At 63.4% G+C, this 227194-nt stretch carries 215 protein-coding genes, 1 tRNA gene and 1 pseudogene (1 of these 217 cut by a window edge); 124 read left to right on the top strand and 93 right to left on the bottom strand.

Annotation, left to right across the window (positions count from 1 at the left end; genetic code table 11):
• Positions 1 to 590: 590 nt before the first annotated feature.
• Genes ABIC75_RS00005 through ABIC75_RS00020 form a run of 4 tightly spaced genes read right to left on the bottom strand, consistent with a single transcriptional unit; the run spans position 591 to position 2243 of the window.
• A complete protein-coding gene (locus tag ABIC75_RS00005) occupies positions 591 to 947 on the bottom strand; it encodes an HAD domain-containing protein (RefSeq protein ID WP_354011812.1) in 357 nt (118 codons plus the stop codon).
• 4 nt (positions 948 to 951) lie between these two features.
• Positions 952 to 1431, bottom strand: coding sequence for a hypothetical protein (locus tag ABIC75_RS00010; protein WP_354011813.1), 480 nt, complete (start codon positions 1429 to 1431; stop codon positions 952 to 954).
• A 19-nt stretch (positions 1432 to 1450) separates the two neighbouring features.
• Positions 1451 to 1741 carry a hypothetical protein gene (locus tag ABIC75_RS00015; RefSeq protein WP_354011814.1) on the bottom strand — a complete coding sequence of 97 codons (291 nt, stop codon included), beginning with the start codon at positions 1739 to 1741 and terminating at the stop codon, positions 1451 to 1453.
• 37 nt (positions 1742 to 1778) lie between these two features.
• Positions 1779 to 2243, bottom strand: a complete 465-nt coding sequence (locus ABIC75_RS00020) for a hypothetical protein (protein WP_354011815.1) — start codon at positions 2241 to 2243, stop codon at positions 1779 to 1781.
• Positions 2244 to 2498: 255 nt separating this feature from the next.
• On the opposite strand from ABIC75_RS00020, the gene ABIC75_RS00025 reads away from it, so the two are divergent.
• The 9 genes and pseudogenes from ABIC75_RS00025 to ABIC75_RS00065 all read left to right on the top strand — a co-directional run bounded on the left by ABIC75_RS00025 (position 2499) and on the right by ABIC75_RS00065 (position 13807).
• On the top strand, positions 2499 to 3449 hold the full coding sequence (locus ABIC75_RS00025) for a hypothetical protein (protein ID WP_354011816.1): 951 nt from the start codon (positions 2499 to 2501) through the stop codon (positions 3447 to 3449).
• Positions 3450 to 3725: 276 nt separating this feature from the next.
• On the top strand, positions 3726 to 4673 hold the full coding sequence (locus tag ABIC75_RS00030; protein ID WP_354011817.1) for a DUF4268 domain-containing protein: 948 nt from the start codon (positions 3726 to 3728) through the stop codon (positions 4671 to 4673).
• A 135-nt stretch (positions 4674 to 4808) separates the two neighbouring features.
• Positions 4809 to 6293, top strand: a complete 1485-nt coding sequence (locus ABIC75_RS00035) for a type I restriction-modification system subunit M (protein WP_354011818.1) — start codon at positions 4809 to 4811, stop codon at positions 6291 to 6293.
• A complete protein-coding gene (locus tag ABIC75_RS00040) occupies positions 6290 to 7498 on the top strand; it encodes a restriction endonuclease subunit S (protein ID WP_354011819.1) in 1209 nt (402 codons plus the stop codon). The genes ABIC75_RS00035 and ABIC75_RS00040 overlap by 4 nt, the downstream gene beginning before the upstream one ends.
• A 3-nt stretch (positions 7499 to 7501) precedes the next feature.
• On the top strand, positions 7502 to 10975 hold the full coding sequence (locus ABIC75_RS00045; RefSeq protein ID WP_354011820.1) for a DEAD/DEAH box helicase family protein: 3474 nt from the start codon (positions 7502 to 7504) through the stop codon (positions 10973 to 10975).
• Positions 10976 to 11074: 99 nt separating this feature from the next.
• A complete protein-coding gene (locus ABIC75_RS00050) occupies positions 11075 to 12250 on the top strand; it encodes a hypothetical protein (protein ID WP_354011821.1) in 1176 nt (391 codons plus the stop codon).
• A gap of 263 nt (positions 12251 to 12513) precedes the next feature.
• Positions 12514 to 13089 (top strand): annotated as a pseudogene (locus ABIC75_RS23085) (tyrosine-type recombinase/integrase); the annotation flags it as partial.
• Between the two features lie 49 nt (positions 13090 to 13138).
• A complete protein-coding gene (locus tag ABIC75_RS00060) occupies positions 13139 to 13480 on the top strand; it encodes a phage terminase large subunit family protein (RefSeq protein ID WP_354011822.1) in 342 nt (113 codons plus the stop codon).
• 138 nt (positions 13481 to 13618) lie between these two features.
• A complete protein-coding gene (locus ABIC75_RS00065) occupies positions 13619 to 13807 on the top strand; it encodes a hypothetical protein (RefSeq protein ID WP_354011823.1) in 189 nt (62 codons plus the stop codon).
• Here the strand turns inward: ABIC75_RS00065 and ABIC75_RS00070 are convergent.
• The 4 genes from ABIC75_RS00070 to ABIC75_RS00085 all read right to left on the bottom strand — a co-directional run bounded on the left by ABIC75_RS00070 (position 13771) and on the right by ABIC75_RS00085 (position 16395).
• Positions 13771 to 14997 (bottom strand): acyltransferase family protein, encoded by a 1227-nt coding sequence (locus ABIC75_RS00070; RefSeq protein ID WP_354011824.1) that lies wholly within the window; start codon positions 14995 to 14997, stop codon positions 13771 to 13773. The genes ABIC75_RS00065 and ABIC75_RS00070 overlap by 37 nt on opposite strands.
• A gap of 116 nt (positions 14998 to 15113) precedes the next feature.
• The gene (locus tag ABIC75_RS00075; protein ID WP_354011825.1) at positions 15114 to 15437 is read right to left on the bottom strand and encodes a hypothetical protein; all 324 of its coding nucleotides are present in this window, start codon (positions 15435 to 15437) and stop codon (positions 15114 to 15116) included.
• A gap of 37 nt (positions 15438 to 15474) precedes the next feature.
• The gene (locus tag ABIC75_RS00080; protein WP_354011826.1) at positions 15475 to 15960 is read right to left on the bottom strand and encodes a hypothetical protein; all 486 of its coding nucleotides are present in this window, start codon (positions 15958 to 15960) and stop codon (positions 15475 to 15477) included.
• A 93-nt stretch (positions 15961 to 16053) separates the two neighbouring features.
• The gene (locus ABIC75_RS00085) at positions 16054 to 16395 is read right to left on the bottom strand and encodes a hypothetical protein (RefSeq protein WP_354011827.1); all 342 of its coding nucleotides are present in this window, start codon (positions 16393 to 16395) and stop codon (positions 16054 to 16056) included.
• A 490-nt stretch (positions 16396 to 16885) separates the two neighbouring features.
• On the opposite strand from ABIC75_RS00085, the gene ABIC75_RS00090 reads away from it, so the two are divergent.
• The gene (locus tag ABIC75_RS00090) at positions 16886 to 17146 is read left to right on the top strand and encodes a hypothetical protein (protein WP_354011828.1); all 261 of its coding nucleotides are present in this window, start codon (positions 16886 to 16888) and stop codon (positions 17144 to 17146) included.
• Positions 17147 to 17342: 196 nt separating this feature from the next.
• On the opposite strand, the gene ABIC75_RS00095 is transcribed toward ABIC75_RS00090, so the two are convergent.
• Positions 17343 to 17522, bottom strand: a complete 180-nt coding sequence (locus tag ABIC75_RS00095; protein ID WP_354011829.1) for a DUF3606 domain-containing protein — start codon at positions 17520 to 17522, stop codon at positions 17343 to 17345.
• A 180-nt stretch (positions 17523 to 17702) separates the two neighbouring features.
• Positions 17703 to 18170 carry an Hsp20 family protein gene (locus tag ABIC75_RS00100; RefSeq protein ID WP_354011830.1) on the bottom strand — a complete coding sequence of 156 codons (468 nt, stop codon included), beginning with the start codon at positions 18168 to 18170 and terminating at the stop codon, positions 17703 to 17705.
• Positions 18171 to 19006: 836 nt separating this feature from the next.
• On the opposite strand from ABIC75_RS00100, the gene ABIC75_RS00105 reads away from it, so the two are divergent.
• Positions 19007 to 19252 carry a hypothetical protein gene (locus ABIC75_RS00105; RefSeq protein WP_354011831.1) on the top strand — a complete coding sequence of 82 codons (246 nt, stop codon included), beginning with the start codon at positions 19007 to 19009 and terminating at the stop codon, positions 19250 to 19252.
• Positions 19253 to 19825: 573 nt separating this feature from the next.
• Here ABIC75_RS00105 and ABIC75_RS00110 read toward each other — a convergent pair.
• On the bottom strand, positions 19826 to 20497 hold the full coding sequence (locus tag ABIC75_RS00110; RefSeq protein ID WP_354011832.1) for a trypsin-like serine peptidase: 672 nt from the start codon (positions 20495 to 20497) through the stop codon (positions 19826 to 19828).
• A gap of 915 nt (positions 20498 to 21412) precedes the next feature.
• Between ABIC75_RS00110 and ABIC75_RS00115 the strand changes: the two genes are divergently transcribed.
• From ABIC75_RS00115 to ABIC75_RS00125, 3 genes are all read left to right on the top strand, one after another.
• Positions 21413 to 21739, top strand: a complete 327-nt coding sequence (locus tag ABIC75_RS00115) for a hypothetical protein (protein WP_354011833.1) — start codon at positions 21413 to 21415, stop codon at positions 21737 to 21739.
• Between the two features lie 202 nt (positions 21740 to 21941).
• On the top strand, positions 21942 to 22172 hold the full coding sequence (locus ABIC75_RS00120) for a hypothetical protein (protein WP_354011834.1): 231 nt from the start codon (positions 21942 to 21944) through the stop codon (positions 22170 to 22172).
• 84 nt (positions 22173 to 22256) lie between these two features.
• A complete protein-coding gene (locus tag ABIC75_RS00125) occupies positions 22257 to 22676 on the top strand; it encodes a GFA family protein (protein ID WP_354011835.1) in 420 nt (139 codons plus the stop codon).
• 31 nt (positions 22677 to 22707) lie between these two features.
• Here ABIC75_RS00125 and ABIC75_RS00130 read toward each other — a convergent pair whose 3' ends face one another.
• Positions 22708 to 22875: a hypothetical protein gene (locus ABIC75_RS00130; protein ID WP_354011836.1), complete on the bottom strand. Its 168-nt coding sequence runs from the start codon at positions 22873 to 22875 to the stop codon at positions 22708 to 22710.
• A 253-nt stretch (positions 22876 to 23128) separates the two neighbouring features.
• On the opposite strand from ABIC75_RS00130, the gene ABIC75_RS00135 reads away from it, so the two are divergent.
• The 5 genes from ABIC75_RS00135 (at position 23129) to asnB (ending at position 26884) form a co-directional block, all read left to right on the top strand.
• On the top strand, positions 23129 to 23407 hold the full coding sequence (locus tag ABIC75_RS00135; protein WP_354011837.1) for a 2-hydroxyacyl-CoA dehydratase: 279 nt from the start codon (positions 23129 to 23131) through the stop codon (positions 23405 to 23407).
• Between the two features lie 62 nt (positions 23408 to 23469).
• Positions 23470 to 24408, top strand: coding sequence for a TolB family protein (locus ABIC75_RS00140; RefSeq protein ID WP_354011838.1), 939 nt, complete (start codon positions 23470 to 23472; stop codon positions 24406 to 24408).
• A gap of 136 nt (positions 24409 to 24544) precedes the next feature.
• Positions 24545 to 24937 (top strand): STAS/SEC14 domain-containing protein, encoded by a 393-nt coding sequence (locus ABIC75_RS00145; protein WP_354011839.1) that lies wholly within the window; start codon positions 24545 to 24547, stop codon positions 24935 to 24937.
• Between the two features lie 51 nt (positions 24938 to 24988).
• A complete protein-coding gene (locus tag ABIC75_RS00150) occupies positions 24989 to 25117 on the top strand; it encodes a hypothetical protein (protein ID WP_354011840.1) in 129 nt (42 codons plus the stop codon).
• A gap of 93 nt (positions 25118 to 25210) precedes the next feature.
• Complete coding sequence (gene asnB, locus ABIC75_RS00155) at positions 25211 to 26884, top strand: asparagine synthase B (RefSeq protein ID WP_354011841.1); 1674 nt, start codon at positions 25211 to 25213, stop codon at positions 26882 to 26884.
• Positions 26885 to 26925: 41 nt separating this feature from the next.
• On the opposite strand, the gene ABIC75_RS00160 is transcribed toward asnB, so the two are convergent.
• Positions 26926 to 28260, bottom strand: coding sequence for an aspartyl protease family protein (locus ABIC75_RS00160; RefSeq protein WP_354011842.1), 1335 nt, complete (start codon positions 28258 to 28260; stop codon positions 26926 to 26928).
• 163 nt (positions 28261 to 28423) lie between these two features.
• On the opposite strand from ABIC75_RS00160, the gene prfB reads away from it, so the two are divergent.
• The 13 genes from prfB to ABIC75_RS00225 all read left to right on the top strand — a co-directional run bounded on the left by prfB (position 28424) and on the right by ABIC75_RS00225 (position 43253).
• Positions 28424 to 29549 (top strand): peptide chain release factor 2 gene (gene prfB / locus ABIC75_RS00165; RefSeq protein WP_354011843.1). Its coding sequence is split into 2 segments (ribosomal slippage): positions 28424 to 28498 and positions 28500 to 29549, totalling 1125 coding nucleotides; the frame shifts between segments, so codons are not numbered across the junction.
• Positions 29550 to 29588: 39 nt separating this feature from the next.
• On the top strand, positions 29589 to 29951 hold the full coding sequence (locus ABIC75_RS00170; RefSeq protein ID WP_354011844.1) for a hypothetical protein: 363 nt from the start codon (positions 29589 to 29591) through the stop codon (positions 29949 to 29951).
• Between the two features lie 107 nt (positions 29952 to 30058).
• Positions 30059 to 31579 (top strand): lysine--tRNA ligase, encoded by a 1521-nt coding sequence (gene lysS / locus ABIC75_RS00175; RefSeq protein WP_354011845.1) that lies wholly within the window; start codon positions 30059 to 30061, stop codon positions 31577 to 31579.
• Between the two features lie 40 nt (positions 31580 to 31619).
• Positions 31620 to 32042 carry a hypothetical protein gene (locus ABIC75_RS00180; protein ID WP_354011846.1) on the top strand — a complete coding sequence of 141 codons (423 nt, stop codon included), beginning with the start codon at positions 31620 to 31622 and terminating at the stop codon, positions 32040 to 32042.
• 81 nt (positions 32043 to 32123) lie between these two features.
• A complete protein-coding gene (locus ABIC75_RS00185) occupies positions 32124 to 32429 on the top strand; it encodes a YciI family protein (RefSeq protein ID WP_354011847.1) in 306 nt (101 codons plus the stop codon).
• An 8-nt stretch (positions 32430 to 32437) separates the two neighbouring features.
• Positions 32438 to 32689, top strand: coding sequence for a BolA family protein (locus tag ABIC75_RS00190; RefSeq protein WP_436407861.1), 252 nt, complete (start codon positions 32438 to 32440; stop codon positions 32687 to 32689).
• 267 nt (positions 32690 to 32956) lie between these two features.
• Positions 32957 to 36466, top strand: a complete 3510-nt coding sequence (smc, locus tag ABIC75_RS00195) for a chromosome segregation protein SMC (protein WP_354011849.1) — start codon at positions 32957 to 32959, stop codon at positions 36464 to 36466.
• 65 nt (positions 36467 to 36531) lie between these two features.
• Positions 36532 to 37536 carry a cell division protein ZipA gene (gene zipA, locus ABIC75_RS00200; protein ID WP_354013034.1) on the top strand — a complete coding sequence of 335 codons (1005 nt, stop codon included), beginning with the start codon at positions 36532 to 36534 and terminating at the stop codon, positions 37534 to 37536.
• 118 nt (positions 37537 to 37654) lie between these two features.
• On the top strand, positions 37655 to 39226 hold the full coding sequence (locus ABIC75_RS00205; RefSeq protein WP_354011850.1) for a phospholipase D family protein: 1572 nt from the start codon (positions 37655 to 37657) through the stop codon (positions 39224 to 39226).
• Between the two features lie 66 nt (positions 39227 to 39292).
• Positions 39293 to 39865, top strand: coding sequence for a TetR/AcrR family transcriptional regulator (locus ABIC75_RS00210; protein ID WP_354011851.1), 573 nt, complete (start codon positions 39293 to 39295; stop codon positions 39863 to 39865).
• Between the two features lie 53 nt (positions 39866 to 39918).
• Positions 39919 to 40779, top strand: coding sequence for an SDR family NAD(P)-dependent oxidoreductase (locus ABIC75_RS00215; RefSeq protein WP_354011852.1), 861 nt, complete (start codon positions 39919 to 39921; stop codon positions 40777 to 40779).
• A 20-nt stretch (positions 40780 to 40799) separates the two neighbouring features.
• Positions 40800 to 41471 (top strand): epimerase, encoded by a 672-nt coding sequence (locus ABIC75_RS00220; RefSeq protein WP_354011853.1) that lies wholly within the window; start codon positions 40800 to 40802, stop codon positions 41469 to 41471.
• A gap of 132 nt (positions 41472 to 41603) precedes the next feature.
• Positions 41604 to 43253 (top strand): esterase/lipase family protein, encoded by a 1650-nt coding sequence (locus ABIC75_RS00225; protein ID WP_354011854.1) that lies wholly within the window; start codon positions 41604 to 41606, stop codon positions 43251 to 43253.
• Between the two features lie 8 nt (positions 43254 to 43261).
• On the opposite strand, the gene ABIC75_RS00230 is transcribed toward ABIC75_RS00225, so the two are convergent.
• Positions 43262 to 43726, bottom strand: coding sequence for a cupin domain-containing protein (locus ABIC75_RS00230; RefSeq protein WP_354011855.1), 465 nt, complete (start codon positions 43724 to 43726; stop codon positions 43262 to 43264).
• A gap of 14 nt (positions 43727 to 43740) precedes the next feature.
• The gene (locus ABIC75_RS00235; protein ID WP_354011856.1) at positions 43741 to 44178 is read right to left on the bottom strand and encodes a carboxymuconolactone decarboxylase family protein; all 438 of its coding nucleotides are present in this window, start codon (positions 44176 to 44178) and stop codon (positions 43741 to 43743) included.
• Between the two features lie 101 nt (positions 44179 to 44279).
• Here ABIC75_RS00235 and ABIC75_RS00240 point away from each other — a divergent pair, with 101 nt between their 5' ends.
• A complete protein-coding gene (locus ABIC75_RS00240; protein ID WP_354011857.1) occupies positions 44280 to 45716 on the top strand; it encodes a PLP-dependent aminotransferase family protein in 1437 nt (478 codons plus the stop codon).
• A 242-nt stretch (positions 45717 to 45958) separates the two neighbouring features.
• Entirely contained in the window at positions 45959 to 46276 is a 318-nt protein-coding gene (locus ABIC75_RS00245) for an antitoxin Xre/MbcA/ParS toxin-binding domain-containing protein (protein WP_354011858.1), read from the top strand.
• On the opposite strand, the gene ABIC75_RS00250 is transcribed toward ABIC75_RS00245, so the two are convergent.
• The 4 genes from ABIC75_RS00250 to ABIC75_RS00265 form a co-directional block, all read right to left on the bottom strand.
• Positions 46270 to 47859 (bottom strand): PepSY-associated TM helix domain-containing protein, encoded by a 1590-nt coding sequence (locus ABIC75_RS00250; protein ID WP_354011859.1) that lies wholly within the window; start codon positions 47857 to 47859, stop codon positions 46270 to 46272. The two genes, ABIC75_RS00245 and ABIC75_RS00250, sit on opposite strands and share 7 nt — an antisense overlap.
• 15 nt (positions 47860 to 47874) lie before the next feature.
• Positions 47875 to 48129 carry a hypothetical protein gene (locus ABIC75_RS00255; RefSeq protein ID WP_354011860.1) on the bottom strand — a complete coding sequence of 85 codons (255 nt, stop codon included), beginning with the start codon at positions 48127 to 48129 and terminating at the stop codon, positions 47875 to 47877.
• Positions 48126 to 48398: a hypothetical protein gene (locus ABIC75_RS00260; protein WP_354011861.1), complete on the bottom strand. Its 273-nt coding sequence runs from the start codon at positions 48396 to 48398 to the stop codon at positions 48126 to 48128. The genes ABIC75_RS00255 and ABIC75_RS00260 overlap by 4 nt, the downstream gene beginning before the upstream one ends.
• A 130-nt stretch (positions 48399 to 48528) precedes the next feature.
• Complete coding sequence (locus ABIC75_RS00265; protein ID WP_354011862.1) at positions 48529 to 49626, bottom strand: OprO/OprP family phosphate-selective porin; 1098 nt, start codon at positions 49624 to 49626, stop codon at positions 48529 to 48531.
• On the opposite strand from ABIC75_RS00265, the gene ABIC75_RS00270 reads away from it, so the two are divergent.
• The 3 genes from ABIC75_RS00270 to ABIC75_RS00280 all read left to right on the top strand — a co-directional run bounded on the left by ABIC75_RS00270 (position 49604) and on the right by ABIC75_RS00280 (position 52796).
• Positions 49604 to 49756 carry a hypothetical protein gene (locus ABIC75_RS00270; RefSeq protein WP_354011863.1) on the top strand — a complete coding sequence of 51 codons (153 nt, stop codon included), beginning with the start codon at positions 49604 to 49606 and terminating at the stop codon, positions 49754 to 49756. The genes ABIC75_RS00265 and ABIC75_RS00270 overlap by 23 nt on opposite strands.
• Positions 49757 to 50079: 323 nt before the next feature.
• On the top strand, positions 50080 to 51285 hold the full coding sequence (fabV, locus tag ABIC75_RS00275) for an enoyl-ACP reductase FabV (RefSeq protein WP_354011864.1): 1206 nt from the start codon (positions 50080 to 50082) through the stop codon (positions 51283 to 51285).
• Between the two features lie 92 nt (positions 51286 to 51377).
• Entirely contained in the window at positions 51378 to 52796 is a 1419-nt protein-coding gene (locus ABIC75_RS00280; RefSeq protein WP_354011865.1) for a cryptochrome/photolyase family protein, read from the top strand.
• Between the two features lies 1 nt (position 52797).
• Here ABIC75_RS00280 and ABIC75_RS00285 read toward each other — a convergent pair whose 3' ends face one another.
• Complete coding sequence (locus tag ABIC75_RS00285) at positions 52798 to 53988, bottom strand: cation:proton antiporter (RefSeq protein WP_354011866.1); 1191 nt, start codon at positions 53986 to 53988, stop codon at positions 52798 to 52800.
• A 62-nt stretch (positions 53989 to 54050) separates the two neighbouring features.
• The gene (locus tag ABIC75_RS00290) at positions 54051 to 55526 is read right to left on the bottom strand and encodes an MFS transporter (protein ID WP_354011867.1); all 1476 of its coding nucleotides are present in this window, start codon (positions 55524 to 55526) and stop codon (positions 54051 to 54053) included.
• A 250-nt stretch (positions 55527 to 55776) separates the two neighbouring features.
• On the opposite strand from ABIC75_RS00290, the gene rnk reads away from it, so the two are divergent.
• From rnk to gloA2, 4 genes are all read left to right on the top strand, one after another.
• Complete coding sequence (rnk, locus tag ABIC75_RS00295; RefSeq protein ID WP_354011868.1) at positions 55777 to 56187, top strand: nucleoside diphosphate kinase regulator; 411 nt, start codon at positions 55777 to 55779, stop codon at positions 56185 to 56187.
• Between the two features lie 112 nt (positions 56188 to 56299).
• Complete coding sequence (gene ligA / locus ABIC75_RS00300) at positions 56300 to 58690, top strand: NAD-dependent DNA ligase LigA (RefSeq protein ID WP_354011869.1); 2391 nt, start codon at positions 56300 to 56302, stop codon at positions 58688 to 58690.
• Positions 58687 to 59643: an EF-P lysine aminoacylase EpmA gene (epmA, locus tag ABIC75_RS00305; protein ID WP_354011870.1), complete on the top strand. Its 957-nt coding sequence runs from the start codon at positions 58687 to 58689 to the stop codon at positions 59641 to 59643. Before ligA ends, epmA begins: the two co-directional genes overlap by 4 nt.
• Positions 59643 to 60038, top strand: a complete 396-nt coding sequence (gene gloA2, locus ABIC75_RS00310; protein ID WP_354011871.1) for an SMU1112c/YaeR family gloxylase I-like metalloprotein — start codon at positions 59643 to 59645, stop codon at positions 60036 to 60038. The genes epmA and gloA2 overlap by 1 nt, the downstream gene beginning before the upstream one ends.
• A 68-nt stretch (positions 60039 to 60106) precedes the next feature.
• Here the strand turns inward: gloA2 and aqpZ are convergent, their stop codons facing one another.
• Positions 60107 to 60808: an aquaporin Z gene (aqpZ, locus tag ABIC75_RS00315; RefSeq protein WP_354011872.1), complete on the bottom strand. Its 702-nt coding sequence runs from the start codon at positions 60806 to 60808 to the stop codon at positions 60107 to 60109.
• Positions 60809 to 61047: 239 nt separating this feature from the next.
• Here aqpZ and ABIC75_RS00320 point away from each other — a divergent pair, with 239 nt between their 5' ends.
• Positions 61048 to 62373, top strand: a complete 1326-nt coding sequence (locus tag ABIC75_RS00320) for an MFS transporter (protein WP_354011873.1) — start codon at positions 61048 to 61050, stop codon at positions 62371 to 62373.
• 22 nt (positions 62374 to 62395) lie between these two features.
• On the opposite strand, the gene hflD is transcribed toward ABIC75_RS00320, so the two are convergent.
• From hflD to ABIC75_RS00335, 3 genes are read right to left on the bottom strand one after another with little or no spacing between them, the layout of a single operon-like run.
• Positions 62396 to 63019 carry a high frequency lysogenization protein HflD gene (hflD, locus tag ABIC75_RS00325; RefSeq protein WP_354011874.1) on the bottom strand — a complete coding sequence of 208 codons (624 nt, stop codon included), beginning with the start codon at positions 63017 to 63019 and terminating at the stop codon, positions 62396 to 62398.
• 10 nt (positions 63020 to 63029) lie between these two features.
• The gene (gene mnmA, locus ABIC75_RS00330) at positions 63030 to 64157 is read right to left on the bottom strand and encodes a tRNA 2-thiouridine(34) synthase MnmA (RefSeq protein WP_354013035.1); all 1128 of its coding nucleotides are present in this window, start codon (positions 64155 to 64157) and stop codon (positions 63030 to 63032) included.
• 5 nt (positions 64158 to 64162) lie between these two features.
• The gene (locus tag ABIC75_RS00335) at positions 64163 to 64654 is read right to left on the bottom strand and encodes an NUDIX hydrolase (protein ID WP_354013036.1); all 492 of its coding nucleotides are present in this window, start codon (positions 64652 to 64654) and stop codon (positions 64163 to 64165) included.
• 143 nt (positions 64655 to 64797) lie between these two features.
• Here ABIC75_RS00335 and clpS point away from each other — a divergent pair, with 143 nt between their 5' ends.
• From clpS to ABIC75_RS00360, 5 genes are all read left to right on the top strand, one after another.
• A complete protein-coding gene (gene clpS, locus ABIC75_RS00340) occupies positions 64798 to 65124 on the top strand; it encodes an ATP-dependent Clp protease adapter ClpS (protein WP_019466735.1) in 327 nt (108 codons plus the stop codon).
• 241 nt (positions 65125 to 65365) lie between these two features.
• Positions 65366 to 67633, top strand: a complete 2268-nt coding sequence (gene clpA / locus ABIC75_RS00345; protein WP_354011875.1) for an ATP-dependent Clp protease ATP-binding subunit ClpA — start codon at positions 65366 to 65368, stop codon at positions 67631 to 67633.
• A 291-nt stretch (positions 67634 to 67924) separates the two neighbouring features.
• Entirely contained in the window at positions 67925 to 69832 is a 1908-nt protein-coding gene (locus tag ABIC75_RS00350) for an ESPR-type extended signal peptide-containing protein (protein WP_354011876.1), read from the top strand.
• A 1-nt stretch (position 69833) separates the two neighbouring features.
• Positions 69834 to 70700, top strand: coding sequence for a hypothetical protein (locus ABIC75_RS00355; RefSeq protein WP_354011877.1), 867 nt, complete (start codon positions 69834 to 69836; stop codon positions 70698 to 70700).
• Positions 70660 to 71526, top strand: a complete 867-nt coding sequence (locus ABIC75_RS00360; RefSeq protein WP_354011878.1) for a YadA-like family protein — start codon at positions 70660 to 70662, stop codon at positions 71524 to 71526. Before ABIC75_RS00355 ends, ABIC75_RS00360 begins: the two co-directional genes overlap by 41 nt.
• Positions 71527 to 71698: 172 nt before the next feature.
• On the opposite strand, the gene infA is transcribed toward ABIC75_RS00360, so the two are convergent.
• Positions 71699 to 71917 carry a translation initiation factor IF-1 gene (infA, locus tag ABIC75_RS00365; protein WP_019466733.1) on the bottom strand — a complete coding sequence of 73 codons (219 nt, stop codon included), beginning with the start codon at positions 71915 to 71917 and terminating at the stop codon, positions 71699 to 71701.
• Between the two features lie 81 nt (positions 71918 to 71998).
• Entirely contained in the window at positions 71999 to 72274 is a 276-nt protein-coding gene (locus ABIC75_RS00370) for a polyhydroxyalkanoic acid system family protein (RefSeq protein ID WP_354011879.1), read from the bottom strand.
• A gap of 151 nt (positions 72275 to 72425) precedes the next feature.
• On the opposite strand from ABIC75_RS00370, the gene ABIC75_RS00375 reads away from it, so the two are divergent.
• The 5 genes from ABIC75_RS00375 (at position 72426) to kdsB (ending at position 77767) form a co-directional block, all read left to right on the top strand.
• The gene (locus tag ABIC75_RS00375; RefSeq protein WP_354011880.1) at positions 72426 to 73193 is read left to right on the top strand and encodes an FHA domain-containing protein; all 768 of its coding nucleotides are present in this window, start codon (positions 72426 to 72428) and stop codon (positions 73191 to 73193) included.
• Positions 73194 to 73292: 99 nt separating this feature from the next.
• Complete coding sequence (serC, locus tag ABIC75_RS00380) at positions 73293 to 74378, top strand: 3-phosphoserine/phosphohydroxythreonine transaminase (RefSeq protein WP_354011881.1); 1086 nt, start codon at positions 73293 to 73295, stop codon at positions 74376 to 74378.
• Positions 74379 to 74458: 80 nt separating this feature from the next.
• Positions 74459 to 75547 (top strand): prephenate dehydratase, encoded by a 1089-nt coding sequence (pheA, locus tag ABIC75_RS00385; protein ID WP_354011882.1) that lies wholly within the window; start codon positions 74459 to 74461, stop codon positions 75545 to 75547.
• Between the two features lie 38 nt (positions 75548 to 75585).
• The gene (gene aroA, locus ABIC75_RS00390; protein WP_354013037.1) at positions 75586 to 76893 is read left to right on the top strand and encodes a 3-phosphoshikimate 1-carboxyvinyltransferase; all 1308 of its coding nucleotides are present in this window, start codon (positions 75586 to 75588) and stop codon (positions 76891 to 76893) included.
• 100 nt (positions 76894 to 76993) lie between these two features.
• Positions 76994 to 77767, top strand: a complete 774-nt coding sequence (kdsB, locus tag ABIC75_RS00395) for a 3-deoxy-manno-octulosonate cytidylyltransferase (RefSeq protein WP_354011883.1) — start codon at positions 76994 to 76996, stop codon at positions 77765 to 77767.
• A gap of 3 nt (positions 77768 to 77770) precedes the next feature.
• Here kdsB and ABIC75_RS00400 read toward each other — a convergent pair whose 3' ends face one another.
• Complete coding sequence (locus ABIC75_RS00400) at positions 77771 to 77929, bottom strand: hypothetical protein (protein ID WP_354011884.1); 159 nt, start codon at positions 77927 to 77929, stop codon at positions 77771 to 77773.
• A gap of 63 nt (positions 77930 to 77992) precedes the next feature.
• A complete protein-coding gene (locus ABIC75_RS00405; protein ID WP_354011885.1) occupies positions 77993 to 78409 on the bottom strand; it encodes an energy transducer TonB in 417 nt (138 codons plus the stop codon).
• 213 nt (positions 78410 to 78622) lie between these two features.
• Here ABIC75_RS00405 and ABIC75_RS00410 point away from each other — a divergent pair, with 213 nt between their 5' ends.
• The 4 genes from ABIC75_RS00410 to ABIC75_RS00425 all read left to right on the top strand — a co-directional run bounded on the left by ABIC75_RS00410 (position 78623) and on the right by ABIC75_RS00425 (position 81821).
• Entirely contained in the window at positions 78623 to 79096 is a 474-nt protein-coding gene (locus tag ABIC75_RS00410; protein ID WP_354011886.1) for a low molecular weight protein-tyrosine-phosphatase, read from the top strand.
• A 17-nt stretch (positions 79097 to 79113) separates the two neighbouring features.
• Complete coding sequence (gene uvrC / locus ABIC75_RS00415) at positions 79114 to 80943, top strand: excinuclease ABC subunit UvrC (protein WP_354011887.1); 1830 nt, start codon at positions 79114 to 79116, stop codon at positions 80941 to 80943.
• 133 nt (positions 80944 to 81076) lie between these two features.
• Complete coding sequence (gene pgsA, locus ABIC75_RS00420; RefSeq protein ID WP_354011888.1) at positions 81077 to 81685, top strand: CDP-diacylglycerol--glycerol-3-phosphate 3-phosphatidyltransferase; 609 nt, start codon at positions 81077 to 81079, stop codon at positions 81683 to 81685.
• A gap of 60 nt (positions 81686 to 81745) precedes the next feature.
• Positions 81746 to 81821, top strand: a tRNA-Gly gene (locus ABIC75_RS00425).
• Positions 81822 to 81992: 171 nt separating this feature from the next.
• Here the strand turns inward: ABIC75_RS00425 and ABIC75_RS00430 are convergent.
• Positions 81993 to 82355 (bottom strand): MerR family transcriptional regulator, encoded by a 363-nt coding sequence (locus ABIC75_RS00430; RefSeq protein WP_354011889.1) that lies wholly within the window; start codon positions 82353 to 82355, stop codon positions 81993 to 81995.
• A 137-nt stretch (positions 82356 to 82492) separates the two neighbouring features.
• On the opposite strand from ABIC75_RS00430, the gene ABIC75_RS00435 reads away from it, so the two are divergent.
• Positions 82493 to 83647: a zinc-dependent alcohol dehydrogenase gene (locus ABIC75_RS00435; RefSeq protein WP_354011890.1), complete on the top strand. Its 1155-nt coding sequence runs from the start codon at positions 82493 to 82495 to the stop codon at positions 83645 to 83647.
• Between the two features lie 181 nt (positions 83648 to 83828).
• Here the strand turns inward: ABIC75_RS00435 and ABIC75_RS00440 are convergent, their stop codons facing one another.
• The 4 genes from ABIC75_RS00440 to ABIC75_RS00455 form a co-directional block, all read right to left on the bottom strand.
• The gene (locus tag ABIC75_RS00440; RefSeq protein WP_354011891.1) at positions 83829 to 84206 is read right to left on the bottom strand and encodes a hypothetical protein; all 378 of its coding nucleotides are present in this window, start codon (positions 84204 to 84206) and stop codon (positions 83829 to 83831) included.
• 69 nt (positions 84207 to 84275) lie between these two features.
• A complete protein-coding gene (gene cycA, locus ABIC75_RS00445) occupies positions 84276 to 85691 on the bottom strand; it encodes a D-serine/D-alanine/glycine transporter (protein WP_354011892.1) in 1416 nt (471 codons plus the stop codon).
• A gap of 63 nt (positions 85692 to 85754) precedes the next feature.
• Positions 85755 to 86492: a 2OG-Fe(II) oxygenase gene (locus ABIC75_RS00450; RefSeq protein ID WP_354011893.1), complete on the bottom strand. Its 738-nt coding sequence runs from the start codon at positions 86490 to 86492 to the stop codon at positions 85755 to 85757.
• Positions 86493 to 86566: 74 nt separating this feature from the next.
• Positions 86567 to 87106, bottom strand: coding sequence for a DUF2058 domain-containing protein (locus ABIC75_RS00455; protein ID WP_354011894.1), 540 nt, complete (start codon positions 87104 to 87106; stop codon positions 86567 to 86569).
• Positions 87107 to 87232: 126 nt separating this feature from the next.
• Here ABIC75_RS00455 and ABIC75_RS00460 point away from each other — a divergent pair, with 126 nt between their 5' ends.
• Positions 87233 to 87616 carry a YidH family protein gene (locus tag ABIC75_RS00460; RefSeq protein WP_354011895.1) on the top strand — a complete coding sequence of 128 codons (384 nt, stop codon included), beginning with the start codon at positions 87233 to 87235 and terminating at the stop codon, positions 87614 to 87616.
• A 253-nt stretch (positions 87617 to 87869) separates the two neighbouring features.
• Here ABIC75_RS00460 and ABIC75_RS00465 read toward each other — a convergent pair whose 3' ends face one another.
• The 3 genes from ABIC75_RS00465 to ABIC75_RS00475 form a co-directional block, all read right to left on the bottom strand.
• On the bottom strand, positions 87870 to 89078 hold the full coding sequence (locus tag ABIC75_RS00465; protein ID WP_354011896.1) for an acetyl-CoA C-acyltransferase: 1209 nt from the start codon (positions 89076 to 89078) through the stop codon (positions 87870 to 87872).
• A 112-nt stretch (positions 89079 to 89190) separates the two neighbouring features.
• Entirely contained in the window at positions 89191 to 91575 is a 2385-nt protein-coding gene (locus ABIC75_RS00470; protein WP_354011897.1) for a 3-hydroxyacyl-CoA dehydrogenase/enoyl-CoA hydratase family protein, read from the bottom strand.
• A gap of 75 nt (positions 91576 to 91650) precedes the next feature.
• On the bottom strand, positions 91651 to 92274 hold the full coding sequence (locus tag ABIC75_RS00475; protein WP_354011898.1) for a TetR/AcrR family transcriptional regulator: 624 nt from the start codon (positions 92272 to 92274) through the stop codon (positions 91651 to 91653).
• Positions 92275 to 92512: 238 nt separating this feature from the next.
• On the opposite strand from ABIC75_RS00475, the gene ndk reads away from it, so the two are divergent.
• From ndk to moeB, 8 genes are all read left to right on the top strand, one after another.
• Positions 92513 to 92938: a nucleoside-diphosphate kinase gene (ndk, locus tag ABIC75_RS00480; protein WP_354011899.1), complete on the top strand. Its 426-nt coding sequence runs from the start codon at positions 92513 to 92515 to the stop codon at positions 92936 to 92938.
• Between the two features lie 127 nt (positions 92939 to 93065).
• Positions 93066 to 94205: a 23S rRNA (adenine(2503)-C(2))-methyltransferase RlmN gene (gene rlmN, locus ABIC75_RS00485; RefSeq protein WP_354011900.1), complete on the top strand. Its 1140-nt coding sequence runs from the start codon at positions 93066 to 93068 to the stop codon at positions 94203 to 94205.
• On the top strand, positions 94195 to 94995 hold the full coding sequence (pilW, locus tag ABIC75_RS00490) for a type IV pilus biogenesis/stability protein PilW (RefSeq protein WP_354011901.1): 801 nt from the start codon (positions 94195 to 94197) through the stop codon (positions 94993 to 94995). The genes rlmN and pilW overlap by 11 nt, the downstream gene beginning before the upstream one ends.
• 71 nt (positions 94996 to 95066) lie before the next feature.
• On the top strand, positions 95067 to 96029 hold the full coding sequence (locus tag ABIC75_RS00495; RefSeq protein WP_354011902.1) for a RodZ domain-containing protein: 963 nt from the start codon (positions 95067 to 95069) through the stop codon (positions 96027 to 96029).
• 149 nt (positions 96030 to 96178) lie between these two features.
• Positions 96179 to 96823 (top strand): YfgM family protein, encoded by a 645-nt coding sequence (locus tag ABIC75_RS00500; protein WP_354011903.1) that lies wholly within the window; start codon positions 96179 to 96181, stop codon positions 96821 to 96823.
• Positions 96820 to 98046, top strand: coding sequence for an outer membrane protein assembly factor BamB (bamB, locus tag ABIC75_RS00505; RefSeq protein ID WP_354011904.1), 1227 nt, complete (start codon positions 96820 to 96822; stop codon positions 98044 to 98046). The genes ABIC75_RS00500 and bamB overlap by 4 nt, the downstream gene beginning before the upstream one ends.
• Before the next feature lie 26 nt (positions 98047 to 98072).
• Positions 98073 to 99473, top strand: a complete 1401-nt coding sequence (gene der / locus ABIC75_RS00510; protein WP_354011905.1) for a ribosome biogenesis GTPase Der — start codon at positions 98073 to 98075, stop codon at positions 99471 to 99473.
• 73 nt (positions 99474 to 99546) lie between these two features.
• Positions 99547 to 100713 (top strand): molybdopterin-synthase adenylyltransferase MoeB, encoded by a 1167-nt coding sequence (gene moeB, locus ABIC75_RS00515; RefSeq protein ID WP_354011906.1) that lies wholly within the window; start codon positions 99547 to 99549, stop codon positions 100711 to 100713.
• Here moeB and ABIC75_RS00520 read toward each other — a convergent pair whose 3' ends face one another.
• Entirely contained in the window at positions 100714 to 101835 is a 1122-nt protein-coding gene (locus ABIC75_RS00520; protein ID WP_354011907.1) for a GNAT family N-acetyltransferase, read from the bottom strand. It lies immediately after the preceding gene.
• A gap of 65 nt (positions 101836 to 101900) precedes the next feature.
• On the opposite strand from ABIC75_RS00520, the gene folD reads away from it, so the two are divergent.
• The 6 genes from folD (at position 101901) to ABIC75_RS00550 (ending at position 111075) form a co-directional block, all read left to right on the top strand.
• On the top strand, positions 101901 to 102767 hold the full coding sequence (folD, locus tag ABIC75_RS00525) for a bifunctional methylenetetrahydrofolate dehydrogenase/methenyltetrahydrofolate cyclohydrolase FolD (RefSeq protein WP_354011908.1): 867 nt from the start codon (positions 101901 to 101903) through the stop codon (positions 102765 to 102767).
• 176 nt (positions 102768 to 102943) lie between these two features.
• On the top strand, positions 102944 to 104401 hold the full coding sequence (guaB, locus tag ABIC75_RS00530) for an IMP dehydrogenase (protein WP_046970797.1): 1458 nt from the start codon (positions 102944 to 102946) through the stop codon (positions 104399 to 104401).
• A gap of 127 nt (positions 104402 to 104528) precedes the next feature.
• A complete protein-coding gene (gene guaA / locus ABIC75_RS00535; RefSeq protein WP_354011909.1) occupies positions 104529 to 106109 on the top strand; it encodes a glutamine-hydrolyzing GMP synthase in 1581 nt (526 codons plus the stop codon).
• Between the two features lie 204 nt (positions 106110 to 106313).
• Positions 106314 to 107996, top strand: coding sequence for an SDR family NAD(P)-dependent oxidoreductase (locus ABIC75_RS00540; protein WP_354011910.1), 1683 nt, complete (start codon positions 106314 to 106316; stop codon positions 107994 to 107996).
• A 33-nt stretch (positions 107997 to 108029) separates the two neighbouring features.
• On the top strand, positions 108030 to 109208 hold the full coding sequence (locus ABIC75_RS00545; RefSeq protein ID WP_354011911.1) for an acetyl-CoA C-acyltransferase: 1179 nt from the start codon (positions 108030 to 108032) through the stop codon (positions 109206 to 109208).
• A gap of 10 nt (positions 109209 to 109218) precedes the next feature.
• Positions 109219 to 111075: an acyl-CoA dehydrogenase gene (locus ABIC75_RS00550; protein ID WP_354011912.1), complete on the top strand. Its 1857-nt coding sequence runs from the start codon at positions 109219 to 109221 to the stop codon at positions 111073 to 111075.
• Positions 111076 to 111200: 125 nt separating this feature from the next.
• Here ABIC75_RS00550 and ABIC75_RS00555 read toward each other — a convergent pair whose 3' ends face one another.
• Both ABIC75_RS00555 and ABIC75_RS00560 read right to left on the bottom strand, forming a co-directional pair.
• Positions 111201 to 111899 carry an SDR family NAD(P)-dependent oxidoreductase gene (locus tag ABIC75_RS00555; RefSeq protein WP_354011913.1) on the bottom strand — a complete coding sequence of 233 codons (699 nt, stop codon included), beginning with the start codon at positions 111897 to 111899 and terminating at the stop codon, positions 111201 to 111203.
• 20 nt (positions 111900 to 111919) lie between these two features.
• Entirely contained in the window at positions 111920 to 112783 is an 864-nt protein-coding gene (locus ABIC75_RS00560) for an NmrA family NAD(P)-binding protein (protein WP_354011914.1), read from the bottom strand.
• 118 nt (positions 112784 to 112901) lie between these two features.
• Between ABIC75_RS00560 and ABIC75_RS00565 the strand changes: the two genes are divergently transcribed.
• Positions 112902 to 113813 carry a LysR family transcriptional regulator gene (locus ABIC75_RS00565; RefSeq protein WP_354011915.1) on the top strand — a complete coding sequence of 304 codons (912 nt, stop codon included), beginning with the start codon at positions 112902 to 112904 and terminating at the stop codon, positions 113811 to 113813.
• Positions 113814 to 113889: 76 nt separating this feature from the next.
• A complete protein-coding gene (gene tadA / locus ABIC75_RS00570) occupies positions 113890 to 114354 on the top strand; it encodes a tRNA adenosine(34) deaminase TadA (protein WP_354011916.1) in 465 nt (154 codons plus the stop codon).
• Positions 114355 to 114567: 213 nt separating this feature from the next.
• Here tadA and ABIC75_RS00575 read toward each other — a convergent pair whose 3' ends face one another.
• From ABIC75_RS00575 to ABIC75_RS00600, 6 genes are all read right to left on the bottom strand, one after another.
• Positions 114568 to 115494 carry a CHAD domain-containing protein gene (locus ABIC75_RS00575; RefSeq protein ID WP_354011917.1) on the bottom strand — a complete coding sequence of 309 codons (927 nt, stop codon included), beginning with the start codon at positions 115492 to 115494 and terminating at the stop codon, positions 114568 to 114570.
• A gap of 76 nt (positions 115495 to 115570) precedes the next feature.
• Positions 115571 to 116362, bottom strand: a complete 792-nt coding sequence (locus ABIC75_RS00580; protein ID WP_354013038.1) for an NAD-dependent protein deacetylase — start codon at positions 116360 to 116362, stop codon at positions 115571 to 115573.
• 61 nt (positions 116363 to 116423) lie between these two features.
• Positions 116424 to 117140, bottom strand: coding sequence for an HAD family hydrolase (locus tag ABIC75_RS00585; RefSeq protein ID WP_354011918.1), 717 nt, complete (start codon positions 117138 to 117140; stop codon positions 116424 to 116426).
• 155 nt (positions 117141 to 117295) lie between these two features.
• Positions 117296 to 118243, bottom strand: coding sequence for an alpha/beta fold hydrolase (locus ABIC75_RS00590; protein ID WP_354011919.1), 948 nt, complete (start codon positions 118241 to 118243; stop codon positions 117296 to 117298).
• Positions 118244 to 118292: 49 nt separating this feature from the next.
• A complete protein-coding gene (locus tag ABIC75_RS00595) occupies positions 118293 to 119042 on the bottom strand; it encodes an SDR family oxidoreductase (protein WP_354011920.1) in 750 nt (249 codons plus the stop codon).
• A gap of 410 nt (positions 119043 to 119452) precedes the next feature.
• Entirely contained in the window at positions 119453 to 121222 is a 1770-nt protein-coding gene (locus ABIC75_RS00600) for an amidohydrolase (RefSeq protein WP_354011921.1), read from the bottom strand.
• A gap of 233 nt (positions 121223 to 121455) precedes the next feature.
• Between ABIC75_RS00600 and ABIC75_RS00605 the strand changes: the two genes are divergently transcribed.
• Entirely contained in the window at positions 121456 to 122694 is a 1239-nt protein-coding gene (locus ABIC75_RS00605; RefSeq protein WP_436407862.1) for an OprO/OprP family phosphate-selective porin, read from the top strand.
• Between the two features lie 114 nt (positions 122695 to 122808).
• Here the strand turns inward: ABIC75_RS00605 and ABIC75_RS00610 are convergent, their stop codons facing one another.
• The 5 genes from ABIC75_RS00610 to ABIC75_RS00630 form a co-directional block, all read right to left on the bottom strand.
• Entirely contained in the window at positions 122809 to 124242 is a 1434-nt protein-coding gene (locus tag ABIC75_RS00610; RefSeq protein WP_354011922.1) for an amidohydrolase family protein, read from the bottom strand.
• A gap of 55 nt (positions 124243 to 124297) precedes the next feature.
• Entirely contained in the window at positions 124298 to 125590 is a 1293-nt protein-coding gene (locus ABIC75_RS00615) for a thiolase family protein (RefSeq protein ID WP_354011923.1), read from the bottom strand.
• A 30-nt stretch (positions 125591 to 125620) separates the two neighbouring features.
• On the bottom strand, positions 125621 to 126106 hold the full coding sequence (gene msrB / locus ABIC75_RS00620) for a peptide-methionine (R)-S-oxide reductase MsrB (protein ID WP_354011924.1): 486 nt from the start codon (positions 126104 to 126106) through the stop codon (positions 125621 to 125623).
• Positions 126107 to 126179: 73 nt separating this feature from the next.
• Positions 126180 to 126566 (bottom strand): TraR/DksA family transcriptional regulator, encoded by a 387-nt coding sequence (locus ABIC75_RS00625; protein WP_354011925.1) that lies wholly within the window; start codon positions 126564 to 126566, stop codon positions 126180 to 126182.
• Positions 126567 to 126674: 108 nt separating this feature from the next.
• The gene (locus tag ABIC75_RS00630) at positions 126675 to 129116 is read right to left on the bottom strand and encodes a TonB-dependent receptor plug domain-containing protein (RefSeq protein ID WP_354011926.1); all 2442 of its coding nucleotides are present in this window, start codon (positions 129114 to 129116) and stop codon (positions 126675 to 126677) included.
• A gap of 380 nt (positions 129117 to 129496) precedes the next feature.
• Here ABIC75_RS00630 and fusA point away from each other — a divergent pair, with 380 nt between their 5' ends.
• The 4 genes from fusA (at position 129497) to ABIC75_RS00650 (ending at position 133395) form a co-directional block, all read left to right on the top strand.
• A complete protein-coding gene (fusA, locus tag ABIC75_RS00635) occupies positions 129497 to 131626 on the top strand; it encodes an elongation factor G (protein ID WP_354011927.1) in 2130 nt (709 codons plus the stop codon).
• A 149-nt stretch (positions 131627 to 131775) separates the two neighbouring features.
• The gene (locus ABIC75_RS00640; RefSeq protein ID WP_354011928.1) at positions 131776 to 132468 is read left to right on the top strand and encodes a YoaK family protein; all 693 of its coding nucleotides are present in this window, start codon (positions 131776 to 131778) and stop codon (positions 132466 to 132468) included.
• A 45-nt stretch (positions 132469 to 132513) separates the two neighbouring features.
• Positions 132514 to 133053, top strand: a complete 540-nt coding sequence (locus ABIC75_RS00645) for a Dps family protein (RefSeq protein WP_354011929.1) — start codon at positions 132514 to 132516, stop codon at positions 133051 to 133053.
• Between the two features lie 141 nt (positions 133054 to 133194).
• Positions 133195 to 133395, top strand: coding sequence for a hypothetical protein (locus ABIC75_RS00650; RefSeq protein ID WP_354011930.1), 201 nt, complete (start codon positions 133195 to 133197; stop codon positions 133393 to 133395).
• A gap of 73 nt (positions 133396 to 133468) precedes the next feature.
• Here the strand turns inward: ABIC75_RS00650 and ABIC75_RS00655 are convergent, their stop codons facing one another.
• A complete protein-coding gene (locus ABIC75_RS00655; protein WP_354011931.1) occupies positions 133469 to 134152 on the bottom strand; it encodes an aspartyl/asparaginyl beta-hydroxylase domain-containing protein in 684 nt (227 codons plus the stop codon).
• A gap of 259 nt (positions 134153 to 134411) precedes the next feature.
• Between ABIC75_RS00655 and ABIC75_RS00660 the strand changes: the two genes are divergently transcribed.
• Positions 134412 to 134669, top strand: a complete 258-nt coding sequence (locus ABIC75_RS00660) for a hypothetical protein (protein WP_354011932.1) — start codon at positions 134412 to 134414, stop codon at positions 134667 to 134669.
• Positions 134670 to 134886: 217 nt separating this feature from the next.
• Entirely contained in the window at positions 134887 to 135804 is a 918-nt protein-coding gene (locus ABIC75_RS00665) for a TolB family protein (RefSeq protein ID WP_354011933.1), read from the top strand.
• Positions 135805 to 135825: 21 nt separating this feature from the next.
• Here ABIC75_RS00665 and ABIC75_RS00670 read toward each other — a convergent pair whose 3' ends face one another.
• The 4 genes from ABIC75_RS00670 to ahpC all read right to left on the bottom strand — a co-directional run bounded on the left by ABIC75_RS00670 (position 135826) and on the right by ahpC (position 142944).
• Positions 135826 to 137154: a thioredoxin family protein gene (locus tag ABIC75_RS00670; RefSeq protein ID WP_354011934.1), complete on the bottom strand. Its 1329-nt coding sequence runs from the start codon at positions 137152 to 137154 to the stop codon at positions 135826 to 135828.
• Positions 137155 to 137263: 109 nt separating this feature from the next.
• A complete protein-coding gene (locus ABIC75_RS00675) occupies positions 137264 to 140269 on the bottom strand; it encodes a TonB-dependent receptor plug domain-containing protein (protein WP_354011935.1) in 3006 nt (1001 codons plus the stop codon).
• 368 nt (positions 140270 to 140637) lie between these two features.
• Positions 140638 to 142227 carry an alkyl hydroperoxide reductase subunit F gene (ahpF, locus tag ABIC75_RS00680; protein WP_354011936.1) on the bottom strand — a complete coding sequence of 530 codons (1590 nt, stop codon included), beginning with the start codon at positions 142225 to 142227 and terminating at the stop codon, positions 140638 to 140640.
• Positions 142228 to 142380: 153 nt separating this feature from the next.
• Positions 142381 to 142944 (bottom strand): alkyl hydroperoxide reductase subunit C, encoded by a 564-nt coding sequence (gene ahpC, locus ABIC75_RS00685; RefSeq protein ID WP_354011937.1) that lies wholly within the window; start codon positions 142942 to 142944, stop codon positions 142381 to 142383.
• A 534-nt stretch (positions 142945 to 143478) separates the two neighbouring features.
• On the opposite strand from ahpC, the gene ABIC75_RS00690 reads away from it, so the two are divergent.
• From ABIC75_RS00690 to ABIC75_RS00705, 4 genes are all read left to right on the top strand, one after another.
• Positions 143479 to 144258: a ferredoxin--NADP reductase gene (locus tag ABIC75_RS00690; protein ID WP_436407878.1), complete on the top strand. Its 780-nt coding sequence runs from the start codon at positions 143479 to 143481 to the stop codon at positions 144256 to 144258.
• Between the two features lie 176 nt (positions 144259 to 144434).
• On the top strand, positions 144435 to 146348 hold the full coding sequence (gene dxs / locus ABIC75_RS00695; RefSeq protein ID WP_354011938.1) for a 1-deoxy-D-xylulose-5-phosphate synthase: 1914 nt from the start codon (positions 144435 to 144437) through the stop codon (positions 146346 to 146348).
• Positions 146349 to 146439: 91 nt separating this feature from the next.
• Positions 146440 to 147642 (top strand): 1-deoxy-D-xylulose-5-phosphate reductoisomerase, encoded by a 1203-nt coding sequence (locus ABIC75_RS00700; protein ID WP_354013041.1) that lies wholly within the window; start codon positions 146440 to 146442, stop codon positions 147640 to 147642.
• 20 nt (positions 147643 to 147662) lie between these two features.
• Positions 147663 to 148592, top strand: a complete 930-nt coding sequence (locus ABIC75_RS00705; RefSeq protein WP_354011939.1) for a polyprenyl synthetase family protein — start codon at positions 147663 to 147665, stop codon at positions 148590 to 148592.
• Between the two features lie 3 nt (positions 148593 to 148595).
• Here the strand turns inward: ABIC75_RS00705 and ABIC75_RS00710 are convergent, their stop codons facing one another.
• The 6 genes from ABIC75_RS00710 to ABIC75_RS00735 all read right to left on the bottom strand — a co-directional run bounded on the left by ABIC75_RS00710 (position 148596) and on the right by ABIC75_RS00735 (position 157254).
• Entirely contained in the window at positions 148596 to 150251 is a 1656-nt protein-coding gene (locus ABIC75_RS00710; RefSeq protein ID WP_354011940.1) for a copper resistance D family protein, read from the bottom strand.
• A 52-nt stretch (positions 150252 to 150303) separates the two neighbouring features.
• Entirely contained in the window at positions 150304 to 150666 is a 363-nt protein-coding gene (locus ABIC75_RS00715) for a copper resistance CopC family protein (RefSeq protein ID WP_354011941.1), read from the bottom strand.
• A gap of 32 nt (positions 150667 to 150698) precedes the next feature.
• Positions 150699 to 153308, bottom strand: a complete 2610-nt coding sequence (locus ABIC75_RS00720; RefSeq protein ID WP_354011942.1) for an MMPL family transporter — start codon at positions 153306 to 153308, stop codon at positions 150699 to 150701.
• Positions 153309 to 153386: 78 nt separating this feature from the next.
• Positions 153387 to 154124: a phosphorylase family protein gene (locus ABIC75_RS00725; RefSeq protein ID WP_354011943.1), complete on the bottom strand. Its 738-nt coding sequence runs from the start codon at positions 154122 to 154124 to the stop codon at positions 153387 to 153389.
• On the bottom strand, positions 154121 to 156121 hold the full coding sequence (gene shc, locus ABIC75_RS00730) for a squalene--hopene cyclase (RefSeq protein WP_354011944.1): 2001 nt from the start codon (positions 156119 to 156121) through the stop codon (positions 154121 to 154123). Before shc ends, ABIC75_RS00725 begins: the two co-directional genes overlap by 4 nt.
• Complete coding sequence (locus tag ABIC75_RS00735; protein ID WP_354011945.1) at positions 156118 to 157254, bottom strand: phytoene/squalene synthase family protein; 1137 nt, start codon at positions 157252 to 157254, stop codon at positions 156118 to 156120. The genes shc and ABIC75_RS00735 overlap by 4 nt, the downstream gene beginning before the upstream one ends.
• 328 nt (positions 157255 to 157582) lie before the next feature.
• On the opposite strand from ABIC75_RS00735, the gene hpnA reads away from it, so the two are divergent.
• Positions 157583 to 158560 carry a hopanoid-associated sugar epimerase gene (gene hpnA / locus ABIC75_RS00740; RefSeq protein WP_354011946.1) on the top strand — a complete coding sequence of 326 codons (978 nt, stop codon included), beginning with the start codon at positions 157583 to 157585 and terminating at the stop codon, positions 158558 to 158560.
• On the opposite strand, the gene ABIC75_RS00745 is transcribed toward hpnA, so the two are convergent.
• The 5 genes from ABIC75_RS00745 to hpnI all read right to left on the bottom strand — a co-directional run bounded on the left by ABIC75_RS00745 (position 158557) and on the right by hpnI (position 164009).
• Complete coding sequence (locus ABIC75_RS00745) at positions 158557 to 159447, bottom strand: ferritin-like domain-containing protein (RefSeq protein ID WP_354011947.1); 891 nt, start codon at positions 159445 to 159447, stop codon at positions 158557 to 158559. The two genes, hpnA and ABIC75_RS00745, sit on opposite strands and share 4 nt — an antisense overlap.
• Before the next feature lie 17 nt (positions 159448 to 159464).
• Positions 159465 to 160499, bottom strand: a complete 1035-nt coding sequence (locus ABIC75_RS00750) for a lysylphosphatidylglycerol synthase domain-containing protein (protein ID WP_354011948.1) — start codon at positions 160497 to 160499, stop codon at positions 159465 to 159467.
• Positions 160496 to 161332 carry a hopanoid biosynthesis-associated protein HpnK gene (gene hpnK / locus ABIC75_RS00755; protein ID WP_354011949.1) on the bottom strand — a complete coding sequence of 279 codons (837 nt, stop codon included), beginning with the start codon at positions 161330 to 161332 and terminating at the stop codon, positions 160496 to 160498. Before hpnK ends, ABIC75_RS00750 begins: the two co-directional genes overlap by 4 nt.
• Positions 161333 to 161354: 22 nt before the next feature.
• Positions 161355 to 162782, bottom strand: a complete 1428-nt coding sequence (gene hpnJ / locus ABIC75_RS00760; protein WP_354011950.1) for a hopanoid biosynthesis associated radical SAM protein HpnJ — start codon at positions 162780 to 162782, stop codon at positions 161355 to 161357.
• A gap of 63 nt (positions 162783 to 162845) precedes the next feature.
• A complete protein-coding gene (hpnI, locus tag ABIC75_RS00765) occupies positions 162846 to 164009 on the bottom strand; it encodes a bacteriohopanetetrol glucosamine biosynthesis glycosyltransferase HpnI (protein ID WP_354011951.1) in 1164 nt (387 codons plus the stop codon).
• 45 nt (positions 164010 to 164054) lie between these two features.
• Between hpnI and ABIC75_RS00770 the strand changes: the two genes are divergently transcribed.
• The 8 genes from ABIC75_RS00770 to ABIC75_RS00805 all read left to right on the top strand — a co-directional run bounded on the left by ABIC75_RS00770 (position 164055) and on the right by ABIC75_RS00805 (position 173825).
• The gene (locus tag ABIC75_RS00770; RefSeq protein ID WP_354011952.1) at positions 164055 to 164609 is read left to right on the top strand and encodes a DUF2147 domain-containing protein; all 555 of its coding nucleotides are present in this window, start codon (positions 164055 to 164057) and stop codon (positions 164607 to 164609) included.
• 170 nt (positions 164610 to 164779) lie between these two features.
• On the top strand, positions 164780 to 165388 hold the full coding sequence (gene idi, locus ABIC75_RS00775) for an isopentenyl-diphosphate Delta-isomerase (RefSeq protein ID WP_354011953.1): 609 nt from the start codon (positions 164780 to 164782) through the stop codon (positions 165386 to 165388).
• 120 nt (positions 165389 to 165508) lie between these two features.
• A complete protein-coding gene (hpnH, locus tag ABIC75_RS00780) occupies positions 165509 to 166651 on the top strand; it encodes an adenosyl-hopene transferase HpnH (protein WP_354011954.1) in 1143 nt (380 codons plus the stop codon).
• 245 nt (positions 166652 to 166896) lie between these two features.
• Positions 166897 to 168003, top strand: coding sequence for a glycosyltransferase (locus ABIC75_RS00785; protein ID WP_354011955.1), 1107 nt, complete (start codon positions 166897 to 166899; stop codon positions 168001 to 168003).
• Between the two features lie 112 nt (positions 168004 to 168115).
• On the top strand, positions 168116 to 168685 hold the full coding sequence (locus ABIC75_RS00790) for a LexA family protein (RefSeq protein WP_354011956.1): 570 nt from the start codon (positions 168116 to 168118) through the stop codon (positions 168683 to 168685).
• A gap of 17 nt (positions 168686 to 168702) precedes the next feature.
• Entirely contained in the window at positions 168703 to 169326 is a 624-nt protein-coding gene (gene imuA / locus ABIC75_RS00795) for a translesion DNA synthesis-associated protein ImuA (protein ID WP_354011957.1), read from the top strand.
• Positions 169327 to 169338: 12 nt separating this feature from the next.
• A complete protein-coding gene (locus ABIC75_RS00800) occupies positions 169339 to 170751 on the top strand; it encodes a Y-family DNA polymerase (protein ID WP_354011958.1) in 1413 nt (470 codons plus the stop codon).
• Positions 170748 to 173825 carry an error-prone DNA polymerase gene (locus tag ABIC75_RS00805; protein WP_354011959.1) on the top strand — a complete coding sequence of 1026 codons (3078 nt, stop codon included), beginning with the start codon at positions 170748 to 170750 and terminating at the stop codon, positions 173823 to 173825. Before ABIC75_RS00800 ends, ABIC75_RS00805 begins: the two co-directional genes overlap by 4 nt.
• A 34-nt stretch (positions 173826 to 173859) precedes the next feature.
• On the opposite strand, the gene ABIC75_RS00810 is transcribed toward ABIC75_RS00805, so the two are convergent.
• Together ABIC75_RS00810 and ABIC75_RS00815 are read right to left on the bottom strand one after the other, a co-directional pair.
• Complete coding sequence (locus tag ABIC75_RS00810) at positions 173860 to 175737, bottom strand: FTR1 family protein (protein ID WP_354011960.1); 1878 nt, start codon at positions 175735 to 175737, stop codon at positions 173860 to 173862.
• A gap of 137 nt (positions 175738 to 175874) precedes the next feature.
• On the bottom strand, positions 175875 to 176294 hold the full coding sequence (locus ABIC75_RS00815) for a group III truncated hemoglobin (RefSeq protein WP_354011961.1): 420 nt from the start codon (positions 176292 to 176294) through the stop codon (positions 175875 to 175877).
• A gap of 211 nt (positions 176295 to 176505) precedes the next feature.
• On the opposite strand from ABIC75_RS00815, the gene ABIC75_RS00820 reads away from it, so the two are divergent.
• On the top strand, positions 176506 to 177240 hold the full coding sequence (locus tag ABIC75_RS00820) for a DUF4440 domain-containing protein (protein ID WP_354011962.1): 735 nt from the start codon (positions 176506 to 176508) through the stop codon (positions 177238 to 177240).
• A 99-nt stretch (positions 177241 to 177339) separates the two neighbouring features.
• Here the strand turns inward: ABIC75_RS00820 and ABIC75_RS00825 are convergent, their stop codons facing one another.
• Positions 177340 to 177978, bottom strand: coding sequence for an HD domain-containing protein (locus tag ABIC75_RS00825; RefSeq protein ID WP_354011963.1), 639 nt, complete (start codon positions 177976 to 177978; stop codon positions 177340 to 177342).
• 141 nt (positions 177979 to 178119) lie between these two features.
• Here ABIC75_RS00825 and ABIC75_RS00830 point away from each other — a divergent pair, with 141 nt between their 5' ends.
• Positions 178120 to 179094 carry a GlxA family transcriptional regulator gene (locus ABIC75_RS00830; RefSeq protein ID WP_354011964.1) on the top strand — a complete coding sequence of 325 codons (975 nt, stop codon included), beginning with the start codon at positions 178120 to 178122 and terminating at the stop codon, positions 179092 to 179094.
• 9 nt (positions 179095 to 179103) lie between these two features.
• Here ABIC75_RS00830 and ABIC75_RS00835 read toward each other — a convergent pair whose 3' ends face one another.
• A complete protein-coding gene (locus tag ABIC75_RS00835; protein WP_354011965.1) occupies positions 179104 to 180150 on the bottom strand; it encodes a DNA topoisomerase IB in 1047 nt (348 codons plus the stop codon).
• A gap of 118 nt (positions 180151 to 180268) precedes the next feature.
• Here ABIC75_RS00835 and ABIC75_RS00840 point away from each other — a divergent pair, with 118 nt between their 5' ends.
• Together ABIC75_RS00840 and ABIC75_RS00845 are read left to right on the top strand one after the other, a co-directional pair.
• Positions 180269 to 180856: a hypothetical protein gene (locus ABIC75_RS00840; RefSeq protein WP_354011966.1), complete on the top strand. Its 588-nt coding sequence runs from the start codon at positions 180269 to 180271 to the stop codon at positions 180854 to 180856.
• A 65-nt stretch (positions 180857 to 180921) separates the two neighbouring features.
• The gene (locus ABIC75_RS00845) at positions 180922 to 181149 is read left to right on the top strand and encodes a hypothetical protein (protein ID WP_354011967.1); all 228 of its coding nucleotides are present in this window, start codon (positions 180922 to 180924) and stop codon (positions 181147 to 181149) included.
• 4 nt (positions 181150 to 181153) lie between these two features.
• On the opposite strand, the gene ABIC75_RS00850 is transcribed toward ABIC75_RS00845, so the two are convergent.
• The 5 genes from ABIC75_RS00850 to ABIC75_RS00870 all read right to left on the bottom strand — a co-directional run bounded on the left by ABIC75_RS00850 (position 181154) and on the right by ABIC75_RS00870 (position 186473).
• Complete coding sequence (locus tag ABIC75_RS00850; RefSeq protein ID WP_354011968.1) at positions 181154 to 183313, bottom strand: amylo-alpha-1,6-glucosidase; 2160 nt, start codon at positions 183311 to 183313, stop codon at positions 181154 to 181156.
• Positions 183314 to 183322: 9 nt separating this feature from the next.
• Positions 183323 to 184438, bottom strand: a complete 1116-nt coding sequence (locus ABIC75_RS00855; protein WP_354011969.1) for a glycosyltransferase family 4 protein — start codon at positions 184436 to 184438, stop codon at positions 183323 to 183325.
• A gap of 225 nt (positions 184439 to 184663) precedes the next feature.
• The gene (locus ABIC75_RS00860) at positions 184664 to 185419 is read right to left on the bottom strand and encodes a response regulator transcription factor (protein ID WP_354011970.1); all 756 of its coding nucleotides are present in this window, start codon (positions 185417 to 185419) and stop codon (positions 184664 to 184666) included.
• Positions 185420 to 185543: 124 nt separating this feature from the next.
• A complete protein-coding gene (locus ABIC75_RS00865; protein WP_354011971.1) occupies positions 185544 to 186062 on the bottom strand; it encodes a hypothetical protein in 519 nt (172 codons plus the stop codon).
• Between the two features lie 72 nt (positions 186063 to 186134).
• Entirely contained in the window at positions 186135 to 186473 is a 339-nt protein-coding gene (locus ABIC75_RS00870; RefSeq protein WP_354011972.1) for a glycine zipper 2TM domain-containing protein, read from the bottom strand.
• Positions 186474 to 186700: 227 nt separating this feature from the next.
• On the opposite strand from ABIC75_RS00870, the gene ABIC75_RS00875 reads away from it, so the two are divergent.
• A complete protein-coding gene (locus tag ABIC75_RS00875) occupies positions 186701 to 186922 on the top strand; it encodes a hypothetical protein (protein ID WP_354011973.1) in 222 nt (73 codons plus the stop codon).
• Positions 186923 to 187027: 105 nt separating this feature from the next.
• On the opposite strand, the gene ABIC75_RS00880 is transcribed toward ABIC75_RS00875, so the two are convergent.
• Positions 187028 to 187474, bottom strand: coding sequence for a ferritin-like domain-containing protein (locus tag ABIC75_RS00880; RefSeq protein WP_354011974.1), 447 nt, complete (start codon positions 187472 to 187474; stop codon positions 187028 to 187030).
• A 260-nt stretch (positions 187475 to 187734) separates the two neighbouring features.
• Here ABIC75_RS00880 and ABIC75_RS00885 point away from each other — a divergent pair, with 260 nt between their 5' ends.
• On the top strand, positions 187735 to 187965 hold the full coding sequence (locus tag ABIC75_RS00885; protein WP_354011975.1) for a hypothetical protein: 231 nt from the start codon (positions 187735 to 187737) through the stop codon (positions 187963 to 187965).
• An 8-nt stretch (positions 187966 to 187973) separates the two neighbouring features.
• Here the strand turns inward: ABIC75_RS00885 and ABIC75_RS00890 are convergent, their stop codons facing one another.
• Positions 187974 to 188345, bottom strand: a complete 372-nt coding sequence (locus ABIC75_RS00890; protein WP_354011976.1) for a response regulator — start codon at positions 188343 to 188345, stop codon at positions 187974 to 187976.
• A gap of 159 nt (positions 188346 to 188504) precedes the next feature.
• Between ABIC75_RS00890 and ABIC75_RS00895 the strand changes: the two genes are divergently transcribed.
• The 7 genes from ABIC75_RS00895 to ABIC75_RS00925 all read left to right on the top strand — a co-directional run bounded on the left by ABIC75_RS00895 (position 188505) and on the right by ABIC75_RS00925 (position 194300).
• A complete protein-coding gene (locus ABIC75_RS00895; RefSeq protein ID WP_354011977.1) occupies positions 188505 to 189362 on the top strand; it encodes an STAS domain-containing protein in 858 nt (285 codons plus the stop codon).
• A 3-nt stretch (positions 189363 to 189365) separates the two neighbouring features.
• A complete protein-coding gene (locus ABIC75_RS00900) occupies positions 189366 to 189728 on the top strand; it encodes an STAS domain-containing protein (protein ID WP_354011978.1) in 363 nt (120 codons plus the stop codon).
• Positions 189725 to 190129 carry an anti-sigma regulatory factor gene (locus ABIC75_RS00905; protein ID WP_436407863.1) on the top strand — a complete coding sequence of 135 codons (405 nt, stop codon included), beginning with the start codon at positions 189725 to 189727 and terminating at the stop codon, positions 190127 to 190129. The genes ABIC75_RS00900 and ABIC75_RS00905 overlap by 4 nt, the downstream gene beginning before the upstream one ends.
• Positions 190120 to 191136, top strand: a complete 1017-nt coding sequence (locus ABIC75_RS00910; RefSeq protein WP_354011979.1) for an ATP-binding protein — start codon at positions 190120 to 190122, stop codon at positions 191134 to 191136. Before ABIC75_RS00905 ends, ABIC75_RS00910 begins: the two co-directional genes overlap by 10 nt.
• Positions 191129 to 192004 (top strand): sensor histidine kinase, encoded by an 876-nt coding sequence (locus tag ABIC75_RS00915; protein ID WP_354011980.1) that lies wholly within the window; start codon positions 191129 to 191131, stop codon positions 192002 to 192004. Before ABIC75_RS00910 ends, ABIC75_RS00915 begins: the two co-directional genes overlap by 8 nt.
• The gene (locus ABIC75_RS00920; protein ID WP_354011981.1) at positions 191991 to 193928 is read left to right on the top strand and encodes a response regulator; all 1938 of its coding nucleotides are present in this window, start codon (positions 191991 to 191993) and stop codon (positions 193926 to 193928) included. Before ABIC75_RS00915 ends, ABIC75_RS00920 begins: the two co-directional genes overlap by 14 nt.
• Positions 193929 to 194114: 186 nt before the next feature.
• Positions 194115 to 194300: a CsbD family protein gene (locus ABIC75_RS00925; protein ID WP_354011982.1), complete on the top strand. Its 186-nt coding sequence runs from the start codon at positions 194115 to 194117 to the stop codon at positions 194298 to 194300.
• Between the two features lie 66 nt (positions 194301 to 194366).
• On the opposite strand, the gene ABIC75_RS00930 is transcribed toward ABIC75_RS00925, so the two are convergent.
• Entirely contained in the window at positions 194367 to 195068 is a 702-nt protein-coding gene (locus ABIC75_RS00930) for a hypothetical protein (RefSeq protein ID WP_354011983.1), read from the bottom strand.
• 90 nt (positions 195069 to 195158) lie between these two features.
• Positions 195159 to 195440: a hypothetical protein gene (locus tag ABIC75_RS00935; protein ID WP_354011984.1), complete on the bottom strand. Its 282-nt coding sequence runs from the start codon at positions 195438 to 195440 to the stop codon at positions 195159 to 195161.
• A gap of 245 nt (positions 195441 to 195685) precedes the next feature.
• Between ABIC75_RS00935 and ABIC75_RS00940 the strand changes: the two genes are divergently transcribed.
• The 4 genes from ABIC75_RS00940 (at position 195686) to ABIC75_RS00955 (ending at position 201744) form a co-directional block, all read left to right on the top strand.
• Complete coding sequence (locus ABIC75_RS00940) at positions 195686 to 197536, top strand: CHASE3 domain-containing protein (protein ID WP_354011985.1); 1851 nt, start codon at positions 195686 to 195688, stop codon at positions 197534 to 197536.
• Positions 197537 to 197629: 93 nt separating this feature from the next.
• Positions 197630 to 198559 carry a Ku protein gene (locus ABIC75_RS00945; RefSeq protein ID WP_354011986.1) on the top strand — a complete coding sequence of 310 codons (930 nt, stop codon included), beginning with the start codon at positions 197630 to 197632 and terminating at the stop codon, positions 198557 to 198559.
• A 27-nt stretch (positions 198560 to 198586) separates the two neighbouring features.
• Positions 198587 to 201100, top strand: a complete 2514-nt coding sequence (gene ligD, locus ABIC75_RS00950; RefSeq protein WP_354011987.1) for a DNA ligase D — start codon at positions 198587 to 198589, stop codon at positions 201098 to 201100.
• Positions 201101 to 201198: 98 nt separating this feature from the next.
• Positions 201199 to 201744, top strand: coding sequence for a type 1 glutamine amidotransferase domain-containing protein (locus ABIC75_RS00955; RefSeq protein WP_354011988.1), 546 nt, complete (start codon positions 201199 to 201201; stop codon positions 201742 to 201744).
• 5 nt (positions 201745 to 201749) lie between these two features.
• Here the strand turns inward: ABIC75_RS00955 and ABIC75_RS00960 are convergent, their stop codons facing one another.
• The 4 genes from ABIC75_RS00960 to ABIC75_RS00975 all read right to left on the bottom strand — a co-directional run bounded on the left by ABIC75_RS00960 (position 201750) and on the right by ABIC75_RS00975 (position 204406).
• Complete coding sequence (locus ABIC75_RS00960; RefSeq protein ID WP_354011989.1) at positions 201750 to 201908, bottom strand: hypothetical protein; 159 nt, start codon at positions 201906 to 201908, stop codon at positions 201750 to 201752.
• A 102-nt stretch (positions 201909 to 202010) separates the two neighbouring features.
• Positions 202011 to 202595 (bottom strand): alpha-ketoglutarate-dependent dioxygenase AlkB, encoded by a 585-nt coding sequence (locus tag ABIC75_RS00965; RefSeq protein ID WP_354011990.1) that lies wholly within the window; start codon positions 202593 to 202595, stop codon positions 202011 to 202013.
• 84 nt (positions 202596 to 202679) lie between these two features.
• Entirely contained in the window at positions 202680 to 203312 is a 633-nt protein-coding gene (locus ABIC75_RS00970; protein WP_354011991.1) for a nucleotidyltransferase family protein, read from the bottom strand.
• The gene (locus ABIC75_RS00975; RefSeq protein WP_354011992.1) at positions 203309 to 204406 is read right to left on the bottom strand and encodes an XdhC family protein; all 1098 of its coding nucleotides are present in this window, start codon (positions 204404 to 204406) and stop codon (positions 203309 to 203311) included. Before ABIC75_RS00975 ends, ABIC75_RS00970 begins: the two co-directional genes overlap by 4 nt.
• A gap of 185 nt (positions 204407 to 204591) precedes the next feature.
• Here ABIC75_RS00975 and ABIC75_RS00980 point away from each other — a divergent pair, with 185 nt between their 5' ends.
• From ABIC75_RS00980 to ABIC75_RS00990, 3 genes are read left to right on the top strand one after another with little or no spacing between them, the layout of a single operon-like run.
• Positions 204592 to 205071, top strand: a complete 480-nt coding sequence (locus ABIC75_RS00980; protein WP_354011993.1) for a (2Fe-2S)-binding protein — start codon at positions 204592 to 204594, stop codon at positions 205069 to 205071.
• A 43-nt stretch (positions 205072 to 205114) separates the two neighbouring features.
• Positions 205115 to 207415, top strand: coding sequence for a xanthine dehydrogenase family protein molybdopterin-binding subunit (locus ABIC75_RS00985; protein WP_354011994.1), 2301 nt, complete (start codon positions 205115 to 205117; stop codon positions 207413 to 207415).
• Complete coding sequence (locus ABIC75_RS00990) at positions 207412 to 208704, top strand: cytochrome c (protein WP_354011995.1); 1293 nt, start codon at positions 207412 to 207414, stop codon at positions 208702 to 208704. Before ABIC75_RS00985 ends, ABIC75_RS00990 begins: the two co-directional genes overlap by 4 nt.
• Before the next feature lie 24 nt (positions 208705 to 208728).
• Here the strand turns inward: ABIC75_RS00990 and ABIC75_RS00995 are convergent, their stop codons facing one another.
• A complete protein-coding gene (locus ABIC75_RS00995) occupies positions 208729 to 209286 on the bottom strand; it encodes a methyltransferase family protein (RefSeq protein WP_354011996.1) in 558 nt (185 codons plus the stop codon).
• A gap of 195 nt (positions 209287 to 209481) precedes the next feature.
• Here ABIC75_RS00995 and ABIC75_RS01000 point away from each other — a divergent pair, with 195 nt between their 5' ends.
• Positions 209482 to 209922, top strand: a complete 441-nt coding sequence (locus ABIC75_RS01000) for an H-NS histone family protein (RefSeq protein ID WP_354011997.1) — start codon at positions 209482 to 209484, stop codon at positions 209920 to 209922.
• On the opposite strand, the gene ABIC75_RS01005 is transcribed toward ABIC75_RS01000, so the two are convergent.
• On the bottom strand, positions 209891 to 210262 hold the full coding sequence (locus ABIC75_RS01005) for a hypothetical protein (protein ID WP_354011998.1): 372 nt from the start codon (positions 210260 to 210262) through the stop codon (positions 209891 to 209893). The genes ABIC75_RS01000 and ABIC75_RS01005 overlap by 32 nt on opposite strands.
• A 66-nt stretch (positions 210263 to 210328) precedes the next feature.
• Here ABIC75_RS01005 and ABIC75_RS01010 point away from each other — a divergent pair, with 66 nt between their 5' ends.
• Both ABIC75_RS01010 and katG read left to right on the top strand, forming a co-directional pair.
• On the top strand, positions 210329 to 210574 hold the full coding sequence (locus ABIC75_RS01010) for a hypothetical protein (RefSeq protein ID WP_354011999.1): 246 nt from the start codon (positions 210329 to 210331) through the stop codon (positions 210572 to 210574).
• Between the two features lie 88 nt (positions 210575 to 210662).
• Positions 210663 to 212921: a catalase/peroxidase HPI gene (katG, locus tag ABIC75_RS01015; protein WP_354012000.1), complete on the top strand. Its 2259-nt coding sequence runs from the start codon at positions 210663 to 210665 to the stop codon at positions 212919 to 212921.
• A gap of 51 nt (positions 212922 to 212972) precedes the next feature.
• Here katG and tehA read toward each other — a convergent pair whose 3' ends face one another.
• Complete coding sequence (tehA, locus tag ABIC75_RS01020) at positions 212973 to 213950, bottom strand: dicarboxylate transporter/tellurite-resistance protein TehA (protein WP_354012001.1); 978 nt, start codon at positions 213948 to 213950, stop codon at positions 212973 to 212975.
• A gap of 237 nt (positions 213951 to 214187) precedes the next feature.
• On the opposite strand from tehA, the gene ABIC75_RS01025 reads away from it, so the two are divergent.
• The 4 genes from ABIC75_RS01025 to ABIC75_RS01040 all read left to right on the top strand — a co-directional run bounded on the left by ABIC75_RS01025 (position 214188) and on the right by ABIC75_RS01040 (position 218169).
• Positions 214188 to 215378 carry an acetyl-CoA C-acyltransferase gene (locus ABIC75_RS01025; protein ID WP_354012002.1) on the top strand — a complete coding sequence of 397 codons (1191 nt, stop codon included), beginning with the start codon at positions 214188 to 214190 and terminating at the stop codon, positions 215376 to 215378.
• Positions 215379 to 215582: 204 nt separating this feature from the next.
• A complete protein-coding gene (locus ABIC75_RS01030) occupies positions 215583 to 215783 on the top strand; it encodes a DUF3311 domain-containing protein (protein WP_354012003.1) in 201 nt (66 codons plus the stop codon).
• Positions 215773 to 217251 carry a monocarboxylate uptake permease MctP gene (mctP, locus tag ABIC75_RS01035; protein WP_354012004.1) on the top strand — a complete coding sequence of 493 codons (1479 nt, stop codon included), beginning with the start codon at positions 215773 to 215775 and terminating at the stop codon, positions 217249 to 217251. Before ABIC75_RS01030 ends, mctP begins: the two co-directional genes overlap by 11 nt.
• A gap of 315 nt (positions 217252 to 217566) precedes the next feature.
• The gene (locus tag ABIC75_RS01040) at positions 217567 to 218169 is read left to right on the top strand and encodes a peroxiredoxin (protein ID WP_354012005.1); all 603 of its coding nucleotides are present in this window, start codon (positions 217567 to 217569) and stop codon (positions 218167 to 218169) included.
• A 151-nt stretch (positions 218170 to 218320) separates the two neighbouring features.
• On the opposite strand, the gene ABIC75_RS01045 is transcribed toward ABIC75_RS01040, so the two are convergent.
• Genes ABIC75_RS01045 through ABIC75_RS01055 form a run of 3 tightly spaced genes read right to left on the bottom strand, consistent with a single transcriptional unit; the run spans position 218321 to position 221726 of the window.
• Positions 218321 to 219022 carry a response regulator transcription factor gene (locus ABIC75_RS01045; RefSeq protein ID WP_354012006.1) on the bottom strand — a complete coding sequence of 234 codons (702 nt, stop codon included), beginning with the start codon at positions 219020 to 219022 and terminating at the stop codon, positions 218321 to 218323.
• Positions 219023 to 219060: 38 nt separating this feature from the next.
• A complete protein-coding gene (locus ABIC75_RS01050; protein ID WP_354012007.1) occupies positions 219061 to 219420 on the bottom strand; it encodes a response regulator transcription factor in 360 nt (119 codons plus the stop codon).
• A gap of 5 nt (positions 219421 to 219425) precedes the next feature.
• On the bottom strand, positions 219426 to 221726 hold the full coding sequence (locus tag ABIC75_RS01055) for a PAS domain-containing protein (protein ID WP_354012008.1): 2301 nt from the start codon (positions 221724 to 221726) through the stop codon (positions 219426 to 219428).
• A 695-nt stretch (positions 221727 to 222421) separates the two neighbouring features.
• Between ABIC75_RS01055 and ABIC75_RS01060 the strand changes: the two genes are divergently transcribed.
• The 3 genes from ABIC75_RS01060 (at position 222422) to ABIC75_RS01070 (ending at position 225409) form a co-directional block, all read left to right on the top strand.
• Entirely contained in the window at positions 222422 to 223096 is a 675-nt protein-coding gene (locus ABIC75_RS01060) for a type 1 glutamine amidotransferase domain-containing protein (protein ID WP_354012009.1), read from the top strand.
• Between the two features lie 115 nt (positions 223097 to 223211).
• On the top strand, positions 223212 to 224300 hold the full coding sequence (locus ABIC75_RS01065; RefSeq protein WP_354012010.1) for a thioredoxin family protein: 1089 nt from the start codon (positions 223212 to 223214) through the stop codon (positions 224298 to 224300).
• A 44-nt stretch (positions 224301 to 224344) separates the two neighbouring features.
• A complete protein-coding gene (locus tag ABIC75_RS01070) occupies positions 224345 to 225409 on the top strand; it encodes an alpha/beta fold hydrolase (protein WP_354012011.1) in 1065 nt (354 codons plus the stop codon).
• Positions 225410 to 225464: 55 nt separating this feature from the next.
• On the opposite strand, the gene ABIC75_RS01075 is transcribed toward ABIC75_RS01070, so the two are convergent.
• The 3 genes from ABIC75_RS01075 to ABIC75_RS01085 all read right to left on the bottom strand — a co-directional run.
• Complete coding sequence (locus tag ABIC75_RS01075) at positions 225465 to 225950, bottom strand: cupin domain-containing protein (RefSeq protein ID WP_354012012.1); 486 nt, start codon at positions 225948 to 225950, stop codon at positions 225465 to 225467.
• 43 nt (positions 225951 to 225993) lie between these two features.
• Positions 225994 to 226884, bottom strand: coding sequence for an alpha/beta fold hydrolase (locus tag ABIC75_RS01080; RefSeq protein ID WP_354012013.1), 891 nt, complete (start codon positions 226882 to 226884; stop codon positions 225994 to 225996).
• A 146-nt stretch (positions 226885 to 227030) separates the two neighbouring features.
• On the bottom strand, positions 227031 to 227194 hold the end of the coding sequence (locus ABIC75_RS01085; RefSeq protein ID WP_354012014.1) for an oxidoreductase. It continues 823 nt past the right edge of the window; 164 of the gene's 987 nt are visible here — the last part of the coding sequence; its start codon lies off the right edge, out of view — the gene reads right to left on this strand; its stop codon occupies positions 227031 to 227033.

A 227194-nucleotide genomic window follows, 5' to 3' on the forward strand; every position in this document is an offset into this window, starting at 1 on the left:
GCCTCGGCGGGCTGACGCCCGCCGAATTCCGTGTCCAGAACGATCCGGCCACCTCTAGTTATTCGTGGCACTGATCTGAGGGGAGTCGACACATCTAGCTCAAGCTATGCCCGTCAACGCAATCGGCTCGGCAAACTAATTACAGAATGCTGTAAAAATACAATAGGGAGCAATTTCTTGCGAGGTGGGCGAGTGTGTAACGCGCGCTGGAGAGGACCCAGGCACCGCGACGAAGAGCAAGACGCCACCTCCGTTGGGCAGGCCCCTCAAATGAATAATAGGTCGGTTTGGGAGGGGCGCCACATTGGACCAGAATCCGCCAAAAGTGATGGCCTGGCGTCCCCCACTGGGCTGCCAACGTATAGGCGTCTTACTCATAGGTCATTGAGGTACCATCTCAAGGGAGAGGTGGTATCGCACGACATGCTCCTTTTGAGGTGCTTGTCAGCGACGGATAGCCATTGTGGCTAGCCTCATTCCAATGCTAGACGGACGTCGGGTTGGCTAAGCCCAAGTACTGGATCGCACGCTATCAAGTGGCGCCGGGCTTCAGTGGGCCATCATCCTTCGACATCGTCATCAATGGCTAACTAGTCGTCGGGCATTCGTCGACGGACATCCCTGGCAATCTGGTCGTATCGCGTTGAGTGATTTAGCCACCAATAGAGCAATTGATAATCGGCAGCCACTTTGCTGTGCCAGGTCGCGCCGATGACACGACTCTTGAGGCCATCGGGTAGTCGATCCGCTGCATATTGGAAGCCTTTGACCCTTACCCAGCTTGTCGACAACACGATCTTGGCGTCGGGGTAGGGGGCCAAAATGCTTTCGAGTCGAGAGGCGTACTCGAACAGAACCCCCATTCCACGAAGGATGGTTCGGTTGCGTTGGTCGAGATAGACGTCGTAGTGGTGAAGAACGCCGTCTAAATCGAGATAGACGATCACTACGTCAGATCCCCCATTGGCTGAGATACGCCGCACGGAGTGCTTGTGCATCCACCAGCGCGTGATGCCGCTTGTTTGCCAACGCAGAGTGTGTGCTCCACCAGCGGTCAAGGGCAGGGCGGATGTCACTGAGGTATAGCCATGACAGTGCCGAGGCGATTGGTTGATCCGAATGAAGACCCGGCGTGCCTCTGATGACCATCTCGCATAGGCGTCGGTCCGCTTCGAAGTCGTAGCAGATGCAGGGTCTCGCGATTCGAGCGAGAAAGGCCCGGAGGCCCTGCGTCATATCTGCGTCGCTCATCGCAAAATGTCCGCGATCAAGCAGCGGATAGACAACGAGACTCACCCAAGGGGTTGGATCTTCGGGGAGGATTTGCCGTTCGGCGTAAAATACGTGTTCACCGTCTGAGGATACGAGAGCAAGAGAAACCAGCTCTGACGCCTCGATATCCGCCCATTCGCAATCAAGAAAGAGGTCCATGTGGATCCTTGCCTTGGTGTCAACTCTGATGGTGTTCTTCGGCGGGAACATGGAGCGACTGTTGTTCAGCGTCTTCGATGATTCGATCTGCCTCAGCATCTGTTCCGTCGACGTAGATGCGCAGTTCGTTGCGCTTTTCTTTGATATCAGTGACGGTTAACGCGAGTCCGGCAGCCCTTGCATGCTTCAGCAGCTTGCTGCTGAAGTGATGAAGGAGTGGCGCCCAGCTGTCCGGGCAAGCGAAAGCAAAGTAATCGCCGTAAAGCTCGGGGTAGGCTTTGCAGAGAAGTTCGTTGTTTTCCTGATTCACGAAGCGGCCTGCTCCGGGGCTGGAGTGAGCGAGAAGTTCAAGCGGAGCAGCGCTGTAGCTCCCGCGACATGGCCTCTGCAGGAAGGCGGACTGCAAGCAGTCGTACTGCCCAGACCCAAAGCAGCAATCCGAAACCGTAGAGCGCCAAGAGAAAGAGTCCGTAGAAGAGAAGCTTGAACGCCTCGACCTTTTGCTGAGAGACCAGGCGACAGGTCTGTTGGATGGTCTCTGTCGTTCGGCCCTGGCTCCGGACGGCGTAAAGCACATGCTTCTTTGCGCTGCCGAAAAAACGTGGCATCTGAAATTCGGCGAGGAAAAACGTCTGGCTATTGCGATTGCGGAGCAGGGAATCCAGAACGGGCGTCGTCATGACGCCTTCGCAATATCCGTCGCCACCGTTCTCTGTGTCGAAGCGGAGGTAGGAGTAGTGCCTTGCGCCATTCTGATTCTCCTCTGTGGAGCCCCAGCTGATTAGGTGGCCGGTGATCGTGCGAAGTGCCATTCAATCCTCCATATCCATCGAGTGAACTGATTCGTGGGCGGTGATCGCTTGCTCGCGTGGTGCGCGAGTTGCGTCGTCGGCTAGCGCCAGCCGGCCAAGCGTGCACACATGCCCGATCCCGGCGCCGAGTACGCTAGCACCATCAAAGCAATCAATACAATCACTGGGTGTTGTCTTTTTGAGCTGTGGTTTAGGAGGATGTGAAACGACGTCAGGCATTACACTGATGGTATTGATGGTTTTCTTGAGGCGGTTATGGCGCGCGTCGGTAGTCAAATTGGCGAGGCACCAACTACCGGCAGCGAGCACAGTCTGCCGCCTATGGCGCTGCGGGCGAGGTCTGATCATCTTTTAGTGCTCGTCACTGGCCGACCGTCCCGTGCTGGGCACGTACCACTCCAGGTTGCGATCCCGCAGGAACTCCTGCGTCGCCTGAGGTTTGAAACCTTCGGCAGCATTAATCAGGTATTGATTGCCCTAACTCGTCAGGCCATTGCCTGGTTGGATGCAGAGGGGCTGACTCTGCGTGCCGATGCCCATGAGGGGGCAGCCCCGGCGTCGCTAGAGGCCGCGCGGTCGGTTCCTAGCCACCTGGAAGGGCGGGCAAAGCAGGAGTACGTGCTGGCCTTGGACGACCTTTGGCCCAATGCTCGCCTAAGTACTTTGCCTAGGGAGGGGAATAGGCTTGTCGTTCAAATGGAAAGGCAGCCTCGGGCAGATGCTCAGCTCACCCAAATATCCCTTCCGAAGGACGTTCTGACACGCCTTCAGCACGATGGTGTGGGTGCGGTCAGCCAACTGGTTATCTCGCTGGCCCGTTATGCCGTTCGGCGATTGGACAGCGAGACGCTTTCCCTGGACGTCGGGGGCGAGTTAGGAGCTCGTGCGATCTCGGATAACGAGACGGAAGAGAAGCAGTCTATTTGCGGCTCTGTTGGAGGCGTTCTGGATGCGCCGAGTCTGACGGTGGCGGCATTAATCGAAAGGCTGTCAAACCTTCCCAAGAACGCATATGTCGTGTTCGCAGAGCGGGACAAGCGATGGTGGGACATAAAGCGAGCGGAAGTGATTCACTTGGGAGCCAATAGTCCCTATCTGTTCACCCCCATGCCAGCTGAAATTCAGACGGAGTCGGGTGCTGTGATCGTTTTGCTCAAGGGGAGCCCTTCTGACGTCTGGGAATTTGACGGCAACGACATCGAGTGATCGGAAACTAAAGAAGGGCAGGTCGGCTGGCAGAGTTATCAAGCAAGCTGGCGAAAAGAGCTGATGGTGATGAGTGATGTTGGGAAAGCCGAGAAGAGTGGAATGGCTGTCAAAGAACCGGCCTGGCTGCCGAAATAGCAACGTGAGGGCAAGTGAGTTGTTGGTGATGGTTGTGCTGGTACGGCAGGAAGCGAGTGTTGGCTGACAAAGCCATATAAATGATGCCCGAGTTTCATAGGCGCCTTAGACCAAGGTCGCCATCAAGGAAAGCAATCCATGAAGCCAAATCTTAGTCAGCTCCAGCGTGTTGATCTTCGCGAGGCTTGGCGTCACGAAGCTCTGGAGTTCACGCCATGGCTGGCGGAACAAGACAACCTCGATCGGCTGGCCGATGCATTGGGGCTGGATGAGCTGGAGTTAGTTCAGGCCGAGCACTGGGTAGGTGACTTCAAACTGGACATTCTGTGCTCGGACGACGGCGGCCCCGTGATCATCGAAAACCAGCTCGAGAAGACAAACCACGGGCATCTTGGGCAAATCATTACGTACGCGGCTGGCATTGGCGCCAAAAAAGTCATCTGGATCGCCGAGACATTCCGTGCGGAGCATGTGGCTGCCATCAATTTTCTCAACACCAACACCACGGATGAGTTGAATTTCTTCGCGGTCGAGATTGAGCTGTGGCGCATCGCCGACTCCCCGCTAGCGCCGAGCTTTAAAGTGGTGGCCAAGCCCGATAACTGGGCCAAGTCCGGCCGGGAGATGGCGCGTGCGGCGAGCGCCGCAACACCAACAAAGCAGAGGCAGCTGGAATTCTGGAAGAGGTTTGTAGCGCGGCTGGCTGAAAAAACGTCGTCCATCAAGCCTCAAAAGCCCCGACCCCAGCACTGGATCCAGATTTCGCTAGGGAGAGCAGGTTTCGGTCTGAACCCCACTTCCAATCAGCGAGACTCTCGTCTGGGGGTGGAGGTGTACATCAATGACAAAGAATCGAAGCGGCGATTCGCCGAATTGCGGGAGAAAAAGTCAGAAATCGAGGCGGCGCTGGGTTTCGAACTTGACTGGCAAGAGCTACCCGATGCCCATGCTTGTCGTATCGCTATCTACAAAGCCGACTGTCCCTTGGAAGAGGAAGGACGCTGGCCAGAGTACGTTGACTGGATTGTCGAGAAGGTCATGCAGATGTCAGCCGCATTCCGCCCAGCAATCAGAGGGCTGCCTTGAGCGACTTTGCGAGGGCTAAGTCACCGGCATTGACATTGCCGACGAAGCAAATGGCCGCATGAGCGGGCAATGCCCTAGCCCCTTAGCCCGTTCCCCTAGAAATTTACGCAAGAATTCCTTGAGAAGTTGAGTCAAATGATTACAGGCACCATCAAAACTCAGGTTGACCGCATCTGGGACGCATTCTGGAGTGGCGGCATCTCCAATCCCATGGAAGTCATCGAGCAGATGACCTATCTGCTTTTCATCAAGCGCCTGGATGAAATGCAGACGCTTAAGGACAAGAAGGCGGCGCGTACCCGTAAGCCGGATGAGGACCCCATCTTCAACAGCAAGCAGCAGAAGCTGCGCTGGTCGGTATTTCGGCAGATGGGTGATGCCGCCGAACTGTACAAGCTGGTGGCGGAGCGGGTGTTTCCCTTCATCAAGTCACTGGGAGGTGCGGATGGCGAGTCTGCCTATGCCAGCCATATGAAGGACGCGCGCTTCACCATTCCCACGCCCGCACTGCTGGCCAAGGTTGTGGACATGCTCGATGCGGTGCAAATGGAAGACCGCGACACCAAGGGCGACGTCTACGAATACATGCTGGGCAAGATCGCCACCGCAGGGCAGAACGGACAGTTCCGTACGCCCCGCCACATCATCAAGCTGATGGTGGACATGATGGCGCCCAAGTCGATGGACGTCATTTGCGATCCGGCCTGTGGTACGGCGGGATTCCTGGTCGCGGCGGCGGAGTATCTCGACCAGCACCATCGTGATGAGATCTACGCCGATAAGAAGGCAATTCGTCGCTTCAATCACGACACTTTCCACGGCTTTGATTTCGACAGCACCATGCTGCGCATTGGGGCCATGAACATGATGCTTCACGGCGTGGACGACCCCGCCATCGAGAATCGCGACTCCTTGAGTGAAAGCCATGCTGGCGTGGAAGAACGCTTCAGCCTGATCCTGGCCAATCCGCCGTTTGCCGGCAGCCTCGATTACGAAAGTACGGCCAAAGATCTGCAGGCTATCGTCAAGACCAAGAAGACGGAGCTGCTGTTCCTCGCCTTGTTCTTGCGCTTGCTGAAAGCGGGAGGCCGCGCGGCGGTTATCGTGCCAGACGGTGTGTTGTTCGGTTCCAGCAAGGCACACAAAGAACTACGCCGCATGCTGGTGGATGATCACAAGCTAGACGGCATCGTCTCCATGCCGTCAGGCGTGTTCCGTCCCTATGCGGGTGTATCCACGGCCATTCTGCTCTTCACTAAAACCAACTCCGGTGGCACGGATAACGTCTGGTTCTATGACATGCAGGCAGATGGCTACTCGCTTGACGATAAGCGAAACGAGCTGGATGCGGGTAAGCACGAGAACAACAATCTACCGGATGTAATCAAGCGTTGGCAGCATCGCGACAAGGAAGCAAAGCGTGCTCGCACTGAGCAGAGCTTCCTGGTTCCGAAAGCGGAGATTGCTGGTAACGACTACGATCTATCTATTAATCGCTATAAGAAGGTGGTGTACGAGGAAGTAAAACATGAGTCGCCACGAGTGATTCTGGCCAATCTAAGGCACTTGGAAGCGGAGATCATGCAGGGAATGGAGGAGCTAGAGGGGATGCTGAAGTGAGCGTCGCATCTGTGGCTAAGATTGGAGATCTATGCGAGCAGCTACGCGGAGTCACATATTCAAAAGATGACGTTGTGATGCTTCCAAGGCCGGGCTTTAAACCAGTGCTCCGCGCGAACAACATCACGGACAACGGGCTTACGTTTGACGACCTCGTCTTCGTGCCTCAGGCGAGGGTTGGTATCCGCCAATTCATCAAGAAGCACGATGTTGTGATTGCCGCATCGAGCGGGAGCATTGAGGTCGTAGGAAAGGCTGCGCGTGCCCTAGAGGATTTCGATGGTGGATTTGGTGCGTTCTGCAAAGTATTGAGGCCAAATAAGAAAGTTGATCCGGGATACTTCTCGCATTTCTTCCAAACGAAATCCTATCGGCAGCGAATTTCGCAGCTAGCCGCTGGTGCAAATATCAATAACCTTCGGAACGAGCATCTTACTGAGCTCGAGATTTTTCTCCCTCCGCTTTCGGAACAGCGTCGCATCGCGGCGATTCTGGACAAGGCGGACGCGCTGCGCGTCAAGCGCCGCGAAGCCATCGCCAAGCTCGATCAACTGCTTCAGTCTGTCTTCCTGGATATGTTCGGCGACCCAGTGACGAATCCGATGGGTTGGCCACAAAAGGAGCTGTTCGAGATCTGTGACCCGAATGATCGAATTAACTACGGAGTGGTGCAGCCTGGGGATCATGTTGATGACGGTGTGCCGCTCATACGAGTGGGCGACATTGAAGGAGGAAGGCTTGATCTGGCTTCTGTTAAGAGGATCGATCCCGCGATTGACAAGATGTATGGACGTTCTCGCCTTAATGGGAATGAGTTGCTCGTAACGTGCGTCGGCTCGATTGGGGGAATTGCCTCAGTTCCTCCGGCTGCCCGCGGTTACAACATCGCGCGAGCTATCACGCGAGTGCCATTGCTTGAGCCGAACATTCGTTCATTTGTGCGTGAATGTCTAAGAACACCTTCACTACAGCGTTACTTCTTACAAAAAACAAGAACGGTTAGTCAGCCGACACTCAATGTCTCCTTCGTTAAGAGTGCACCCATCATTTCCCCCCCGGCTCCCCTCGTGGCCAAGTTTTGCGAAGTCGCTAGCGCGGCTGAAGGGAGGGTCAGGGCAATGGCTGCTTCGGGCGAGAAGATGGCCTATTTGCTCAAATCGCTTCAACAGAAAGCCTTCTCTGGCCAACTTGCACGGAATAGCTGACCGATGACAAATTTCCAGTTTCTCCAATCCGAGTTCAAGTCGCTCTTCGAGCCAGCCTGGGGTGCGGAGCAACTGGTCTATTCCGATCCACGTGCCTGCTGCATGCGCACGCGCCATGCGCTGGAGCAAGCGGTGCATTGGCTGTACGAGCATGATCGCGATTTGCGCATGCCGTACGACAACAGCCTCAACGTCTTGCTGACGCAAACCGAGTTTGTCCGGCTGCTGCCGCCGCCGATTCATCAGAAGGCGCGGCTAATCCAGAAATTTGGCAATCAGACGGTGCACGGCAACCAGCCGGTGGGGCATCTGGACGCGTTGAGGTTAGTGCGCGAGCTATTCCATGTTCTGTTTTGGCTGGCGCGCACCTATACGCGCGCCAGCGATCCCAAGTCCATCGCGGCGGAATTCGATGAGAAGCGCCTGCCAAAGCTGGTGCGCGCGGATGAAGCCATCGCACTGACGCGCGATCAGCTCAAAAAGCAAGAATCCACATTCCAACAGCAGCTGGAAGCGCAGCACGCCAAATTGGAGGCGCTCGAGGCGCGTATTGCCGAGCAGGCAGCAACGCTAGCCGAGCGAGAGTCTTTGCTGGCGAATGTCGACGCGGATCGCGCAGCCGCTCGAGCTGAGCTGGCGCAGGCCAAGGCCGCCAATATCGCGGTGCCGGATACGCACGACTACCACGAGACGGACACGCGTCGGTTCTTTATCGACGTGTTGCTGCGTGAGGCTGGTTGGGAGATCGGCAAGAATGCCGCCGTCGAAGTGCCAGTCAGCGGCATGCCTAACTCGAAAGGTGAGGGCTTTGTCGACTATGTGCTCTGGGGCGCCGATGGTAAGCCATTGGCGGTGGTCGAAGCTAAGCGGAGTCTGAGTGACCCTGAGGTGGGCCGGCAGCAAGCGAAGCTCTACGCGGATTGCCTGGAGGCCGAACGTGGCCAGCGCCCGCTTATTTTCTATACCAATGGCCACAAGACCTGGCTGTGGGACGATCGCCGCGCGCCGCCGCGCGAAGTGCAGGGCTTCTACAGCCGCGAAGAATTGGCGCTTGCCATCCAGCGTCGCCAGCTACAGACCGATCCGGCATCGTTGCGCATCAACACGGCGATTGTGGAGCGCCCCTATCAGCACCGCGCCATTCGGGCGATGGCCGAGGCGCTGTCTCAGGGGCGTCGCGCAGGTTTGCTCACCATGGCCACCGGCACGGGCAAGACCCGTACCGCTATTGCGCTGGTCGAGCTGCTGATGCGCGCTAACTGGGTAAAGCGCGTACTGTTTCTCGCCGATCGCGTGGCTCTGGTCAAGCAGGCAACCAACGCGTTCAAGGAGCACTTGCCTGATTCCAGTCCGGTCAATCTGGTAGCCGATAAAAACGGTCAAGGCCGTGTCTACCTGTCGACCTATCCCACCATGATGGGTCTGATCGACGAGATGATCGGCGACGAGCGCCGTTATGGCATCGGCCATTTCGATCTGGTGATTATCGACGAAGCCCACCGAAGCGTTTATCAGAAATACGGTGCAATCTTTCGCTATTTCGATAGCTACCTTGTTGGCCTGACCGCGACCCCTCGTGATGAAGTGGATCGCGACACCTATCACCTGTTTGGGCTGGAAACCGGTGTCCCCACCGATGCCTACGGCCTGGACGAAGGCGTGGCCGACGGTTATCTGGTGGCACCGAAGGCCCATTCGGTGCCCATCAAGTTCGTGCGTGAGGGCATTCGCTACGACGAACTGAGCGATGTGGAGAAGGAGCATTGGGAATCACTGGACTGGGGCGACCGGGCCGGTGAGGACGAAGAGGAAGAGCCGCCTTCCGAAGTGCATGCGTCCGAGGTCAACAAGCAGCTGTTTAACGAACACACTGTGGACCTGATGCTCCAACACCTCATGGAAAATGGCTTGAAGGTGGAGGGTGGCGACAAGATTGGCAAGACCATCATCTTCGCGGTCAATCAAAACCATGCTCAGTTCATCGCCAAGCGTTTTGATCACCACTACCCGCAACACAAGGGTGAATTCGCCCGTGTGATCACGCACGCGGTGAAATACGCCCAGACCCTGATCGATGACTTTGAAAGCAAGCAAAACAAGCTGCCGCAGGTTGTCATTTCGGTCGACATGCTGGATACCGGCATCGACGTGCCCCAAGTATTGAACCTAGTGTTCTTCAAGGCCGTGCGGTCCAAGGTCAAGTTTTTGCAGATGATCGGTCGCGGTACGCGACTGTGCCCGAACCTGTTCGCACCCGACGTCGACAAAGATGAGTTCTTCATCTTCGATTTCTGCGGCAACTTCGAATACTTCAACGAAAATCCAAAGGGCGCGCTGGGTTCGGTGGCCGAGCCCTTGGGTAAGCGCCTCTTTAAGGCCCGCCTGGATCTGCTGGCATTGCTGCGTGAAGATCGCGGCGGCGTGGCCGAAACGGCAGCGCCCTATGGTGATGGGCCGTCGCTTCAGAATGGACTCGTGGAGCTACTTCACGGCGAAGTGGCCGCCATGAACCTCGACAACTTCATCGTGCGTACCGAACGCGAGCACGTCGTCCGGTTTGCCGATCGCAAGGCCTGGGATGCGCTCGATGATTCCTCGCTTGGTGATCTGCGTGCCCATGTGGCTGGCTTGCCCAGTCAGCGTGAGTCGGAACACATCACGGCCAAGCTGTTCGACTTGATATGTCTCAGTCTCCAGCTGGCGCTAGTCCGGTCAACGGCAGACTTGGTGACCTATCGCGATCGCATCATTGAATTAGCGGGTGACTTGGAGCGCATGAATGCGATTCCCACTGTTCGCGCAGAGCTGTCCTTGATCCAGGACGTTCAGACCGAAGAGTATTGGAAGGACGTCACAGTCGACATGGTTGAGCGCCTACGGCGGCGGTTGCGTGGCCTGATTCAGTTTATCGAGCGCAAGTCGATCAAGCCGGTCTACACGCTGTTGACGGACGAGAAGGGCGAGTCGAGTGAGGTCGTTCTCAAGGACTTCAGTACGGGTATCAACCTCGCTCAGTACAAAAAGAAGTTCGAGGCCTATATCCGATCCAACGAGAATCACGTGGCCATCGCCAAGCTCAAACACAATCGTCAGCTGACACTGACGGACCTGGCCGAACTGCAGCGGTTCGTTTACGAGTCGGAGCCAGTTGAGAGCCGGGAGCGGTTCGAGCAGTGCTTCGGAGTGGACAAGCCCCTGACAGTGCTCATCCGTTCATTGGTAGGTCTGGATCGAAATGCTGCCAAAGAAGCCTTTGGACGCTTTCTGGACGCCAATCATTACAGCAGCCAGCAGATCCGATTCGTCGAGATGGTTATTGACCGACTTACGGCAAGTGGCGTGATGGAAGCTGGGCAACTCTACGATCCCCCATTTACCGCGCTTCATCATGAGGGACTTGATGGAGTCTTCGGCGATGCCGACGCAGATGCTATCGTTAACGTCTTGTTGGACATCAATGCGCGTGCAGCAGCGTAGGCGCCCAGTTCATGCTCTAAGAAAGGTTGCCGTCGGCTACACACGTTCGGCACCATCCCGGCTGGTCTCCTTGGCTTTGTATGTGCCGACGGTGAGCGTATGAGCCAGAAAGTGGGTCGGCAGTCGTTATACGACGAGGTCTGGACGGATCCCGTGACGGACGTGGCAGGGCGTTACGGGCTCTCTGACGTCGGACTTGCAAAACTCTGTAAGACCATGGGGATCCCTCTGCCAGCCCGTGGCTATTGGGCGAAGGTACGCTCCGGTGCCCAAGTGAAGCGAACCCCGCTGCCCAGCTCGGGCCGATTTCGGGAGGTCGCGAGCCTCACGCGTTATGACTCCGAACAGGTCAAGGCGAAAAAGGCCATCGAGCAGCGAGCGAAGGAGACGAAGAAGTCCCTTGGGCAGGTCCCAGTGCCTGTCGAGCAGACAGTCCAGCATCCACTAGTGACCACTGCCAAGCAGCGGCTTGCCCGTTTAGACAGTGCCTCCGAGAAGCGCTTGCTATCCGCACCCGATGAGGTCCTAGACATTGAGGTCACCGCGGGATCGCTTGACCGTGCTCTTGCGCTGGTCAACGCGCTGCTTTTAGGGCTTTCGAATCTTGGAGCGGGGGTGGAAATAGACCGCGAGAAGAAGAGGACTCTGCTCATCTTCGAAAGCACTCATTTTGGCCTAAAGGTAACGGAGCGCATTACCCGTCGAGAGCACGTTGAAACGCCAGAGGAGAAAAAGGCGAAAGAGCGTTACTGGAAGTCTGCGGATCGGTACGGAGCACAGTATCCGAGCATTCCACGATATGACTACTTCCCCACGGGGCAGTTGACCATAACAGCCGGCCATTGGCCTTCTCGAACTTGGAATGACACCGGTCGTACTCGCCTGGAGGCGAGATTGGCGGAGGTGATAGCAGGCATCGTTGCCTTGTCTTCGGAAATCCGGGCGAAGGAGGAACGGCAGGCGCGGGAGGCCGAAGAGAGGCGGCAGAGGCAGCTGCGTTACGAACAGGAGCTTCAACGCTGGGAGCAAGAGCGTGCTCTATTCGAGGAGCTAGAGGCGAATGCTGTGAGATGGGAGCGGGCCTGTCGTTTAAGAAGGTACCTAGAGGCAGTAGAGGCAAATTCCGGTGGTGAGGGAACGGCTGAGTTCTCGGAATGGCTAGCCTGGGCTCGAGCTAAGGCTGACTGGGTCGACCCTCTTCTTAAGGCCCCCGATCCCTTGCTGGATGCACCTAAACCCAAGAGGCCAGGGCATTGGTGGGAGGCAAGCGAGTGAGTGCTGGGGGCATATTTGGGGGCATCTAGCAGTTTGGCGCCTCAGAAGCCGCTCAGTAGAGCGAAGTTCGTGTCCCCCCTTGGCACCATTAGCTAGTTTCAGGACGTCCCATAGAGTCCCGAAACGTCAAAGAAACCCGCTACTTAGCGGGTTTTTTTGTGCCATAAGGTTTCATGGCATGCCATCGAATCCCAGCACGCTTGGGGGTTCTTCTGGGGGTATATGGCAAGATGCCCCTAGGCAGGCAAAGAAAATACCCCCAGATGAAGCTCACCGAGCTGCAAGTCCGCAAAGCCGCCCCAGGCGATAAACCCAAGAAGCTGGCGGACGGCGCAGGCATGTACCTGCTGGTCGCCCCTAGTGGTGGGAAGCTCTGGCGCCTCAAATACCGTATAGACGGCAAAGAGAAGGTCCTGGCGCTGGGGAGATACCCTGATGTCGGTCTGGCGGAGGCTCGCAGTCGTCGTGAAGATGCCCGCCGGCAGATCGCCCGCGGCATCGACCCCAGCGCTGAGAGGGTCGCCGAGCGCCAGGCTCGCACGAGCGCTGAAAAGGTGGAAAGCCAGACCTTCGAGGCTGTTGCTCGCCTGTGGATGGAGCGACAGGACGTTGTGGAGATCACCGCGAACAAGAGCCGCTGGATTCTCGAAACATTTCTCTTTCCCTACATCGGCAATCGACCGATCAGCGAAATCACATCCCGAGAGCTGCTGGACGCGCTGCGTGCTACCGAGGCGACTGGCAAGTTGGAGACGACGAAGCGCGCAAAGATTAAAGCTGGCCAGGTCTTTCGCTTTGCAATCATCGAAGGCCTAACCGACAACGACCCCACGCCGAGCCTTCGTGGGGCGCTGCGATCACCAAAGCCCAAGCATCACGCGCGGGCCGATGCTCGCCGTGACCGAGCCTGGCGTGCACAACGTCACAGTCATGGTGAGCACGCAGCTGCTCAAGACCGCGCTTCTGGAAAACGTGTTCGGTTACTTCGCGCTCCTGGATCCGTGCCCCATTCTCCTGCTGCAGCCCAAAGAGGATGCCGCGGAGCAGGTTTTCGAAGGAGCGCATCAGTCCGCTAGTGCGTGTCACGCCTGTCCCAAAGAACGCGCGGACCGTGCGCGGTGCGCTAGCCATCAACAGCGCATCGGGGTCTCTGAACCCATCTGTCAACATCTTCAATTCAAGCGCGAATCCGGCCTATACGGTGCAGAATGCCAACAGCACGGCTGGTAATGGCCAGTCATCTGTTCCGTTCACGAGCTTCCCGCTCCTCACCGCCCAAACCTTCTGGTGGAGTGCGGTGGTCTCATCCGGATCCGTGACCGGAGCTAACGTGGCGATCGCAGGCTACTCCATCTGAGGAACACGGCCATGATCATCGTTCAGTTCTCCGATCTTTCGAAAGAAACCATCATCACCTTCTTTGCCGGACAACAGGAATCCGCTGTTTATCCAAACCTCGGAGAGGTGGATGCCAGTGATTGTCGGTGGATTGCATTCTTCAATGAGTTGCCGGAAGGCACTCAGGCGTTGCTGCCGGCACCTACACCTTCGTCATGAGGAGTAGCCATAACGCTAACGTCGCCACGCGCGGTTCCGCGATCCACAAGGTGCGTATCCGGGAAAACGCTTCTCGATAGGCGAATGCCGGTGCGATCGATGATTCGCTCAAAAGTATCGGCGATGACGAGCGATGCCAGGATGGCTATGCCTGCCGCCGCGGCAGTAGTCGCCTCGTAATCGAGATGCGACGAACGTTGAAGAAAGGAGAATGTTCCAGAGTAGATGCTGAATAACACTGTGATGTGAACTAGGTACAGAGAGTACGACACACGTCCAAGGAACTGCGCTGGACGACTTTGAAGTACCCGATCAAAGATTCCACACCGGACCACATATAGCAGTGCCACGGCGCCGAGCACATTAAACAGGTGCTTGCGTCCCCAATCGTTGATGGGTAACGCCGCGGCGTAGTTATACCGACCAGTGAAGTCAAAGCTGCCTGCATAGATCGCAATGATGAGCAGCAAACCGATGAGAAGGCGGCTGGAGGTGAGCTTGACTTGGCCGAGGTAGCTTCCAGCCAAGAATCCCATGTATAGCGGCCAGTCTTGGGGAAACCATAGGACTAGGGCTAATGTTGTGGTGGCTGCGGTGACGGCACCCGACCAGCCTTTCGGATTTATGGCTCGAAAGCCAAACACAAGCATCGATCCGATGAACTCAATCTTCATCGTCCAAAGGACAGGCGCGTAAGTTGACTTCCCCAGAAAAATTCCGCCATAGAGACCTTCACGCAATGCAGTGGCGATCGACACCGGTATGTCGTGGAACTGGTCCAGCCATCGAGAATGGGTCACCAGCTTCATGTCATCAGCGAAGTTGAACCCGGCGGCGTAGAAGCAATAGGCCAGTAGAGTGCTTCCGAGAATCGGAACGGAAAGGCGCAGGTATCGCCTCGCCGCGCGCACCTGCAGGCTAGCCATGCTTCCGGTATCGACGAATGACTTCGTCAACACATACCCACTCAGCACAAAAAACACACAGACGGCGAAATTACCGTTCCATAGGACGTTCAGGAAGGGGGCGCCAATGATGGCGTCAAGCTTGCTGGGTGTGGCATCCGCTGCTGCCGCCCCGGGATAGAGCCCTTCGAACGCTCGCGGGTAGCTAGAGATCAGCAGGTGGCATAACAATACGTTGAGCGCCGCCAAGCCACGCAGGCCATCCGCTGACCGATCCTTATTCATCACCACCGCCCATAGGCCGAACGAAGGGCTGAAGTATAAGGGAAGGGTGGCTTGCGAATATCATCAAGTGGAGGCGCAGTAGTGCCCCTCCACTCGGTCTAGTTCGAGAGCTTGGATTAGGATCCGGCCGCAATGATTGCGGCGCTGCAGGTGCCATCTGCAGCCTGCGTGTAATCGAGTCTGGAAATTGGCTTGCCCGCAGCCTGCGCGCTCAGGAGCACGGCGAGCATTGCTTTGCCTGAAGCAGTGGAGACATCAGGGATGTAGACGAGGCCGTACTGGCAGCTCACGCTTAGCGGCTCATTAAACACTACATAGCCTGGTCCGTTGTATTGGACGCCTACCTGCTGGATCGTCTTATTGTTATCGCTGGTCGCAAAGGCAGCCGAAACGGTCAGTAGCGCGGTCACGCCCGCGAGCATCATGTACTTCTTGTTCATGGTGTTTTCCTGTATTTGGATTTGCAAACTGAGGGGATCAGTCGCTCAGGAGCAGGTCTACGACCGAGCCTATGCTCGGGCGGTGCGCCGTGACTGTGAGAGTCGGCGACGAGGATCCGCTGTAGTCAGCATCGCCATCGAAGTGGGCGTAGATGTTTGCAACGGAAGGATTGCTTGCCGGGAACGTGAAGCTCACAGCGAGTGTCGACTCCGGCGCGACGCAAATCGTCGGGAGCACTGGGTCCCCGCTCGGGCCACATTGCGCGCCAGTAGAGTTACCTACAGCCGGATAGACGGTGCCGATTGCTTGGCCGTTGGCATAGAACTTCACGGCACCGGATCTCACCGACGGCGGTCCGAAGTAGACGATGTGCGTGCCGGTGAGGTGGGCCTGGATGATCGATGCCTTGCCGGGCTGGGGGGATCCAACGACTGATAGCGAGATGGCTGTTCCAGCAAACGCCGGTGATGCCATACACGCGAACGCAAGCAGCCCATAGAGGCTGCGAGGAACAATTTTCATGAGTATCTCCAAGAAAGCCAGGACGGCTGTGTCTTGCGGGACCGATCACCACATCGGTGTTTCGATGCATCCCGCTAGGGCGCCATCAAAGGACTATTGGCTGATTTCGACGAGGTTGGCAGTGCAACGGCCTGCCGTGTCGACGTCGTAGCTCACACGCGAAATCTTCAAGCCACTTGCTTGCGCGGCGAGCACCGTTGCGAACATCGATCGCTGGCCTGCATCGTTGGAGAGATTGTTGACGTAAATTACGCCGTAAAGGCAGTTGACCGAGAGCGGCTCTACAACTTTGAAGTAGCCGGTTCCGTACTGAACGGCCGTGCTCTGCAGAGTCTTGTTGGTATCGTCGGCCGCAATAGCCATTGTCGAAAAGGCAAACAGGGCCGCTGCGCAAGCGACCGAACGCAGAGATAACGCCAGATGCTTCGCTTCCATAAGGCAACCTTCCTTGATGAGCGCTCATCATTGAGCTCTGCCAACCTGCACGACTACTTGCTACCTAACAATCTGGATGAACGTGCTATCTCGCATGGCTAATCAGCCTTCGAAAAAAATGTGAACTGGCTCGCTGCAGAGACAGCGGCATTGTCGTTGAGCGAAGTCAATGTCGGGCATCAAGCGCTACTCGCGCTCAGCAGGCTACAACGTCGACCTAGCCACGCCTATTCCCTGTTCCTGCGAGCCCTGGTGCGCTGCGCTGGCGAGTGCGACTGCGAAGCCTGGAGAGTCGTGTTCTCGATCTTCTGCGATGAGGCTGGGTGCTTTCCCGAAACGAACGCCGAACTCGAGAAGGCCATATGGCGATACCGCGGTGATCCGAGTCAGCCGAAGTGATGGCGCTTGCGGGCCTTGACCATTCTTTTACCGCCAAAATTCTAAATTCACTCATCGCAGGGGCTGGTACTTTTTGCGAGGTGATTTTGCAATGGGCGACATCGTAGGGTTGCATCAGGGGATTCACTACGAGGCGACGTACCGCGAGCAGGGCGACTCAGCTCTCTGGAGCGCCACGTTGGCGCGCGGTAACGAACTGATGCTCGCCGAAGGATCCGTTTCAACCACTGGCACTGATGGCTTGGACGTTTCCGTGCTGGTCCATTTTGCCGTGCAGCGCCGGATTGAAGAGTTCTTCCAATGGATGCCGGCGGCCAGCGATCGGCCCAGGCAGTGGGCGAGCGGCGGATAAAAAGCGGGGCAGCCCGAGGATCACAGGCTGCCCCGGCGCCCGCCCATTGGCTACGACGGCGCAGGAGTTGTGGCCATAGGCCAGGAACGAACACCGAATGGGCGGGCGCGAACCAAGGCTATTTCAGCCCGGCTTAGCGCGCGGTCAGCGCATTGTCGAAACCATCATCACGGGGCGGCTCTCAACCGCCTGGCACTCACCGCTTGCCCAGAGCCTTAGCCACGTCCCTCGCCATGACACCGGCCCGCCTCACGGCGTCCTTGAGTTGCGCCTCTGTGACGTTCCATTTCTGGGTCCAGTAGCGGACCTCATAGTCCTCATTGACGTTTACGCGGTCGGCATCGCGCGGCCCCCGCTTGGTTGTGTCGTCTGACATGACAGTAGCCCTGCTAGTTGGGCCTCTACGAATCGCACGGCGTAGGTCATCGCGTAGTCAAGGTCATGCGACGGAGGTGTGGTCCGGCAAGCGGTACTCATGAAAAAGGGGCGGCAGCTTGCGGCCACCGCCCAAAATGCCAGGGAGTGAAACGGAGACGTGACTGCGTTGGGTGATTGCTTAGGCCGCTTGGGTCTCTAAGCGACGGGGCTCAGCCAACGCCTTATCGACCTTGCCAATGGGTATCTGGCGGGGTTTTAGCGCTTCGGGAATCTCGCGCTTGAGGTCAATCACGAGAAGCCCATCGCGCAGATCCGCAGAGACCACCTCCATGTGTTCTGCAAGCTCGAAGCGGCGGGTGAACGGCCGATTGGCGATCCCGCGATGCAGAACCTCGCCTACATGGTCCGTGCGGCGCTCGCCGCTGACGGTGAGCATGTTGTCCTGTAGCGATATCTGCAGGTCGTCGCGAGTGAACCCGGCAACGGCCATCGTGATTCGATACTGATCATCGCTGACCTTTACCGAATCGAAGGGCGGCCAGTTGTCCGGCGGCGGCGTCCGTGCCGCGCTCTCAAGGAGTTCGAAGACGCGTTCGAAGCCAATGCTTGAGCGGTGTAGTGGTGAAAAATCGAGCACAGTGCGCATAGCCATATCCTCTGGTAAGCAACATGGATTTGGGACTGTCGTCGCGCCGCTGGGCGCGGCCTCCGCCGATCCCGTAGCGATCGGCGGCGAAGAAAGATACTCATCGCCAAATGCTTGGCAAGGGGGGTGGTGGGCTCCGTTTAGCATCTATTTCTGTTGCCGAAACTGGCGGCGCCGGCAGAAGCTGGGCCCTCCCAAGCGCGACGGGTAGAGGACGCCCCCTCGGTACAGGCGAGGCCTATCCGACTGCGCGCATTCTTGCGCGGACCTAATCTGGTCCGGCACAAACAGCCTTCACAGGGGTAGGCTACTTGCAGGCGCTTACGACTTTTCGAAGCGAATACCCCTTGAGCACTACAGCTTCGGCAGCTATGCCGCGGCCTACGTTCGCCTGTGCGAGCCGTCGATTTTGGTTACAGACTTGATCTGGCCGTCTATTTCACATCGGCATACGGTCTAAAGGCTATGGTGGGACCCGCAGGGGCACTGGCTAGATAGGACCGACCCATGGGTGAAGTGATCGGAATCCATAGGAAAGTAGCTTACCGAGCCACTTACGAGGAAACGAAAGATCAGACACGGTGGTTCGCTTCTTTTAGTCGCGAAGACCAGCGCCATGAGGCGCACGGTGTGATTCGCGTCAACTGGACGGCTTTGCCGACCACAGAAGTGCGAGTGCATGCGACGATGCACCTCTACATCGAGACCCAGCTGTCTCGTTGGGCCGATGAGGACTCGCAACGGGATAGCGACGGGGCGGCCCACTTCCACAGGATAGGACCGCCCCGGCGCCCGCCTTCCGTGAGAACGTCCATCATGCTCAGCTCGGATGTCCTGTGAGCTATACGAGAGAGCAGCTGGCGGTAATCTTTGAGCATCTGGATACGGAGCTGCGCCGGCTCAAATCGGCCGGGCGGCCCGAAGAAGAGCTCTGGGATGCCTTTGAGCGCCTGGTCCACATGCCATCAATCGCAATCGACCATCGGGACCGCCTGTGGTGGTGGGAGCAGGTATATTCCGCGATGGAGCTCCACGGGCTGACAGGGCTCAGCCGCAACCGCCTTTCGCAGGATTTTACCTAGATCACCGACCCGATTGCCTGCCGGGCAAACATGCGGCTCTGATCGTGGCAGGTCGCCTCGATGATCGCGGCCAACTAGCGACCGCTTTCGTAGATTCTTCGTAGAGATATCGAGACTCTGCCCGCCGTATAGCGCAAAACGGAAGCCAAATGCATCGCGTTTGCTGGAGTGAGCTTCGTCGTAACCGCTAAGTGTGCCAGGCTAGCAAGTGCTTCGAGATCAACCACAGTGTCGCAAGCGCGTTTCCAATCCTGATCAGTGAGACGAAAGCGCTCAATCTCTCACCAAGATCGCATTTTATCGGCTGCATCTTTCGCCGCCGCATACATAGTTGACGCGAGTGGCCTCGGCAGCGTGTCTTGGGCGATGGCTTCCTGAGAGAGCTCGCATAGAGCTTTTGCCACGGCATGCGCATGACTGACAGGGTCCATCAGGCGGTCTTCCGTTTTGGCGTCTTGAGAAGGCTCGAACTAGGGTTGCTCCAGATTTGGACGCTAGCAAGACGGTCTAAAGGCCTATTCGCAATTACGTAGCGCCCTTCGGTGGTGAATCAAAGGCTCGCGGCGACGTCGATCACCTGCCAAGCGCCTTAGAGCTGGAATGTACGCCTATGAGTTCGCCATCACTGGCGCGAAAAATGCCTCCTCCACTGTCACCCGCAGCGTGGGGCGTTGTTCCGTTGGCAACGCTGAAGACCTGATATTTGACGCTGGCGATGGTTGACGTCCCTTGCCTGTACTGGCCATCCGAGTGGGCCGGCACGTCGGCACCGCCTTGGCGCGTTGCAAACGCATCGATACCTCGGCCAAAGACAATCACTTGCTGGCCAATGTCCTTGGGGTATATGCCAAATGTGTCCAGTTGCCTCTGCACGCCAACGGTTGAACCGTGAACGGTGAATGGCCGGTCGGTCTGCACGATCGCTATGTCGGCGGGTCTGAACCGGATGATCTGCATTCCCTTATGGGATTGGCCGCCGCCAAAGTTGGCGGAGACGGTGATTGAGCCAGGCGACACGGCTGCCCCCGCGTTTTCGACGCAATGAGCGGCCGTAATAACCCAATCGTTTCGAATCAAGGTTCCGCTGCAACCGGGAAGTGTCACCAGGCCGAACTTTTCCTGATCGGCCAGTGAAGTGAGCGTCGGACTTACAAGGGGTTCCCGCGTCTGGCCGATGGTCTGTGCCTTCGCAGTACAGAAAATTGCGGCAACTGCAATCGCTAGTCCTATAGCTTTGAAGCGCATGCTTGCTCTCCTTGATGGGACGCCTTCGGCCATCCATCTCCCGTGGCCGCGTGCGCCGAAAGAATGTGCGACGGCAAGCTACGCTAGTCACCGGGCGAGTCCATTCGCTGGACGGCATAAGTCTTCGGGTGTAGCGGTAACACCAGGAAATTGCCGTGTCGCCATGGGCGTGTTTGCTTAAGTATCGAACGAAGGGCGGATTTAAATGCCGCCAGCGTCCACGCTGCGAGCGGGTTTGTTCGTCGTCCGATTTTTCGACAGCTCGTGCCTGTGACAGTCATTGATCGGCTCATCGAGAATCTCCAGCGTGGCGCCGAGATTCCGCGATCGGGTTGCGGTCAAGCCACCCCCTGAAGCGAATAGATCGGTGTGTTGGCATGCGAACGGATTCACGCCGATACGTCCCGCAGAACCAAGCCGACTGCTGTGAGTTTGTGAAAAAACGACTCTGAGCCTTTTCTCTTTCTCTTATCGAACTGTCTTCGACAGCGAGTCAGGGCTGGGCGCGTTTTTCCTTTTTAGGCAAGAGATGTCCGCCTTACAGGGAACAGTCTTTCCCTATTTATGCTGGCCTGACATGTGATCTTGATAGTAGGAATTGTCTGATGTTTGCGAGATGTGGCCGTACCTACTATGGCTCTGCCGATTCAAAGAGGAAGTCGAGCGACCAAACGCAAAAGCGTTGATCTGCTCGCTGGATCGGCCGGCCCCAGGGACGGGGCCACCCTTCCTTTCCGCTAGGTGCCGCGATGCTCGCTGGTGTGTGCCTGACGCTTCTGGTTGTGCTGGCCATTGATCGCCCTCTGCTGCGCGCAGTGGAGAAGCGCCATCGGCTTCGCGAGCTGCGAAAGCATCAACAGCAAATTCGAGATGGCGCCTCGCGGTTTCCGTAAGCGAGTTCATTGTGGTTGCCGCATGACGAATCGTACGAATCCGCCCCACGGCCGGGGGCTCCTGGTCATCTTCTGCATTGAAATCCTGGTTGCCACGGCAACTCTCATTGTCGACTTCACCATCACGCATGGCGATGGCTGGCAGGACATGTCGCGATTCATGGCGGCCTTCATACTGACCGTTGTTCTTGTGACAACGTCATTCATCTGCCTGGTATTCGGCGTGGTGGAACGAGCCATGAGTCGACAAAGGGCGGAGGCTCCGCTGGGCATGCTGAATGTGGCGTGCATCCTTCACGCAACACTGATGGCATCGAGCGTGGTCGCAATGACCGTGTGGAGCAGTTGAGCGGCGTTCGTCCCAGCTTTTAGTTGCCGAAGGGGGCGGATCCCGGTGTATCGGGAAGGAAATCGCCGCCGCTGGCACGCTCCTTGATTCTCTCCTGAGCAAGAAAACAACAGCGTTGTCCCCGCACTGAGTTTCGTACCCGCGAAGCACCGCCTTGTCTCGCGGTTGGGTACGGCTGTGCTTCCCACAAGCGGTTGCTGCCATGGAAATGAATTTCACGTTGATTGATGAGCAGGGCGAGCCTGTCGAGGTCTTTTGCGAGGTCTTCGAGCGGGGCGAGGCCGTGTATTGGCGGGCGTGGCTGTATGGTTTTGCCACGCTGCTGGAGACGCTGGATGGCCATGCGGCCGATGAAGCGGCCATTGCGGGGCATATCCAGGCGGAAATCATGCTGCGAGGCATTCGCGCACATGCTGACGGTGAGGGGCAGTAACTGACCCATTGCATCGCAGGCCGCCAATACGGCCCGGTATGGCTCCGCTAAGATCAGCCGAGCGCAGGGGCGAGGAGCGGGGCGATGGGTTCGACGGAAACCGGCCGGCTATTGGCGGGCCAGTGTTATTGCGGCGCGGTGCGCTATCAGGTGCACGATGCCTTTGTGTACGCCGCCAACTGCCATTGTTCGCAATGTCGCCGCACCACGGGTTCGGCGTTCAAGCCGTTCGCTGGCATCGAGCGCGAGAAGCTGGCGGTGGTGCAGGGCGCGAACGGGCTGCTGATCGTGGGTGAACCCGATGGTCACGACGCGCATTGCGCGGCCTGCGGTTCGCTGCTTTATTCCGTGGTGCGTGATGGCGCCTTTGTGCACGTGGCCATGGGCACGTTGGTGGATGCGCCTTCCATCCGCCCCAACAAGCACATCTTCGTGGGCTCGAAGGCGCCGTGGTTCGAGATTACCGACGATCTGCCGCAATACCTGGAATTTCCCAACGGATAGAAAGAACCCCGCCGCGGCGGGGTTTCTCGTGTCAGGCACGGAGTGCGGAGGACTGAAGCCGGTGTCGATAAGCCGCTTCCGTTTCCGTGTAGAGGCCGGACCACGGGTCCAGCACATAGCCCTCGGCGGGCTCCGGCGATACGCGCCTGGCGTCGTGTTCCGCGCTGGCAATCGGCGCATCAAGGGTCATCGGATCCATATGCACTCCTGTGGGTTGTCGCGTGGAAGGTCAGCCTATCGAGCGGGTCGTTCGTGTGCGGTTAAAGCAAACGCGGATTTCGGCGAACGCAATTCTTATGAAATTCCTAGGAATCGAGCGCCATTTGACGTTCTCATGACGATGCCGTCGCGTGGCCGTCGCCGTATGAAGGTCTTGCGGCAGCGCAGGTTTCCACGACCTTGAAATGACGTGCGACAATGCCCGCCCCGCATCGCCGCGACCCTTTCTTGCGATGGCTATCCAAAAAGACGCTTATCGGCAGTTCCAGGAAGAACTGGCCGCTCTGGACAAGGAACAGCAGGCGCGTCGCCACGATGCCAACGAAAAGCCCATGGAGCGCGCTCGGCGCGAGTTCCTTGCGTTGCGTGAGCGCTACCACTTGAGCGTGGCCGACGTGGTGGCTTTTTTCCCGGAAGAGGAAGGCATTGCGTATCTGCAGAGCCTGATTGCCGCGGCCGAGTCGGCTCCGCGCAAGCGTCGTGTCAGCCGGAAAGCGTCGTCGCCGGACTGAGCACACTTTGCCCGCGCTCGCTGGGGCGCTAGCATCCGGCACTCCTTTCACGAGGTATCGGAATGCTGCGCTACGCGTTCGTTGCCGTGCTCGCTTTTGTCTGTGCGGATGCCGCCGCGCAGGATGTTACGCCGACCATCTTCGCGCCCGGTGTGATCTCGGGGCCCTTGCACGATAGCGCGCCGGCTTTCACGCCGGACGGGCGCACCGTGTATTTCACGCGCAGCGAGGGCACGAATTCGAGCATTCTCGTCAGCCATCTCGATCATGGGCGTTGGTCCGCGCCGGTCACCGCGCCGTTCTCCGGACAATGGAGCGACATGGAGCCGGCCATGTCACCCGACGGGCGTTTCCTCGTGTTCGTTTCCAATCGACCGAAGACGCCTGGCGGCAAGCCGCTCGATGGATTCTTCATGGGCCGCAGTTTTCCGGAGCATGGCGGCAACCTGTGGAAGGTAGTGTGGGAGAACGGCAAGTGGAGCGCGCCCGTGCGCTTGCCCGACGTGGTGAACCGCAGCGATTCCACCTTCGCGCCCAGCGTGGCGGCCGATGGCAGTCTTTATTTCATGCATCCGGCGGCCGATCCCAAACACTTCCAGGTGTTCCGTGCGAGCTGGCATCGCAACGGTTACGACGAGCCACAGGCGTTGCCTTTCAGCGATGGCCACGTCACCGATGTCGATCCTGCGGTGGCGCCCGATGAATCGTTCGTGGTGTTTGGTTCAAGCCGTTCGCCGGCGCGGCAGATCGATCTGTTCATCGTGTTTCGCGACAACGGCGAATGGGGCACGCCGATTCATCTCGGCAACGGCGTGAACAGCGCCGGTTCCGATGCCGAGGCGCGACTGAGTCCCGATCATCAGACGCTTTATTTCGCCAGCGACCGGATGGCGGATATTGCGCCCGGTACCGTTCGTGCCGACTGGGACAACGGCAAGTACAACATCTGGCACATTCCGTTGGCACCTTGGCTGGACGCGCACGCGCAGGCGAAGCCGTAGGCGCCTTCGCCTGGGCTGCGGCGCTTGCTGCACCCGCGCCTACTTACGTAGCGCGCGCCGGGTTTTGTTGCAGCGATGACGCCTCCGTAACAAACCTTTTGCGATACAGACGTCCATAACCCACGGGACGTCGATCATGATCGAACAGATTCCAGGATTGCCGGCAGGCGCGCTGGGGTTTCGCGCGAGCGGGCAGGTCACCGCCACGGATTACTCGCAGGTGCTGGTGCCGGATATCGAAGCGGCTTTCGCCATCAACCGGAAGCTGCGCCTGCTTTATCACGTCGGTCCCGACTTCACCGGTTTCGATGCCGGCGCCATGTGGGAAGACGCGCAGCTGGGCTTTCGCCATTTCAGCGGATGGGATCGGGTGGCGCTGGTCACCGACGTGCCCTGGATGCGCGTGACGGCGACGGCCATGGGGTTCGCCGTGCCGGCGGAGTTGAAGCTGTTCCACAACGCGCAGTTCGACGAGGCCATGGCGTGGATCAGCGAGCCGCGGCCGGTCGATGACGATGGGAACAAATGAAACCTTTTGTCGTGCTTGTCAGCCGGCGCGACATGTGATGAAGTCAGGACTATGTTCAGCATCCACGCCAACCTCGTCGCCATGACCGCCGCTTCCGCGTCGGCGACCGAGCATGCGCGCGCGCTGAACAATAACAACGCCAATAACAATACCCGCAACCACGGGTGGGCCGGCGTGTAAGCAGCAGCAACACATTACACACGCAAAAAGGCCCGCTCGCAGCGGGCCTTTTTGTTTTTCCGTCACGTGAAAGGCAAATCAGGAATCCAAGTCATGTGTTCGATCTTCGGCATGTTCGATCTGCAGCCCGGCGATGATCTGGCCGCGCTACGCCAGCAGGCGCTGGAGCTTTCCCAACGCCAGCGTCATCGTGGTCCGGACTGGAGCGGCGTCTTCGTGGATGCGGGGGTGATCCTCGTGCACGAGCGCCTGGCCATCGTCGATCCGGCCAGCGGCGCGCAGCCGCTGCGCTCGCGCGATGGTGCGCTGGCCCTGGCCGTGAACGGGGAGATCTACAACCATCGCGATCTTCGCGCATCCAGCGCTTACGACTTCACCACGGGCTCCGATTGCGAAGTGATCAACGCGTTGTATCGAGAGCACGAATCGCCAGTGGCGTGGGTGTCCAAGCTCAATGGCATCTTTGCCTTTGCGCTGTGGGACAGCATCGAGTCGCGCTACATCATTGCCCGCGATCCCATCGGCGTGTGTCCGCTCTACTGGGGGCACGATGGCGAAGGGCGCTTGTGCGTGGCGTCGGAAATGAAGTCGCTGATTGGCCTGTGCACCGACGTGGCGCCGTTTCCTCCCGGGCACGTGTACGACAGCGCGGATGGCGAACTGCGCCGTTATTACCGGAAGCCGTGGCGGGACTATGCGCACACACAAGGCCATGACGTGCCGCTGCCCGAGCTGCGCCACGCCTTCGAGCAGGCCGTGCATCGCCAGCTCATGACCGACGTGCCGTACGGCGTGTTGTTGTCCGGCGGCCTGGATTCGTCATTGGTCGCCGCGTGCGCCGCGCGCTTCGCCCGTCATCGCGTGGAAGACGACGACCGCGCCGAGGCATGGTGGCCCCGCCTGCATTCCTTCGCCATCGGCCTGGAAGGTTCGCCCGATCTGGCTGCCGCGCAGATTGCCGCCGATGCGCTGGGCACGGTGCATCACGGTTTTGTGTACACCTTCTGGGAAGGCCTGGACGCGCTGCCGGAAGTGATTCGCCATATCGAGACCTACGACGTCACCACCATTCGCGCTTCCACGCCGATGTACTTGCTCGCGCGACGCATCAAGGCGATGGGCGTGAAGATGGTGCTGTCGGGTGAAGGCTCGGATGAAATCTTTGGCGGCTACCTGTATTTCCACAAGGCGCCATCGGCCGAAGCCTTCCATGAAGAAACCGTGCGCAAGCTCGATGCGTTGCACAGCTACGACTGCCTGCGCGCCAACAAGTCGATGATGGCGTGGGGTGTGGAAGCGCGCGTGCCGTTCCTGGACCTGGAATTCCTCGACGTGGCGATGGGCATGGATGCGCGTCACAAGATGGCGGGGCAGGGGCGTATCGAGAAAGCCGTGTTGCGCGAGGCCTTCCAGGGCGCGCTGCCCGACGACATCCTGTGGCGCCAGAAAGAGCAGTTCAGCGACGGCGTGGGCTACGGCTGGATCGACGGCCTCAAGGCGCATGCCGAGCAGGCGGTGAGCGATCGCGAGTTTGCCGCGGCGGCCACGCGCTTTCCGCACAACCCGCCGGCTACCAAGGAAGCGTATTTGTATCGGCGCATCTTCGAGCGCTTCTATCCGGGTCAGGCGTGCGCGGAAACGGTGCCGGGCGGAAAGTCGATCGCGTGTTCCTCGCCCGCGGCGCTAGCGTGGGACCCGTCATTCGCGGCAGCGGCCGATCCGTCGGGACGCGCCGTGCGCGGCGTGCATCAGCAGGCGTTGGTGTGATGCGTGTGGCGACTGCCGGTGCGCGGCAGTCGCCATGGCGTTCAGCGCAAATCGGGATGCAGCAGGAAGCACTGGCGCTGGTGGCGGAAGTCGAGCAGGAAGTCCATGTCGCGCAAGGCGCCCGCGCCCAGGGTGATCGGGTGCTTGATGTTGTCCGCATCGGTGTAGACCTCGAAGGTCATGTCGAAGGGCTGGTTGGCGATGGTGAGCTTGACCTTGGCGGCGTCGGCATTGACGAAAGCATGGCTACCGCCGATGTCTTTCATGCTTGTTTTCATGCGGTGCAGCGGAGTGACTTCGTCCAGCGCGGCACGCGTGCCGATCAAATAGCTCTGCGCCCCGGTATCGAGCATCACCGATTGTGGCGTGTCGTTCACCAGCAACTGCGGATAGAGTCGAAGGCTGTTGCCCCAGAGGGCGGTGCTCACTCTCATGGGCGTATCGCACGCGGGCACAAGTGAATCCTTGCCGTAGATCTGGATGTCGCTCTGGGTGATCTTCAGCGTGCCCAGCGGTGCCACCAGGTTGCCGCCGATCAGCACGATGGGGCGCGGCACCACCGTCACCGGCACGTTGTGCAGGGTGATGCTGCCGATCGCCAGCGTGTCGAGTCGCCCGGCCTGGGTGGGCACGTCCTTGGCCAGCCATCCGTTGACGTGGCCTTGCCTGTCGAGTGGCGTGACGCCCAGGCGTTCGGCGTCTTCCTGGCCCAGGATCATGTCGCTGGCGCCGGTGTCGAGCATGGCCTCCACCTCGTGGCCATTGGCGGACACGGTGAAACGGGGAATGGTGGATACCTCTTCACGCATTGGTTTCGACTTCGCCCTCGGCTCCAGTTTCAGCGTCACGTCGCCGGCAGGCATGTCGTAAGAGAGCGCTGGCTGCCCGGCAATGCCATTGAGGTAGGCCTGCATGTTGTCGAGTCGCTTGTCCACGCCGTGGCCGCGGAATCGCGCGATTAGCTCGCTTTCGGCCTGGTGGGAATCAGCCCAGCGACCGGCCAGTTGGAGGTTGCCGACGCGGAACTGGCCGCACGAGAGGGCGATGCCCGGGCGCACGTCGATCAGCGCGTTCTCGCAGGTGCTGGCGTCGGCACTGGCGGCGTCGAGGTTGAAGCGCACGCGTTCCAAGGCCATGGCCGACCAGACATGGATCACCGGGTCCTGGCTTTCCTTGTAGAGCCTGGTCAGCGCCTCCGCATCGGCCGATTGCATGGCCTTCAGGATGGCCTGCAGGTCGGTGTTCTCCTGTGCCGCGCCTTCGCTGCCGGGCAGCGCAGGGCGGGTGTCGCCCGTGGCGCCGCTGGCCACGCTTGAGACGGCCGCGAGCAGCATGCCCGCCAGACCCGTCCACCCACGCGAGTGCTTGTTCCCCATGCGCCGTTCCCTGTCGCGATGCGATTCCCATGGCACGCGGTGAAGCCGTGCCGCCGCTGCATGTGAACGCGTATTCACCGTGACGGTTTACGTCAACGCCGCGTACCGGCTGGCGGAGCACCTCTGTTATCCTAGAGGGCTGAATATCCGGAACCGAAACCAGATGATCGAGACCAATCCGATCCTTGCGCAGATCGCGGACCTCAAGGGCCGCGTCGAGTCGCTTAGGGGGTATCTTTGACTACGCCACCAAGCGTGAGCGTCTCGAAGAAGTAAGCCGCGAACTGGAAAGCCCCACCGTGTGGGACGACCCGCCGCGCGCGCAGGAACTGGGCCGCGAACGCGCCCGCCTGGACACCATCGTCAGCGGCATCGACACGTTGACGGCCGGTCTCACCGATGCCGGCGAGTTGCTGGACATGGCCGCCGCCGACAACGACGAGGACACCGCCAACTCGGTGGTCGCCGACCTGGCCGGCCTCGAAGCCAAGGTGGCCAAGCTGGAATTCCAGCGCATGTTCTCCGGCAAGATGGACGCCAACAACGCCTTCGTGGATATCCAGGCTGGCGCCGGCGGCACTGAAGCGCAGGACTGGGCCGAAATCCTGCTGCGCATGTACCTGCGCTGGGCCGAATCGCGCGGCTGGAAAACCGAGCTGCTGGAAGTCTCCGGTGGCGAAGTGGCCGGCATCAAGTCCGCCACGTTCCGCGTGGAAGGCGACTACGCCTATGGCTGGCTCAAGACCGAGATCGGCGTGCACCGCCTGGTGCGCAAGAGCCCGTTCGACTCGGACAACCGCCGCCACACCAGCTTCACCTCGGTGTTCGTGTCGCCGGAAGTGGATGACGATATCGACATCGAGATCAATCCGGCTGACTTGCGCACCGACGTGTATCGCTCGTCCGGCGCAGGTGGTCAGCACGTCAACAAGACCGAGTCGGCGGTGCGTATCACGCATATTCCGACCAACACGGTCGTGGCCTGCCAGACCGAGCGCAGCCAGCACGCCAACCGCGACCGCGCCATGAAAATGCTCGCGGCCAAGTTGTACGAGTTGGAACTGCAAAAGCGCAATGCCGAGAAGGATGCACTGGAAGCCTCCAAGTCCGACATCGGCTGGGGCAGCCAGATCCGCAACTACGTGCTGGACCAGAGCCGCATCAAGGATCTGCGCACCGGCATCGAGCGCTCGGATACGCAGAAGGTGCTGGATGGCGATCTCGATGAGTTCATCGAGGCGAGCCTCAAGTCCGGCCTGGATGCGGGTGCCAAGCGCGTGGATGCCTGACCGAGCGTCATCGAGACTGCCCATGGAGACCTTGTCCGCATGAACAGCAGGAAGACTTTCCCGATTCTGGTCGTGTGGACCGCCCTGGCAGCATGCCAGGGCGTGGCAAATGCGCAGGACAACGGCTCCGCGAGTCAGGGCATCAAGGAAGATGCACGCTCCGCCGGCAAGAGTGTCGGCAATGCCGGCCGCGACGTCGGGCACGCCACCAAGGACGCCGCCGTGTCCGTAGGACATGGCGCGCGCGACATGGGCGTGGCGGTGGGCCACGGTACGCGAGATGCCGCTGTCACGGTCGGGCATGGCGCGAAAGAAGCAGGCCAAGGCATCGGCCATGGCGCCAAAGAAGGTTGGGACGCCACCAAACACGCGGTGAAACACGTGTTCGGCAAGGACGATTGATCGTCGGCATGGCGGGAAGACACTGGCTCGCCACGCCGACACCGGAAAGACAAACTCTAAAGATGCACTCGCCGAACGGCGCGAGCGCCGGCAGCTACGGAAACCTCATGACTGAACCGACCGAAATCCAGCCCATCGACGAGAACAAGCTGATCGCCGAGCGCCGCGAGAAACTGAAAGCGTTGCGCGGGCAGGGTGTGGCATTTCCGAACGACTTCAAGATGGACGCCTTCGCGGGCGATCTGCAGGCCGAGTTCGCCGATGTCGAGAAGTGGACGGCCGAAGCCATCGAGGCGCTGAGCCGCAAAGTGAAGGTGGCCGGCCGCATCATCCTCAAGCGCGACCAGGGCAAGGTCGCCTTCGTACAGATGCAGGATTTCAACGGCCGCATCCAGCTCTTCATCCACCAAGGCACGGTGGGCGAAGAGACGTACAAGGCGTTCAAGGGCTGGGACATGGGCGACATCGTCGGCGCCGAAGGTACGCTGATGCGTACGCGCACCGGCGAGCTGTCGGTGAAGGTGGAGAAGCTGCGCCTACTCACCAAGAGCCTGCGCCCGTTGCCGGACAAGCATCACGGCATGGCCGACGTGGAGCAGCGCTATCGCCAGCGCTACGTCGACCTGATCGTCACCGAGGAAGCGCGCCGCACGTTTGCGCAGCGCTCCAAGATCATCGGCTTCATCCGCAAGTGGCTGGAAGCCGAGCCGCGCCGCTTCATGGAAGTGGAAACGCCGATGATGCACGTGATTCCGGGCGGCGCCACGGCGCGTCCGTTCGTGACGCACCACAACGCGCTTGATATCGATCTCTACCTGCGCGTGGCGCCGGAGCTTTACCTCAAGCGCCTCGTGGTGGGCGGCTTCGATCGTGTGTACGAGATCAACCGCAACTTCCGCAACGAAGGCGTGTCCACGCGGCACAATCCCGAGTTCACCATGCTCGAGCTGTACCAGGCGTATGCCACGTACACCGAGATCATGGACATCACCGAAGAAGTGATCCGCGAATCGGCGAAGCACGTCATCGGCACCACCAAGCTGGTGTGGGAAGGCAACGAAATCGACGTGGGTCCGGCCTTCCGTCGCTGGAGCATGGAAGACGCCGTGCTCGAACTGAACCCGGAGATCAAGCGTGATGATTTGCGCAATCGCGACGCCATGGCCGCGCACGCCAAGCGCCTGGGTTGCCAGGTGAAGGCCGATTTCGGTTGGGGCCGACTGCTGCTGGAAATCTTCGAGAAGACGGTGGAGCACACGCTGATCCAGCCGACCTTCATCACCGATCATCCGGTCGAGGTCTCGCCGCTGGCGCGCGAAAGCGACACCAATCCCGGCATCACCGACCGCTTCGAGTTGTTCATCAACGCCAAGGAGCTGGCCAACGGCTTCTCCGAGTTGAACGACCCGGAAGACCAGGCCGCGCGTTTCCAGAAGCAAGTGGAGGCCAAGGCCGGTGGCGATGACGAAGCCATGCATTTCGACGCTGACTACATCCGCGCGCTGGAAGTAGGCCTGCCGCCGACGGGCGGCCTGGGTATCGGCATCGATCGACTGGTGATGCTGCTGACCGGCTCGGCGTCGATCCGCGACGTGTTGCTGTTCCCGTATATGCGCCCGGAAGCCTGAGTTGCGCGCTGCGGCCACCGGCACGAAAACGCGGCGCTGCATGGGCGCCGGCCTGATCGTGCTGGTGCTCGCCGCCTGTTCGCCGTCGCAGCCCGCCGATGGGCAGGACAACACGACGGCGGCCCCGGCAGAGACGAGTTCCGTGGCGACGCCCGCGTCCGCGGCAAGTGGCGCTGCGCCAGCGCAGGCGGCATTGAGCGAAGACGCGGTGGTCGAGCTGGTCAACGCCGCGATCCAGAAGCACAAGCTCACCGACCTGCCCGAGCAATGCCTGAGCTACATGGTCGAGGACAACGGCGGCAAGGTCATCGACATCGACGTGCGCGAGAAGCATGACGACAGCTGCGGCGGCGACCCGGGCGTTGCGCCGCGCCTGTTCTCGTTCAAGCTGGATCGCGTCAGCCACCAGCTCAGCACCGATGCGCTGGATCGGGCGGATGGGGAGTTCCAACCGATCGACTGACGCAGCGCGATCCCGCCGTTCCACGAGGCGGTTTGCCCGCGGCGCGCTAGAATGGTGGGCTAGACCGTTCAGGAGTTCGCCATGTGGTTTGCGATTGTGGGCACGGATGTGCCCGATTCCCTTGAGAAGCGTATGGCCGCGCGTCCGGCGCATGTCGAGCGCCTGAAGAAGTTGCTGGCGGAAGGCCGTTTGCTGGTCGCCGGTCCGTTCCCGGCCATCGACTCGAACGATCCCGGCCCGGCCGGTTTCACCGGCAGCCTGATCCTGGCCGAGTTCCCGTCGCAGGCCGAGGCGGAAGCCTGGGCAGGCGTTGACCCTTATGTGGACGCAGGCGTCTACGCCAGCGTCAGCGTCAAGCCGTTCATCAAGGCGCTGCCGCAGGCATGAGCGCATCCATGGTCGAACAGATCCGCGAGCGCCTGCAGCAGGCGCTCGATCCTTCGGCACTCGATGTGCTGGACGAGGGCTATAAGCACGCCGGACATGCCAACGAGGGGAAGGGGCATTTCCACGTGCGCATCGTCAGCGCGGCCTTCGCGGGCCAGCTTTCGATCAAGCGCCACCGGCTGGTCTATGCGGCCCTGCAAGGCCTGATGGACAACGGCATCCACGCGCTGTCCATCGATGCGAAGGCGCCGGGCGAGTAAGGCCGCCGGTTCCACCCCCGTCGTCTCAGCGAAGGCCAGGACCCGATGACTTTGCGTTGGCAAGCATCCTTCAATGGCACTGGATTCCCGCTTTCGTGGGAATGACGATCCAAGGCAAGAAATAAACTCTTTCGTAACATTGGCTTATACGTCAGTGTTAAAGTGAAACCTGTAGCCAGAACGCATTGCGGCAGGGGCCGGCGTTTGGCACAGTGACCCATCGCCCGGGCGCCCCCGGGCTTATCCACTTTTGCCGCCGATGCCCGCATGCGCCTGACTACGATCAAACTCGCCGGCTTCAAGTCCTTCGTGGACCCGACGACGCTTCATTTGCCGACCAACATGACCGGCGTGGTGGGGCCTAACGGCTGCGGCAAGTCCAACATCATCGATGCCATCCGCTGGGTGATGGGCGAGAGCGCGGCTAGCCGACTGCGTGGCGACTCGCTCACCGACGTGATCTTCTCCGGCTCCAACGCGCGCAAGCCGGTGGGCCAGGCCACGGTGGAGCTGATCTTCGACAACGCCGACGGCACCATCCAGGGCGAGTACGGCCAGTACGCCGAGATTTCGGTGAAGCGCCAGGTCACGCGCGACGGGCAGTCGGCGTACTTCCTCAATGGCGCGCGCTGCCGCCGGCGCGACATCACGGACCTGTTCCTGGGCACGGGCCTGGGCCCGCGCAGCTACTCGATCATCGAGCAGGGCATGATCAGCCAGATCGTCGAGGCCGCGCCCGATGAGCTGCGCATGCATCTGGAAGAAGCCGCCGGCATCTCCAAGTACAAGGAGCGCCGCAAGGAAACCGAGAGCCGCATCAAGTCCACCCGCGAAAACCTCGACCGCGTGCGCGACGTGCGCGACGAAGTGGACAAGCAGCTCGAGCACTTGAACCGCCAGGCCCGCGCGGCTGAACGCTGGAAGGCCTTGAAGGAAGAGCAGACGCGCAAGGAAGCCGAACTGCGCGCGCTCGAATACCGCGGCCTCAAGGGCCAGCACGACAACGAAGGCTCGGGCCTTACTGCGGCCGAGATCGAGATCGAAAAGCACGTCGCCACGCAACGCCATCACGAGGCGTCGATGGAGACGGTGCGCGAGCGCCACACTGACGCCACCGATCACTTGAACAAAGTGCAGGCCGAGGTCTACAAGGTCGGCGCCGAGATTGCGCGCGTCGAGCAGCAGGTGCGCTTCAACCGCGAGACCGCCGACCGCCTGCAGCGCGCGCAGGGCGAAACCGAGCGCGAACACGCGGAGCTGGCCGAACACATCGCCAACGACCGCACGCAGGTAGAAACCCTGCGCATGGCGCTGGCCGAAGGCGAGCCCAAGCTCGAAGCCCTGCAGCAGATGCAGGACGACACCACCGAAGCCGTGCGCGACACCGAAACCAAACTGGCCGACTGGCAGCAGCGTTGGGATTCGCACACGCGCACGGCCGGCGAGTCGAACCGTGCCGCGGAAGTGGAACGCACCAAACTCAATTACCTGGATCGTCAGGGCATCGATCTGTCGCGTCGTCGCGAAGCGCTGGAGGCCGAGCAGAAGGCCACCGATATCGCCGCGCTCGATGCCGCTTCCGAACAACTGCTGGTCGAGCACGACACGCAGCGCGAACGCGTGGAATCGCTGGGCACCCTGTTGGATCAGCACAAGAGCGCGCACGAGAAAGTACTCGACGAAGAACGCCAGGTGCAGTCTTCGCTCAACGAGGCGCGACAGCAGTTGCAGACGGCGCGCGGTCGTCAGGCCTCGCTGGAAGCCTTGCAGCATGCGGCGCTGGGGCAGGAAGAAAGCGCTGCCAGCGGCTGGCTCGCCCGCCTGGGTCTGGACAAGTCGCGTCGCCTCGGCGAATCGCTGCAGGTGGAAGCAGGCTGGGAAACGGCGGTGGAAACGGCGCTCGCCGGTTTCCTCGATGCCGTGCTGGTCGACGAATCGCATGCGCTCGCCGCCGAATTCGGTGCGCTGGAAAATGCCGACGTGGCGTTGGTCAACGCCGCCGAAGGTGGCGTGAACACCGCAGGCACCTTGGCCGCGCATGTGCGCGGCCCGGCCGCGGCATTGTCCATTCTCAACCACGTGCTCACCGCCGACTCCATCGAGCACGCGCATCAAATCGTTGCGGGCCTCTCGGCGCTGGCGCCGTACCAGTCGGTGATGACGCGCAACGGCGAATGGCTGGGTCCGGGTTGGGCGCGCGTGCGTCGTGCGCAAGGCAATCAGGTAGGCGTGCTGGCCCGCGAGCGCGAGATGCGCACGCTGGGCGAGCAGATCCTTGCGCTGGAAGAACGCATCGAGGAAGCCACCAACACGTTGGACGATTTGCGCACGCGCAAGTTCGAGGCCGAACGTGCGCGCGACGATGCGCAGCGCGAGCTGTACAACGCGCATCGTCGCCAGTCGGAACTCGCCGGCCAGGTGCAAAGCCATCGCGGCAAGATGGAAACCGCGCGTGCCCGCGCGGAAAAGGTCACCGGCGAACTCAACGACCTGATGGCCCAGCTCGACGAACTGCAGGCGCAGACGCGCGATGCGCGTGCGCGACTGGATGAATCGGTCGGCCATATGGGCGATCTGGAAGATCATCGCCGCGAGCTTGAAAACGAACGTCGCGCCTTGCTCGAAGCGCGCGAAGAAGCGCGCATGAACGCGCGCGAGGCAGCCGACCAGGCGCATGCGCTGGCGCTGTCGATGGAATCGAAGCGCTCCTCGCTCACCTCGCTGGAGCAGTCGCTGGCGCGCATGGAAACGCAACTGCGACAGATCGATGCGCGTCGCAGCGAAATCGCCGAACAGCTGGCGGCCGGTTCCGATCCCATCGCCGAGCTGGAAGCCGAGCGCCAGACCTATCTCGACCAGCGCCTGCTGGTGGACAAGCAACTGGTGGAAGCACGCCGCGCGCTGGAAGACTGCGACGGCGAATTCCGCCGCCTGGAGCAGGAACGCCAGCGCATCGAACAATTGCTGCAGGGCTTGCGCGAAAACCTTTCGCAGAAACGCCTCGCCGCGCAGGCACTGCAGCTGCGTGCCGAGCAGTTGGCCGAAGCCATCACCGCGTCGGGTCTCGAACTGGAACCGCTGCTGGCCGAACTCGCGGAGAACGCCGACGCCAGCCAGTGGCGCACGCAACTGGTGGAGATCGGTCAGAAGATCGTTCGCCTGGAACCGGTAAACCTCGCCGCGATCCAGGAACACGCCGAGCAGAGCGAGCGCAAGACCTACCTCGACAACCAGCTGGCCGACCTGGTCAGCGCCATGGAAACGCTGGAAGCGGCGATCAAGAAGATCGACCGCGAAACGCGCCAGCGCTTCAAGGAAACCTTCGATCGCGTCAACGCCGGCGTGCAGGAACTGTTCCCGCGCCTGTTCGGTGGCGGCCACGCGTATCTCGAACTCACCGGCGACGACTTGCTCGACACCGGCGTGGCCATCATGGCGCGCCCGCCCGGCAAGCGCGTATCGAACATCACGCTGTTGTCCGGTGGCGAGAAGGCGCTTACCGCGGTGTCGCTGGTGTTCGCCATCTTCGGCCTCAACCCCGCGCCGTTCTGCCTGCTGGACGAGGTGGACGCGCCGCTGGACGAAGCCAACGTGGGCCGCTTCTCCAACATGGTGAAGGAGATGAGCGAGAAGGTGCAGTTCATCTTCGTAAGCCACAACAAGGCCACCATGGAGGCGGCTTCCCAGTTGTGCGGTGTGACCATGCGTGAGCCGGGCGTGTCGCGCCTGGTGCAGGTGGATCTCGCCGAAGCAGCTAAACTTGCGGGCGCAGCTTGAGGATCTAACGTATGACCGCGCAACCCGTACTCGCCGTCGCCTGGAATGCCGCTGTTGGCATCCCGATGCTCATCCTTGGCCTGATCGTCCTGGCGGCGATGTGGCTGTTCGGCCAGCCGAAGAAGGAGCAGGGCAAGCGGCGCGTGGTGGTGATGGCGTCGGGCGAACGCCGCGAGCCGACGTTCGGCACCGAAGGCGAGACGTCCGACGAGCCCTCGTTCAGTGCGCGCGAGAATTTCCACATGGACGAACTCGATGCTCGCCAGTCGCCGCAGCAGGGCGAGCTCGACGTTGGTTTCCGCGAGGAACTGGAACGTCTGGGCGCGACGCTCGCCGGTGGCAAGGATCGTGGCGGCAAGGATCGCGTCGATCCGGCGCCGGTCGGTCGTCCGCAGGGCATGGCCGCTTCCATCGTCGACGCACTGCGTGCGCCGCCGGAACAGTTCGAGCAGAGCCTGGCGCAGGCCACGGGGGCTGATCAGGTCGCCGCACCGCGCGTGCATGAGCCCGAGCCAATGGTGGTTGCCGCGCCCGCACCGGTCGCTGCGCCGGCTCCCGCGCCTGCGCCGGAAGCACCTCGCGTGCCGCCGCGCTCCGACGTTGGCCGTCGCCCGGAGCGCATGCCGGTGGAGCGCATCGTCACGCTGTTCGTGGTGGCCCGCGAAGGCAACGTGTTCAACGGCGCCGACCTTATCGTGGCCGCCGACAAGACGGGCCTGGAATTCGGCGACATGGGCATCTATCACCGGCTGGTGGACGGCAAGCGCGAGCTGGGTCCGATCTTCAGCGTGGCCAACATGGTCAAGCCTGGCAACTTCGACCTGAGCCGCGTGGATGCCATGCGCACGCCGGGCCTGAGTTTCTTCATGACGCTGCCGGCGCCGATCCCTGCGCTCGACGCCTGGGACGCCATGTTGCCCACCGCACAGCGACTGGCTGAGCTCCTCGATGGCCAGGTGCTGGACGAGGAACGCAATGCGCTGGGTCGCCAGCGCGTGGCGCATATCCGCGACGAGCTGCGCGGCTGGGACCGCGACCACGAAGGCAGGGAAATCACCTTCGGCCGTTGATGATGCCGGACCGTCACGGGTCGGGCGCTGCACCAGCGTGAACCGGATCCCCACGTAGCCAAACGTGGGGCTTGCGCCGGATCAACGCGTCGGACAGAGTCCCCTCCAAGGAGGGAACATGGCCTGCACCCTGTTGCGTCGCCTTGCCTGTCTGGGTTTGCTGGCGCTGGCTGCCTGCACCCATTCGGATTTTCGTCCCGATTACCCTCGCGTTCCCAGCACGGTGCTGCCGGTCAAGGCGGATGCGCCGCTGGAGGCATATGCCTCGCGCATTACCGCGCAGCACGGCAACGACAGCGGCCTGCGCTTGATCAGCGATTCCAACGACGCCTTGCTGGCGCGCATTGCACTGGCCAATCGCGCCGTGCACTCGCTCGATCTGCAGTACTACATGTTCCACTCCGATGCGACCGGCGGCCTGCTGGCGCAGCGGCTGCTGGCGGCCGCCGATCGCGGCGTGCGCGTGCGCCTGTTGCTGGACGACCTGCACGTGGCCGGCAACGATGACGTGCTGCGCATTCTCGATGGCCATCCGAACATCCAGATCCGGTTGTTCAATCCCTTCCTGGAACGCAATTCGTCGATGTGGGGCGTGGGCAAGCAGTTCGCGGGTGATTTCTCGCGGCTCAACCGCCGCATGCACAACAAGGCGTTCATTGCCGACGGTGCCATGGCCATCGTCGGTGGGCGCAACATCGGCGACGAGTATTTCGATGCCGACAACAGCGTGAATTTCCGTGACCTGGACGTGCTGACGGTCGGTCCGGTGGTGGCCGAGGTCGGGCAGGTGTTCGATCGCTACTGGAACAGCGAGCAGTCGTTTCCAATCGGGGCGTTCCATCGCAAGACGCCCAGCCCCGAGAAGTTGGCTCAGCTGCGCAAGACCATGGGGGCGAGCGCGCGCCAGTTCAGCGAGAGCGGCTATGCGCAGAGCCTCGTGGCCCGCGTGGGCGACTTGGCTCACGAGGCGCCGGCCACCGCGTGGGCCTGGGGCACGGCCACCTATCTGGCGGACGATCCGGAGAAGGGCAATCCCGCGGCTGACGGCAAAGACCTGCACATGGCCCCGCAGATCCGCGCGTGGATGGATGGCGCGCAGCAACGACTCACCTTGATCTCGCCGTACTTCGTGCCCGGCGACAAGGGCGTGGCCTACTTCAAGGGCATGTGCGACCGCGGCGTCGAGGTATCCATCCTCACCAACTCGTTGGCGTCGACGGATGCCGGCAATGTCTACGTGGCGTATGCGTCCTATCACGTGGGCCTGCTGAAGGCCGGCGTGCATCTGTACGAATTGAAGCCGGATGCCCGGCGCGGGCGTGGCGGCAGCAGTTTCTTCGGCTCGTCCTCCGGCAGCAACAGCTTGCATGCGAAGGCCATGGTGGTCGACGAGCAGCATGCCTTTGTCGGTTCGATGAACCTCGATCCGCGCTCGGTGCACATCAATACCGAGGACGGCGTGATCGTGGATTCACCCGCCCTTGCCAAAGCGCTGTTGGCAATCTTTGCCGACGCCACCAAACCGGAACACAGCTATCAGGTCCTGCTGGACGACAAGGGCAGTGTGTACTGGCAGGCCAAAGAGCCCGGCCAGCCGGAGGTCCGCTACGACCATGCGCCAGAAACCAGCTGGTGGCGGCGCTTCAAGGTCAACACCGGCGGCCTGCTGCCGATTGAAAGCCTGCTCTGAGCTGGCCCTTGAAGTCTGGGGTAGGCGGCCCTATGATTGAGTGGTCACTCAATTATTGATTCTCCCATGGCTCGCCCCCGCAGCGAAGACAAGCGCAACGCCATCCTCGACGCCGCCACGAAAGTGTTCGCGGAGCAGGGGATCAGTGCGCCCACCGCGAAGATCGCGCGGTCCGCGGGCGTGGCCGAGGGTACGCTGTTCACCTATTTCGACAGCAAGGACACGCTGCTCAACCAGCTGTACCTGGAACTGAAGGTGGACATGCGCGAGGCCATGCTCACGGGCTACCCGCGCCGGGCGAGCATCCGCGAGCGGGCCGGCCACGTGTGGCGCACCTATATCGACTGGGGCGTGGCGCATCCGGAAGGGCGCAAGGTGATGGCGCAGCTCACGGTATCCGAGCGCATCTTCCCCGAAACCAAGGTCACCGGCTCGGCGCCCTTTGGCGACATCCAGGGCATGTTGCGAGAGGCCATGGCCAAGGGCGTGCTGAAGGATCTGGACCCAGCCTTTGTGGGCGCGCTGCTGACGGCCCTGGCGGAAACCACCATGGATTTCATCGCACGCGATCCTGGGCGTGCGGAGCACTATCGATCGGCGGGCTTCGAGGCGTTCTGGAACGCCATCGGCAAGGCCTGATTTTTTTGTTGTCATTAAATGAGTGTGTAATCACTCAATAGAGAGGAAACATCATGTCGAAGGTATGGTTGGTAACAGGCAGTTCGCGCGGCTTGGGCCGCGATATCGCCGAGGCGGTGCTGGCCCATGGCGATCGTCTGGTGGCTACAGCGCGTCGTCCTGAACAGCTGGCCGATCTGGTCGAGCGTTACGGCGACCAGGTTCGCACCGTGGCGTTGGACGTCGCCGATCCGGCGGCTGGCCGCGCAGCGGTGGACGAAGCCGTCAAGGCATTTGGACGTCTGGACGTCCTGGTCAACAACGCCGGTTATGGGAACGCCCAGCCATTCGAACAGACCGACGAAGATGGTTTCCGCGCCCAGATCGAGACCAATTTCTACGGCGTGGTGAACATGACGCGCGCTGCGCTGCCGGTGATGCGCGCGCAGCGCTCGGGACACATCCTGCAGATTTCCTCCGTGGGCGGGCGCATCGGTACGCCGGGGCTGTCCGCCTATCAGGCAGCGAAGTGGGCCGTGGGCGGCTTCACCGAAGTGGTGGCGGCGGAAGTGCAGCATCTGGGCATCAAGCTCTGTTCGCTGGAGCCGGGCGGCATGCGCACGGACTGGGCGGCCGAAGCCAACAGCACGCTGGGCGATCTGCTGCCCGACTATCAGGCTTCCGTCGGCGTGTTCCGCGAACGGCTCAAGGACGCGATGGGCAAGCAGGCGGGTGATCCGGCGCGCGTGGCCCAGGTGGTGCTGGCGATGGGCTATCACGAACAACCGCCACGCCATTTGTTGTTGGGCAGCGATTCGCTGCATTACTTCGGCATGATCGATGGTGAGCGCGTGAGTGCCGCCGAACGCTGGCGCGACGTGAGCCTCTCCACAGATTACGACGCGGGCGCGATGCCCCCGTTTCCCGCATCCTGAGAATGGAATGAGGTGCTGAGATGAAGATCGTTCTCTTCGGTGCCACCGGCATGGTCGGGCAGGGCGTGCTGCGCGAATGCCTGGCCGCGCCCGACGTGGATGAGGTGCTGGTGGTGGTACGGACCACGCTCGGCATCACCCACCCCAGGCTGCGCGAAGTGGTGCATCAGGATTTCTTCGACTACACGCCGATCGAACCCGAGCTGCTGGGCTACGACGCCTGCTTCTTCTGCCTGGGCGTCAGCGCGGCCGGCATGGACGAGGCCCGGTATACCCGACTCACGTACGACCTGACCCTGGCGGCAGCGACGACATTGGTGCGACTCAACCCCGCGATGGTGTTCGCCTATGTATCGGGCGCCGGCACCGACAGCACCGAACGGGGACGCAGCATGTGGGCGCGGATAAAGGGGCGCACCGAGAATGCGCTGCAGCGATTGCCGTTTCGCGCGGTGTACCTGTTCCGCCCGGGGTTTATCGAGCCGGTGCACGGCGAGCGCTCCAAGACCACGATGTCCCGCGTGGTCTACGCCATCTCGCGGCCACTGGTGCCCCTGCTGCGCGCCTTGTTTCCGAAGCACATCCTCAGCACGGTCATCATCGGGCAGGCGATGCTGTCGGTAGTCCGGCACGGTGCGCCCAAGGCCATACTGGAATGCCCGGACATCCTCGAGGCGGCAAGGCGAGCCTGACCGGAGCGGACATGCCAAAGAAGTAGTGCGTCTGTCAGATGAATGGCGTAGCGTGGCGCGGCGTTCAACCGGCTGCGGGCGCCTTGATCCTGGCCCGCATTGTCTGCGACCCCTCTGGCGACGGATGCCCGCATGCGTCCAGGTATTCTCGGCAAACCGCGCTCGTATCGTGACCATCGCCTAGCGTGGATGACGTGCTTCGCCTTGCTGGCGGCGTGCAGCAGCCTTTCCAGGCAGCCCAAGAACGATGCCTTGAACGAAGCACGCCATTTGTGGCGCGACACGGCGGAAATCCAGCGCAAGGACATCGCCGCCCGCAACTGGGTGCGTTGCGCCGTGGCCGCCTACCAGGCCTCGGAATCCGGGAGCGCGGCTCAACAAGCGGAAGCCCAGGACCTCGCCGACAACTGCACGCACGAGTTGCTGGGTTATCTGCTGGACGTCAAGCCGGGCGCCTGGAGTGCGCAGTCCTTGCACGTACTGGACCAGCCCTTGCGGGTGGCATTCCGCGATCTGCCTGACAGCCTGGACGATGGTCCTGTGGCCTTGGCGCGCGCCGATGAGGTGACCATCCCCCCGGTGATGGGAGTGCGTTACGCAACGCGTGGCTATGGCGTGCCGATGGTGGGTTGGCAGGCGCGATGCCATGACAAGCCGATCTGCATGCTCTATCCGCCCGAGGGCCTCACCAGAACCCTTGTCGCGTGGGTGGAACCCGGCGATGACGGCGTCGCGCAGCTAATCGTTTCCGGCATGCGCGAGCACCCAGACATCACCATCGGCAAGCGCAGTGTTCCCTTGGCGTCGGATCCCTCCGCGACCTTGGCTGCGCTCTACGATCGTTCGCACATCAACCGGCTGGCTGTGTGGAACCTCATTGGCGGGCGGCAGTTTGCGCTGCGCGAAGGCCTGTATCTGCTGGACGATTACGATCCGGACAAAACGCCGGTGATCATGGTGCACGGTCTGGGGCGCAGCCCGATGGTATGGGCGAAACTGACCAACCTGATTGATGGCGATCCCTCATTGCATGCGCGCTATCAGATATGGCACGTGATCTATCCGACCAACACGCCACAGTTGCTCAATCGCTTGATCGTGCAACGCTCGCTGGATCAGGCCTGGCATATCCTCGACCCCGATGGCACCGCGCCCGCCCATCAGGAGGTGACGCTGATCGGGCACAGCATGGGCGGCGTCATTTCCCGGCTGATCGTGTCCGATAGCGGCGATGTGATCTGGAAGGCCGCGTTCGACATTCCACCGGAGCAGTTGCACGGCACGCCCGCGGACCTGGCGATGGTGGATTCGGTATTTCGCTTCCACCCGTATCCCGGTGTGACGCGGACCATCTTCCTGGCGGCGCCGCACTTGGGCTCGCCCTATGTCGACAGCCTGATCGGGCAGGTGGCACTTCGCGTCGTGCACGCGCATGCCCCCGAACTCGACGCCTTGATTCGAGTGACAACGGAAAATCGTGCGCACGAGAATCCATTGCTGGCCCAGGATTACGAACGGTATGGCTTGAGCAGCATCAGCACCTTGCGCGATGCGCAGCCGGTGAGTCATGCGGCGCAGTCGCTAATGCCCGCGAAAGGCGTGCGCTACTACACGTTTGCCGGCGATCTGCCTGGCACGAATCCGCCGGGCGACGGCTTTGTTCCGCTCAAGAGCGCGCTGATTCCCGGCGCCGTCTCAACCACCATCGTGAAGGATGGCCATCAGCTCTACCTCAACGATGAAGTGCTGGCGAAGATCCTGGAGATACTTCGCCAGCCCTGATGCACCGCTTATTGCGCGACGAGCGTGGGCAATGACGGGTTGATCGACGAGGTCTGCGGCAAGGGCAGCTTGATGGGATCCTGCGGCCCCACGATGGCCCATACCAGCAACTTGGCGGGCTTGGTCGTGCTGGCGTTGCGGGTAACGAGATGGTGCGCACGTGGCGGCTCGTACCAGCTCTGGCCCGCCGTGTAGGTCTTCGCATCCTGGCCTTCGAGCTGCGAGGTCACTTCGCCCTCGAGCACATACGCGAAGATCGAGCCGGGGTGCAGGTGCGGCGCAGCGCTCTGGCCCGGCGCGAGCGTCACGGTGGCCATCATCGCGTTCTTGCCGGGCACATCGGGCAGCGACTGCTTCATGAGTGGCTGGACGCTCTCTTCGCCACCATCGTGAGCACGCGCCGCACCAGCGGCGCCGAACGCCACGACCAACGAGAGCAGGGCAGAAGCAACGCGGGGGAGCGATGTTTTCATGGCGGCCGCCTCGCTCAGGCAGGCAGTTTGCGGAAGGAAATCGCGAAGCGGTTCCAACCGTTGATGGCGATGACGAGCAGGGTGAGATCGGCCAGCTCTTCGTCGGAGAAGTGCGGGCGCACGGCTTCCCACACGCTGTCGGGAACGTGGTTGTCGGCGATCAGGGTGAGCGCTTCGGTCCATTCGAGCGCGGCGCGTTCGCGGTCCGTGAAGAAGCTGGTTTCGCGCCATGCACTGATGGTGGCCAGACGACGATCGTTCTCGCCGGCCTTGCGGGCATCGGCGGTGTGCATGTCCATGCAATAGGCGCAGCCGTTGATCTGCGAGGCGCGCAGGCGGACGAGATCGACCAGGGATTTGTCCAGACCGCTTTTGCTGATGCGCTGCTCCAGGCCCATCATCGCCTTGATGGCGTCGGGGCTGGCTTTGTAGAAGTCGATACGCTGGCTCATGGCTTGATCCTCGATGAGGGATTCGGTGAAGGTGGGAACAGGCTAGACTCCCCACTGGCCTTCTTGAATATCCATTTTCAAGAGAATCGAGGTGACCACTGATGGACATCCAGCTCACTATTTCCGGTCGGCGCGACCTTGCCGGGCAGCTATACCAACAGCTGCGTGCTGCCATCGTGGATGGGCGGCTGGTCGCCGGTGCGCGCGTGCCATCCTCGCGCGACCTGGCCAGCCAGTTGGGCGTGTCGCGCAAGACCACGCTGGAAGTGTTCGAGCGTCTGGGCGCCGAGGGTTTTCTGGTCGGTCGACAGGGCGACGGCACCTTTGTGGCCGAAGGCTTCATGGCGATACCGTCGCGCGCGAAGACGCGCGGCAGCGTGTCGCCCAGGGCAGCCAAGGTCTGGCAGCGCGTGCCGGCCGCGCTGGCGATGCCACGGCCAGGCGAGCGGCTGCGCTACGACTACCTGGGTGGCGTCACCGACAAATCGCTGTTCCACGCCGATGCCTGGCGCAAATGCATCGCGCATGCACTGCGTGCGCAGGCGCGCGGTCGCGGCATCTATCGCGATCCTGCCGGTGACCAGGAATTGCGCCTGGCCATCTCGCGCTACCTCGGTTTCAGCCGGGCCGTGGCGTGCGACTGGCAGGAGGTGATCGTGACGCAGGGCGCGCAGCAGGCCATCGATCTGGCCGTCCGTGTGATGGTAGATCGGGGCGACGTGGTGGCGGTGGAAGAACCTGGTTATCCGCCGGCGCGCAGCAGCATGCTGGCGATGGGGGCGCGGGTGAAAGCGGTGCGCGTGGACGAGGAAGGCCTGCGCGTGGACGAGCTTCCCGACACCGCGCGACTCGTCTACGTCACGCCATCGCATCAGTTTCCACTGGGCATGCCGATGAGCCTGGATCGGCGCATGGCCTTGCTCGATTGGGCATCGCGCCGCGGCGCGCTCATCGTGGAGGACGATTACGACGGCGAATTCCGCTTCGAGGGTCGACCGGTGGAATCGCTCAAGAGCCTCGACCGCAACGGCGTGGTGGCCTACGTAGGCACGTTTTCCAAGACCCTCTTTCCCGAGCTGCGCACCGGTTACGTGGTGCCGCCGTCGTCGCTGGCCGAGGCTTTCCTCAAGGCGAAACAGATCAACGACTGGCACGGTTGCAGCCTCACGCAGGCTGCGCTGGGCCGCTACATGCTCGACGGCGAGTTCGGGCGTCATGTCCGTCGGGTGCAGAAGCACTATGCAGGACGCCGCGAAGCGCTGGTGCAGCACCTGCGCGGGCCGCTGTCGACGTGGCTGGAGCCCATCGTGCCGGCCGCGGGCATCCACATGGTGGCGATGCTGCGCAAAGGCATGGACGAGGACGTCGTGATCGCCCGCGCACGCGCCGCCGCCATCGCGCTCTACGGCATCCGCGGCTTCTACGCCGGACGCCACGCGCGGCAGGGACTTTTGTTCGGCTATGGCGACATGCCGGTGGAAGACATCCATGCCTCGATGGAACGGCTGGCCTCCTTGCTCGCCTCCGCACCCCGCTGAAGGCCACCCTGGCCTTTCGGTTACCACCCAAAAGTCTTAGGCGCCGTACCCTGCGAATTCACGCAAATTCAGCATTTGCTTGAGCATGATCGGGTCGCACGGTGGGCATCCGAGCGATGGCGCCGAGCACGAGCACGACGGGCTCAGGGAAGAGCGCCAGGCGTCCAGGCGTTCTCCCGCGCAACGGGCAGGACGATCCGGGCGACATCACCGGACGGCGTGGGGGAAAAGGGAGCGAACGCATGCGCAAGGTTACGATCAGGTTTCAGGACGTCGCCACCGAACTAGCCCAGATCAACGCGTTGCGTGATGACGTGATGGAGCGCGCCTTCATCATGCTCGAGCAGCGCCACGACACGCTCGCCGCGATGCTGGTGCAAAGCCTGGGCGATCGCCAGCGTGCCGTGCGCTGGATGTGCCGTCACCAGAATGCCTTCGACGGGCGCACCGCGTACGAACTGCTTGCCGATGGCGAGGCGGATACGGTGTGGGACGAGATCGCGCTGTTGAGCGATGCACCGGTGTCGGCGCGCATCAACGCGGTGCGCATGGCTTACTGAGAGCGCTCGGTCCCCATCGATACGTCGCGCGTCGGTTTGATCGCCCACACGCTGTTGGTGTCGCCCGTGCGTGCGCGTCGCGTGGCGGCGCGCGCGAACAGCGCAAAGACACCACCTATGGCGATGCCGGTAAGGTCCACGCCGATCACGCGCCACGCGAGCGGCGACCACTCGTGCGTCATCGCCGATGCGTTGGCCGCCAGATCGACCAGCGCCATCGCGATGGTCAAGGCCGCGGTCGCCCACAGCAATTCGATGGTCGCCTTTGCGATGGGGCGCAGGCATGCATACGCGCAGGCACTAAGGAAGATGCCGTAGCAGGCCGCGCGCTGCGGCACGCCCGCGTCCACGCCCATGCGCACGGCGATCCATGTGGCCACGAATGCGCCGGAAATGGCCAGACAGGTGCCGATGCATACGCCCACCGTGGCGCGCGCCATCACCAGCGTCTTGCGCGGCTGGTCGGCGTGGCGTCGCTTGCGGCGCGATTCGATGTAGAGCAGGTTGCCCGAGTAGAACAGGAACGCGCCGGCCAGGCCGAGGATGAAATAAAGCCACTGCACCGTGCGTCCGCCGAAGCTGCCGAAGTGCAGGCCGAACAATGCGGCGTAGCTGATGCCGTTGAGGCTGTAGCGGTTGCCTACGTACGTGGCCAGCACGGTGCCGTCATGCGCGGACATCGCCACGGTGCCGTACGAACCGAGCGTGTGCTGCGAAAGGCCGCGCACCTCGGCCACCGCGTTGCGATCACCGTAATGCACGAAATGCATGTAGTCGGGCTCGAAGGTGGTCACGCCGCTCTTCAGGGCCTCGGCGCGCGCGCGTTCGATCAAGGCTTCCGTGGAAAGCATGCTGGCGGAGGTGCCGCTCACCGTCACGGCCGGAGTGGTGTTGGTGGCCTTGCCAAAGGCGTCGAACAGCTTGCCGTCGAACGCCACCGTGTTGAGCGCCGCCAGCGTGATGCCGAACAGGCAGAACAGCGCGCCAGTGACCGCGAAGATCACGTGGAACGGAAGACTGATCACGCCGATGGCGTTGTGCGCATCCTGCCAGAGCCGCTTGAGGTTGCGTCCCACACGCATGGCGAAGAGATCCTTCACCAGTTGCGGCAGATGAATGAGGATGCCCGAGAGCAAGGCCAGGCCGTAGATCACGCTGACGATGCCCATCAGGTACAGGCCGATCACCGGCAGTCCCAGCGAGTCGTGCAGTGCATAGACGAAGTCGGCCAGCTCGTTCTCCGCGGCATCCGTGCTCGGCGCGTCCACCTGGCTGGCGGTGGCGAAGCGGCTGACGTCCTTGGCTTCCCAATACGCATAGGCGGCATGCGAGCTGTCGCGCGGCAACACGATGCCGAAGTCCGCGCGTGCATCGGGATGATGGCTCAACAGGCGTTCGATCAAGGCGTCGTTGGAGGCCTTGGCGTCGGCCGCTGCAAGCCACGGCGGGTTCTGCCAGGCGGCGATGTCGTCGTGGAATACGGTGAGCGCGCCGGCATAGAACGCGACGAACAAGGCGAAACCGGCGAGCAGGCCGGTCCAGGTGTGCACTGTCTGGAACGTGCGGATGGTGGCGGGCTTCATCGAAACTTCCCTGTATCAGCCGGGCAGGCGCATGAGCCACAGCGCGGCAAAGACAACGACATTGGCGCCACCCATCACCAGCCAGGCGCGCGTGCCATTGCGAAACACGTAGGCGCCGGCCATGAACGCCGTCCACAACGGGAAGAACAGGATGAGCGCCGGAATGAGGAACGCCTCGCCGTGCGCCGGCAACACATACAGCAGCAGCGCGAGCAGCAGGGCGGCGAGCGGAAAGCCGAGCAGGGTGCCGGCCAGGCAGCGAGCGATCATGATTCGCCGGCTTCCATCGCGCTGGTGCGCCACCATGCGAGGTAAGGCAGGAGCACCCAGGTGAGCATCAGCGTAGTCAGCGCCGCCGTGATACCCGGGCCCACGCCGGCGTCGTACCACCAACTGCCGGTGCCGGACGCCACGAGCAACCAACCCGCCAGCCTCGCTAAGGCCGGCAATGAAGAGGCGCGCAGCCGCTGCTTCGCGCTGGCCAGGTAGACCAGCACGGCGCCCGACAGGGTCAACAACAGGGCAAAAAGGGTGATCACGTCGGCGCCTTGAAACCGTCTTTGCGGAGCTTACATGTTGAGAATTATTCTCATTTGATAACGGCGCTGTCAACCGCATCGGCGGCGGAATCGGCCTTCTTGCGCCGTTTTGCCGCGATCGCGGGGATGCTCAGAACTGATATTGGAAGCGACCGACGATGGCCGTCGGATGCTTGCCATCATCCGGATTGCCCGGCTTGTTGAGATCGATCGCGTGCACGAGATTGGCCGACAGCCGCACCGACTTGTCCAGGTACCAGTTCACCCCGATCGTGACGTTGGTTTCCTTGCCGCCCACCACGTCGCGGTTGTTGAGGTCGGTCATGCTCAAGCGCACGTCCACTTCCAGCGCACCGCCGCCGTGCCCGTTCCATGAGGCATGCGGAACCACCGGACCGAAGGTGGCGTTGCTCTCGCGGTAGTTGCGGCTTTCGCCGGTGATCATCCAGCTGGCGTAGCCGTACCAGCCGCGAAAGCGCAGTGGCGGCAGGCCGTTGTCGCGTTGCAGATGGGCTTCCATGTATTCGCCCTGCCAGGAGAACGGGCCGGCCACGTGGGCCACTTCCAGTCCGTAACGCTGCACCTTGTTCGAACCGGTGATGGTTCCGGTGTCAAGGAAATAGTCATCCGAAGAAAGCGCCACTTCGGGTGCCGACTGGAAGTGCTGGTCGTTGTCCGGCCCGGCGCGTCGCGTGGAGTAGTCGACGGCGAAGTGGTAGGGGCCGTTTTCGGATGTGAGCAGGTAAGCCAGCCGCCCGGTGAGCGCCACGCCGCGTTGCGTGCGGCCCTCGTCCTTGCTGCCCGCGGTGTAGAAGCCGTAGCTCCATATCCACGGCCCATGGAAATCGCTGGAGGTGATGCCCACGCTGCGACTCGGCGCCAGCGCATTGGTGGTGGCGCGTTCGAGGAAGGTGGTGTTGCGGAAGCTGCCGAACTGCTCGATGCCAAAGGGTTCCTGCTGGTTGCCGATGGTCACCACACCGAAATAGCGGGTTTGCTTGCGCACGTAGACATCCTTCAATTCGAGTCGGCCATCGACCAGCTGGGCATCGGCGTAGAACAGCCAGTCGAAACGAAACATGTGCTGGACGCTGATGTCGGCGCGCCGCACGGCCAGGGTCGTGTCGTTCAATGCAGCGCCGGCGTTGTTGGCGGCGTCGACCATCACGTAGCCGTTGATCTGGTTGTGGATGACCGGTGTCTCGATGCCTCCCTCGAAGGGCCGCATCAACGAAATCCGGCGCAGGGTATTGAGCGCGGCGTTGCTGTCGCCGCCCGTCGAGCTTGCGGGTGCGGGTGTTTCCTCCGGGGTCGATGCCGCCGGCGAGCTTGACGTGTCCGCCGGCCTGGTCGGCTGATGGACGCAGCCGCAGGCCACGGCGCAGCTGATGCTCGCTGCGAGCCAGGTGCGCGCATGGCAGGACAGCGTTCTGCGCTCCCGGGTGGCCATGATGTGCAAGGTTCCCGTGTTCCATGTCGGCGTGGGCGTGATGCCCGCTCGGCGCCTGTGGCCTGGCGGGCCGCCCATGCATCGTGCAGGGATTGTGAGGCCCCCATCCGTGGCTCCGCCTCCGAAAAACTACTGTCGCGGCGACGTGACGGGCCGCGATTCCCTACGGGAGCGCATGGCGGGGCACGCGGGTTAATATGGCGGTTTGCAATGCCTCCCAGGAGTCCTCGAGTGATCATCAACCCCAAGGTGCGTGGTTTTATCTGCGTGACGGCCCATCCGGTCGGGTGCGAGCGCAACGTGCTCGATCAGATCAACACCACCAAGGCGCAGGGCGACCTGGGCGAGGGTCCCAAGCGCGTGCTGGTGATCGGCGCCTCCACCGGCTACGGCCTGGCCTCGCGCATCACCGCCGCCTTCGGTTATGGCGCGGCCACGCTGGGCGTGTTCTTCGAGAAGCCCAGCAGCGAGACCAAGACCGGCACCGCGGGTTGGTACAACTCCGCCGCGTTCGATAAGTTCGCCAAGGAAGCGGGCCTGTTCAGCCGTTCGATCAACGGCGACGCGTTCGCCAACGAAACGCGCGAGCGCGCGATCGAGATCATCAAGAACGAGATGGGCGGCAAGATCGACCTCGTCGTCTATTCGCTGGCCTCGCCAGTGCGCAAGCTGCCGGACACCGGCGAAGTGGTGCGTTCCTCGCTCAAGACCATTGGCGAAACCTTCACCGCCAACTCGATCGACACCAACCGCGACACGGTGATCCAGGCCTCGGTGGAACCGGCGACCGAGCAGGAGATCAAGGACACCGTCACCGTGATGGGCGGCGAAGACTGGAAGCTCTGGATCGACGCACTGAGCAAGGCCGGCGTGCTGGCCGACCACGCCAAGACGGTGGCCTATAGCTACATCGGCACCGAGATCACCTGGCCGATGTACTGGCACGGCACGCTGGGCCAGGCCAAGCAGCATCTGGACAACACGGCCAAGCAACTGGTCGCCGAACACAAGGCCGAGCATCTCGACGCCTACGTGGGCGTGATGAAGTCGGTGGTGACGCAGGCCAGCGCGGCCATTCCGGTGTTGCCGCTGTACATCGCCATTTCCTTCCGCGTGATGAAGGAAAAGGGCATCCACGAAGGCACCATCGAGCAGATCAACCGCCTGTTCCGCGATCGCATGTATCGCAAGGATCACCAGCCGACGGAAACGGACAGCGACGGCCGCATCCGCCTCGACGACTGGGAACTGCGCGAGGACGTGCAGAAGGAATGCAAGGCGTTGTGGCCGACGGTCACCACCGAGACGCTCAACGAACTGACCGACTACGCCGGCTACAAGAGCGACTTCCTGCACCTGTTCGGCTTTGGCCGCAACGATGTGAACTACGAGGAAGACGTGAACCCGGATCGTCGTTTCGACGTAGTCGAGCTCTAAGCGCACGACACCGGATGCCGTCGTCGCGACGGCGTCCGGTATGGCCCAAAGACGAGGCATACAAGGCGGCACGCGCTCACTAAGCTGCCGCCATGAGCACCGCTATCGTCTGGTTCCGCCGCGATCTTCGCCTCGCCGACCATCCCGCACTCAGTGCCGCCGCAAAGGGGCACGAACACCTCATCCCGCTCTACATTCATGCGCCCCACGAAGATGGCCGCTGGCCTGCAGGCGCGGCCAGTCGATGGTGGCTCCATCACTCGTTGTCGCGGCTCGACGCCCAGCTGCGCGAACACGGCAACGCGCTGCATCTCGCGCAAGGCAACAGTCTCGACGTTCTTCGTGAGTTGATCAGGCGAACGGGCGCAACAGCGGTGTACTGGAGTCGCCAGTACGAACCCGAGGCCATTGCGCGCGACAGCGCCATCAAGGCTGCCTTGCGCGAGCAGGGCATCGACGTGCACAGCTTCAACGCCTCGCTATGGTGCGAGCCATGGCAGATCGAAACCCGGCAGCAAGGGCCGTATCGCGTCTTCACGCCGTTCTGGCGCAGCCTGCGACCGCAGCTTGAAACGCCGCGGCCTTTGCCGGTGCCATCGTCCCTGCGTGGTATCGACGTGGCTGGCAGCATGCCGCTCGATGCACTCGCCTTGCTGCCGCGCATCCGCTGGGACACCGGCATGCAGGAGACCTGGCAGCCGGGCGAGCAGGGGGCGCAGGAATGGCTGGACATCTTCATGGACGATGCGGTGAGCGATTACGCCCGCGCGCGCGACCTGCCTGCGCGACACGGCACGTCGCGGTTGTCGCCGCATCTGCATTTCGGCGAGATATCGCCGCGACAAATCCATCGCCAGCTGGCCGATCGCGTCGCCGATACCGATGCCCGCCGACGCCCGGACATCGAGCCGTATCTGCGCGAACTGGGCTGGCGCGAATTTGCGCATCACCTGCTGTATCACTTTCCCAGGACGCCCATCGACAACTTCAACGAGCAGTTCGACCGGTTTCCCTGGGCCCGAAAAAGCAGCAAGGCCATCGAACGCTGGCAGCGAGGCCTCACCGGCATTCCGTTGGTGGACGCGGGCATGCGCGAGCTATGGCATACCGGCTGGATGCACAACCGCGTGCGCATGATCGTCGCCAGTTTCCTGTGCAAGAACCTCAGGCAGCACTGGCACCACGGCGCGGCTTGGTTCTGGGACACGCTGGTGGATGCCGACCTCGCCAACAACACCATGGGTTGGCAGTGGGTGGCCGGCAGCGGCGCCGATGCCGCGCCGTATTTCCGCGTGTTCAATCCGGTGACGCAGGCGCAGAAGTTCGATCCCGAAGGGCACTATCTGCGTCGCTGGTTGCCGGAGCTTGCTTCGGCACCGCTGCCGTTGCTGCACGAGCCGTGGAAGGATGCATCGCTGCTGCAACGTAGCGGTTATCCTGCGCCCATGATCGACCTGGGTGAAACGCGGCAGGCCGCGCTCGATGCCTATCGCATCATGCGCAACGCCTAGGTCAGCGCGCCTCGTCGGCGGAGTGCACCGCGCGGCGAAGCATCCATGCCAGCACCGGCGGCGTGACCATGGCCGTCAGCAGCGACATCGCCACGATGATGGCGTAGATGCGGTCGGTGAATACGCCCGCGGACAGGCCGAGGCTGGCGATCACCACACCCACCTCGCCGCGCGGCACCATGCCGAAGCCCACCACCGTGGCGCTGCGAGCGCCCAGCGGCAGCGCACCGAGAAAGCCGCCGATCAGCTTCGAGGCGATGGCGATCAGCGTAACCACCACGAGCATCATGATCGCTTCGCCATTGGCCAGCTGGTGCAGATCGATCTTGCTGCCGGTGATCACGAAGAAGAACGGCGTGAGCAAGGCCAGCAGCGGCTGCGTCTGTTTCTCCAGTGAGTGCTGCTGGCGTGTCTCCGAGGCGATCATGCCGGCCAGGAACGCGCCGATGATGGCGGCCAGGCCGAACAGCGTCGAGACATAGGCCAAGCCAAGGCAAAGCGCCAACACGATGGCCAGGGCGGAGTGCGGGCTCGCGGGCTTGTCCAGCCAGGTGGAATTCCAGCGCATGACGCGCGCGCCGCCGATGCCGATGACCGCGATGAAACCTATCGCGCCCGCCAGCACGGCCAACAGATGCACCACATCGACGCCTTCGCCGCCTTGCACCGACACCACCACGCCGAGCAGCAGCATGGCCAGGATGTCGTCGATCACGGCCGCACCAAGAATCACCTTGCTCTCGATGCGCTGCAGTACGCCCAGCTCCTGCAATACACGCGCGGTGATGCCCGCGGACGTGGCCACGAACGCTGCCGCAATGAACATCGATCGGCTCCAGTCGAAGCCGCTGGCATGCGCCCACACGCCGCCCATGCCGAACGGCAGCAACACGCCGAGCACGCCGACGATGAAGGCGACCTTGCCGACCTTCTTCAAATCCTCGAGCCGTGTTTCCAGGCCCACGGAAAACAGCAGCAGTACCACGCCGATCTCCGCCAGCACGTCCAGCGGCGTGCCCGACGCGACCTGGTCAGGCGTGATCCAGCCGAGCAGGGAAGGGCCGACCACGCAGCCTGCCGCGATCTCGCCTACCACGCCGGGAAGCTTCAGGCGTTGCGCGATCTCGCCACCGATCTGCGCAGCGATGAAGACGATGAACAGGGTGAGCAGGATGTCGCTGGCGTGATGCATGCGAAGGAACGCGGCGGCAGTCGGATGCCACGCATGCTACATGCTTGGGACGGGGCGTGCGTTCAGTCGGTGGTGTGTGGTGAGCGTGGCGAGCTGTCGGCACGCAGGCGGCTGAACACCCAGCTGGCCGTGGCCGTGACGATCGCCAGCAACAGCACCGTCCAGCGGAAGGCGGGTATGTAGTCGTCGTGCGCATGGCCTTGCAGCAGCGCTTCCATCAGCAGCGAGGCGAGCGCGATGCCGAAGCTCATCGACAGGTATTGCGCCGTCGACGCCATCGACGAGGCCTGCGAGGCGTACTTTACGTCCAGGTCGTTGTAGATCAGCGTGTTCATGGCGGTGTACTGCATGCCCATGAAGCCGCCGTAGACGAACACCATCAGCGCGATCACCCACATCGGCGAACTCTTGCCGAGCAAGGCGAATGCCGCCAGCATCACGGCGACCACCAGCGTGTTGGTGAACAGCAGCTTGCGATAACCAAAGCGTTGCAGCATGCGATTGATGCCCCACTTGGCGGTGATCGAACCCAGCGCCTGCGGCACCATCATCAGGCCGGCCATCAACGGCGACCAGCCGCAACCCACCTGCAGGAACAACACCAGCAGCAGGAACATGCCCGACACGCCAAGTCGCGTGAACAGGTTGCCGGCCAGCGACACCCAGACGCTGCGCACGCGCAGCAGGCTGAGGTCGGCCACCGGATGATCGTTGCGGCGGCTGTGCCACACATAGGTGGCGCCGAACACGATGGCCAACACGCCGTAGATCGCGATACGCACCCACTGGCCACCGCCGCCGCTGGCCACTTCCGAGGCCGTCAGCAACATGGCCGACGCCGCCGCAAACAGCAGGAATCCCAGCAGGTCGAACGGATGCACGTCGTCGAGACGGTAGTCGGGCATGTCGCGGCGGTTCATCCACATGCCGACCATGCCCACCGGCACATTGATGAGGAAGATCAGTCGCCACGAGGTGTATTGCGCCAGTGCACCGCCCAGCAACGGGCCGAGCACGGAACCGAGCAGGCCCACCGTTGCCACCGTGCTCATGGCTTTCACGAAATCGCGCTTGTCGATGCTGCGCACGAGCACGTAGCGACCCACCGGCATCAGCGCCGCGCCGCCCAGGCCTTGCAGCACGCGCGCGGCCACGAGTTGCGGCAATGTCTGCGCGATGCCACACAACAACGAACCCACGGTGAAGGTGGCGATGGCCAGCGCAAAAATGCGCCGCGTGCCGAAGCGATCGCACAGCCACGGGCTGGCCGGAATGAAGATGGCCAGCGTCAGCACGTAGCTGGTGAGTGCGGTGCGCATGCCCAGTGGCGTGACGCCAAGCGCTTCGGCCATGGCGGGCACCGCCGTGTTGACGATGGTGGAGTCCAGCGCCTGCATGAAGAACGCGGCTGCCACCAGCCATATCAAGCCGCGATAACGCTCGCGGGAGGATTCCTCCGGCGGCGCGGGAACCGGCGCCTCCTCGCCCGGCGGGGGCACGGGAAGGTTGGTTTCGGTGGCGGCTAAGGTCTCTGGCATGTCCCTCCATGATAGCTGCTATGGCAGCTTGCTTTTGATGATCGCTGCGTCCAGAGTCGGCTGCGTTTCATCTTTGGGCGACGCATGTGCGCGCCACGTCAACCGCAAGGCAGCGGGCAACGGTTTCACGAGCGGAGATGAACGTAAACAGCGATGAAACGAGCGCGCTGGGGCGGCACCGTCCCGGCGCGTCGTCTTTTGCGATAGCACGCGGATCGACGCAGCCCGCGTCCACACGACAGGAGTCAACATGAGCAGCAAGCCACCCATCGTCATTTCCTCGCTCGATCTCAATCGCATCGAAGCGCTGCTGGAACGCATGCCGCCCGTGGAGGTGGCGCAATACGAGGGACTGCGCAGCGAGCTGGATCGTGCGGACGTGGTGGACTCCTCAGCCATTCCGGCGGACGTCGTCACCATGAATTCGGTGGTCACCTTCAAGGACGAGGATTCCGGCGACGAAGTCACCATCACGCTGGTGTATCCGTCCGGCGCCGGCGTGCCGGGCACGGTATCCATTCTTGCGCCGGTAGGCAGCGCGTTGCTCGGGCTGCGCGTGGGCCAGCACATTCAATGGCCCACGCCGGATGGCCGCCGACGCCAGCTGTGCGTGCTGGAGATCGAATACCAGCCTGAATCCTCCGGCGATCTGCATCGCTGAGGGCATCCGCGCAGGTTCGTGCACGCGCCCTTCACGACGCGGGCGCCATTTGCGACGGAGTGGTCAGAAGCGAGCCGGGACTGGGTAAACTTCCGCTCATGAGGACACCCGCATGAGCCAGAGTCAGGCCACCGATTGGCGCGCCCAGGCCGCCGAACTGCGCGACACGATCGAACGCGCGAACTACCGCTACCACGTACTCGACGATCCCGACATCACGGACGCCGAGTACGACCGCGCCATGCGCGCGCTGGAAGCCCTGGAACAGGCGCATCCGGAACTGGCCACGCCCGACTCGCCCACGCGGCGCGTCGGCGCGCGGGCGCAGGGCGGTTTCGCCGAGGTGCGTCACGTCATTCCCATGTTGTCGCTCAACAACGCCTTCGAGCAGGATGGCGATGGCGACCGCGAGCGCTTCCGCGAAGTGGCCGAGTTCGAGCGACGGATCGAACAGACGCTGGATCGCCGCAACCCCGTGTTCTCGGTGGAACCGAAGCTCGATGGCCTGGCCATCAGCCTGCGCTACGAAGACGGCGTGTTCATGCAGGGCGCGACGCGCGGCGATGGCGAAACCGGCGAAGACGTCACCGCAAACCTGCGCACCGTGCGCGCGATTCCGCTGCGCCTGCGCGGCGAGGGTTGGCCGCGTGTGCTGGAAGTGCGTGGCGAAGTGATCATGCTGCACAAGGATTTCGAGGCGTTCAACGCGCACGCCCGCGAGCACGGCGAAAAGACGCTGGCCAATCCACGCAATGGCGCCGCCGGTTCGCTGCGCCAGCTTGACCCGGCCATCACCGCACGCCGCAAGCTGAGCTTCTTCGCCTACGCCGTGGGCGACGTGCAGGACGGCGAGTTGCCGTCGACGCATTCGAAAACCCTTGCGAAGCTCCGCGACTGGGGTTTTCCGGTGTCGCCCGAAGTGGATACGGCCAAGGGCTTCGACGGCCTTGTGGCCTATTACCGCCGCATCGGCGCCAAGCGCGACAAGCTCCCTTACGACATCGACGGCGTGGTCTACAAGCTGGACGACTATGAAGGCCAGCGCGCGATGGGTTTCGTGTCGCGCGCGCCGCGCTGGGCCATTGCGCACAAGTTCCCGGCGCAGGAACAGACCACCACGGTCGAGGCCATCGAGATCAACATCGGCCGTACCGGTGCGGCGACGCCGCTGGCGCGATTGAAACCCGTGCAGGTGGGCGGCGTCACGGTGAGCAACGCCACCTTGCACAACGCCGACCAGGTGGCGCGACTGGATGTGCGCGTGGGCGACACGGTGATCGTGCGACGCGCCGGCGATGTGATTCCCGAAGTCGTGCGCGTGATGCTGGATCTTCGTCCGCCGCACACGCAGCCCTGGCAGATGCCCACGCACTGCCCGGTGTGCAACTCCGCCTTGTTGCGCGAAGAGGGCGAGGCCGTGTGGCGTTGCTCGGGCGGACTCATCTGCGCCGCGCAACGCAAGGAGGCGCTGATCCATTTCGCCGCGCGACGCGCCATGGATATCGACGGCATCGGCGAACGTTTCGTGGAAGCGCTGGTGGATTTCGGTTACGTGCACACGCCAGCCGATCTCTACTCGCTGACGCTGGACGATTTCCTGGAGATGAAGCGCCGCGCGGACGAGCGCGACGGCACCACGCCGGAAACCGTCAAGCAGGGCAAGGTGGCCACCAAGTGGGCCGAAAACCTGATCGAGGCGATCGCGGCCAGCAAGCACACCACCTTGCCGCGTTTCCTGTTCGGGCTCGGCATCATGCACATCGGCGAAAGCACGGCGAAGACGCTGGCCGCATGGCTGGGCAACCTGGCCGTGATCCGTCGCATGCCGGCGGCGCTGCTGCGCGTGCTGCCGGATGTTGGCGATGAAGTGGCCAAGTCCATCGCGGGCTTCTTCGCGCAGGAAGGCAACCAGAAAGTGGTCGATGCCTTGCTCGCATCTGGCATCGTGTTTTCCGACGAGACCCATCCGTCGCCCAAGCTGCGCCAGCGGCTCGACCTGGCGGTGCTGCTCGACATGGCGGGCGTGAACAAGCTTGGCCCCAAGAGCACGAAACTGCTGGCGGAGCACTTTCCTTCGCTGGACAAGCTGGTCGCGGCCGGTCCCGCGCATTGGGTCACGGCCGGCCTGCCATCGGCGGCATCGACCAATCTGGAAGCGTTCCTGGCGGACAAGGACAACCTGCAGCAGTTGCGCGATGCAGATGCCGCCATGTGGGAACTGCTCGACGCGATTCCGAAGACCACCAAGACTGCGGCGCTGCCGCTCGAAGGGCAGACCATCGTGCTCACCGGCACGCTCGCCTCGCTCAGTCGCGACGAAGCGAAGGAGCGGCTGGAAGCCCTTGGCGCCAAGGTCTCCGGTTCCGTGTCCAAGAAAACCAGTTTCGTGGTGGCGGGCGAGGCGGCCGGTTCCAAGCTCGACAAGGCGCAGGAACTGGGCGTGGAGGTGTGGGACGAAGCACGCCTGCTCGAACTGCTCGCCACGCATGAGGGCGGGGCATGAATCTGCACATGGCCGGACGCCTGCATCTGCGTGCGCGCCTGTATGCGCTGATCCGTGCCTTCTTCGCCGAACGCAACGTGCTCGAAGTGGAAACGCCGATCCTGTCGGCGGCAGGCAACACCGATCCGAACATCGAAAGTTTCCACGCGGTCTTCAGCGGTCACGTGGACGCCGGCGCGCGCACGCGCTGGATGCGTACTTCGCCGGAATATCCCTTGAAACGGCTGCTCGCTGCGGGCGTTGGCGACTGCTACGAGCTGGGGCGCGTGTTCCGCAATGGCGAAGCGGGCGGCCGCCACAATCCCGAATTCACCATGCTCGAGTGGTATCGCGTGGGTTGGGATCATCGCCGGTTGATGGGTGAGACCATCGCACTCGTCGAGGCCGCGCTGGCGATGACGGGCGCGCGGGCCGAAGTGTGGATCGAGGGCTATCGCCAGTTGTTCATCGACGAACTCGGCATCGATCCGGCGCATGCGCCCATCGCGCAACTGCAGGTGCCGCTCGAGGAATTCAACATCAACCCCGACGGGCTGACGCGCGATGACTGGCTCGACCTGCTCATCACGCATCGGCTGCAGCCGTCGTTTCCCGCCAACCGCATCACCGTGATTCACGACTATCCCGCCTCCCAATGCGCGCTGGCGAAAGTGCGGCCGGGCGACCCGCCGCTGGCGGAGCGCTTCGAGTTGTATCTGGGGCGTTACGAACTGGCCAACGGTTATCACGAACTCAACGACGCCGCGGAACAGCGTCGTCGTTTCGAGCGCGACAACGAGGTGCGTCGATCACGCGGCCAGCCCGTGATTCCGATGGACGAGAATCTGCTCGACACGCTCGATGCCATGCCCGATTGCGCCGGCGTGGCGCTCGGCATCGAGCGTCTGCTGATGTGCCTGGTGGGCACGGACGCTATCGCCGACGTGCTCACTTTTCCCTTTGCGGAGGCGTAATGACGTCGACCTTGTTGCCTGCCATCCATCACGTGGCGCTGATTTGTTCGGACTATGCGCGATCCAAGGCGTTCTACACGCAGACGCTGGGCTTTCGCGTGATTCGCGAGGTGTACCGCACCGAGCGCGACTCTTGGAAGCTCGATCTGGAAGTGTCGCCGGGCGTCAGCCTCGAGCTGTTCTCGTTTCCCTCGCCACCGCCGCGTCCCTCGCGACCCGAAGCGCAGGGCTTGCGCCATCTCGCGTTTGCGGTGCCGGACGTGGACGCCGTCATCGCGACGCTGCGCGAGCACGGCGTGGCGTGCGAGCCGGTGCGCGTGGATGAGTTTACGGATCGGCGCTTCACCTTCTTCGCCGATCCGGACGGGTTGCCCATCGAGTTGTACGAGGCGTAAACCTCTCGCAGAAAAAAACCAGCGGCTGTTCACGCCGCTGGTTTTCGAGGTTCAACGATGGTGGGCGCTCAGTCGTGCCAATCCAGCAGGTGGCGATAGATCAGGCCACCCACCACGCCGCCGATCACGGGGATGACCCAGAACATCCACAGCTGGCCCATGGCCCAACTGCCCTGGAACACAGCCACCGCCGTGCTGCGGGCAGGATTGACCGAGGTGTTGGTGATCGGAATGGAGATGAGGTGGATAAGGGTGAGCGCGAGGCCGATGGCCAGCGGCGCGAAGCCGGTGGGTGCGAGTTTATGGGTGGCGCCGTTGATCACGATGAGGAAGAACGCCGTGAGCACGAACTCGGCGACCATGCAGGCCTGCAACGAATACTGCCCTGGCGAATGTTCGCCATAACCGTTCGAGGCAAAACCGCCGGTAACCGGATCGAACACCGGCCTGCCGCTGGCGATCAGGTAAATCGTGGCACCCGCTGCGATGCCGCCCACGACCTGGGCGATCCAGTAAGGGATCACATCCTTGGCGGGGAAGCGGCCGCTGGCCCACATGCCTGCGGTCACGGCAGGGTTGAAGTGCGCGCCGGAGATATGGCCCACGGCGTACGCCATGGTGACCACGGTGAGGCCGAAGGCGAGGGCGACGCCAGCAAAACCGATGCCCAATTCAGGGAAAGTTGCCGCGAAAACCGCACTGCCGCAGCCGCCAAACACCAACCAGAACGTGCCGAAAAGCTCTGCTCCCAAACGCTTGCCCATATTCATGGGGACTCTCCTTGCCGGGTTTTCAGGGAATGGCTCGAGCGCATCCATGCGTGACTTCCACAACGATCCTGATGTGAAACAGGTTCTTAGTGCATGGCTCGAGTGGCCATAGGCTAGCAAAGTTGGTTGGCAGGGTAGTGCTGCCAAGTTCTGGGAATGGTGAAGGCTGACGTACCGAAGAGCCTTTTCCTTTGTGTATGCTGCTCCGTCGCTCTCGTCTGGCACTGCAGGATCCTTCGATGACGCAAGCTTTCCCGACCACGCCGACCCTGGCTTCCCCTGATCGTCGCATGGGGCCGCGTGATATCCAGACGTTGTTGCTTGCCTCATTGGGCGGTGCGCTGGAGTTCTACGATTTCGTGGTGTTCGTGTTCTTCGCGTTGCCGCTGAGCCATCTGTTCTTTCCGCCGGACACGCCGCAATGGCTGGCGCAGCTGCAGACGTATGCCATTTTCGCCGCGGGCTATCTGGCCCGGCCGTTGGGCGGCATCGTGATGGCGCACTTCGGTGATCGCCAGGGGCGCAAGCGCATGTTCACCCTGAGCGTGTTCCTCATGGCGCTACCCACGCTGGCCATCGGTCTGCTGCCGGTGTACGCGTCGGTGGGGTTGCTGGCGCCGTTGCTGCTGCTGTGCATGCGTGTGGTGCAGGGCGTGGCGATTGGTGGCGAAGTGCCGGGCGCCTGGGTTTTCGTGGCCGAACACGCACCGCGCGGACGCGTGGGCTTTGCGTGTGCATGCCTTACTTCGGGCCTCACGGTTGGCATTCTCATCGGCTCGCTCACGGCGGCATGGATCAACCATCACCTCGCGCCCGCCGATGTGTTGCGCTGGGGTTGGCGCCTGCCGTTCCTGCTGGGCGGCGTGTTCGGTTTCATCGCGGTGTGGCTACGCCGCTGGTTGAGCGAAACACCGGTGTTCGCCGAGCTGCATGCTCGCAAGGCCTTGAGCGAAGGATTGCCGTTGCGCACCGTGCTGGCCGGTCATGGCGTGAGCGTGGCGATCTCCATGGCGGTGACGTGGATGCTCACCGCGGCCATTCTCGTATTGATACTGGGGCTGCCCAATCTGGTGCAGAAATCGTTCGGCATTCCTGCGGACGAGGCCTTCCTCGGCAACAGTGTGGCGGCGTTCTGCCTGGGGCTGGGATGCGTGGCATTCGGCTGGCTGGTGGATCGCATCGGCGCGGCCTGGGCACTCATTGCCGGCTCGGTGGCGCTGGTGATCGCCACCTACGTGATGTTCGGCGACCTGGCGGCAGGTGGCGCGCATTTCCTGCCGCTGTATGCGCTCACCGGGTTCCTGGTCGGCACGGTGGCCGTGGTGCCCACCATCATGGTGGCTGCGTTTCCGGCGCCGATCCGTTTCTCGGGCATTTCCTTTGCCTATAACGTGGCCTATGCCGTGTTCGGCGCAAGCACGGCGACTTTTATCGGTTATCTCGCCGGAACGTCGGGGCGAATGGCGGCAGCCCACTACGTCACCATCACCGCGGCGGTTGGCGTGGCGGTGGCCGTGTGGCTGCTGGTGAAAGGGCGGGGCAGGGCCGAGTTGACGACTGAATAAGCGTCGCGGCCACGCCGCGCGCTCAGGCGTTGTTGATGGTCGACCCGGTCAACAGGCCGCGCGCCAGCATGCTGCACTGCTTGCGATAGAGCAGCATCTGCCATTGACGGCCGCCCAGCTGCCGCCACAGCACGGCGGAGCGTACGGCGGCCAGCAGATTGGTGCGCACCTTTTCCACCACCGCAGGCTGTTGCAGTTGTTGCGGATTGCCGGTGACCATCACGCGCGGCTTCAGCGTGGAAAGCGTGTTGGCATAGAGCTCGGCAAGGCGCTTCACCACCTGCGGCGAGTCCGCGCCGAAGTGTTCCACCTGGCGCTGCGCGGCCACGATGCCCTGTTGCAGGCGATCCAACAGATCGCTGCGGCGGGACAGGCTGCGCTCCAGTCGCATCACGGTGAAGGCCATGCGCGTCACCGCGACATCGCGGTTGTTTTCGTCGAGCAGGGTGATCAGCTGGCGCAGGCCCAGCCGAACGGCGGCGACGTCGCCGTAGACGCTTACCACCGACGGCGCATCGATGCGGAACACACTGGCCATGCTCGATGCCATGGCGATGTCGTCGCAGCGGCCGTCGTTGGCCAACTGCTGGGCGAGCGTGGTGGCCTGGAACAAACCTGCCAGGGCCAGCACGCGCTCTTCGTTCATGGCGAAAACTTCAAACACCGGTGAGGGACTCTGAAAGAAGGGGAGCAGCGGCATCATTCCAGCCGCCGAAGGGAGCGTCGGTGCGGTCGATCACGGCACCGCCGAGACAGGCCTCGCCGTCGTAGAACACCACCGACTGGCCGGGGGTGACCGCACGCTGGGGTTCATCGAACACCACTTCCAGCCCGTCATCGCGCACAAAGACCTCGCAAGCCTGGTCCGCCTGGCGATAGCGGGTCTTGGCGGTACAACGGAAGTGTTTCGCTGGCGGCTCACCGGCTACCCAGGTGGGCGGCTCGGCGTGCAAGCGACGCGAATAGAGCCAGTGGTTCTCGCCACCCTGCGCAACATACAGCACGTTGCCGGCCACGTCCTTGCCGACGACGTACCAGGCGTCGCCGCTGGCCCCGTGGCGTCCGCCGATCCCCAGGCCGTTGCGCTGGCCCAGCGTGTAATACATCACGCCCTGATGCTCGCCCACGGTTTCGCCCTCGGGCGTGCGCATGGGGCCGGCCTGCGCCGGAATGTACTGGGCGAGGAAGCTGCGGAAATCCCGCTCACCGATGAAGCAGATGCCAGTGGAATCCTTCTTCGCGTGCGTGGGCAGAGCGGCGTCGTGGGCCATCTGGCGCACCAGTGGCTTTTCGATCTCGCCCACAGGGAACAGCGTGGCGCTGAGCTGCTGCTGGCCAAGCGCGTGAAGGAAGTACGTCTGATCCTTCGCCGCATCCACCGCGCGCAACAGGCGGTACTTGCCCTCGTGGAAATCCACGCGGGCGTAATGGCCGGTGGCGATCTTGTCGGCGCCGAGCGCGCGTGCCTCGTCCAGGAAGGTCTTGAACTTGATCTCGCGGTTGCACAGCACGTCCGGATTCGGCGTGCGACCGGCGCGGTACTCGGCCAGAAAGTGCTCGAACACGCCGGCCCAATACTCGGCGGCGAAATTGCGCGCGTGGAACGGAATGCCCAGGCGGCCGCACACGGCCAGGGCGTCCTTGCGGTCCACGTCGGTGGTGCAGGGGCCGTCGCGGTCGTCTTCTTCCCAGTTCTGCATGAACAGGCCTTCGACCTCGTACCCGGCCTCCTGCAGCAGCAGGGCGGCCACCGAGGAATCGACGCCGCCGGAGACACCCAGCATCACTTTCACGGGTAACGATCCTCGGCAAGGAGGCTGTGCAGCATATCCAGCGGGTAGCGCTGGCCGGATAGCCAGGCGTCGATGCTCATCAGCACCAGCGGGCTGCGCAATGTGTCACCGAGTGCCGCAATTTCGTCGCGGGTGAGCCAAAGGGCGCGTCGAATGCCCTCATCCAGCCCGCGTGAAGGGTCGTGACCTACCGCCCGCGCCGCGAAACTGAAACGCACCACGCCGTCGCCGTGCTCCGTGCTGCGCCACTGGTGGACACCGAGCAGGTGCTCCACGGCCACCGTCCAGCCGGTTTCCTCCAGCGTTTCGCGCACCGCGGCGGTCACCAGGCTTTCCTTGTCATCCAGATGACCGGCCGGCTGGTTATAGGCAAGGCGGCCGTTGACCTCCTCTTCGACCATGAGGAAGCGGTCGCCATCGGCAACCACGCAGGCCACGGTCACATGCGGGCACCAGACTTGCAGGGGAATCGGAGAGAAATCGGCCATGGGGGACATATGGCGACGAAGCAGGCACTGGAAAAGCGGCCATTGTGCCATCACCTGAAGGCGATCTGCCTTCGCCGGTGGCCGCGGGAGCATCCCCGGTGCCCGGCGCTATACTTTCCCCCAAGGAAAACTTACGTAGAACCATGGCTCACGAACCCGAACACGAACAAGGCAGCGGTCACGGCCTGGCGCTGGAAACTTCCCGACCGGAAGTGGCACGCCCGCCGCTCTTCCAGGTGGTGCTGCTGAACGACGATTTCACGCCGATGGATTTTGTGGTCGAAGTGCTGAGAAGCTTCTTCAATCTGGACCAGGAACGTGCGGTGCAAGTAATGCTGCACGTCCATACACGCGGAAAGGGAGTCTGCGGGGTGTTTACCCGGGAAGTCGCGGAAACCAAGGTGACCCAGGTGAACGAATATTCACGTGCCCATCAGCACCCTTTGTTGTGCACTATGGAAAAGCTCTGAGCGGCAGAATCGAGTGAAATGACGAGGTCGCCGAGGGATGAAACGAAGCCGGCCCAAGGTAGTCCCTAAGCAGCAGTGCACCGCGGCTTGCCGGTCTGCCTTTGCGGATGGTTTGGGAGCCTTCACACATTCCCCCTCGTTCCCGGCGCCTTCTGGCATGGATATTGAAGAGCTTTCCAGCACCCCCATTTCGTAGCTATCGGGGCGCGCGGCGCCCAGCCACACAGCGGAGTAGGTCCGGATGTTCAGCAAGGATCTCGAAGTCACCATCGGCCAGTGCTACAAGCAGGCCCGCGAGCAGCGTCATGAATTCATGACGGTGGAACACCTTCTGCTTGCCCTTACCGAAAACCAGTCGGCCCTCGGCGCACTGCGCGCCTGCGGCGTCGACCTGCCGCGCCTGACGCGTGAGCTGGAAAAGATCATTGCCGAAACCGTACCGGTACTGCCGCACGGGGACGAGCGCGATACCCAGCCTACCTTGGGCTTCCAGCGTGTACTGCAGCGCGCGGTGTACCACGTGCAGTCTTCCGGCCGTAAGGAAGTCACCGGCGCCAACGTGCTGGTGGCGATCTTCGGCGAAAAGGATTCGCACGCCGTGTATTTCCTGCACCAGCAGGAGATCACGCGTCTGGACGTGGTCAACTACATTTCGCACGGTATCGCCAAGATCGGCGACGAGCCGTCCACCAGCATGCCCGGTTCCGAGCGCGAAGCCGAAGACGGCGAGCCCAAGGGCAACCCGCTCAGCGAATACGCCAGCAACCTCAACGAGCTGGCGCTGGAAGGCAAGATCGACCCGCTGATCGGCCGCCAGGACGAAATCGAGCGCACCATCCAGGTGCTGTGCCGCCGCCGCAAGAACAACCCGCTCTACGTGGGCGAAGCCGGCGTAGGCAAGACGGCCCTCGCCGAGGGCCTGGCCAAGCGCATCGTGGACGGCGACGTGCCCGAGGTGCTGGAAAACGCCACCATCTGGTCGCTGGATCTGGGCGCGCTGGTGGCCGGCACCAAGTACCGCGGCGATTTCGAGAAGCGCTTGAAGGCGGTCATCGGCCAGCTCAAGAAGCAGCCAGGCGCCATCCTGTTCATCGATGAGATTCACACCATCATCGGCGCGGGTTCCGCCTCGGGCGGTACCATGGACGCGAGCAACCTGATCAAGCCCATGCTGGCGTCGGGCGAGCTGCGCTGCATCGGTTCCACCACGTTCCAGGAATTCCGCGGCATCTTCGAGAAGGATCGCGCGCTGGCGCGTCGCTTCCAGAAGATCGACGTGGTCGAGCCCACCGTGGCCGACAGCCTCGAGATCCTCAAGGGTCTGCGCTCGCGCTTCGAAGAGCATCACAACGTCACCTACACCAGCGAGGCCCTGAAGGCCGCGGTGGATCTGTCGGTGAAGCACATTCCCGATCGCCTGCTGCCTGACAAGGCCATCGACGTGATCGATGAAGCCGGCGCGCGTCAGCGTCTGCTGCCCATCGACCAGCGCACCGGCAAGATCGACGTGCCTGAGGTGGAATACATCGTCGCCAAGATGGCGCGCATTCCGGCCAAGCAGGTCTCTGCCTCCGATCGCGATGTGCTGAAGAACCTCGAGCGCAACCTCAAGATGGTGGTGTTCGGACAGGACCAGGCCATCGAGGCGTTGTCGGCATCGATCAAGATGGCGCGCTCGGGACTTGCCGATCCGGCCAAGCCCATCGGCTGCTTCCTGCTCGCCGGCCCCACGGGCGTGGGCAAGACGGAAGTGACCAAGCAGCTGGCCATGCAGCTGGGCATCGAGATGATCCGCTTCGACATGTCCGAGTACATGGAAGCGCATTCGGTGTCGCGCCTGGTCGGTGCGCCTCCGGGCTACGTCGGCTTCGACCAGGGCGGCTTGCTTACCGAGGCGGTCACCAAGCATCCGCACGCGGTGCTGCTGCTGGACGAAATCGAGAAGGCGCATCCGGATGTGTACAACATCCTGCTGCAGGTGATGGATCGCGGCGTACTCACCGACACCAACGGTCGCGAGGCCAACTTCAAGAACGTCATTGTGGTGATGACCACCAATGCGGGCGCGCAGCAGGCATCGCGTCGCGGCATTGGCTTCGTCAAGCAGAATCACTCGATGGATGCGATGGAGGTGATTCGCCGCATGTTCACGCCGGAATTCCGCAACCGCCTGGACGCCATCATCCAGTTCAACGCGCTCGACTTCGATCACATCCTGCGCGTGGTGGACAAGTTCCTCATCGAACTGGAAGCCCAGCTCAGCGAGAAGCATGTGAGCCTGGACGTCGACGCTGATGCCCGCCGCTGGTTGGCCGAGCATGGCTTCGATCCGCAGATGGGCGCGCGTCCGATGGCGCGTGTCATCCAGGAGAAGGTGAAGCGTGCGCTGGCCGACGAGCTGTTGTTCGGCAAGCTGGCCGAAGGCGGCAAGGTGCACCTGAGCGTGACCGATGGCGAGCTGGTGGTAACCACCGAGGCCACTGAAGCCGTGCCCGCAACGATCAATTGATTCACCCGTTGTAATGGCGGAGGACGCCAGCAAAAAGGCCGCGCTTTGCGCGGCCTTTTTGCTTTTATTCATATCGACCAACGATGCGCGGCGCTACGAAAAGGCGCCAGCGCCCATGGATTTCAGGCAGACGTTGAAAGCGCAAAGTGCGCCATTGGAATGGCGACGCCATAAATTATGTGCGGCATAGGAATGTTCCGATGTAAGTGATTGGCTCAAAAAATCAGTATGTCCAGTCATTAGCGAACGAATCGTTCGCCCACTGTCTGACATCGTTTCCTGAGGCCATTCATGAATACCGTTTATCGCATCGTCTGGAATGCAGTTGCCGGCAATTGGGTCGTGGCTTCAGAACTGGCTAAGGGACGCAGGAAGTCCGGTAGCAGTAAGCACATGGCTGTCGCCGCCGTACTGGCGACGGGCATGCTAGGCGGTCTTTCGGGCACGGCGCATGCCGCCGTCGGCGTGAACGGCAATCCGCAGGAAACTACGGGCAGCTGCAAGGTAACCTCTGACGACGGCAGCGTCACATGGACTGTCATCACCGGTGCCAACTGTCTGGTGCCGAGCGGAACCTCGGCCAGCGGCCAGGGTAATCCTGGCGCCAACGCCATCTTTTACGCCTCCAACCTGACCAACGGCAGCGAGGACTCGCTGAACCTGGGCGGCTACCTCGACGTGTGGAAGACCGCCACCTTCCATAGTGCCGTCAATATGAGCGGCCAGAAGATCACGAATCTGGCCAATGGCACGCTGGCCAGCGACGCGGTCAATCTTTCTCAGCTCAATGCGGCACAGGCGCATTACTACAGCATCAATGACGGCGGCACGCAGGGCGGCAACTACACCAACAGCGGCGCGGCAGGTGCGGGTTCGATAGCCGTCGGCGTTGGCGCCTCAACAGCTGCTGGTAGCGCCAACTCCATGGCCATGGGTAATGGCGCCTCGGCCACTGGCACATACAACACCGCAATCGGCGCGGGCGCATCGACACCAGGGGGTGCCGTGTATGGAAACTATGCCACCGCCGTGGGCGCAAACGCCACAGCCAACCTTATGTATGACACCGCGATTGGCGCCGGCGCTGTTGCGAACAGCAGTGGCTGGACAGGCGCTCCAACGGGGGCTGTGGCTGTGGGGGCGCAGGGCAGCGCAATAGGCAACAACTCAATCGCAATCGGCCAGAGCGCGTCTGCAACAGGGAGCACCAGTCTTGTAATAGCGCCCAGACCCGACGGCTCATCTGTCACCTTTGTGGGCTCTGGGACTGCCATTGGCAGTAACTCATTTGCCGGTATGGGTGGTGTCGCTTTCGGCTCAGGAGCAAATGCAAACGCAACCATTTCGACTGCATTCGGGTTGGGCTCCAGTGCCACTGCGGCGGGGGCGACGGCACTCGGTGGTGGAACGTTGGCGCAGGGCAGCTATTCGCTCGCAGCCGGCGAGGCATCTGTGGCCTCCGGCAATTATTCGATTGCCGAGGGCAAAAGTGCCTGGGCCTCCGGCACCGAATCGATTGCAATGGGCCGAAAGTCCATCGCGAGCAACACAGATGCGATGGCTCTCGGCGCAAATACTTCTGCCACTGGCGTCAATAGCCTTGCCATGGGCAATGGCGCGCAAGCCTCCGGCACGAGCAGCATCAGCATCGGCACGGGCAACCTGGTCAACGGTAATAATTCCGGCGCGCTTGGCGATCCGAGCACGATCAACGGCAACAACAGCTACTCCGTCGGCAACAACAATACGATCAGTTCTGATAATGCCTTCGTCATGGGCAACACCGTCAACGTTGGCACTGGCCTCAATGGTGCTGTCGTATTGGGTAACAATTCGACAGTGGCTGCGGCTACGGCAACGCCGGGTGCGACCATCGGCGGCAATGCTTTCACCTTCGCGGGCGGCGCGCCGGCAGCTGGCGACGTAGTGAGCATCGGTTCCTCCACCGCACCGCGCCAACTTCAGAATGTCGCGGCCGGTCAGCTCTCTGCAACCTCGACGGACGCCGTCAACGGCAGCGAGCTTTTTGCAACCAATCAGCAGGTGACTACGAACGCGACGAATATCGCGAACAACAACCGCGGCTGCAGCTCTGGGTGGTGGCACGTCTTACGATCCGGCGACGGGCGCGCTGTCGAAAACCAGTTTTGGCCTGACTCATGCCAACGCCATCGCGGGGTCCAGCGGTGCAGCTTCTAACGTGGGCGAGGCCTTCGACAAGGTCGATGCCGCACTGGGCGCAGTCAACCAATCCGTGGTCGATATCAGCAACCAGTTCAACAACGGCACGGTGGGTCTGGTGCAGCAGGCGGCCGCCGGTGCCGACCTGACGGTGGGCAAGGATACCGATGGTGCAGCGGTGGACTTTGCCGACAAGAACGGCAATACCCGCACGCTGAAGAACGTCACGGCCGGAGTGAACGACACCGATGCGGTGAACATGTCGCAGCTCAACGCGACCAACGCCAACGTGACGCAGAACACCGCCGACATCGCGGGTAACACGACGTCCATCAGCACCCTCAATACCCAGGTGACGCAGAACACCAAGGACATCGCCGGCAACACCAGCTCGATCAACACCCTGAACACCAACGTGGCCCAGAACACCAGCGACATCACCACCATCAACGGCCAACTGGCTGATGCGGTGATGTACGACTCGTCCACGCACGACAAGGTGACCCTGGGTGGCGCCAGCGCCACGGCGCCGGTGCAGCTGACCAACGTGAAGAACGGCGACCTGTCGGCGGCCAGCACCGATGCGGTCAACGGGTCGCAGCTGTATGCGACCAACGCTAACGTGGCGCAGAACACCTCGGATATCGCGGGCAACACGACGTCGATCAATGCCATCAATACGCAGGTGACGCAGAACACCAGCGACATTGCCGGCAACACCGGCGCGATCAACACTCTGAACACCAACGTCGCACAGAACACGTCCGATATCGCCGGTAACACCGTGTCAATCAACACGTTGAACACCAAGGTGGCCCAAAACACCAGCGACATCACCACCATCAATGGCCAACTGGCCGAACCAGCTCGACAGCCGCGTGGGTAACGTCGAGAACAGTCTCAGTAACGTCACCAATACGGTCAACAACATGACCAACAACGTGACGAATGGTCAGAGCGGCATGTTCCAGGTCAGCGCCGACAGCAACGGTACGCAGCCGGTGGCGTCGGGCCAGCGCGCCACGGCAGGTGGCAACGGCGCAGTGGCGTCGGGTAGCAGCAGCACGGCTGTGGGCAACGGGGCACAGGCGACGGGCAGCAACAGCGTGGCAGTCGGCGCTGATGCCGTGGCCGACCGCGACAACACGGTGTCGGTGGGTTCGGCAGGCAAGGAGCGTCAGATTACCAACGTGGCAGCCGGTACGGCCGACACGGATGCGGTGAACGTGTCGCAGTTGAAGTCGGCGGGCGTGGTCAATGGCGATGGCTCGACCAATAAGGCCGTCACCTATGACAACAACACCGACGGTACTGCCAGCGTCACGCTGAATTCCGGTGGCGACCCGACCATCATCCATAACGTGGCGGCGGGTCGGGTGTCCTCGGACGCGGCCACGGTGGGTCAGGTGAACGATGCCATGCAGCAGACGGCCAACTGGGCGAAGAACTACACCGATCAGGCGGTCACCAATGTGAGCCGCCAGGCGCGTGCCGGTAGTGCGTCGGCCATCGCGGTCGCCAGCCTGCCGCAGGCGTACCAGCCCAGCCAGAACAGCGTGGGTGTGGCCTTCGGTACCTACCAGGGTCAGAACGCGGTGTCCGTGGGTATGTCCGCCATCTCGGAAAGCGGTCGCTATATCGTCAAGTTCAGCGCCACCGGTTCGCAGCACGGCGGTGGGGGCGCGGGCATTGGTGCGGGTATGGTCTGGTAAGTCCCGGTCTTCGCTTACCGGAAGAGGCGGCGCCGTAGCGATACGGCGCCGTTTTTTTGTGGCACACCGGTACGGGACAAAAGAAAAGGCCGCGCACTCGCGCGGCCCCTCATATTCAATGCCATCAATCGGTTGCGTGGCCCCATACGGGCCCGCAAAACCCGGCCTTCGCTTACTTCATGCGATAGGTGATGCGACCCTTGGTGAGGTCGTAGGGGGTCATTTCCACCTTCACCTTGTCGCCGGTGAGGATGCGGATGTAATGCTTGCGCATGCGGCCGGAAATGTGGGCCGTGATCACGTGGCCGTTTTCCAGCTGCACGCGGAACATGGTGTTGGGCAGGGTCTCCTGGACCGTACCTTCCATTTCAATGACGTCGTCTTTGGCCATGCGTTCCGTGGGGGCAGGGCAGCCGTCGTGGCTGCTTAATCCGTCGATTATGCCACGGAAGTTCCGATGGTTAAAGAATCATCAGCCAAAATGCTCATCGAGCTTGCGACGGATCTCCTGTTCCACCATGCCCTTGAGGGGCGCCAGCATCATGCCCAGCTCGGCCGTGACCTGGATGGCGTCGCTGGCCACGGCAATGCTGCCGTTCACGCCGGGACGGGAGAAACGCAGCACGTCGCCCTGCCACTGGCCCTCCATGCCGAACTTCTCCTGCATGCGTGCGGCGACCTTGTCGACCACGGCACGTGCCTCGGCGATGGACAATTGGTGAGGGCGGCGGATGTCGATCTTGGGCACGGGCGAACTCCTGCAAGGGCAAAAGTGACATGGTATGTCACGCGGCCAAGCTCGGCCTATCCGTCGCGCATCGTGCCGTTTCAGGCCGGTAACAGGCGCTTAAAGGCGTAGGCATCTGCTAGAGTCGCGCCGTCCATCGACTGGTTCACTGATGCGCATCGAGTTTCCCAATTCGCCCCGAGAGGATTTCCACTGGGACGGCCCCGTGTTGCGCATCGGCAGCGCGCCTGACAACGATCTGATCCTGGCATCGCATCAGGCGGGCGCGTATCACCTGCGCATCCAGCTCGATCGCCGCGGGTGGGTGCTGCAGATGCTTCCGCAGGGCAACCGCATCTATGTGAATGCGCGCCCGGTGCGCGAAAAGGCGCTGCTTCGCCCCGGCGACATCCTCAGCGTGGGCGACTGTCGCATGCTGCTGCGCGCCGACGAGGAGCCTGCCCACAGCCTGCCCGTGACCGTGCCCGCCGAAGGCCGTTGCACCGTGGCGCTGCGCGCGGTGGCCGGGCCGTTGTCGGGCCGCGTGCTGCCGCTGCAGGACAAGCTGGAGCTGGGTCCGCACGGCGGCATTCCGCTCGAGCTGCCGCAGGGCGAAACGGCCTCGCTGGCCTTGTTCTGGCGCGATGGGCAACTGATGCTGGAGGCCGGTCAGCAGTCCGAGCGCTACCCGCTGCGCGTGAATGGCGTGCCGGTGGTGCAGGCAGCCCTTCGTCCGGGCGACCAGGTGAGCCTGGGCATGCATCGTTTCGTGGTGGATGCGCCAGGGCTGGAGCCGGAGCCCGAGATCCCGCATCCGGAACCCGAGCAACCGCATCTGCCGGAAGAAGACGCCGGCCCTCGCGGTGAGGTGTGGTGGCTCATTGCTACCGCCGCGGTGCTCGCGCTGGGCATTGCCGTGGCCTTACTGGTGCGTTTCTAAGGCATCGCGAAGGCGATATCGAGGCGTCCCGCGTTGGGTTGACGCCGTGTTGCTGCGACGCGGCATAATGCGGCGACCTCTCTTTCCAAGGCGCCATTAGTGAGCAGACTCTGGAATTTCAGCGCTGGCCCGGCCGCGCTGCCGCAACCGGTACTGGAGCGCGCCCAGCGCGAACTGCTGGACTGGCAGGGTTGCGGAGCCTCGGTGATGGAGCTGTCCCATCGCGGCAAGCTCTTCATGGGCCTGGCCCAGCAGGCGGAAGCCGATCTGCGAGAACTGCTGGCGATTCCCGAGAACTACGCCGTGCTGTTCCTGCAGGGCGGCGCCACGCAGCATTTCGCCCAGATCCCGATGAACCTGGCGAGCGAGGGCGACAGCGCTGATTACGTCGTGACCGGCCACTGGGGCGAGAAGGCGGCCAGCGAAGCGGCGCCGTACGTCAAAGTGAACGTGGCAGCGAGCAGCAAGGGCGAACACTACCTGCGCGTTCCGCCGCGCGACACGTGGCAGCTCGATCCGCGTGCCGCCTATGTTCACTACACGCCCAACGAAACCATCCACGGCGTGGAATTTCACGATATTCCGCAGGTCGGCGACGTGCCGCTGGTGGCCGACATGTCCTCGGACATCCTGTCCGGCCCCATCGACGTGACGAAGTTCGGGTTGATCTACGCTGGCGCGCAGAAGAACATCGGTCCTTCGGGCCTGGTGGTGATGATCATTCGTCGCGACCTGCTCGAGCGCGCCGCGCGGCCGATGGCGCGCATCTTCCGCTACGCCGATCATGCGGCGAACGATTCCATGCTCAACACGCCCAATACCTGGGGCTGGTATCTGGCGGGCCTCACGTTCCAGTGGTTGAAGGAACAGGGCGGGCTTGCCGCCATCGGCGAGCGCAATGCGGCGAAGGCATCGTTGCTGTACGACGCCATTGACCACTCTGATGGGTTCTATCGCAACCCGGTGGCGCACGACTCGCGTTCGCGCATGAATGTGCCATTCACGCTGCACGACAGCGCGTTGGATGCGGATTTCCTCAAGGCATCGGAAGCCGCTGGCCTGCTTGCACTCAAGGGTCACAAGGCGTTAGGCGGCATGCGTGCGTCGCTGTACAACGCGGTGCCACTCGACGCGGTGCAGGCGCTGGTGAGTTTCATGCAGGACTTTGCCAAACGTCACGGATGAAACCGTTGCACGATAGGTCGCCGATCAAGGACTATCGGTGATTCCCCAAGTGGACTTCTTTGCTTCCGCAGCCCCACGACATGACCGATAAGAAATCCTCGCTTTCCGACGTGCGCGAACGCATCGACAGCATCGATCAGCAGATCCAGCAGCTGATTTCCGAGCGCGCCGGCTGGGCGCAGGAAGTGGCGCGCGTGAAGGGCGAAGGACTGTCGGCGATCGATTATTACCGTCCCGAACGCGAGGCCCACGTGCTGCGCATGGTGGTGGATCGCAACAACGGTCCGCTCAGCGACGTGGAAATGGTGCGGCTGTTTCGCGAGATCATGTCTTCCTGCCTGGCGCAGGAAGATCCGCTCAAGGTCGGTTTTCTCGGCCCCGAGGGCACCTTCAGCGAACAGGCGGTGCGCAAGCATTTTGGCCATGCCGCTTACGGCCTGCCGTTGGGCAGCATCGAGGAAGTGTTCCAGGAAGTTGCCGCCGGCCATGCCGATTTCGGCGTGGTGCCGGTGGAAAATTCCGGGCAGGGCATGATCCAGGTAACGCTGGACATGTTCCTTACCTCCGACGCCACCATCTGCGGCGAAGTGGAACTGCGCGTGCACCAGTGCCTGCATTCGCTGCAGGGCAAGCTGGAAGGCATCAAGCGCGTCTATGCGCATGCGCAGTCGCTGCAGCAGTGCAAGACGTGGTTGCGCGTGAACCTGCCGGGCGTCGAATGCGTGGCCGTGAGCAGCAATGCCGAAGCGGCACGTTTGGCGCGTCATGCCGACGACGTCGCCGCCATCGCCGGTGAAACGGCTGGTCGCGTGTACGGACTGAAGACGGTGGCGCAAGCCATCGAGGATCGCGCGGACAACACCACGCGTTTCCTCGTCATCGGCCGCTCGCTGTTTCCGCCCTCGGGCAACGACCGCACGTCGCTGCTCATCACGGTGAACGACAAGCCGGGCGCGCTTTTTCATGTGCTCAAGCCGTTCGCCGCGCATGACATCAGCCTCAATCGCATCGAATCGCGTCCCGCGCATTCGGGCAAATGGCAGTATGCCTTCTTCATCGACGTATCCGGCCACATCAACGACGAACCGATGCAGGCCGCATTGAAGGAAATGGGCGAAGCCGCCGCGCAAGTGCGCGTGCTCGGTTCGTACCCGGTGGCGCTGCCCTGACAGGTATCTGGCCGCCGCGTGCGGCCGCTGGAGAATTTATCGTGACCCGACTCGACTGGACCAGTCACCACGCCCGCGTGCTCAAGGGCAGCGTGCGTGTGCCTGGCGACAAATCCGTTTCGCACCGCGCGCTCATGCTGGGCGCACTCGCGGAAGGCACATCGCGCATTCGCGGTTTCCTGGAAGGCGAAGACACGCGCGCCACCGCCGCCGTTCTGCAACTGCTGGGTGTGCGCATCGATGCGCCCGCCGATGGCGAGCGCGTCGTGCATGGCGTGGGCCTGCACGGCCTGCGCGGAACCACGCAGCAACTCGACTGCGGCAATGCTGGCACCGGCATGCGATTGCTCGCGGGCCTGCTTGCAGGGCAGGAGTTCGACAGCACGCTGATCGGCGATGAATCGCTCTCCAAGCGCCCCATGCGCCGCGTCACCGATCCGCTCGCCCGCATGGGCGCGACGATCGAGACGCAGGATGGTTTGCCGCCACTGCACGTGCGTGGTGGTCAGGCGCTGCATGGCATTGCCTATACGTTGCCGGTCGCCAGCGCGCAGGTGAAGTCGGCGCTGTTGCTCGCTGGCCTGTATGCGCAGGGCGAAACGGAAGTGATCGAGCCGCATCCGACGCGCGACTACACCGAACGCATGCTGGCCGCGTTCGGATGGCCCATCGATTTTGCGCCCGGCCGTGCACGGCTGAGCGGCGGACACACGCTGCGCGCTACCGACGTGGATGTGCCGGCGGATTTCTCATCCGCAGCGTTCTTCCTCGTGGCCGGCAGCATTGTGCCGGGCTCGGAGCTGCGCTTGCCGTCAGTAGGACTCAACCCGCGCCGTACCGGCCTGTTGCAAGCGCTTCGATTGATGGGGGCGGATATTCGCGTCGAGAATGAACGCGAGAGCGGCGGTGAACCGGTGGGCGATCTGGTGGTGCGCCATGCGCCGCTGCACGGCATCGAACTGCCCGAGGCGCTGGTGCCGGACATGATCGATGAATTCCCCGCGCTGTTCGTCGCCGCCACGGCGGCCAAGGGTCAGACAGTGGTTCGCGGTGCAGCCGAATTGCGCGTGAAGGAATCCGATCGCCTGGCCGCGATGGCGACGGGCCTGCGCGCACTTGGCGCCGTGGTCGACGAAACGCCCGATGGCGCCACCATCCACGGTGGCCCGCTGCACGGTGGCACCATCGAAAGCCACGGCGATCACCGTATCGCCATGAGCTTTGCCGCGGCCGGCCTCATCGCCAGTGGCCCGGTGCGCATCAACGATTGCGCCAATGTGGCGACCTCGTTCCCGGGCTTCTTCGAATTGGGCAACAGCTGCGGATTCGAGCTGAAAACGGCTTGAGAATCGCTATGGCGGGAGCGCACCCGAAGCGGGGTGCGCTCGTGCATCTCGCTCGTTGCGGATCGTGCAGGTAACCTTGAGGCTTCACGCCGAGGTCGCCATGCCCACTGCCACGCCTTCCTTCATCGTCGCCATTCCCGCCCGCTACGGTTCCACGCGCCTGCCGGCCAAGCCCCTGCGCGACATTGCCGGCGTGCCCATGGTGGTGCGCGTGGCGCAGCGTGCGCTTGAGGCGGGGGCGTCGCAAGTGGTAGTGGCAGTGGACGATCAACGCATTGCCGACGCGCTGCAAGGGAAGGGCGTGGATGTGTGCATGACGCGCAGCGATCACGCCTCGGGCAGCGACCGCCTGGCCGAATGCGCCGAGCGCTATGCGTGGCCCGATGACGCCATCGTGGTGAACCTGCAGGGCGATGAGCCGTTCGCACCCGCCGCAGGCATTCGTGAGGTGGCACTCGCACTCGCCGAGGACGATGCGCCCATGGCCACGCTGGCCACGCCGATCACGGACGCGCACGAACTATTCGATCCGAACGTGGTGAAACTGGTGCGCTCGGCGACCGGTCGCGCCTTGTACTTCAGCCGTGCGCCCTTGCCGTGGGCACGTGATGCGTTTGCGGTTCATCGCGATGCGTTGCCCGACGGCGTGCCGTTCCTGCGACACATCGGCATCTACGCCTATCGGGCAGGTTTCTTGAAGCGCTACACCACGTTGGCGCGCACGCCGCTGGAACAGGCCGAGTCGCTGGAGCAGCTGCGCGTGCTGGAACACGGCTTTCCGATTGCGGCCCGTCTTACGCCCGAACCGTTTCCGCCGGGCATCGATACGGAAGCCGATCTCGAACGTGCGGAGCGTTGGCTGGCCGGTCGCTGAGCGCTAGCGTCGTCGGCGCAGCAGCATCACGAAAAGCCCGCCCAGCACCAGACCGACCACCAATCCAATGCCAGCGCCCCACAGGGCGCCGTTGATACCGGCGACGGCACGACCAATCAGAAAGCCCAGTACGAACAGGATGGGGAGTGGAAGGCAGCCCACCAGCGCTTCTCCATTCGTTCCCTGCGTTCGCCGGCACGCGTCATCCGCGCCTGAAGACGGCGATTATTTGTTGAAGGAAATGGGCACCTGTACGTAGCCATCGCTGGGCGTGCCGTTCTTGATGGCCGATTTGTACGACCAGCCCTTCACCGTTCGAATGGCCTCGTCGTCCAGCGCCTTGGACCCCGACGACATCATCACGTGGAAGGACTTGGCCTTGTCATCAGGCCCCACCTGCACCATCACCACCACCGTGCCGGTGCCGGCGGAATTCTTCATGGCCGCGGAAAAACGAGGAGACGGCTGGGGGCGGTCTTCGTCGACGCTGGCCGGGCGATCGCCAGCGGTGCTGCCGCCGGGACTTGCGGCAGGCGAGGCGTTGGCTGCGGCTGCGTCCTGGTCGGTGGTTCCGGCGATGGCGCCTTGGCACAGCAATATGGCAACGGCGGCCGCCGTGATCGTAACGAGCTTGCGCTTCACTTCCTTTCTCCTCCCTGTGGACCGCCCAAGCATAGGCAGACTTCGCGTTACACAACAATCGTGACTTTGGTCATTGTCGGAGGGCTTGATTGCGCGCCATGCCGCAGCCATTTCGTGGGTTCATGCGATGTCGTCAGCCGTGGTCCGCGCCCGTGCGCGAACCGTTTCGCCAGAGGCGATCGTCAACCCGTTCCGATGAGGACATTCATCCTGATGACTGCCGTGGACAAGCCATCCATTTTGTTCGTGTGCCTGGGAAACATTTGTCGTTCCCCGCTGGTGGAGGCGGTGGCGCGCCAGCGCAGCGCGCAGGCCGGTCTGGCGTTGACGCTGGCCTCGTGCGGCACGGGACACTGGCATGTGGGCAAGGGCGCCGATCCGCGCATGGTCCGTGCCGCGGCGGATGCTGGCTATGACTTGTCGCCGCATCGGGCGCGACAGGTACGAGCCTCCGACTTCCGGGATTTCGACTGGGTGCTGGCCATGGACCAGGACAACCTGGAAACGCTGGAAGGCTTGCGTCGCGGCAGCGGCACGGAGCCGACCCTGTTCCTGCCCTGGGCAGGCGTCGCCGCGCCGGACGAGTTTCCCGACCCGTACTTTGGCGACGTGGACGGCTTCCACCGCGCCGTGGCGCTGGCGGAGCAGGGCGTGGATGGCCTGATCGCGCGCCTGCAGCGCCAGTGAACGGATAGAATCACACGATGCAGTCCACACCGCCGCCGCAAGCCTTCGACGGCAAGGCTTTCGTCAAAAACCTCAGCACTTCGCCCGGCGTCTATCGTTATTTCGACGAGGACGGCGAGCTGCTGTACGTGGGCAAGGCCGGCAACCTCAAGAAGCGCGTCGGCAGCTATTTCCTGAAGCCGCGCATGGAGCCGCGCATTGCGGCGATGGTGTCGCAGATCGCGCGCGTCGAGATCACTATCACGCGCACCGAGGGCGAGGCGCTGCTGCTGGAATCGCAGCTGATCAAGTCGCTCAAGCCGCGCTACAACATCCTGCTGCGCGACGACAAAAGCTATCCGTACATTTATCTGTCCGGTGGCGAGGACTATCCGCGCCTCGCCTTCCATCGCGGCGCGCGCAACATGCCGGGTCGCTATTTCGGGCCGTACCCCAGCACGTTCGCCGTGCGCGAAAGCCTCAACCTGATGCAGAAGCTGTTCAAGGTGCGCCAGTGCGAGGACAGCTATTTCAAGAACCGCTCGCGTCCCTGTCTGCAGCACCAGATCGGGCGTTGCACCGCGCCGTGCGTGCAGCTCATCACGGTAGACGATTACCGCAACGACGTGCGCCACGCGGAAATGTTCCTCGAAGGCCGCAGCAGTGCCGTGATCGACGAGCTGGCCGGCCAGATGGAGAACGCCAGCAAGTCGCTGGAATTCGAGCGCGCCGCGGCATTCCGCGATCAGGTGGCCGCGCTGCGCAAGCTGCAGGCCGAGCACCACGTGCAGGGCGCGAGCGCGGACATGGACGTGCTGGCGTGTCGCATCGAAGCGGGCATGGCCTGCGTGAGCGTGCTGTTCTTCCGCAATGGCATCAGCCTGGGCACGCGCGATTTCTTCCCGCGCCTGCCGCTGGATGCCGAGCCTTCCGACGTGCTGGAGCAGTTCATTGCACAGTACTACCTCGATCGCCCGGTGCCGCGCGAACTGATTCTCGGCGAGACGCTGCCGACCCAGCAGATCCTTGGCGAGATGCTGGCGCAGCAGTCGGGTCATGCGGTGGAGCTGAAGTCCAGCGTGCGCGGCGAACGCGCGCGCTTCCTGCAGATGGCGGAGCGCAACGCGCAAGCCTCGCTCACGGCCCGGCTCGCCAGTCGTCAGACGCTGGGCGCGCGTTTCGACGATCTGCAGAAATTGCTGGAATTGCAGGACCCGCCGCGTCGCATCGAGTGCTTCGACATCAGTCATACGATGGGCGAACTCACCGTGGCATCGTGCGTGGTGTTTGGTCCGGAAGGGCCGGAGAAATCGCACTATCGCCGCTTCAACATCACCGGCATCACCGGTGGCGACGATTACGCGGCCATGCACCAGGCGCTGGTGCGCCGTTTTCGCAAAGTGGCCGAGGGCGAGGGCGCCAAGCCCGATGTGCTGCTGATCGACGGCGGCAGCGGGCAGGTGGCGCAGGCGCTCGATGTGCTCAAGGAGCTCGGCGTCACCGGCATTCACGTGGTGGGCGTGGCCAAGGGGCCGGGCCGGCGCGCGGGCGAGGAGACGCTGGTGTTGGCCGATTCCGGCCGCAATCTGCATCCCGGGCCGGCGTCGCCCGCGCTGCATCTGGTGGCTGCGGTGCGCGACGAGGCGCATCGCTTTGCCATCACCGGCCATCGCAAGCGCCGCGAGAAAGCGCGTGAACGCAGCGTGCTGGAAGATGTGCCGGGCGTCGGCGCACGGCGCCGTTCGGCCCTGCTCAAGGCCTTTGGCGGCCTCCAGGGCGTGGAAGCGGCCGGCGTAGAAGAACTGACCCGCGTGAAAGGCATTGATCGCGGGCTGGCCGAACGCATCTATGCTGCACTCCATGGTTGATCGACCGGAAATTGAGTGTTCCGCGTCATTCCGGCGAAAGCCAAAATCCCGCATGATCCACGATGTGAATCGCAGGCGGTTGCTTCCATGATCTCTGCATCCCTCTGCTGAACGCTTCAACCGGAAAGGATTTATGCACATCAACCTGCCCACCTGGCTGACCCTGTTCCGTGTACTGCTGTTGCCGGTCATGGTGGTGGTGTTTTATTGGCAGTTTCCGGGGCACAACATCACGGCCGCCGTGGTGTTCATGCTGGCGGCCATCACGGACTGGCTGGATGGTTATCTCGCCCGCCGCATGAATCTCACCTCGGCGTTCGGCGCCTTCCTCGATCCGGTGGCCGACAAGCTGATGGTGGCGGTGACGCTGTTCCTGCTGGTGGAAACGCATCGCGGCGGCTGGCCGGGCATCCTGATGGCGGTCACGGCGGCCATCATCGTGGGACGCGAGATCAGCGTCTCGGCCCTGCGCGAATGGATGGCCGAGATCGGCATGCGCGCCACGGTGAAGGTGGCCTTCATCGGCAAGCTCAAGACCACCATGCAGATGGTGGCGCTGATCGTGCTGATCGTTCAGCACGAGAAGGACGCCGAGGCCCTGCGCCTGTATCACATCGGCGAGGGGCTGCTGGTGATCGCCGGCATCCTCACCATCTGGTCGGGCCTGTACTACCTGCGCGCCGCCTGGCCCAGCCTGAAGGGCGACGGCTCGGGCCGCCCGTTGCCCCGCAGCGAAGACTGAATTTCTTTGTGACAGGTGCTTGACGGCCGCGCATTAGCCATTACAATGCGCGACTCCGATGCGGGAATAGCTCAGTTGGTAGAGCACGACCTTGCCAAGGTCGGGGTCGCGAGTTCGAGTCTCGTTTCCCGCTCCAAATTCGGTTGATCGATGCATCGCGATCAACACTTCAAAGCGGCCCCAGGGCCGCTTTTTTGTTGCCTGAGGCCGGCCTGCATCTGACAGATGTCAGCGAAGGCAGTGCGCGTTCGCATCGGCTCGATGGAGCCGATGCGCTCAGGACGCTACGGATTGAATCACCGTTTGCTCAGACCCCGACAAGCGCCGCGGCGCGATGGTTGGTCAGCCATTTTTCCAGCCGGGTCTTTGCGTCGTGGAGTTTCTGCAATTGATTCTCGATGGCTGCCATCTGCGCCTCGAGCACGGCCCGTAGTTCGGGACATCCGGGCACGGGCGAGGCGAGGAAAGGAATAACGCGGCGAATGACACGCAGCGGCAAACCCACCGACTGGCCGAGGCGGATGAAGCGAATTTCCGTGAGCACCTGTTCCGGGTAGTCGCGATACCCGTTGGCGACGCGGGCCGGCCGCGTGATCACGCCTTCGCGCTCGTAGTAACGAAGCGTGTCGCGGCTGATGCCTGCGCGCTTTATCAACATCCCTGTCTTCATGCATGCCTCTCAAATAATTGTCGTAAGCCCCTTGACCTGGGGCTCGGGTCCCAACTCTAGACTACCGCGCATTCACTAACCAAGCCGTTGACGGTCCGCCACGATAGGCGTCCCGCGCAGGCAACACGGAGGTCCGAATGCGGGAACTTGCCTATATGAAGACTCGTCGCGTCGAGTGGCGATCGGTCGCGGAGCCTCGCCTCCACGGTCCACTCGAAGCCTTGGTGCGCCCGGTGATCGCAAGCCGATGCGATGGCGACAACCTGCCGATCTTCAACCATGTGAGCACTGGCCTGCGTGCCGGAATCGCGCTGCATTATTTCGACCCCATACTGCCCGACGTCCTCGGTGCGTCGCCCTATGGGAAGCCGTTTGCGATCGGCCACGAATGCATTGCCCAAGTGATGGAATGCGGCGAGAACGTACAGCACATCCGCAAGGGGCAGCTCGTCATTGTGCCGTGGTCCATCTCCTGTGGCAGCTGCCCGACCTGTCACGGCGGACATACGTCCCACTGCAGCGAGGCGGGCGAAACCCTTCTTTCAGGATATGGATTCGGCGCGTCATTGGGCCCGTGGGGCGGTATGGTGAGCGATCTCCTGCGCGTTCCGTTCGCCGATGCGATGTTGGTTCCCGTGCCGGGCGACATCGATCCGCTCAAGCTCGCCAGCGCCAGCGACAACATGCCTGACGCATGGCGCGGCGTCGGGCCGGTGCTCCATGCGCATCCAGGAGCGCCCATCCTGGTCGTGGGCGGCGGTGCGCGCAGCATTGGGCTCTACGCGGCGGGCATGGCCGTCGCGCTAGGCTCATCGCGGGTGGATTACGTGGATTACGATCCCGAACGACTGCGTATCGCCGAAATGCTCGGCGCGCGCGTCATCGAAACCAAGCGTGGATCGGCATGGTTCGATCGCCATGCGCCGCGCGTGCGTGGCCCATATCTGGCTGCTGTGGAGGCCAGTTCCACCGCCGCTGGCCTGCGCTATGCCCTGCGCTCTCTTTCAACAGGTGGCAGATGTACGGCGGTAGGTTTCTACTTCGCCAAGAAGACGGGTCTGCCGCTGATGCAGATGTATGCCAGCAGCACCACGTTGCATGTCGGCCTGTCGCATCCCCGGCGGGATATTCCCAGCGTGATCGAGCTCGTGCGGGGAGGGCATTTCGACCCTCTCAAGGTCGCAACGCTGGTCGCTGACTGGGAAGACGCGCCCGATGCATTCATGACGAGGACGACCAAGGTCGTCATCCGTCGGAACGAATTCAAAGGTGTCGTTTCGCCAACGGTGTGATCGGCATGGGAGCTACCATCTCAAGCCGTCGTTTCGGCCGTTGCATCCAACCTCGCGAGTGGATGCAGCGGCGATTTCATCTCCCGCTCCAAATTTAGTGGATGCAAGCATCGGCATTCACAAAAAAAGCGACCCTCGTGGTCGCTTTTTTTGCCCCGGTTCCAGTTTTGCATTGAAGAGACTACCTATCTGCCATCCACTGTGAATCTGCCGGCCACGATCCGCTGCCGACAATGTGCTTCACGATCCGCAGTCCCTCTTCGAGAGGAACGGTTTCGGTGTCGTAATACTCGTCGCGCTGACCATTCGCAAGGACGAACCCTTCGCTCAGACCATCTCCCGCTTGAGGGGTTATGGCGTGTTCTCCGGGGTCGCTCTCGTTCCGCCAAAGCATCACCATGGCGCGTGCTTTGTTGGTCACGAACGCCAGGGTGCGGCCCGACGAACTCGTCAGCCATGTCTCGAGCTCTCCGTTACTCACGCGGGCTCGAAGAGTGCCGATAACAGTGTCTTCCTCAATGGGGGCGGTGTTGCCCGCCAAGCTCCACACTTCGCTCATCTGAAATCTTCTCGCTAGTTTGATGGGCAACGAAGCGATTCAGCGGGTACTTTGTCCAGGCGGCGCCCATCAATGCGTCTGCTTGCGATGCTCGATCGCCTGCCTGCGATAGAACGGGTAGCAGATGGCCAGGCACACGAACCAGATCGGCGTATAGATCAAACCCTGCAGCGTGTCTTCCTTCTGCGCGAACACCCACAGCACGAACGCGAAGAACGCCAGCACCAGCCAGCACATGGCCACGCCGCCGGGCATCTTGAAGATGGAGGTGGTGTGGCGCTCCGGATGCAGCTTCCGGTAGCGCATGTACGCGATCATGATCAACGACCACACGAAGATGAAGCAGATGCTGGAGATCGTGGTGACGATGGTGAAGACCTTCATGACGTTGCCTTCCTGGTAAAGCAGGAACACGCCGATGAAGAGCAGGAAGCAGGAATAGGCCAGGCCGTTGGCCGGCACATTGTTGCGGCTCAGCCGCGCGAACGGTTTCGGGCCGAGCCTGCCCGCCGACAGGCCGTACAGCATGCGGCCCGTCGAATAGATGCCGCTGTTGGCGGACGACGTTGCCGAAGTCAGCACCACGAAGTTGATCAGGCTCGCCGCGATCGGAATGCCGATCAGCATGAACAGGTTCACGAACGGACTCTTGTCCGGCACCACCTGGTTCCACGGCGTCACCGTCATGATCACCAGCAGCGCGAGCACGTAGAACACGATCACGCGGATGGGAATGGAGTTGATCGCCTTGGGCAGCGTCTTCTCCGGATCGCGCGCTTCGGCCGATGCCGTGCCCACCAGTTCGATGCCGACGAAGGCGAATACCGCAATCTGGAATGCGGCCATGAACCCGCTGCCACCGTGCGGGAACCAGCCGCCCTGCGTCCACAGGTTCGACACCGCGGCCTTGGCGCCCGACGGCGAGGTGAAGCCGATGGCGATGAGCACGATGCCGATGACGATGAGCGAAACGATGGCGACGATCTTCACCAGGGCGAACCAGAATTCCAGTTCGCCGAACAACTTCACCGTCAGCAGGTTGAGGCTCAGCAGCAGGACGATGCACGCCGCTCCCGGCAACCACAGCGGTACGCCCGGCACCCAGAACTGGATATAGCCCGTGATGGCGGCCACATCCGCGATGCCGGTAACCACCCAGCAGAACCAGTACGTCCAGCCGGTAAAAAATCCGGCACAAGGCCCGAGCAGGTCGTAGTTGAAGTCGACGAACGACTTGTAGTTCAGGTTGGACAGCAGCAGCTCGCCCATGGCGCGCATCATGAAGAACAGCACGCTGCCGATGATGGCGTAGGCGAAGATCACCGATGGACCGGCGAGACTGATGGTCTTGCCCGAACCCATGAACAGGCCGGTGCCGATGGCGCCGCCGATCGCGATCAACTGCAGGTGGCGGTTTCGCAGGTTTCGCTGCAGGTGATGCTGTTCCGGCGACTCCGTCGCAACGGTCGGTTCGTGGTTCTGCATAGGCGACACGATCCTTTCGATGATACGAAAGAGATCATCCTAAGGGATGGCGGCCAGTCCTGGCTAATGGGCATCGTGAAAGATCACGCCCAGTGTGTGCCGCTGTCCGCTGCGCAGGCGGCTTACGCCATGGCGCATGGTCACCCGGTAGGAGCCGCGCGTACCGGCGACGGGGCGCTGGTTGACCGCGAAGATGACAGCATCGCCTTGGCGCAAGGGCACGACTTCGACGCGCGACTGCATGCGTGGGCGTTGCTCGGTCAGCACGAACTCGCCGCCGGTGAAATCCACGCTCGGTTCGGATAACAGAATGGCGACCTGCAACGGAAACACGTGTTCGCCGTAAAGGTCCTGATGCAGGCAGTTGTAGTCGCCGGCGCCGTACCTGAGCAGCAGAGGCGTGGGACGCGTCTGGCCGGCGTCGTGGCATCGCGCGAGGAAAGCCTCGTGCGTGGCTGGATATTGAACGTCGATGCCCATGCGCACGTTCCACTGGTTGGCGAGCGGCGCAAGGCGTGGATAGAACGCACTGCGCAAGGCTTGCACGGGGGCGGGCAGGGGATAGCGAAAGTACTTGTATTCGCCCAGGCCAAAGTGGTGGCGCGCCATCACCACGCGGCTTCGGTACAGCGATTCGTTGGCGTACTGGGCGGCGATGTCGCGGCACGACGCCGGGTCGAGCAAGCCTTGAATGATCGTGTTGCCGCGCGCATCGAGATCGGACAGAAGCGCCGGCCAGTCGATGGCGTCGATGCGCGAGGCGATGGATGGGCTTGGCGAGTCGGTGAGTCGTGCGTGCATGGTCGGCGCGTCAGTTGGCGAGACCTCGAAAACTAGCCGGCAGCGACAGCGGTGACACTCCGTTTCTTGCGCACTTACCAGATGAGATCGTCGGGCACCTTGAACTGGCTGTAGAACTCGTCGTCTTCGCTGGCCGGTGCGCTTTCGGTCTTCCGGCCGTGATCGAGCACGATGGCCGTGACGTCGCGCTCGCGAATCTTCTCGGCGGCGATGCGCGGAACCAACTCGTAGCCGTCGCCCAGCCGCACGATGACCAGGGCGCCCTTAGCAAGTTGCGTGCGCAGCGCTTCATTCACCAGCACGCTCTGCATCTTGTCCCCGTCGGTGAAGCGATAGCTGATCTCGCCCTCGCGCTTCACCTTGTTGGCCTCGATGATCTGGCGCACCTGCGCGGCGATCTCGCGGGCATGGGCCTGCGCGTTGCGCTCGGCAGCAAGGGCGCGATCGCGCTCGGCGCGTTCGGCCTGCAGGCGCTGGGTATCGATCTTCTCGACCGCTTCGGCGGCCGCGGGCTTGCCCTGGCGCTGCTTGGCCTGGTCGCGCGCAATCTGGTCCACCTTGCCCTTCTTGGCGAGGCCGGCCTTGAGTAGCTGTTCCTGCAGGGGATTGCGCATGCGTGGAGCGTCCGGAAAACGTGGCCTGTGATTGTAGCGCGGCTCAGGCCAGGCTCGATCTGCGGTCCCGTGAGACGGGTCATGGCATGATGCTCACCGGCAGGGCTCCTCACCAAAGGATGTGCCGTGATACCCCATTTCACCGACCATTCGGCCAACGAGCGCACCTATCTCGCCTGGGTGCGTACCGCGATCTCGGTCATGGCGTTCGGCTTCCTGCTGGAACGCTTCGACATCTTCCTGCTGTTCACGTCGCGCGCGGTCGCCGGCGTGACGCAAACGCTGCACACGCGCGCCTCGCAGTGGCTGGGCCTGGGCTTGCTGCTGGTGGGGGCGTTGATGATCGTGGGCGCCACGGTGCGTTTCTATCGCAATCGCAAGGCGATCGAGGCGGCCGATACGTCGATCTACGGCGACTCGTGGACGGCACGCGGCATGGCCGTGCTGCTGGTGGTGATGGCCATCTTCCTCACGCTTTACGTGGCGCGGCAGCTTGCGGCGTTGAGTTGAATGGCCACAGGTGCTTTCGGTGGCGCGAAAACCCTCATGGTATTGGCAAGCCCATAGAAACCGTCATTCCTGCGAAAGCAGGAATCCAGTGCCTTTCTTGCGGTGCAGGGAAACCTTAAAGTCGCTGGATTCCTGCTTTCGCAGGAATGACGGTGAGGGGGTGCTGGTGTCGCGGTGAGGTTGCAGTGCAGTGAACGAAAAAAAAGACGCCGTATCGCTACGGCGCCTTTCGCATATTGCATGAAGCGCCGAATCAGAGCGCTTCGAACACGCCCGCCGCGCCCATGCCGGTGCCGATGCACATGGTCACCATGCCGTACTTCTGCTTGCGGCGGCGCATGCCGTGCAGCAGCGTGGCGGCGCGGATGGCGCCGGTGGCGCCCAGCGGATGGCCGAGCGCGATGGCGCCGCCCAGCGGGTTGACCTTGGCCGGATCGAGGCCGAGATCGCCGACCACCGCCAGCGCCTGCGCGGCGAAGGCTTCGTTGAGTTCGATCCAGTCCAGCTGGTCCTTGGTGAGGCCCACCTGCTTGAGCGCCTTCGGAATGGCTTCCTTGGGACCGATGCCCATCACTTCCGGCTTCACGCCCGCCACCGAGTAGCCGACGAAACGGCCGATCGGGGTGAGATTGAATTCCTTGATGGCCTTCTCGCTGGCCAGCAGCAGGGCGCCGGCGCCGTCGGACATCTGCGAGGAGTTGCCAGCAGTCACGGAGCCGCCGAACTTGTCGTTGCGGAACACGGTGCGCAGCTTGCCGAGCACTTCCAGCGTGGTGCCGGCGCGCGGGCCTTCGTCGGTGTCGATCACGCGGCTGTCGGTGACAATGCCGCGCGTTTCGAGGTTGGGGTAATGATCATCAAGCTGGAACGGGGTGATCTCGTCCTTGAACTCGCCGGCAGCGATGGCGGCCAGTGCGCGGCGATGGCTTTCCACCGCGAACGCATCCTGCTGTTCGCGCGTGACCTTCCACTGCTCGGCCACCTTCTCGGCGGTGATGCCCATGCCGTAGGCGATGGCGACGTCTTCCTTGTTGGCAAAGATGGCGGGATTCATCGCCACCTTGTGGCCCATCATCGGCACCATGCTCATGCTCTCGGTGCCGGCGGCGATCATCAGGTCGGCCACGCCGAGCTGGATGCGATCGGCGGCCATGGCGATGGCCTGCACGCCCGATGAGCAGAAGCGATTGATGGTGACGCCCGGCACGGTATACGGCAGGCCGGCGAGCAGGGCGCCGATGCGTGCCACGTTCATCCCTTGCTCGGCTTCGGGCATGGCGCAGCCGACGATCACGTCTTCGATGCGATGCGGATCGATGCCCGGCGCCTGTGCCATCACGGCGCGGATCACGTGGGCGAGCATGTCGTCCGGACGGGTGTTGCGGAATACGCCGCGCGGCGCCTTGCCGACCGGCGTGCGGGTGGCGGCGACGATGTAGGCGTCTTGCACTTGCTTGGTCATTGGGAACTCCAGATATCAGGCGAGGATGGATAAGTAGTGAGGGGAGAGGAGCGAGTAGTGAGAGGAAACACAGCTCTTTCTCACTTCTCACTCCTGCGCGCTTGCGCGCTCACTAGTTCCTCAATGGTTTGCCCGTGGTCATGGTGTGTGCGATGCGGGCCTGGGTCTTCTCCGTCTTGGCCAGCTCCACGAAGTGCTTGCGTTCCAGCTGCAGCAGCCATTCCTCGTCCACCTGCGAACCGCGCTCGATCTTGCCGCCGCACAGCGTGTCCGCGATGCGCGTGGCGATCGCCACATCATGCGGCGAAGCGAAATAGCCTTCTGCAAGATTGGCCAGCGACGCCTGGAAAGTGGCCGTGCCCACATCGCCGGCGACCGGGATGTTGCGAGCCATCATCGGCGGACGCCAGCCGCTCTCGGCCAGCGACAGCGCCACCTTCTTGGCGACGTACAGCAGTTCGTAGGCGTTGAAGACGACGATGTCGCTGTCGCGCAGCAGGCCCAACTGCTTGGCTTCCATCGCGCTGCCCGACACCTTCGCCATGGCAACGGTTTCGAACACCTTCTTCAGCGCTTCGAACGGATCTTCCGGATTCGCCTTCGCCGCGCGGATGGCCAATTCATGCAGGCCACCACCAGCCGGCAGCAGGCCCACGCCCGCTTCCACGAGACCGATATAGCTTTCCAGCGCGGCGACGGTACGTGCCGAATGCATCTGGAATTCGCAGCCGCCACCGAGGGCGAGACCGCGCACGGCCGACACCACCGGCACCAGCGAATGCTTGATGCGCATGCTGGTGGCCTGGAAGTTGGCGACCATCTTCTCGAAGTCGTCGAACTTGCCGGCCTGCAGCAGGCCCAGCGCGCCCTTCAGATCCGCGCCTGCCGAGAACGGCTCGCCGGTCTGCCAGATCACCACGGCCTTGAGCTGCTGCTCGGCGACGTCGATCGCCTGCTGCACGCCGTCGAGCACGTGGTCGTTGACGGTGTTCATCTTGGTCTTGAACGAGATGATGCCCACGCCGTCGTCGCCCAGCGTCCACAGGCGTACGCCGTCGTTCTCCCACACCGTGGTGCCCTGGTCGAACTTCTCGCCCAGGATCGGATCGGGGAACAACTGGCGCTGGTACACCGGATGCTGCGAACGCGGCTTGTCGGTGTTGGCGCTGGCCGAGTACGAGCCGTTCTTGCCATGAACGCCGTTGCGGCCGTCGGTGACCCACGCCGGCAGCGGCGCCTTGCTCATGGCCTTGCCGGCGGCGATGTCTTCGGCGATCCAGCCGGCCACCTGCTGCCAGCCGGCGGCCTGCCAGGTCTCGAACGGACCGAGCTTCCAGCCATAGCCCCAGCGGATGGCGAAGTCGACGTCGCGCGCGGTGTCGGCGATGTCGGCCAGGTGATACGCGGAGTAGTGGAACAGGTCGCGGAACGTCGCCCACAGGAACTGCGCCTGCGGATCGTTCGACGCACGCAGCTTGCCGAATTTCTCGGCCGGATCCTTGATCGCAAGAATCGCTGCCACTTCGTCGGATGCCTTCTGTTCCGACGGGCGATAGTCCTGCTTGGCCACGTCGAGCACGACGATGTCCTTGCCGGCCTTGCGATAGAAGCCCGCGCCGGTCTTCTGGCCCAGCGCGCCCTTTTCGATCAGGGCGGAGAGCCACACCGGCGCCTTGAAGTACTCATGCCACGGATCGTCGGCCAGCGTGTCGGCCATGGTCTTGATCACGTGCGCCATGGTGTCCAGGCCCACGACGTCGGCGGTGCGGTAGGTCGCGCTCTTCGGACGGCCTACGGCCGGGCCGGTCAGCGCGTCGACGGTGTCGAAACCCAGGCCGAATTGCTGCGTGTGATGCATGGTGGCCAGCATCGAGAACACGCCGATACGGTTGCCGATGAAGTTCGGCGTGTCCTTGGCGTACACCACGCCCTTGCCAAGCGCGGTGGTGAGGAACGCTTCGAGACCTTCCAATACGTTCTTGTCGGTCAGCCTGGTCGGAATCAATTCGACCAGGTGCATGTAACGCGGCGGGTTGAAAAAGTGCACGCCGCTGAAGCGGTGGCGCATCTCTTCCGGCAGCGCTTCGGCCAGTTGGTTGATCGACAGGCCCGAGGTGTTGGACGCGATTACGGCGGTCGGCGACAGATGCGAAGCGATCTTCTTGTAGAGATCCAGCTTCCAGTCCATCCGTTCGGCGATGGCTTCGATAACGAGGTCGACGTCCTTCAGATGATCAAGGTGCTCGTCATAGTTGGCCGGGATGATCGTTGCGGCGACATTCTTGTCGGCCAGCGGGGCAGGCGAGAGCTTCTGCAGGTTGGCGATGGCCTTCAGCGCGATGCCGCTCTTGGGACCGTCCTTGGCGGGCAGGTCGAACAGCACGGTTTCCACGCCGGCATTGCTCAGGTGCGCGGCAATCTGCGCGCCCATGACGCCGGCGCCCAGTACCGCAGCCTTGCGGATACGTAGCGCTTTGGGGGTGGATGGAGCGGTCATTGGCTTCTCCGTAATGCGAAACGCTGGTGGTGAGACGAACGGCCGTGGCGGCCGAAGGGAATGGGTGTGACGAAATCAGGGGGACTTCAGGCCCGAGGCGGCGAAGCGGATGAGGTGCGCCGCGGTCTGCTCGCGATGGCGCTCTTCGGGCACGTCACTCTTGCGCTGGATCATGCCGAAGCCCGACATGGCGTGCGTCAGGGCACCGGTCACCAGGTCCACGCGCCAGTACAGCTCTTCCTTGCTCAGGTGCGGCAACAGGCGGGCGAATTCGGCGGTGAACTGGCGCATCACATGGCCGTAGTTGTCCGACAGGAACTTGCGAAGGGTGTCGTCGTGCTCGGCGAATGCGCGCGCCAGCACGCGCATGAACAGCGAGCCGTTGCCATCGTGGGAAAGCTCCAGTGCAGGCACGATGAAGGCGGCCAGCACGTCCTCGATGGTGGTGTCCGGCTCGCCGGCGATCTTCTGCAGGGCGGCCATACGGCGGCCGTTGAGCTGGTCCAGGCGGCGGCGGAACACCTCTTCGATCAGGCGGTCCTTGGAGCCGAAGTGGTAATTCACGGCGGCCAGGTTGACGCCCGCAGCCGCGGTAAGCTGGCGCAGCGAGGCGCCTTCGAAGCCGTGCCGGGCGAACAATTCCTCAGCGGCACCGAGAATGCGTTCCTTGGTGGGCATGGAAGCACTTGAGACTGACATGGTCCGCAACCCCGGGGCAGGAATCAAACGATCGTTTGAGGATACGCGGGACGATTTGCGCCCGTCAAACGGTCGTTTCAAGGGGGTGTCAAAATCCCAGCGTGCGGCTTGCGTATCAGGTAGAATCTGTCAAACTTTCGTGAGCTAAATCCGCATATCTAGGCAGGATTTGGCGTAAGTTCGCCGGTAACGACCGGCCCGCCCACTCAGATACCAGTTTTTTCCGGAGCAGACCCTCATGGCGCTGGAGCGCACCCTTTCCATCATCAAGCCCGACGCTGTTGCCAAGAACGTGATCGGCGAAATCTACGCACGCTTCGAAAAGGCTGGCCTGAAGGTCATCGCTTCGAAGATGAAGCAGCTGTCGCGCGCCGAAGCCGAAGGCTTCTACGCCGTGCACAAGGAGCGTCCGTTCTTCAACGCGCTCGTCGAATTCATGATCTCTGGCCCGGTGATGATCCAGGTCCTGCAGGGCGAAGGCGCGATCCTGAAGAATCGTGACCTGATGGGTGCCACCAATCCGAAGGACGCCGCGCCGGGCACGATCCGCGCCGACTTCGCCGATTCCATCGATGCGAACGCTGTGCATGGTTCCGACGCTGCCGACACGGCTGCTGTCGAAATTGCGTACTTCTTCGCGACGACGGAAGTTCATCCGCGGTAATGAATGAAAGCGTTCTTCGGGGAACGCGAACGTCAAAAGCGGCCGCAGGGCCGCACGTTTCAAAAGACATCGCGTTCCATCGAAGAGCGAAAGGACCAGAGGGCGGCGATGAGCCGCAAATTTCAAAATGACTGACCAGGCCGTACCCACCATCACCACCGACAAGGTCAACCTGCTCGATTTCGATCGACAGGGCCTGCGTGACTTCTTTGCGCAACTTGGCGAGAAGCCGTACCGCGCCGAGCAGGTGATGAAGTGGATCTACCACCGCCTGGAAGACAACTTTGAAAACATGACCGACGTGGGCAAGGCGCTTCGGGCGAAGCTCGAAGCGTCGTGCTATGTCGGCCCGCCTAAGACCATGTTCGACAAGGGCGCTGCCGACGGCACGCACAAGTGGCTGCTCGGCATGGACGGCGGCAACGCCGTCGAGGCGGTGTACATCCCCGAGCCCACCCGCGGCACGCTGTGCGTGTCTTCGCAGGTGGGTTGCGGCCTGAACTGCCAGTTCTGCTCCACCGCGACGCAGGGCTTCAACCGCAACCTTTCCACGGCCGAAATCATCGGCCAGATGTGGGTGGCGGCCAAATACCTCGGCAACATCACGCACCAGAACCGCCGCATCACCAACGTGGTGATGATGGGCATGGGCGAGCCGCTGCTGAACTTCGACAACGTCACCAAGGCCATGAGCCTGATGCGCGACGACCTGGGCTTCGGCCTGGCCTCCAAGCGCGTCACGCTGTCCACCGCTGGTCTGGTGCCGATGATCGACAAGCTTTCGGAAACCATCGACGTGTCGCTGGCGGTGTCGCTGCATGCCGCGAATGACGAGCTGCGCACCGAACTGGTGCCGCTCAACAAGCGTTATCCCATCGCCGAGCTGATGGCGTCGTGCCAGCGCTGGCTGGATCGTAAGCCGCGCACCTCGATCACTTTCGAATACACCCTCATGAAGGGTGTGAACGACCAGCCCGAGCACGCCCGCCAGCTGATCAAGCTGATGCGCCGCATGCCCACGTGCAAGGTCAACCTGATTCCGTTCAATCCATTTCCTGGCACGCGTTTCGAGCGCTCCGACGCCGAGACCATCCGCGCCTTCCAGACCCAGTTGCTCAATGCCAACGTGCTGACCATGTTGCGTCGTACCCGCGGCGACGACATCGATGCGGCATGTGGCCAGCTCAAAGGGCAGGTATTGGACCGCACCCGTCGCCAGGCCGAATTTCGCAAGCGTCTGGACGAAGGGGCGAGTCATGCGGCTTGATCGAATTGTGCTGAGTGCGTGCGTGGCCATGACGATGGCGGCGTGCGTGCCGGTATCGAAGACCGGTAACGGCTCGACCGAGGGGAGCAAGATCACCCGTCAGTCCAAGGCCGAGCAGAAGCAGGAAGGCGCGCGCATCCACACCGAGCTGGCCCAGCAGTACATGGCCAACGGCGACCTGGAAGACGCGCTGGTCAAGATCAACAAGGCCTTGCAGTTCGACCCGACCTACGTGCCGGCGCACACCGTCGCGGCAGTGATCTACGAGCGCATCAACGACATGCCCAACGCGGAGCTGCATTACCGCAAGGCTGCCACGTTGGCGCCGGACAAAGGCGACACCAACAACAACCTCGGCTGGTTCCTGTGCAACCGCGAGGACAAGCCGGCCGAAGCCCAGCCGTATTTCATGAAGGCGGTGGCCGATCCGTTCTATCAGACGCCTTCACTGGCCTGGACGAACGCCGGCATCTGCCAGGCCAAGGCCCAGAACATGGCGTCGGCCGAGGCGGACTTCCGCAAGGCCATCGAAATCGACCAGCAGAACGGCGGGGCGTTGTATCAGCTCGCCAATGTGCTTTATCTTCAGAACGATGCGTTCCGCGCTCGTGCCTTCATCCAGCGATTCGATGCGCTGGGTCAGCCGACCGCGGCTTCGCTGAAGCTGGGGCACGATATCGAAGCACGGTTGGGCAACAAGGATGCTGCTCTCACATACAGCAGGCGACTGCAAAGCCAGTTCCCGGATTCGGAGCAGGCCCGCGCCCTCGACGCAACCGCACGCCAATGACCTCTCAGCAGTCAAATTCGGCCAATAGCGGCAACCGAGAATTTCCATTTACCCAAGCGCCCAACGCCACCATGGAAACCGAACACAACTCGCTGGACGCGATCAAGGGCACCCTTGGCGGGCGCTTGCGCGCTGCGCGCGAAGCTCGTGGGCTTGATGTCGAAACCTGCGCGCATGCCCTGCGCCTGCCGACCCGCGTGCTCAAGCAGATCGAGAGCAACGAGTACGGCGGCATCGACCATCATGTGTATCTGGGCGGCTACCTCACCAAGTACGCGCGCTATCTGGGCGTGGACGAGGACGAGGTCAAGGTCGAGCTCGATCGCATCAGGACGCCTGAGCCCACGCTGGTGGCCACCGGTGGTATTTCGCACTCGCGCTACCTGCTCGAGAACTACGCACGCGCTGCAACGTATGTGGTGTTGACCGCGGCCATCGTGGTGCCGACCATCTGGCTCGGCGTGCGTGGCACGCTGGATCGCGATGTCAGTCATCTGGCGCCGCTGGATGCCGCGCCGGTGGCCCAGATCGATGCACCGGTGAGCAGCGGTACCGTAGCGTCGTCCGCTGTCGCTTCCGTACCCAATTCGCAGGAAGGTACGCCCGGCACGGCGACAACGCCTGCGCCGGATTCCACCCAGGCCGCCGCGCCTGCGCAGGAACAGCCGTTGATGGCGTCCATGACGCCGTTCCCGAATCTTGGCGACAGCCACGCCGCGCCGCAGCCCGCTGCTCCGGTGGCAAGCGCGTCGACGGGCGCGGGCGCCCACAGCCTGGTGCTTAACCTGCAGAACGCCAGCTGGGTGGAAGTTACCAGCAAGGACGGCTCGCGTCTCGAATACGGCCTGCTGCCGGCCGGCAGCTCCAAGACCTACCACAGCGACCAGCCGCTGGAAGTGCGCATCGGCAACGCCGGTGGTGCCCAGGTGATGCTGGATGGCCAGCCCATGGCGCTGGACAGCTATCGCCGTTCCAATGTCGCGCATTTCCGCATCGAGATGCACGACGGCAAGGCCGCCCCCGCAGGCGCCTGAGTCTCGCGCCGGGCCTGTGCGGCCTGGCGCAATCGGTTATGCTTGCCCATTGTCCGCTCGGCAGCGAGCGGGCAAGTCGGGCTGATTTCTTTTCCGCATGACGGGCGCCGCCAGGTGCCTTCGATGTGCGGTTCCCCAAGGGTGATTGCATGGCATTTGAAGCGTACGACGATTACGAACAGAGCGAACGCGTACAGCAGTGGTTGCGCCAGAACGGCCTGTCCATCGTCGTCGGCATCGCGATTGGCCTGGTCGGCATCTTCGGCTGGCAGCAGTGGAACAAGCACAAGGCAGAGCATCAGGCCGACGCCGCCAACCTTTACCAGCAGATCCAGGTCGCCGCGGCGTCGGGCAAGACCGACAACGCCGACGCGCTGACGGAGCAATTGCTCAAGGATTACGCCGATTCGACCTATGCCGTATTCGCCGTGAGCGATCGCGCGGAACGCCAGGTGCAGGCCAAGCAGCTGGACAAGGCCATTGAGTCGCTCGGCTGGGCCGAGAACCATGCGTCCGATCCGAACCTGAAGGCGCTGTCGCAGATGCGCATTGCGCGCGTGCTGCTGGGCCAGGGCAAGGGCGCTGACGCCATTGCCGCGCTCGATCGCATGCCGCCCAAGACGTACGAAGGCATCTCGCAGGAACTACGCGGCGATGCGCTGGTCAAGCTTGGGCGCCCAGACGATGCCCGCAAGGCATACGAAGCCGCCAAGGCGGCGATGGGCGAGAACGCGCCGCAAAGCGTGCAGATGAAAATCGATGATCTGGCCGTGGCCGGGAAGCAGGGTGCATGAAACCTGAAGTGAAGAAGCGCGGTGCGATGAAGCGCGTTTGGCTGGTGGCGCTGACCTCTCTGGTGGTCCTGGCCGGCTGTCATTCGTTCAAGAAGGAAAACGTCCAGCCGCCGACTCCGCTGGCCAAGGATTTCAAGCCCACCACGCAGGTGACCAAGCTGTGGACCACCAGCGTGGGTGACGGTGCTGGCGACAGCGGCGTGCGCTTGCGCCCGGCCTTTGCCGATGGTGTGCTCTACGCTTGCAGCACCGACGGCAAGATCGCCGCCATCGACGCTACCAGCGGCAAGACGCTGTGGTCGAAGAGTTCGCGCACCCAGGGCTGGTTCGGCTGGGGCGACAAGAAGCGCGCCGATGCGTTGTACGCCGGCGGCCCGATGGTCTCGGGCGACCTGCTCGTGGTCGGCACGCTCGACGGCCATGTGTACGGCATCAATGCAAAGGACGGCAGCCCGCGCTGGGAATCGGTCGTCAATTCCGAAGTGATTTCCTCGCCGGTCATCTCCGGCAACCTCGTCATTGCACGCACGCAGGATGGCCGTCTGTACGGCTTTGACAGCGCCAACGGCGAACGTCGCTGGGTGTACGACCAGGATTCCGTGCCGCTGCTCAGCCTGCGCGGCAATGGCCCGTTGCTGGTTGCCAACGGCGTGGTGTTCTACGGCAACGATGGCGGCAAGCTCGTCGCGCTGCGCCTGGACAACGGCGAGAAGCTCTGGGAGCAGACGCTCGCCAGCGGCGAAGGCCGTACCGAAATCGATCGCCTGGCCGATGCTGACGGTTCGATCCTGCTCCAGGGCACCACGCTCTACAGCGCCGCCTATCACGGCAACGTCGCCGCGTTCGACGGCCCCAGCGGTCGCCCGCTGTGGGGACGTCCGTTCTCGACCTTCACCTCGTTGGACATCAGCGACAACGCCGTTTATGGCGTGAACGACGAGTCCCAGGTGTGGGCCTTCGATAAGAGCGGCGGTGCCGACATGTGGAAGAACGATGCGCTGAAGTACCGCTGGCTCACCGCGCCGGCCGTGCTGGGCGACTATGTCGTCGTCGGCGACCTCGAGGGCTACGTGCACTTCCTGCAGACGGGTGATGGTGCGCTGGCCGCACGCGAGCGCCTGTCGAAGAAGGCCATCCGCGCCCAGCCGTTGGTCGTCGGTGACATCGTGTACGTCGAAGACGTGAAGGGCCGCATCGGCGCTTACCGTCTCGGCGGCCACTGATCGCCGCTAAAGAAGGTTGTTGAATCATGCTGCCCGTCGTTGCCCTGGTCGGTCGCCCCAATGTCGGTAAATCGACCCTATTCAATGCAATGACGCGCAGTCGTGACGCCCTGGTGGCTGATATGCCAGGCGTCACGCGAGATCGTCACTACGGCGTGTGCCGCACAGGCACGCGTCCGTTCGTGGTGGTGGACACCGGCGGCCTGTCCGGCGATGAGGAAGGCATCGACGGCCTGACCGCGCAACAGGTGCGCCTGGCCATCGAAGAAGCCAGCGTGTTGGTGTTCGTGGTCGACGCCCGTGATGGCCTGCTGCCGCAGGACCGCACCATCCTTGATGAGCTTCGTCGCAGCGGCAAGCCGATCATCGCCGGCGTCAACAAGACGGACGGCCTCGATCTGCAGAACGCGATGGCGGAGTTTGCCGTGTTCGGCATTGCCAACACGCTGCCGCTCGCTGCCTCGCATAACCGCGGCACCGACGACCTGGTCGCTTCGGCGATCACCTTGCTGCCTGAAGAAGAACACGAAGAAGTCGATCCCAGCGAGGCCGACAGCATCCGCGTGGCCATCGTTGGCCGTCCGAATGCAGGCAAGTCCACGCTGATCAATCGCCTGTTGGGCGAGGATCGCCTGATCGTCTCCAACGTGGCCGGCACCACGCGCGATCCGATCCGCGTGTCGCTGGAGCGCGACGGCCGCAAATACACTTTGATCGACACCGCCGGTGTGCGCCGCAAGGCTCGCGTCGAGGAAGCGGTGGAGAAGTTCAGCGTCATCAAGACGCTGCAATCGATGGCTGCCGCGCAGGTCGTGGTGGTGATGGTCGATGCGCGCGAAAACCTGGCCGACCAGGACCTCACGCTGATCGGTCATGCCGTCGACGAGGGCAGGGCGCTGGTCATCTGCGTCAACAAGTGGGACGGCATGGACGGCTATGCACGCGAGCAATGCGAGCGTGCGCTGGAGCGTCGCCTGCAGTTCGTCGACTGGGCCAAGACCGTGTTCATCTCCGCGCTGCACGGCTCGGGTCTGCGCGAGCTGATGAAGGCGGTCGTGAATGCGCACCGTGCAGCCACCAAGGAGTTGGGCTCGTCCGAGCTGACCAAGACGCTCGAGCAGGCCTACGAGAGCTACCAACCGCCGCTGGTACGCGGTCATGCGCCGAAGCTGCGTTTTGCCCATCCGGGTGGCAGCAATCCGCCGACCATCGTCATCCATGGCAGTCGCACCAAGCACATCGCGCCAGCGTATCGCCGCTACCTCGAGAACTTCTTCCGCAAGCGCTACAAGCTGGAGGGCACGCCGATACGCATTGCCTTCCGCGATGGCGAGAACCCGTTCGCTGGCAAGAAGAACGTGCTCACCGACAGCCAGAAGCGCAAGCGCCAGCGCATGATCCGCGAGATGAAGAAGCGCGATCGCTGATCGGTTCTGCCGGGTGGGCGTGCACCTGGTGCGCTCCTACAGGGTACGGGGTGCGCTGGAGTAAACTAGCGCGATGACGAGCCTCAACCGCGACAGTTGGCTGGCCTCTCTGCGCGCCAGCATTCCCGAGATTTCTCCCGCCGAGGCACTGACCCGGCAGGCGCAGGGCAACGTGCTCATCGATGTGCGCGAGGATGGCGAACGGGCCAGCGGCACGCCGTTGGGCGCCGTCGGTTTGTCGCGTGGCTTTCTTGAGCTACGTATCGAGCAGCTCGTGCCGGATCGCAGCAACCCCGTACTCCTGTTGTGCGGCAGCGGCCAGCGCTCGCTGCTTGCAGCGGAGGCGCTGCAACGCATGGGCTACCAGCAGGTGGCCTCGGTGGCCGGTGGGTTCCAGCAATGGAAGGCGGAAGGGTTGCCGGTTGCGCTGGGTGCACTCGATAGCGACGCCGCCGAGCGTTACGCGCGCCAGCTGCAGTTGCCGCAAGTCGGCGAGGCGGGGCAGGCGAAGCTTGCATCGGCGCGAGTGGCCTTGCTCGGTGCCGGCGGTCTCGGTGCACCGGCGGCGCTGTATCTGGCTGCCGCGGGCGTGGGGCAGCTGACCTTGATCGACGACGACCGTGTCGAGCGTTCCAACCTGCATCGGCAGGTGATCCATGCGGATGCGCGCGTGGGCATGGCCAAGACGGAGTCGGCCAGGATCGCGCTCACAGCGCTCAATCCGCGTGTGCGTGTGGAAATCCGCAACGAACGCCTGCAGGCCGACAACGTCGAGCGATTGTTGGCCGATCACGACCTGGTGATCGATGGCGCGGACAATTTCCCCGCGCGCTATCTGGTGGACGCGGCCTCGCAGCGTCTGAAGCTCCCGATGGTCTACGGTGCGGTGGAGCGCTTCACCGGCCAGGTGAGCGTGTTCGATCCGCGTCGTGCGGATTCGCCGTGCTACCGCTGCCTGTTCCCCGAACCGCCTGCCGCGGCGGATGCGCCCAATTGCAGCGAGGCCGGTGTGCTTGGCGTGCTGCCCGGCATCGTGGGCCTGTTGCAGGCCACCGAGGCACTCAAGCTCATCCTCGACATTGGCGAACCGCTGGTTGGCCGCCTGCTGCATGTCGATGCGCTGGGCATGCGCTTTCGCGAGACGCGGCTGCCGCGCGATTCGGGGTGCCCCGGCTGCGGCGATGGCGCCACGTTCCAGGGTTACGAGGATCTGGTGCAGCTCTGCGCTGCGGCGGGCTGATCAGCGCAAGTCGGCCGCGATCAGCGAATAGATCGCCGCATCAAGCGGCTCGCCACGCAGGATGAGGCGGTTGCGCGCGATGCCTTCGAGCTGTGCACCGGCTTTTTCCGCCACGCGGCGGCTGGCCTGATTGTCTGTAGCAACCACGATTTCCAGTCGACGCAGATCCGTCGCCCGCAGCGCATGTCGCGCCAGCAGGCGCACGGCGCGGGTGGCGAGGCCTTGCTCCTGCTGCGTTTGTCGCACCCAGTAGCCGAGGTTGGCCATGCCGTACTCGGGTAACCAATGATTGAGCGCGATGCTGCCCATGAGTTCGTCGCTTGCGCGATCGGCCATGACCAGGGCGCATTCGTCGCCCACGCCGCGCCAGGCGAGCCGGGTTTGCGCGATCCATCGGCGGGCATCGTCCAGGCTGTAGGCCGGCGTACACCACCCTTGCCAGCGACCAATGGTATCCATCGATTCGTGCAGGGCGGCGTGCAAGGCATGCAGGTCCGAAGGGCGGTAGGCGCGCAGCCGCAGGTTGCCTTCTTCCAGCACCGGTCCTGATGGCCTGTCTTCACGTTCGGGCGGCAACAGCGAGTACACCGCGGCGGCGGCGGCTTCGCCGCGATGGATGATGCGGTTGGGCGAGATACAGTCGAAATGGGCGCCAAGGCGTTCGGCGGTGCGACGGCTGGCCACGTTGTCGACGGCGACCACGATCTCGATGCGGATCAGGCCGAGCACGTCGAACCCGAAGTCGGCGATGGCGCGCGCCGCCCGCGTGGCCACGCCCTGGCCCTGGGCCGACTCGCGCACCCAGTAGCCAAGGTTGGCGCTGCCCCGTTTGGGATCGATGCGATTGAGCGCCACGTCACCCAGCGCACGCCCCTGCGCGTCGAACAGGCCAAACGCATGGGTATCGCCGCGCTCACGGCCGGCCTGGCAGTCGGCGATCCACGTTGCGCTGTCGTCCAGATCGTAGTCGTCATGCAACCAGGGGAGCCACGGCGAGATGGAGGCGATTGACTCACGCACGGCCTCGAACAGCGCCGGGGCATCGTCCGGACGCCACGGCCGCAGGCGAATGCCTTGCGCGTCCAGTTCGAGAGGGGCAATCGGGTGGGTTGTGTCAGCCATGCGATGTCGTTTGTATGCGTGCGGCCGAGCCGGGATAATACGTTTCTTTGTAGACGGTCCCGATCATGAGCGCACGCATCCTCGACGGCAAACGCATCGCGCAGGAACTGATGGACCGCATCGGGCGCCGGGTCGCCGAGCGCGCGGCCAAGGGCCAGGATGTGCCAGGCCTTGCCGTGGTGCTGGTGGGCGATGATGCAGCCTCGTCGGTCTACGTTCGCAATAAACGCAAAGCCTGCCATCAGGTTGGCTTCCGTTCGTTCGACTTCGACCTGCCGTCGAGCACCACGCAGGAAGAGTTGATCGCACTGATCGACCGGCTCAACGCCGATCCGGCCGTGCACGGCATCCTGGTGCAGTCGCCGCTACCCGATCACATCGACGAGGATGCGCTGGTCGACCGCATCGATCCGAACAAGGATGTGGACGGCTTCCAGGCGGTCAACGTCGGTCGTCTCGCGCTGCGCCGCTTCGGCCTGCGCCCGTGCACCCCGCGCGGCGTGATGACGTTGCTTGGTCATACCGATCGCCCGGTACGCGGGCAGCACGCCGTGGTGGTGGGCGTGTCCAATCACGTGGGTCGTCCGCTGGCGCTGGAACTGCTGATCGCCGGCTGCACCACCACGTGCTGCCACAAGTTCACGCGCGATCTCGAGAGCTTCGTGCGCCAGGCAGACATCGTGATCGTCGCGGTCGGTCGTCCGGGTCTGGTCAAGGGCGAGTGGATCAAGCCGGGCGCCGTGGTGGTGGACGTGGGTATCAACCGCCTGGAAGACGGCCGCCTCGTGGGCGACGTGGATTTCGCCACCGCTGCCGAACGCGCCAGCTGGATCACGCCGGTGCCGGGTGGCGTGGGCCCCATGACGGTGGCGACGCTGCTGGAAAACACCCTCGAAGCCGCCGACGCGCGCGACGCCGCGCATCGCGGCTGATCGCATCGCCCCGCAAAAGAAAGCCCGCGCGTTTCGCCGCGGGCCTTGAAACTGCGACGTCAAACCACATGCAAAGTGCCTTGCCGCAGGGGTCTGGCCGACTTTTCATTCATGTGGAGAGTGGCGAGGCCTAGGCCTTCTGCGTATAATCTCCTCTTTGCAGCGGGACAAAACGCATGCGCATCCTCGCCGAGGCCCTCACCTACGACGACGTTTACCTCGTTCCGGCCCATTCGGCCGTTCTGCCACGTGACGTAGACACTTCCACGCGGCTCACCCGAAACCTGCGCCTGAACATTCCCATCGTGTCCGCCGCCATGGACACGGTCACCGAAGCCCGCCTCGCCATCACCATGGCCCAGCAGGGCGGCATCGGCATCATCCACAAGAACATGACCGCCGAGCAGCAGGCCGCCGAAGTGCGCCTGGTGAAGAAGTTCGAAGCCGGCGTGATTCGCAGCCCCATTTCCGTTGGCCCGAATACTTCCATTCGCGAAGTGCTGCAGCTCACCCGCGCGCACAACATCTCCGGCGTGCCGGTGGTGGATGGCGAGCAACTCGTCGGCATCGTCACCAGCCGCGACCTGCGCTTCGAGCGCAAGCATGAAGACCCCGTGCGCAACATCATGACCCGCCAGGAGAAGCTGGTGACGGTGCGTGAAGGCGCCAGCCAGGACGAAGTGCTGCAACTGCTGCACAAGCACCGCATCGAGAAGGTGCTGGTGGTCAATGACGACTTCCAACTGCGCGGCCTCATCACGGTGAAGGACATCCAGAAGGCACGCGACAACCCGAACGCCGCCAAGGATCGCCTGGAGCGTCTGCTGGTGGGCGCGGCCGTTGGCGTGGGTGGCGACACCGAGGCGCGTGTGGAAGCGCTGGTGGATGCCGGCGTCGACGTGCTGGTGGTCGACACCGCGCACGGCCATTCGCAGGGCGTGATCGAACGCGCCGGCTGGGTGAAGAAGCGCTATCCGCAGGTGCAGGTGATCGCCGGCAACATCGTTACCGGCGAAGCGGCACGTGCGCTGCTCGATGCCGGCGTCGATGCGGTGAAGGTGGGCGTGGGTCCCGGTTCCATCTGCACCACGCGCGTCGTCGCTGGTGTGGGCGTGCCGCAGATCACCGCCATCGACCTCGTCGCCACTGCGCTGAAGGACGAAATTCCGCTGATCGCCGACGGCGGCATCCGCTACTCGGGCGACATCCCCAAGGCGCTCGCCGCCGGCGCATCCACCGTGATGCTGGGTTCGATGTTCGCCGGTACCGAAGAATCGCCGGGCGACGTGGAACTGTTCCAGGGCCGCCAGTACAAGAGCTACCGCGGCATGGGTTCGCTGGGCGCGATGGCGCTGGGTTCCAAGGACCGCTACTTCCAGGACGAAGCCGACGCCGACAAGCTGGTGCCCGAGGGCATCGAAGGTCGCGTGCCGTACCGTGGTTCGCTGCGCAACATCATTCACCAGCTGATCGGCGGCCTGCGTGCCTCGATGGGTTACCTCGGTGCGGCCACCGTCGACGATGTGCGGAACAACGCGCAGTTCGTGAAGGTGACCAGCGCCGGTGTGACCGAAGCGCACCCGCACGACATCCAGATCACCAAGGAAGCGCCGAACTACCGGCTCAATTCCTGATGGACACGCGCCGGCCTGATGGCCGGCGCATTCGTTTCAACGGAAGGCGACGCCTGCGCGCGTCGCCTTCGCATTCAACGATTCAAGCGCAGGGCAGGGCAAACCTGCCGCGCACCGGAGCCGGACCGTGACCGACATCCATAGCGACAAAATCCTCATCCTCGACTTCGGCGCGCAGTACACGCAGCTGATCGCCCGCCGCGTGCGCGAGATCGGCGTCTACTGCGAAATCTGGGCGTGGGACCACGACCCGGCCGAGATCGCCGCGTTCGGCGCCAAGGGCATCATCCTCTCGGGTGGCCCGGAATCGACCACGCTGCCGGGTGCGCCCAAGGCGCCGCAGGAAGTGTTCGATTCGGGCCTGCCGATCCTGGGCATCTGCTACGGCATGCAGACGCTGGCCGCGCAGCTGGGCGGCGCGACCGAAGCCGCCGATGCGCGCGAATTCGGCCACGCCGAAGTGGACATCGTGTCGACCAGTCGTCTGTTTGCCAACTTGAGCGATCACGACAGCGCGCATCGTCTGGACGTCTGGATGAGCCATGGCGACCACGTCGCCAAGGCGCCGCCGGGCTTCGTCATCACTGGCACCACCGACCGCATTCCGGTGGCCGTGATGGAGAACGAGGACAAGCGCTGGTACGGCGTGCAGTTCCATCCGGAAGTGACGCACACCAAGCAGGGCACCAACCTGCTCAAGCGTTTCGTCACGGAAATTTGCGGCTGCCAGACGTTGTGGACCGCCGCGCACATCATCGAAGACCAGATCGCCCGCGTGCGCGAGCAGGTGGGCAACGACCACGTGCTGCTGGGCCTCTCCGGTGGCGTGGATTCCTCCGTGGTGGCCGCGCTGCTCCATCGCGCCATTGGCGACCAGCTGACCTGCGTGTTCGTCGACACGGGCCTGTTGCGCTTCCAGGAAGGCGACCAGGTGATGGCCACCATGGCCGAGCACATGGGCGTCAAAGTCATCCGCGTCAACGCCGCCGAGCGCTACTTCACCGCGCTGGAAGGCGTGGCCGATCCCGAAGCCAAGCGCAAGATCATCGGCCGTCTGTTCGTGGAGATCTTCGACGAGGAATCCGCCAAGGTCACCAACGCCGGCCACGGCCAGGTGAAGTGGCTGGCGCAGGGCACCATCTATCCCGACGTGATCGAGTCCGCCGGCAGCAAGACCGGCAAGGCGCACGTGATCAAGAGCCACCACAACGTGGGCGGCCTGCCGGAGCACATGAAGCTCAAGCTGGTCGAACCGCTGCGCGAGCTGTTCAAGGACGAGGTGCGCCGCATCGGCGTGGAACTCGGCCTGCCGCGCGCCATGGTCTATCGCCACCCGTTCCCCGGTCCCGGCCTGGGCGTGCGCATCCTGGGCGAGGTGAAGCCCGAATACGCCGAACTGCTGGCTCGTGCCGACGCTATCTTCATCGAAGAACTGCGGGCCTGGGATCTCTACGACAAGACCAGCCAGGCCTTCGCCGTGTTCCTGCCGGTGAAGTCGGTGGGCGTGGTGGGCGACGCCCGTGCCTACGAATGGGTGATCGCGCTACGCGCGGTGGAAACCATCGACTTTATGACCGCGCATTGGGCGCACCTGCCGTATGACTTCCTTGGCAAGGTATCTAATCGCATTATCAATGAGTTGCGCGGTGTTTCTCGTGTCGTTTATGACATCAGTGGCAAGCCGCCCGCGACCATCGAGTGGGAGTGAGTCTGGCCTCACCAAGGCGGTCCGGTCACTTTAGGAAGTTGTTTTAAGTTGATGATTTAAAGCATGTTGTTTGACGGCTCGTCGGGTCTTTCCGGCGGGCCGTCTTTGCAAGTGGCGGTACACCCCATTCGGGGAGGTGTGCGGGTCCATGGATATTGCCAAGGTCGCCATGGCGTCCACGGCAAGTCCATCGGGAGAGACCACATGCGAAGCGTGCGTGAGCTGTTTGATCTCACGGGAAAGACGGCGCTGATCACCGGCGCCTCGCGCGGATTGGGCCTGCAGATGGCCCAGGCGCTGGGCGAACAAGGCGCCCGCCTCGTGCTCTCTGCCCGCAAGGCCGATGAACTGATGCTCGCCCAAGCGCAACTGCAAACACGTGGTATCGAATGCAGCGCGATTGCGGCCGACGTTGGACGTGACGAAGACATTGCCCGCATGGCCGATGCAGCCATGGCCGCGCTGGGCCACATCGACATCCTGGTGAACAATGCCGGCGCCACCTGGGGCGCCCCCGCGGAGGATTATCCGACGGAGGCCTGGGACAAGGTCATGAACTTGAACGTGCGCGGCCTGTTCCTCCTTACGCAGCGGGTGGGTCGTCTTTCGATGATTCCGCGTCGCCACGGACGCATCATCAATGTGGCGTCCATCGCCGGGTTGGCCGGCAATGCGCCGGGTTCGATGAAGACTCTTGCCTACAACACCTCCAAGGGCGCGGTGGTGAACTTCACGCGCACGCTGGCGGGTGAATGGGGCGAATACGGCATCACCGTCAATGCGCTGGCGCCGGGTTTCTTTCCGACCAGGATGACCCGTGGCCTTCTCGGGCACCTGGGCGCCGATCACCTGAGTGCGCACGCACCGCTGCAACGACTGGGCGACGAGGAGGATCTCAAGGGCGCCACGGTGTTGTTTGCCGACCTCGTGATCGAAGCCGTGTTCGAGGACATGGCCGTCAAGGAGATCGTATTCCACCAGCTCGACGAAGTGATGAAGCCCGGCGCGATTCTCGCGTCGAACACGTCCACGCTGGACGTCAACCGGATCGCCGCCTTTACCAAGCGCCCGCAGGATGTCGTCGGTATGCACTTCTTCAGCCCGGCCAACGTGATGCGGTTGCTCGAAGTGGTCCGCGGCGCGCACACGGGAAAAGATGTGCTGGCCACCGTGATGCAGCTGGCCAGGAAGATCCAGAAGATGGCCGTCGTCGCTGGCGTTTGCGATGGCTTCATTGGCAATCGCATGATCGAGCAGTACAGCCGGCAGGCCGGCTTCCTGCTTGACGAGGGCGCGTTGCCGGCGCAGGTCGATCGAGCCATCGAGCAGTTCGGCTTCGCCATGGGGCCCTTTCGCATGATCGACATGGCGGGCAACGACATCGCATGGGCGATCCGAAAGCGCCGCTACCTCGAGCAGCCCGAGTTCACCTATTCCAGGACGGGTGACCTCCTGTGCGAGATGGGTCGCTTCGGCCAGAAGACGGGTGCCGGCTGGTATGACTACAAGCCAGGCGAGCGCGCGGCGCTGCCCAGTCCCTTGGTCAACGACATGATCGTGCGGCATTCGAAGGCGCTGGGTCTCAAGCGACGAAGCATATCCGACGAGGAAATCGTGGAGCGTCTTGTCTTTGCGATGGTCAACGAAGGGGCGCTGATCCTCGAGGAAGGCATCGCCTCGAAGGCTTCGGACATCGACATGGTTTATCTCAGCGGTTATGGCTTTCCCCGATACCGTGGCGGCCCCATGTGGTACGCCGATGAAGTGGGCCTCTACAACGTGATGCAGGCCATTCATCGGTACGCGAAAGGCTATCAGGGCAAGGCGTGGGTGGTGGCGCCGCTCATCAGGAAGCTGGTCGATGCCGGCAAGACGTTCAACGCCTGAGTGGCGAGCGCAGACAAGTCATAGGGAAAAGACATGAACGAGGCAGTCATCGTTTCGACCGCACGTACCGGCCTGGCCAAAAGCTGGAAGGGCGCCTTCAACATGACCCATGGAGCCACCATGGGCGGTCACGTGGTGAAGCACGCCATGGAGCGCGCCTGTCTGGAGCCGGGCGAGGTCGAGGACGTGCTGATGGGCTGCTCGTATCCCGAAGGCGCCCTGGGCAGCAATATCGCCCGACAGGTCGCCTTGCGTGCCGGTTGTCCGGTATCCGTGCCCGGCGCCACGATCAACCGTTTCTGCTCATCGGGACTGCAGACCATCGTGATGGCAGCGCAGCGTGTGATGACCGGCGAAGGCGACATCTTCGTCGCGGGTGGCGTCGAGAGTATTTCGTGCGTGCACCAGTACATCAACATGCACATGATGGAAGAGGGTTGGCTCAAAGAGCATAGGCCGGCCATCTACTGGGGCATGTTGCAAACGGCGGAAACCGTCGCCAGACGTTACCGCATTTCGCGCGAGCGTCAGGACGAATATGGCGCCCGCAGCCAGCAACTGGCGGCGGCGGCGCAGGCAGCGGGGCGCTTCGCCGAAGAAATCGTGCCGATGGCGGTAACGATGGGCGTGACCGATCCAGGGTCCGGCCGACTGGAAAGCCGCGAGGTCACCATTGCCTCCGACGAGGGCATCCGACAGGGCACGACCTACGAAGGAGTTTCCAACATTCGATCTGCGATACCCGGCGGTGTGATCACGGCGGGCAATGCCTCGCAGTTCTCCGATGGCGCGTCGGCAGCCGTGGTGATGAATGCACGCATGGCGGAAACCCGCGGCCTCAAGCCGCTGGGCATTTTCCGCGGTTTCGCCGTGGCGGGCTGCGAGCCGGACGAGATGGGTATCGGCCCGGTGTTCGCCATACCCAAGCTGCTGAGCAAGGCCGGCCTCACCGTGGGAGACATCGGCCTGTGGGAGCTCAACGAGGCGTTTGCCGTGCAAGTGCTCTATTGCGCCGACACGCTGGGCATTCCGATGGAGCGACTCAACGTCAACGGCGGCGCGATCGCCGTGGGGCACCCCTATGGCGTATCCGGTGCGCGTCTCGTGGGCCATGCGCTGATCGAGGGAAAGCGACGCGGCATCAAATACGTCGTGGTGACCATGTGCATCGGTGGCGGCCAGGGTGCGGCTGGCCTGTTCGAAGTGGCGTGAGGAAGGCGGCATGTCACTGATCCTCTCGCGCCGCGACGTGAACTTTCTTCTCTATGAGTGGCTTGACGTCGAGCGTCTCAACCGCATCGAACGCTACGCTGAGCACTCGCGTGAGACCTTCGATGCTGCGCTGGATACCTACGAACACATCGCCACCGCGCTGTTCGCTCCGCACAACAAGAAGAACGATCAGTGCGAGCCCCATGTTGACGGTGGAAAAGTTTGTATCCATCCCGAGGTCAGGGCCGCGCTGCAGGCCTTCTCTGCGGCCGGCCTGATGGCTGCTGGCCAGGATGCGTCATTGAATGGCATGCAACTGCCGCTGGTCGTGGAGAAGGCGGGCTTCGCCTATTGCATGGCCGCGAACGTGGCCACGGCCAACTATGCCTTTCTGACCATCGGCAACGCCAACCTGTTGTTGGCGCACGGCACGCCGGCCCAGATCGATGCCTTCGTCAAACCCCAGGTCGAAGGCCGCTTTTTTGGCACCATGTGTCTGTCGGAGCCGCAGGCGGGCTCGTCGCTGTCGGACATCACCACGCGCGCCGATTACGAGCGCGACTCGCCGCTGGGGCGGCAATATCGCCTGCGTGGCAGCAAGATGTGGATTTCCGGTGGCGAGCACGAACTGTCCGACAACATCGTGCACCTCGTGCTGGCCAAGATTCCCGGGCCTGATGGGAAGCTGGTGCCGGGCACCAAGGGCATTTCACTGTTCGCCGTGCCGAAATATGTCGTCAGCGCGGATGGCTCGTTGGGCGAGCACAACGATGTCGCGCTGGCAGGCCTCAATCACAAGATGGGCCAGCGCGGCATCACCAATGGCCTGCTCGCCTTTGGCGAGGGTGTGACTTATCGGCCGGAAGGCGGCGCCGGCGCCATCGGTTATCTCGTTGGCGAAGCCGGGCAGGGGCTCGCCTGCATGTTCCATATGATGAACGAGGCCAGGATTGGCGTGGGTCTAAGCGCAAGCGCGCTCGGCTACACCGGCTATCTGCATGCGCTCGATTACGCACGGAACCGGCCACAAGGCCGGCCTGCCGGCGCGGCGGGGAAAGATCCGTCCGCACCGCAAGTCCCGATCGTGCAGCACGCCGACGTGCGCCGCATGTTGTTGGCGCAGAAGAGCTATGTGGAGGGCGCGCTCGCGCTCATCCTGTATTGCGCCAAGCTGGTCGATGAAAAGCGGGCTGCCGACGATGGAGAGGGTGCACAGGAGAGGCTCTCGCTACTGCTGGATATCCTGACGCCGGTCGCCAAGAGCTGGCCGTCGCAGTGGTGTCCCGTGGCGAACGACCTGGCCATCCAGGTGCACGGCGGTTATGGCTACACGCGTGAGTACAACGTCGAGCAGTTCTATCGCGACAACCGGCTCAACCCCATTCATGAGGGCACGCATGGCATCCAGGCGCTGGACCTGCTTGGACGCAAGGTCGTCATGCGCGACGGCAAGGCATTGGCCTATCTGCGTGAAACCATGGAGACAAGCTGCAGGCGTGCCCGCGCAACGGGCGACACGTCGTTATTTGACTGGTCGCGCAAGCTCGACGAGGCACTGACTCGGCTGGTCGAAACCACACAGCAGCTATGGGCCGCAGGCGACCCGAGCCTCACCCTGGCCAATGCATCGATGTATCTGGAGGCGTTTGGGCATGTCGTGGTGGCCTGGATCTGGCTGGAGCAGGCGATGGTCGCCCGCGCCGGGCTGGCGGCAGCCACGGGCGGCGAAAGCGACGCGTTCTATCACGGCAAATGGAGTGCGGCCACGTATTTCTTCCGCTGGGAATTACCCACGGTGGACACCAAGTTCGACCTGCTCGCCTCCCTCGATGCCACGACGCTGGATATGGAGGACGGCTGGTTCTGAGCTTGCAGAAGGGCCAAGGCATGACCGGGCGCGCCAATGGCCGCCTCGTTCTCAGCAGCGATTGGATCGCCCGGATGCCCTCCGACTGCCAGGCGATTCCGAACTGCCATGCATCATGACGCGGCTCACCAGGGCACGGTCTCGCCCCGGTAGTCGAGGTATTGCAGGCCACTGCGGCCTGTCTGCGCGGTGACCACATCCACCACGCGCGGAATGCTGTCGCTGACGTCCAGCGGTGCGCCTGCGCCGCCCATGTCGGTGCGGACCCAGCCCGGTGCGATCAGCAGCAGCGTGCGTGGGCTTGTGCCCTGACGGGCCGCATAGCTGCGCATCAGCGTATTGAGCGCGGCCTTGCTGGCGCGGTAGCCCTCCCAGCCGCCATCGGTGTTGTCGCCTACGCTGCCCAGCTCCGATGACATGGCGACGATGACGCCGTCCGGCGCCACCAGCGAGTCGAAGGCTTCGATGATGCGCATGGGGCTGAGTGCGTTGGTCACCATCATGCGGGTGAAGGCGTCGGTATCGAGTTCGGTCATCGACTTGTCCGGATCAATGGCCACGCCGGCGTTGACGAACAGCACGTCGAGCAATTGGTTCTTCAACCGCTGACGCAAGGCGGCGACCTCGGCCGGAACGTCGATGTCCAGATGCTCGATCTTCAGTCGATCGCCCGCCGATGCTTCCAGGTCGTGCAGCTTGGTGCGTGCCGATCCACGCACCGTGGCGATGACGCGCCAGCCGCGCTTGAGATATTCGGTCGCCAGCGCGAGACCGAGCCCGCGCGAGGCGCCAACGATGAATGCGGTTTGCGGCTTCGGTGTCATGGGTGCCTCGTCATCGACAGTCAGGAGGTGCGTTCGACCAGCTTGCGCAGCACGGTGTCCAGCGGGGTGCCGGCCTTCAGCGAGCTAGGCTGGCCGTGTTCGAAGTCGATCCAGCCTTCATTGAAGCCATCGAGCATACGCATGCGAGGTTCGGGATGCTGCATGCCCTGCGTGAGGAACAGGTGTTCCCACGTGTCGCGCGGCACGGCCTCGGTGCGCACAGGGTGTCCAAGCGCCTTGGCGAAGCCGTTGGCGATGTCCATGGCCGAGTAGCGCTGCGGTCCTTCCAACTCGATCACGCGGTTGCCTTGCCAATGCTCCCGCAACGTCGCCGCGATGGTGCGGGCGATGTCGGCGGTGGCGACCATGGGAATGGGGTGGTCGAGCGGCTGCAGGAAGCTGGGGATCAGGCCGGCACGCGCCGCGGCGACATCCCATGAGGCGTTTTCCATGAACCACGCCGCGCGCACGAAGGCCGTTGGAATGGGCAGCTCGCGCAGGGCGGATTCGACCATGCGGGAGTTGTTCAACAGCGAGAACGTTTCCACGTGCGCGCCCACCGTGGAGAGGAACACCAGCTTAGCCGGACGCGCCACCTCGACTGCGCGACGAACGGCGGCGATCACCTTCTGCACGGCGGGAAAGCCCGGCGCAGGGTCGTAGTCCGGCGGAATCATCAGGAACACGCCGTCGGTGCCATTGAATGCGTCTGCCAGCGCCTTCGCGTCATCGCTCCCGGCAAGGGCAATCTCGCAGCCGCGCTCGGCCCACGGGCCAGCCTTGGCCTTGTCGCGCAGCACCGCACGCACGCGCTGGCCTGCGTCCAGCAGCCCGTTCGCCACCTGGCCACCTACCTGGCCCGTCACACCCATTACGGCATACATGTTCGCAACTCCTCATATCGGCGGCACCGGCCGCATCCGGATGAGGATTCTGGTCTCGTGCCACTCGTTTCGCGATAACATCAATGACAATGGATAAGTGACAAAAGGGCACGAATCGATGGCCTTCGACGAGCGCATGTTGAACGGCATGAGCGTGTTCACCGCCGTGGTCGACGGCGGCAGCTTTGCCGCGGCCGGCGAGATGCTGGACATGTCGCCACCCGGCGTCAGTCGGGCCATTGCGCGGCTGGAGGCGCGGCTGGGCATCCGCCTGTTCGACCGCACCACGCGCTCGGTTCGCCTGACCGATGAAGGGCGCCGCTTCCACGCGCAGGTGATGCCTTTGCTGGCCGGGCTGGAAGAGGCCGCATCGAGCGCGGCGGAGGGCGCCACGATGGTGCGCGGGCGGTTGCGCGTGCACATGGATCCGCTGTTCTCGCGCCTGGTGCTGGCGCCTCGCATCGGTGAATTCATGGATGCCCATCCACAGCTACAGGTGGAGCTGGCCACGCGTGACCAGTTGGGCGACATCGTGGCCGATGGCTTCGACCTGGCCGTGCGCTTCGGCGAACCGCCCGATTCCAGCCTGGTGGCGCGCAAGCTGCTGGTAACGCGCATCCTGACCGTGGCATCGCCCGCCTACCTGCGCCGGCATGGCCGGCCCCAGCATCCGCAGGAACTGGAAGGCGACCGCCACGTATGCATCGAATTTCGCGATCCAGCCACCGGCCACACCTTTCCGTGGGAGTTCCATCGCAAACGCAAGCGGCTCGCCATCAAGACCTCGGGCCGGCTGGTGGTCAACGATGGCGGCACCATGCACAGCGCCTGCGTGGCGGGCTACGGTATTGCGCAGGTGATGGCCGTGGCCACCGCGCCGTTGGTGGCGAGCGGGAAATTGGTGGATCTGTTCCCCGACTGGCCAGACGAACGCTTTCCGCTCTACGCGCTTTACCCTTCGCGCCACCACCCCTCGGCCAAGGTGCGCGCCTTCCTCGATTTCGTCGTGGCCATCACGGCAGCGGTCTAGCCGACGCTGCGGACGATAGAATGGCCAACCCTGCCGCCTGTTTGCCGATGTGATGACCGACGATCTTTCGCCTCAGATGCCAACGTTCTCCCCCGAGGACGAGGCCTATATGCGCCGTGCGCTGCAGCTCGCCGGGCATGCGCGCGATGCGGAAAACGAAGTGCCGGTCGGCGCCGTGCTGGTGCAGGGCGACGAGATCATCGGGCTGGGCTGGAACCGCAACATCACCCTCAACGATCCCAGCGCACACGCGGAAATCATGGCGCTGCGGGCGGCGGGCGAAAAACTGTCCAATTACCGCATGCCGGGCGCCACGTTGTACGTTACGCTGGAGCCCTGCGCGATGTGTTCCATGGCGCTGGTGCACGCGCGCATCGGGCGCGTGGTGTACGGCGCAACCGATCCGAAAACCGGCGCCGCGGGCAGCGTGTTCGATACGCTGATTTCCGATCGCCACAACCATCGCGTGACCGTGGAAGGCGGCCTCTTGGCCGAAGAAGCATCGACCATGCTGCGCGAGTTTTTCCGCGCCCGGCGCTAAAGGCCTGCTTGAAATCTCGCAGGCGATGTAGATACCTCATCGTCATTCCGGCGCAGGCCGGAATCCAGTAGCGAGTGCATCAGGTTGTCGCCGCAGACTGCTGCTCAAGCGCTTCGCGAAAATCCCCCACCGACGCTACTGGATTCCGGCCTGCGCCGGAATGACGATGCGGGAAATCGACGTTGGTTCGGAATGTCGATCGCTTGCTACGAATTAATGCGCAGCCTTGCGCCAATAGGGATTCAATTTTTCGAGTTTCGCCAGCGAATGCATGGCCTCTTCCGAGGCGTGAAACGCCGTGCGCTTGCCCCATCCGCGAAACGGCTTCAGCAGGGTTTGCGTATCTTCTGCGACAAGGAAGTCGCGAATCAGCGTACGGCCCGTCATGCGGTCGTGCGCCAGGCCCAGGTGTCCCTGCAGGTCGGCCAGTTGCTTGAGCCATGCGGACGTGGCCTGCTTCGGAAACGCATGCTGGTACAGCTCGACGCTGTAGCGCATCTTCTTGGTGGCGCTGCGCAGGCGATGCAGCCGTTTCTGGCCGCCATCCAGTTTGGCGGCGCGCTTCTTGAGCGTGTCCCAGCGTTGCTGGAGGGCGGCGGCTGCCAACTTGCGTATCTGATTGTCTGTCGGCGGCTCGACCGTTTGCACCCAGTGACGCCATGACTGCAACGACGCAGCAAGGTTGTGCTTCTTGAGTTCGACAACGGCCTGCTTGTGCGCTTCTTGTTGCCGTTCGGACAGCGCTTTGTTCGCGGCATCCACGCCGGGAAGCTGAGCGTGATCCTTGTCCAGGAAGGCGGGTAGGGTCTCCTGTGCCAGGATGTCGAGGTCGCGCGATTGTCCGGTGGCTTCGCGGCAAGACTTCAGATAAGCCAGCACGTCGCGCAGATCGTCATCGGAAAGCGCAGTGAGGTCGTTGAGCGTGGCCGTGACGCGGCGCAGGTTGACGCGCCATGCATGCAGCAACTTGGGTTCGTAGGGTTGTTCAAGCAGGCGCTTGCGCGCATCGAATGCCTTGGCGAAATAGCCGTCCAGCGCCTCGCATACGCGGTCGAACTCCGATGGCTTCCTCGGCCCGCCCTTGGCGCGGGCGGAAGAAGCGCGCGACGGCGTGGCGCGATGTTGAAGCCTGGCATTCATGCAGTGATTCCAGACGACCGGGATGTCTACTCTGCATCAAATGGTCACAATGCGCGAGCGGCATCCGACCGCGTCTTCATGACACGAAGGCGAGCGCCTCGGCGCACGATTGTTCGATCTTGAGGCTGAGCAGTGGATCGGCCCGCGTCTTGCCAAGGTTCACCGCTGCGATGGGCTTGCCCTCGCGGGCCGCCGCGGCAGCGAATCGATAGCCGGAAAACACCATCAGCGAGGAGCCCACCACCAGCATGGCGTCGGCCTCGTTCAGCGATGTGACGGCCGCGTCAACGCGATGACGGGGTACGTTTTCGCCGAAGAACACCACGTCGGGTTTCAGGATGCCGCCGCAATGCGGGCAGGGCGGCACGTCGAAGCGCGAGAAGTCGCGGCCCTCGAGGTCGGCATCGCCATCGGGCGCATCGCCCGCATCGAGCAAGGCCCAGGTCGGATTCGATTCCACCAGCATGTGCTGGAAGGTGTCGCGTGGCAGACGCGCGTCGCAACTCATGCAGCGCACTTCGTCCAGTCGCCCATGCAGGTCGATGACGTTGCGATGCCCGGCGGCCTGATGCAGGCCGTCCACGTTCTGCGTAAGCAGGGTAGAGACGCGGCCTTGCTCTTCCAGCCGCGCCAGTGCGCGATGGGTGGCGTTGGGTTGCGCGCGTCCGAAGCGGCGCCAACCGACCAGGCTGCGCGCCCAATAGCGCTGGCGCGTGGCCTGCTCGCCCATGAAGGCCTGGTAGGTCACCGGCTGCGGGCGTTTCCAGCCGCCGTTAGCGTCGCGGTAATCGGGAATGCCCGAGTCCGTGCTGCAGCCGGCGCCGGTCAGCACGAACAGGCGCGGATGCGCTTCCACGAACTCGCGCAGGCGTGCGCGATCCCATTCGACGTTTCCCGCCGTGGTGTCGATGGATGCGTCGACGGCGAATTCAGGCAACGGCACGGCCCTGCAACTCATCGATGGCGGCGGCGATGCCGTCGGGATGTTCCACCTGCACCACGCGCGAGCCGTGATCGACGAAGTCCGTATCGGTCTCGTGCGCCCAGGTCACGTGATAAGGCATGTAGACGCCCCAGCCGCCCATGTCGACCACGGGTGCGATATCCGAACGCAGCGAATTGCCCACCATGGCGAAGCGCGTGGGTGAGAGCTGGAATTCATCGAGCACGGTGCGATACGCACGCTCATCCTTCTCCGAAACGATCTCGATGCGGTGGAACAGGTCGGCAAGGCCGCTGCTGGCCACCTTCTGTTCCTGGTGGAACAGGTCGCCCTTGGTGATGAGCACCACGCGATGATGCTGCGCCACCGCTTCCACGGCGGCGCGAATGCCGGGGAGCAAGTCCACTGGATGCGCCAGCACCTGCTTGCCTAGTTCGATGATGCGATGCAGGTCGGTGGCGCTGATGCGTTGCCCGGTGATGTCGATGGCCGACTCCAGCATCGACAGCGTCATGCCCTTGGCGCCATAACCGAACAGCTTGATGTTGCGCCGCTCGGTGGCGAGCAGGCGGTCGTGCACGCGAACGTCGGCGAGGTCGATGTACTCGCCGATGATGCGTTCAAATTCACCATGCGCCGACTGGTAATAACCTTCGCTGTGCCACAGCGTGTCGTCGCCGTCGAAACCTACCAGTTCAATCACTTCTTCACCCGGTTGCCGTACTGGCCGTGCCAGCGATATGGGGCCATTTTCCCAGAAAACAGCCGGTATCGCGGTTGGCGTGGAGGGGCCGTCGGGTGAGACGCGGCAACGCGAAGGCGGCCGGCAGGTGCCGGCCGCACGCGTCTTGCCCTGGCTTAGTGCGTGGCCTGTGCCGGCGCGCCGTTGTTGATGAAGCTCACCAGTGCGGGGATGGTCTGCTCCGGTGCTTCTTCCATCAGCCAATGGCCGGAACCCTTCACGATCACGCCCTGCACGTGGGTGTCGACCAGCTTGGCCTGGGTGATGAGGAAATCGCCCGAGGCCTTCTCGCCGGCAAGCACCAGCATGGGCATGGTCAACGGCTTCTGTGCGAAGCCCGCGAAGTCCTGCGCGTCCTGCGGGAAGGCGTGGAAATATTCGAAGCCTGCCTTCATGCGGCCCGGCCGTGCGTACTGGCGGGTGTAGTACTGGCGGTCAGCCTCGGACATCGAATGCTTCGGATCTGCGGCGAAGTCGTTCCAGAAGTGCTCAAAGTAGATGCGTTCGCGGCCGTCGACCAGCTTCAACGGCGTTTCGCCGTAGAAATTGAAATGCCACTTGTCGCGCAGCAGCCACACTTTCTCCCAATCGCCCACGCCGGGAAGGAAGGCATCCATCAACACGATGCTCTCCACCTCATCGGGATATTGCGCGGCATAGGCGTAGGCCACCATCAGGCCGATGTCATGGCCGACGATCTTCACCTTGTGGTAGCCCAACTTTTGCACCAGGGCGTGGATGTCCTGCGCCATGGTCTTCTTGTCGTAGCCCGTCGCAGGCATGGACGAATCGCCCGCGCCGCGCAGATCGGGAGCAATCACCACGCGGCGATCATCGAGCTTGGCGATCAACGGCAACCACATGTGGCTGGTTTCGGCGTAGCCGTGCAACAGGATGACGGGCGTGTCCGCACCTGCTCCGGCCTGCAGGTAGTGCAACTGCACGCCGTTGACGCTGGCTGTGTGTTGTTCCACAGCGGGCGTGTTCGCGTGCACCGCGGCCTGCAGGGCGAGCGAGGCGAGCAACGCCACCGCAAGGCGGCGTATCGACTGCAAGGTCTTCATGATCAACTCCTGTAAGTGCCCGGCCGCAGGCGGCGACCGGGCGAGGCGATTACAGCTGGCTCATGCCGCCGTCGGTGATGATCTCGGTGCCGACGATGAAGGCCGATTCCGGCGCGGTGAGGTGAAGTACGGTGGAGGCGATTTCAGCGGACGTACCGAAGCGGCCCAGCGGCACCTGCGACTGGATCTGCGCGGCCGTGGCTTCGAGCGTGGCCTGATCCAGGCCCAGCTTACCGTAGAGAGGCGTTTCGACCGGGCCCGGGCTGACCACGTTCACGCGCGCACCCAGCGGCAGCAGTTCGGCAGACAGCGTCTTGGCCAGCGAAATCACCGCGGCCTTGCTGGCGGCATACACCGACGAGGTCGGCATGCCGATGTGCGCGTTGATCGAGCCATTGATCACGATGGACGCGCCCTTGTTGAGCAGCGGCACCAGCGCCTGGATCTGGAAGTAGGGGCCCTTCACGTTGACGTTGAAGGTCTGGTCCCACAGGGCTTCGTCCACCGACTCGAACGGCGCGAGCTTGGCGATGCCGGCATTGAGGAAGATGCCGTCCAGGCGGATGCCCTTGGCGCCCAGCGCACTGGCCAGTTCCTTGGCGCCCGCCACGCTGCTGGCGTCGTTGCGGATGGCGATGGCCTGCGCACCGATCGAAGCGCGGGCCTGTTCCAGGGCCGCTTCATCGCGGCCCGTGATGATGACGCGCGCGCCTTCCGCGGCGAACGCCTGTGCGGTGGCAAGGCCAATGCCGCTGTTGCCGCCGGTGACGAGGATGGTCTTGTCGTTGAAACGGTTCATGGCGTGTTCCCTTGAGGGTGTGTGGTTGATGAAGCCATGCTGCGCGCCAGCGTGGGCGTTGCCGTGCCACGTTTCCGATGAACACGTTCGATGGCGTCGAACGTCCTGCGGGAGTTCTTCGAGTGCCCCTTTGATGCCCGTGCCGTGCTTGCGTATCACGCCGTCGTGTCATTCGGGCGACGGATGCATAACCTTCAAGGCACGAGTCTGTTCAAATCTCGCCCCGCATCGATTTGCCTCATCGTCATTCCGGCGAAAGCCGGAATCGAGTGCCTTTAATCTTTGGTCACTGCCAAAAAGTCGCTGGATGACCAGCCACTCGGCTGTTGAAGAGCGCCTCCGGCTTTCGCCGGAATGACGGGTGGCAAGCGTGGAGTTTTTTATTCAATGGCGACACGGCGGCAGCGTAATCATCGCTGCGCGCGGCCACCATCACGCGAAGACGACGCTATCGTATCGGCTTCTTCCTCGCCAGGCCGTTTCCGCCAGCAACCGCTGCCGTGGCTCACGGGCGACCATTCCGGCAACGGCATGGGCGGCGGCAGATCGAAAGCGCGGAAATCGCCTTGCGCGTAGACCACGCGCCCATCCATCACGGTGAGCTCGGCGACGATCTGGCGGATGTCCTCGTCGGGCACGCTGAAGTAATCCTGCGAGAGGATGGCGAAGTCGGCGTACTCGCCGATGTCGAGCTGGCCCTTGCTGCCGCCCTCGCCGGAAAACCAGGTGTTGTCTTGCGTGTGCAGCGCAAGTGCGCTGGTGCGATCCAGTCGGTCCTCGGGCGGATAGAGCGTCTGGCCGCCCAGCGTGCGGCCGGTGGTGAGCCAGTAGAGCGTGGTCCATGGATCCATGCCGGCGGCCGTGGTGCCGCCCGAGCCGACGCCCAGGTGCAGGCCGGCGTCGAGCATGCGGCGAATCGGCGGCGTATGCGAGGCAACGTCGGTACCGTGACGTTCCAGAAAATACTCGCCCTGGTACGCCATGCGCGGTTGCAGGTTGATGCCGCCACCGAGTCGCGCGACGCGCTCGATGTTTCGCGCGCTGATAGTCTCCGCGCCGTCGAAGAACCAGGGCAGGGCGCGCAAGGTCATGTCCGCATCGACGCGTTCGAGGACATCCAAGGCCATGCCGATGGTGTCGTCGTAGACAGCATGCAGGCGCCACGGCCATCGGCGCGCCACCAGTCGCCTCACGATGTCTTCCAGGTCCACCGCCGTCTGGGCGGTGAGCTGCGGTGGCGGCTGCCGGAAGTTGTCGTAGTCCATGGCGGCATGCACGAGCACTTCGCCCGCGCCGTTGAAGCGGAACAGCTCATCGCCGTCGCCGTAATGGTTGATGGTGCACCAGTGCAGGAAGTCGCCGGTTTCTCCGCCCGGCGTTTGCGCGGCCAGGTGATAGGCCACGCGCACAGTGAGCAGATGATGCTGGGCCAACTCTTCCATGGCCTTGTAGTCGTCGGGATAGTGCAGATGCGCGGCGCCGGCATCGATGACGCTGGTGATGCCCAGCCGATTCAGTTCGCGCATGGTCTGGCGCAAGCTGTTGACCTGGTATTCGTGCGGCAACATGGGGGCGTGGGCGAGCGTCTGGCGAAATACTTCGGGCGTTGGCGTCGCGATCAACAAGCCCGTGGGCCGACCATCGTCATCCCATTCGATATGGCCGCCCGGTGGATCGGCGGTCTGACCGTCATAACCACAGGCAGCGATGGCGGCGGCGTTGAGCAGGGCCCGATCCTGCAGGTGCTGGACATAGACCGGCGTGGATGGCGCGATCGTGTTCAGTTCTTCCAGTGTCGGCAGGCGTCGTTCGGCGAACTGGTGTTCGCAGAAACCGCCCACCACGCGTACCCATTGCGGCGCTGGCGTGCGTGCCACCTGTTCGGCCAGCATGCGCAGCGCTTCCGCCAGCGTGGGTACGCTGTCCCAGCGCAGTTGCTGGTTGTAGTCCAGACCCGTGGCGATCAGATGCTGGTTTGCGTCGATCAGTCCTGGAATCACGCGTCGCTTTCCCGCGTCGATCACCACCGTGGCGGGGCCGGCGAGCGAACGTATCTGTCCGTTGGTGCCCACGGCCACGATGCGACGACCGTTCACGGCCAGCGCCTGCACTTCGGGCCGCTGCGCGACACCCGTGTGGATCTTCGCGTTGTGAACGATGAGCGTCGGGTACACGGCCATGGGCATCGCCTTGTTGCCAATCCGCTACGGCGATCAGGTTGCTTTGGCGGGCGTCTAGCTTTCGTGACTGTGCCCGGGCGGTGTCAAGCAGTGGGGTCATATCGCCCGGCGAATGAACCGGTAGATTGGCCGGGGTGCAGCGCGGGACCCGGGTCATGTGCATATGCACAAAAGTCATTTCCTGGCCCGGCAACGATTGGACAGCATGCGGTTACTCGTTGGGAGGCGAGGCCATGAACACAATCACGTCCGCAGGCATCGTGGTCACCTTGCGTCGCGCATTCGTCGCGATGGCGCTCGCATGCGCGTGGCCGGTATGTTGTCTGGCGGACAACTATGACTTCTACAGCAACTGGCCCACGCATGTGTCTGCCGCGGACGGCACCGACTTCGGCCTGGCCGTGCTCTACCAGTACGACATCAACCAGTTCTCCAATGACGCCGGCAAGTTCGAAGACGCCAACACCAACCGGCGTCGCTACTTCGGTTTCTACTTGCGTAAGCCGGGCGTGTACGACGCCATCGCGCAGTACGACTTCCAGGCCAAGCAATGGGCCGACGCGTTCGTGCGTTTCCGCAGCGCCGGCGTCTTCGGCAAGGACGTGGGCAATTTCCGCTTCGGCTACTCGAAGACGCCGGTGGGGTTCGAAGGCGTCACCAGTACCTCCGCCACCACCTTCATTGAAGCGGCGTTGCCGACGCAGGCCATCTGGGAAGGGCGTCGCGCAGGGTTCGACTGGGCGCTGGTACGGCCGCATTTCATCATCAATATCGGCGACTACTTCTGGCGCAAGGATTTCGACGGCAACAACCCCGGAAGCACCTGGGCCATGCGCGCGGCGTGGATGCCGCTGAACAAGCCGGGCGATGTATTGCATCTTGGAGTATCGGCTTCGCGCGAAAAGCTCGATTGGGCCGATGAAGGCTCGGTGCCCTCGGTAGCGCGCTTGCGCTCACGTCCCGAGGACGGCCTCTCGCCGGTGCGATTGGTGGATACGGGAAATCTTCCCTACAGCAAGAGCGTGCAACGCCAGGGCTTCGAAGCCTTGTGGATACGCGGGCCGTGGTCGCTGCAGGGCGAGTACCTGCAGGCGCAGGTAGATCGCACCAATGGCAAGCCGAACGTGGACGTGAACGGCTTCTACGTGTTCACCACCTGGACGCTCACGGGCGAGTCGCGTTTCTACAGTGACGGCAACGTGGCCGATCGCCGTTACAACGGCCGCGACCTGCAGGCGGTGCGACCGACCCATGCCTGGGGCGCCGTGGAACTCGCGTTGCGCTACAGCGAGCTGGATCTCAACGATGGCGCCATCACCGGCGGCAGGGAACACGACTGGACGGTGGGCGCCAACTGGTACATCGGCGAGCACCTGAAGTTCCAGACGAACTATGTGTGGGCGTTCAGCGATCGTGGGAACCTGAAAGTGAATCCCCGCATCTTCGAAGTGCGGGCACAGGTTTATTTCTAAGTCTGTTCAACCTTGCGTTGACTCCCATGCTCGTCATTCCGGCGTGCGCCGGAATGACGAGCAGAGGTGCGAGGTTCGCCATCGACGCCCGCAATGGGTGCCGATGGCGAAGCTTCAATGCAGGCCCACGCTGTCCCGCGTGGCGTCGAAGATCTTCTGCGTGTCGTAGCCCACGCCATTCTTGAACACGAACGGCATATGCTCGATGTCCGCCGTGTGCCTGGCCGGATCGCCGTCGATCAGCACCAGGTCTGCGCGCTTGCCGACGGCGAGCGTGCCGACGTCGGCATCGCGACCGAGATACTTCGCGCCGTTGGATGTGGCCACCTTCACCGCCTGCTCGAAACCGAAGCCGGCTTCCACCAGCAGTTCCACTTCGCGCTTGGACGAGTAGCCCGGCACCACACCGCCGTAGCCGGTGGGGTCGGTGCCGGCGAGCAGCAGGCCACCGGCATCGGCGTATTGCTTCTCCATGCGGGCGAGCTTGAGGTAGGTCTCGGGCGTCATTCGCGACTTGCTGTTCTGCACCTTGTCCCAGGTGGCCTCGTACTGCGCACGCACTTCGGGAAGCATCAGGTCCAGCGCGCCCTGCGGCGCCTTGGGCCGGTTCGGCACGAAGGTTTCGAACACAGTGAGCGTGGAGGTGAGCGCCACGTGGTGGTTGATCATGTCGCGCATCAGCAGCTTCACGTCCGCGGACTTCGGATCGACGGCGGCGAGCGAATCGTTCACGCCGGGGCTCTTGGGGCAAACGTCAGGCTGCTTGTCCTTGACGAAATCGCTGGACACGAAGAAGCCGTGCTCCAGATTGTCGATGCCCATGTCCACCGCTTCGCGGTAGGTGACGGAACACAGGTGCGCGGTGACCTTGGCCTTGCGCTCGTGCGCGGTGTCGATCACGCGCTTCAGTTCGTCGCGCGTGATCTGCATGTACGCCTTGTATGAGGTGACACCCTCGTCGGACCAGTAGTTGACGGTGCGCTCGGCATCGTCCGGCCCGCTCAGCACGTGCACGGCGGGAATGGGCAGGCCCGGGCCGTTGAGATAAGGGCCGGTCACGTCCATGTCGGGGCCGACGACCTTGCCCGCGGCAATGGCGTCGCGCACGTTGAGGTCGGCATACGGCATCATCGAGCCGGCCGTGCGCATGGTGGTGGTGCCGCCGGCCAGATACAGGCGAGGAAAGCTGTAGCTCATCTCGTTGTATTCGACGCCGCCGGCCGGATAGAACATGTGCTCGTGCACCATCACGAAGCCGGGCATGAGCGTCTTGCCCTTCGCGTCGATGACCTTGGCGTCCTGCGGTACTTTCACCTTGCTGCTCTTGCCCAGCGCAACGATGCGGCCCTTGTCGATCACCAGCGTCTGGTCACGCGCTGCCTTGGCGCCGGTGCCATCGATCACGGTGGCGTGGGTGAAGGCGATCAGCGGCTGATCGTAGGCAACGAAATCCTTGTCGCTGGGCGGCTTGGTGTCGGCCGCCCATGCGCTGGCGGTGGACAGCAAGCCGGCGATAGCGATGGTGAAAAGTGAACGCTGCAATGCCATGGTGCTCCCCCTCGTGAAAGTGGGGAGCATCGTAGCAAGCAGCGTCGTCGCCGGATCAACCCGCTTCGAGCAAGGCCACCGTGCCCTGGCCGCCATCGGCGCAGATGCTGACGATGGCGAGCGTGCCGGCCGGCTGCGCCGCCAGTTCCTTCACTGCCTGGCTGAGGATGCGCGCGCCGGTGGCACCGAACGGATGGCCAATGGCGAGGCTGCCGCCGTTGGGGTTCACGCGATCGCGCGGGAACGGTCCGAAGTCGCGGTCCACGCCGGCCTTGCGCGTGAGGAACTCGCGGCTTTCCAGCGCAGCGATGTGGAACAGCACCTGCGCCGCGAACGCTTCGTGGATTTCCCACAGCGCGATGTCGTCATAGCGCAGGTTGTGACGCGCCAGCAGCTTGGGTATGGCAAACGCAGGCGCCATCAGCAGGCCTTCCACGCGGAAGTCGACGGCGGCGATTTCCCAGTCCACCAGCTTCACGCGCGGCACGTGCGCGGGGATGCGATCCAGGCCTTTCTCGCTGGATACCCACAGGCCGGCCGCGCCATCGGTAAGCGGCGAGGAGTTGCCCGCGGTCAGCGTGCCTTGCCCGGTGGTGCGGTCGAAGGCTGGCGGCAGTTTGGCGAGTTTTTCCAGCGAGCTATCCGCGCGGGGAATGCTGTCGCGACGGAAGTCGCCCACGGGTATCACCAGGTCATCGAAGAAGCCGCTGTTCCATCCCGCGACGGTGCGCTGGTGGCTGCCCAGCGCCCAGGCGTCTTCGTCCTCGCGGCGCACATGCCAGTCTTTCGCGGTGATCTCGGTGTGCTCGCCCATGCTCAGGCCCGAGGTGCGATTGACGATGCCGGGGATATACAGGCGCACGTCGCCGGCCTTCAACGTGAGCGCATGCGACACCTTTTCGCCGACCGAGCGAGCCTTCTGGAACTGGCGAATCCAGTCGGAGAGGCTTTGCGGAAGCCCCAGCTGCACGCGGCTCAGGCTGTCCACGCCGCCCACCAGGGCCAGCTGCAGGCTGTCGTTGTCCAGCATGCCGGCTGCTTCGATCATGCCGATCATGCTGGTGGAGCAGGCCATGATGGTGGAGAAGGCCGGAATGGTGGCCGGCGCGCCGGCATCCATCAGCACTTCGCGCGCGATGTTGCTCCAGGTGAGGTTGGGCACCACCGCGCCCCACGCCGCGAAATCCGGCCGCTTGCCCTCCGGCAGGCTGGCGAGCATGTGCTGCACCACCGGCACCGACAATGCGATGGCGTCCTGCGAGGCCAGCGCACCGTCCACCTTGGAGAACGGCGTGCGCACGCCGGAGGCCAGCCAGACCGGCTGGCTATAACGCGACTTCAGGGTCATGAGAGTGTCCTGACGGCGAAATGGAAGGGATCAGGCGAACAGGTTCCAGACCGCCCCTTCGGGCGCACCACGCTCCAGCTTGTCCGGCAGCGGGTCGGTGGATGCCACGAATTCGAGCGAGACGGAGTTGATGCAGTAACGCTGATGCGTCGGCGGCGGACCGTCGTCGAACACATGGCCCTGGTGGCTGCCGCAGCGCACGCAGCGGATCTCGGTGCGCACCATGCCGTAGCTGGTGTCGCGCACATAGGCCAGGTGCTTCTCGTCGAAGGGGGTGGTGAAGCTCGGCCAGCCGGTGCGGCTGTCGAACTTGTTGCCGGCGAGGAACAGCGGCAGGCCACACAGGCGGCAGCAATACACGCCTGCGCGCTTCTCGGTAAGCAGCACGCCGCAGAACGGCGATTCGGTGCCGTGATCGAGCAGCACCTGGCGCTCGTCGGCGGTCAAGGTCGCCGCGAGCGCATCGAATTGCAGAGGGGTGGGAGGGGACAGGTCGAAGGTGGGACGTTGGTTCACGGCTTGCTCTCCTCGGCGAACATCTCGGAGCGGATGCCCGGCTTCCCACAAGATCGGGGCGCCGGCGCGTGGCTCAAGGGGTTTGCCGTCCGCGTTCGCGCGCTTCCTCCTCCTTCACGGTGAGCACGGCCTCGGGGGTGGCTTCCAGTCGCGCCTTGGGGATGGGGTCGCCGCTTTCGTCGGACAGCCCGTAGCTGCCTTCGTCGATCTTCTGCAGGGCGCGCTCGATGTCGGCTACGCGTTGTTCGTCCACGTCATGCTGCGCCTGGCGTACTTCCTCCAGCGCGAGATCCTGGGCGGAATCCTCGAACTCCTCGGGCTCGTCGCCGTGTTCTTCGGTGTAGGCACGCTTGCGCGCGTTGACGTTCAACTCGCCGCCGAGCACCTGTTTGCGCAGGGTCTCCAGGCGCTTGTGCTGCTGGGCGATGAACTCGGGACTGAGGTGCGACTGCTCGGCCATGGTAGTGATTCCCTCGGATGGATCATCCCCTAGCTATGGCATACGCCTCGTTCGTGCGTGGTGAAGAAAGCTCGCGCCGGCGGGCAAGGCCCGGCCGGCGCGACGCACTTACCAGCGGTAGGCCACCTTGCCGTAGACATAGGCGCCGTTGAAGCCGAACGGCGAGAACACCGAGTAGGGCATGGTGCCGTTGTTGTCGTTGGCGTGGATGACCCGGTCGGGGTAGGTGTTGAGCACGTTGTCGCCGCCGAGGGTGAAGGTCCAGCGGTCGAGGTTGTAGTTCACCGCCAGGTCCAGGATCCACTTGGCGCCGAAGGTCTGGTCCAGCGTGGCCGTGGTGGAGTTGTACGACACGAAGCTGCCGTAGCGCGTCAGCGTGCCGTTGAAGCTCCAGCGGCTGAGGTTGTACACCTCGTTGAGGATGAGCTTGCTGCGCGGCGTGGTATCGGCCAGCAGGCCGTACTGGTCGCGGCGGTCGATGCGCTTGAGGTTGATGCCGAGCTGGTTGAGGATGGCCGGGTTGGCCTTGATGTCGGTCACCTTGTTCTTGTTGTAGTTGTAGCTCAGCGTGCTCTGCAACGAACCGGCCGAGCCGAGGTCGCTCAGGTAGCTGGCCACCAGGTCCACGCCGCGCGTGCGTGTATCCACGGCATTGGTGAAATAGGCAATGCCGCTGTAGTTGGTGTTGGTGACGCCGTTGGCCGCCAGGTACGCCTGCACCGCGGGCGAGGTGGTGGCGAGATTGCTCGACAGCGTGATGCGGTTGTCGATGGTGATCTGGTAGATGTCCAGGCTCAGGTTGAGCGCATCGAGCGGATTCCACACCGCGCCGAACGTGTAGTTGTGCGACTTCTCCGGCTGCAGCGGCTGCGCGCCCAGCAAGGTGCCGACGGTGCTGTTCACCGGCACCAGCCCGGTGTTGTAGATGCCCGGCGGCAATTGCAGCGAATTGCCCGCGCCGTAATAGAGCGATGAGGTGTACGAATAATGCTGCTGCGCCAGCGACGGCGCACGGAATCCGGTGGATGCGCTGCCGCGCAAGGCGAAGCGGTCGGTGAAGTCGAAGCGGCCGGCGAGCGCGCCTGAGGTGGTGTTGCCGAAGTCGCTGTAATCTTCGTGGCGCAACGCCGCCGACGCACTGAAGCGATCCGTGAGGTTCGATTCCAGGCTCACGTATTCGGCCACGTCGTGGCGGCTGTAGGAGCCGGCATCGGTGGGCTGATAGCCGCCGAAGCCCTGCGCGCCGCCGGAGACGCCGGACGTACCCGTGTACCAGGAAGTCAGGTCGCCGGCGTCGATCTCGTAGGTCTGCCGCAGGTATTCGGCACCAAAGGCCAGCGTCACCGGGTTGGGCAGCCAGCTGGTGGAGAACTCCTTGGCGATATCCACGTCGAAGGACTGCTGCGACGAGTTGAGAATGCCGTCGTGGAACTCGGTGGGGCTATAACCGAAGTCATGCAGGAAGGCGCGATTCACGCTGTTCTCGGTGGCATACGACACGCGGTTGCCGCCGTAGTTGCCGCTCACGTCCCAGCGCCAGCCGCCTTCGGTCTTGCCGCGGATGCCGATGACCAGCGCGCGGTCGGTCGAGTCGGCGTGTTCCAGCGGCAGGTAGCCATTGGGATAGAGGGACGGCACCGAGTTGCTGTTGGCCAGGTTGCGGAAGAACGCGGGCGAGGTGGTGTTGCGCTCGCTGTAGTGGCCAAAGGCATAGAGCTGCACGTTGGGCGTGAGGTCGAACTGCGAATTGAGGAACAGGTTGTGGTCCTGCACCGCGGGATCGCCGTAGCGCTGCGTGGTGCCTTCCCAGGGGCGCGTGCGATTGGGTTCGGCGCGGTTGGTGTAATCCTGGTTGCCGTCCTGCAAGGTGAAGCGGATCCAGCCCTTGTCGCTGAGCGGAATGCCGAAATTGGCCGAACCCTGCCACTGTCGCCCGTCTCCCGCGGAATACTGGCCGCCGGTGACATCGACTTCGCCGCCTTGCGCGCCTTTCTTCAGCACGATGTTGATCACGCCGGCGATGGCGTCGGAGCCGTACTGGGCGGATGCGCCGTCGCGCAGCACTTCGATGTGATCCACGGCACCGATAGGAATGGTGTTGAGATCCACCGCCTGCGAACCGCGGCCGAGCACGCCGTTGGTGAGCAGGATCGCGCCCGGATGCCAGCGCTTGCCGTCCACCAGCACCAGCACCTGGTCCGGCGACAGGCCGCGCAATTGCGCGGGACGCTGAGAGTCGGCCGTGTCGGCCGCCGAGGGGCGCGGGAAGGTGAGCGACGGAATGATGCGGGCGAGCGCCGTGGTGAGTTCCGTGGTGCCGGTCTGCTTGAGCGCTTGCGCAGAGACCACGTCGATGGGCGTGAGCGAACTGCTTTCGGTCCGGTTGTCCACGCGCGTACCGGTGACGATCACGGTGCCGAGTTTCTTGGCGTTTTCGGTGGAGGGCGGGGGTGGGGTGGCGTCCTGTGCGGAGGCCTGGGAGAGGATCGAAAAAAGTGCAACGGCGAGGACGCCAGGCGCGGCCTTGAGGCCGACGGAGTTCTTATGCATGTGGTGGTTTTCCCCAGTCTGAAATGCTGTGACGCGATGCAGCAATTGCAGGCTAGTGGCCTTTGTCAGTTCGCGTCAACAGACGTATAGACGTCCAAACATGTCCAATGAACTTTGGTTGTCAGCTCATAACGTGACGTCATGAGCATGCCGCCTCGGCGGCAGCTCATGGCGTGACCGGGGTGGCAGAAAAGGAGGCTGCGCCGGGCGCGTCCTTCACGCAGCCTTGAATTTTCGGTTTTCTTAGTGGCTGATTTGAAAGGATTTCACGCGACATTGATGCTTGACTGAACGACCCTATATTGGGCGGAGCGCCGGGCGGGCTGTCGTTGTGGGTCGCGTGCCTGGCTGGATTGCACTTTTCATCAAGGCGGGACGTCATGGCACGCAAGAAGTCGCTTGAGCTCTATCGCAACATCGGCATCATCGCGCACATCGATGCCGGCAAGACCACAACCACTGAGCGCATCCTGTACTACACGGGCAGGAAGCATCAGATCGTGGACGTGCACGACACGAAGGACGGCAAGGGCTCTACCACCACCGATTACCTGGAGCAGGAGCGCAAGCGCGGCATCACCATCCAGTCGGCGGCGGTGTCCACCGAATGGAAAGGCCACCAGATCAACCTGATCGATACGCCAGGCCACGTCGATTTCACCATCGAGGTGAATCGCAGCCTGCGCGTGCTCGACGGTGCCGTGGTGGTGTTCGACGGCGTAGCGGGCGTGGAGCCGCAGACCGAGACGAACTGGCGCCTTGCCGACCAGTACAACGTGCCGCGCCTGTGCTACGTCAACAAGATGGACCGCACCGGCGCCAACTTCGAGCATTGCGTGAAGGGCATCCGCGAGCGCCTTGGCGCCAGCGTGCTGCTGTGCCAGGTGCCGCTGGGCAGCCACGACGAATTCATCGGCATGGCCGATCTGGTGGCCGGCGTGGGTTACCTCTGGAAGGGCGACGACAAGGACAGCCCCTGGGACACCGTGCCGCTCAACGAAATCGCCAGCCGCGTGAAATTCACCACGGCGGCGGATCAGGCGTGGGTCGACAATCTTGAAAAGCTGCGCCAGGAAACGCTGGAATACGCGCTGGCCATGGACGATGCCGCGTTCGATCGCCTGATCGAAACGGGCGAGTTCGACCAGGAAACCTTGAAGGAATGCATCCGCAAGGGCTGCGTGTCCGGCAAGCTGGTGCCGGTGTTCTGCGGCTCGTCGTACCGCAACAAGGGCGTGCAGCAATTGCTGGATGGCGTGATCGATTACATGCCTTATCCCGGCGAGAACGGCGGCATTGCGCTGGTGGACGAAGACGGCCACATCACCGGCGAACAGGGCGTGATCGACGACGCGCCCGCGCGTGCGCTTGCCTTCAAGGTGATCAACGACCAGTTCGGCACGCTCACCTTCTGTCGCGTGTATTCGGGCGTGATCAAGAAGGGCGACACGCTGCAGAACGTCACGCGTGGCAAGAAGGAGCGCATCGGTCGCATCGTCGAAGTGCAGGCCAACGCGACCAAGGAAATCGACGAGGTTCGCGCGGGCGACATCTGCGCGTTCGTGTCGCTGAAGGAAACGGAAACCGGCGATTCGCTCTCCGACCCCGCGCATCCGGCGCTGCTCGAACGCATGCGCTTCCCCGATCCGGTGATCAGCGTGTCGGTGGAACCCAAGAGCCGCAACGACATCGACAAGCTGTCGTCGGCGCTCTACAAGATGGTGAAGGCCGATCCGTCGTTGCGCCTGGAAATGGACAAGGAAACCGGCCAGACGGTGCTCAAGGGCATGGGCGAGCTGCACCTGGAGGTGACCATCGACCGCATGCGCACCGAGCTGGGCGTGGATGCCAACATGGGCAAGCCCAAGGTGAGTTTCCGCGAGGCGTTCGGTCGCACGGTCGAACACACTTACACGCACAAGAAGCAGTCGGGTGGTTCGGGCCAGTTCGCCGAAGTGACCATGATCTTTGAGCCGCAGGCATCGGGCAGTGGCGTGGTGTTCTCCGATGAAATCGTCGGTGGCCGCGTGCCGCGCGAATACATTCCGGCGGTGGAGCACGCGGTGAACGTGGAGTCGCGCGAAGGACAGATCGCCGGCTACGAAGTGGTGGATTTCAAGGCGCGCCTGATCGACGGCAAGTTCCACGACGTCGACTCGTCCGCGCTGGCGTTCGAAATCGCCACGCGCCAGTGCTTCCGCGAAGCGCAGAAGCTGAGCAAGCCCAAGTTGCTGGAGCCGGTGATGCGGCTGGAAGTGGTGACCGAAGCCGATTACCTCGGCGACGTGATCGGCGACATCAATCGCCGTCGCGGCACGGTGAGCGACCAGGGACAGAAGGGCACGCAGGCCTTCGTGCAAGGCTTCGTGCCGTTGGCGGAAATGTTCGGCTACATCAACTTCCTGCGCTCGGCCACGCGCGGTCGCGGCACCTTCACCATGGAGTTCGACCATTACGAGGAAGTGCCCGCCAACCTGGTGGATACGTTGATGGAGAAAGAGTCGAAATAACCGCCTCGATGGTCACGCCGCGTAGCGTTCCGCGCTCGCGGCGTGACGGATCGGTCGAGCGCGATCCTTCCTCGCGCGGCCGACATCAAGGGGAAATACATGGGGTGCGCGCTCGATCATCGAGCCTGATTCCGCAGGAGCGCAAAGGCATGGCTGAGAAACCCTGGTTGCCCACCATCCTGAGCGTGATGGCGGGTTACGTCGACACCGCCGGCTTTCTTGCGCTGCACGGCTTGTTCACCGCGCATGTGACGGGCAACTTCGTCACTCTCGGTGCAGCGCTGGTGAACGGCACCTCGGGCATCGTGGCCAAGCTGCTCGCGTTGCCGGTGTTCTGTGTGTTCGTGATCGGGGCGCGTCTGTTGCGCTATCGCCTGGTGGCCGTCGGACAGCCGGTGGTGCGGTCGCTGCTGGCGATCAATCTGGCGCTGTTTCTCGTGGCCATGGTGCTGGCCATTCGGTATGGACCGTTTCCGCAGGGCGACAGCATGGTCGCCACGCTCACCGGCATGACCCTGGTGGGCGCCATGGCGGTGCAGAACGCCTTGCACCGCGTGCACATGGCCGGCTACCCGCCGTCGACCCTGATGACGGGCACCACCACGCAGATCATGCTGGACGTGGCCGATCGCCTCTGCGGCGTACCCGACGAGCAGAGGGCCGTCATCGACCGCCGGCTGGGGCGCATGAGCGTCGCCGTGCTGGCCTTTGCCATCGGTTGTGCGGTCGGTGCGCTGGTATATGCTTTCGGCAGCATGTGGTGTTTTGCCGTGCCGCCACTGCTGGCCGTGGCTGCGCTGATGCGCCACGCCGATGCCTCGCCCGTGGCGACATCGAAATGACATTTAAGGGTCCATACTCGTAGGGCCAACAGCGGAGAAACCTCAATGAGCAAGACCAGCAAGGCCAAGGGCGACACCAGTGCCGCCAAGACCCGTCAGAAGGCGGCGCTCAACACGCCTTCCGCGCTTGGGGAGAAGGCGACGCGTGACATTTCCGGCGAGCTCAATGCTCTGCTGGCGGACATCCTGGCCCTGTACCTGAAGACCAAGAACTTCCACTGGCACATGTCCGGCCCGTACTTCCGCGATTATCACCTGCTGCTCGACGAGCAGTCGGACGAGATCTACGCCACGGTGGACCCCATTGCCGAGCGCGTGCGCAAGCTGGGCGGCACCACGCTGCGTTCGCTGGGCCATGCCAAGCGGCTGGCGCGCCTGTCCGACAACGACGCCGAGTTCGTGACGCCGGACGACATGCTGGCCGAGCTGCGCGAAGACAACCAGCGCCTGGCCGGCTACATGCGCGCCACGCATGAGCTTTGCGACGAGTACAAGGACGTGGCCACGGCCAGCCTGCTCGAGAACTGGATCGACGAGGCCGAACGCCGCGTGTGGTTCCTGTTCGAGACCAGTCGTCACGCCTGATGCGGCAAGCCCGTGGCTGGCATCCGCTGGTCACGGGCATTCCGTTCCGCGACGCGCGTGCCCCGCGGAATGAGCGCGAAGTGAGTCGTGAGGCTGCGCATGCGCGCGCGTTGTAGCGCTCGGCGTTGCCGAGGACACGTCATGTCCAGTCGAAACAAAACTCCCTCCAACCATGCCGACGACCCTCGTCGCCATCGACCGGAAAATCCCGCAAAGCGCTTATCCCGCAAAGAGGCCGAGCTGCATAGCCAGGCCCTGCAGGACGAGGCGCTGGAAGAAACGTTTCCTGCCAGCGATCCGGTGTCGCCGTTTATCGCAGCTCGACCCCACAAGCATCATTGACTGAGGCGACTGCTTGATCGAGCGGCGGCGCGATGGCGTGCGGATGAAGCGCCGCGCGTCGGCCGAGGGTCTCTCAGGAAAAACCACGCCAGCGCGCCACCATGCCGACGCCGCGCGTCACGGCGCTCGACAGCAGGCGCAGGTCCAGCGGCATGTCCGGGCGGCGCACATCCAGCAGCAGCGCCACGCGTGTGTGCTCGCTGCGGTTCCACACTTCGTGCGGATACGTGTCGTCCCACAACAGCTGCTCGCCGTTGCCCAGGCGATGCTCGTCGCCGGCCAGCCATAGCACGGTGCCAGGGCGTCCATCCTCGGCCGGCGGCACTTCCAGGTTCAGTTGGTAACGCAGGATGCCGCGGAACGGGCCGGTGTGACGCGGTATGTGCTTGTGCGGCGCCAGGAAGGAAATCGTGGCCGAGAGCACATCGGGACACGCCGCCAGCAGCTCCGACAGGAAGGGGCAGTGAGCCTGGTTTGCGCGGATGTCCTGTCCGTAGATCTTGAGCAGGAACATGCGCCAGTCGCGCCCGTCGGTGGCTGAGATATCGGCCTGCGCCGGCATGATCTCGTGGAAGCGCGGAATGGGTTGGGCGCTTTCGAGTATGGCCATGGCCTCGCCGCGAATCACCTCCCACGCGTCGTGGAAGCGATGGCCGTCGTGAAAGTAGGTGTCGATGGCCAAGACGGGCGGAGTGTTGATGCGAGCGTCGTAGAAACGGCGGATGGCCCGCGATGACAGCTCGTAGAGCGAATCCATCTTCGGTTTTCCTTTCTTCTTCTGCTCGGTGGGCTGGCTCGCCCCGGCGCCACGCGGCTGCGTCCTCCGGCAGTCCGCGTGTTGCACGGTAGCGACAGGAATCTCCTCGTCTCGTGAACGCGCGACGCGCGCGCTGGCCGACAACCGGGATCACTCATTTCAGATGAAAAAAATCGCCTTTCCGGCTGTTTTTTCGTGAGATTTTTCTTGTATTTTACGTGACGTCACGTAAAATAAGTGCAAACGAGGAGGATGCGCCATGGTTGACCCACTAGATCCGGGCACGCTTGCTTTGCCCTTGAGTTTCAAGCGTCCGCGCGGCCGCCCGCGCAAGCCCAATGCCTTGACGGCGGCGGAGCGTGCGCGCCGTTATCGGGCGAGGAAAAAGACCTTGTCGGCACACGTCGTGTCGCTCTCGGTGCATCACGACGTGATGCGCGAGCGTGACGAGGCGGTGTCGCAGGTGAAGCAGCTGCGCAACGAACTGGAGCAATTGCTGCAGCAACTGCGTCACTGAGCGCACGCAAGGCGCGTGCTGGCCGATACACCGCGCATCCGTCATGCGCGGTGTGGTCGTGCGTCCCTCGCGGTTCGGGGCGAATGCAGCCGGCTCGCTATGCACGCTTCTTCCATGGCGGAAGCCATGCGGTCAGGTGCCTTTGGTCAAGCACAGTGGCTGTCATGGCTGGGCTACCATCGGACCATCTCCCGGAAGCGTTGCGATGCCCATGCGCATGAAGCCTCGCGTTCTCGCCCTCTGCCTCGCCTTCGCGCCCTTGGGTGCGCTTGCCGCCGCGTCGTCATCAACCGTGCAGCCATGGACACCGGTGGGTGTATCCAGCGACCTGTTCGAGTCGCATCCGGCGTTCGATCCGCGTACCGGCGAGCTCTACTTCGTCCGCAGTTCCAAGGCGTTTTCCGGATGGCGCATTCTTCAATCGCATTGCGATGGCGGGCGCTGGAGCAATCCGGTGCCCGCGTCGTTTACGGCGCCCGGTGCGGAGGCCGATCCGTGGTTTACGCCGGATGGCCGTGGCGTGTACTTCATCTCCACCCGCGCCACCGGGAGCATGAAGAGCAAGGACCTGGACATCTGGCGTGCCGATCGCGCCGCCGAGGGCCGCTGGAAAGCGCCAGTGCGGCTGCCTGCGCCCGTCAATTCGGATGAAGCCGAATGGTTCCCGCGCGTGGGTCCGGATGGATGGCTGTATTTCGGCTCGAACCGTCCGGGCGGCCTCGGCAAGAACGACATCTGGCGTGCGCGCGAAACCAAGCCGGGGCAATGGATCGTCGAAAACGCGGGCCCCGCCATCAACACGGCCGGCGACGAATACGAGCCACTGCCGTCGCCCGATGGCAAGCGCCTGATCGTGATGGCGGACGGTGGACTCTACGAATCACGCCTCGGCTCGAACGGCTGGTTGCCGCGCATCAAGCTGGGGCCGGACATCAACGTCAACGGCTCGGAAATCGGCGCGCTGTTCTCGCCATCGGGAAAAACGCTGGTGTTCGCACGCGACACCGGTGAGCCGAGGTCGGGCGAGTTCTTCGCATGGCATATCGAAGGGCATGAAGCGTGGCCGCCGCCGTGCGGTGCGGCAGCCACCATGGATGGCGCGGGACGAACCAATGCGCCGGCGCGCAACGAATGACTCGGGCGTTTGCGCGAGTGCTCACACGTTCAGCGCGGCCTTCAACGCACTGGCCTGCTTGGGAAACCACGGCCCATTGGTTTCCAGCACATCGCTCGCCACTTTCTTCGCTTCGTCGTCGCGATGCAGAGCCTTCAGCGCCTTCACGCGTTGCAGTGCGACGGCGAGGCGGTTGGCGCCGTAGGCCTTGTCGGCGGCCTGCGTGAGATAGGGCAGCGCTTCGGCTGGCTTGCCGGTCTCCACCAGGTTGCGGCCGTAGCGATAGGCGTAGACATAGTCGTCAGGATAGGCGGCAATCAGCTTGCGCTGGTAGTCGTCCAGTTCCGCCGTGCGTTTGGCGCGCAATAGATAGATGCGCAGGTTGTCGGCGAGATTGCGATCGCTGGCGAGGTTGTTGCCCAGTCGCTGGCGCGTTTGCGTGATGGCGCGATCGAGGATGGCGGATGCAGCCGCCTGGTCGCCCACGGCGTCATCCAGGTTGGCGCTGGCGAGCACGGCGCTGCGCTGGTCAGCGCACGCAGGCTTGGCAATCAATACCTGCGTGTCGACGTAGTGATCGAGCGGCTGACGTTGCGCAGCAAGCAGCGTCTTGCGCTCGTCCGCAGGCAGCTTGCCGGTGGCGTCGAGCAGATTGTCGAGCACGTACGGGCGCTGGCAGCCGATGTCCTGCGCCAGCACTTTTTGCGCGTTGGCGATCACGGTCGCGTTGTCGTCCGCCGCCAGGGCCTTGGCAAGCGCGAGTTGATCGAGCGCAAGATTGACGCGAGCGTTCTTGCGCGCACCCTGTTGCTGCGAGGAAGGCAAGGCAGCGAACCAACGGAGGCCTTCACTGCCTTCGGAGCGCGCCTGATACGCCTCCAGCACCTCGGCCACGGCGTTGGGTTCGCCTCTAGAGGCTTTCTGCCTGAGGCGGTCCAGCGTGTTGCCGGTGGCCAGGATGGCGTTGATCTTCGGATAGAACTTCTCGCGCGGCTGTTCGGCGGAGATGCGCCCCAGTTCGTTGCCGTGCTCGTCCAGCACGACATAGCTGGGAAGGAAGGACGCGTTGAGCTTCTTCATCCACGTCTGGCCGTCCGGCGAATCGGCATCGGCTTCCACCACGATGGCCTTGCGCTGCACGTCGTTCCATTCGGCGCCCGTCAACACATGGCTGGCCATGTAGTAGCACGAGTAACACCATACGGCCTGGAAATCGACCAGCACCGGACGATGCTGTTCGGCAGATGCCTTCAAGGCTTCGTCGATGGTGAGAGGCGTCTTCGCCTCGGCGGCATGCAGCCCGAAGGCGGGCAGGGTGGCAAGCAGTGCCGCCAACAGCGGAGCGTTGGTGCGATGGAGAGCGTTGGGCATGGTGGCGTATCCCTGTTTCGCGTGTGAATGAGGAAGGTGGGAGGAATGGCCTTGTGGGCCACTCCTCCCGACGCAGGCCTGAGGGGTTGCCTGCATCAAGTCGGCATCGTCAGTAGTCGTAGGTGGCGCTCAGGCGCACGTAACGCGGCTGCTGGCGAACCACGGCCGAGCCGTACAGCGGGTCCGGCGTGCCAGGCGAAATCTGGTAGTACGGATACGCATTGAGGATGGCCTGCGAGTTGAACAGGTTGAACACGCTCAACGAGAACGCCAGCTTGTGATCGGCGAACGCAGGACTGTACGAAGCGGCCACGTCCACCTGCTTGTTCCACGGCAGGCGATGCGAGCCCGGCGGCGAAGGCAGGCCGCCGCACCAGTGGTAGTAGCTGCCGTAGCCATTCGGATCGGTCTGGTTCGGGCCGTAATAGCCCAGGCAATTGCGCGGGTTTCCGGATACCAGCGAGAGGTTGCCCGACACCTGCCATTCCGGATCGATCTGGTAGTAGCCGAACGCCTTGATCTGGTGCGTGTGATCGTTGCTCTGCGCACCGTTGCTGTTGACCATCAGCGAAGGGAAATCCCAGTCGATGCTGGTGGATGCCGCCGTCTGCTTGATGTCCGAACGAAGCTGCCCCTCGGTGTCGCCGTAGCTGCGCGAGAACACGTAGTCGATCTTGCCGTACCAGTGGCCGTCGAACGGATGCTCCAGGAACGTCTCCAGCGCGTAGTACTTGCGCTTGAGCGGCGGGAAGCCCATCTCGTCGTTGCTCAGCGAGACGCTGCGATAGGCGCCGCCGGTGTCGATCACCGTGAACGTGTTGGAGCGCCCCGGATTGATCAGGTAGCAGCTGTTGGTGGCGCTCACGTCGTAACCGAGCGATGCCGCCTTGTTCTCGATGGCGGGCACATCGCAGTAATCGTCGATGGCGTTGCGCAGGATGCGCTGCGTGAGCTTGGCGCCATAGACCCAGTTCGTGCCCAGCGTCTTGGTGAAGCCGAGGATGAATTCGTCCTGGTATTCGGGCTTGATGTTCTGCGCCGTCACCGTCTTCGGATCGGGCAGCACGCCGTAGGTGTTGTTCGAGGACACCGGGTTGGAGAACGGCACGATGCCGGTGGGCGTGCCGTCGGCTGCGATGCCGCCATAGGTAAAGTACTGCTGCGTGGCCACGTACGCACCCGCGGCATTGAGCGCCGGGTTGAGCGGCAGGCCGAGGTAGTAGCGGCCTGCGTTGCCGTACACCTTGAAGCTCGAATCGCCGTTCACGTCCCAGCTGAAACCAAGGCGCGGCGCCCACTGTGCGCTGCGCTGGCGGATGTATGCATCACCGTTCGCGTTGTAGTCGGTGAACTGGTCATTGCGAAGACCCAGCGACAGTAGCCAGCGATCGGTCACCTGCCACTTGTCCTCGACGTACTGCGCGCGCTGTCCCGAGCGCACGCTGGCAATCGAACTGTTGACGTACTGGATCGCGTAATAGCCGGAGGCGCCGTTGGGATAATTGGCCGGCGCACCCACACCCAGGTTCGGAATCAGCGCGACGTTCGGCGTGGTGGTGTACGCATAGCCCCAGTAGTAGCCCGGGCCCGAGGTCTGGCTGCCCTGGTCGATGGCGCGTGAGTTCTGGTTGTCGATGCCCGCCGAAATCGTATGCGAGCCGAGCTGGTAGCTCAGGTCGATGCGCAGGTTGTTGGTGGTGTTGTGGCGGTTTGGGCTGTACAGCGACTGCGTCACCTGGCTGTTGCTGATGGGGTTGCCACCAACGTACGACGGGTTCTGGTTCTGGATGTCGGTGACGTAGGTGAGGCTGCCGTCGTAGTTGCCCGGCACGTCGTAGTTCATCGTCTTCATCTTGCCGTACATGGCAGAGAAGGTCAGTGCGTCGGTGATGTAGCTGGTGAACTTGGCCGTGTAGAGATCGCCGCCCGTCTTGATGTTGTCGTCGAGGTTGACGAAATTGCCGCGCGACAGCGTGCTGTAGTCGTAATCGTAGATCGAGCCCGAGGTCTGGTACTTGCTGGACGCGCCGGTGACTTCGAGGATGTTGCTGTCGGTGATGTTCCAGTCCAGCTTCGCGTACCACTTCGGCGAGTCGTACTTGTAGCTCACATAGGGTTTGGCGTTGGTCACGTCATTGACCGTGCTTCCTTCCTGCCGCGAGGCCTCGGCTGCCAGGAACAGGAACAGCTTGTCCTTGATCAGCGGTCCGCCGAGGTAGGCGTCGTACGTGGTGGTCCACTGGCGATTCTTGCTGTTGGGGTCGTACAGGCTGCCGGCGATCGGCGAGGCAGGCAGGCCGTTGGTGTAATACGTGTTGGTGCCATCGGCTTGCGCGAACGCCGGCTGCCACAGCACCTGTCCACCGAAATGCCACTCGTTGGTGCCGCGCTTGCCGACCATGTTGATCACGCCGCCGTCGGATCGTCCGTACTGCGCGCTGTAGCCGCCGGTGTAGATCTCCTGCTGCTCGATGGCGCCGTACGGCAGCGTGAGGCCGCCAAGCGCGCGCTGCGGTTCGGTGGTGTTGAAGCCGTTGATGTAGTACGCGTTCTCGCTTGCGGCCGAGCCGCCGAAGCTCACCAGCGATTGTCCGGTCGGCCCGGTGTAGCCGCCGCTGTTGCCGGTGACGCCCGGCGCCAGCAAGGCGATGGCTTCCGCTGACCGGCCCAGTGGCAGGCGCACGAGTTCGTCTGCGGTGATGACGGTGCGCGAGTCGGTGGTGGTCACGTCGATGGGCGGCGTGGTGTTGGCCGACACGCTCACGCCCGCCAGTTCTTTTGCCGCCACTGCTTCGAACGATACTTCCGTGCCGGAACCCACGCGCAGCGAGATGTCGTTGCGCGTATCGACCACGCTGCCATCGTGCAGCAGCGACACGGTGTATGTACCCAGCGGCAACTCCGACGCGCTGTAACGGCCGCGGCTGTCGATGTTCACCGTGCGTGCAATGCCGGTGGCGCTCTTGATCAAGACCGATTCACCGCGACCGGCGGAGACCTGGCCAAAGATGCTGCCGGTGGTGGATTGCGCAAACGCCGGTGCGGCACCCGCGGCGAGCAGTGCGAACAGTGCGGCCGCGAGCGGACGCGGAGTAACAGAAACGTGCTTGTTCAAAGTCGGTACCCGAATAATCCGAAAACAGTGCTGATGCCGCGCGCATCCGTGCGCAGCGCGGGAATGCATCCCGCTCGGCCTCAGCGTTCTGAGAAAGCCCCTAGACCGGGATGGGGTTCCCGGTGCCTCGACGACGCCGGCGCGCGGCGCTGGTGACGATGGCTATGGCGCTATGAAAACCCGGGGTTTGCACGATTGAAAGACTTCGACAGATGAGCATTTCTCATGTCGGCATCACACGCGGTTATAAGCCGCGTCAGCATTGGGCTGCGGCGTGCGTGTGGAAGAATATTCGCGCATAAAAAAAGCCCGGCCCTGCGCGCCGAGAGGGGATTCGGCTGCGCAGGACCGGGCGTGCAACGACTCCGTCAGGCGGCGACGGTTTCCTGTTCGGTTTCTTCGACCGGCAAACGGATGAGGTAATCGAAAGCGCTCAGCGATGCCTTGGAACCTTCGCCCATCGCGATGACGATCTGCTTGTACGGCACCGTGGTGACGTCGCCGGCGGCGAACACGCCCGGCACCGAGGTTTCACCGCGCACGTCCACTTCGATCTCGTGGCGTGGCGACAGCTTGATGGTGCCCTTCAGCCAGTCCGTGTTGGGGAGCAGGCCGATCTGCACGAACACGCCTTCGAGCGCCACCGAGTGCGGCTGACCCGTGCTGCGGTCGGTGTAGTTGAGCCCGGTCACCTTCTGGCCATCGCCCGTCACTTCGGTGGTTTGCGCGCTGACGATGATGTTGACGTTGGGCAGGCTGCGCAGCTTGCGCTGCAGGACTTCATCCGCGCGCAGCTTGCCGTCGAATTCGAGCAGGGTGACGTGACCCACGATGCCGGCCAGGTCGATCGCCGCTTCCACGCCCGAATTGCCGCCGCCGATCACCGCCACGCGCTTGCCCTTGAACAGCGGGCCGTCGCAGTGCGGGCAATAGGTAACGCCCTTGTTGCGGTATTCCTGCTCGCCCGGCACATTCATGTTGCGCCAGCGCGCGCCGGTGGAAAGGATCACCGTCTTCGACTTCAGCACAGCGCCATTGGCGAGACGCACTTCATGCAGGCCGCCTTCGGTGGTGGCCGGAATCAGCTGCTCGGCACGCTGCAGATTCATCACGTCCACGTCGTATTCGTGCACATGCTGTTCCAGCGAGGCCGCCAGCTTCGGGCCTTCGGTGTACGGCACCGAGATGAAATTCTCGATGGCCATGGTGTCCAGCACCTGGCCGCCGAAACGTTCGGCGGCCACGCCGGTACGGATGCCCTTGCGTGCTGCATAGATGGCTGCCGCGGCGCCGGCTGGGCCGCCGCCCACCACCAGCACGTCGAACGGCGCCTTGCGGTTCAGGCGTTCGGCGTCGCGGGCATGTGCATTGGTGTCCAGGCGCGCGGCGATCTGTTCGATCTCCATGCGGCCGGTGTCGAAGAACTCGCCGTTGAGGTAGACCGTGGGCACGGCCATCACCTGGCGCTCGTTCACTTCGTCCTGGAACAGCGCGCCATCGATCGCCACATGCGAGATGTTGGGATTGAGCACGCTCATCAGGTTCAGCGCCTGCACGGTGTCCGGGCAGCTGTGGCACGAGAGCGACATGAAGGTCTCGAAGCGGTATTCGCCGTCGAGATTGCGCACCTGCTCGATCACTTCCTGCGAGGCCTTGGACGGGTGACCGCCCACCTGCAGCAGCGCCAGTACCAACGAGGTGAACTCGTGGCCCATCGGAATGCCGGCAAAACGCACGGTGACATCGGTGCCAGTGCGATTGATCGCGAACGAAGGCTTGCGTGCATCGGTGCCATCCAGACGCAGCGATACCTTGTCGGACAGCGGCGCGATGTCTTCCAGCAGCTCCTTCAGCTCCTGCGAGCTCTGGCCGCCATCGAGCGAGGCCACCAGCTCGATCGGGTGCACGACCTTTTCGAGATAAGCCTGCAACTGGGACTTCAGATCGGCATCCAACATGGTGACTTCATCCTTTATTCGGGGTGAGCGCATCTGGCGCCGCGGTCGTGGCCGGGCGTTGCGGGCGTCTGGATATTCGGAAAGCGGACCCGGCGGGGTGCCGGGTCCAGGGCGGCCCGATGCAGCGGGCCGCAAGACAGGACAACGATGAACTTAGATCTTGCCGACCAGGCTGAGCGACGGCTTCAGCGTCTTGTCGCCTTCCTGCCACTTGGCCGGGCACACTTCACCCGGGTGCGAAGCGACGTACTGGGCGGCCTTCACCTTGCGCAGCAGCTCGGAAGCGTCGCGGCCGATGCCGTTGTCGTGGATTTCGCACAGCTTGATCTGGCCTTCCGGGTTGATCAGGAAGGTGCCGCGCAGGGCCAGGCCTTCTTCTTCGATCATCACGTCGAAGTTGCGGGTGATGGCGCCGGTCGGATCGCCGATCATGGTGTACTTCACCTTCTTGATCGCGTCGGACGTGTCGTGCCATGCCTTGTGCGCGAAGTGGGTGTCGGTGGAAACCGCGTAGATATCCACGCCCAGCTTCTGGAACTGCTCGTTGTGATCGGCCAGATCTTCCAGCTCCGTCGGGCAGACGAAGGTGAAGTCGGCGGGGTAGAACACCACCACGGACCACTTGCCCTTCAAGGTGGCATCGGTCACTTCAACAAACTGGCCATCCTTGTAAGCCTGGGCCTTGAACGGTTTGATTTCGGTATTGATCAACGACATCTGTTGTTTTCCGTTGGTTGTGGTTGGTTGAATGGCAAGACTACGGGGTTTGACGTCATAGGTCTAATTGATTGTTGGCATCATAGTCATTGAGCTTGGCTATGATCACCCGGCCTGGGGCCTCGTTTCGTGCCGGCCGCCGTGCCGCCCGTGCAGATGTGGTGGCGTGGGCGAGCGATGCAAGGCGCTGCGTCGATTCGCTCCCGCAAGCACGATGCTTGCGCGCGGATCGCACGCCGCATGGCATCGTTCTCGACAAGAAAAGTGCCACGCATGACACGCATGCGTTCGCCTTGAAAAAACGTTCGCGGTTAGCAGGCGCAACGTGAGAAGTACGTGATGATTCGCCGGGAATCGAGACGATTTTTTGCGAACGAGGCAAGCGTCGAACAACATCACTAAGCAGGATTGACTTCGACCTGCGGAAACTTGTACCAAGGCAGTGACGGTCAAGCCATTCGACGTGAGCCAGGCTCGTCACGCGTCGAATGGTCTGGTCGCTTGCAAGCATCTCTTCACTTGGCAACGGTGGTTGTGATGGTGGCATTGGCGACGGAGTATGTGATCGAGGTTCATCACTGGAACGATAGCCTTTTCAGTTTTCGCACAACGCGGGACCCCGGTTTTCGGTTCGACAGTGGACATTTCGTGATGCTTGGCCTGGAAGTGGAAGGCAAGCCGCTGATGCGCGCGTATTCCATTGCCAGCGCCAACTACGAGGAGCACCTGGAATTCGTCAGCATCAAAGTGCCGGACGGGCCGCTCACCTCGCGCCTGCAGCATCTCAAGCCCGGCGACCCCATCATCGTCAGCCGCAAGCCTACCGGTACGCTGGTGCTGAACGACCTGAAACCCGGCAAGCATCTCTACCTGCTGGCCACCGGCACGGGCCTTGCGCCGTTCCTGAGCATCGTGCGCGACCCGGAGACCTACGAGCGCTTCGACAAGGTCGTGCTGGCGCATGGCGTGCGCCGCATCAGCGACCTGGTGTTTGCCCAATACCTGGAGCAGCAGCTTCCCGCGCACGATTACCTCGGCGATCTGGTGCGCGACAAGCTGGTCTATTACCCGAGCGTCACGCGTGAACCTTTTCGCCATCGTGGACGTCTCACCGATGCAATCGTGGATGCGCGCATGAGCGATTTCGCCGGGCTGCCGCCGCTCAACCCGGCAACCGACCGCGTGATGCTGTGCGGCAGCCAGGCCATGCTGGATGACACCAGTGCCTTGTTGGATGGTCGCGGTTTCCAGGCCTCGCCGCGTACGCGCGAGCCCGGCGATTACGTGATCGAGCGTGCGTTCGTCGAAAGGTGAATGCAGGCGAGCAGGATGCAGTATGCGTGTGGTGATGTTGACGGCGGCGTGCATCGTCCCCTGGTCGATATCGCTGATTAGTGGTGGCAACGCGGTGACGTGTCGGAAGCGGCCACGGTAGGCATAAGTGCTAAACGTCGAGATAGAGACTCCGGCAGCCCCGAGGAGAGTCCGTCGTGTACGATTTGCTGCGAACTGTCGATTCACCGGCCCAGCTGCGCACGCTGGACATGCCGGCACTCCATCGATTGGCAGGCGAGTTGCGTGCCTTCATCCTGGAGAGCGTGTCCCGCACCGGCGGGCATCTGTCTTCCAACCTGGGCAGCGTGGAGCTCACCATCGCGCTGCATTACGTGTTCGATACGCCGGATGATCGCCTTGTATGGGATGTCGGACACCAGTCCTATCCGCACAAGATCCTCACCGGTCGTCGCGAGGCGATGGGCGGCATCCGGCAATGGGGCGGCATTTCCGGGTTTCCGCGACGCGCTGAATCGGCCTACGACACGTTCGGCACTGCCCATTCGAGCACCTCGATTTCGGCCGCGCTGGGCATGGCGCATGCGGCGCGCATACGCGGCGAGCAGCGCCACAGCATTGCGGTGATCGGCGATGGCGCACTCAGCGCCGGCATGGCCTTCGAAGCCATGAACAACGCCGGCGTGTCGGAAGACTCGCCGCTGCTGGTGGTGCTCAACGACAACGACATGTCGATCTCGCCGCCGGTCGGCGCGCTGCGCTATTGCTTCGGACGCCTTATCTCCAGCCGCTTCTACCAGCAGGCGCGACAGGGCGTGCATTACGCACTTCGGCCCATTCCGCCGATCAGCCACCTCGCGTCGCGGCTGGAGTCGCAGATGAAGGGCATGGTGGTGCCGGCGCCGCTGTTCGAGGAATTCGGTTTCAACTACACCGGACCCATCGATGGTCATGATCTCGATGTGTTGATTCCCGCGTTGCAGAACCTCAAGAAGCTTCGCGGCCCGCAGTTCCTTCACGTGATCACGCAGAAGGGGCACGGCTACAAGCTGGCGGAAGCCGATCCCATCCAGTACCACGGCCCCGGCAAGTTCGATCCCAAGGTGGGACTGGTGTCCGCGGCCAAGGCGGCGCGCAAGAGCTACACGCAGGTGTTTTCCGAATGGCTGTGCGACGAGGCGGCGCAGGATCCGCGCATCGTCGGCATCACCCCTGCCATGCGCGAAGGTTCCGGTTTGGTGGAGTTCGAGAAGCGCTTTCCCGAGCGCTACTTCGACGTGGCCATCGCCGAGCAGCATGCAGTGACGTTTGCCGCGGGCCTGGCGACGGAAGGCTTGCGGCCGGTGGTGGCGATCTATTCCACCTTCCTGCAACGCGGTTACGACCAACTGATCCATGACGTGGCGTTGCAGAACCTGCCGGTGGCCTTTGCCATCGATCGTGCGGGCATCGTCGGCGCGGATGGCGCCACGCACATGGGCGCATTCGACATGGCCTACCTGCGCTGCGTGCCGAACATGGTGGTGATGGCCGCCTCCGATGAAAACGAATGCCGGCAGATGCTGCACACGGCGGTGAGTCACGATGGTCCATGCGCGGTGCGCTATCCGCGCGGTACCGGGCCGGGCGTGCCCACGGAAGCGGAGATGACGACGCTTCCCATCGGCAAGGGCGAAGTGCGCCGCCATGGCGGGCATGCCGCCGGACATCGCGTGGCGATTCTCGCTTTCGGCTCGATGGTGCCGCCCAGCCTCGCGGCGGCGGAGGCGCTGGATGCCACGGTGGCGAACATGCGCTTCGTGAAGCCATTGGATGATGCGCTCGTGCGCCAGCTGGCGCAGACGCATGACGTGCTGGTCACGGTGGAAGAGGGGTGTCTGCAAGGTGGCGCCGGCTCGGCCTGCCTGGAGTGTCTCTCCGACGCCGGCATCAGCGTGCCAATGCTGCGGTTGGGCCTGCCCGACGAATTCATCGAGCATGGCGATCCGGCGGCATTGCTCAATCACTATGGCCTGGATGCCGACGGCATTCGTGCTTCCATCCAGCGCTTCACCGACAAGGTATTGGCCACCAAGCCAAGCTGCGCGGTGGCGCGCGAGGCGCATTCGTGATGAGTGTGACGCTCGCCCGGCGACACGTGGTGTGCGCAAGGGCGATGCGCTCGGTTGAGACAGTCGGTCGCGTGGAGGCCGTGTCATGAGCATGCAACGCCTGGCCATTCTGGGTTCCACCGGCTCCATCGGCACCAGCACGCTGGATGTGGCGGCGCGCCATCCCGACCGCTTCCGCATCTTTGCGTTGACGGCACATCGCCGCATCGACCGTCTGTTCGAACAGTGCCTGGCGTTCCTGCCGGACGTGGCCGTGGTGGGCGATGCTGAAGGCGCTGCCGAGCTCGAACAGAAGCTTCGCGCGGCGCGATTGACCACCGAAGTGGCTTATGGGCCGCAGGCCTTGAGCGCGGTGGCGAGTGCCTCTGGGTGCGACACGGTGGTGGCTGCCATCGTGGGTGGCGCGGGCCTGGCTTCGTCATTGGCCGCTGCGCGCGCGGGCAAGAAGATCCTGCTGGCGAACAAGGAGGCGCTGGTGATGTCGGGCGCGCTGTTCATGCGCACCGTCGCCCAGCACGGCGCCACCTTGTTGCCGCTGGACAGCGAACACAACGCCATCTTCCAGTGCCTGAGTACGAATGCATGCACGGGCGCGGGTGTCGAGCGGCTCATCCTCACCGCGTCGGGCGGTCCGTTCCTGCAGCGGGATCTTGACACGCTCGATGACGTCACGCCCGATCAGGCGTGCAAGCATCCGAACTGGGTGATGGGAAGGAAGATATCCGTCGACTCTGCCACCATGATGAATAAGGGGCTGGAAGTCATCGAGGCGCGCTGGCTGTTTGACATGCCGCCGGAGCGCATCGAAGTGCTGATCCATCCGCAGAGCGTGATCCATTCCATGGTGGCGTATGCCGACCAGTCGGTGCTCGCGCAACTCGGCAACCCGGACATGCGCACGCCGATTGCCCACGCGATGGCTTACCCGGAGCGCGTCGATTCGGGCGTGGCACCGCTGGATCTCACGCGCATGGCCAACCTGAGTTTCCATGCGCCGGACCTGGCGCGTTTCCCATGCCTTCGCCTTGGCTTGCAGGTGTTGCGCGATGGCTGCACGGCCAGCGTCACGCTCAACGCGGCCAACGAGATCGCCGTCGATGCCTTTCTGCATGAGCAGATTCGATTCACCGATATCGCGCGTGTGGTTGAAAAGACGCTGGAAAGCCTGCCGCCGCTCGCCGGCTCCGCCGCTCTGGAAGATATTCTTGCGGCTGATGAACGCGCACGCGCCATGGCGCGTCAGTTCATCACGCAATTGCCGACCAGTCGCGTCGCCGTTGTCGCTGTTCATTGATGTGATGTGGAGATGTTTCCGTGAGTGAAGCTTTTCAGCTGTGGTCCTCAACCTCCGCGAGCGTCGAGCCGCTGGGCACGTGGATGCCGCGGATCATGCAGCGCACCGAACAGGCGCTGGAGCGCTATCTGCCACCCGGCGATATGGTGCCGACCACCCTGCACGACGGCATGCGCTACGCCACGCTGGGCGGCGGCAAGCGGCTGCGTGCACTGCTGTGCCATGCAGCGGGCGAGCTGGTGGATGCGGACCCTGCCATTCTCGACGGCGCCGCGAGTGCCATCGAAATGATCCACGCCTATTCGCTGGTGCATGACGATCTGCCTGCGATGGACAACGACCTGTTGCGTCGCGGATTGCCCACCGTGCACGTGCGCTATGGCGAGGCCATGGCCATCCTGGTGGGTGATGGTTTGCAAGCGCAGGCATTCGCGGTGATCGGCGACCTCCCGGCGACGGCTGCACAACGCGTGGCCTTGCTGAAGGAATTGGCGAGCGCCAGCAGTTCGCTGGGCATGGTTGGCGGGCAGGCCATCGACCTGGCGAGCGTGGGCCACGTATTGCCGCGCGAGCAGCTCGAGCAGATGCACCGGCTCAAGACCGGCGCCTTGTTGCGCGCCTCCATCTTCATGGGCGCGCATTGCGGGCCTTCGCCGATGTCGGCGGAATTGCATGACGCGCTGGACAACTACCAGCGTGCCGTGGGTTTGGCATTCCAGGTGGTCGACGACATCCTCGACGTCACTACCGACGCGGCCACGCTGGGCAAGACGCCAGGCAAAGATGCGCAGGACAACAAACCCACCTACGTGTCGCTGCTCGGCCTGGATGCCTCACGCGCGCTTGCCGAAGAACTGGGCGAGCGCGCACGCGCCGCGCTCACGCCGCTGGGCGGGCGCGCCACGCACCTGCACGAGCTGGCCGACATGGTGGTGCATCGCATCCGTTGATGCTCAGGCCTCGCGGTACCACAGCAGGATCACACCGATCAGCATGAAACACGCCGGCCACACGTAGCCGGCGATGCGACCGCCACGCCCGGGCAGGCGCAGTTCGAGCCATCGCGCCCAGCCCGCCGCTACGCCGGCGAGTGCAAGCGGCGTATGCGTCAACTCGATCAGCATCTGGTCCTTCACGTTGGAAATCTGGTGGCTGTGGGTCAACAGCATGGCGCCGCCCACGGCAACGAGCAGCGGAAATACCAGGGCGGCGCGTTCGCTTTTCAGGCGTCCCGTGCGCACCGACCATTCGAACGCGCCGAACAGGATGATCAGCAGCACGAAGAATCGATGCTGCGCTACTTCCACGTCGCGCCAGGCCACCCACCAGCCTTCGTGTCCCAATGGCCACACTTCCGGATCGGAGCGGACCAGCAGGAAGCCGGCCATGGCCAGGAACAACAGTGGCCAGTGCCTTGCCCAGCCCACGCCCGAGCGACCGAGCAGCGCAAGGAAGCCGATCAACAGCACGAAGACGCCAGCCCAGTGATGGTTGTATTCCGACCAGGCGATATCCTGCGCATTGCGCGGCGGGAGAATGCCGGAGCCGGGAATGGTGGCCGCCTCGGCGATCTGGTGATCGCGTTCGGCATCGCGGTCGAGCTTGGCCTGCAATCGAGAAATGGCGAGCGTGTCGTGATCGGGCGAATTCAAGCGTGGCCACGTAGGTGCATTGCGTTCGGCGATTTCGTGCAGCGTCACGCGATCCGTGGTGAGGTCGACCGCGGGCGGTACGGAGGTGAGCGAGGCCGCCGCGAAGAAGATGGTGAAGCCGATGCCGATCTCCACTTCCGCAAAGCGGCGCAGGCGGATCACCGAGGCATCGCGCCCGTGGCGCAACCGTTCCGTGACCAGAAAGTTGCCAAGCCCCAGCCCGAGCAAGCCGATGAACATGGCCACCTTGGCGCCCACCATCACGCCATAGGCCGTGCCGTAGAAACCTGGCGCGTCGCCCACGTAGAACACCCACATGGTGATGCCGGACGCCAGGATGCAGGCGACACCGATCATCGACATGCGCGAGAAGCGCGCGCCCACCAGGCGCAGATCATGGGCCTCGCTCAGCCGCCTCAGCACGAGGACGAAGCAGGGAATGGCCCCGATCCAGATGGCGGCGCCGAACTGGTGCAGGCCTTCCACCACCATCAGCAGGGCGTTGTGGTCCAGTCGCGCATAGGCGTGCGTGGTCATCGTTGCGGCGACCAGTTCGATGATCGCGACAAGCAGCAGCAATCCGCGCCCAGGGACCCATGCGATGGTGCGTGGCGTGATGCAGGCTGCCATCGCCGCGGCGCACAGCATCTTGATGGTGGCGGCCACCGCGAACGACGCCTGCATGACGTTGGCGAAAGGCAGGTCCACGGTCGACATCAGCACCGACACTTGAAGCGCCGTCGTTGCCAGCTCGGCGAGCAGAAGTGCCCATGCGCTCCAGCGCGTCAATCGCACCACGCGTTGCTCCAGATCGGCAGCTTGCGATAACTGCGGAGCCAGCGGATGCAGCAGGAAGACGAGAAAGAGCAGGCCGCCCAGCGTCATGGATTGGGCGACGACGACCAGGCCATGCAGGATGACGCTCAGGTAGCCAAAGATGTCGACGAGGAGGGCCACGAATCCCCCGGTATGGAATGTTGTCGAGTGAACGCGATACAGCGGTGCCGGTTTACGGCGCGGCCGTCACCGAGAACGGCAGGTCGCCGCGCGTGATGTGTCCATCCAACGCCAGCGCCTGCCAGCGGATGACATAAGCGCCGGGCTTCACGTCGGCAGTGCTGTCCAGCTCGTTCGGCTTGTCGCCGTTGGCGGTGATGGCGAGCGGCGTTTCGCTCTTGTCGGGACCGATCAGCACCAGGCGCGAGCGTGCCTGGTCGATCTTGCTGTTGTAGGTGAGTGCAAGCGTCAGGTGGCCGGCCGGCACGCTGCCGCTGGCCTTGGGCGAGCTATCGACGAGGATGGCGTGCGCACTGGCGTCGAGGCTGAAAAGCAGGGAAAACACGGCGATAGCGATACGGCGGGTTGGGAGCATGGGTCGATTCCGCAAGGCGAGAGGTCAAGTCGTCACGGGTTGAGTGGCTGCTTGCAGCGCCCGGTGGAATAGAGCATCGCAGGCAGGAAGGCGAAGGTGGAAAGCAGCACCGCGAGCAGGCTCAGCAACAGCACCGTGCCCATGCTGGCCGTGCCCGGATGGCGCGCGATGGCCAGGCTGCCGAACGCCGTGCCAGTAGTGAGTGCGGAGAACAGGATGGCGCGCGCCGTGGGCGAGCCCAGGAACAGCTGCATGCCGTGGCGCCAGTTCATCACGAAGTACACGTTGAACGACACGCCCACGCCGAGCAGCAACGGCAGCGCGATGATGTTCGCGAAGTTGATGGAGATGCCGCACAGCCGCGCGAACAACGCCGTAAGCAAGGCCGACATGAGCAAGGTGGCCAGCACCAGCGCGGCGTCGCTGGTGTGGCGCAGCACCAGCATCAGCACGATGGCGATGGCCAGGGTGGCGTAGATGGCCGCTTCGCGGAACGCGATGAGGATGGTGTCCGCCGCCTTGATGGTGTCGACGGCGGAGCCCGCGGCGTCAGGGGCCGCTTGCTGTACCGCCTGTACGAACTGGCGCAGGCCGATGGTGTTTTGCGCCTTGACCGTTGGCGTCACCTGCACGCGCACGCGTCCATCGGGAGCGAACCAGTCGCGCTTCAACTCGGGCGGCAGGCTTTCCATGGTGATCGGCTCGGCCGACAGCGAGTCGGCGAGTTGGTGAAGCGTATAGGGCAGGAACTGGGTGAGTGCCTGGTTGGCGATGGCCATCTGCTCATCCGTGCCGTGCGCCAGGCCGGCCAGTGCCTTGCCGATGCGACGCAACGGCGAGTTGGCAGGCAGCTTGTCGGCCACGCTGGCAATGCCATCGCTGGTGTCCTTGGCGGCATCGCGCATCTGCGCATAGCTGGGCGGCGTGGTCTTCTCGCCGGGATTGAGCACGGCGTACATCAGGTCGGACGCCTGTTGCAGCTGGTCGAGCTTGTCTTCCTGATCGGTGGGAACGAAGTCGACGCCCGAAACCACTTGCGCCACTTCCGGCAGCTTGCCCAGGCGCTCGCTCAGTGACTTGGCGGCCGGCAGATCCTTTACCAGGATGTCCATGGTGAACGGGTTGGTGTTGGGATCTTCCATCAGCGACCTGAGCGTGCGCATCGCCTCGCTGTTCGCATTCTTGGTGTGCAGCGGATTGGCGTCGAAAGGAATGGTGATGGCGCACCAGATGCCCACGACGCCGAGTACGCCGAAGACCACCAGCACCGCCTTGCGATGGCGTTCCAGCCAGCCATCGGCTGCAGCGCCGCCGGGCAGGGCGACTTCCGCGTGCGGCGAGCCCTTCGCCAGCAGGCGCAGCAACGCCGGCAACACGGTGAGCGTGCACAGCAGCGCCAGCAGCATGCCGACACCGGCGATGATGCCGAGCTCGGCAACGCCGGTGAAATCCGTGGGCGCGAACGCGAGGAAGCCGCAGGCCGTGGCCAGCGCGGCAAGGCCGACCTGGCTGACGACGCGATTCGCGGTTTCGTGCAGCGAGTCGTCGAAGGTGCGGTCGCTGTATTGGCGCGCATGCAGGCGCACGCCGAACTGGATGCCGAAATCCACCGCCAAACCAACGAACAGCACGGCAAAGGCAACGGAGACGAGATTGAGGCGACCCACCGCAAAGGCCGCGAAGCCGAGCGTATAGATCAGGCCGACGATCAACGTGATGATCACCGGCACGATCAGTCGCCACGTGCCCAGCGCAAGCACCAGCCAGAACACGAGCAGCAGGCTGCTGCCGATGGCGATGGGGCCGGCGCGATCGGTCAACGACGCGAATTCCTCGTCCGACAGCGGCACGGAGCCGGTGTAGTTCACGTGCACGCGACCGGACTTCACCTCTGGCAGTTCTTCAGCCAGCCGCAACATGGCCTTGGTGGCTTCTGCGCCCGGTTCGAGCGCGGTGTGATCGAGCACGGGATGGACGAGGATGAATTCCTGCCCCCCATTGCTATTCACCAGGTCGGGCGTAAGCAAGGCCTGCCAGGAGAGCGGCGCATGCTTGCCGGCCAGCGACGCTTCCATGGTCTGCGCCACATTGCCGAGCGCCGCGTCGTACGACGACAAGTCATTCGCCAGGCCGCGTCGCACGCCTTCCACCATCAGGTCGATGCCGTTGAAGAGGCCGCGCGCCGAGGTGTCCTTGGCCAGTGGGCCGAGCAGCGGCTGTGCCTGCAGCATGCTGTCGAGCGTGCTTTCCAGCTCATCCTGCGGCAGCAGCAGGAGTCCTTCGCGATTGAAGAACGGGCTGATGCCCGGCGTGGACGAGGAGTGGAAGTGTTGCTTGTCGGCCTGCAGTTCGACGTTCAACGCTTGCGCGACGATGCGCGCCTCTTCCGGCGTGGGGGCGCGCACCACGGCGGTGAGCGTATCGCTGAACTGCGGAAACTGCCGAGCGAAAGCCTGGCTCTGCTGGCGCCAGGCGAGCTTGTCGGAGAAGAGATGATCCGCATCGGTGTCGATGCTCAGGTGCTTGTGCGCGCCCCACAGGCTGAGCACGGCGAACAGCGCCGCGAGCAACAGCACGATGAGGTGATGCCGACCGCTGCGGTCGACCATCCAGACCAGGCCTTTGTGGATCGCTCTGAACACGCCGCCGGACCTCCAGACTTCGATGCTGCCGGCCGTGCGTCGAGGCCAGGCCTGACATCCGAAAACAAGGGTTAGAGATTAGCAGGGCTGCAATGCTTCGCGCCCCAGTTCGATGCCTGCCACGCCGGCCGCCGCACGCAAGGCGCGCGTGGCCTTGTTCATGCGCATGGCCAGTCCGGGCAGGTGCGTCAGCAAGCCTGGATGCCGCAGCAGGGTGACGAGCAGGCGCCCGGCAAACGGACGTCCCCAGGCGTCGATGCTAGCCTGCAATGCGATGGGTACGTTGTCCTCGCGTTCGTCGACGATGGCGCGCAGCACGATGAACGGTATGCGGTACTCGCTGGCCACCGCGGCAATGGCCGCGCTTTCCATGTCGACGGCGAGTGCCTGATGGCGTTCGCGCATTGCGCCTTTTTCGGCCACGCTGAGCAATGGCGCGGGAAGGCTCAGCAAGGTGCCGTCGTCCACGCGCGGCAGATGCGTCGTGGCCAGGCGGCGGATGAGTGCGCCACGCCACGAGGCATCGGGCTGGTAGTCATGGCTGCGTTCGTCGAGCACGCAGGACGGACAGAACAGCGTTCCGCTGCGCAGTCCCGGTGCCAACCCGCCCGCCACGCCAAACGACACCAGCGCCGTGGCGCCTGCCTCGATGAGTGCGAGCGCGCCTTGTCGCGCCGCGTCCTGGCCCATGCCCGACAGCCACAACGCACCGCCCTGGCCGAGCGGCAACGCGGTGCGCACGCGCAGCGAGCGGCGCGTCAATGCCCGCGCTTCCGATGCAAGCGCGGTCACGATGCCCACGGCGCCCGGCGTCACGGCGTCGGTCGCGAGTTCGCAAGCAGTTGGCGATAACGGCTGAGTGCCCATAGCGGAAAGTATGCGGTGTAGCCGTGGTATTTGAGGAAGAAGACGCGGGGAAATCCCGGTGCGTTGAAGCTGGGGTGATACCAGAGATCGGCCTCGGGCTCGCCGGCGGATTGCTGATGATCGAGCAGCCAACGCACGCCGCGATGCGCGGCGTCGCACGCGTGCTCGCCCGCGGCAAACAGGCCGAGCAGCGCCCACGCCGTGCTGTGCGGCGTGCTCACGCCATCGTTGGTACCGCGCAGCGCGGGGTCGAAATAGGTGTCGTTGGTTTCGCCCCAGCCGCCGTCGTCGTGTTGTTTCGCGATCAGCCAGTCGACCGATTCGCGTATCCACGGCTGCTGCATGTCCTGGCCTGCGAGCGCGAGGCCCGCAAGCACCGACCACGTACCGTAGATGTAATTCGTGCCCCAGCGGCCCCAGTACGAGCCATCCGGCAGGCGCGTGCTGCGCAGGTAGGCAAGGCAGCGTTCGATGACGACCTTGTCTTGCGGCCGGTTCAGTATGCCAAGGAAGGCGAGCACGCGACCCGACACGTCTTCCGTGGGCGGATCGAGCATCGCGCCGTGATCGGCGAAGGGAATCTCGTTGATGTGATAGTGCGTGTTGTTGCGGTCGAACGCGGCGAAGCCGCCGTTGGCCGATTGCATGCCGACCAGCCAGTCCGCGGCGCGCTCGATGCGATCGCGATACATGCCTTCGCGCGGCGTGCCGCTAACCGCAACGTGGAGCAGCGCGGCAACGACGGCGGTGTCGTCGAGATCGGGGTAGTACGCATTGGCGTACTGGAAAGCCCAGCCGCCCGGCGGCAGGTCCGGCGCCTGCACCGCCCAGTCGCCCTTGCGTTCGAGTTCCTGCAGCGGTGCCAGCCATGCCATCGCCCGCGTCACGGCGGCTTGCGTGGCGTCATCGGGTGATGCGCGCAGCAGCGCTATCGCGGCCCAGCCCGTGTCCCACACCGGCGACACGCAGGGCTGGCAATACGCCGTGCCATCGTCACGATGCACGATCAGCTTCTGCAGCGACTTCAGGCAGGTGGCGCGGGCAGGGTGATCCTTGGCGTAGCCGAGCAGGTCCATCGCCTCCAGTGCATTCACCATTGGCGGAAAGATGGCGCCGAGGCCGTCTTCGCCGTTGAGCCGCGGCAGGAACCATTGCTCCGCTTTCTGGATGGCCTTGCGCCGCAGCGACGAAGGTATCAGCGGATCGCAGGCGCGGCCCACTTTGTCCAGCACCAGGAACAGCTTGCTCACGAACGTGGTGGTGGCGAAGTAATGCTTTTCTTCATCCGGCGGTGTCACGAACAATTCGGCGATGCCGACGGCGCGCGGGTTCTTCGCCTTCGCCTTCATCGTGCAGAGGATGAACAGCGGCACCATCGTACTGCGCGCCCAGTACGACACCTTGTCGAGATGGAACGGCGCCCAGCGGGGGAACAACATGATTTCCACCGGCACGTACGGCGCGGCCCGCCACGGCACCTGGCCGAACATGGCGAGCAGGATGCGCGTGAACACGTTGCTTTTCGCCGCGCCGCCCCTGGCCAGGATGGCCTCGCGCGCGCGACGCATGTGTGGCGCATCGGGCGAATCGCCGGCCGCCTTCAGCGCGTAATACGCCTTCACCGTGCAGGACAGGTCAAGCGCGCCGTCGTGGTACAGCGGCCAGCCGCCATGCGTGTCCAGGCGTTGCTTGAGGCGGATGTAACGCGCCAGCTTTTCCTGCAGCACATCGTCGATCTCGTCGATGAAGTGCATCATCAAAATGTATTCGGACGAGATCGTGCAGTCCGTTTCAAATTCGAAGCACCAGTGGCCATCCGGTCGCTGCCGTTGCATCAACGCCTGGCGCGCACGGTCGATGGCCCGGTCGATGCGACTGGCATCGTTGGGTGGTTGATGCGTGGAGGGCGGGGCGGAATCGACGACGGTGGCTAAGGAATCCGTCATAGCGAGCGCGCGTTTTTCAACGGCGATGACCTCCGCCACGGCCACGCCGACCGCGCCTGCGGAACATCCCACTCCGGTGCCAGCGGTGTGAGCGGCAGCTTGCGTGCCGCCGCGCCGAACAGGAAGCGCACGGCCGGATCGTACTTGTCAGTGAGGCGCGTCAGGCCGATGGTCTGTGCCACGGCTGCGCGGGACACCTTCACCTGCGTGCCGGATGAGAAGTCGAGCCTGTCCTGCAGATTGCGCAGCGTGAGCACGGCCAGGCCGATGCTCCACAGGCAGAAGCGGCGGAAACCCGCATGGCGGGCAGGGACGATCAGCGTGTATTCCACCGCGCGGCACAGGTGCGAATGCGCAATGCCGATGAGTTCGATCATCGCGTCGGCGTAATGCGCATCCTGCTGGCCGGCGCTGAGATCCCTCAGTTCCACGCCGTAGCGCGCGAACACATCGTGCGGCAGCCAGCAGACGCCGTGGCTGCGGTCTTCCCACTGGTCCTTGAGGATGTTGGTCATCTGCAGGCCCTGGCCAAACGAAATGGCCAGGCGCATGAGATTTCGCGTTTGCGGTATCAGTTCGGGTTCGAAATCGATCAGCAGCTTGGTGAGCATTTCGCCGACCACGCCGGCCACGTGATAGCAGTAGCGATCCATGTCGCCTTGCGTATCCAGCCCTTGCAGGCCGACCACGCGCTGGAAATCGTGCATGCCCTGCGACATCACGCGCAGGCACTCGACGATGGCTTCATGCTGCGTGGGGTTGAACGTCTCGGTGATTTCCAGCACCAGCGGCAGGCGGAACATCAGGTCGCGTTCGCTTTCCGAGGTGGCGTCGGAAAGCCGCGGCGCGATGTGCGCGGCAAACTCGCGCGCATCGATGCGTCCGGTCACGGCATCGACGAACGCAGTTTCGTAGCGCCCTTTTTCTTCCGCGCTGAAGGCGGGCTCGTCCTCGATGGTGTCCGCAATGCGACACAGCAGGTACGCATTGGCGACGACGTCGCGCAATGCCGGCGGCAATTGCGGAATCGTCAGGGCAAACGTTCGTGACACCTTCGGAAGAATGGCTTCCTGGTAAGCGCTGGCGTTGTTGGGGGCAATCGCAGCAGCGTGTTTTGCATCGAACATTGGCATGCCTCGGCCTTCTTAGTATTCACATACAGAGAAACCAGCGCCTCGGCATGGTATCACCCTGTCCGTGAGAGACGCAGCCATAACACCAAAGCGAATGTCTTCGATTCGTAGAGACGCGATGGAATGCCATGAAAGCTCGGGGAAAGCAGAATTCGACCCACAGGCACTGGTGCGCCCTGCGGCGGAACGGCTACGGTGAGCGCGTGCGCCACCGCGCGTGTCGTTCGACCATAATGAAACTCAACTCATTCCCCGGGTTCAGGAACGACAACCTTATGTGTCCAGGGTCCACGCTGGCGATGGTGGGGCATACCTTGGTATTGCCCCCGTGAAATCACTGGTTACCGGCGCGACAGGGTTCGTGGGGTCTGCCGTGGTGCGGCGCCTGCTGCGCGAGGATCATCACGTGCGCGTGCTGGCGCGCGCCGGTTCCGATCGACGCAACCTGCAAGGTCTGGACGTGGAGGTGGTGCAGGGCGACCTCACCGACGCCGCCTCGCTGGCAAGGATTTGCGAGGGTTGCGATGCGGTGTTCCACGTGGCCGCCGATTACCGCCTCTGGGCGCCGCGGCCGCAGGAGTTGTATCAGACCAACGTCGAAGGCACGCGCGCCCTGCTCGAAGCCGCGCGCCGCGCAGGCGTGCCGCGCGTGGTCTACACGAGCAGCGTGGCGACATTGGGCATTCCGAAAGATGGTACGCCCGGCACGGAGACGACACCGGTGTCGTTGCGCGACATGGTCGGTCACTACAAGCGCTCCAAGTTCCTCGCCGAAGAAGTGGTTGCCGGTTATGCGGCGCAAGGGTTGCCGGTGGTGATCGTGAATCCGTCGACGCCGATCGGACCGCGCGATATCAAACCCACGCCCACCGGTCGCGTGGTGCGCGATGCGATGACCGGCCGCATGCCGGCCTATGTCGACACGGGACTCAACGTGGTGCACGTGGACGATGTGGCCGACGGGCACTGGCTGGCGTTCAAGCAAGGCGCGGTGGGCGAGCGCTATATCCTGGGCGGCGCCGACGTGAGCCTGCGCGAACTCCTGTTCGAGATTGCCGACATCGTGGGCCGCCCGCCGCCGCGCTGGCGATTGCCGCATGCGGCGGTGATGCCTGTGGCCTATGTGGCGGAAGGATGGGCGCGGCTCAGCGGCAAACCGCCCATCGCCACGGTGGAAGAGGTGCGTATGTCACGCAAGCGCATGTTCTTCAGCAGTGCCAAGGCGGAGCGTGAACTCGGTTATGCCGCGGGCCCTGTACGGCTTGCGCTGGAAGATGCAGTGGCCTGGTTCAGCCTGCATCGCTAGCGCATGAAGCGGCGCGCCAGGCGTGCCATGCGCGGCACGAAGGTGGGGCGCAGCAGGCGTTCGTCGTAGCCGCCCATGCGGAAGCTGTCCTGGGCCAGGCACAGGTCCAGCAGCTCGCTGATCTTCAGGTCCAGGCCAATCTGCTGATGGCCGGTGATGGTGAAGTTGGCGTCCTGCATCTCGCCGTTGTTGTCCAGGCCCTTGGCGATGCCGATGCGTTCCCAGATGAGGAACAGCCACACGCGCATCACCTTGAGCTCGAACGCCGGTCGTCGCCACCACGGCAATTGGCGTCGATACCAGGCCACCCAGTTGGCGAAGAACAGGATGTGGCGCGCTTCTTCCTGCATCACCGGCTCGAACGTCTCGACCAGTTCTGCCGGGAAATATCCCGTGCGCTTGGCCGACTCGAACAAGCCGAAGGCAAAGAAGCTGTCGATGCACTCGCTGTAGCCGGTGACCAGCCAGCCCCATTCGGGATCTTTCGGCACTTCGTATTCGGGCTCCGGCGCCAGCGGGATGCCGTACGCCTCGACCATCTTGCTGAGCACCACCTTGTGGCGAGCTTCCTCGTCGCCGTCCATGGTGAGTGCTTCGCGCAGCAGCGGATCGGCGATGGTGTTGGTGTACGTGGCCACGCGCAGCTTGGCCTTGCCCTCGGTCTGCACGGCGATGTCCCAGATCGGCAGCGAGGTGATGCGATGCAGTGTGTCGGCATCCAGCGCCGGCCATTCGATCACGGCCGGCTTGTATGGGTTGTGCGTGTCCAGGATCATCCGGCAGAACAGCCGTTTGTGGGCGTCCGAGCCGATCCTGATGCGTCCCGGTTCGCCGCCATCCCAGTGGCGCATGGTGTGGTCGGCAGCGGCTACGGCGTCATGGGACACAAGCTCACCTCGTTCGATTACGACAACTTCCGGTCCGGTGCCTCGGTCAGCGCCGGTTTGCGGCGCGACAGCCAGCGACGGTGCAGGCGATGCGCTTCCGCCCATTGCCACGACAACAGTGCCGGCACGCCAAAGCCTACCTCGCGGGCGCGCTTCACCAGCGACAGCGCGATGGCCGCATCGGCGGGCAGGCCGATGATATTGCCGAACAGCACCAGGCCGCCTTCCTGCACGCCCAGGCCCGCAGGCACGAAGAAGATGATATGCCTCACTGCCTGCGTGGTGGCCTCGATGGCAATCGCATCCCACACGGAAATGGGATAACCCAGCAACTGCAGCGCCAGCCAGCTTTCGAAGCTGCCCACCACGAAACCCGCCACCTGCCACGCGCACGCCACGGTGAGGCGTGCGGGTTTGCCGTACAGCTTGCGCACTTCGTCGTCGAGGCGGGCACCGTCGAGCAGCTCGGTGAATCGAGAGGGCCCACCCAGCAACTTTTCCGCAAAGGACTCAAGCCGGGAAAACACCTGCCCGTGACGGAACAACCAGGCCAGCCCGATCGGCAATGGCAACGTGGCGATCACCGCCCAGATCACCGAGTTGAGCGTGCCGATGTGCCCGGCCATGCCGATCAGCAACAACAGGCCCAGTGCCACGAAGATGTACTGGCTGACCAGGGTCAGCAGCACTTCCATGATGACGCTCGCTGCTGCGGGCGCGCCTTCGACACCGCGCCATTTGACCAGGCGGATGCCGACGATTTCGCCGCCGACGTTGGCCACGGGAAGCAGTCGATTGCACGCCTCGCGCACCGTGGCCACCCAAAACAGAAACGGCGTGCCGGCTCGGCGCTGCGGATCGCTGGGCGCCAGCAGCGCGCGCCATCCCATCACGTCCAGCAGCAGGGGCAGCGCATGGAACGGCAGCAGCCACAGCAACGCCCAGCCGGCATGATCGAAGGCACCGCTGATGGCCGACCAATTCTGGTGAGTGACCAGGATGATCGCGGCAATCAGGCCAAGCAGGCCGGCGAGATAAACGAAATATTTCATGTCGCCGCCGGATCGCCAAAGCCATGACAAAGCTGGCAGTGCTGGGCCACGGCTAGCTTCACGCGCGGCGACAGCAGTGCGGCCAGTTCGTCGGCGTGGCGATAGTTCGCCATCCCGGGCGTGAGTTCGCCGTGGGTGGCTGGATGCAGGTACAGCTCACTCAACCCATCAGGCAGGTGTTCCACCACGTCGAGCAACACCTGTTCGTCCATGGCGCCCGTGCCCTGGATGCCGAAGACGTGGTCGTTCGATCGCACGCCCGCGCGGCGCAGGCGGCGGCGCATCAGCGCAAGCCAGGGTTTCAGCCACGGGCCGGAGCCAGGTTCGGAAGGCCAGCGTACGGCCTGAAGGCCGTAGTCGCGCCCGATGGAAAGAATCAAGGAAAGCACCGTCGGATGAAGATGGAAATGTTTATGGGCGTTGACGTGATCGAGCGGCAAACCGGTGGCGGCGAACGCTCCGAATTGCGCCCGGATCTCCGCGCCCAACTGCTTGCGCACATGGGGCAGGAAGAAGAATCGAAACCCGTCGCGCACCATATCGTCGCCGAAGCGGCCGCGCGCGTCGACCAAATCGGGTATGCGTGAGGGCGGCAGCGCGGACAGTCCGTCGGCAAGCACCAGATGCAGTCCCACGGCGAGGCCGGGCATGCGTTTGGCACGCGCCACCGCGTCGGCCACGGCGGGCGCCGTGACCATCAGGCTGGCCGCGCGCAGCACGCCTTCGCGGAAACCTCGTTCCACCGCCTGGTTCACGGCCGGGTGCAGGCCGAAATCGTCGGCCGTCACGATCAGGCGCGGGCGCGTGGAGGCGGAGGCGGGTGACGCAGTCATCGGTGACGCATGGGCTGCGTGGTCACGCCTCGTGCGCGCGCAGGAAGCGGAAGAATTCCACGCCTTCGCGCAAGCGTCGCTTGGTCATCTCCCAGCTGCCGGCCATTTCCTTCACGATCTCCCAGATCTTCGACGGCCGGAAATAGAAGCTGCGGTAGAAGGTTTCCACGCCGTGGAAAATTTCTTCCTTGGACAGATGCGGGTAGCTGATCATCGCCAGCTGCACGCCCTTGTCGTTGACCGTGTTGGCCGCCGTGTTGTGTTCCAGCCAGCCATTCTCGATGGCCTGCTTGTACAGCGATGTGCCCGGATACGGCGCGGCCAGCGACACCTGGATGGTGTGCGGATTGATTTCCTTGGCGTAGGCAATGGTGCGCGCGATGGTTTCCTTGGTTTCGCCCGGCAGGCCGAGGATGAAGGTGCCATGCACGGTGATGCCGAGCTTGCGGCAGTTCTCGGTGAAGGTGCGCGCAATATCGGTGCGCAAGCCCTTCTTGATGTTGTGCAGGATCTGGTCGTCGCCGGACTCGTAGCCCACCAGCAGAAGGCGCAGGCCGTTGTCCTTCATGATCTTCAGCGACTCGTACGGCACGTTCGCCTTGGCATTGCAGCTCCACGTCCAGCCCATGGCGTGCAGGCCGCGCGCAATGTCGTGCACGCGCTCCATGTTGGAGCTGTCGGTGAAGGTGTCGTCATCGAACATCAGCTCGCGCACTTCCGGCATGTTCTCCTTGATCCACTTCGCCTCGGCCAGCACGTTGGCGGCCGAGCGCACGCGGTAGCGATGGCCGCCCACGGTCTGCGGCCACAGGCAGAACGTGCATTTGGAGCGACAGCCGCGGCCGGTGTAGATCGACACGTACGGGTGCAGCAGGTAACCGATGAAATACCGGTCGATCTTCAGGTCGCGCTTGTAGATGGGCGACACGAAGGGCAGGTCGTCCATCTGCTCGATGGTGGCGCGCGATGGGTTGTGCTGCACGCTGCCATCGATCAGCTTGTAACTGATGCCGGCGATGTCCTTGAAGGCGCGGCCTTCGGCCACTTCCTTGCAGGTGTAGTCGAATTCTTCGCGGGCGACGAAATCGATTGCGGACGATGCGAGCAATGACGCATCCGGCTCCACCGCCACCTTGGCGCCTACCATGCCGATGAGGATGTCCGCGCGGCGCTGCTTGATGAACTCGGCGAATTTCGCATCCGTGGGAAACGAGGGCGTGCTGGTATGGATGATCACCAGATCGTATTCGGCGGCGATGTCGAGGGTTTCCTCCACCGACAATTCTTCCACCGGCGCATCGAGCACGCGCGATCCCGGCACCAGCGCCGCCGGCTGCGCCAGCCAGGTGGGATACCAGAAACTCTTGATCTCGCGTTTGGCCTGGTAGCGCGAACCCGCGCCGCCGTCGAAACCGTCAAACGAAGGGGCTTGTAGAAAAAGCGTCTTCATGAATTGCCAAGCTCCTGCAGCTGTGTCCGCAATGAGTTGTTCAACACACTAGTCACGTCTTGCTCAAGGATAGCGCGATGGCGCGTGGTCGCGTGCATGCAATGCGTGTCCACGCCATTGAACGCGCCAATGCAGCAGCGCGCCCGCCCATTCCAGCAGCAACAGTGCGTCGCGAAAAGGGGTGAGCCAGAGATCCTGTCCACGGCGGAATCTTGCGGTGCTGCGCCAGGCCGCCAGGTAGCGCCACAGGCGCGCCGTGGCGCCACATAGCGCAGCGATCAGGCAGGGCATGGTGGGCGAAAGCAGCAGCGCAAGCGCCAGCAGTGGCCAGGTGAAGCAGATGAAGCTGAATGCGAATCCGGCGGGCGAGATCGCGCGGATGGTACGCAGCCAACGCAACTCGTGTGACCACAGGGTGACGACATGGCTTTCGGTCACGTCGGTGCCGACCATCACGTCGCTCAGCACGGTGCGCAAACCCTGTTGGCGCGAGCGTTCACCCAGCCAGAAATCGTCGGCCAGCGTGTCTTTCAACGCCTCAAAGCCACCGATGGCGTCGAGCGTGTCGCGTCGCAGGGCGATGGTGGAGCCGAACGCGAAGCGGGAAGACCCGAAGGCATGGGCCAGGCGGGCGGAAGGCGCGAACCAGTCATCGATGAACAGGCAACCCAGGCGCGCAATGATGCCGTTGCGCGCCACGCCGTGATAAAGACAGGTGACGACGCCCACGTGCGGATCGTCCAGCGGGGCCGTGACGCGCGCGAGATAATCCGGCGCCACGCGGATGTCGCTGTCGGCCAGTACGAGCCAGTCGTGCCGTGCATGGGCCATCAGGTTGATGAGGTTGCTGACCTTCAGGTTGGCGCCGTGCACTACCGGGTCGATCACCAGCGCCATGGAAAGGTCGGGAAACTCGCGTTGCAGGTGTTGCACGATCGCAACGGCCGGATCCTCCGGGTCGCGCACGCCGAAAAGAATTTCGTAATGCGCGTACTGTTGCGTGCAGAAGCCCTTCAGGTTCTCGTAGAGGCCGGGCTCGGCGCCATGCAGCGGCTTGAGCACGCTCACCGGCTGGTTTGGCTGATCGTTCACATGCGCTCGCGGATGCTGATTGCGGCGCGCGCAGCGGAACCAGGCCCAAAGGCTCAGGCACGCATAGGCCGTCGCGCACAGCGCCAGCACCAGGCCGATCCATGACAGCAGCGATGAATTGGAGAACGTGGGCATGAGCTCGGTTCGGACGCGATCCACCATTCGTTCCAAAGTTAATGCATGCGCTTTGTGAAGGCCTACTGCGGACGGCTTTGGCGGCGCGGTGCATGGATCGCGTTGCTGTGCCTGTTCTGCGTCACGGCGATCGCGCAGACGCCCTCGGGTGACGGTTCGCCGGCGAGCGCCATCGAGGGCGATTGGCTGGTGGAGAGTCGTGACGCCATTATCCGCATCGAACAGGACGGGGGCGTCTACGTCGGTACCATCGTATGGCAGCTGCACGACACCTATGGCCCCGAGGATGGGCCCGAGCTCAGCGGCAAGATCGTCACGGACCGCCACAATCCCAATCCCGCCTTGCGTTCGCGCCCGCTGACCGGCCTGCGCCTGTTGTGGGGGCTGCGTTACGACGCCGATGCGCGCGCCTGGGTGGATGGCTACGTGTACAACGCCGACAACGGCAAGGAATATCACTGCGAAGTTCACGTGCCGTCGCCGGACACGCTGGTGCTGCGCGGCTATATCGGCATCACGCTGCTCGGTGGAAGCACGAAATGGACGCGCACGCACGAGCCGTTTCCCGCACCCGCAGGCAGTGTCCATGCGACGAATTGATCGGTCTTCATCATCGCGTGAACGTGCAAGGGGCTACTCGACGTCGCTCATCCTTGCTAGCCTGAGTGCGCAATCGTTTGACGGTCGAACGTGCGTCGCGCCATATGTGACGAAGATGTGATGACCGGGCGTGTACCGCCGCCGTCCGCCGGAAGAGAGAGGTTTGAGCCTTGGCTAGCCGCGAGTTGGATGACAACGAAGGAGTCTGGTCGAAGAACGTGGTTTCGTTCCAGGATGAACCCCTGGTGCTGGTCGATGAACACGACCGCGAAACCGGATTTCTCGACAAGGCCTCTGCACACCACGGACAGGGCATTCTGCATCGGGCGTTCTCGTTGTTCGTGTTCAACACGAACGGTGAACTGCTGCTCCAGCAACGCGCCGAAGGCAAGCGCCTGTGGCCGGGATACTGGTCCAACACCTGCTGCAGCCATCCCCGGCGCGGCGAGACGATGGAGACCGCCATTCATCGCCGCCTTGTCGAAGAGCTGGGCATGCAGTGCGAATTCCAGTTCCAGTTCAAGTTCCAGTACCAGGCGCAGTTCGATGCCGAAGGCGCGGAACATGAACTTTGCTGGGTGTATGCGGGTCGCACGGACGCATCGCCGGTCGCCAACATGCTTGAGATCGCCGCGTTGCGCTACATCGCGCCGGACGCACTCGATCGCGAGATCGCCGCGCATCCCGAGCGTTTCACGCCATGGTTCAGGATCGAATGGGATCGATTGCGACGCGAGCATGCGCATGTATTTGCGCCGCCGGCCAGCCTGGCGTCCTGAACGCCACGACGTTGCCAGGTGGCTATACTCGGTTCAGCGATGAGTACGACCGGACTATGGGCGACCGCGCCGTGAGGCGCGACGCAGAACGATCCATCGATCAGCGATGAGGAGATTCCGTTGGGCATTCCTCTTATTCAGCAAACCAAGATCGCGCGTTACATCATCAGCAAGAAAGTCAGCGGGCAGAAGCGCTATCCGCTGGCGATGATGTTGGAGCCGCTGTTCCAGTGCAATCTCGCCTGCGCGGGTTGCGGCAAGATCGATCATCCGAAAGAGACCCTGCAGAAGCGCATGAGCGTGGAAGACGCGCTGCGCGCGGTAGACGAATGCGGCGCGCCGGTGGTGTCGATCCCCGGCGGCGAACCGCTGATCCACAAGGAGATGCCGCAGATCGTGCAGGGCCTCATCGCGCGCGAGAAGTTCATCTACCTGTGCACCAATGCGCTGCTGCTGACCAAGCACATCGACGAGTACACGCCGTCGCCGTATTTCACCTGGTCCGTCCACCTGGATGGCCTGAAGGAACGGCACGATCAATCGGTATGCATGGAAGGCGTGTTCGACAAGGCGGTGGCGGCGATCAAGCTGGCGTTGTCGCGCGGTTTCCGCGTCACTATCAACTGCACGCTGTTCAACAACGAGCAGCCCGAGGAGATTGCCGAGTTCTTCGATTTCGCCATGTCGCTGGGCATCGAGGGCATCACGGTGTCGCCGGGCTACAGCTACCAGCATGCGCCGCGACAGGATGTGTTCCTCGGGCGCACCGAAAGCAAGCAGCTGTTCCGCGACGTGTTCCGCATCGGCAAGCAGCGCAAGAGCAAGTGGGTGTTCAACCAGTCGTCGATGTTCCTGGACTTCATTGCGGGCAACCAGAGTTACCAGTGCACGCCGTGGTCCAATCCCACGTACAACATTTTCGGTTGGCAGCGGCCGTGCTACCTGCTGGTCGACGAAGGCTACGCCAGCTCGTACAAGGAGCTGATGGAGGACACGGCCTGGGAAAAGTACGGCGTCGGCATCAATCCCAAGTGCGACAACTGCATGGCGCATTGCGGCTTTGAAGGCACGGCGGTGGACGATACGTTTGCGCATCCGCTGAAGGCGGCGCGCGTGGCCACGTTCGGGCCGCGCGTCGATGGCGCGATGGCACCGGATCTTCCGGTGATGTACGGCGACCGCAGCGATGCCACGGCCATCCACATTCCCATCAGCGCCATCCAGCGCAGGGGTTCGTCGCCGGGAGCGGATGCCGGGCATTGAGGGGTGGCTGCGGCGGTCCATTCTTATACGCCGCTGTCTCGCCTCCTCACCGTCCATACCCTTCACCGTCATTCCCGCGAAAGCGGGAATCCAGCGTCTTTCAACTGACGGTAAGACCGCAAAGGCACTGGATGACCAGCCTGCGGCTGTTGAAAGGCGCTTCCCGCTTTCGCGGGAATGACGAGGAGTTGAGACGGCCGCGGTGAAGCGGCTTCAAACTTTGGTCTACGAGTGGGTATCAATGCATGTGGCCGTTCGTGCTAACCATCGTTCCCGCCCTCATGTGGCTGGGGCTGCTGCTCGTGCCCTGGCGGCCGTGGAGTACGCGCGAGCATCTTGAAGCCGATCCATCGGCCAGCGTTCGCCTCGACGACATCACTGTATTGATTCCCGCGCGCAACGAAGCCGACGTGATCGGCACGACCTTGCGTGCGTTGCAGGCGCAGGGCGATGGGCTGCAGGTGATCGTGATCGACGATCAATCGAACGACAGCACGGCCAGTGTGGCGAGGTCCTATCCGAATGTCCGTGTGATTTCGGGTGCGCCCTTGCCGGAAGGATGGGCGGGCAAGCTGTGGGCGCTGGAACAGGGCAGGCAGCATGTGCGCACGCCGCTGACCTTGCTACTGGATGCGGATATCGAACTGCGTCCCGGCATGCTGGCCACGTTGCTGCTGCACAAGCAGCGCGAGCAGCGCCAGTTCGTGTCGATCATGGCGGACCTGCGCCGCACGAGTTTCTGGGATCGCCTGTTGCTGCCGGCATTCGTCTATTACTTCAAGCTGCTTTATCCGTTCGCACTTTCCAATGCGCGTTCGAAGCTGGTGGCAGCGGGTGCAGGTGGCTGCATCCTGGTGGATACGGGCATGCTCGAGCGCATCGGCGCCTTCGCCAGCTTGCGCGATGCCTTGATCGACGACTGTGCACTGGCGCGTCAGGTGAAGCGTGCAGGTGGCCGCACCTGGATCGGGCTGAGCCGCGACGTGGTGAGCCGGCGGCCCTATGGCAACTTCGATTCGATCCATCGCATGGTGGCGCGCTCGGCATTCACCCAGCTGGGTTATTCCACCGCGGTGCTGCTGGTGGTGACGGCGCTGTTCCTGCTGGCCTACGGCGCACCCCTGATGCTGCTGGGCACGCCGCATGTGTGGCCGCTGGCGTGGCTGGCCTTGATTGCCATGCTGCTGGGCTACCTGCCCATGCTCAGGTACTACCGCATGCCCCTGTGGTGGGCGCTGCTGCTGCCGCTGGGGGCGGCCCTGTACCTCGGCATGACCTGGAGTTCGGCGCTGCGCTACTGGCGTGGCGTGCGCTCCCAGTGGAAGGGGCGGGTGTACGGCGTGGGCGGCTGAATCGCCTTTTAAATCAATCGTTTGAATTTTCTTTCTGGCAGGCGGTTGAATCTCGGCCCGTGAGAATGCCGTCGTGCTATCTTGATTGCCGTCCCAGTAATCAAGTCGCCCCATGCCTCCTTCCGACCACGGTGGACGCCGCCCGGGAGCCGGTCGTCCCGCCGGCGAACCCAGTCAGCGCATTCGCGTCCCTGAAAGCCAGGTGCCGGGCGTGCTGGCCTACCTGGAGGCCTACCGCAGCCCGGCCGCGCTGGAGGCGCCGCGTCCGCTGTCGCTGGATCCATCGACGGTCGCGCTGACGGCCTTCCTCAGTCGCGTACCGGCCGGCGTGCCTTCGATGGCCGATGCCGACGTGGACGACGTGGTCGATCTCAACGAGCACCTCGTGCTGCCCGGCCATGCGCCGAGCACCTTCATCATTCGCGTGTCGGGCTGGTCGATGATCGGCGCCGGCATTTTCGACGGCGACGAAGTGCTGGTGGATCGCGCGCTTGCGCCGCGCCAGGGCGACATCGTGGTGGCGATGGTCAACAACGAACTGACCATCAAGCGACTGGGCAAGGTGGATGGGCACATTGCGCTGCTGCCGGAAAACGCGCACTTCAAGCCCATCGTGTTCCGCGAAGGCGAGACGCTCAGCGTATGGGGCGTGGTCACGCGCAGCCTGCGCACGTTGCGCTGAATCGGAGCCATGCACGCATGGGTCAAGTCCTTGCCCTCGATTCGCTGCTGCACAGCCGCCAGGTCTGGCAGGGGCGTGCCGCGCCGCAGCCATCGGGCAGCCAGCCGACGGGTTGGCCCACGCTTGATGCCGCGCTGCCCAGCGGTGGCTGGCCCGAGCATGCGATGACGGAGATCCTGCTGCCCACCGATGGCGTGGGCGAGCTGCAATTGCTGTTGCCCACGCTGGCACGCCTCACCCGCGAAGCTCGCCCGGTGATGGTGATTTCACCGCCATACGTGCCTTACGTGGCGGGATGGGAAGCACGCGGCGTGGTGATGTCGCACGTGGATATCGTGCATGCGGACGAACGCGATGTGCTGTGGGCCGTCGAACAATGCCTGCGCTCGGCCAGTTGCGCGGCTGTGCTGGCGTGGCCGGTGCATGCCGATGATCGTGCACTTCGTCGATTGCAGGTGGCTGCCGATACCGGCAAGGCATTGGCCTTCGTGTTCCGCGATCGCCGCCATGCGGTGCAGGCATCACCGGCCGCATTGCGGCTGGAACTGGAAGGCACGCCCACGTGGCAGGTGCGCGTGCGCAAATGCCGTGGCGGTAACCCGCCGGTGCAGGCGGTGCCACTCGCCTCCGGCTGGTCGTGAAGGAGCGCCGCGATGCTCTGGGCCTGCATCTTGCTGCCGCAACTGGCACTGGACGGTGTCCTCCGGCGGCGTCCGCCATCGGACGAGCCGCTGGTGCTGGTGAGCGGCCCCGCGCAGGCGCGCATCGTGCACGCGGCCAATGCATCGGCGCGTGCGGCAGGCATTTATCGCGAGCAGCGGCTGGTGGCGGCGCAGGCATTGCTGCAGCAGTTCACGATGGTCGAACACGACGCGGAAGACGAGGCGCGCTGGCATCGCCTGCTCGCGGCCTGGGCGTATCGCTACAGCGCCGAGGTTGGCCTGTATGCGCACGCGGTGGTGCTGGAGGTCAGCCGCAGCCTCAACCTGTTCGGACCGTGGCCGCGCTTTGAATCGTTGTTGCGCGACGACCTGCAGGAACTCGGCTTTCGCCATCGCATCGCGCTCGCACCGACGCCGCACGCGGCCTATGTGCTGGCCGGCATGCACGATGGCATCGCGGTGATGTCGCCGGAGATTCTGCGCGAGGCACTGTCGCCCGTGCCGATTGCGCGCGCACGGTTGCCGATCGAGGCAGCGCAAGGCCTGCCGTCGATGGGCATACGCACGTTGGGGCAAGCGTTCAAGTTGCCACGCGCCGGCCTGCAGCGGCGCTTTGGCGCGGAGCTGGTGGCGCAGCTCGATCGCCTCACCGGCGACGAACCCACGCCCATGGACAGCTACCGTCCACCCGATGCGTTCGAGCAGCGCATGGAATGGACGCACGAGATCGAGCACGTCGAGGCACTGGTGTTTCCGTTGCGTCGACTCACCGGTGATCTGGCCGCCTATCTTGCCGGTCGCGATGGCGGCGTGCAGCGTTTCGAATTGGAACTGGAACATCGCAGCGGGCCGCCGACGCGCGTGACGGTGGGCATGCTGGCCGCTGCCCGCGATGCCACGTTGTTGTTCGACTGCGCGCGCGGGCGACTCGAACGTCTCGAATTGCCGCAACCAGTGCTGGCCATGCGCCTGGTGGCGAGCGATTTGCCACCGTTCGTGCCGGCGGGGCGCGACCTGTTCGATACGCGTCCCGTGAACGCCGTGCCGCTGGAGCAGTTGCGCGAGCGCCTGCGCGCGCGGCTGGGCGAGCAGGCCATCCAGCATCTGCATCGCACGGTCGATCCTCGCCCCGAGAAGGCGCAGTCCGATGCAGCGCATGTCAAGGCAGCCACATCGCCCGAAACCTTGCCGCGTCCGACCTGGTTGCTGGCATCGCCGCGTCCCTTGCGCGGACCGGTGCCCGACGTGCTCGCCGGTCCTGAGCGCATCGAAACCGGCTGGTGGGATGGTGGCGACGTGCGGCGCGACTACTACGTGGTGCGCACCTCGCTAGGGCAGTGCGCCTGGGTGTTCTGCGCGCCGGGCGAGCAGGGCAACTGGATGTTGCACGGGTGGTTTGCATGAACGACTACGCCGAGCTGCACTGCCTGTCTAACTTCTCGTTCCAGCGCGGCGCATCGAGCGCGCGCGAATTGTTCGAGCGGGCGAAGGAGTGCGGCTACCGCGCGCTGGCGATCACCGACGAATGCTCGCTGGCCGGCATCGTGCGTGCGTACGAGGCATCCCGCGATACGGGTTTGAAGCTGATCGTCGGCGCCGAATTCCAGATTGAAAATGGCCCGAAGCTGGTGCTGCTGTGCGAGAACCTGCAGGGTTACACCTCGCTGTGTGCGCTCATCACACGCGGCCGCCGTGTCGCGGAAAAGGGCAGCTATCGCGTGATGCGCGAGGATTTTGCCGATGGCTTGCCCGGCACGCTGGCCCTGTGGCTGCCGCAGGCCGAGCTGGACCCGGTGCACGGCGCCTGGCTGAAGACGCGGTTCGCCGAACGCCTCTGGCTTGCGGTGGCACTGCATCACGGTCCTGACGATGCGCGCCGCTTCGCCGCGCTGCAGGCGCTGGCCGAATCATTGTCGCTGCCGATGGTCGCTACGGGCGATGTACACATGCACGTGCGTCGCCGCCGTGCCTTGCAGGATGTGATGACGGCGATCCGTCATCACCGCACCGTAGCCGATGCCGGCGACCTGCTGTTCCCCAATGGCGAGCGTCACCTGCGCACGCGCGAGGCGTTGTCGGCGATCTATCCCGCGGAACTGATGGCCGAGAGCGTGCGCATTGCCGAGCGCTGCCATTTCGTGATGACGGATCTGAAATACCGCTATCCGGCTGAGCTGGTGCCCGACGGGCACACGCCAACCACCTGGCTGCGGCTGTTGACGGAAGAGGGCGTTCGCTGGCGCTGGCCGCAAGGTGAACCGGAAAAAGTCAGGAAGCAGATCGAATACGAGCTCGCGCTGGTCGAGAAGCTGAAATACGAATCGTACTTCCTCACCGTGCAGGAGATCGTGGCCTTCGCGCGAAGCAAGGACATCCTTTGCCAGGGGCGCGGATCGGCGGCGAATTCGGCTGTGTGCTACGCGCTTGGCGTGACGGCCGTGGACCCGGCCACCACCACGCTGCTGGTCGAGCGTTTCATCTCGGCGGAACGTGACGAGCCACCGGACATCGACATCGACTTCGAGCACGAACGCCGTGAAGAAGTCATCCAGCACATCTACGAGAAATACGGCCGCGAGCGTGCCGCCCTCGCCGCCACGGTGATCTGCTACCGCGGCCGCAGCGCCGTGCGCGATGTGGCGCGGGTGCTCGGCCTGCCTTCGGACCAGATCGACCTGCTGTCGCGCACCTTTTCCTGGAACGACGGCGACGCCCCGCTGGATGGCCGCCTGCGCGAGCGCGGCTTCGATCCCGAGAGCCCGCTGCTCAAGCGCGTGATCGCATTGACCTACGAGTTGATGGATTTTCCACGCCATCTTTCCCAGCACGTGGGTGGCTTCGTCATCTCCGATCAACCTTTGTCGCATCTGGTGCCGGTGGAAAACGCCTCGATGCCGGACCGCACCATCATCCAGTGGGACAAGGACGATCTGGACACCATGCGCCTGCTCAAGGTCGACTGCCTGGCGCTGGGCATGCTCACCTGCATCCGCAAATGCCTCGCGCTGCTGGAGAAGCATCACGACCGCGTGGAAACGCTGGCATCGATGCCGAAGGAAGACTCCAGGACCTACGAATTGATCCAGGCGGCCGACACCATCGGCGTGTTCCAGATCGAATCGCGCGCGCAGATGGCGATGCTGCCGCGGCATCGGCCGGAAAACTTCTACGACCTGGTGATCCAGGTGGCCATCGTGCGACCCGGGCCCATCCAGGGCGACATGGTGCATCCGTACCTGCGCCGCAAGCGTGGCGAAGAAAAGGTCACCTTTCCTTCGGAAAAGCTGCGCAGCGTATTTGAACGCACCCTCGGCGTGCCGTTGTTTCAGGAACAGGTGATGAAGCTGGCCATCGAGGCGGCGGATTACACGCCCGGCGAGGCGGACCAGTTGCGTCGTTCCATGGCCGCGTGGCGACGGAACGGCGACATGGAAATCCATCGCCAGAAACTGATGGCAGGCATGCTGAGAAATGGCTTCACGCAGGAGTTCGCTGCGCGCCTGTTCGAGCAGATCAAGGGCTTCGGTTCCTACGGTTTTCCCGAAAGCCATGCGGCAAGTTTCGCCTTGCTGGTGTATGCCAGCTGCTGGCTCAAATGCCATTACCGCGCGGCCTTCATGTGCGCACTGCTCAACGCGCAGCCCATGGGCTTCTATGGCCCCAGCCAACTCGTGCAGGACACGCAACGCCATGGCATCAAGGTGCGCCCGGTGGACGTGCGTTACAGCGATTGGGACAACACGCTCGAGCGAGATGACGCGTCGCATGGCGGCTATGCGTTGAGGCTGGGATTCCGCCAGGTGCGCGGCTGTCGCGAGGAAGTGATGCTGCAATTGATGGCGGCACGTGCGCGTATGCCCTTCGTCGACGTGGCCGACCTGTGCGCGCGTGCCGGGCTCAACAAACATCAGCAGGAAGCGCTGGCCGAAGCCGATGCCTTGCGTGGACTCGCCGGGCATCGGCATCGCGCGCGCTGGGCCATGGCCGGCATCGAGGCGCAACTGCCGCTGTTCGGCAACACCAGTCCCGTGGAGGATGAGGTGGTCTTGCCGCCGCCTTCGCAAGGCGAGAACACGCTGGCGGATTACGCGCGCACGGGCCTCAGCCTGGGGCCGCATCCCATACAGCAGATTCGTGCGCGCCTGCGCGCCGCGCGCTGCCTGGATTCAAAAAGCCTGCAGCATCGCCCGCATGCCAGCCTGGTGCGTGCGGCGGGATTGGTCACGCAGCGCCAACGGCCGCAGACGGCCAGCGGCGTCACCTTCATCACCATGGAAGACGAGTTCGGGCCCATCAACGTGGTGGTGTGGAGCCACGTGGCCGAACGCCAGCGGCGCATTTTTCTCGAATCGCGCCTGTTGGGCGTGGATGGCCGCTGGGAGCACGCCGATGGCGTGAGCCATCTCATCGCGCATCGGCTCATCGACCTGAGCGAGTTGTTGGGTTCGCTCGACAGCCGTTCGCGCGATTTCCATTGAGCGCCGCATCAAGTGACGCGGCGCTCGCCTGGCATCACGCCGCGCGCGCCCGCCAGCGGTTGTATGCGAAGCCGATGGCAAGCATCAGCGCCACCGCAAGCTGCGCCAGCAGCGATTGCCAGGTGGGGTAGATGCCCAGTACGTCGATGGAGGGCACGGGTGCCACGGTGACACCCGCCCATCCCGCCTCCTGCAACGCGGCTATGCCCTTGCCGGTCAGCACGATCGCCAGCAGGGCGATCACCAGCGAACTGATCGAGAAGAACAGGCCTAGCGGCAGGCGTTGGCTGGTGCGCAGAAGCAGCCAGGCGATGAATCCCAGGATGACTGCGCCCACGCCGATGCCGGCGAGCAGCCACTGTCCCTGTCCTTCGTTCCACAGTGCGGTATAGAACAGGATGGTTTCGAATACTTCGCGATAGACCGAGATGAAGGTCAGGCCGAACACGAACCAGGCCGAGCGACGGTCGAGTGCCGTGGCCATCTTTGCCTTCAGGTACGACTGCCAGCGGCCGCCGATGCTCTTCTGGTGCATCCACAGTCCCACCGCGAGCAACACGGCGGCGGCGAACAGCGACGAGAGTCCTTCGGTGAGCTCGCGACTGGCGCCGCTGATCGAGATGGCATAACTCGCCACCGCCCACGTGGCGGCACCCGCGAGCAACGCAAGCACCCAGCCTGCGTGCACGTAGTGCGCCGCATCATGCCGGTCCGCCTTGCGCAGGAATGCCAGCAGCGCCACGACCACGAGCAATGCTTCCAGCCCTTCGCGCACCAGAATGGTGAGCGCGCCGACGAAGGTGGTCATCGGGCTTGCCGCGCTTGCCGTGAGCAGCGATTGAGCTTGTGCGAGCAGGGCGTCCACTTCATGAGCCTGTGCCGGCACGGCGTCGCCCGTCGCCGGTTGCGACAGCGATGTGCGATACGCGCCCATCGCCGTTTCGATGCGTGCACGCAACGCCGCATCGCGCGCATCGAGCTGGGCTTCCATCGGTTCGACGCCATCGAGATAGGCCGATAGCGCGAGCTGTCGCGCTTTCTCGGCCTTGCCATGGCGATACGCCTGCACGCTGTCGGCGACACGCGTGCGCGCCAGCGGAATGCCGGCGAGTGCCTCATGCACGGCCTGCGGATGCGCGCGCAGATAGCCGACGACGATGCGTGCCTGGCTGGTTCCGATCACATCGGCCAGGCCGGAAACGCGTGCGCGCGCCAATTCGCTGGGCGATGCGATGGCGCCGCGGGCGCGTTGGTCGGTGCGCCATGCCTGTTCGCCTTGCGTGGCCGCCGCGGGGTAGGCGAGCGTGCCCACGTAGTACGCAAGCGCCCAGCGGTCGTCGCCGGAGAGCGTCTGCGCGTAGCTGGCCATCGGCGTGCCGGGGACGCCTTGCGTGATCACTTCGTAGAGCGACAGCGCGCTGCGCTGGTCGGCGCGCGACACGTCGGTGAAATCGATCGGCCGCGGCGACAGCTGAAGTCCGGCAGCACCATCGCCATGTCCGGTGGCCCCGTGGCACGCGGCGCACTGTGCCTGATAGACGGCGGCGCCGCGGGCGAGATCCGGTGCCCTGGCGGGAGCCGTGGGAATCGGGTAGGCCTGCAGCAGCGTGTCCGTGAGCGCGTGCGCCTGACGGGCGACGTCGGTTTGGGGCGCCTTTGCATCGATGAGTTCGACCAGTTTGTCGGCCTGCTGGCGCAATACCGGCGTGGCGGACGTGGGCGGCAACGCCTCCACGCGATCGCGAGCATGGCGCGCGAACTCGCGCATCTCGTCGTATTCGGAGGCGCTCACCACCTCGCCGTGCTTCACCGCGCCCGCGTAATCGGCCGCGAGGTAATCGAGCATCTGCCACGTTTGCGGCACGCTCGAGGCGGGATCGTTGGAGCCGGACTGTGCATGGGCTGGCAGCAACGCCAGTCCCAGCAGAAGGATCAGGAGCGGGAGTGTGTATCGTACGTCACAAATGCGATTCATTCTCATCTGTGAAGTGTACTCCCATCATTGGCCTCGCGTCGTTCGTGCAGGCAAACGCTGCGTTCGGGGCGTCATCACGAGGCGATGTGCAGCGGGCCCAGTATCGGCGAGGGATGTTCGAGCGTCAGGCGCCCGTGGCCAATGCCCATGCTGAGGCCCTGTGCCACGCGTTCGGCCGTGCCGATGAAAAGCTCCGCCACGCGCGCGTCAAACACTTCACGGGCGGTTTCGCGCCACAACGCCAGCCAGCGATGGAACAGCATCGGTGGGAATGGCGGCAAAGCGCGGTGGATGCCCATCGGGTTGCCGTGGTATCGCCCCGTGCGCAACACGATGGACGACCAGAAATCGCGCAACACGTGTTTGTGCGTGGTCCAGTCGTGGATGGCTGCGTTGAAGACAGGGGCAAGCGCCGTGTCCGCGCGCACCTTGTCGTAGAAGCGATCGACCAGCGTGGCAATGCCGATTTCGTTCGCCGTGGGGAAAAGCGCCATGAGGTGAACTCCTTAGCTCCGGCGCCGCCATGCCTTGTGGCATGAGGCCGCTCGGTGGCGCCAGATTCTGGGCCGCCGTGCCACCCTGGTCGATGGAACGCATTGCCGCATGCGTCGCACGTCACCGTGAATCGCGGGCCATCCAATGACTTAAAGCACGGGTGCGCTCAGGTGAGCCAGCGCATGCTGCGCTCATTGCCGGAGGGATGCCATGTTCAAGCGATCCATCATGTCGGGGCTGTTTGCCGCGGTGGCAATGCTGCCGCTTCATGCCGCCGAAGCACCGGCTGCCTTGCGGGACGAACTGGTACAGACCACGCAGAAGTTGATGGATGCGCTGCCGACGGGCGACAAGGCCATCTGGGAAACATCGGTCACTGACGACGCGGTGATCATCGACGAATTCGGTCGCGTGGCCGGCAAGGCCGAGACCATCGCATCGTTGCATCCTTTTCCTGTGGGCATCACAGGCAGCATGGAAATGCGCGACCCGCATGCCTGGATCCACGGCGACAGCGCCTTGCTGAGCGTGGAGCAATACGAGCGCGAGACCTACTTCGGACAGTCGTTTGTGGTGCGTTACCGTGCCTTGCTCACCTTCGTGAAGCAGGCTGGCCAATGGAAAGTGGCGGGATTCGAAGATGTCACCATTCCCACGGCGCCGCCGAAAATCGACGTGCCTGGCCTGGTGCTGGGCGACTACGCCGGCACGTATCGTTTTGCGCCGACTCGTGCGTGGACGGTGTCTGTGGATCACGGTGTGCTCGGCTATGTCACGCACGCCGGTGGCCCGGTGAACACACTACAGCCCGTGGCGAAGGATGTGTTCATGGGCACGGATGATGAGCGAAACCTGCTGGTCTTCCAGCGCGACGGGCGCGGCAAGATCATCGCGCTGATCGAGCGGCGCAAGTTCAACGATCTGCGCCTTGGAAAGGAAGGCTAGGCGCAGGCACCCAGGCGCATTTTCGGTGATGCCTCGACCAACACCGAGGATGCATGCCCGGCGTTGGCCACTCTTTACTAAGACTGGTTCATCGCGGGCTCAACCCGGCCACGCCGAATGCAGGATCACGCTGCAGAAGTTGCCGCGATGGAAATGCGGCTCCTTCAGGGCGATGACGTCGGCTTTCACGTTGCCGAAGGTGGTGTCGGGCTTGTGGCGGATGCCCTGGTAGAACGCGTTGATGATGTCCTGCTTGAACTGCGGGCTGCGCGGATGGGCGCCAACGACGGAGGCGCGATCGTCGTCGGGCACATTGGGAAAGCCAAGTCCCAGTACATCCATTTCCACGCCCGCCGTGAGCAGTGCAATTTCCGGCCGCATGAATTCCGGGATGCCCGGCGTGGTGTGCAGCGCAATCGAAGTCCACACCAGCTCGATGGCGTCGTTGGGAATGCCGTGGCGGCGCAGGAAATCCGCGGCGCTGTTGGCGCCGTCCACCTCGAAGCGCTTGTCCGCGCTGCTATGCGCGGGCATCAGCCCCATGTCGTGGAACATGGCGGCGATATAGAGCAGCTCGGGATCGTAACGGAGCTGTTTCTTCTGGCCGGTGAGGGCGCCAAACAGGAAGACGCGGCGCGAATGGTGGTAGAGCAGATCGGTTTCGGTGTCCCGCACCAGGTCGGTGACTTCCCTGGCGAGCTGGCTGTCCGGAATGGTGATGCCTGCAATCGTGGTCACTTGGATGACTCCCGTCGTGGCGGGCACGGTGCATGCCCTCCTTGCCGCCTATTTCATCGCGTGCCGGCCATGGCGTGATTTGACCTGATGTGTCAAATCATGCCATTTTGTCGCCGGGACGGACGCGTATTGGAGGCGCCCATGACCAGGACCATGGCCATCCTTGCTTTGCCGGGCGTGCAGTTGCTCGACGTGTCCGGCCCGCTCGACGTATTTGCCGAAGCGAACCGGCGCATGGGCAAGACGGTTTATCGGCCCATGGTGGTGGGCACGTCCACGCGCGCCATCGAGAGTTCGTCGGGCGTGCGCCTGATGCCGGACCTGACCATTCGCGAGCCGCTTCCGCGCTTCGATACCGTACTGGTGGCCGGCGCACCCGGCATGGCGAACGCGCCAGCCAATCTCAGTGCACTCGATTGGCTGAGGCGTGCCGCCAGGCGGAGCCGGCGCTACGGTTCCGTGTGCAATGGTGCCTTGGTGCTGGCGGCCAGTGGATTGATCGAAGGTCGCCGCATCACCACGCATTGGGGCGTGGTGGACGCGTTGCGCGAGCGTCATGCGGGTATCGACGTCGAGCCCGATGCGCTCTACCTGCGTGACGGGCCGGTATGCACGGCGGCCGGCGTCACTGCAGGCATGGATCTCGCGCTGGCCCTGGTGGAAGAAGACCTTGGCCGCGACGTCGCGATGCAGGTGGCCAGCGAGCTGGTGATGTTCTTCAAGCGTCCGGGCGGCCAATTGCAGTTCAGCCGGCACGGCGAGGCGGAACTGGTGGGGCACGCTGCCATCCAGGAGTTGCAGCGCTGGATAGGCGCAAACCCTGGCGAAGACCATTCGGTTGCCGCGCTGGCGGAGCGTGCGGGCTTGAGTCCACGCCATTTTGCACGCGTCTTTCATCAGGAAGTGGGCGTGCCACCCGCGGAATACGTGGAACAGGTGCGTGTGGAAGCGGCCCGCCGCCTGCTGGAAATTGGACGGGAAGCGCCCAAGCGCGTGGCAAGCCTCTGCGGCTATGCCGACGTCAACGGTTTGCGTCGCGCTTTCATGCGTCGCCTCGGCGTGACGCCAGCCGACTACCGGCGCATGCATCGTCCGGCGCTTGTCACGGAAGGCTGAAGACGCTCGTTACCCGGTGCGCGGGCGGTGTTTCAGAAAGCGCAGCGTGGCCCGCTCCAGCGCTCTTGGATGTTGCGCGCTGGTGGCCGGTACGAGGCGGTGCAGTTCGCCGCTCGCCCATCCCGTGAATACCTTTGGATGGATATACGAGGTGCGACAGACTTTCGGCGTGTTGCGGAGCAGGGTGGCTACCTCGCGTACGACATGGTTGATCGCCTCCTGCATGCTCCGCTCCGTGGCATCGGCGGGCAGGGGAGTGCCGGCGAGAAGGCCCACAGCCTGCACGGTGCCCGCCCAGGTGCGGAAATCCTTGGCTGTGAAGTTGCCTTGGGCTGCCTCGCGCAGATAGTCGTTGACCATGCCCGAATCGATGGCGTGGCGCTGGCCTTGCTCGTCCAGGTACTGGAAGAGGCGTTGTCCCGGAAGCTGCTGCACGCGTCGCAGCAGGCGCGCCAGTCGCTTGTTTTCCAGCGTCACGTCGCTCCGCTGACCGCTTTTGGCGCGGAAGCTCAGGCGCAGTGCACCTGCCTCCACGTGCAGATGGCGCGACCGCAAGGTGGTGAGTCCAAAGCTGCCGTTGTCGGCGGTGTAGACCTCGTTGCCCACGCGAATGAGCGTTTCGTCGAGCAGGCGCACGACGAGCGCGAGTACCCTCTCCTTTGGCCAACCCGACAGGGCGAGATCGCCGCGCACGCGTCGTCGGATACGCGGCAAAGCCTCGCCGAATTCGGCCATGTGCGAAAACTTTCCGCCGTCGCGCACGCGTCGCCAGCGCGGGTGATAACGGTACTGCTTGCGTCCCCTGGCATCGCGGCCGGTGGCCTGCAGATGGCCACGTGGATTGGCGCAGATCCATACATCCGCATACGCCGGCGGTATGGCGAGCTGGTGGATGCGATCGATCACCGCGCTACGCGTAATGCGGCGACCCCGCGCATCGAGGTACACGAAGCCCTTGCCGTGACGGCGCCGATGCAGTCCGGGTTGGTCGTCGCTCACGTAAACCAGCCCTTCCGCCGCGGCGTCGCGCTCGGGCCTGGTCTTGCGTGTACTCACGGCATGTCTCCGCTCATGCAGCGAGGCTTCCATGCCGCGCGTGAATCGCCTGACTGCCTTTTGTGACCATCGCATGCGCGAAGGCTGTGCGACCATGCGCGGCATGGACGAATTCGTCATGCCCAGGTCGCTCGGCAAGGGGCGCACCTTTGTCTACATGCTGCCGTGGCGCGAGCAGGACCTGCTGAAGGTCGGTTATTCGCGCCAGCCGCTCGTTCGCCTGCGCACCCTGCATCGACGCTTCTTCGACGTGTTCGACCTGGATCGCGGGTTGCTGCTGGAAACCGAGCGGTTGGCGCAGGCGCGAAAGGTCGAACGCGACCTCATCGTTCGCCATGCCGGGCAGCGCTCGCCCGCACCCCTGGTGATTCCAGGCGAAGCGGCAGGCTATAGCGAATGGTTTCGCGGCGTTTGTCCCGAAGTGACCTTGGAGCTGCGCGATGTGGCTGCACGGGAGGGCCTTGCGCTGCACAGCTTGCGCGATTGGCTGCGTCAATGGTTCAGCAGCCAGGGCGATGGCGTTTACGAATGGTCGTTGCGCATGCTCGAGGCCATCGAGTACGAGGCCTTCAATGTGCCGCCCGAATCGCAACGGGGTGAGGCGGCGCGTTCGCTGCGCTATGTGATGGATGCGTGCGAGGCGGTTGGCCTGCCTGTGGCGGCGCTGTTTCCCGAGCGCGTGCTGGCGTGGTACTGGCGGCTTTGAGGCTGGACGTCGAACTCGCAAAAATCCCACATCGCCGTGATGCATCCCGGCCTAGGCTTTGGTCCATGGACCGCACTCGCCTACGCCTCGAACGCAGCCTCGACGTACTGGACATCGAGGTATCCTCGTTGCTCCAGGCGCATCCTTCGGCCACGGAATTCTGGCCGCGCTTTGCCCAGCTTGCCGATGAGTTGATGCAGCGCAGTGGCGTCACCGATCAGGACTGGCTGACCGCGCGCATCGGCGCCATGCTGGCCACGCACGGCGTAGAGGGCCGCTATCCGATGTTCTGAGCGGTCATTGCTCGACCTGGATGCGTACGTCGTTGGCGCCGCGGTCGCGGAAGGTCACCACGCGCCCGCCGATGCGTTCGAAGCCCACGTCCAACTGTGCGCCACCCACGTCCAGGCCGTGCACCACCAGCCGGTCGATGCCGGGCGGCAGGCGCGGGCGACGCACGTGCACGATGCCGCGACGTCCATCGATATCCACGCCAAGGCAGGCCTGCATCAACATGAACATGGTGCCGGCCGCCCACGCCTGCGGCATGCAGGCGACGGGGTAGGCCACCGGCGGTTCGCCCGCCCGGCGCGGAAAACCACAGAACAGTTCTGGCAGGCGCATGCCGAAGTGCGTGGCCGCCTCGAAGGTTTCGCCCACCAGGCGCACCACATCGGCGCGTTCGCCGTATTGCGCCATGCCTGCGGCGCCCATGGCCACGTCGTGCGGCCACACCGAGCCATCGTGGTATGACATGGGGTTGTAGCGCGCCTGCTCGTGCGCCAGCGTGCGTATGCCCCAGCCGCCGTCGAAGGCGGCCGACGACAATTGGCGGATGACCTGTTGCGCTCGCTTCCTGCGGGGTAGCCCCGTATACAGCAGGTGTCCCACGTTGGAGGCGCGCACACGGCACAGCGAGTCGTCGCCGTCGCGTGCGATGGCGTAGTTGGCCATGTCCTCGTCCCAGAACAGTTCTTCCACCGCGTGTCGCAATCGCGTGGCGCGTGTACGCCAGCGCGTTGCGCATTCGCCTTCGCCACGATGCTCGGCGAGCTTGGCCATGCTGCGCAGCGCGGCATACACATAGCCCTGCACTTCAACCAGGGCGATGGGGCCCTGCGGGATACGCCCATCGGCATGGAAGACGGAATCGTTGCTGTCCTTCCAGCCCTGGTTCACCAGGCCGCCCTCGGCGCCGCGTGCGTATGCGAGAAATCCATGGCTGTTGGCGCCGCAGGTCATCTCTATCCAGCCCATGGCGGCCTTGAGCGAGGGCCACAGCTGATCGATGAAGCGGTAGTCGGCCGTGCGCTGCGCATAGGCGCCGGCCAGCATCACGAACAGCGGCGTGCTGTCCACGCCGCCGTAGTACAGGCCGAACGGCACTTCGCCCAGCGAGGCCATTTCTCCCGAGCGCGTCTCATGCATGATCTTGCCCGGCGCCGAATCGCGGAAGGCCGAGTTTTCCGTGGCCTGGCGACTGGAGAGATAGCCAAGCACGCCGCGGGCGAGGCTGGGATCGACCCACAGCGTCTGCAGCGCGGTGATCAGTCCGTCGCGCCCGAACGGCGTGGAAAACCAGGGGATGCCAGCGTAGGGGTAGGGGCCGGTCGGCAGGTCCGCCACCAGCAGCGCGATATCCGCGCGCGAGCGATCGAGCCAGTTGTTGAACAGGCGCGCGTTGCTCCTCAGGTTGGCTCCGCGATGGCGGCGCCGGCGCATGGTGGCGCGCGCCGCGGCGGCTGCGCTGCGGTAACGCTGGCGCGAGGGTTGAATGTGTTCGTCGCCCACTTCGATGTAGAGCGACGTGCTGCCCAGCCGCGGAATATCCATCTGGAAATCGGCGCGCTGCGCGGCCACGTGGTTCGGCGTCGCCGAAAAGGAGATCACCGTATGGCGCATCACCTCGTCGAGTCCGCGATAGGCCAACAGGACGTGATCCTGGCCGATTCGCGCGGGCAATGCTTCGCCGCGCCGCTCGCGTGTCATGCCGCGCACTTCGAAGATGTCGCGGAAGTCAGCATGAAAGCGCAGGGTCACCAGCACGGTGAGGTCGCTGTCGTCGAAGTTGTGCAGGTGTATCTGTTCGAACAGGCGGTTGTCCCACAGTAGCCGCGTGCGTTGCACGTGGATCACGCCTGCAGGCGCAGCCTTGCCGCCGGTGGGCGGCAAGGGTTCGTTGGTGAGGTCGGCCGTGAACAGCACGTTGTCATGGCTCACCGCGCCGCTCAGCAGCGAAGGGCGCGCATGGCCTAGTTCGAGAATCCAGTGCGAGAGCACGCGCGTATCGTTGCGGAACATGCCCTCGGCGCCGCCCAGCATGTCGCCGCGTGCATCGCTCACCGCAAAACTGTGTGCCACCTTGAGCGCGAACATGGCCCGCGTTTCGCCGACGGTGAGGTTCTCGATGATCTCGTTGGGTGCAAACTCACTGGGTACAAGCGCGTCGTCGTTCATCCACTGCCCTCATGTTCCCACCGCGCGAAGATCGGCCGGCGGCATCATCACCTGGCGATAGACCGTCTCGTAGGCGGCCGCCATGACGTCGGCGGTGAAGCGTCGTTCGAAGACGCTGCGGATACTCTTGCGGTTGAGACGGGGAAGGCGCATCACGGCGTCGACGGCTTCGTCCTCGCTATTTACTATGAAGCCGGTCAAGCCATCGTCGACGACGCTGGGCACCGATCCGCAGTTCCATGCGATCACGGGCGTGCCGCAGGCCATGGCCTCGATCATCACCAGGCCGAACGGCTCGGGCCAGTCGATGGGGAAGAGCAGGGCGCGCGCGTTGCCCAGGAAGGTTTCCTTGTGCGCGTCGCTGATCTCGCCCACGTACTGCACCAGCGGGTCGTCGAGCAGCGGAGCGATGTGCTCGTGGAAGTACGCCTGGTCCACCGCGTCGACCTTGGCTGCGATGCGCAGCGGGATGCCCGCGCGTCGCGCAATCGCAATGGCGCGATCAGGACGCTTCTCGGGCGAAATGCGACCTAGGAAGGCGAGATAGCCTTCGCCCGCCTGCGTGTGTGCGCGATAGAGGTCGGAGGGAATGCCATGCGGCACAGTGGCTATCCACGAGGCGTTCGGCAGTGGCGCGCGCTGCTGCCGTGAAATGGAAACGAGCGGATACTGCGGCCAACGCGCATACGCATCCGAAAGATCGGTGAGGTCCAGGCGGCCGTGCAGCGTGGTGATGGTGCGCGATGCCACGGCTTCGAATGCGGGCAGGTGCAGCAGGTCGATGTGAAAATGCAGCACGTCGAAACGGCCGATCTGCTTCTGCACTTCATGCAGTTGCGCGAGATGCGCGGCGAGATCGGATTTCAGTGGCGATGGATCCAGTCGTATCGACTGCGCGCGCGTGGCGCACAGGCGCGCATGCGTTTGCGCGTCGGCGCTTGCGAACAGGGTGACATCGTGCCCACGCTTGACCAGTGCGTCGGTGAGGTAGGCGACGATACGTTCGGTGCCGCCGTACAACTTGGGCGGCACGGCTTCATAGAGGGGAGAGATCTGGGCGATACGCACGGTCACCTCGCTGGGGCCCGAATGTCGCCACATGGCGTCATTGGTGGAAGAGTGCATCCCTTCGTCGTTGCCTGGCGATCGACCTGACGTGTCCGAGCACGACGGCTGTGTGCGTCGATTCGGTGGCGGAGGTGGCGCGGGGCGGTTGCTGCGTCCGTTCCCCCACACTCTGCGTGGTCATAAGTGGAGTCTGCGTGCAAACCATGTGTGACGGCATCACGCGCGCAAAAAAGAAGGCCGCCAGATGTCCTGCGGCCCTCGGAAATCAGTGTGTGCTGTGTATCAGACGGTGGCGAGAGTCGAATCGGACGCTTTCGCGGTCGCGCCCTTGTTGCTGGACGAGAGATCCGCGAGACGATAGCCCGCGGTCGGCAGGGTATGCATCAGCGGATTGGCGAACGGCTTGTCGATCGCGCGCCGCAAGATATAGAGATGCGAGCGCAGGGTGTCCGAATCAGGCAGCGACTCGCCCCACACTTCGCGCTCCAGGCGCGAGCGGCTGACCACGCGAGGTGATTCCCGCATCAGGATGGCGAGCAGGCGCAGGCCGATGGGCGAAAGCGTGAGTTCTTGTTCGGCGCGGATCACGCTGAGCGTGCCGGTGTCGAAGGTGAGGTCGCCTACGCTGAGAATCTCCCGCGACACCTGCCGGCGTTCGCGACGGATCAGCGTGCGCAGGCGGGCTTCCAGCTCGCGCAGATCGAAGGGCTTGCAAAGGTAATCGTCGGCGCCTGTATCCAGGCCGGCGACCTTGTCGTCCAACGTATTGCGGCCGGTGAGCATCAGGATCGGCGCACCCACCTTGTTCTCGTCGCGCAGGCGGCGGCAGACTTCCAGGCCATCCATGCCCGGCAGCATGCCGTCCAGCACGATGGCGTCGTAATCGTTGGACGAGGCAAGGTGCAGGCCGGTGATGCCATCGTAGGCATAGTCCACGGTGTAGCCCTGGCTTTCGAGGTATTCACCAGTGGCTTGCGCGTTCTGGCGATTGTCTTCCACGAGTATGACGAAACCGGATCGACGTTTCTTGGCGTGCATGTCGTTGCCCCACTGTGCGGTACGTGGTGAATGCCCCGATCAGAGCGTTCCCATCGTGAGTCACGTGTGAAAACCTCGTTGCCGCTGCTGACGCGAGTCAGCTGGCATCGCATCCAGTGCGGATTCAGTGGACGCGCGCTTCGGAGGCGGTGGCGATATCGTCGGCGTTGTTGCGCTTGAACACATCCTTGGCTGCGTCCTTCTGCTTGCCGCTCTCGGTGTGCACGGAGATCAGGATGTTGCCTTCGCGGATCTTCGCGTCGTAACGCTTCGCTTCGAATTCCGGCATGCCCAGGCCCACGAGTCCGCCGACCACGCCGCCAGTGGCCGTGCCCACGGCCGCGCCGCTCAGGGCAGCGATGATGGGGCCAGCCGCGATGAACGGCCCGACGCCCGGGATGGCAAGCGCGCCCACACCGGCAAGCCAGCCCAATGCGGCGCCCACGCCCATGCCCGCGATGCCGCCTGCGGTCGCGCCTTCCGGCGCCTTGGTGTTGTGCTCATGGGCAAAATCCTTGTTGCCGCGACGATCGGGCAACAAGGCGGAGATATCGTTGTTGGTAAAGCCCGCCTGCTTGAGCTCCTGCAGGATCACTTCGGCTTGCTCCGGCGTGCGGGCCATGCAATAGACAGAGGTATTCATGCAAACAGTCTCCTTGGCTCGGTTCGACGTCTCGCGATTCGGGGCGGCGCCATCAGGCGGCCGTGCATGGGATCAGTACTGTTCCTGGTGGCAGCGGCGTTCGGTGGTGTAGGTGGCGTTGTTGTCCTGATGCGCCTTCTGTACCTGGTTGCCGACGACGCCGCCGGCGACGGCGCCGCCCACCGTGGCAAGCGTCTTGCCCTTGCCGCCGCCGACCTGGTTGCCGAGCACGCCGCCGGCCACGGCGCCGATGGCCGTGCCGGCCACGCGGTGCGTGTCGCTGGAATTGACCTGCTTCACCGGCACGTCTTCGCACACGGTGCGCGTCTGAGGCTGCGAGGTCTGCGCGAAACTCGCGCCTGTACCCATCGCCAGGATCAGGGCCAGGGAAGTGATGGCATGCGTTTTCATGCGACTGTCCTCTGTGGGTGTCGCATGGAGAATTACGCCCCAAAAAGTGACCAGTGGGTCAAATTTCAGTGGTGCAAGTCAGCTGCGGTTGCTGACATCACGGCGGCGTGCACGCGCGCATGAACAGTTCCGGTACGCCATGGAGGGAATGCTGTCGTTAACGCATTTCGTGCACGCTGTTCAATGGCCGGTCGTGACGATGAACTCGCTCGAACAGGAGTCGCACGATGATCATCGAGAAATACACCATGCATGTTTCGAACGCCGAAGTGCCCGCGCCGACGCCGGATCCGGTGAAGCCGCCGGCACCGCTCCAGCCGGAAGAGCCGCCTGCGCAACCGGAGCCCGTGCCGCCCACGCCGGCGCGCCCGCCGTTGACCGATCCCGAGCCGCCGCCGGTTCCCATCAAGGATCCCGTGCCGCCGCCGGATCAGCAGCCGCACATGTAGCGGGCGGCCATTCACCCCTCTCGCGCGCAATCGCGGAAGCCGATAGGACGACGGGATCGTGCGAGGACGATCCCGTCGTGGCGTTGCGATGTACGAAAGCGCCGCTTAGTGCATCGAACGCTTGATGGCACTCATCTGGTCATGGCCCTGGCGCACCGAGGCATAAGCCTGCTGGATGGATTCGCGCGCCGAGAGCGAGAGCTTTTCGTCCTTGAGCGCCTCGTCATACTTCGCCTTGATGTGATCCTCGCCGCGCTCCACCTCGTCGATCACGGCCTTGTCGCCGTGGCTCATCGAGCTGCGCAGTCCGGTGAACATGCGATGGGCCGAGGCGAGCACGGTGCCGTCGTCGGCAGGCTCGCCGCCTTCGCGACGCACTGCTTCACGCAGGCGAGAGGCGATCTGGCGGCGTTCGGCCGCGCGGGTCAGGAACAACTCGCGAAACTGCGGGTTTTCCGCATCCTTGGCGGCTTCCGCATAGCCATCGACGCTGTCGATGGTGGTTTCGATAAGACCGTTGAGCACCTTGATCTCATGGGCATGTTGACTCATGGCAATAACCTCGTCGTGGGATGTGCGACGACGATGCCGTCCCGGTCGTGAGTGCACTGCCGCTCAAATGTGAAACATCCGAAGCGGCGCGGCGTGGGCGCCGCGGCATTTGGCCGGTGTTGCCAGTGTGTGGTCCGGTGGCGAAAGGCATCACGCCCAGACCACATGTTCGCGACGTCATGCATCACATGCTGTCGCTACAAGGTGGGTAGCCTGTGTGCGTGCGGCCATCCTAGTCAGACGGATTCGTTGAGGCTCCCATGACCAAGAATCGCGAGAACCTCGATAGCGATCTCGAGCGGCTGCAGGGCTACGCGCAGGCGCTGGCCCGCAAATATCCGGAGCCGCAATTGTTCTGGCAGGAGTTTTCAGGCCTGGCGGAAGAAGTGCTGCGCGACGCGGCGCACGATGATCACGAGTGGGCGCTGCGCCGCATTCGCCACATGGTGGCCGAGGTGGGCATGGGCGGTCCGCCGCCCGCGACATCGTGAGCAAAGGCTCAGGCCGCGGCTTTGGCGGTGGACTCGATGGCAGCCAGCAGTGCGCGCCGGTCATAAGGCTTGTTGAGATAGCGAACACCCGATGCGAGCCACGCGGGATCGGGCATGGCCTCGCCGGAAGTCAGCAGGACGCGAAGCTCCGGGTGGGCTTCCCGGGCCAGGCGAGCCACCTCCGCGCCGCCGATGCCTGGCAGGTTCACGTCGGCGAAGAGCACGTCGGGCTGGTGTTGCGCCAACCACGCGTTGGCTTCTTCGCCGGTGGCCGCGGCATGCACGTGATGACCCTCGGACTCCAGGAGCACGCTGGCGATGGTGCGAATGCCGTCGTCGTCTTCAACGAGGAGAATGGTGAGAACGCGGTCGGAGTTCATGTCTTTGCTTTGCGTGACGGCGAGTCGCAACAGTTCTGTGTAGAGACGGCCATGTCAATGCGGTGTCAAATTCCCGCTAGCTCGGAAGTTTTCTTTCTAAGCTATTCCAATGCCTGCCGCCTTCCCGGATGATGAATCGATTTCCTACGGGAGGCACTCATGTCGATTCTCAAGCAGGCGACCATCGACGCCATCAAGCAGAACGAGGCGGCCTTGCTGGCTGGCTGGATGAATAGCCTGGAACAAGAGGGTTCGCTGTCGGACAACCGCATCAGTCGCGACGACGTGAGCGGACAGGCGAGGGATTTTCTTCGCGTGCTGGTGGTTGCTTCGGCAGTGGGCGATGCGGCGGACTTGTCGCGGGCCGAATGGGCCGAGTCGCGGCAGTTCCTGGAAACGCTCTCACGCAGCCGCGCCGTGCGTGGACTGGATTCGCAGCACACGGCGCGTTTCATCTTCTCGCTGAAGCGGCCGTTGTTCGACCTGCTGCAGAAAACCTATGTCGCCGATCCCGTCGAGCTGTCGAACGAGCTCTGGGCCATCTCCGAACTGCTCGACACCTTGGGCATGCACACCATCCGCGCCTTCCAGAAGTCGCGTGAGGAAGTGATCCTGCGTCAGCAGGAAGAGTTGCTGGAGCTGTCCACGCCCGTGGTCAAACTTTGGGATGGCGTGCTGGCCCTGCCGATGATCGGCACGCTCGATTCGCAGCGCACGCAGGTGGTGATGGAGTCGTTGCTCCAGCGCATCGTAGAAACCGGTTCGGAGATTGCCATCATCGACATCACCGGCGTGCCCACGGTGGACACCCTGGTGGCGCAGCATCTGCTCAAGGCCGTCACGGCCATTCGCCTGATGGGCGCCGACTGCATCATCAGCGGCATCCGTCCCCAGATCGCGCAGACCATCGTGCATCTGGGCCTGGATCTCGGCGGCATCGTCACCAAGGCCAACCTGGCGGATGCGCTCGCACTGGCGCTCAAGCGCTCGGGGCTGATCGTGGCGCGAGCCGGCTGACCCATGGATCGCATCCCCATCCTTCGCATGGGCGACTTCCTGCTTGTCACCATCCAGGTGGACATGCATGACCAGTTGGCCATGACGCTGCAGGACGATCTGTCGGCCAAGATCAGCGAGACCTCGGCCAAGGGCGTGCTGATCGATATCTCGGCGCTGGACATCGTCGACTCATTCATTGGCCGGATGATCGGCATGATCTCGGGGCTGTCGCGCATCATGGATGCGGAAACCGTGGTCGTGGGCATGCAGCCGGCCGTGGCCATCACTCTGGTGGAGCTGGGCCTGAAGCTGCAGGGCGTAAGCACGGCGTTGAACGTTGAGCGTGGCATGAAATTGCTGCGCGAGCGTGTGCTGAATCAATGAGCAGTATCCGCAACGGCACGTTCGCCATTCGGTCCGAGCAGGACGTGGTGCTCGGTCGTCAGGCCGTGCGCAAGCTGGCGCAGGAGTGTGGCTTGCGGCTGGTGGACCAGACCAAGCTGGTCACTGCGGTGAGTGAGCTGGCGCGCAACGCGGTGATCTACGGCGGCGGTGGCGACATGGACTGGGCCATTGTGGAGGAAGGCGCGCGCAAGGGCGTGCAAGTGGTTTTCCGCGACAACGGCCCCGGCATTGCCGACATCAAGCAGGCCATGACGGATGGGTGGACCTCGGGCACCGGCCTCGGCCTTGGCTTGGCCGGCGCCAAACGGCTGGTCGACCAGTTCGACATTCAAAGCGCGCCCGGGCAGGGCACGCGCGTCACGATCACCAAATGGAACTGACGCTGCCAGGCACGCTGGCGATCGACATCATCATCGACGAGGCCACGCAGGTGGGGCAGGCTCGTCGCATGGCGCAGCAGCTTGCCAGCGATGCGGGCTTCGAGGCATCGGACGGTGGACGCGTGGCGCTGGTGGCGACGGAACTGGCCAGCAATGTCGTCAAGCACGGCAAGGGCGGCGTCATCTACCTGCGCGAGATTCCAGGGCGCAGCGCGCGTGGCATCGAGATCATCGCGGTGGATCGCGGGCCGGGATTCCATCTGGCAGCCTGCCTGCTGGATGGGTTCTCCACCGGCGGCACACAGGGCATCGGGCTGGGCGCCGCGGTCCGGCAATCACAGGTGATGGACGTCTATTCGGACGAACGCGGATCGGTGGTGCTGGCTCGGTTTTATCCGCGGCCGCGCGACGATGACGATATCCGTTTCGGCGTGAGCCAGACGGCGCTGCATGGCGAACGCTTCTGCGGCGACAGCTGGGCGCTGGCCATCGAGGGCACGGCCCTGTCGATGATGATGGTCGATGGCCTGGGCCATGGCGAGGCGGCCTCGCAGGCCGCGGAAGCGGCGGTCAACGCATTTGCCGCCCATCCAGTGGCAGAGCCGGGAGCGTTGATGGAGGAATTGCACCGTGCCATGACCGGCACGCGCGGCGGGGCGGCGGCCATTGCCCGGGTGGATACGGCCCAGGGTTCGCTCCGTTTTGCCGGCATCGGCAATATCTCGGCAAGCCTCGTCTCGCTCGAGTCGGTGCGCGGCCTTGCCTCTCACCCGGGCATCGTGGGGGTGCAGTTCCGCCGCGCCCAGGCCTTCGATTTCAGCGATATCATCGGCAAGCTGCTCATCATGCATAGCGATGGCCTGCAGTCGCGTTGGCGCATGGCGGACTATCCCGGCCTGCTTCATCGTCACCCGGCGGTCATCGCGGCGGTGCTGCATCGCGACTTCAACCGGAATCGCGACGATGCCACCGTCATGGTTGTCGCCCTGGAGCGCGCGCATGGCTGAATCCAACGAGCCCGAAGGTGCTGTGCAGAACGAGCTCGAGCGCCTGCGCGGCGAGACGCAGGCGCTGCGTGCCGAGCTGGATGAAACCAACCAGGGCGTCGTCGCGCTCTACGCGGAACTGGACAAGCAGGCCGAGCAGCTGCGCGAGGCGTCGGAACTCAAGAGCCGCTTCCTCTCCTACATGAGCCACGAATTCCGCACGCCGCTGGGTTCCGTGCTGAGCATTGCGCGGCTCCTCTCCGACGAAATGGACGGGCCACTCACGCCCGAGCAGCATCGCCAGGTCAAGTACATCTCGGTGGCGGCGCGCGAACTGAGCGACATGGTGGACGATCTGCTCGACCTGGCCAAGATCGAGGCCGGCCGCATCACCATCTCGCCGGCCTGGTTCGACATGGTGGACCTGTTCGCCGCGCTGCGCGGCACGTTCCGTCCGATCACCGAAATGACGGAAGCGGACCTGATCTTCGAAGACCCCGAAGGCATGCCGAAGCTTTACACGGATGATCGCAAGCTCGCGCAGATCCTGCGTAACTACATTTCCAATGCGTTGAAGTTTACGCCGCGTGGCACCGTGAAGGTATCGGCACACCTGCAGGATGACGGTACGGTGTGTTTCGCCGTGCGCGACACTGGCATCGGCATTCCCGGCGATCTGCAGAAGGATCTCTTCAAGGATTTCAGTCAGCTTGAATCGCCCATGCAGAAGCGCCTGCGCGGCACCGGCCTCGGTCTCTCGTTGTGCAAGCGCTACGCGGAGTTGCTGGGCGGCCATGTGGGCATGGAGAGCAAGCCGGGCGAGGGTTCGGTGTTCTTCGTGGTTCTTCCGCGCACGCTTCCCGAGGGCACTGCCGATGCCACGCTCTAGTCCGCTGCTGATCGTCGACGACAACACGGCCACCCGTTATTCGATGCGTCGCGTGCTGGAACGGCATGGCTATGCGGTCATGGAGGCGGGCACGGGGGCGGAAGGTCTGGTGTTGCTGGAGCAGCATGCGGTTGCAGCGCTTGTGCTCGATGTGAACCTGCCCGACATGAGTGGCTTCGACATTGTCCGTTACCTGCGCAGCCAGCCCGCTACGCGTTTGCTGCCCGTGATCCATGTGTCGGCCGCGTCGATCGAAACGGGTGATCTCATCACGGGACTGGACGCCGGCGCCGATGCCTATCTCATCCACCCGGTGGACCCGGATGTACTGCTCGCCACGCTGCGCACGCTGTTGCGCGTGCGAAGCGCGGAAGACGCGTTGCTGGAAAGCGAGGCGCGTTTCCGGGAAATCTTCACCAGTGCCGTCGCGCCCATCGCCGTGATGGACTCAGGCTTCGTCATCCACGAGGCAAACGACGCTTTTGTGCGGCTGCTGGATGGCGCCGTCGAGGCAGGAAGGCTGCCGGCTGCCTTTGAGCCGGGCCAGGGCGACGAGCTGGAGCAATTGCGCACGCATCTTGCGGATCGCAAGCGCTGGCGTGGCACGTTTTCCATGCGCCTGCGCGAGGTGGTGCGCCGCATCGAGTGGCGCATCGCACCATATCGCGCTCCCGACCTTGGCCTGGTGTTCGTCGAGGATGTCACCGAGCAGTGGCGCCGTGAGCAACGCCATGTGGCGGCGCTCGAATCGGTCAATACCAAGCTGGCCCAGGAAATTGCCGAGCGCGAGCGCACCGAATCGCAACTGCACCAGGCGCTGAAGATGGACGCGCTGGGCAAGCTCACCGGCGGCATCGCGCACGACTTCAACAACCTGCTCACCACCATCATCACCGGCATCGACCTGATGAGTCGTCACGTGGCGGAAGGGCGTGTCGAGGGCGTGCAGCGCTTTGCCGACATGGCGCTGGGTTCGGCGCGTCGCGCGGTGTCGCTCACGCATCGCCTGTTGGCTTTTGCGCGGCAGCAGCCGCTCGACCCGAAGCCGGTGGACATCAACCAGCTCGTCCGTTCGCTGGGCGACCTGCTACGGCGAACCATCGGCGAGCACATCGAGCTGAAGTTCGACCTGATGGAAGGTACCGGCATCGCCACGGTCGATGCGAACCAGCTGGAAAACGCCATCATCAACCTGGTGATCAACGCCCGCGACGCGATGCCCGATGGTGGCGAGATCCGCGTGCTCACCTCCACCATCGCTCTGCACGGCGACAAGGAATTGCCCGATGGAGACTATGTGCAGGTGGCCGTGATCGACAACGGCACCGGCATCGAGCCGGAGGTGCTCGAGCGCGTCTTCGAGCCGTTCTTCTCCACCAAGCCGCTCGGCAAGGGCACCGGGCTCGGCCTGTCGATGATCTACGGGTTCTCGCGGCAGTCGGGCGGGCGCGTCACCATTTGCAGCGAGAACGGCGTGGGCACGGAAGTGCGGCTGACCCTGCCGCGCGGGCAGTCGCAGGTGGAAGAGGCGTCGAATGTCGCCATCGACTGGGCGCTGGGCCAGGGTGAAAGCATTCTCATCGTCGAGGACAACACCTCGTTGCGCGCGCTTGCACGCGAGTTTCTTTCCGATGCCGGCTACCAGTGCACCGAGGCCGAGGACGTGGATGCGGCCTTGCGCGCCCTGCGCGGCGACAGCGCCATCCATCTCCTGCTGACCGACGTAGGCCTGCCGGGCATGAACGGGCGGCAGCTTGCCGAGGCGGCGCGTGCGTGGCGGCCGGCCTTGCCCATCCTGTTCATGACGGGCTACGCAGAAAGCACGTTGACCGGCAACGAGTTGCTCGATGAAGGCATGGACATCCTCATCAAGCCGTTTGAGATCGAGCAGCTGCTCACCAAGGTGCGCAGCATGCTCGACTGAGCGTGCGCCGACTCATGCGTGAATGCGCACGTCCAGCGCATGCGTCCTTGCCGCGATGCTAACAACTCACGCTTCGTGCTGACGATGCGCTCGCATCAAGGTGATGCTTTCTTTTAATTTCACAGCGAAGGCACTGCGCGATTCCTAAAAACGACACGCCGCAATTCGGCGGCGCAGGAGAATGCTATGGATAAGAATCGCGTTGAAGGCACCAAGCACGAAGTGAAGGGCGCCATCAAGGAAGGCGTCGGCAAGGTCACCAACAACCCTGCGAAGGAAGTGGCAGGCAATATCGAAAAGAACGCTGGCAAGGTGCAGAAGGAAATCGGCAAGGAGCACGATCGTCAGCGCGACGAGGACAAGCGCCACTGACCCTCGAGTGCTCCATCAGGGAGAGCGGCGCCCGGCAGGGCGTCGCTTCCCTACCTTGATGGGGTTTCAGCCGGGTCCAATTTCCCGCAGCACGTCGGCGCAGCGCACGCTTTCGCCCGCAATGCGCTGGAGCACGGTGCGCATGCGTTCGTCCTCACGGCCGCACGGCATGTCCAGGGCGAGATCCGTCAGAAGCACGATGTTGCTGAGGATGTTGTTGGCACGATGCACCGTGGCCATGGCGGCGTGGTGGGTGTCGTCGCTGTCGTTCACTTCGGCGCCAAGGATCTGCCAGCACAGCAGCGGCCATAGCAGCATGCGGATTTCCGCCAGCAAGGCGAGCGTGTCGGTGATGTCGGCGTTGTCGTGCATGAAATAGACGCCGAGCGAGCCGAATTTCACCGGGCCCTGCTGCAGGGCCACCATGGCGCCGCCGGTGATGCCGAGGTTTGCGAACCAGGTGTCCGTTCCCAGGCTGGCCATTTCCAAAGCGATCGGCGCAGGTGCCGCCAGTACATGTTCAAGCGCACTGCCGCCCAGTGGGTGCGGCATGCGCGGCAGCGTCTGCAGTGACTGTCCATAAGAGGACGCCACGGAACCATGCGTGCCCGCACCGTTGATGCGCACCACCAGGCAGGCTTCCGCGCCCAGTTGCTGGCAGATGGTTTCGAGCAGCCATTGCATGGCTTCTGTCGCCGTGGGACGACCGAAGGCTTCGCCCATCCATCCTGGAATGGCGTTGCTGAAGCTCGACGGTGAAGCGTTCATGGCTGGCCTTCAGTCACCCGATCGGTGACAGGGATGAATCCGGTGCGCTGCCGCGCTCGCTTGACGGCGTCTCCAAACGGTCGGCTCAGCTCACCAGCGAAGGCGTGCGCGCGCCCGTGCCGCACACTCGCCCATATGTATGCCTGCCCATGCCACGCCAAAGGCGACCGGCAGCAGCGCCAGGCGCAGCGCGGGTGGTGCCAGTGCGCTGCTGGCGAGCAGCACGCAGGCCAATACCAGCAGCAGGTCCGCCCCCAGGCGTCTGCGCCGGCAGTCGGCCACTTTTCGGAGATAAATGGCCATGGCCTCGTCGAAGGCTGCCCGCTCGCCGAGCGAGGTGATGCTTCGTTCCCGCGTGGCCATCGTGCGCATTCCACTTTCCCCAGCCCGGCGCCACGTGGCGCGTGAAGGCATGGTAGCGACGAGGGAGGTGATGACGGAATCAAGAAAACGTGTGGACGGAATTCAGTCGCGCTGCACGGTGAAATGCCGGGCGGGCGGCGTTTGCAGCCCCGCGAAAATCGCGCACACTACGTTAGGGAATCGTGACGCGGCGACGTGGTGAAAGTCACTCACCGTGTCGCGTGGTTGGGGCCGGGCGATATCGAGGGGGTTCGATGGAAACGTTGGCCATTCGCTCGCGCATGCGGCGAGGTATCGTCGGCGGCTTCGCGCTGCTTGGCGTGGCGTGCGTGCTGATCGTGTTTGCGGTGGCCTCCAGTTTTCGCGCTGAACGCTGGGTGCAGCATTCGCTGGAGCTGCAACAAAGCACGTGGGAGCTCTTCAGCCTGGTACAGGACGCCGAAACGGGGCAGCGCGGGTATCTGCTCACCGGCGATCGTTCCTATCTCACGCCGTTCCTGGAAGCGAAGACGCAGTTGCCCGTGCGTGAAGGCAAGCTCCGTAGCATGGTGGCGCTCAGTCCCGAGCGCGCGGTACAGCAGGCGCAGCTGTTCAATCTCATTGCCGCGAAGATGGACGAGCTGGGCCGCACCGTGCAGTTGCGCGACAACGGCCGGGTCGACGCCGCGCTGGATCTGGTCCGGGGCGATGCAGGTCGGCAGCTGATGGTGCAGATCCGCAGCGTCGTCATGGGCATGGACCAGGGCGAGCAGGAGATGCTGCGTGGGCGTAGTGCGTCCATGGATACGCAGCGCCTGCTGCTGATGATCGCCATCGTGCTCGCCATTGGCCTGGCCGCCGCGCTCGCCTATATGGTGATACGCGAAGGACAACAGCATGCCGAGGCGCTGCGCCGCTCCGTACAGGCGCTGGAGCAGGAAATCCAGCAGCGCGAAGACGTGGAAGCGCAGTTGCGCCAGGCGCAGAAAATGGAGGCCATCGGTCAGTTGACCGGCGGCGTGGCGCACGATTTCAACAACATGCTGGCCATCATCATCGGCAATCTGGAGCTGCTGCTGCGCCGGCTGCCGGGCGACGATCCGCGCGTGCAGGGGCCGGCCAACAACGCCTTGAACGGCGCCATGATGGCGGGCGAACTCACCAAGCAGCTGCTCGCCTTCGCGCGCCAGCAGGCGCTGCAACCCAAGCCGACCGACATCAACCAGTGCATCCGCGACATGTCGGCCTTGCTGCGTCGCTCGCTGGGCGAAAACATCAAGATCGAAACGGTGCAGGCAGGCGGGCTGTGGCCGGCCTTCGTGGATCGTGCGCAACTGGAAAGCGCCATCGTCAACCTGGCGGTGAACAGCCGCGACGCCATGACCGGTGCCGGCAAGCTCACCATCGAAACGGCGAACACGGTGCTCGATCGCGCGTATGCGCAGCAGCACCTGGAGGTCACCGCTGGACAGTACGTGATGGTGGCCGTGACCGACACCGGCGGCGGCATGACGGCCGACGTGCTGCAGAAGGCGTTCGACCCGTTCTTCACCACCAAGGAGCTGGGCAAGGGCACGGGCCTGGGGCTCAGCCAGGTGCATGGCTTCGTCAAGCAATCGCACGGGCACATCAAGATCTACAGCGAGGTCGGCGTCGGTACGACGGTGAAGCTTTATCTGCCGCGCGACTTCTCCGAGGCCCTGGACGAAGGTGTCAACGTGCACCACGACGAGGCGATCCAGGCGCAGCACAAGGTGCTGGTGGTGGAGGATGACCAGGACGTTCGCCTGTTCGTGGTCAATGCCTTGCGCGAAATCGGCTATGTGGCAGTGGAAGCCGCCGGCGCGGAAGCGGCCCTGCGGGAGCTGCAAGAACATCCCGACGTGAGCGTGCTGCTCACCGACGTGGTGATGCCCGGCATGAATGGGCGGCAGCTGGCGGCCCGCGCCAAGGAGCTCTATCCGGAACTCATCGTGGTCTACATGACCGGTTACACCCGCAACGCCATCGTCCACAACGGCATTCTCGATCCGGGCGTGCGCCTGATCAGCAAGCCGTTCACCATGGTGGAGCTGGGTCGCGAACTGCTGGCCGCGATCAAGGACGGCAGCAGCGAGCACGCCTAGGCGGACAAGCCCTCCGGCGATTTCACGCACGACTCACCGCGGACTCACGCCGCAAGGCTTCTGCTCAGGGTTCGCCCCATCAGGAGCCCCGACATGGCTCGCCCGATCTGGACCGGAACATTGTCGTTTGGCCTGTTGAACGTGCCCGTATCGGTGATGCCGGCCGAGCGACGCGTGGACCTGCATTTCCGCATGCTCGACAGCCGCAGCAACACGCCCATCCGCTACGAACGCGTCAACGCCGACACCGGCGAGGAAGTGCCGTGGAAGGACATCGTCAAGGCGTACGAATACAAGAAAGGCAGCTACGTGGTGTTGCGGCCGGAGGACATCAAATCCGCCTCGCCGGAAGGGCGTGAAGCGGTGGAGGTGGAAGCCTTCGTCGACGCGGCCTCCATCGGGCCGGAATACTACGAAAAGCCGTACGTGCTGGTGCCGGGCAAGAAGGCCGAGAAAGGCTACGTGCTGCTGCGCGAGACGTTGCGCCGCACCGGCAAGATCGGCATCGCCAGGGTCGTCATTCGTACCCGCGAATATCTGTCGGCGGTGATTCCCAAGGAAGACAGCCTGATGCTCGTGCTGCTGCGCTACCCGCAGGAGCTGGTGGACGTGGACGACTATGCGCTGCCCACCGGCAAGACAGCCAGCTACCGCATTACGCCCAAGGAAATGCAGATGGCCGAGCAGCTGGTCGACTCCATGTCTGACCAGTGGAAGCCGGGCGATTATCGCGACGAATTCCGCAACCGCCTGCACAAGGTGATCGAGAAGCGCATGAAGTCGAAGGGCGTGGTGACGCCGCTGGTGGAGGACGAATCGGAGACGCCGGAGAACGCCAGCACCAATGTGGTGGATTTCATGGCCCTGCTGCAGAAGAGTCTCGCCAGCAAGAAGCGTACGCCGGCCAAGAAAACCGCGACGCGCGCCAAGACGAAAGCGACCGGATCGACGAGCAAGCGCGCGCCGGCCAAGGCGGCGAAGAAGGCGCCGGCTCGCAAGCGCACGTCACGGCGCTCTGCCTGAATTCGAGCTGCGTCAACGGATAGCGCCATGGCCCTGCGCGAATATCGCCGCAAGCGCGATTTCTCACAAACCAGCGAACCCGCGCCGTCGACCCGTGCCGTGGGCAAACGCCCCATCTTCGTGGTGCAGCTGCATCACGCGCGTCGGCGCCATTTCGATTTTCGCCTGCAGGTGGGCAAGGTGCTGCGCAGTTGGGCCGTGCCCAAGGGGCCGAGTTTCGATCCCTCGGTGAAGCGGCTCGCCGTGGAGGTGGAAGACCATCCGTTGTCCTATGCGGATTTCGAGGGCGACATTCCGGCCGGGAACTATGGCGCGGGACATGTGGACTGCTTTGATCGCGGCATCTGGTCGACGGATGGCGACGCCGCTGCGCAACTGCGCAAGGGGCATCTTGAATTCGTTCTCCACGGCAAGCGTTTGCATGGGCGCTGGCACCTGGTGCGCAGTCATCGCAAGGAGAAACAGCCCGCGTGGTTTCTCATCAAGGCGCAGGACGAATATGCAGGCAATGGAGAGGCGGACGATTTGCTCGGTGACGCCGCCGCGCCGCCAAGCAAACGCAAGGTCCCGGCGAAGAAAGCGGCAGCGCCAGCGAAGAGCATGGTGGCGGCCAAAGGGAAGGCGCCATCACTGCGCGGCATCAGCGAGCGGCGCAAGGAATCGATCCATGCGGGTTTCTTTTCGCCCGCGCTCACGCAGTTGCGCGATCGATTGCCGGAGGGCGACGACTGGTTGCACGAGATCAAGTGGGACGGCTATCGCATCCTGACGGCGGTGGCCGATGGCGAGGTGCGCTGCTGGTCGCGCAATGCGCTGGAATGGAGCGGGCGCATCCCCGGCATTGTCGACGCGGTGCGCTCGCTCGGCTTGCGTTCGGCGCGCCTGGATGGCGAACTGGTGGTGATGGAGGGAGGGCGCAGCGATTTTGCCGCCTTGCAGAAGACGCTCTCGGGTGAGCGTCGCGGCGAGCTCACCTACATGCTGTTCGATGTGATCCATGTGAACGGCGAAGCCATCGATCAGGCGCCGTTACTGGAGCGCAAGGCTTTGCTCAAGGCGTTGGTGGGACGTGCGAAGGCGGCTCACGCCAAGCTGCTGGGCTACAGCGAACATGTGGTGGGCCATGGCGACGAGATGCTGGCCATGGTGATGAAGTCCAACCTTGAAGGCGTCGTGTCCAAGCGTACGACGTCGCCTTACCATGCGGGACGCAGCGGCGACTGGCTGAAGATCAAGCGCCTGGAAAGCGATGAGTTCGCTGTGGTGGGTTACACGCAAGGCAAGGGTAGTCGGCAGGGATTCGGTTCGCTGCTGCTGGGACGGCCCGCCGCAGCGGGTGGCTGGGATTATGCGGGACGCGTGGGCTCCGGTTTCACCGACAGCCAGCTCAAGCAGATCGGCAAGGCGCTCGATGGTGCAAAGGGCGGCGCGCAGCCCACGGTGCACGCGGACACCGTCGATCCCCTGTTGCGCCAGGCGCGCTGGATCAAGCCCAGGGCGGTGGTGGAGGTGTATTACCGCGGCATGGGCGGGAATGGCCTGCTTCGACAGCCTAGCCTCAAGACGTGGCGCGAGGACAAGTCGGTCGCCAGTCTGCGCGATGCGGATCGTGCCTCGCGTTCGGCGAAGTCAAGGCCGAAGCGTGCGAACGAGCCACCCAGCGTTCGCGGCATCACCATCACGCATCCGGAGCGCGAGGTCTATCCGGGCATTACCAAGCTGCAGGTGGCGCAGTATTACGACGCCGTGATGGACTGGTTTCTGCCCGGCGTGCGTGGGCGGCCGCTGTCCATCCTTCGTTGCCCCGAGGGCACGCAATCGGCGTGTTTCTTCCAGAAGCATCCCATGGCCGGCATGAAGCATGTCGAGCAAGTGATGCTGAAAGAGGGCTCGGGCGCGAAGCGTGCGTATCTGTGTCCCACGGATGGCGCCTCCATCATCGAACTGGTGCAATTCGGCGTCATCGAGTTCCATCCGTGGGGCGCCATGGCCGCGTCGCCCGACAAGGCCGATCGCATCGTGTTCGATCTCGATCCCGCGGACGATGTCCCGTGGGAGCGCGTGGTTTCCGCCGCGCGCACGACACGCCGTCTGCTCGAGCGTCTGGGGTTGGCGTCCTTCGTGCGCACGACGGGCGGCAAGGGATTGCACGTGGTGGTGCCGCTTCGGCCGGCAGCGGCATGGACGGAGGTCGAGACCTTCGCCAAGGCGTTTGCGATGTCCATGGCACAGGCGCAGCCCGAGGAGTTCGTGGCCGTCTCGGCCAAGGCCCGTCGGCGTGGGCGCATCTTCATCGATTATCTGCGCAACGGGCGTGGCGCGACCAGCGTGGCGTCCTATTCGTTGCGCGCCCGCGACGGTGCGCCGGTCGCGATGCCGTTGCGCTGGGAGGAGCTGGGCAAGCTTGCCGGTGGTGCCGCGTTCGATCTGCGGAGCACCGTGGCGCGATTGAAGCGCCTGCGTCGCGATCCCTGGAGTGAGATGGCATCCATGAAGCAGAGCCTCGCCCATGCGATGCGCGTGATTTCGCAGCACAGCTGAGTCGCCGCTGACCCCGTCACGCGCTGCGCACGCAAAACCGACGCGCGTCGTATGAGGTGTTCTGCAGCATCACGCACTCACTTCCACGAGAGAACGTCATGACACAGAGCACACTCAAGGGTCGCCGCATTGCCATGCTCGCTACGGACGGTTTTGAACAGTCGGAATTGATGGAGCCCAAGCGCCTGCTGGAAGATGCCGGCGCCAAGGTCACCGTGATCGCGCCGGACGGCAAGCAGGAAATCACCGGCTGGAACAAGAAGAATTGGGGCGACAAGGTGCCCGTCGACCAATCACTCGATCAGGTGAAGGCCGAAGGCTTCGATGCGCTGGTGTTGCCGGGTGGCGTGATGAATCCGGATAACCTGAGGCAATTGCCGAAAGCGGTGGAGTTCGTCAAGGCCTTCGGCGATGCCGGCAAGACCATCGCCGCGATCTGCCACGGACCCTGGACATTGATCAACGCCGGACTGGTGAATGGCCACACAGTGACGTCCTGGCCGTCCCTGCGCAAGGATCTGGAAAACGCCGGCGCCACCTGGGAAGACCGCGAGGTGGTGCGCGATGGCCAGCTCATCACCAGCCGCAAGCCCGACGATATTCCGGCATTCGTGGATGCGGTGATCCAGAGCCTCGCGGCCTGACACTGTTACGACTTGGGCTTCTGCCGCGGGTTGTTCTGCGGCTCATGCGGCGTGTGTTCGTCGGGCATGGTCTTGCCTTTCGAGGGGGTCGGTTGCGGCTCGGGATAGCCCGAGGTGCCCGGCGGCTGGTGAGGCTGCTGCTTGCCTTTCTTCTCGTCGCTCATGGTTGCCACACTCGATGGGAGTTGGGCCAAGGCTGTAGCTGCCGCCTTCTACACCGCGTCGTATCCGCGTGAGTGGCACGTCGCCCGTTCAGGCGCGCAGGCTCATGCAGGCTTGCGCGTCCGGAAGGCGAGGCTGATGCGCGGACCGAGTGGATGGTTCTGCTTGGGAATGCCATGGTCGTAGTGCAGCTGCGTGTCCCAGCTCATCAGCAGAAGGCTGCCTGCGGCAAGATCCAGATCCAGGCGTCGGGGCGCGACCTGTTTCTTGCTGCGGATGTGCATGCGGCGCGTCTCGCCCAGTGAGATCAGTGCGATGGGGCGTCCTTCGACCAGGTCGCCCAGGCGGTCATTGTGCATGGCCACGCTGTCGTGTTCGTCGCGGTAGAGATTCAGGCCAATGCTGTTGAACGATTCACGCGTTGCGGTGCGTGCCCGTTCGAGCGCCACGTCGAGTGGCCACGGCAAGTCGTCGGCGTCGGCGTCGAAATGCGAGGTGAGGCGGGGCACGTCCAGCTCGCGTTCGTACATCACGCGGCGCTGCTGCCGCCAGATCGGGCTCTCCAGCAGGTGCGCGAGCCAGGCGGCCGCCTCGTCGGCGCCGATGACGTTCTCCTCATAGACGATCCGGCCGCTGGCATCGTCCAGCAGCACGAGCGGGCCTTGGGAGAACAGCGAAAACTGCGTCACGGGAGGACTTGGGTCACGGCATGGGACTGACCCAGGAAATGGGGGCGATGCGGCCGAAAATCGAGGGCCGGAACCCGTCGCTGCCTAGAGGTCTTCAGCCGTGGGCGGCCTGTTCTGCCGAGTTTCCCAGGCCGCGTAATCGGCGGGTTCGTCGATGTCGAGCAGTGCGGCGGGCAGGTCGAACGCATCGACCATCGAGGCATGCCTTTGCAGCAGCGCGCGTGCGCCTACCGGGCCCTGCAGGGCGGCGAGTTCCTGCGCATAGGCCATGGGGAAGATGCAGGGCGGCGTGGGCGTGCCCTGGCGCCCGCAGGCAAGGATGCGCTGGGGCGCCTTGGCGTGGGCGTCGAGCATGTTTTCCAGGTCGTCCAGGCGGATCGATGGCTGATCTGCCAGCAGCACCATCAACGAATGCAGCGGCAGCGGATGGGCCAGCAGCGTCTTGACGCCTTCGGCCAGCGAGCTGCCCATGCCGGTGGCCCATTCGACGTTTTCCACGGGAACGACATCCAGGTTGGTCAGGCAGTCGATGACGCGATCACCCTGGGCGCCGACCACGACGACCACCGGATGCAGCTCCGCGGCCAGTGCGTTTCGCGCAATGCGGCGGACCATGGGTTCGCCATCGATGGCGATGACCTGCTTGAGTGCGCCGTAGCGACTGGCGCTGCCAGCCGCAAGAATGATGGCGCCTACGTGCAGGTCGCGACGGCTCATGGGTGGATGGGCGCCTGTGAATGCACGAGCGAGCCGCCGCTGCGGCCGTTGCGTGTCGCCAGGATTTCAGCGGCGATGGCCAGTGCGATTTCCTCGGGCGTCTCCGAGCCCACGTCCAAGCCTGCGGGCGCGTGCAGGCGTGGATCGAGGCGGGGCAGGCTGGCGCGCATCTGTTCGGCCCGTTGGCGCGATCCGATGGCGCCGATGTACGCCACGGGCGTATCGAACAATTCGCCGAGATAGGCCAGGTCGTGTTCCAGCCGATGGGTCATGACGACGACCGACGTCATGCTGTCGAGCGTGACGCGACTGACCAGCGAGCGCGGCGACGCCGTGAGTTGTCTGATGCCGTCGATCCTCTCGCGAGTGGATTCGTGATGGTTGACCAGGGTGGTGTGCCAGCCAAGCTGCAGGGATAGCAGCGCCAGCGCCTCCGCACCGATGCCATCGCCGATGACCACGAGCGCGAGCGGCGGGCGCAGCGATTCCAGCAGGATGTCGTAGCGCTGGCCGCTGCTTTCCACGGGACGCGCGATGGCAGCGGTTCCATCCATCGTCGATGTGGTCAGCTCCGCAAGAATCTGCGCGCTCAAGGCGGCATGGCCGATGTTGGACCACACCGTTTGCTCGCTATGCACCAGCCTTTGCGTGCGTGGCGGCAGCGGGTCGCCATGGCTGGCGAACACGGATGCCATGGCGCCGGGCAGGCGTCGTTCCCGCAGCTGCGCAATGGCATCGAGAAAGTGCACGTCGTCGGGCTGGTGCCAGGGCTCGATCAACACCTCCAGTTCGCCGCCGCAGCCTGTTTCCAGCATGACGTCGAAATTGCTTTCGCGACCGTAGGCGACCAGGGCCGGCTGGCCGTTTTCCATAGCCTGTTGCGCGCGCAGCACGATGTCGCGCTGCGGGCAACCGCCGGACAGTTCGCACACCAGTGGGCCGTCGCGCTGCACCAGCATGCTGGCGCCAGCCCGCCGGAAGGTGGAGCCGCGCGTGCGTGTGATGGTGACCAGCGCGGCCGGGCTCGTTCCGTCGCGCAGGTCCAGTGCCCGGGCGGCGCGGTAGAGGGGTTCGAATTCCTGCGTCACGTTCATGGTATGAAGTCAGCATCGAACCGCGTGGAGACTGCGTCAAGACCGGTGGCCGTCTTCACTCGCTCTTTCTTTTCTCCATAGGAAGATCACCGCACTCCGCTTGGAGCGCCTCGATGCGGTCGCCGCAGAGGGTGTTGCCGGCAGCCATATCGCCACCGTGCTTTCGCCTTGCAAGGGATATCCCGATGATCGTTCTTTCCATCAATGGGCAGGACTCGCAGGTCGACGTCCCTGACGATATGCCGCTGCTCTGGGTGTTGCGCGATGTCCTTGGCATGTATGGCACCAAGTTCGGTTGCGGCATTGCCCAGTGCGGTGCCTGCACGGTGCATCTGGATGGCCAGGCCGTGCGTTCCTGCGTGCTGCCGGTGGCTGGCGCGGTGGGCAAGAAGATCACCACCATCGAAGGCATCGGGGCCACCGACATCGGCAAGCGCGTGCAACAGGCGTGGCTGGGCATCGAGGTGGCGCAGTGTGGCTATTGCCAGACCGGGCAGATCATGACGGCTACCGCGTTGTTGGCGCAGAAGCCGACGCCCACGGATGCGGACATCGATTCGGCCATGTCCGGCAACCTCTGCCGTTGCGGCACCTATGTGCGCATCCGCGCCGCGATCAAGCAGGCCGCCACCGGCCAGGTCACGCTTCCGCAAACCATCGCCTGAGAATCGGTCGTTCCGTCCACTGCCTGACTGTCGAGACTTCGCCATGATGCTTCGTGTTGATCAAGCCCAGGTTGATCGAGTGCCGGAAGAGATCGAGCTGCAGAACCCCGAGCGGCGCGAATGGCTCAAGCGCGGCGGCCTGGTGGTGGCCTTCATGGCATTGGGCGGTGCGGGGCGCGCGTGGGGATTCATCGAGCATGCGCGCATCGATGCCGATCATCCCGAGTTCGCGCCCAACGCTTTCGTTCGGGTGAATCGCGATGGCAGCGTGCAACTGGTGATGCCGAGCATCGAAATGGGGCAGGGCGCCTACACCGGGCAGGCAACGCTGCTGGCCGAGGAGCTGGATGTGGGGCTCGACCAGATCACGGTCGAGCACGCGCCGCCGAACCGCAAGCTCTATTCGAACCCGTTGCTGGGCGACCAGGCGACGGGCGGTTCCACCACCATCCGTTTTTGCTGGACCACCCTGCGTGACGCCGGCGCCGCGGCGCGCTTCATGTTGGTGGCGGCCGCAGCGCAGCGATGGAAGGTGGATCCCGACCAATGCACGGCCGCACGCGGTGTCGTCACGCATACCGCCAGCGGGCGCACGCTGGGTTATGGCGAGCTGGCCGATGCTGCCGCCAAGGTCACGCCGCCCGAGAAGGCGCCGCTCAAGAATCCCAAGGATTTCCAGCTGATTGGCAAGCCGTTGCGTCGCGTGGACACGCCAGGCAAGGTCGACGGCACCTTGCCATTTGGCATCGACATCCGCGTGCCCGGCATGAAGGTGGCCACGGTGCAGGCCAGCCCCACCTTCGGCGGCAAGCTGGTGTCGGTGGACGATACGCGCGCCCGCGCGATTCCCGGCGTGCTCCAGGTGGTGAAGCTGGACGATGCCGTTGCCGTGGTCGGCGAACATTTCTGGGCGGCCAAGCAGGGTCTGGAAGCGTTGGACATCCGTTGGGATCGCGGCGCGAACGGCAACTTCACCACCGAGCAATTGTTCAAGGACCTGGCCGAGGCTTCCGAGCACGGCACGCCCATTCTTGGTCGCGAAGTCGGGCAGGTGGGTAACGCGAAAGGCAAGGTCGTCTCCGCCACTTACCAGCTGCCCATGCTGGCGCACGCCACCATGGAGCCGTTGAATACCACCGTGCACGTGCGCCCGGATGCCTGCGAAATATGGGTGGGTACGCAAGTGCCGGCGCGTTGCGTCGATGTGGCCATGAAGGTCACGGGGCTGCCTGCGGAAGCCATCCAGGTGCACAACCAGTACATGGGCGGCGGCTTCGGCAGGCGACTGTTCGAGGATTCCGTCGAGCAGGCCGTGGCCATCGCCAAACAGGTGAACTATCCGGTCAAGATCATCTGGACGCGCGAAGAAGACATCGCGCAAGACCGTTATCGTGCTGCTTACTACGATCGCATTTCGGCCACGCTGGATGACCAGGGCCGTCCCGTGGCATGGACCGATCGCACCACCGGCGCCTCCGTCATGGCGACATTCGCGCCGGGCGCGATGGGCAAGAACGGCCTCGATCCGGACCTGGTGGAATGCTCGGCCGAGTTGCCCTACGAGATTCCCAATCTCCGTGTGGACTGGGTGCGGCACGACATGCCCAGCGGTCTGCACGTGGGTTGGTGGCGCGGCGTGGGGCCGACGCACAACGTCTTCGTGGTGGAGAGTTTTGTCGATGAGTTGGCGCATGCCGCCGGCAAGGATCCGGTGGCCTATCGCCGCGACATGCTGGGCGACAACCCGCGCGCCCGCGGCGTGCTGGATCTGGCCGTGGAAAAGTCGGGCTGGGGAAGCACTCTGCCTGCGCGCCATGGCCGCGGTATTGCACTGGCCGCGCCGTTCGGCAGTTTCCTCTGCGTGGTGATGGAAGTGGAAGTGTCGCCGCAGGGCGAAGTGATCATGCATCGTGCGGTGGCGGCCGTGGACTGCGGCACCGTGATCAACCCCAACACGGTGGAGGCGCAAATCCAGGGCGGCCTCGTGTTCGGCTGGAGTGCGGCGCTCTACAGCGGCATCACGTTGAAGAACGGCGCCGTCGAGCAGCGCAACTTCAACGACTACCGCGTGCTGCGCATGAACCAGACGCCGCCGACCGAGGTGTACCTCGTGCCCAGCAAGGAAACGCCAGGCGGCATCGGTGAAACCGGCACCGTGATGGCGATGCCAAGCCTGACCAATGCCATTTTCGCGGCGACCGGCGTGCGCCTGCGATCGCTTCCCATCGACAAGGCGGCGCTCGTGCAGGACAAGCAGGCACTCGACGCCGTCATGGCGGCGACCACGCCGGATCATTCTTCCGTATCGGAAGGGCCTACCGCATCGGCGAGGAGGCGGACATGAAACTCGGACGTGCCATCGGGTGGATCGTCGGCGTCGTCGTGCTGGCGGGCGTGGCGTTCACGGGCTATGCGTTGCTCACCGTCACGCACAGTGGCAACGAGCAGGCCGGGCAGCCGGTCGGTGCCGGCACGCCACCGGATCTGGCCTCGCAGATGGCGCGCGGCGAATATCTCGCGCGTGCGGCCGATTGCGTGGCCTGCCATACCGTGCCCGGCGGCGCGGCCTATGCGGGAGGCGTGCCCTTCAAGCTGCCGTTCGGCACGATCTACTCGTCCAACATCACCGCGGACAAGGAAACCGGCATCGGCAATTGGAGCGACGACGATTTCGTGCGCGCGCTGCATGCCGGCGTCGACAAGGATGGTCATCCGTTGTATCCGGCGTTTCCGTACACCTCCTATACGGCCTTGAGTCGCGACGACATCCTGGCGATCAAGGCCTATCTGTTCAGTCTGCCGGTGGTGCATGCGCCGCCGCCGACGAACGATTTGTCGTTTCCGTTCAATCAGCGATGGACGCTCAGCCTCTGGAATGCGTTGTTCCTCAAGAAGGAGCGTTTCCAGCCCGAACAGGGCAAATCGGAAGCATGGAATCGCGGCGCTTATCTCGCGACGGCGCTGGGCCATTGCGGCGAGTGCCACACGCCGAGAAACGTGGCGTTCGCGATGAAGCGCGGCGATGCGCTGGCTGGCGCCGAGCTGGAGGGATGGAAGGCGTACAACATCACCTCGGACAAGGAGCACGGTGTCGGCGCGTGGAGCGATCAGGAGCTGACCGACTACTTCTCCAAGGGTCATGCCGCAGGCCGCGGCACCGCATCCGGCCCCATGGGCGAAGTGGTGGAACACAGCCTGCAGTATCTGACGCCGTCGGATCTCGCGGCGCTGGTGGCGTACTTGCGTGATGTGCCGCCGCAGCAAGGTGGCGTGCCTGCGTCGCAGGCGAACGCGGCGCCCGCCGCCATGGCATCGACGGCCAATGCCAGCCTTGGCGAGCAATTGTTCGTCGGCGCGTGCGCGGGTTGTCATCTCGACAACGGCCAGGGACGTCAGACGGAATACGCGACACTCACCGGCTTGCGATCGGTGCGCGATCCGCACGCTACCAACCTGACCCAGGTGATCCTGCATGGCACCCAGCTCGACGTGAGTGGCCAGCGCATTTTCATGCCATCGTTTGGCCGCGCCTATTCCGACGCGGAAATTGCGGCGCTGTCGAACTATGTGGTGAATCACTTTGGCGGACAGCAAGGACAACTCACGGCCACCGAAGTCTCCAAGCGCCGCTGACAATGCGCCATCGTTGAGGGCGAGCTACCAGACGAACGGCACGAACCGCTTCACCTTCACGGCGTACGCCGAATAATCGGGGAAGGCATGGCGCAACATGCCTTCCTCGACGCGGATGCGAAAAAGGAACGCGGGTACCGTGAGGAAGGCGAGTATGAGCAGCGCAAGCCAATCGCCGAGCGCGAGCCCGAGGCCCACGAAAGACAGCCATCCGCCGAAATAGCCTGGATGGCGAACGAACCGGTAAGGGCCCTGGACGATCAGCCGATGATCGGCTTGCACGGCAACGTTCGCCGAAAAGAATTTCCGCAAGGTCCACATGCCGGCCCAGCGGATGCCAAAACCGAACAGCATGACCGCAATGCCGATCATTTTGATCGCAGGCCCAAATGCATTGGCGCCGATGCCGAATAGGTAAAGAGCCATGCACACACACGGAATAAACAGATTGCTGGAAGCCAGGATCAGCATGGATCGGCGATCCACGTTGGCGCCGCTGCGGTCGTTGGTAGTGCGAAGAAGCAACATTTCGGATAGAAGCCATGCCGCGAAAAGCACGATGGCCAGCGTTTCGATCTTCATGAGGTTTCCCTTGCATGCGCGTGGGTGTGTCGCGTCCCGAAAAGCCGAACCCTTCTTTTATCTGTCGCCAATCGTATCGTTTGCCGGGTCAAAGCCCGTCCATCATCAGCGAATTGGACTTTTAAAGAGCGATAAGGATGGCTTGGCGCCTTTAATGCCCTAGACTGGGCCCGATTCCACCACATAGGTAAAGCGATGGCTATTGATCTGAAGAACCTTTCCCCTAAAGAACTCGAAGCGCTTATCGCCAATGCGAGCGCTCACATGCATGAGGCGCGCACCGCGCAAGTGCAGGCCGTCAAGGAAAAGATCGAGGCCTTGCTCCGCCAGAGCGGCTTGAGCCTGCAGGACCTTTATCCTGTCCGCGGCAAGAAGGTGGTGAAGGGCAAGACCGGTTCGGTAGCGCCGAAGTATCGTGATCCTTCCGATCCGTCCGTGACCTGGTCGGGACGCGGCCGTCAGCCGACCTGGTTCGTGAAGGCGCTCAAGCGTCGCGGCGTGTCGGAACAGGATCTGCTGATCGACGGTTCGGCCAAGCCGGCTGCACCCGCCAAGCGTGCCAAGGCTGCCAAGAAAGTGGCGAAGAAGGCCGTGAAGCGCACCGTCAGAAAGACGGCCGGCAAGAAGAAAGCCTAAGCACGACGGCTCGCGATGCGGCGGCCGGGATGGTGCAAAGCCTCCTGCTCGTCGTCGCATCGCGATGCTTCACCTGGTGCCTGCGTGTGGCCGCGTGCGCCATCCAGGTCAGGGCGACAGTCAGCACAAACGTGGTCACCCATGGCGCAAGCTGCAAGGCGAGCGTGGGCAGAGTGCGCCGCGCCGGATAACGCCCGGGTGCTGCGAACCGGAACATAATGATCTGCCCGAACATCAGCAGCTGCGCGATGTGATCGGCCGTGTCGTCGGGATGATGCGGCGCATGCAGGCCGTGTTTCCATATATCCGCCGCAATCATGAGCAGCACCACCAGCGACATGAGGATGGGCGTGGCGCCATCCCATTACCTGATCGGCGCCTTGTGCGAAGGTTCGACAGGCATCCGATGCTCTCTCTTCCGACACGCAAGACCATGCCGGCGATGTGTGGCGGCGGCATGGCGCTGATAGAAAACGCCTATGGCGACGTTAGGAAATATCAATCGCGAAGCGATGCGGAATGCCGCATCGAATACGGAACTTTCGCCACGATCGGCGTAACCTCGACGATTGCGGGGCATGTCGACGCGCGCCAAAACCCGCCGGCTCGCGTCACGACACCTCCATCGGATCAGGATCATGCGCCTCGGTGACCGACAGCGGTTACCTCTCGAGTGTGGCATGGACACCTGACGCTATTGCAGAACGAGTAGTGGGTTCGTCCTTCCAAGGAGAGAGCGCATGACAACCGAAGCAAAGTGCCCGTTCAACCACGCCGCCGGCAGCGGTACCACGAACCGCGACTGGTGGCCCAAGCAGCTGCGGCTGGACCTGCTCGCCCAGCACTCCAGCAAGTCCAATCCGCTGGACAAGGGATTCAACTACGCCGAAGCATTCAAGAGCCTCGACCTGGCAGCGTTGAAGAAAGATCTGGCGGCACTGATGACGGATTCGCAGGACTGGTGGCCCGCCGATTTTGGCCATTACGGTCCATTGTTCATCCGCATGGCGTGGCATAGCGCCGGCACCTACCGCATTGGCGATGGACGCGGCGGTGGCGGACGCGGCCAGCAACGCTTCGCGCCGCTCAACAGTTGGCCGGACAACGTGAGCCTGGACAAGGCGCGCCGCCTGCTGTGGCCGATCAAGCAGAAATACGGCCAGAAGATCTCCTGGGCCGACCTGATGATACTTACCGGCAACGTCGCGCTCGAAACCATGGGCTTCAAGACCTTCGGTTTTGCCGGCGGTCGCGAAGACACGTGGGAGCCGGATCAGGACGTCTACTGGGGCAACGAGAAGACCTGGCTGGGCGGCGACATCCGCTACGGCAAGGGCGCGCCCGGTCATGAGAAGGAAGGCGTGCTCGTGGCCGAGGCCGAATTGCACGGCAGCGAGACCAGTCGCACCGATGGCGGACGCAACCTGGAAAATCCGCTGGGTGCCGTGCAGATGGGTTTGATCTACGTGAACCCGGAAGGCCCGGACGGCAATCCCGATCCCGTTGCCGCCGCGCACGATATCCGCGACACCTTCGGTCGCATGGCGATGAATGACGAAGAGACCGTCGCGCTGATCGCGGGCGGCCACACCTTCGGAAAAACGCACGGTGCCGGTCCGGCAGACAACGTTGGCCCCGAGCCCGAGGGTGCGGACATCGAAAATCTGGGCTTGGGCTGGCGCAACAGCTTTGGCACCGGCAAGGGCGCGGACACGATTACCAGCGGCCTGGAGGTGACCTGGACCAGCACGCCCACCAAGTGGAGTCAGAACTTCTTCTGGAACCTGTTCGGTTTCGAGTGGGAGCTGACCAAGAGTCCGGCCGGCGCCAATCAGTGGCAACCCAAGGGTGGCGCAGGTGCGGGCACGGTGCCGCATGCACACGACAAGGACAAGCGCATCGGTCCATCGATGCTTACCACCGACCTGTCGCTGCGCATGGATCCGGCCTACGAGAAAATCTCGCGGCGCTTCATGGAGAATCCCGACCAGTTTGCCGATGCGTTTGCGCGTGCCTGGTTCAAGCTGACCCATCGCGACATGGGTCCGCGTGCGCGCTATCTCGGGCCGGAAGTGCCGAAGGAAGAACTGCTTTGGCAGGATCCGATTCCCGCGGTCGATCATCCACTGGTTGATGAGAAAGACCTGCCTGCGCTGAAGCAGAAAATCCTTTCGTCGGGATTGTCCGTCTCGCAGCTCGTGACCACGGCGTGGGCTTCTGCCTCTACCTTCCGCGGTGGCGACAAGCGCGGTGGCGCCAACGGCGCGCGCATTCGCCTCACGCCACAGAAGGATTGGGCCGTCAATCAGCCGGCCGAACTGGCGAAGGCGTTGAAAGTGCTCGAAGGCGTCCAGGCCGATTTCAACAAGTCGCAGTCCGGCGGCAAGAAGATTTCGCTGGCCGACCTCATCGTGCTGGCCGGCGGTGCGGGCATCGAGCAGGCGGCGAAGAATGCCGGGCACAGCATCACGGTGCCGTTCTCGCCGGGCCGCATGGACGCTTCGCAGGAACAGACCGACGTGGAGTCGATGAGCATGCTCGAACCGCTCGCCGACGGTTTCCGCAATTACCTCAAGGGCAAGTTCACCATCAACGCCGAGCACCTGTTGGTGGACAAGGCGCAGTTGCTGACCCTGACCGCGCCGGAAATGACCGTGCTGGTGGGCGGCTTGCGCGTGCTCAATGTGCACGCGGGCAAGGACGCGCATGGCGTCTTTACCGACAAGCCGGAAACCCTTACCAACGACTTCTTCCGCAACCTGCTGGACATGGGCGTGGAGTGGAAGTCGACCTCGGGTGACGTGTTCGAGGGGCGCGACAGCAAGACGGGCAAGGTGAAATGGACGGGTACGCGCGTCGACCTGATCTTCGGTGCGCACGCGCAGTTGCGCGCGCTGTCGGAGGTCTACGCCAGCGAAGACGGCAAGGAGAAATTCCTCAAGGACTTCGTGGCGGCATGGGTGAAGGTGATGAACCTCGACCGGTTCGATCTCGCCTGATCGATGGTGTGGCTCCGCCGGGCCTGGGCTTCGGCGGAGCCACGCGCAAGCTCAGCTTGCTGCGGGCGCAGGCACGGGCGGCAGCAATTTTCCTCGGGCCCACAGGTTCAAGGTCGCCAGTGACATGGCCAGGATGATCACGTTCGCGCCGATGAAAAGATAAGGTGCAAGCAAAGCGATGGGGCCGGTCTCCCCGCGTTCGATCAGTCGCAAAGGGGCGCTCGCCAGCGCACTGAGGCCGAACGTGAAACCCCAATAGCCCGCGGAAAAAGGCTGCGCCCGTATCCAGGGCAACAGGCGAATCAGGATCAGGGCCTGCAACAGGCCATAGCCAAGCAGTGCATGGACGAACAGATCGGGCGGCCCGCTGCTGATGCCCAGGTACGCGATGGCGCCCACAGTGGGCGGTGCCAGTTGAATGCCGAGCGTGGGGCGAATAGGCAGGGGCAGGGCCTCGGCGGTATAGAGCCGATGGATCAGCACCGACTCGATCGCCAGCCATGAAAACAGGCCGGCACCAAACGCCAGTTGCCCCCAATCCGCATAACCCAGCGCGGAAGCGACGGCGGCGGTCACGAACGAGCCGGCCACGGTCGGCAGGTAAAGCACGGCCGTGGTGTGCGCGGCTTCGCGGCCGCCTTGCCACAAGGTGCCGGTACGCCATGCAGCGAAGAGCACGGTATAGATCACGCAGACGACGAACAGAATAAGCGCGACGCCGCGTGAGTAGGGAAGGATCGCGCCCGCAATCAACATGCCCGACACGCCGATCAGTCCCACGAAACAGCATTGCACCGGATGGGAAAGTTCGCTCCGTGCGTGATGACTGGCATAGATCCATTTGGCCACATAGAAGGCCACCAGCGTGATCCACACCAGCGTGGCGAGCAGCAACAGCGACTCGCCGACCACGGCAGGCAAGGACCAGACACGGTGTGCGGCTCGCCAGGCATTGCCCAATCCGGCGAGGCCAAGAACGATGCCGAAGAAGCTGGCGGGAATGACGGGAAGCTGGCGCTGGCGTGTCATGTCGGGCCACTCGGTGGAGGGGCGATCAGGATAACGCGCGCGTGTGTGGTTGATGGCTGCAGGCGTGCGGTGGTCGTCCGGAATCGCGGGAGCTGCAGGCGTTTCCGTTTTGCGGAAGCTCTGGGGAAAGTCAGTCGGCATGCCGACGATTAAGCCCTTCTTTCATGCGGTTTAACTTTTATATGATGTAGATAATATAAATTTATGGCTCCTTCGCAGCTCGTGCCGGATTCCATCATGTCCACTTACGATCCCGTCGTTATCGTCGCCGCTGCACGCACGCCGCAGGGGCGGTTCCAGGGCGCGCTGTCACCGTTCTCCGGTCATGCCTTGGGAAGCATTGCCATACGTGCGGCGATGGCGCGGGCAGGCGTGTCCCCCGACGCCATCGATGAAGTGTTGATGGGCTGCGTGCTGCCCGCGGGCCAGGGCCAGGCGCCCGCACGGCAGGCCGCCCTGGGCGCGGATATACCGTCCAGCGTGGGCGCGACCACCATCAACAAAGTCTGCGGCTCGGGCATGAAGGCAGTGATGCTGGGGCATGCCTTGCTGGGCGATGGTTCGGCCGACGTGGTGGTTGCCGGCGGCATGGAGTCGATGACGAATGCGCCCTATCTGCTCGCCAAGGCGAGGGGTGGCTACCGCGTGGGCCACGACCGCATCTTCGACCACATGATGCTCGATGGGTTGGAGGATGCCTACGAACAAGGCCGGCCCATGGGCGACTTCGGCGAGATGGCTGCCGAACGCTACGGGTTCGATCGCGCCGCCCAGGATGCATGGGCCATGGAGACCCTGCAGCGCGCGCAATCGGCTGCGCGCGAGCAGGCATTTGCGGATGAAATCGTGCCCATCGAACTGCGCGATCGTTCGGGTACCGTCACGCTGAAAGATGACGAACACCCGCAGCGCGTATCCGTGGAAAAGATTCCTTCGCTGAAGCCAGCCTTCCGCGAGCACGGCACCATCACGGCTGCAAGCGCCTCGGCCAATGCCGATGGCGCGGCCGCGCTGGTGCTGGCGCGCCGTTCGGTGGCCGAGAAAAACGGTTGGCCCGTGTTGGCCGTCGTCAAAGGCCACGCCACGCATTCGCAGGAACCCGCGTGGTACACGACCGCGCCTGTGCCGGCGATCCGCAAGCTGCTGACGAAGCTTGCATGGTCGACGGATAGCGTGGGTCTGTTCGAGATCAACGAAGCGTTCGCCGTCGTGCCGATGATCGCGGCCAAGGAGCTGGGCATTGCGCGCGAAAAGATCAACGTCCACGGCGGCGCCTGCGCGCTGGGCCATCCCATCGGCGCGACCGGCGCGCGTCTGCTGGTGACCCTGGTTCATGCCATGCGCCGCGCGAACGTGCAGCGCGGCGTGGCATCGCTCTGCATCGGCGGCGGTGAGGCCACGGCCGTTGCATTGGAGCTTCCTTCGTAACGTCCGGCCTCGTCGCAATGGTTCGCGCCACGACTTTCATCATCGCTTTCGGTCGGCAGGTATAGGCTGAGGGCGATGGTGTAGATGGTGCCTGCCTGATCGATCGGAACGATCACTGGCCTGCCAGCGCCTGCGATACCGCGACGTATGGATGGCGCGTCGCGCGGCCAGCCTGATGGATGTGCCTTGCCCGGGAGATGTTTCATGGAACGTCGAACTGGAGCCACGGGAACACGCCTGCTGCTTCTGCTTCCCTTCGTGTGCCTGCTGTACGTGCCGTCGTACAACAAGGGTGATCCGGCGCTGTTCGGATTTCCGTTCTTCTATTGGTACCAGCTGCTGTGGGTTCCCATCACGGTGTTGCTGATCTGGTTTGTCTACCGGATGACCCACCATGAAGACTGACCTGGACTATGTCGCCATAGGCGTGTTCGCGTTCTTCTTCCTGCTGGTGACGGTGATGGGGTTCCTGGCGGCGCGCTGGAAGCAGGCGGACGTGAAGTCAAGCATAGACGAATGGGGGCTGGGTGGCCGGCGGTTCGGCACGTGGATCACCTGGTTTCTCGTGGGCGGTGACTTCTATACGGCCTATACGGTGATCGCCGTGCCGGCGCTGGTGTATGCGGTGGGTGCCTACGGCTTCTTTGCGTTGCCGTACACCATCATCGTTTACCCGTTCGTGTTCATGGTGATGCCGGTGCTTTGGAACTGCGCCAAGAAGCATGGCTATGTCACGGCCGCGGACGTGGTCTACGGGCAATACGGCAGCCGTCCTCTGGAGCTGGCCGTGGCGCTGACGGCGGTAGTGGCCACGATGCCTTATATCGCGCTGCAACTCGTGGGCATGGCGGCCGTCTTTGGCGCCATGGGGCTCAAGGGCGAGATGCCGCTGATCATCGCGTTCCTGGTGCTGGCGTTCTACACGTATTCGTCGGGCATTCGCGCGCCCGCGCTGATCGCCTTCGTGAAGGACATCATGATCTACATCGTGGTGATCGTCGCCGTGGGTCTCATTCCTGCCAGGCTGGGCGGATACGGGGCCGTGTTCCAGGCCGCCGACGCCGACTTCAAGGCGAAGGGCGCGGGAAGCATCCTGCTCGCCGACAACCAGCTGGTGCCGTATGCCACGCTGGCGCTGGGCTCGGCGCTGGCGGCGTTCATGTATCCGCACACGCTCACCGGCGTGTTTGCCAGCAAGAGCGGCAACACTATTCGCAAGAACGCGATCCTGCTGCCTGCCTATACGCTGCTGCTCGGCCTGTTGGCCCTGCTTGGCTACATGGGACATGCGGCGCACCTGAAGTTGAACAACAACAATGAAGTGGTGCCGGCACTGTTCAAGGCGCTGTTCCCGAGCTGGTTTGCGGGGTTTGCCTTCGCCGCTGTTGGCATTGGTGCGTTGGTGCCTGCGGCGGTGATGAGCATTGGCGCAGCCAACGTGTTCACGCGCAATTTCTGGAAAGCCTATGTGTCGACCGACATCACGCCCCAGGGCGAGGCGAAGATCGCCAAGATGGCATCGCTCATCGTGAAGATCGGGGCGCTGCTGGTGATCCTGCTGCTGCCCACGCAATTCGCGCTCGACCTGCAGTTGCTGGGCGGCATGTGGATATTGCAGACGCTGCCGGCCGTGGTGTTCGGCTTGTTCGTGTCGTGGTTGAGTGGGCGTGCCTTGTTTGCCGGTTGGGCCGCAGGCCTGGTCGCCGGCACGTGGGTGGCGTGGATGGATGGTCTCAAGCCCGTACACAATTGGACGATTGGCCAGAGCCATGTCGGTGTGTACACGGGCCTGGCGGCGTTGGCCTTGAACATCCTCGTGGTGATCGCGGTGCAACTGGTATCGCCGCGGCATCGATCCCTCCCTGTCGCATAGCGCGCGACCCGGTCGCCGGGTTGATCTGTGAGGCGTGACGAAGTCGAGGTAACCGTGGATGTGGATCAGCGAATGATTGAATAGCCGTCGGTTCGGCCAAGGAGCGGCTTGCGGGCGCTGCTGGCGGCCAATCTACAAAATAAAATACATATTATTCAACATAATAAATAATATATCTAAAGTCATTTATTCTTCGCCGGCCACCGCCATGCCGCCACGAATGCGGGCAACCTTCGGTCGTCGACGGCGCACCTACGCATTGGCTCGTTCGGTAAGCATCCATCTGAAACACCTCCAACAAGGGCTACCACTGCAATGAACAACTTCCTTTTGCGCGCATTGGCGATTACTGCCTTCACCGCTGCCGTTCCGGCGTTTGCAGCCACCAGCCAGGGCGAAGCCGCACCCGTGTTCACCGCCAAGGCCAGCCAGGCGGGCAAGACCATTTCGTTCTCCCTGGCCGACGCCCTGAAGTCGGGCCCGGTGGTGGTGTACTTCTTCCCCTCCGCCTATACGGGCGGCTGCGATATCGAAGCGCACACCTTTGCGGTTGAGAAGGAGAAGTTCGCGGCCGCCGGCGCCACCATCATCGGCGTGTCCGAAGACAGCATCCAGCGCCTCAACACGTTTTCGTCCGACCCGAACTATTGCGCCGGCAAGTTCGCCGTGGCATCCGATCCTGACGGCACGATCGCTGCGTCGTACGGCCTGAAGGTCACCGCCGCCGATCCCAAGGCTGTGGACGTGCGCGGCGTCACCATCGATCACGGCTTCATCGAGCGCACCACCTTCGTGATCGGCCGCGACGGCAAGATCGCCTCCGTGCTTTCCTCGGAGACCGACCACCTGCATCCGAACGAGCACGTGAGCAAGTCGCTCGCCATCGTCGAGCAGATGAAGGGCCCGAAGGCGCCGTAAGTCAGAAAGAGGTGGCGCTGCGCCTCCCGCGCGGCGTCGCCTTTCTGCCGACCCCGAACCCGGCGAACGCGCCACGCGTTCACGTGGGCAGGCGGCAGCGCGAAACGTGCCTTGCAGTGGCCTTGAGGTTGACCCGCAAGGCCCCTCCGAATCAGGCCGCCGAGGTGCCCGCCGGGCCAAGACTCTTGACGCCAGGCAACTGATCGAATCGAGCCGCCATGTGCACCAGGTCGGCCAGCGACGTGGCCTTCATCTTGCGCATCACCTGTCCTCGATGGGCCTTCACGGTGATCTCGCTGATACCGAGTTCGCCTGCCACCTGTTTGTTCAACAGGCCGGCGACCACCAGCGCCATGACCTCGCGCTCGCGTCGGCTCAACGATTCATAGCGATCCTCGAGCACGCGCATCTGCGCCTCTTGCTCGAGCGCGCAGCGGCTGCGCTCGATGGCGTTGCGTATGGCCTGCAACAGCACCTCGTCGTCGAACGGCTTGGTGAGGAATTCGACGGCGCCCGCCTTCATGGCCTGCACCGTCATGGGCACATCGCCATAGCCGGTGATGAAGATGATGGGCATGTCGATGCGGTCGACGGCGATGAGCTTCTGCAGATCCAGGCCGCTGAGATCGGGCAGCGACACATCAAGGATCAGGCAACTCGGCGCAAACACCCGAGGTCGTGCCAGGAAGGCCCGCGCGGACGCGAACGTTTCCGGTTGCCAGCCCGAAAAGCGGATCAGCGCGTCGAGCGCTTCGCGCACCGAAAAGTCGTCGTCGACAACGAACACCGTTGGCGCGGCAAGCGAAAGGGAGGGGGGAATGGATTCACGGTCAGATTCATTCAACAAACGCATGACTGTCTCCGAAAACGAGAGCGCCCCGGCCGCTCGATTCAATGAAACGCCGCGTTCAATGCGGCCAACAACACCGACTCGCTGAATGGCTTGAACAAACAATCGACGGCTCCCCGCTCGATGGCGAGGTCGCGAACGGATTCATTCCTGCTCCCCGTGATGAAGACGATGGGGATGTGCCGTTCGCGCAAGTCCAATTCACGCTGGAGTTCGAGCCCCGACATCCCTGGCATGGCCATGTCGAGAATCAGGCAGCCGGCCGTGCCGAAGCAATCGGAGGTGAGGAACTCCTCCGCGGACGAAAAGGCCCTGGCCGAAAAGCCAAATGCCATGAGCAGATCGGGCAGCGATTCGCGAATCGATTCATCGTCGTCGACCACGGTGACGAGCGGACGCATCGCAATCACAAACTTCCCGCGACACGTGCTGCGCGCAGCAAGGGTGCCGTCGCATCGCTGTCGCTGGTGGTCGTTCGCATGTCGCTGCCGGCGCGTGGAATGGCAAACCAGAACGTCGCTCCCGGCCCGTTGTTTGCCTGCGCCCGCAGTGTTCCCTGGTGCCGCTCGATGATGGACTGGCTGATGGACAGCCCGATGCCCATGCCGCTGCTCTTGGTCGTGTAGAACGTCTCGAACATCTTGCCCAGGCCTTCCGATTCAAAGCCCACGCCGGAATCCTGCACGGTGAGTCTTACCCGGGCGTCCTCATCCACTTCGGTCCGGACGAGAATTTCGCGAGGCCGGTCATCCACGCCATTCATGGCCTCCGAGGCATTGAGCAACAGATTCAGGATGACTTGCTGGAGCTGGACGCGGTCGCCAGTGACGGGCGGAATGTCCTGGCAAAAGTCCGTCTTCAACGTGACCCGGCTGGCTTTGAGCGTGCTCTGTGACAGTGCGATCACCTCCTTCGTTGCGTCGTTCAAGTTCACTCGTTCCGTGTTCGAGGATTTCCTGCTGAAGAGCGCGCGCACCCGGGTGATGACATCCGATGCGCGATGGCCATCGCGAATGGCGCGCCTTGCCGTTTCGATGGCGCCTTCGATATTCGGCGGATCTGCGGCGAGCATGCGCAGGCAGGTACTGGCGTTGGTGATCACGCCCGACAGCGGTTGATTCACTTCATGCGCAATCGACGCGGTCAGGGCGCCGAGGCTGTTGATCTTCGCCATGCGCGCCAATTCGGAACGGAGTGCGCCCAGTGTTTCCTCCGACGCGCGGCGCTGGGTGACGTCCTGGATGGCGCCGATGTACTCGCGCTGGCCATCGCGCCCTTGCGCACAATGCGAAACCACGTGCACGTGCTTGACCGACCCGTCCGGCATGCGCAGGCGAATTTCATAGTCATGGTCGGAGCCGACTTCGCGCGCATCACTCTTCTTGTCGGCGTGCAGGGTGGCGTCGTCGGGATGGATGCGGCCGGCGATCCGGTCGAGCGTGACGGTGGTGTCATGGTCGAACCCGAAGATGCGATAGAGCTCATCGGAAAGCATGACCTCATTGTCGTCCAGGCACCAGGAAAAGCTGCCCGTCATGCTGATGCGCTGGCCTTCGGCGAGAAACGCCTCGCTGCGCCGGAGTTGCTCCTCCGTGCGCTTGCGGTCGTCGATGTCGATGCTGATGCCGTACCACTTGATGATGTGGCCGGCTTCGTTCCGCAACGGATTCACGCGAAACAGGAACCATCGGTACTCGCCGTCGAAGCGGCGCAACCGGGCCTCGGTTTCCCCGGGCGCCTGCGATGCCATGATGAGTTGCCACGAGTCGGCGAGGCCATCGAGGTCGTCGGGGTGTACGGCCGCCTTCCATCCCCAGTCGGCAACCTGTTCCGCGGAGAGTCCCACGTAGTCGAGGTAATGCTGGTTGAAGAACTCCACCGAGCCGTCGATGCGTGCCGACCACACCAGGGCGGGAATGGTATGGATGATCGACCGGAGCTTGCGTTCGGTCGTGCGCAGCGCTTCTTCGGGACGCCGTTGATCGTCGATGTCGATCAGCAGGTGCATCCAGCAGGAAATGTGTCCTTGCGCATCGCGTAGCGGCATGCCCACCACGTTGAACCAGCGATACACGCCATCGGATCGACGGTGACGGCTCTGGACGTTATATGTCGAGCCGGTTTCGTAGGCTTTCGATTGCGCCGAGATGATGTACGGCAGGTCTTCGGGGTGAACGACCTCCGACGCCTTCGAGCGCTTCAGTTGCTCGAAGCTCCTTCCGAAATAGTGCAACGCATGCCGGTTGACGCGCCTGACTTCGCCCGACGGTGCCGTGATCGCGACGGGAAGCGGCATGGCGTCGATCGTGAGGAGTGCATCGAGTTCGCTTGCGGGCGAGGATTCTGCCGGCTGCTGTCGTCCACCGGTACCCGTATCCATCCCATACCATCGGGTGACATGTCCGGAGGCATTCTTCAGTGGGCCGACCCGAAACAGGTGCCAGTGATGGTTGCCGTCGCCGTGGCGCATTCGCACGCGCAACTCGCCCGGTTTGCCGGAAGCGACCATGGCATGCCAGCTTGCCAGCATCGCGGGAAGATCGTCCGGATGAACCAGTGCCATCCATCCCTGGCCCGATATCTCTTCCGTGCCGCGTCCGGCGAGATCGCACCAGCATCGGTTGATGAAATCCGCGTGGCCATCGGGCAACGCTATCCATGCGATGACGGGCAGTGCATCGAAGATCCGGGTCAACTCGGTTTCCACGGCGGTCTTCCTCGAAGTTATGCGCTGATCTTCAGAGGTCCGTCCATGGTGCTTGGGTGTTGCTGCGACAGCGCAGGCCCGTGCGCAGGCGATGGCGATACGGCCGAGTCGGCGAGGCGGTTTGTTGCCGTTCGCCGTAACCGCACGCTTTCCCCATGAATGCATGCGTGGTCTTGTCATCATCGATATTCCATGCGACGCATGGAATATCGACTTTGCCATACGACTTTCAGTACATCTACGGAAGTACATGATGCCGCTGTGAAGGTGCGGATAGGGTGAACGTCGTTGCTGCGTGTCGTGCGGAACGCGGCTGTGCAGACGTTGACGTGGCGATTACCCGGTGCAAGCTAAGCTGCGGGGTTTGGGATCATGCGCTGCGGAGGCGATTCGCCGCCGCCTCATCGTCATCGTCATTGCATCAATGATGATCATCGCGTCCGAAAGAACGTGCTCCACTTTTTCCCGCATGCTTCTTGCTGCCGCCACTTGCGAGTGAGACCGGGCGTATCGCGCGCTTTGTCCGCGCTTGCCATCGCCCTTTCGATGCAAGAAAAACCGATACCAAAGCTGGATAGACGCTGGCTTGCCCGCGGGTGCACGCTCGTTGGACATCGGGGCATGAACCCCGTGCCCGGCAGGTTCGCCGTGATTCGAAGCATGGCTATTCCCATGATGGCAGGCACGAAAAGCGCATGAAGATCCTCATGGTCCTCACTTCCCACGACACGCTCGGCAACACCGGGCGCAAGACCGGTTTCTGGCTGGAAGAGTTTGCCTCGCCTTATTACGTGTTTACCGACCAGGGCATCGACGTGACCGTGGTGTCCCCGAAGGGCGGGCAACCACCGATCGATCCCAAGAGCGACGATCCCAACAATCAGACGCCTGCACAGACGCGCTTCAAGGCGGACGCGGCCGCCCTGAAAATGCTGGCCCATACCGGGCGCCTCGACTCGGTCTCCTCGGAGAATTTCGACACCGTGTTCTACCCCGGCGGCCACGGGCCCATGTGGGACCTCGCGGAAGATCCGGTGTCGATCAAGCTGATCGAGTCGTTCTACGACAGCGGCAAGCCGGTGGCGACGGTGTGCCACGCGCCGGGCGTGCTGCGCCATGTGACCTACAAGGGCGAACCCATCGTCAAGGGCAAGCGCGTGACCGGCTTTACCAATACGGAAGAGGAAGAGGTTCAATTGACCCATGTCGTGCCTTTCCTCGTCGAAGACGAATTGAAGCGCCTTGGCGGACTGTTCGAGAAGAAAGACAACTGGGTGAGTTTTTCCATCATCGATGGACGCCTCATCACCGGCCAGAACCCTGCCTCATCCACGGAAACGGCGAAGGCGCTGCTCAGCATCATGAAATAGCGGAAGGTGCCAACGGTTGCATCGGCACGGGGCGTGTGTCGATGAAGGTTCGAGGGCCCCGCGATCGACGCGTGCCCTCGAACCTGCTTTTGCCATGCTTGGGAAGGCGAACATCATGAAGACAAAGCGGCTCGTGCTGGTCGCGATCATTGCCTTGACCATGGGAGCCCCGCTCACCGTGTACGCGAGAGACAAGAGTGCATCCACGCCGGCCGCCGCCGTGATCGAGTTGCCTCGGGAGGGCAAGCTTCCCTCGCTCGACGGAGCCATTGCATGGCTCAACTCGCCGCCGCTCACGCCGCAAGGCTTGCGCGGAAAAGTGGTGCTCGTGGATTTCTGGACGTATTCGTGCATCAACTCGATACGCCAGCTGCCGTACATCCGCGCCTGGGCGCAAAAGTACAAGGACCAGGGGCTGGTGGTGATCGGCGTGCATGCGCCTGAGTTTGCCTTCGAGCGCGACCTCGCCAACGTCACCAAGGCGGTGAAGGATCTGCGCTTTGGCGCACCGGTGGCGACGGCCGTCGACAGTCACCACGCCATCTGGCAGGCCTTCAACAACGCCTACTGGCCGGCGTTGTATTTCGTCGATGCCAAAGGGCAACTGCGGCACCATGTGTTTGGCGAAGGCGAGTACGACGCGTCCGAGCGCGTCATCCAGCAGCTGCTCGTCGAGGCCGGCGCGACCAAGGTGAGTCGTGACCTGGTCGCGGTCGATCCGCGTGGCGTCGAGGCCGCTGCCGATTGGGAAGACATGCAGTCGCCCGAAACCTATGTCGGTTCCGAACGTCGCGCCAACTTTTCCTCCACCGGAGGCGGCGTATTCAGCGGGCGCAGCGACTATGCCGCGCCTGCACGACTCACCCTCAATCATTGGGCGCTCGTCGGCGACTGGACGGTGGGCAAGCAGTCTGCAGTACTCAACAAGACGGGTGGACACCTGGTCTACCGCTTTCACGCCCGCGACCTTCATCTCGTGATGGGTCCGGCCAAGCCCGGCGTGCCCGTGCGGTTTCGCGTCACCATCGACGGCAAGCCGCCCGGCGTCGCCCATGGCATCGACGTGGACGAGCAGGGCGATGGCACGGTGTCGGAGCCGCGCATGTATCAACTGATACGTCAGCCCCTGCCTGTTTCCGACCGCGAGTTCGACATCGAATTTCTCGATCCGGGCGCCGAGGCATTCGTGTTCACGTTTGGCTGATTCACGCATCACCACCTGCGTTCGCCGAGTTCATGAGGCTGGATATGGACAAGATCGTGCTACCCGAAGACATCGACCAGCGCCGCCGCCATCTCGTGGGTGCGGCAGCCATGACGCTGGCTGCCGCGCAGTTGGGTGTTGCGTCCGTCGCTCATGGGCAGCAGGGTCCTGCGAGCCCCGCCATGCCGGCGGCAAAAGCGGGGACGCACACATCATTCACGACGCTCAAGCAGGTGAAGGCGGGCGTGCTGGACATCGGATACGCCGAGGCCGGCCCCGCCAAGGGACCGGTGGCGCTGCTTCTGCATGGCTGGCCGTACGACATCCACAGCTATGTGGACGTGGCGCCACTGCTGGCTGCCGCCGGTTACCGCGTGATTGTTCCGTATGCGCGCGGCTACGGCTCGACCCGATTCCTGTCGAACGACACCATGCGCAACGGCCAGCCCTCGGCGTTGGCCGTGGACACCATCGCCATGATGGACGCCCTGAAGATCGACAAGGCCACCATCGGTGGATTCGATTGGGGTGCGCGAACGGCGGATATCCTCGCGGCGCTCTGGCCGCAGCGATGCAAGGCCATCGTCTCGGTGAGTGGTTACCTCATCGGCAGCCAGGCTGCAGGAAAGATGCCGCTGCCACCCAAGGCGGAGCTGCAGTGGTGGTATCAGTTCTATTTCGCTACGGAGCGCGGCAAGGCGGGCTACGACAAATACCGCCATGACTTTGCCAAGCTCATCTGGCAGCTTGCCTCGCCCAAGTGGAATTTTGACGACGCCACCTTCGATCGCTCGGCGGCCGCTTTCGAAAACCCCGATCACGTGGACATCGCCATCCACAACTATCGCTGGCGTCTCGGCCTAGCGGACGGCGAGGCCAAGTACGACGAGTACGAGAGGAAACTCGCCGAAGCCCCTGTGATCGCGGTGCCGACCATCACCATGGAAGGCGATGCCAATGGTGCGCCACATCCCGAGCCCGGCGCCTACGCAAAGAAATTCTCGGGAAAATATGCGCACCGGCTCATCGAGGGCGGCATCGGCCACAACCTTCCGCAGGAAGCGCCGGAGGCATTCGCCAAAGCGATGATCGACGTCGACCATCTTTGAGGCGTGTTTGCAGGCGCGTCAGCATCGCGCGGCGATGAACGATGGAAGCAGCTCGCTAGTGGCTGCGCGGATCGTCCTTGTGGTCGACGTAGTCAATGCCGAGCGGTCCATACCCATACACCTGGGTCACGTATTCGCCGGACTTGGCCCAGTGGAAGTGCGGCGTATTCCCCGGAAGCACGACGACACTGCCGGGACCGTAGGCGACCAGCTTGGATTCGTCGAACGTCTTGCCGAGCCCGATGTAGAACACGCCCGAGATCACGGTGTAGATGCGATCCTCCGGATGCGTGTGCGGCATGAGCTTCACGCCGCCAGGCACCTTGACGCGCACGACGTACGGGCCGGGCTTCTTTGGGTCGCCCACCAGGATGGCCAGGCGTGCCTCGGGAGGAAAGGCCGGAAACGGCGCCCATTCGATGTTTTCCGGCAGCACCGAACCGAAGCTCTTCACCGGCAGTCCACCACCGACGGCCGTCACGGGCATCAGGCAGGCCATGCCGACGGTGATTGCGGGAAGGATGATTCTCCAAAGAGACATGGCGTGCGCTCCCGTGAGTTCGTAGTCGTGTGATGTGCGGCGTTCATGACACGCCGATGCCGCCCGGCGCGGTTGCGTTGGCGTGGTGGCGATCGAGGAAACCCTGGGCGAGCGTCGCCACTTCATCGACCTTGGTGTCCATCGCGAAATGGCCGGCATCCAGAATGTGGACTTCCGCGTCGGGAACATCTTGTTTGTACGCCCACGCGCCGGCCACGGTGAATGACGGGTCGTACTTTCCCCAGACCACCAGCAGCGGTGGCTTGCGTTGTTTGAGGAAGGCCTGCCATGCCGGATACGAGGCCACGTTCGTGCGGTAGTCGTAGAACAGATCTTCCTGGATGCGATCCTGTCCGGGGCGACTGAGAAAGGCCGATTCATCCGTCCACAGGTCGGGATCGTAGCGTTCCGGATGAGGATCGGAGCCCAGGTGACGCTGTCTTGCCGCGTCGAACGAGATCAGGTTCGCGCGCAGCTTGTCGGCCCAGGGCGCGCGATCGGCCCAATACTGGCGACGTGTTTCCCATAGCGGCCCCAGGCCTTCCTCGTGAGCAACGGCGTTCTGGATGATCATGGCGTCGATGCGTTCGGGCCGCATGAGTGCCAGGCGAAATCCGACGGGCCCGCCATAGTCCTGCACGAACAGCGTGCATCGCCGGATGTTCAAGGCATCCACGAAGGCATCCATCACTGATGCGATGTGATCGAACGTATAGGCGAATGTCTCCGGGCTTGGCGCATCGGAGTGGCCGAAGCCCGGGTAGTCGGGAGCGATGACACGGTAGCGCTCCGCAAGCGTCGGCATCAGCCTGTCGTACATGCGCGACGACGAGGGAAATCCATGCAGCAGCAGAACGCATGGCGCGTCGCAGCGACCAGCTTCGCGATAGAAGATGGTCAGGCCCTGAACCTGGGTCGTGCGATACGTGATCATGGCGTCACTGTGTTTCGCGTGCCCATCGCCGCCGGGGCGGCGATGGGCAGACGATCAGTTAGTCACAAGAGGGGTGGGAAGAACATTGCCCTTTGGTACCGGAGCCGATCTCTCGCGGACGTGAAGACGCAATATCTCGCGGGCAACTAGATGCCCGTATCCGTCATGCGTTCGCTGAGTACCCAGAGGCGCTCGGCAGCCACGGGATCGACCGCCCACGGGCGTACGCCCGAGGCCAGGGTTGCGCTGCCTGGTGCCGTCGTATCTTCCTCCGGCGCCAGGGCGGCGATGTCGCAATCCTCGCAATAGA

The organism is Dyella japonica (assembly GCF_040545895.1).
Taxonomy (GTDB): Bacteria; Pseudomonadota; Gammaproteobacteria; order Xanthomonadales; family Rhodanobacteraceae; genus Dyella; species Dyella japonica_D.

Excerpts from the sequence above, each read along its gene's own strand:
- pgsA (WP_354011888.1), top strand. The coding sequence starts at position 81,077 with ATGCACATCAACCTGCCCACCTGGCTGACCCTGTTCCGTGTACTGCTG.
- ABIC75_RS00410 (WP_354011886.1), top strand. The coding sequence starts at position 78,623 with ATGACTGCCGTGGACAAGCCATCCATTTTGTTCGTGTGCCTGGGAAAC.
- ABIC75_RS00550 (WP_354011912.1), top strand. The coding sequence starts at position 109,219 with ATGTCACTGATCCTCTCGCGCCGCGACGTGAACTTTCTTCTCTATGAG.
- smc (WP_354011849.1), top strand. The coding sequence starts at position 32,957 with ATGCGCCTGACTACGATCAAACTCGCCGGCTTCAAGTCCTTCGTGGAC.
- ABIC75_RS00065 (WP_354011823.1), top strand. The coding sequence starts at position 13,619 with ATGATCATCGTTCAGTTCTCCGATCTTTCGAAAGAAACCATCATCACC.
- ABIC75_RS00265 (WP_354011862.1), bottom strand. The coding sequence starts at position 49,626 with ATGCGGCCCTTCGAGGGAGGCATCGAGACACCGGTCATCCACAACCAG.
- ABIC75_RS00990 (WP_354011995.1), top strand. The coding sequence starts at position 207,412 with ATGAAACTCGGACGTGCCATCGGGTGGATCGTCGGCGTCGTCGTGCTG.
- ABIC75_RS01030 (WP_354012003.1), top strand. The coding sequence starts at position 215,583 with ATGGAACGTCGAACTGGAGCCACGGGAACACGCCTGCTGCTTCTGCTT.
- shc (WP_354011944.1), bottom strand. The coding sequence starts at position 156,121 with ATGACGGATTCCTTAGCCACCGTCGTCGATTCCGCCCCGCCCTCCACG.
- aqpZ (WP_354011872.1), bottom strand. The coding sequence starts at position 60,808 with ATGAATATGGGCAAGCGTTTGGGAGCAGAGCTTTTCGGCACGTTCTGG.
- ABIC75_RS00750 (WP_354011948.1), bottom strand. The coding sequence starts at position 160,499 with ATGAAATATTTCGTTTATCTCGCCGGCCTGCTTGGCCTGATTGCCGCG.
- asnB (WP_354011841.1), top strand. The coding sequence starts at position 25,211 with ATGTGTTCGATCTTCGGCATGTTCGATCTGCAGCCCGGCGATGATCTG.
- ABIC75_RS00025 (WP_354011816.1), top strand. The coding sequence starts at position 2,499 with ATGGCGCGCGTCGGTAGTCAAATTGGCGAGGCACCAACTACCGGCAGC.
- ABIC75_RS00890 (WP_354011976.1), bottom strand. The coding sequence starts at position 188,345 with ATGAACTCCGACCGCGTTCTCACCATTCTCCTCGTTGAAGACGACGAC.
- ABIC75_RS00185 (WP_354011847.1), top strand. The coding sequence starts at position 32,124 with ATGTGGTTTGCGATTGTGGGCACGGATGTGCCCGATTCCCTTGAGAAG.
- ABIC75_RS00280 (WP_354011865.1), top strand. The coding sequence starts at position 51,378 with ATGAGCACCGCTATCGTCTGGTTCCGCCGCGATCTTCGCCTCGCCGAC.
- ABIC75_RS00205 (WP_354011850.1), top strand. The coding sequence starts at position 37,655 with ATGGCCTGCACCCTGTTGCGTCGCCTTGCCTGTCTGGGTTTGCTGGCG.
- ABIC75_RS00840 (WP_354011966.1), top strand. The coding sequence starts at position 180,269 with ATGCCCAGGTCGCTCGGCAAGGGGCGCACCTTTGTCTACATGCTGCCG.
- ABIC75_RS00100 (WP_354011830.1), bottom strand. The coding sequence starts at position 18,170 with ATGCGCACTGTGCTCGATTTTTCACCACTACACCGCTCAAGCATTGGC.
- clpS (WP_019466735.1), top strand. The coding sequence starts at position 64,798 with ATGGCTCACGAACCCGAACACGAACAAGGCAGCGGTCACGGCCTGGCG.
- ABIC75_RS00905 (WP_436407863.1), top strand. The coding sequence starts at position 189,725 with ATGAGCAGTATCCGCAACGGCACGTTCGCCATTCGGTCCGAGCAGGAC.
- ABIC75_RS00010 (WP_354011813.1), bottom strand. The coding sequence starts at position 1,431 with ATGGACCTCTTTCTTGATTGCGAATGGGCGGATATCGAGGCGTCAGAG.
- imuA (WP_354011957.1), top strand. The coding sequence starts at position 168,703 with ATGGGTCAAGTCCTTGCCCTCGATTCGCTGCTGCACAGCCGCCAGGTC.
- ABIC75_RS00095 (WP_354011829.1), bottom strand. The coding sequence starts at position 17,522 with ATGTCAGACGACACAACCAAGCGGGGGCCGCGCGATGCCGACCGCGTA.
- ABIC75_RS00375 (WP_354011880.1), top strand. The coding sequence starts at position 72,426 with ATGCGCATCGAGTTTCCCAATTCGCCCCGAGAGGATTTCCACTGGGAC.
- ABIC75_RS00225 (WP_354011854.1), top strand. The coding sequence starts at position 41,604 with ATGCGTCCAGGTATTCTCGGCAAACCGCGCTCGTATCGTGACCATCGC.
- ABIC75_RS00600 (WP_354011921.1), bottom strand. The coding sequence starts at position 121,222 with ATGGCCGTGTACCCGACGCTCATCGTTCACAACGCGAAGATCCACACG.
- ABIC75_RS00540 (WP_354011910.1), top strand. The coding sequence starts at position 106,314 with ATGCGAAGCGTGCGTGAGCTGTTTGATCTCACGGGAAAGACGGCGCTG.
- ABIC75_RS00035 (WP_354011818.1), top strand. The coding sequence starts at position 4,809 with ATGATTACAGGCACCATCAAAACTCAGGTTGACCGCATCTGGGACGCA.
- ABIC75_RS00070 (WP_354011824.1), bottom strand. The coding sequence starts at position 14,997 with ATGAATAAGGATCGGTCAGCGGATGGCCTGCGTGGCTTGGCGGCGCTC.
- ABIC75_RS00700 (WP_354013041.1), top strand. The coding sequence starts at position 146,440 with ATGCAACGCCTGGCCATTCTGGGTTCCACCGGCTCCATCGGCACCAGC.
- ndk (WP_354011899.1), top strand. The coding sequence starts at position 92,513 with ATGGCGCTGGAGCGCACCCTTTCCATCATCAAGCCCGACGCTGTTGCC.
- ABIC75_RS00125 (WP_354011835.1), top strand. The coding sequence starts at position 22,257 with ATGGGTTCGACGGAAACCGGCCGGCTATTGGCGGGCCAGTGTTATTGC.
- ABIC75_RS00645 (WP_354011929.1), top strand. The coding sequence starts at position 132,514 with ATGAGCAAGACCAGCAAGGCCAAGGGCGACACCAGTGCCGCCAAGACC.
- ABIC75_RS00150 (WP_354011840.1), top strand. The coding sequence starts at position 24,989 with ATGTTCAGCATCCACGCCAACCTCGTCGCCATGACCGCCGCTTCCGCG.
- ABIC75_RS01005 (WP_354011998.1), bottom strand. The coding sequence starts at position 210,262 with ATGTCGCTGGTGGTGCTGCTCATGATTGCGGCGGATATATGGAAACAC.
- ABIC75_RS00545 (WP_354011911.1), top strand. The coding sequence starts at position 108,030 with ATGAACGAGGCAGTCATCGTTTCGACCGCACGTACCGGCCTGGCCAAA.
- ABIC75_RS00830 (WP_354011964.1), top strand. The coding sequence starts at position 178,120 with ATGACCAGGACCATGGCCATCCTTGCTTTGCCGGGCGTGCAGTTGCTC.
- ABIC75_RS00080 (WP_354011826.1), bottom strand. The coding sequence starts at position 15,960 with ATGAAAATTGTTCCTCGCAGCCTCTATGGGCTGCTTGCGTTCGCGTGT.
- uvrC (WP_354011887.1), top strand. The coding sequence starts at position 79,114 with ATGCAGTCCACACCGCCGCCGCAAGCCTTCGACGGCAAGGCTTTCGTC.
- ABIC75_RS00160 (WP_354011842.1), bottom strand. The coding sequence starts at position 28,260 with ATGGGGAACAAGCACTCGCGTGGGTGGACGGGTCTGGCGGGCATGCTG.
- ABIC75_RS00590 (WP_354011919.1), bottom strand. The coding sequence starts at position 118,243 with ATGAAGACCTTGCAGTCGATACGCCGCCTTGCGGTGGCGTTGCTCGCC.
- zipA (WP_354013034.1), top strand. The coding sequence starts at position 36,532 with ATGCTCATCCTTGGCCTGATCGTCCTGGCGGCGATGTGGCTGTTCGGC.
- ABIC75_RS00970 (WP_354011991.1), bottom strand. The coding sequence starts at position 203,312 with ATGAGCCGTCGCGACCTGCACGTAGGCGCCATCATTCTTGCGGCTGGC.
- ABIC75_RS00595 (WP_354011920.1), bottom strand. The coding sequence starts at position 119,042 with ATGAACCGTTTCAACGACAAGACCATCCTCGTCACCGGCGGCAACAGC.
- infA (WP_019466733.1), bottom strand. The coding sequence starts at position 71,917 with ATGGCCAAAGACGACGTCATTGAAATGGAAGGTACGGTCCAGGAGACC.
- ABIC75_RS00925 (WP_354011982.1), top strand. The coding sequence starts at position 194,115 with ATGGATAAGAATCGCGTTGAAGGCACCAAGCACGAAGTGAAGGGCGCC.
- ABIC75_RS00940 (WP_354011985.1), top strand. The coding sequence starts at position 195,686 with ATGGAAACGTTGGCCATTCGCTCGCGCATGCGGCGAGGTATCGTCGGC.
- ABIC75_RS00995 (WP_354011996.1), bottom strand. The coding sequence starts at position 209,286 with ATGAAGATCGAAACGCTGGCCATCGTGCTTTTCGCGGCATGGCTTCTA.
- ABIC75_RS00715 (WP_354011941.1), bottom strand. The coding sequence starts at position 150,666 with ATGCTCCCAACCCGCCGTATCGCTATCGCCGTGTTTTCCCTGCTTTTC.
- ABIC75_RS00500 (WP_354011903.1), top strand. The coding sequence starts at position 96,179 with ATGGCATTTGAAGCGTACGACGATTACGAACAGAGCGAACGCGTACAG.
- ABIC75_RS00050 (WP_354011821.1), top strand. The coding sequence starts at position 11,075 with ATGAGCCAGAAAGTGGGTCGGCAGTCGTTATACGACGAGGTCTGGACG.
- rlmN (WP_354011900.1), top strand. The coding sequence starts at position 93,066 with ATGACTGACCAGGCCGTACCCACCATCACCACCGACAAGGTCAACCTG.
- ABIC75_RS00615 (WP_354011923.1), bottom strand. The coding sequence starts at position 125,590 with ATGACCCTGAAGTCGCGTTATAGCCAGCCGGTCTGGCTGGCCTCCGGC.
- ABIC75_RS00560 (WP_354011914.1), bottom strand. The coding sequence starts at position 112,783 with ATGTATGCCGTAATGGGTGTGACGGGCCAGGTAGGTGGCCAGGTGGCG.
- folD (WP_354011908.1), top strand. The coding sequence starts at position 101,901 with ATGAGCGCACGCATCCTCGACGGCAAACGCATCGCGCAGGAACTGATG.
- ABIC75_RS00360 (WP_354011878.1), top strand. The coding sequence starts at position 70,660 with ATGGCCAACTGGCCGAACCAGCTCGACAGCCGCGTGGGTAACGTCGAG.
- ABIC75_RS00820 (WP_354011962.1), top strand. The coding sequence starts at position 176,506 with ATGTTCAAGCGATCCATCATGTCGGGGCTGTTTGCCGCGGTGGCAATG.
- ABIC75_RS01070 (WP_354012011.1), top strand. The coding sequence starts at position 224,345 with ATGGACAAGATCGTGCTACCCGAAGACATCGACCAGCGCCGCCGCCAT.
- ABIC75_RS00945 (WP_354011986.1), top strand. The coding sequence starts at position 197,630 with ATGGCTCGCCCGATCTGGACCGGAACATTGTCGTTTGGCCTGTTGAAC.
- ABIC75_RS00630 (WP_354011926.1), bottom strand. The coding sequence starts at position 129,116 with ATGCATAAGAACTCCGTCGGCCTCAAGGCCGCGCCTGGCGTCCTCGCC.
- ABIC75_RS00140 (WP_354011838.1), top strand. The coding sequence starts at position 23,470 with ATGCTGCGCTACGCGTTCGTTGCCGTGCTCGCTTTTGTCTGTGCGGAT.
- ABIC75_RS00555 (WP_354011913.1), bottom strand. The coding sequence starts at position 111,899 with ATGACACCGAAGCCGCAAACCGCATTCATCGTTGGCGCCTCGCGCGGG.
- ABIC75_RS00935 (WP_354011984.1), bottom strand. The coding sequence starts at position 195,440 with ATGCGCACGATGGCCACGCGGGAACGAAGCATCACCTCGCTCGGCGAG.
- ABIC75_RS00245 (WP_354011858.1), top strand. The coding sequence starts at position 45,959 with ATGCGCAAGGTTACGATCAGGTTTCAGGACGTCGCCACCGAACTAGCC.
- ABIC75_RS00910 (WP_354011979.1), top strand. The coding sequence starts at position 190,120 with ATGGAACTGACGCTGCCAGGCACGCTGGCGATCGACATCATCATCGAC.
- ABIC75_RS00650 (WP_354011930.1), top strand. The coding sequence starts at position 133,195 with ATGTCCAGTCGAAACAAAACTCCCTCCAACCATGCCGACGACCCTCGT.
- ABIC75_RS00655 (WP_354011931.1), bottom strand. The coding sequence starts at position 134,152 with ATGGATTCGCTCTACGAGCTGTCATCGCGGGCCATCCGCCGTTTCTAC.
- ABIC75_RS00350 (WP_354011876.1), top strand. The coding sequence starts at position 67,925 with ATGAATACCGTTTATCGCATCGTCTGGAATGCAGTTGCCGGCAATTGG.
- ABIC75_RS00770 (WP_354011952.1), top strand. The coding sequence starts at position 164,055 with ATGCGCTTTGTGAAGGCCTACTGCGGACGGCTTTGGCGGCGCGGTGCA.
- ABIC75_RS00660 (WP_354011932.1), top strand. The coding sequence starts at position 134,412 with ATGGTTGACCCACTAGATCCGGGCACGCTTGCTTTGCCCTTGAGTTTC.
- ABIC75_RS00210 (WP_354011851.1), top strand. The coding sequence starts at position 39,293 with ATGGCTCGCCCCCGCAGCGAAGACAAGCGCAACGCCATCCTCGACGCC.
- ABIC75_RS00060 (WP_354011822.1), top strand. The coding sequence starts at position 13,139 with ATGCTCGCCGTGACCGAGCCTGGCGTGCACAACGTCACAGTCATGGTG.
- ABIC75_RS00270 (WP_354011863.1), top strand. The coding sequence starts at position 49,604 with ATGCCTCCCTCGAAGGGCCGCATCAACGAAATCCGGCGCAGGGTATTG.
- ABIC75_RS00440 (WP_354011891.1), bottom strand. The coding sequence starts at position 84,206 with ATGAGCGAAGTGTGGAGCTTGGCGGGCAACACCGCCCCCATTGAGGAA.
- ABIC75_RS00565 (WP_354011915.1), top strand. The coding sequence starts at position 112,902 with ATGGCCTTCGACGAGCGCATGTTGAACGGCATGAGCGTGTTCACCGCC.
- moeB (WP_354011906.1), top strand. The coding sequence starts at position 99,547 with ATGACGAGCCTCAACCGCGACAGTTGGCTGGCCTCTCTGCGCGCCAGC.
- ABIC75_RS00665 (WP_354011933.1), top strand. The coding sequence starts at position 134,887 with ATGAAGCCTCGCGTTCTCGCCCTCTGCCTCGCCTTCGCGCCCTTGGGT.
- ABIC75_RS00865 (WP_354011971.1), bottom strand. The coding sequence starts at position 186,062 with ATGAATACCTCTGTCTATTGCATGGCCCGCACGCCGGAGCAAGCCGAA.
- ABIC75_RS00190 (WP_436407861.1), top strand. The coding sequence starts at position 32,438 with ATGGTCGAACAGATCCGCGAGCGCCTGCAGCAGGCGCTCGATCCTTCG.
- ABIC75_RS00235 (WP_354011856.1), bottom strand. The coding sequence starts at position 44,178 with ATGAGCCAGCGTATCGACTTCTACAAAGCCAGCCCCGACGCCATCAAG.
- ABIC75_RS00610 (WP_354011922.1), bottom strand. The coding sequence starts at position 124,242 with ATGGCATTGCAGCGTTCACTTTTCACCATCGCTATCGCCGGCTTGCTG.
- ABIC75_RS00455 (WP_354011894.1), bottom strand. The coding sequence starts at position 87,106 with ATGCGCAATCCCCTGCAGGAACAGCTACTCAAGGCCGGCCTCGCCAAG.
- ABIC75_RS00240 (WP_354011857.1), top strand. The coding sequence starts at position 44,280 with ATGGACATCCAGCTCACTATTTCCGGTCGGCGCGACCTTGCCGGGCAG.
- clpA (WP_354011875.1), top strand. The coding sequence starts at position 65,366 with ATGTTCAGCAAGGATCTCGAAGTCACCATCGGCCAGTGCTACAAGCAG.
- ABIC75_RS00115 (WP_354011833.1), top strand. The coding sequence starts at position 21,413 with ATGACGAATCGTACGAATCCGCCCCACGGCCGGGGGCTCCTGGTCATC.
- ABIC75_RS00920 (WP_354011981.1), top strand. The coding sequence starts at position 191,991 with ATGCCACGCTCTAGTCCGCTGCTGATCGTCGACGACAACACGGCCACC.
- ABIC75_RS00450 (WP_354011893.1), bottom strand. The coding sequence starts at position 86,492 with ATGCACGCACGACTCACCGACTCGCCAAGCCCATCCATCGCCTCGCGC.
- ABIC75_RS00020 (WP_354011815.1), bottom strand. The coding sequence starts at position 2,243 with ATGGCACTTCGCACGATCACCGGCCACCTAATCAGCTGGGGCTCCACA.
- ABIC75_RS00495 (WP_354011902.1), top strand. The coding sequence starts at position 95,067 with ATGGAAACCGAACACAACTCGCTGGACGCGATCAAGGGCACCCTTGGC.
- pheA (WP_354011882.1), top strand. The coding sequence starts at position 74,459 with ATGACCGATAAGAAATCCTCGCTTTCCGACGTGCGCGAACGCATCGAC.
- rnk (WP_354011868.1), top strand. The coding sequence starts at position 55,777 with ATGAGCAGCAAGCCACCCATCGTCATTTCCTCGCTCGATCTCAATCGC.
- ABIC75_RS00520 (WP_354011907.1), bottom strand. The coding sequence starts at position 101,835 with ATGGCTGACACAACCCACCCGATTGCCCCTCTCGAACTGGACGCGCAA.
- ABIC75_RS00135 (WP_354011837.1), top strand. The coding sequence starts at position 23,129 with ATGGCTATCCAAAAAGACGCTTATCGGCAGTTCCAGGAAGAACTGGCC.
- ABIC75_RS00785 (WP_354011955.1), top strand. The coding sequence starts at position 166,897 with ATGTGGCCGTTCGTGCTAACCATCGTTCCCGCCCTCATGTGGCTGGGG.
- ABIC75_RS00180 (WP_354011846.1), top strand. The coding sequence starts at position 31,620 with ATGGGCGCCGGCCTGATCGTGCTGGTGCTCGCCGCCTGTTCGCCGTCG.
- ABIC75_RS00930 (WP_354011983.1), bottom strand. The coding sequence starts at position 195,068 with ATGAACGCTTCACCGTCGAGCTTCAGCAACGCCATTCCAGGATGGATG.
- ABIC75_RS01060 (WP_354012009.1), top strand. The coding sequence starts at position 222,422 with ATGAAGATCCTCATGGTCCTCACTTCCCACGACACGCTCGGCAACACC.
- kdsB (WP_354011883.1), top strand. The coding sequence starts at position 76,994 with ATGCCCACTGCCACGCCTTCCTTCATCGTCGCCATTCCCGCCCGCTAC.
- ABIC75_RS00470 (WP_354011897.1), bottom strand. The coding sequence starts at position 91,575 with ATGACCGCTCCATCCACCCCCAAAGCGCTACGTATCCGCAAGGCTGCG.
- ABIC75_RS00640 (WP_354011928.1), top strand. The coding sequence starts at position 131,776 with ATGGCTGAGAAACCCTGGTTGCCCACCATCCTGAGCGTGATGGCGGGT.
- ABIC75_RS00030 (WP_354011817.1), top strand. The coding sequence starts at position 3,726 with ATGAAGCCAAATCTTAGTCAGCTCCAGCGTGTTGATCTTCGCGAGGCT.
- epmA (WP_354011870.1), top strand. The coding sequence starts at position 58,687 with ATGAATCTGCACATGGCCGGACGCCTGCATCTGCGTGCGCGCCTGTAT.
- ABIC75_RS00860 (WP_354011970.1), bottom strand. The coding sequence starts at position 185,419 with ATGCACGCCAAGAAACGTCGATCCGGTTTCGTCATACTCGTGGAAGAC.
- mctP (WP_354012004.1), top strand. The coding sequence starts at position 215,773 with ATGAAGACTGACCTGGACTATGTCGCCATAGGCGTGTTCGCGTTCTTC.
- ABIC75_RS00870 (WP_354011972.1), bottom strand. The coding sequence starts at position 186,473 with ATGAAAACGCATGCCATCACTTCCCTGGCCCTGATCCTGGCGATGGGT.
- ABIC75_RS00320 (WP_354011873.1), top strand. The coding sequence starts at position 61,048 with ATGACGCAAGCTTTCCCGACCACGCCGACCCTGGCTTCCCCTGATCGT.
- ABIC75_RS00145 (WP_354011839.1), top strand. The coding sequence starts at position 24,545 with ATGATCGAACAGATTCCAGGATTGCCGGCAGGCGCGCTGGGGTTTCGC.
- guaB (WP_046970797.1), top strand. The coding sequence starts at position 102,944 with ATGCGCATCCTCGCCGAGGCCCTCACCTACGACGACGTTTACCTCGTT.
- ABIC75_RS00625 (WP_354011925.1), bottom strand. The coding sequence starts at position 126,566 with ATGGCCGAGCAGTCGCACCTCAGTCCCGAGTTCATCGCCCAGCAGCAC.
- ABIC75_RS00435 (WP_354011890.1), top strand. The coding sequence starts at position 82,493 with ATGCGGGAACTTGCCTATATGAAGACTCGTCGCGTCGAGTGGCGATCG.
- ABIC75_RS00735 (WP_354011945.1), bottom strand. The coding sequence starts at position 157,254 with ATGCCAATGTTCGATGCAAAACACGCTGCTGCGATTGCCCCCAACAAC.
- ABIC75_RS00475 (WP_354011898.1), bottom strand. The coding sequence starts at position 92,274 with ATGTCAGTCTCAAGTGCTTCCATGCCCACCAAGGAACGCATTCTCGGT.
- ligA (WP_354011869.1), top strand. The coding sequence starts at position 56,300 with ATGAGCCAGAGTCAGGCCACCGATTGGCGCGCCCAGGCCGCCGAACTG.
- ABIC75_RS01065 (WP_354012010.1), top strand. The coding sequence starts at position 223,212 with ATGAAGACAAAGCGGCTCGTGCTGGTCGCGATCATTGCCTTGACCATG.
- ABIC75_RS00885 (WP_354011975.1), top strand. The coding sequence starts at position 187,735 with ATGACCAAGAATCGCGAGAACCTCGATAGCGATCTCGAGCGGCTGCAG.
- ABIC75_RS00670 (WP_354011934.1), bottom strand. The coding sequence starts at position 137,154 with ATGCCCAACGCTCTCCATCGCACCAACGCTCCGCTGTTGGCGGCACTG.
- ABIC75_RS00575 (WP_354011917.1), bottom strand. The coding sequence starts at position 115,494 with ATGAATGCCAGGCTTCAACATCGCGCCACGCCGTCGCGCGCTTCTTCC.
- mnmA (WP_354013035.1), bottom strand. The coding sequence starts at position 64,157 with ATGCTGGGTGTCTCCGGCGGCGTCGATTCCTCGGTGGCCGCCCTGCTG.
- cycA (WP_354011892.1), bottom strand. The coding sequence starts at position 85,691 with ATGCAGAACCACGAACCGACCGTTGCGACGGAGTCGCCGGAACAGCAT.
- ABIC75_RS01000 (WP_354011997.1), top strand. The coding sequence starts at position 209,482 with ATGGCTATTGATCTGAAGAACCTTTCCCCTAAAGAACTCGAAGCGCTT.
- ABIC75_RS00290 (WP_354011867.1), bottom strand. The coding sequence starts at position 55,526 with ATGCCAGAGACCTTAGCCGCCACCGAAACCAACCTTCCCGTGCCCCCG.
- ABIC75_RS00980 (WP_354011993.1), top strand. The coding sequence starts at position 204,592 with ATGATCGTTCTTTCCATCAATGGGCAGGACTCGCAGGTCGACGTCCCT.
- ABIC75_RS00875 (WP_354011973.1), top strand. The coding sequence starts at position 186,701 with ATGATCATCGAGAAATACACCATGCATGTTTCGAACGCCGAAGTGCCC.
- hflD (WP_354011874.1), bottom strand. The coding sequence starts at position 63,019 with ATGAACGAAGAGCGCGTGCTGGCCCTGGCAGGTTTGTTCCAGGCCACC.
- ABIC75_RS00170 (WP_354011844.1), top strand. The coding sequence starts at position 29,589 with ATGAACAGCAGGAAGACTTTCCCGATTCTGGTCGTGTGGACCGCCCTG.
- ABIC75_RS00130 (WP_354011836.1), bottom strand. The coding sequence starts at position 22,875 with ATGGATCCGATGACCCTTGATGCGCCGATTGCCAGCGCGGAACACGAC.
- ABIC75_RS00335 (WP_354013036.1), bottom strand. The coding sequence starts at position 64,654 with ATGGCCGATTTCTCTCCGATTCCCCTGCAAGTCTGGTGCCCGCATGTG.
- ABIC75_RS00915 (WP_354011980.1), top strand. The coding sequence starts at position 191,129 with ATGGCTGAATCCAACGAGCCCGAAGGTGCTGTGCAGAACGAGCTCGAG.
- ABIC75_RS01050 (WP_354012007.1), bottom strand. The coding sequence starts at position 219,420 with ATGCGTCCGCTCGTCACCGTGGTCGACGACGATGAATCGATTCGCGAA.
- ABIC75_RS00960 (WP_354011989.1), bottom strand. The coding sequence starts at position 201,908 with ATGAGCGACGAGAAGAAAGGCAAGCAGCAGCCTCACCAGCCGCCGGGC.
- ABIC75_RS00790 (WP_354011956.1), top strand. The coding sequence starts at position 168,116 with ATGCCTCCTTCCGACCACGGTGGACGCCGCCCGGGAGCCGGTCGTCCC.
- ABIC75_RS00805 (WP_354011959.1), top strand. The coding sequence starts at position 170,748 with ATGAACGACTACGCCGAGCTGCACTGCCTGTCTAACTTCTCGTTCCAG.
- ABIC75_RS00955 (WP_354011988.1), top strand. The coding sequence starts at position 201,199 with ATGACACAGAGCACACTCAAGGGTCGCCGCATTGCCATGCTCGCTACG.
- ABIC75_RS00220 (WP_354011853.1), top strand. The coding sequence starts at position 40,800 with ATGAAGATCGTTCTCTTCGGTGCCACCGGCATGGTCGGGCAGGGCGTG.
- ABIC75_RS00850 (WP_354011968.1), bottom strand. The coding sequence starts at position 183,313 with ATGAACGACGACGCGCTTGTACCCAGTGAGTTTGCACCCAACGAGATC.
- ABIC75_RS01025 (WP_354012002.1), top strand. The coding sequence starts at position 214,188 with ATGTCCACTTACGATCCCGTCGTTATCGTCGCCGCTGCACGCACGCCG.
- ABIC75_RS00430 (WP_354011889.1), bottom strand. The coding sequence starts at position 82,355 with ATGAAGACAGGGATGTTGATAAAGCGCGCAGGCATCAGCCGCGACACG.
- der (WP_354011905.1), top strand. The coding sequence starts at position 98,073 with ATGCTGCCCGTCGTTGCCCTGGTCGGTCGCCCCAATGTCGGTAAATCG.
- ABIC75_RS00045 (WP_354011820.1), top strand. The coding sequence starts at position 7,502 with ATGACAAATTTCCAGTTTCTCCAATCCGAGTTCAAGTCGCTCTTCGAG.
- gloA2 (WP_354011871.1), top strand. The coding sequence starts at position 59,643 with ATGACGTCGACCTTGTTGCCTGCCATCCATCACGTGGCGCTGATTTGT.
- ABIC75_RS00075 (WP_354011825.1), bottom strand. The coding sequence starts at position 15,437 with ATGAACAAGAAGTACATGATGCTCGCGGGCGTGACCGCGCTACTGACC.
- ABIC75_RS01040 (WP_354012005.1), top strand. The coding sequence starts at position 217,567 with ATGAACAACTTCCTTTTGCGCGCATTGGCGATTACTGCCTTCACCGCT.
- tadA (WP_354011916.1), top strand. The coding sequence starts at position 113,890 with ATGCCAACGTTCTCCCCCGAGGACGAGGCCTATATGCGCCGTGCGCTG.
- fusA (WP_354011927.1), top strand. The coding sequence starts at position 129,497 with ATGGCACGCAAGAAGTCGCTTGAGCTCTATCGCAACATCGGCATCATC.
- pilW (WP_354011901.1), top strand. The coding sequence starts at position 94,195 with ATGCGGCTTGATCGAATTGTGCTGAGTGCGTGCGTGGCCATGACGATG.
- ABIC75_RS00255 (WP_354011860.1), bottom strand. The coding sequence starts at position 48,129 with ATGATCGCTCGCTGCCTGGCCGGCACCCTGCTCGGCTTTCCGCTCGCC.
- ahpC (WP_354011937.1), bottom strand. The coding sequence starts at position 142,944 with ATGTCGTTGATCAATACCGAAATCAAACCGTTCAAGGCCCAGGCTTAC.
- lysS (WP_354011845.1), top strand. The coding sequence starts at position 30,059 with ATGACTGAACCGACCGAAATCCAGCCCATCGACGAGAACAAGCTGATC.
- ABIC75_RS00250 (WP_354011859.1), bottom strand. The coding sequence starts at position 47,859 with ATGAAGCCCGCCACCATCCGCACGTTCCAGACAGTGCACACCTGGACC.
- ABIC75_RS00120 (WP_354011834.1), top strand. The coding sequence starts at position 21,942 with ATGGAAATGAATTTCACGTTGATTGATGAGCAGGGCGAGCCTGTCGAG.
- ligD (WP_354011987.1), top strand. The coding sequence starts at position 198,587 with ATGGCCCTGCGCGAATATCGCCGCAAGCGCGATTTCTCACAAACCAGC.
- ABIC75_RS00880 (WP_354011974.1), bottom strand. The coding sequence starts at position 187,474 with ATGAGTCAACATGCCCATGAGATCAAGGTGCTCAACGGTCTTATCGAA.
- ABIC75_RS00085 (WP_354011827.1), bottom strand. The coding sequence starts at position 16,395 with ATGGAAGCGAAGCATCTGGCGTTATCTCTGCGTTCGGTCGCTTGCGCA.
- ABIC75_RS00285 (WP_354011866.1), bottom strand. The coding sequence starts at position 53,988 with ATGCATCACGCCAGCGACATCCTGCTCACCCTGTTCATCGTCTTCATC.
- katG (WP_354012000.1), top strand. The coding sequence starts at position 210,663 with ATGACAACCGAAGCAAAGTGCCCGTTCAACCACGCCGCCGGCAGCGGT.
- ABIC75_RS00845 (WP_354011967.1), top strand. The coding sequence starts at position 180,922 with ATGGACCGCACTCGCCTACGCCTCGAACGCAGCCTCGACGTACTGGAC.
- ahpF (WP_354011936.1), bottom strand. The coding sequence starts at position 142,227 with ATGTTGGATGCCGATCTGAAGTCCCAGTTGCAGGCTTATCTCGAAAAG.
- ABIC75_RS00215 (WP_354011852.1), top strand. The coding sequence starts at position 39,919 with ATGTCGAAGGTATGGTTGGTAACAGGCAGTTCGCGCGGCTTGGGCCGC.
- ABIC75_RS01075 (WP_354012012.1), bottom strand. The coding sequence starts at position 225,950 with ATGTCTCTTTGGAGAATCATCCTTCCCGCAATCACCGTCGGCATGGCC.
- ABIC75_RS00800 (WP_354011958.1), top strand. The coding sequence starts at position 169,339 with ATGCTCTGGGCCTGCATCTTGCTGCCGCAACTGGCACTGGACGGTGTC.
- hpnJ (WP_354011950.1), bottom strand. The coding sequence starts at position 162,782 with ATGAAGACGCTTTTTCTACAAGCCCCTTCGTTTGACGGTTTCGACGGC.
- ABIC75_RS00815 (WP_354011961.1), bottom strand. The coding sequence starts at position 176,294 with ATGGCGCTTTTCCCCACGGCGAACGAAATCGGCATTGCCACGCTGGTC.
- hpnK (WP_354011949.1), bottom strand. The coding sequence starts at position 161,332 with ATGACTGCGTCACCCGCCTCCGCCTCCACGCGCCCGCGCCTGATCGTG.
- ABIC75_RS00110 (WP_354011832.1), bottom strand. The coding sequence starts at position 20,497 with ATGCGCTTCAAAGCTATAGGACTAGCGATTGCAGTTGCCGCAATTTTC.
- ABIC75_RS00975 (WP_354011992.1), bottom strand. The coding sequence starts at position 204,406 with ATGAACGTGACGCAGGAATTCGAACCCCTCTACCGCGCCGCCCGGGCA.
- ABIC75_RS00855 (WP_354011969.1), bottom strand. The coding sequence starts at position 184,438 with ATGCACTCTTCCACCAATGACGCCATGTGGCGACATTCGGGCCCCAGC.
- ABIC75_RS01080 (WP_354012013.1), bottom strand. The coding sequence starts at position 226,884 with ATGATCACGTATCGCACGACCCAGGTTCAGGGCCTGACCATCTTCTAT.
- ABIC75_RS00985 (WP_354011994.1), top strand. The coding sequence starts at position 205,115 with ATGATGCTTCGTGTTGATCAAGCCCAGGTTGATCGAGTGCCGGAAGAG.
- bamB (WP_354011904.1), top strand. The coding sequence starts at position 96,820 with ATGAAACCTGAAGTGAAGAAGCGCGGTGCGATGAAGCGCGTTTGGCTG.
- ABIC75_RS00900 (WP_354011978.1), top strand. The coding sequence starts at position 189,366 with ATGGATCGCATCCCCATCCTTCGCATGGGCGACTTCCTGCTTGTCACC.
- ABIC75_RS00895 (WP_354011977.1), top strand. The coding sequence starts at position 188,505 with ATGTCGATTCTCAAGCAGGCGACCATCGACGCCATCAAGCAGAACGAG.
- ABIC75_RS00605 (WP_436407862.1), top strand. The coding sequence starts at position 121,456 with ATGAACACAATCACGTCCGCAGGCATCGTGGTCACCTTGCGTCGCGCA.
- tehA (WP_354012001.1), bottom strand. The coding sequence starts at position 213,950 with ATGACACGCCAGCGCCAGCTTCCCGTCATTCCCGCCAGCTTCTTCGGC.
- ABIC75_RS00465 (WP_354011896.1), bottom strand. The coding sequence starts at position 89,078 with ATGACCAAGCAAGTGCAAGACGCCTACATCGTCGCCGCCACCCGCACG.
- ABIC75_RS01045 (WP_354012006.1), bottom strand. The coding sequence starts at position 219,022 with ATGCGTTTGTTGAATGAATCTGACCGTGAATCCATTCCCCCCTCCCTT.
- ABIC75_RS00230 (WP_354011855.1), bottom strand. The coding sequence starts at position 43,726 with ATGAAAACATCGCTCCCCCGCGTTGCTTCTGCCCTGCTCTCGTTGGTC.
- ABIC75_RS01010 (WP_354011999.1), top strand. The coding sequence starts at position 210,329 with ATGCTCTCTCTTCCGACACGCAAGACCATGCCGGCGATGTGTGGCGGC.
- hpnI (WP_354011951.1), bottom strand. The coding sequence starts at position 164,009 with ATGCCCACGTTCTCCAATTCATCGCTGCTGTCATGGATCGGCCTGGTG.
- ABIC75_RS00090 (WP_354011828.1), top strand. The coding sequence starts at position 16,886 with ATGGGCGACATCGTAGGGTTGCATCAGGGGATTCACTACGAGGCGACG.